Annotated in this window: 207 protein-coding genes, 12 tRNA genes and 2 pseudogenes (1 of these 221 cut by a window edge); 112 read left to right on the forward strand and 109 right to left on the reverse strand. The window is 58.5% G+C overall.

All coding sequences use genetic code 11. From position 1 onward, the window contains the following. A protein-coding gene (mltC, locus tag ACTG20_RS04805; RefSeq protein WP_005354839.1) for a membrane-bound lytic murein transglycosylase MltC crosses the window boundary here: on the forward strand, positions 1-554 show its 3' portion. 550 nt of this gene lie to the left of the window's left edge; only the last 554 of its 1,104 coding nucleotides appear in the window; its start codon lies off the left edge, out of view; its stop codon occupies positions 552-554. Positions 555-639: 85 nt separating this feature from the next. On the opposite strand, the gene ACTG20_RS04810 is transcribed toward mltC, so the two are convergent. After that, positions 640-1,026, reverse strand: coding sequence for a YgiW/YdeI family stress tolerance OB fold protein (locus ACTG20_RS04810; protein WP_005335826.1), 387 nt, complete (start codon positions 1,024-1,026; stop codon positions 640-642). A 254-nt stretch (positions 1,027-1,280) separates the two neighbouring features. Here ACTG20_RS04810 and ACTG20_RS04815 point away from each other — a divergent pair, with 254 nt between their 5' ends. Together ACTG20_RS04815 and ompA are read left to right on the forward strand one after the other, a co-directional pair. Further along, positions 1,281-2,318 (forward strand): SGNH/GDSL hydrolase family protein, encoded by a 1,038-nt coding sequence (locus ACTG20_RS04815; protein ID WP_005363031.1) that lies wholly within the window; start codon positions 1,281-1,283, stop codon positions 2,316-2,318. Between the two features lie 265 nt (positions 2,319-2,583). Beyond that, positions 2,584-3,621, forward strand: a complete 1,038-nt coding sequence (gene ompA, locus ACTG20_RS04820; RefSeq protein WP_005363030.1) for a porin OmpA — start codon at positions 2,584-2,586, stop codon at positions 3,619-3,621. A gap of 131 nt (positions 3,622-3,752) precedes the next feature. Here ompA and ACTG20_RS04825 read toward each other — a convergent pair whose 3' ends face one another. Then, positions 3,753-4,775, reverse strand: a complete 1,023-nt coding sequence (locus tag ACTG20_RS04825) for a GGDEF domain-containing protein (RefSeq protein ID WP_019445736.1) — start codon at positions 4,773-4,775, stop codon at positions 3,753-3,755. 134 nt (positions 4,776-4,909) lie between these two features. Here ACTG20_RS04825 and rnr point away from each other — a divergent pair, with 134 nt between their 5' ends. Genes rnr through ACTG20_RS04845 form a run of 4 tightly spaced genes read left to right on the forward strand, consistent with a single transcriptional unit; the run spans position 4,910 to position 9,136 of the window. Next, positions 4,910-7,303, forward strand: a complete 2,394-nt coding sequence (rnr, locus tag ACTG20_RS04830; protein WP_194495006.1) for a ribonuclease R — start codon at positions 4,910-4,912, stop codon at positions 7,301-7,303. After that, complete coding sequence (gene rlmB, locus ACTG20_RS04835; RefSeq protein WP_005354834.1) at positions 7,300-8,049, forward strand: 23S rRNA (guanosine(2251)-2'-O)-methyltransferase RlmB; 750 nt, start codon at positions 7,300-7,302, stop codon at positions 8,047-8,049. The genes rnr and rlmB overlap by 4 nt, the downstream gene beginning before the upstream one ends. A 2-nt stretch (positions 8,050-8,051) precedes the next feature. Beyond that, positions 8,052-8,624 (forward strand): Crp/Fnr family transcriptional regulator, encoded by a 573-nt coding sequence (locus tag ACTG20_RS04840; RefSeq protein ID WP_194495004.1) that lies wholly within the window; start codon positions 8,052-8,054, stop codon positions 8,622-8,624. Positions 8,625-8,680: 56 nt separating this feature from the next. Continuing rightward, positions 8,681-9,136, forward strand: coding sequence for a GNAT family N-acetyltransferase (locus ACTG20_RS04845; protein WP_194495003.1), 456 nt, complete (start codon positions 8,681-8,683; stop codon positions 9,134-9,136). A 72-nt stretch (positions 9,137-9,208) separates the two neighbouring features. On the opposite strand, the gene srmB is transcribed toward ACTG20_RS04845, so the two are convergent. Then, entirely contained in the window at positions 9,209-10,432 is a 1,224-nt protein-coding gene (gene srmB / locus ACTG20_RS04850) for an ATP-dependent RNA helicase SrmB (RefSeq protein WP_005343175.1), read from the reverse strand. A 119-nt stretch (positions 10,433-10,551) separates the two neighbouring features. Between srmB and ACTG20_RS04855 the strand changes: the two genes are divergently transcribed. The 3 genes from ACTG20_RS04855 (at position 10,552) to brnQ (ACTG20_RS04865) (ending at position 14,484) form a co-directional block, all read left to right on the forward strand. Continuing rightward, positions 10,552-11,262, forward strand: coding sequence for a tRNA1(Val) (adenine(37)-N6)-methyltransferase (locus ACTG20_RS04855; protein ID WP_139408756.1), 711 nt, complete (start codon positions 10,552-10,554; stop codon positions 11,260-11,262). Between the two features lie 191 nt (positions 11,263-11,453). After that, positions 11,454-12,758 carry a branched-chain amino acid transport system II carrier protein gene (gene brnQ / locus ACTG20_RS04860; protein WP_005335813.1) on the forward strand — a complete coding sequence of 435 codons (1,305 nt, stop codon included), beginning with the start codon at positions 11,454-11,456 and terminating at the stop codon, positions 12,756-12,758. Between the two features lie 448 nt (positions 12,759-13,206). After that, entirely contained in the window at positions 13,207-14,484 is a 1,278-nt protein-coding gene (gene brnQ, locus ACTG20_RS04865) for a branched-chain amino acid transport system II carrier protein (RefSeq protein ID WP_234915289.1), read from the forward strand. A gap of 73 nt (positions 14,485-14,557) precedes the next feature. On the opposite strand, the gene ACTG20_RS04870 is transcribed toward brnQ (ACTG20_RS04865), so the two are convergent. From ACTG20_RS04870 to ACTG20_RS04895, 6 genes are all read right to left on the reverse strand, one after another. Beyond that, positions 14,558-14,788 carry a hypothetical protein gene (locus ACTG20_RS04870; protein WP_194494999.1) on the reverse strand — a complete coding sequence of 77 codons (231 nt, stop codon included), beginning with the start codon at positions 14,786-14,788 and terminating at the stop codon, positions 14,558-14,560. Positions 14,789-14,792: 4 nt separating this feature from the next. After that, positions 14,793-15,254 (reverse strand): chemotaxis protein CheX, encoded by a 462-nt coding sequence (locus tag ACTG20_RS04875; RefSeq protein WP_005335807.1) that lies wholly within the window; start codon positions 15,252-15,254, stop codon positions 14,793-14,795. Continuing rightward, the gene (zur, locus tag ACTG20_RS04880; protein WP_005335805.1) at positions 15,244-15,702 is read right to left on the reverse strand and encodes a zinc uptake transcriptional repressor Zur; all 459 of its coding nucleotides are present in this window, start codon (positions 15,700-15,702) and stop codon (positions 15,244-15,246) included. The genes ACTG20_RS04875 and zur overlap by 11 nt, the downstream gene beginning before the upstream one ends. 587 nt (positions 15,703-16,289) lie before the next feature. After that, positions 16,290-16,553, reverse strand: a complete 264-nt coding sequence (locus ACTG20_RS04885) for a pyocin activator PrtN family protein (RefSeq protein WP_045523228.1) — start codon at positions 16,551-16,553, stop codon at positions 16,290-16,292. 50 nt (positions 16,554-16,603) lie between these two features. Beyond that, a complete protein-coding gene (locus ACTG20_RS04890; RefSeq protein WP_194494997.1) occupies positions 16,604-18,286 on the reverse strand; it encodes a DUF927 domain-containing protein in 1,683 nt (560 codons plus the stop codon). 12 nt (positions 18,287-18,298) lie between these two features. After that, positions 18,299-18,487: a helix-turn-helix transcriptional regulator gene (locus ACTG20_RS04895; protein WP_194494995.1), complete on the reverse strand. Its 189-nt coding sequence runs from the start codon at positions 18,485-18,487 to the stop codon at positions 18,299-18,301. A gap of 299 nt (positions 18,488-18,786) precedes the next feature. Here ACTG20_RS04895 and ACTG20_RS04900 point away from each other — a divergent pair. Continuing rightward, positions 18,787-19,302 (forward strand): annotated as a pseudogene (locus ACTG20_RS04900) (IS30 family transposase); the annotation flags it as partial. 314 nt (positions 19,303-19,616) lie between these two features. On the opposite strand, the gene ACTG20_RS04905 reads toward ACTG20_RS04900, so the two are convergent. The 9 genes from ACTG20_RS04905 to ACTG20_RS04945 form a co-directional block, all read right to left on the reverse strand. Beyond that, entirely contained in the window at positions 19,617-20,291 is a 675-nt protein-coding gene (locus tag ACTG20_RS04905) for a hypothetical protein (protein WP_194494993.1), read from the reverse strand. A gap of 82 nt (positions 20,292-20,373) precedes the next feature. Further along, the gene (locus ACTG20_RS04910; protein ID WP_194494992.1) at positions 20,374-21,291 is read right to left on the reverse strand and encodes an IS5 family transposase; all 918 of its coding nucleotides are present in this window, start codon (positions 21,289-21,291) and stop codon (positions 20,374-20,376) included. 44 nt (positions 21,292-21,335) lie between these two features. Further along, a complete protein-coding gene (locus ACTG20_RS04915) occupies positions 21,336-21,545 on the reverse strand; it encodes a hypothetical protein (RefSeq protein ID WP_439987493.1) in 210 nt (69 codons plus the stop codon). A gap of 660 nt (positions 21,546-22,205) precedes the next feature. Beyond that, positions 22,206-22,781 (reverse strand): conjugative transfer protein MobI(A/C), encoded by a 576-nt coding sequence (gene mobI / locus ACTG20_RS04920; RefSeq protein WP_194494990.1) that lies wholly within the window; start codon positions 22,779-22,781, stop codon positions 22,206-22,208. A 426-nt stretch (positions 22,782-23,207) separates the two neighbouring features. Further along, positions 23,208-23,792: a 4Fe-4S single cluster domain-containing protein gene (locus ACTG20_RS04925; RefSeq protein ID WP_194494988.1), complete on the reverse strand. Its 585-nt coding sequence runs from the start codon at positions 23,790-23,792 to the stop codon at positions 23,208-23,210. Positions 23,793-23,796: 4 nt separating this feature from the next. Beyond that, positions 23,797-25,659, reverse strand: coding sequence for an AAA family ATPase (locus tag ACTG20_RS04930; protein WP_194494987.1), 1,863 nt, complete (start codon positions 25,657-25,659; stop codon positions 23,797-23,799). Continuing rightward, positions 25,656-26,801 carry a hypothetical protein gene (locus ACTG20_RS04935; protein ID WP_194494985.1) on the reverse strand — a complete coding sequence of 382 codons (1,146 nt, stop codon included), beginning with the start codon at positions 26,799-26,801 and terminating at the stop codon, positions 25,656-25,658. The genes ACTG20_RS04930 and ACTG20_RS04935 overlap by 4 nt, the downstream gene beginning before the upstream one ends. A 4-nt stretch (positions 26,802-26,805) precedes the next feature. Next, positions 26,806-29,208, reverse strand: coding sequence for a PIN domain-containing protein (locus tag ACTG20_RS04940; protein ID WP_194494983.1), 2,403 nt, complete (start codon positions 29,206-29,208; stop codon positions 26,806-26,808). Continuing rightward, on the reverse strand, positions 29,205-33,164 hold the full coding sequence (locus ACTG20_RS04945) for a DEAD/DEAH box helicase (RefSeq protein WP_194494981.1): 3,960 nt from the start codon (positions 33,162-33,164) through the stop codon (positions 29,205-29,207). The genes ACTG20_RS04940 and ACTG20_RS04945 overlap by 4 nt, the downstream gene beginning before the upstream one ends. Positions 33,165-33,680: 516 nt before the next feature. Between ACTG20_RS04945 and ACTG20_RS04950 the strand changes: the two genes are divergently transcribed. Continuing rightward, on the forward strand, positions 33,681-35,216 hold the full coding sequence (locus tag ACTG20_RS04950; RefSeq protein ID WP_194494979.1) for a glycosyltransferase family 9 protein: 1,536 nt from the start codon (positions 33,681-33,683) through the stop codon (positions 35,214-35,216). Here ACTG20_RS04950 and ACTG20_RS04955 read toward each other — a convergent pair. Genes ACTG20_RS04955 through ACTG20_RS04970 form a run of 4 tightly spaced genes read right to left on the reverse strand, consistent with a single transcriptional unit; the run spans position 35,171 to position 38,980 of the window. After that, on the reverse strand, positions 35,171-35,971 hold the full coding sequence (locus ACTG20_RS04955; RefSeq protein WP_194494978.1) for a glycosyltransferase: 801 nt from the start codon (positions 35,969-35,971) through the stop codon (positions 35,171-35,173). The genes ACTG20_RS04950 and ACTG20_RS04955 overlap by 46 nt on opposite strands. Next, positions 35,968-37,092 (reverse strand): hypothetical protein, encoded by a 1,125-nt coding sequence (locus ACTG20_RS04960; RefSeq protein ID WP_196783448.1) that lies wholly within the window; start codon positions 37,090-37,092, stop codon positions 35,968-35,970. The genes ACTG20_RS04955 and ACTG20_RS04960 overlap by 4 nt, the downstream gene beginning before the upstream one ends. Then, a complete protein-coding gene (locus ACTG20_RS04965; RefSeq protein WP_194494976.1) occupies positions 37,089-37,955 on the reverse strand; it encodes a histidinol-phosphatase in 867 nt (288 codons plus the stop codon). The genes ACTG20_RS04960 and ACTG20_RS04965 overlap by 4 nt, the downstream gene beginning before the upstream one ends. Further along, entirely contained in the window at positions 37,952-38,980 is a 1,029-nt protein-coding gene (locus ACTG20_RS04970) for a radical SAM protein (RefSeq protein WP_194494975.1), read from the reverse strand. The genes ACTG20_RS04965 and ACTG20_RS04970 overlap by 4 nt, the downstream gene beginning before the upstream one ends. Before the next feature lie 244 nt (positions 38,981-39,224). On the opposite strand from ACTG20_RS04970, the pseudogene ACTG20_RS04975 reads away from it, so the two are divergent. Continuing rightward, positions 39,225-40,367, forward strand: a pseudogene (locus ACTG20_RS04975) (IS4 family transposase). A gap of 167 nt (positions 40,368-40,534) precedes the next feature. Here the strand turns inward: ACTG20_RS04975 and ACTG20_RS04980 are convergent. Then, positions 40,535-41,476, reverse strand: a complete 942-nt coding sequence (locus ACTG20_RS04980; RefSeq protein WP_196783447.1) for a tyrosine-type recombinase/integrase — start codon at positions 41,474-41,476, stop codon at positions 40,535-40,537. A 232-nt stretch (positions 41,477-41,708) separates the two neighbouring features. Here ACTG20_RS04980 and dusA point away from each other — a divergent pair, with 232 nt between their 5' ends. After that, complete coding sequence (gene dusA, locus ACTG20_RS04985) at positions 41,709-42,761, forward strand: tRNA dihydrouridine(20/20a) synthase DusA (protein WP_194494971.1); 1,053 nt, start codon at positions 41,709-41,711, stop codon at positions 42,759-42,761. 63 nt (positions 42,762-42,824) lie between these two features. Here the strand turns inward: dusA and ACTG20_RS04990 are convergent, their stop codons facing one another. The 3 genes from ACTG20_RS04990 to ACTG20_RS05000 form a co-directional block, all read right to left on the reverse strand. Beyond that, positions 42,825-44,384 carry a methyl-accepting chemotaxis protein gene (locus tag ACTG20_RS04990; protein ID WP_167573904.1) on the reverse strand — a complete coding sequence of 520 codons (1,560 nt, stop codon included), beginning with the start codon at positions 44,382-44,384 and terminating at the stop codon, positions 42,825-42,827. Positions 44,385-44,521: 137 nt separating this feature from the next. Next, on the reverse strand, positions 44,522-44,821 hold the full coding sequence (locus ACTG20_RS04995; RefSeq protein WP_013723462.1) for a hypothetical protein: 300 nt from the start codon (positions 44,819-44,821) through the stop codon (positions 44,522-44,524). A gap of 118 nt (positions 44,822-44,939) precedes the next feature. Beyond that, positions 44,940-46,544, reverse strand: a complete 1,605-nt coding sequence (locus ACTG20_RS05000) for a peptide ABC transporter substrate-binding protein (RefSeq protein WP_194494970.1) — start codon at positions 46,542-46,544, stop codon at positions 44,940-44,942. A 184-nt stretch (positions 46,545-46,728) separates the two neighbouring features. On the opposite strand from ACTG20_RS05000, the gene ACTG20_RS05005 reads away from it, so the two are divergent. Next, the gene (locus tag ACTG20_RS05005; protein ID WP_159144367.1) at positions 46,729-47,436 is read left to right on the forward strand and encodes a ParB-like protein; all 708 of its coding nucleotides are present in this window, start codon (positions 46,729-46,731) and stop codon (positions 47,434-47,436) included. Positions 47,437-47,537: 101 nt separating this feature from the next. Here ACTG20_RS05005 and ACTG20_RS05010 read toward each other — a convergent pair whose 3' ends face one another. Continuing rightward, entirely contained in the window at positions 47,538-48,197 is a 660-nt protein-coding gene (locus ACTG20_RS05010) for a CatB-related O-acetyltransferase (protein WP_120415402.1), read from the reverse strand. Between the two features lie 285 nt (positions 48,198-48,482). Between ACTG20_RS05010 and ACTG20_RS05015 the strand changes: the two genes are divergently transcribed. Further along, complete coding sequence (locus tag ACTG20_RS05015; RefSeq protein ID WP_005335785.1) at positions 48,483-48,911, forward strand: DUF2753 family protein; 429 nt, start codon at positions 48,483-48,485, stop codon at positions 48,909-48,911. A gap of 17 nt (positions 48,912-48,928) precedes the next feature. Here ACTG20_RS05015 and ACTG20_RS05020 read toward each other — a convergent pair whose 3' ends face one another. Beyond that, positions 48,929-49,678, reverse strand: coding sequence for an enoyl-CoA hydratase-related protein (locus ACTG20_RS05020; protein WP_439987495.1), 750 nt, complete (start codon positions 49,676-49,678; stop codon positions 48,929-48,931). Positions 49,679-49,768: 90 nt separating this feature from the next. Here ACTG20_RS05020 and ACTG20_RS05025 point away from each other — a divergent pair, with 90 nt between their 5' ends. The 3 genes from ACTG20_RS05025 to ACTG20_RS05035 all read left to right on the forward strand — a co-directional run bounded on the left by ACTG20_RS05025 (position 49,769) and on the right by ACTG20_RS05035 (position 51,755). Beyond that, positions 49,769-50,218: a copper chaperone PCu(A)C gene (locus ACTG20_RS05025; RefSeq protein WP_005335782.1), complete on the forward strand. Its 450-nt coding sequence runs from the start codon at positions 49,769-49,771 to the stop codon at positions 50,216-50,218. A gap of 95 nt (positions 50,219-50,313) precedes the next feature. Beyond that, a complete protein-coding gene (locus tag ACTG20_RS05030) occupies positions 50,314-50,946 on the forward strand; it encodes a TIGR04219 family outer membrane beta-barrel protein (protein ID WP_005354809.1) in 633 nt (210 codons plus the stop codon). Positions 50,947-51,074: 128 nt separating this feature from the next. Next, the gene (locus ACTG20_RS05035) at positions 51,075-51,755 is read left to right on the forward strand and encodes an SDR family oxidoreductase (protein WP_042052437.1); all 681 of its coding nucleotides are present in this window, start codon (positions 51,075-51,077) and stop codon (positions 51,753-51,755) included. A 92-nt stretch (positions 51,756-51,847) separates the two neighbouring features. On the opposite strand, the gene ACTG20_RS05040 is transcribed toward ACTG20_RS05035, so the two are convergent. Continuing rightward, positions 51,848-53,572 (reverse strand): proline--tRNA ligase, encoded by a 1,725-nt coding sequence (locus tag ACTG20_RS05040; protein WP_439987496.1) that lies wholly within the window; start codon positions 53,570-53,572, stop codon positions 51,848-51,850. A 274-nt stretch (positions 53,573-53,846) separates the two neighbouring features. Between ACTG20_RS05040 and rlmD (ACTG20_RS05045) the strand changes: the two genes are divergently transcribed. Beyond that, entirely contained in the window at positions 53,847-55,199 is a 1,353-nt protein-coding gene (gene rlmD, locus ACTG20_RS05045; protein ID WP_194494962.1) for a 23S rRNA (uracil(1939)-C(5))-methyltransferase RlmD, read from the forward strand. A gap of 195 nt (positions 55,200-55,394) precedes the next feature. On the opposite strand, the gene araA is transcribed toward rlmD (ACTG20_RS05045), so the two are convergent. Genes araA through ACTG20_RS05060 form a run of 3 tightly spaced genes read right to left on the reverse strand, consistent with a single transcriptional unit; the run spans position 55,395 to position 59,296 of the window. Beyond that, positions 55,395-56,894, reverse strand: a complete 1,500-nt coding sequence (gene araA, locus ACTG20_RS05050; protein WP_194494960.1) for an L-arabinose isomerase — start codon at positions 56,892-56,894, stop codon at positions 55,395-55,397. A 15-nt stretch (positions 56,895-56,909) separates the two neighbouring features. Then, positions 56,910-57,608 (reverse strand): L-ribulose-5-phosphate 4-epimerase, encoded by a 699-nt coding sequence (locus ACTG20_RS05055; RefSeq protein ID WP_194494959.1) that lies wholly within the window; start codon positions 57,606-57,608, stop codon positions 56,910-56,912. After that, positions 57,605-59,296 (reverse strand): ribulokinase, encoded by a 1,692-nt coding sequence (locus ACTG20_RS05060; protein WP_194494957.1) that lies wholly within the window; start codon positions 59,294-59,296, stop codon positions 57,605-57,607. Before ACTG20_RS05060 ends, ACTG20_RS05055 begins: the two co-directional genes overlap by 4 nt. Before the next feature lie 361 nt (positions 59,297-59,657). Between ACTG20_RS05060 and ACTG20_RS05065 the strand changes: the two genes are divergently transcribed. The 4 genes from ACTG20_RS05065 (at position 59,658) to araC (ending at position 64,307) form a co-directional block, all read left to right on the forward strand. Then, positions 59,658-60,641, forward strand: coding sequence for an arabinose ABC transporter substrate-binding protein (locus ACTG20_RS05065; RefSeq protein WP_042081554.1), 984 nt, complete (start codon positions 59,658-59,660; stop codon positions 60,639-60,641). A gap of 72 nt (positions 60,642-60,713) precedes the next feature. Further along, the gene (gene araG / locus ACTG20_RS05070; protein ID WP_194494955.1) at positions 60,714-62,213 is read left to right on the forward strand and encodes an L-arabinose ABC transporter ATP-binding protein AraG; all 1,500 of its coding nucleotides are present in this window, start codon (positions 60,714-60,716) and stop codon (positions 62,211-62,213) included. 48 nt (positions 62,214-62,261) lie between these two features. Then, positions 62,262-63,263, forward strand: coding sequence for an L-arabinose ABC transporter permease AraH (araH, locus tag ACTG20_RS05075; RefSeq protein ID WP_043165211.1), 1,002 nt, complete (start codon positions 62,262-62,264; stop codon positions 63,261-63,263). A 132-nt stretch (positions 63,264-63,395) separates the two neighbouring features. After that, complete coding sequence (gene araC / locus ACTG20_RS05080; protein WP_194494954.1) at positions 63,396-64,307, forward strand: arabinose operon transcriptional regulator AraC; 912 nt, start codon at positions 63,396-63,398, stop codon at positions 64,305-64,307. A gap of 126 nt (positions 64,308-64,433) precedes the next feature. Here the strand turns inward: araC and ACTG20_RS05085 are convergent, their stop codons facing one another. Genes ACTG20_RS05085 through ACTG20_RS05095 form a run of 3 tightly spaced genes read right to left on the reverse strand, consistent with a single transcriptional unit; the run spans position 64,434 to position 67,913 of the window. Further along, entirely contained in the window at positions 64,434-65,003 is a 570-nt protein-coding gene (locus tag ACTG20_RS05085) for a PqiC family protein (protein WP_194494952.1), read from the reverse strand. Beyond that, positions 65,000-66,649 carry an intermembrane transport protein PqiB gene (gene pqiB, locus ACTG20_RS05090; RefSeq protein WP_194494950.1) on the reverse strand — a complete coding sequence of 550 codons (1,650 nt, stop codon included), beginning with the start codon at positions 66,647-66,649 and terminating at the stop codon, positions 65,000-65,002. The genes ACTG20_RS05085 and pqiB overlap by 4 nt, the downstream gene beginning before the upstream one ends. After that, the gene (locus ACTG20_RS05095) at positions 66,642-67,913 is read right to left on the reverse strand and encodes a paraquat-inducible protein A (RefSeq protein ID WP_194494948.1); all 1,272 of its coding nucleotides are present in this window, start codon (positions 67,911-67,913) and stop codon (positions 66,642-66,644) included. Before ACTG20_RS05095 ends, pqiB begins: the two co-directional genes overlap by 8 nt. 176 nt (positions 67,914-68,089) lie before the next feature. Here ACTG20_RS05095 and hfq point away from each other — a divergent pair, with 176 nt between their 5' ends. Continuing rightward, the gene (gene hfq, locus ACTG20_RS05100; RefSeq protein WP_005335772.1) at positions 68,090-68,449 is read left to right on the forward strand and encodes an RNA chaperone Hfq; all 360 of its coding nucleotides are present in this window, start codon (positions 68,090-68,092) and stop codon (positions 68,447-68,449) included. 132 nt (positions 68,450-68,581) lie between these two features. Here the strand turns inward: hfq and ACTG20_RS05105 are convergent, their stop codons facing one another. From ACTG20_RS05105 to ACTG20_RS05130, 6 genes are all read right to left on the reverse strand, one after another. Further along, complete coding sequence (locus ACTG20_RS05105) at positions 68,582-69,172, reverse strand: HAD family hydrolase (RefSeq protein WP_005354791.1); 591 nt, start codon at positions 69,170-69,172, stop codon at positions 68,582-68,584. A 66-nt stretch (positions 69,173-69,238) separates the two neighbouring features. Then, a complete protein-coding gene (locus ACTG20_RS05110; RefSeq protein WP_194495109.1) occupies positions 69,239-70,342 on the reverse strand; it encodes an EAL and HDOD domain-containing protein in 1,104 nt (367 codons plus the stop codon). A gap of 4 nt (positions 70,343-70,346) precedes the next feature. Then, the gene (locus ACTG20_RS05115) at positions 70,347-71,987 is read right to left on the reverse strand and encodes a sensor domain-containing diguanylate cyclase (protein WP_194494947.1); all 1,641 of its coding nucleotides are present in this window, start codon (positions 71,985-71,987) and stop codon (positions 70,347-70,349) included. Positions 71,988-72,241: 254 nt separating this feature from the next. Further along, positions 72,242-74,278: an exoribonuclease II gene (locus ACTG20_RS05120; RefSeq protein WP_194494945.1), complete on the reverse strand. Its 2,037-nt coding sequence runs from the start codon at positions 74,276-74,278 to the stop codon at positions 72,242-72,244. Between the two features lie 99 nt (positions 74,279-74,377). Beyond that, positions 74,378-75,277, reverse strand: a complete 900-nt coding sequence (locus ACTG20_RS05125) for a LysR family transcriptional regulator ArgP (RefSeq protein WP_194494943.1) — start codon at positions 75,275-75,277, stop codon at positions 74,378-74,380. Between the two features lie 201 nt (positions 75,278-75,478). Next, complete coding sequence (locus tag ACTG20_RS05130) at positions 75,479-76,129, reverse strand: acyl-homoserine-lactone synthase (RefSeq protein ID WP_194494942.1); 651 nt, start codon at positions 76,127-76,129, stop codon at positions 75,479-75,481. Positions 76,130-76,191: 62 nt separating this feature from the next. Here ACTG20_RS05130 and ACTG20_RS05135 point away from each other — a divergent pair, with 62 nt between their 5' ends. Together ACTG20_RS05135 and lysE are read left to right on the forward strand one after the other, a co-directional pair. Next, a complete protein-coding gene (locus ACTG20_RS05135; protein WP_005335753.1) occupies positions 76,192-76,974 on the forward strand; it encodes a LuxR family transcriptional regulator in 783 nt (260 codons plus the stop codon). 207 nt (positions 76,975-77,181) lie between these two features. Further along, positions 77,182-77,790, forward strand: a complete 609-nt coding sequence (lysE, locus tag ACTG20_RS05140; protein WP_194495108.1) for an L-lysine exporter — start codon at positions 77,182-77,184, stop codon at positions 77,788-77,790. A gap of 81 nt (positions 77,791-77,871) precedes the next feature. On the opposite strand, the gene ACTG20_RS05145 is transcribed toward lysE, so the two are convergent. After that, entirely contained in the window at positions 77,872-79,881 is a 2,010-nt protein-coding gene (locus ACTG20_RS05145) for a methyl-accepting chemotaxis protein (RefSeq protein WP_157161951.1), read from the reverse strand. 260 nt (positions 79,882-80,141) lie between these two features. On the opposite strand from ACTG20_RS05145, the gene ruvA reads away from it, so the two are divergent. From ruvA to ACTG20_RS05270, 25 genes are all read left to right on the forward strand, one after another. Then, positions 80,142-80,756, forward strand: coding sequence for a Holliday junction branch migration protein RuvA (gene ruvA / locus ACTG20_RS05150; RefSeq protein WP_005335746.1), 615 nt, complete (start codon positions 80,142-80,144; stop codon positions 80,754-80,756). 8 nt (positions 80,757-80,764) lie between these two features. After that, on the forward strand, positions 80,765-81,775 hold the full coding sequence (gene ruvB / locus ACTG20_RS05155; RefSeq protein ID WP_005335744.1) for a Holliday junction branch migration DNA helicase RuvB: 1,011 nt from the start codon (positions 80,765-80,767) through the stop codon (positions 81,773-81,775). 935 nt (positions 81,776-82,710) lie between these two features. Continuing rightward, entirely contained in the window at positions 82,711-84,267 is a 1,557-nt protein-coding gene (locus ACTG20_RS05160) for a cytochrome ubiquinol oxidase subunit I (protein WP_005335743.1), read from the forward strand. A gap of 11 nt (positions 84,268-84,278) precedes the next feature. Continuing rightward, entirely contained in the window at positions 84,279-85,415 is a 1,137-nt protein-coding gene (gene cydB, locus ACTG20_RS05165; protein ID WP_005335741.1) for a cytochrome d ubiquinol oxidase subunit II, read from the forward strand. A gap of 14 nt (positions 85,416-85,429) precedes the next feature. Next, positions 85,430-85,546, forward strand: coding sequence for a cytochrome bd-I oxidase subunit CydX (cydX, locus tag ACTG20_RS05170; protein WP_005304933.1), 117 nt, complete (start codon positions 85,430-85,432; stop codon positions 85,544-85,546). Next, positions 85,533-85,844: a cyd operon YbgE family protein gene (locus ACTG20_RS05175; protein WP_041202810.1), complete on the forward strand. Its 312-nt coding sequence runs from the start codon at positions 85,533-85,535 to the stop codon at positions 85,842-85,844. The genes cydX and ACTG20_RS05175 overlap by 14 nt, the downstream gene beginning before the upstream one ends. Before the next feature lie 105 nt (positions 85,845-85,949). Next, positions 85,950-86,357: a tol-pal system-associated acyl-CoA thioesterase gene (gene ybgC / locus ACTG20_RS05180; RefSeq protein WP_005335737.1), complete on the forward strand. Its 408-nt coding sequence runs from the start codon at positions 85,950-85,952 to the stop codon at positions 86,355-86,357. Further along, a complete protein-coding gene (tolQ, locus tag ACTG20_RS05185) occupies positions 86,347-87,036 on the forward strand; it encodes a protein TolQ (RefSeq protein WP_139410123.1) in 690 nt (229 codons plus the stop codon). The genes ybgC and tolQ overlap by 11 nt, the downstream gene beginning before the upstream one ends. Further along, positions 87,036-87,482, forward strand: coding sequence for a protein TolR (gene tolR / locus ACTG20_RS05190; protein ID WP_005335733.1), 447 nt, complete (start codon positions 87,036-87,038; stop codon positions 87,480-87,482). Before tolQ ends, tolR begins: the two co-directional genes overlap by 1 nt. 5 nt (positions 87,483-87,487) lie before the next feature. Beyond that, entirely contained in the window at positions 87,488-88,621 is a 1,134-nt protein-coding gene (tolA, locus tag ACTG20_RS05195; RefSeq protein WP_013723471.1) for a cell envelope integrity protein TolA, read from the forward strand. A 95-nt stretch (positions 88,622-88,716) separates the two neighbouring features. After that, on the forward strand, positions 88,717-90,042 hold the full coding sequence (gene tolB / locus ACTG20_RS05200) for a Tol-Pal system beta propeller repeat protein TolB (RefSeq protein ID WP_005335728.1): 1,326 nt from the start codon (positions 88,717-88,719) through the stop codon (positions 90,040-90,042). 49 nt (positions 90,043-90,091) lie between these two features. Further along, positions 90,092-90,616 carry a peptidoglycan-associated lipoprotein Pal gene (gene pal / locus ACTG20_RS05205; RefSeq protein WP_005304908.1) on the forward strand — a complete coding sequence of 175 codons (525 nt, stop codon included), beginning with the start codon at positions 90,092-90,094 and terminating at the stop codon, positions 90,614-90,616. Between the two features lie 158 nt (positions 90,617-90,774). Beyond that, a complete protein-coding gene (gene ybgF / locus ACTG20_RS05210; RefSeq protein ID WP_005343216.1) occupies positions 90,775-91,575 on the forward strand; it encodes a tol-pal system protein YbgF in 801 nt (266 codons plus the stop codon). Positions 91,576-91,749: 174 nt separating this feature from the next. Continuing rightward, positions 91,750-91,825 (forward strand) — tRNA-Lys (locus ACTG20_RS05215). A gap of 31 nt (positions 91,826-91,856) precedes the next feature. Beyond that, positions 91,857-91,932: transfer RNA gene (locus tag ACTG20_RS05220), tRNA-Val, on the forward strand. Positions 91,933-91,955: 23 nt separating this feature from the next. Further along, a tRNA-Lys gene (locus ACTG20_RS05225) sits at positions 91,956-92,031 on the forward strand. A 16-nt stretch (positions 92,032-92,047) separates the two neighbouring features. Continuing rightward, a tRNA-Val gene (locus ACTG20_RS05230) sits at positions 92,048-92,123 on the forward strand. A gap of 36 nt (positions 92,124-92,159) precedes the next feature. Next, positions 92,160-92,235, forward strand: a tRNA-Lys gene (locus tag ACTG20_RS05235). 16 nt (positions 92,236-92,251) lie between these two features. Beyond that, positions 92,252-92,327: transfer RNA gene (locus ACTG20_RS05240), tRNA-Val, on the forward strand. Positions 92,328-92,363: 36 nt separating this feature from the next. Next, a tRNA-Lys gene (locus ACTG20_RS05245) sits at positions 92,364-92,439 on the forward strand. Positions 92,440-92,455: 16 nt separating this feature from the next. Then, positions 92,456-92,531: transfer RNA gene (locus ACTG20_RS05250), tRNA-Val, on the forward strand. A gap of 36 nt (positions 92,532-92,567) precedes the next feature. Continuing rightward, positions 92,568-92,643: transfer RNA gene (locus ACTG20_RS05255), tRNA-Lys, on the forward strand. Positions 92,644-92,660: 17 nt separating this feature from the next. After that, positions 92,661-92,736 (forward strand) — tRNA-Val (locus ACTG20_RS05260). A gap of 36 nt (positions 92,737-92,772) precedes the next feature. Next, positions 92,773-92,848 (forward strand) — tRNA-Lys (locus tag ACTG20_RS05265). A gap of 16 nt (positions 92,849-92,864) precedes the next feature. Further along, positions 92,865-92,940 (forward strand) — tRNA-Val (locus ACTG20_RS05270). A gap of 306 nt (positions 92,941-93,246) precedes the next feature. On the opposite strand, the gene ACTG20_RS05275 is transcribed toward ACTG20_RS05270, so the two are convergent. After that, entirely contained in the window at positions 93,247-94,560 is a 1,314-nt protein-coding gene (locus ACTG20_RS05275; protein WP_194494599.1) for a sodium-dependent transporter, read from the reverse strand. A gap of 432 nt (positions 94,561-94,992) precedes the next feature. On the opposite strand from ACTG20_RS05275, the gene ACTG20_RS05280 reads away from it, so the two are divergent. Further along, complete coding sequence (locus ACTG20_RS05280) at positions 94,993-95,712, forward strand: substrate-binding periplasmic protein (protein WP_058059681.1); 720 nt, start codon at positions 94,993-94,995, stop codon at positions 95,710-95,712. Between the two features lie 3 nt (positions 95,713-95,715). On the opposite strand, the gene ACTG20_RS05285 is transcribed toward ACTG20_RS05280, so the two are convergent. Continuing rightward, entirely contained in the window at positions 95,716-97,029 is a 1,314-nt protein-coding gene (locus ACTG20_RS05285) for a sodium-dependent transporter (protein WP_005335722.1), read from the reverse strand. A 211-nt stretch (positions 97,030-97,240) separates the two neighbouring features. Continuing rightward, the gene (locus ACTG20_RS05290) at positions 97,241-98,080 is read right to left on the reverse strand and encodes an isopenicillin N synthase family dioxygenase (RefSeq protein WP_194494600.1); all 840 of its coding nucleotides are present in this window, start codon (positions 98,078-98,080) and stop codon (positions 97,241-97,243) included. Between the two features lie 207 nt (positions 98,081-98,287). Here ACTG20_RS05290 and ACTG20_RS05295 point away from each other — a divergent pair, with 207 nt between their 5' ends. Continuing rightward, on the forward strand, positions 98,288-98,851 hold the full coding sequence (locus ACTG20_RS05295; protein ID WP_194494601.1) for a DUF2799 domain-containing protein: 564 nt from the start codon (positions 98,288-98,290) through the stop codon (positions 98,849-98,851). Between the two features lie 51 nt (positions 98,852-98,902). Here ACTG20_RS05295 and ACTG20_RS05300 read toward each other — a convergent pair whose 3' ends face one another. Both ACTG20_RS05300 and ACTG20_RS05305 read right to left on the reverse strand, forming a co-directional pair. Beyond that, positions 98,903-99,721, reverse strand: a complete 819-nt coding sequence (locus ACTG20_RS05300) for a Cof-type HAD-IIB family hydrolase (RefSeq protein ID WP_194494602.1) — start codon at positions 99,719-99,721, stop codon at positions 98,903-98,905. Positions 99,722-99,831: 110 nt separating this feature from the next. Beyond that, on the reverse strand, positions 99,832-101,061 hold the full coding sequence (locus ACTG20_RS05305) for an MFS transporter (protein WP_194494603.1): 1,230 nt from the start codon (positions 101,059-101,061) through the stop codon (positions 99,832-99,834). Between the two features lie 106 nt (positions 101,062-101,167). On the opposite strand from ACTG20_RS05305, the gene ACTG20_RS05310 reads away from it, so the two are divergent. Together ACTG20_RS05310 and ACTG20_RS05315 are read left to right on the forward strand one after the other, a co-directional pair. Further along, on the forward strand, positions 101,168-101,791 hold the full coding sequence (locus tag ACTG20_RS05310; RefSeq protein ID WP_194494604.1) for a helix-turn-helix transcriptional regulator: 624 nt from the start codon (positions 101,168-101,170) through the stop codon (positions 101,789-101,791). Between the two features lie 311 nt (positions 101,792-102,102). Continuing rightward, positions 102,103-102,579 carry an Lrp/AsnC family transcriptional regulator gene (locus ACTG20_RS05315; RefSeq protein ID WP_005304871.1) on the forward strand — a complete coding sequence of 159 codons (477 nt, stop codon included), beginning with the start codon at positions 102,103-102,105 and terminating at the stop codon, positions 102,577-102,579. Between the two features lie 131 nt (positions 102,580-102,710). On the opposite strand, the gene ACTG20_RS05320 is transcribed toward ACTG20_RS05315, so the two are convergent. Both ACTG20_RS05320 and ACTG20_RS05325 read right to left on the reverse strand, forming a co-directional pair. Then, positions 102,711-103,028 (reverse strand): hypothetical protein, encoded by a 318-nt coding sequence (locus ACTG20_RS05320; protein ID WP_005343224.1) that lies wholly within the window; start codon positions 103,026-103,028, stop codon positions 102,711-102,713. 145 nt (positions 103,029-103,173) lie between these two features. Beyond that, positions 103,174-103,401 carry a hypothetical protein gene (locus tag ACTG20_RS05325; RefSeq protein WP_194494605.1) on the reverse strand — a complete coding sequence of 76 codons (228 nt, stop codon included), beginning with the start codon at positions 103,399-103,401 and terminating at the stop codon, positions 103,174-103,176. Positions 103,402-103,607: 206 nt separating this feature from the next. On the opposite strand from ACTG20_RS05325, the gene ACTG20_RS05330 reads away from it, so the two are divergent. Beyond that, positions 103,608-104,054 (forward strand): nucleotide triphosphate diphosphatase NUDT15, encoded by a 447-nt coding sequence (locus ACTG20_RS05330; RefSeq protein ID WP_194494606.1) that lies wholly within the window; start codon positions 103,608-103,610, stop codon positions 104,052-104,054. 82 nt (positions 104,055-104,136) lie between these two features. Further along, positions 104,137-105,288, forward strand: coding sequence for a chromate efflux transporter (gene chrA, locus ACTG20_RS05335; RefSeq protein ID WP_439987499.1), 1,152 nt, complete (start codon positions 104,137-104,139; stop codon positions 105,286-105,288). Positions 105,289-105,360: 72 nt separating this feature from the next. On the opposite strand, the gene msrB is transcribed toward chrA, so the two are convergent. The 4 genes from msrB to malQ all read right to left on the reverse strand — a co-directional run bounded on the left by msrB (position 105,361) and on the right by malQ (position 112,421). Further along, positions 105,361-105,747 (reverse strand): peptide-methionine (R)-S-oxide reductase MsrB, encoded by a 387-nt coding sequence (gene msrB / locus ACTG20_RS05340; protein ID WP_047439612.1) that lies wholly within the window; start codon positions 105,745-105,747, stop codon positions 105,361-105,363. Between the two features lie 68 nt (positions 105,748-105,815). After that, positions 105,816-107,972 (reverse strand): glycogen debranching protein GlgX, encoded by a 2,157-nt coding sequence (gene glgX / locus ACTG20_RS05345; RefSeq protein ID WP_194494608.1) that lies wholly within the window; start codon positions 107,970-107,972, stop codon positions 105,816-105,818. Next, complete coding sequence (gene glgB / locus ACTG20_RS05350; protein WP_100652812.1) at positions 107,972-110,149, reverse strand: 1,4-alpha-glucan branching protein GlgB; 2,178 nt, start codon at positions 110,147-110,149, stop codon at positions 107,972-107,974. Before glgB ends, glgX begins: the two co-directional genes overlap by 1 nt. A gap of 82 nt (positions 110,150-110,231) precedes the next feature. Continuing rightward, a complete protein-coding gene (gene malQ / locus ACTG20_RS05355) occupies positions 110,232-112,421 on the reverse strand; it encodes a 4-alpha-glucanotransferase (protein ID WP_194494609.1) in 2,190 nt (729 codons plus the stop codon). A 347-nt stretch (positions 112,422-112,768) separates the two neighbouring features. On the opposite strand from malQ, the gene gap reads away from it, so the two are divergent. Together gap and ACTG20_RS05365 are read left to right on the forward strand one after the other, a co-directional pair. After that, positions 112,769-113,764 (forward strand): type I glyceraldehyde-3-phosphate dehydrogenase, encoded by a 996-nt coding sequence (gene gap, locus ACTG20_RS05360; RefSeq protein ID WP_005335708.1) that lies wholly within the window; start codon positions 112,769-112,771, stop codon positions 113,762-113,764. A gap of 86 nt (positions 113,765-113,850) precedes the next feature. Further along, positions 113,851-114,717, forward strand: a complete 867-nt coding sequence (locus ACTG20_RS05365; protein WP_194494610.1) for a D-hexose-6-phosphate mutarotase — start codon at positions 113,851-113,853, stop codon at positions 114,715-114,717. A 70-nt stretch (positions 114,718-114,787) separates the two neighbouring features. Here ACTG20_RS05365 and nadA read toward each other — a convergent pair whose 3' ends face one another. After that, positions 114,788-115,861, reverse strand: a complete 1,074-nt coding sequence (gene nadA, locus ACTG20_RS05370) for a quinolinate synthase NadA (RefSeq protein ID WP_194494611.1) — start codon at positions 115,859-115,861, stop codon at positions 114,788-114,790. Between the two features lie 140 nt (positions 115,862-116,001). Here nadA and ACTG20_RS05375 point away from each other — a divergent pair, with 140 nt between their 5' ends. Further along, complete coding sequence (locus tag ACTG20_RS05375) at positions 116,002-118,107, forward strand: methyl-accepting chemotaxis protein (RefSeq protein ID WP_194494612.1); 2,106 nt, start codon at positions 116,002-116,004, stop codon at positions 118,105-118,107. A 69-nt stretch (positions 118,108-118,176) separates the two neighbouring features. Here the strand turns inward: ACTG20_RS05375 and ACTG20_RS05380 are convergent, their stop codons facing one another. Further along, entirely contained in the window at positions 118,177-118,632 is a 456-nt protein-coding gene (locus ACTG20_RS05380) for an NfeD family protein (RefSeq protein WP_194494613.1), read from the reverse strand. After that, on the reverse strand, positions 118,629-119,552 hold the full coding sequence (locus tag ACTG20_RS05385; protein ID WP_005335703.1) for an SPFH domain-containing protein: 924 nt from the start codon (positions 119,550-119,552) through the stop codon (positions 118,629-118,631). The genes ACTG20_RS05380 and ACTG20_RS05385 overlap by 4 nt, the downstream gene beginning before the upstream one ends. A gap of 197 nt (positions 119,553-119,749) precedes the next feature. Between ACTG20_RS05385 and cysG the strand changes: the two genes are divergently transcribed. From cysG to cysC, 5 genes are all read left to right on the forward strand, one after another. After that, the gene (cysG, locus tag ACTG20_RS05390; RefSeq protein ID WP_194494614.1) at positions 119,750-121,198 is read left to right on the forward strand and encodes a siroheme synthase CysG; all 1,449 of its coding nucleotides are present in this window, start codon (positions 119,750-119,752) and stop codon (positions 121,196-121,198) included. 72 nt (positions 121,199-121,270) lie between these two features. Then, positions 121,271-122,203: a sulfate adenylyltransferase subunit CysD gene (gene cysD, locus ACTG20_RS05395; protein ID WP_330847766.1), complete on the forward strand. Its 933-nt coding sequence runs from the start codon at positions 121,271-121,273 to the stop codon at positions 122,201-122,203. Positions 122,204-122,215: 12 nt separating this feature from the next. Continuing rightward, positions 122,216-123,643, forward strand: a complete 1,428-nt coding sequence (gene cysN, locus ACTG20_RS05400) for a sulfate adenylyltransferase subunit CysN (RefSeq protein ID WP_194494616.1) — start codon at positions 122,216-122,218, stop codon at positions 123,641-123,643. A 4-nt stretch (positions 123,644-123,647) separates the two neighbouring features. Next, positions 123,648-125,372: an SLC13 family permease gene (locus tag ACTG20_RS05405; RefSeq protein WP_194494617.1), complete on the forward strand. Its 1,725-nt coding sequence runs from the start codon at positions 123,648-123,650 to the stop codon at positions 125,370-125,372. A gap of 138 nt (positions 125,373-125,510) precedes the next feature. Next, on the forward strand, positions 125,511-126,101 hold the full coding sequence (gene cysC, locus ACTG20_RS05410; RefSeq protein ID WP_194494618.1) for an adenylyl-sulfate kinase: 591 nt from the start codon (positions 125,511-125,513) through the stop codon (positions 126,099-126,101). A gap of 493 nt (positions 126,102-126,594) precedes the next feature. Here cysC and ACTG20_RS05415 read toward each other — a convergent pair whose 3' ends face one another. The 10 genes from ACTG20_RS05415 to ACTG20_RS05460 form a co-directional block, all read right to left on the reverse strand. Beyond that, complete coding sequence (locus tag ACTG20_RS05415) at positions 126,595-127,512, reverse strand: hypothetical protein (RefSeq protein ID WP_194494619.1); 918 nt, start codon at positions 127,510-127,512, stop codon at positions 126,595-126,597. 812 nt (positions 127,513-128,324) lie between these two features. After that, a complete protein-coding gene (locus tag ACTG20_RS05420) occupies positions 128,325-129,962 on the reverse strand; it encodes a methyl-accepting chemotaxis protein (RefSeq protein WP_194494620.1) in 1,638 nt (545 codons plus the stop codon). Between the two features lie 276 nt (positions 129,963-130,238). Then, entirely contained in the window at positions 130,239-131,099 is an 861-nt protein-coding gene (locus ACTG20_RS05425; RefSeq protein WP_005335692.1) for a TIGR03899 family protein, read from the reverse strand. Between the two features lie 104 nt (positions 131,100-131,203). After that, the gene (locus tag ACTG20_RS05430) at positions 131,204-131,677 is read right to left on the reverse strand and encodes a DUF3299 domain-containing protein (RefSeq protein WP_026034852.1); all 474 of its coding nucleotides are present in this window, start codon (positions 131,675-131,677) and stop codon (positions 131,204-131,206) included. A gap of 31 nt (positions 131,678-131,708) precedes the next feature. Continuing rightward, the gene (locus ACTG20_RS05435) at positions 131,709-132,956 is read right to left on the reverse strand and encodes an ABC transporter permease (RefSeq protein WP_005354695.1); all 1,248 of its coding nucleotides are present in this window, start codon (positions 132,954-132,956) and stop codon (positions 131,709-131,711) included. Further along, on the reverse strand, positions 132,950-133,639 hold the full coding sequence (locus tag ACTG20_RS05440; protein ID WP_005354693.1) for an ABC transporter ATP-binding protein: 690 nt from the start codon (positions 133,637-133,639) through the stop codon (positions 132,950-132,952). The genes ACTG20_RS05435 and ACTG20_RS05440 overlap by 7 nt, the downstream gene beginning before the upstream one ends. A gap of 4 nt (positions 133,640-133,643) precedes the next feature. Further along, on the reverse strand, positions 133,644-134,234 hold the full coding sequence (locus tag ACTG20_RS05445; protein ID WP_439987501.1) for a DUF2796 domain-containing protein: 591 nt from the start codon (positions 134,232-134,234) through the stop codon (positions 133,644-133,646). A gap of 32 nt (positions 134,235-134,266) precedes the next feature. Next, positions 134,267-134,566 (reverse strand): DUF2607 family protein, encoded by a 300-nt coding sequence (locus tag ACTG20_RS05450; protein WP_110303537.1) that lies wholly within the window; start codon positions 134,564-134,566, stop codon positions 134,267-134,269. Positions 134,567-134,610: 44 nt separating this feature from the next. Then, complete coding sequence (locus ACTG20_RS05455) at positions 134,611-135,153, reverse strand: YtfJ family protein (RefSeq protein ID WP_005343253.1); 543 nt, start codon at positions 135,151-135,153, stop codon at positions 134,611-134,613. Between the two features lie 220 nt (positions 135,154-135,373). Beyond that, a complete protein-coding gene (locus ACTG20_RS05460; protein ID WP_005335678.1) occupies positions 135,374-136,264 on the reverse strand; it encodes a hypothetical protein in 891 nt (296 codons plus the stop codon). Positions 136,265-136,403: 139 nt separating this feature from the next. Here ACTG20_RS05460 and ACTG20_RS05465 point away from each other — a divergent pair, with 139 nt between their 5' ends. Next, on the forward strand, positions 136,404-136,751 hold the full coding sequence (locus ACTG20_RS05465) for a hypothetical protein (protein WP_106844390.1): 348 nt from the start codon (positions 136,404-136,406) through the stop codon (positions 136,749-136,751). 28 nt (positions 136,752-136,779) lie between these two features. Here ACTG20_RS05465 and ppa read toward each other — a convergent pair whose 3' ends face one another. The 3 genes from ppa to ACTG20_RS05480 form a co-directional block, all read right to left on the reverse strand. Beyond that, positions 136,780-137,310, reverse strand: coding sequence for an inorganic diphosphatase (gene ppa, locus ACTG20_RS05470; protein WP_005335667.1), 531 nt, complete (start codon positions 137,308-137,310; stop codon positions 136,780-136,782). Positions 137,311-137,526: 216 nt separating this feature from the next. After that, a complete protein-coding gene (locus tag ACTG20_RS05475; protein WP_194494622.1) occupies positions 137,527-139,107 on the reverse strand; it encodes a DUF3369 domain-containing protein in 1,581 nt (526 codons plus the stop codon). Between the two features lie 109 nt (positions 139,108-139,216). After that, positions 139,217-140,098, reverse strand: coding sequence for a LysR family transcriptional regulator (locus ACTG20_RS05480; RefSeq protein WP_005354677.1), 882 nt, complete (start codon positions 140,096-140,098; stop codon positions 139,217-139,219). 158 nt (positions 140,099-140,256) lie between these two features. On the opposite strand from ACTG20_RS05480, the gene ACTG20_RS05485 reads away from it, so the two are divergent. Both ACTG20_RS05485 and ACTG20_RS05490 read left to right on the forward strand, forming a co-directional pair. Beyond that, positions 140,257-140,643 (forward strand): DMT family transporter, encoded by a 387-nt coding sequence (locus ACTG20_RS05485; protein WP_005335660.1) that lies wholly within the window; start codon positions 140,257-140,259, stop codon positions 140,641-140,643. Continuing rightward, a complete protein-coding gene (locus tag ACTG20_RS05490; RefSeq protein WP_005335659.1) occupies positions 140,640-140,960 on the forward strand; it encodes an SMR family transporter in 321 nt (106 codons plus the stop codon). The genes ACTG20_RS05485 and ACTG20_RS05490 overlap by 4 nt, the downstream gene beginning before the upstream one ends. Positions 140,961-141,038: 78 nt before the next feature. Here the strand turns inward: ACTG20_RS05490 and gloA2 are convergent, their stop codons facing one another. The 3 genes from gloA2 to hrpB all read right to left on the reverse strand — a co-directional run bounded on the left by gloA2 (position 141,039) and on the right by hrpB (position 146,350). Further along, positions 141,039-141,440: an SMU1112c/YaeR family gloxylase I-like metalloprotein gene (gene gloA2 / locus ACTG20_RS05495; protein WP_005362902.1), complete on the reverse strand. Its 402-nt coding sequence runs from the start codon at positions 141,438-141,440 to the stop codon at positions 141,039-141,041. Between the two features lie 58 nt (positions 141,441-141,498). Continuing rightward, positions 141,499-143,817: a penicillin-binding protein 1B gene (mrcB, locus tag ACTG20_RS05500; protein WP_005335656.1), complete on the reverse strand. Its 2,319-nt coding sequence runs from the start codon at positions 143,815-143,817 to the stop codon at positions 141,499-141,501. Between the two features lie 73 nt (positions 143,818-143,890). Continuing rightward, positions 143,891-146,350 carry an ATP-dependent helicase HrpB gene (hrpB, locus tag ACTG20_RS05505; RefSeq protein ID WP_194494623.1) on the reverse strand — a complete coding sequence of 820 codons (2,460 nt, stop codon included), beginning with the start codon at positions 146,348-146,350 and terminating at the stop codon, positions 143,891-143,893. Positions 146,351-146,528: 178 nt separating this feature from the next. On the opposite strand from hrpB, the gene thpR reads away from it, so the two are divergent. From thpR to ACTG20_RS05555, 10 genes are all read left to right on the forward strand, one after another. Further along, complete coding sequence (gene thpR, locus ACTG20_RS05510; RefSeq protein ID WP_194494624.1) at positions 146,529-147,071, forward strand: RNA 2',3'-cyclic phosphodiesterase; 543 nt, start codon at positions 146,529-146,531, stop codon at positions 147,069-147,071. Continuing rightward, positions 147,068-147,811, forward strand: a complete 744-nt coding sequence (gene sfsA, locus ACTG20_RS05515; protein WP_019444756.1) for a DNA/RNA nuclease SfsA — start codon at positions 147,068-147,070, stop codon at positions 147,809-147,811. Before thpR ends, sfsA begins: the two co-directional genes overlap by 4 nt. A 119-nt stretch (positions 147,812-147,930) precedes the next feature. Continuing rightward, complete coding sequence (dksA, locus tag ACTG20_RS05520) at positions 147,931-148,380, forward strand: RNA polymerase-binding protein DksA (protein WP_005335644.1); 450 nt, start codon at positions 147,931-147,933, stop codon at positions 148,378-148,380. A gap of 111 nt (positions 148,381-148,491) precedes the next feature. Continuing rightward, positions 148,492-149,400 (forward strand): tRNA glutamyl-Q(34) synthetase GluQRS, encoded by a 909-nt coding sequence (gene gluQRS, locus ACTG20_RS05525; protein WP_194494625.1) that lies wholly within the window; start codon positions 148,492-148,494, stop codon positions 149,398-149,400. A gap of 255 nt (positions 149,401-149,655) precedes the next feature. After that, the gene (gene pcnB / locus ACTG20_RS05530; protein WP_194494626.1) at positions 149,656-151,122 is read left to right on the forward strand and encodes a polynucleotide adenylyltransferase PcnB; all 1,467 of its coding nucleotides are present in this window, start codon (positions 149,656-149,658) and stop codon (positions 151,120-151,122) included. Between the two features lie 11 nt (positions 151,123-151,133). Beyond that, positions 151,134-151,643, forward strand: coding sequence for a 2-amino-4-hydroxy-6-hydroxymethyldihydropteridine diphosphokinase (gene folK, locus ACTG20_RS05535; protein ID WP_194494678.1), 510 nt, complete (start codon positions 151,134-151,136; stop codon positions 151,641-151,643). After that, entirely contained in the window at positions 151,640-152,434 is a 795-nt protein-coding gene (gene panB, locus ACTG20_RS05540) for a 3-methyl-2-oxobutanoate hydroxymethyltransferase (protein ID WP_194494627.1), read from the forward strand. Before folK ends, panB begins: the two co-directional genes overlap by 4 nt. A 201-nt stretch (positions 152,435-152,635) precedes the next feature. Beyond that, on the forward strand, positions 152,636-153,493 hold the full coding sequence (gene panC / locus ACTG20_RS05545) for a pantoate--beta-alanine ligase (RefSeq protein WP_005335639.1): 858 nt from the start codon (positions 152,636-152,638) through the stop codon (positions 153,491-153,493). Between the two features lie 24 nt (positions 153,494-153,517). Beyond that, complete coding sequence (locus tag ACTG20_RS05550) at positions 153,518-153,868, forward strand: putative quinol monooxygenase (protein ID WP_005335638.1); 351 nt, start codon at positions 153,518-153,520, stop codon at positions 153,866-153,868. Between the two features lie 153 nt (positions 153,869-154,021). Next, positions 154,022-155,389 (forward strand): cation:dicarboxylate symporter family transporter, encoded by a 1,368-nt coding sequence (locus ACTG20_RS05555; RefSeq protein ID WP_194494628.1) that lies wholly within the window; start codon positions 154,022-154,024, stop codon positions 155,387-155,389. 64 nt (positions 155,390-155,453) lie between these two features. Here the strand turns inward: ACTG20_RS05555 and ACTG20_RS05560 are convergent, their stop codons facing one another. From ACTG20_RS05560 to ACTG20_RS05570, 3 genes are all read right to left on the reverse strand, one after another. Further along, positions 155,454-155,981: a rhodanese-like domain-containing protein gene (locus ACTG20_RS05560; RefSeq protein WP_194494629.1), complete on the reverse strand. Its 528-nt coding sequence runs from the start codon at positions 155,979-155,981 to the stop codon at positions 155,454-155,456. A 4-nt stretch (positions 155,982-155,985) separates the two neighbouring features. Further along, complete coding sequence (locus ACTG20_RS05565) at positions 155,986-156,405, reverse strand: MauE/DoxX family redox-associated membrane protein (protein ID WP_194494630.1); 420 nt, start codon at positions 156,403-156,405, stop codon at positions 155,986-155,988. A 119-nt stretch (positions 156,406-156,524) separates the two neighbouring features. After that, entirely contained in the window at positions 156,525-156,878 is a 354-nt protein-coding gene (locus tag ACTG20_RS05570) for a hypothetical protein (protein WP_236285191.1), read from the reverse strand. 299 nt (positions 156,879-157,177) lie between these two features. On the opposite strand from ACTG20_RS05570, the gene ACTG20_RS05575 reads away from it, so the two are divergent. Further along, positions 157,178-159,280: a hypothetical protein gene (locus tag ACTG20_RS05575; RefSeq protein WP_194494631.1), complete on the forward strand. Its 2,103-nt coding sequence runs from the start codon at positions 157,178-157,180 to the stop codon at positions 159,278-159,280. Between the two features lie 59 nt (positions 159,281-159,339). Here the strand turns inward: ACTG20_RS05575 and ACTG20_RS05580 are convergent, their stop codons facing one another. The 3 genes from ACTG20_RS05580 to hpt all read right to left on the reverse strand — a co-directional run bounded on the left by ACTG20_RS05580 (position 159,340) and on the right by hpt (position 161,669). Continuing rightward, a complete protein-coding gene (locus tag ACTG20_RS05580) occupies positions 159,340-160,113 on the reverse strand; it encodes an ABC transporter permease (RefSeq protein WP_156853559.1) in 774 nt (257 codons plus the stop codon). Then, positions 160,110-161,027, reverse strand: a complete 918-nt coding sequence (locus ACTG20_RS05585; protein WP_194494632.1) for an ABC transporter ATP-binding protein — start codon at positions 161,025-161,027, stop codon at positions 160,110-160,112. Before ACTG20_RS05585 ends, ACTG20_RS05580 begins: the two co-directional genes overlap by 4 nt. A 111-nt stretch (positions 161,028-161,138) precedes the next feature. After that, positions 161,139-161,669, reverse strand: a complete 531-nt coding sequence (gene hpt, locus ACTG20_RS05590; RefSeq protein ID WP_005362861.1) for a hypoxanthine phosphoribosyltransferase — start codon at positions 161,667-161,669, stop codon at positions 161,139-161,141. Positions 161,670-161,870: 201 nt separating this feature from the next. On the opposite strand from hpt, the gene ACTG20_RS05595 reads away from it, so the two are divergent. Beyond that, positions 161,871-162,485: a TetR/AcrR family transcriptional regulator gene (locus ACTG20_RS05595; protein ID WP_042079938.1), complete on the forward strand. Its 615-nt coding sequence runs from the start codon at positions 161,871-161,873 to the stop codon at positions 162,483-162,485. 72 nt (positions 162,486-162,557) lie between these two features. On the opposite strand, the gene ACTG20_RS05600 is transcribed toward ACTG20_RS05595, so the two are convergent. Both ACTG20_RS05600 and mpl read right to left on the reverse strand, forming a co-directional pair. Then, entirely contained in the window at positions 162,558-163,169 is a 612-nt protein-coding gene (locus tag ACTG20_RS05600; protein ID WP_194494633.1) for a flavin prenyltransferase UbiX, read from the reverse strand. Next, the gene (gene mpl / locus ACTG20_RS05605; protein ID WP_194494634.1) at positions 163,166-164,536 is read right to left on the reverse strand and encodes a UDP-N-acetylmuramate:L-alanyl-gamma-D-glutamyl-meso-diaminopimelate ligase; all 1,371 of its coding nucleotides are present in this window, start codon (positions 164,534-164,536) and stop codon (positions 163,166-163,168) included. Before mpl ends, ACTG20_RS05600 begins: the two co-directional genes overlap by 4 nt. Positions 164,537-164,794: 258 nt before the next feature. Here mpl and ACTG20_RS05610 point away from each other — a divergent pair, with 258 nt between their 5' ends. Further along, on the forward strand, positions 164,795-165,496 hold the full coding sequence (locus ACTG20_RS05610; RefSeq protein ID WP_194494635.1) for a phosphatase PAP2 family protein: 702 nt from the start codon (positions 164,795-164,797) through the stop codon (positions 165,494-165,496). Between the two features lie 68 nt (positions 165,497-165,564). Here the strand turns inward: ACTG20_RS05610 and galE are convergent, their stop codons facing one another. The 7 genes from galE to barA all read right to left on the reverse strand — a co-directional run bounded on the left by galE (position 165,565) and on the right by barA (position 174,544). Beyond that, complete coding sequence (galE, locus tag ACTG20_RS05615) at positions 165,565-166,578, reverse strand: UDP-glucose 4-epimerase GalE (protein WP_157161991.1); 1,014 nt, start codon at positions 166,576-166,578, stop codon at positions 165,565-165,567. Positions 166,579-166,672: 94 nt separating this feature from the next. Next, positions 166,673-167,662, reverse strand: a complete 990-nt coding sequence (locus ACTG20_RS05620) for a hybrid-cluster NAD(P)-dependent oxidoreductase (RefSeq protein ID WP_194494636.1) — start codon at positions 167,660-167,662, stop codon at positions 166,673-166,675. 111 nt (positions 167,663-167,773) lie between these two features. Next, on the reverse strand, positions 167,774-169,423 hold the full coding sequence (gene hcp, locus ACTG20_RS05625; RefSeq protein ID WP_439987872.1) for a hydroxylamine reductase: 1,650 nt from the start codon (positions 169,421-169,423) through the stop codon (positions 167,774-167,776). A gap of 289 nt (positions 169,424-169,712) precedes the next feature. Further along, a complete protein-coding gene (locus tag ACTG20_RS05630; protein WP_005343312.1) occupies positions 169,713-170,180 on the reverse strand; it encodes a Dps family protein in 468 nt (155 codons plus the stop codon). Between the two features lie 155 nt (positions 170,181-170,335). Further along, positions 170,336-171,223 (reverse strand): N-acetylmuramoyl-L-alanine amidase, encoded by an 888-nt coding sequence (locus tag ACTG20_RS05635; RefSeq protein ID WP_194494637.1) that lies wholly within the window; start codon positions 171,221-171,223, stop codon positions 170,336-170,338. Positions 171,224-171,257: 34 nt separating this feature from the next. After that, the gene (locus ACTG20_RS05640) at positions 171,258-171,737 is read right to left on the reverse strand and encodes a DUF1456 family protein (protein WP_005335594.1); all 480 of its coding nucleotides are present in this window, start codon (positions 171,735-171,737) and stop codon (positions 171,258-171,260) included. 89 nt (positions 171,738-171,826) lie between these two features. Further along, on the reverse strand, positions 171,827-174,544 hold the full coding sequence (gene barA, locus ACTG20_RS05645; RefSeq protein WP_194494638.1) for a two-component sensor histidine kinase BarA: 2,718 nt from the start codon (positions 174,542-174,544) through the stop codon (positions 171,827-171,829). A 153-nt stretch (positions 174,545-174,697) separates the two neighbouring features. Between barA and rlmD (ACTG20_RS05650) the strand changes: the two genes are divergently transcribed. From rlmD (ACTG20_RS05650) to eno, 5 genes are all read left to right on the forward strand, one after another. After that, positions 174,698-176,020, forward strand: a complete 1,323-nt coding sequence (gene rlmD / locus ACTG20_RS05650; RefSeq protein WP_069528883.1) for a 23S rRNA (uracil(1939)-C(5))-methyltransferase RlmD — start codon at positions 174,698-174,700, stop codon at positions 176,018-176,020. A 231-nt stretch (positions 176,021-176,251) separates the two neighbouring features. Further along, positions 176,252-178,465 carry a GTP diphosphokinase gene (relA, locus tag ACTG20_RS05655; protein ID WP_088868519.1) on the forward strand — a complete coding sequence of 738 codons (2,214 nt, stop codon included), beginning with the start codon at positions 176,252-176,254 and terminating at the stop codon, positions 178,463-178,465. A gap of 73 nt (positions 178,466-178,538) precedes the next feature. After that, positions 178,539-179,336: a nucleoside triphosphate pyrophosphohydrolase gene (gene mazG, locus ACTG20_RS05660; RefSeq protein WP_088868520.1), complete on the forward strand. Its 798-nt coding sequence runs from the start codon at positions 178,539-178,541 to the stop codon at positions 179,334-179,336. Between the two features lie 141 nt (positions 179,337-179,477). Next, the gene (gene pyrG / locus ACTG20_RS05665; protein WP_005335584.1) at positions 179,478-181,115 is read left to right on the forward strand and encodes a glutamine hydrolyzing CTP synthase; all 1,638 of its coding nucleotides are present in this window, start codon (positions 179,478-179,480) and stop codon (positions 181,113-181,115) included. An 89-nt stretch (positions 181,116-181,204) separates the two neighbouring features. After that, positions 181,205-182,506 (forward strand): phosphopyruvate hydratase, encoded by a 1,302-nt coding sequence (eno, locus tag ACTG20_RS05670; protein WP_005335583.1) that lies wholly within the window; start codon positions 181,205-181,207, stop codon positions 182,504-182,506. 224 nt (positions 182,507-182,730) lie between these two features. Here eno and ACTG20_RS05675 read toward each other — a convergent pair. From ACTG20_RS05675 to ACTG20_RS05705, 7 genes are all read right to left on the reverse strand, one after another. Next, a protein-coding gene (locus tag ACTG20_RS05675; protein ID WP_194494941.1) for an IS3 family transposase occupies positions 182,731-183,893 on the reverse strand; the annotation gives its coding sequence in 2 pieces (ribosomal slippage) (positions 182,731-183,638 and positions 183,638-183,893; 1,164 coding nt in all). An 8-nt stretch (positions 183,894-183,901) separates the two neighbouring features. Further along, positions 183,902-184,357 carry a GNAT family N-acetyltransferase gene (locus ACTG20_RS05680; RefSeq protein ID WP_439987503.1) on the reverse strand — a complete coding sequence of 152 codons (456 nt, stop codon included), beginning with the start codon at positions 184,355-184,357 and terminating at the stop codon, positions 183,902-183,904. 122 nt (positions 184,358-184,479) lie between these two features. After that, complete coding sequence (locus ACTG20_RS05685; protein WP_194494640.1) at positions 184,480-184,770, reverse strand: putative quinol monooxygenase; 291 nt, start codon at positions 184,768-184,770, stop codon at positions 184,480-184,482. Between the two features lie 43 nt (positions 184,771-184,813). Next, positions 184,814-185,176: a MerR family transcriptional regulator gene (locus ACTG20_RS05690; protein WP_194494641.1), complete on the reverse strand. Its 363-nt coding sequence runs from the start codon at positions 185,174-185,176 to the stop codon at positions 184,814-184,816. 87 nt (positions 185,177-185,263) lie between these two features. Beyond that, positions 185,264-185,722 (reverse strand): hypothetical protein, encoded by a 459-nt coding sequence (locus tag ACTG20_RS05695; RefSeq protein ID WP_194494642.1) that lies wholly within the window; start codon positions 185,720-185,722, stop codon positions 185,264-185,266. 156 nt (positions 185,723-185,878) lie between these two features. Beyond that, on the reverse strand, positions 185,879-186,670 hold the full coding sequence (locus ACTG20_RS05700) for a Cthe_2314 family HEPN domain-containing protein (protein WP_194494643.1): 792 nt from the start codon (positions 186,668-186,670) through the stop codon (positions 185,879-185,881). Between the two features lie 236 nt (positions 186,671-186,906). Further along, the gene (locus ACTG20_RS05705) at positions 186,907-187,335 is read right to left on the reverse strand and encodes a VOC family protein (RefSeq protein WP_194494644.1); all 429 of its coding nucleotides are present in this window, start codon (positions 187,333-187,335) and stop codon (positions 186,907-186,909) included. A 454-nt stretch (positions 187,336-187,789) separates the two neighbouring features. Here ACTG20_RS05705 and ACTG20_RS05710 point away from each other — a divergent pair, with 454 nt between their 5' ends. Then, the gene (locus ACTG20_RS05710; protein WP_439987504.1) at positions 187,790-188,965 is read left to right on the forward strand and encodes an aspartyl protease family protein; all 1,176 of its coding nucleotides are present in this window, start codon (positions 187,790-187,792) and stop codon (positions 188,963-188,965) included. Positions 188,966-189,005: 40 nt separating this feature from the next. Here the strand turns inward: ACTG20_RS05710 and ACTG20_RS05715 are convergent, their stop codons facing one another. Together ACTG20_RS05715 and ACTG20_RS05720 are read right to left on the reverse strand one after the other, a co-directional pair. Continuing rightward, the gene (locus ACTG20_RS05715) at positions 189,006-189,602 is read right to left on the reverse strand and encodes an MliC family protein (RefSeq protein ID WP_194494646.1); all 597 of its coding nucleotides are present in this window, start codon (positions 189,600-189,602) and stop codon (positions 189,006-189,008) included. A 186-nt stretch (positions 189,603-189,788) separates the two neighbouring features. Continuing rightward, positions 189,789-190,154: a DUF2061 domain-containing protein gene (locus ACTG20_RS05720; protein ID WP_194494647.1), complete on the reverse strand. Its 366-nt coding sequence runs from the start codon at positions 190,152-190,154 to the stop codon at positions 189,789-189,791. A gap of 191 nt (positions 190,155-190,345) precedes the next feature. Here ACTG20_RS05720 and ACTG20_RS05725 point away from each other — a divergent pair, with 191 nt between their 5' ends. Further along, positions 190,346-190,552: a hypothetical protein gene (locus tag ACTG20_RS05725; RefSeq protein WP_042656489.1), complete on the forward strand. Its 207-nt coding sequence runs from the start codon at positions 190,346-190,348 to the stop codon at positions 190,550-190,552. 195 nt (positions 190,553-190,747) lie between these two features. Here the strand turns inward: ACTG20_RS05725 and ACTG20_RS05730 are convergent, their stop codons facing one another. The 5 genes from ACTG20_RS05730 to ACTG20_RS05750 form a co-directional block, all read right to left on the reverse strand. After that, entirely contained in the window at positions 190,748-191,776 is a 1,029-nt protein-coding gene (locus ACTG20_RS05730; RefSeq protein WP_439987505.1) for a DUF2806 domain-containing protein, read from the reverse strand. 115 nt (positions 191,777-191,891) lie between these two features. Continuing rightward, the gene (locus ACTG20_RS05735) at positions 191,892-193,025 is read right to left on the reverse strand and encodes a hypothetical protein (protein WP_439987506.1); all 1,134 of its coding nucleotides are present in this window, start codon (positions 193,023-193,025) and stop codon (positions 191,892-191,894) included. Positions 193,026-193,780: 755 nt separating this feature from the next. Beyond that, positions 193,781-194,635 carry a 23S rRNA (adenine(2030)-N(6))-methyltransferase RlmJ gene (locus ACTG20_RS05740; protein WP_439987508.1) on the reverse strand — a complete coding sequence of 285 codons (855 nt, stop codon included), beginning with the start codon at positions 194,633-194,635 and terminating at the stop codon, positions 193,781-193,783. After that, the gene (locus tag ACTG20_RS05745) at positions 194,629-195,090 is read right to left on the reverse strand and encodes a DUF2390 domain-containing protein (protein WP_005343337.1); all 462 of its coding nucleotides are present in this window, start codon (positions 195,088-195,090) and stop codon (positions 194,629-194,631) included. Before ACTG20_RS05745 ends, ACTG20_RS05740 begins: the two co-directional genes overlap by 7 nt. Continuing rightward, complete coding sequence (locus tag ACTG20_RS05750) at positions 195,083-196,993, reverse strand: ABC transporter ATP-binding protein (RefSeq protein ID WP_194494651.1); 1,911 nt, start codon at positions 196,991-196,993, stop codon at positions 195,083-195,085. The genes ACTG20_RS05745 and ACTG20_RS05750 overlap by 8 nt, the downstream gene beginning before the upstream one ends. A gap of 154 nt (positions 196,994-197,147) precedes the next feature. Here ACTG20_RS05750 and ACTG20_RS05755 point away from each other — a divergent pair, with 154 nt between their 5' ends. Continuing rightward, a complete protein-coding gene (locus ACTG20_RS05755) occupies positions 197,148-197,561 on the forward strand; it encodes a CBS domain-containing protein (RefSeq protein ID WP_040068349.1) in 414 nt (137 codons plus the stop codon). A gap of 115 nt (positions 197,562-197,676) precedes the next feature. Here ACTG20_RS05755 and ACTG20_RS05760 read toward each other — a convergent pair whose 3' ends face one another. The 3 genes from ACTG20_RS05760 to ACTG20_RS05770 form a co-directional block, all read right to left on the reverse strand. Continuing rightward, a complete protein-coding gene (locus ACTG20_RS05760) occupies positions 197,677-199,338 on the reverse strand; it encodes a hypothetical protein (protein WP_194494652.1) in 1,662 nt (553 codons plus the stop codon). Between the two features lie 168 nt (positions 199,339-199,506). Then, entirely contained in the window at positions 199,507-199,974 is a 468-nt protein-coding gene (locus ACTG20_RS05765) for a hypothetical protein (protein WP_194494653.1), read from the reverse strand. Positions 199,975-200,028: 54 nt separating this feature from the next. Continuing rightward, complete coding sequence (locus ACTG20_RS05770) at positions 200,029-201,405, reverse strand: aminotransferase-like domain-containing protein (RefSeq protein WP_194494654.1); 1,377 nt, start codon at positions 201,403-201,405, stop codon at positions 200,029-200,031. Positions 201,406-201,521: 116 nt separating this feature from the next. On the opposite strand from ACTG20_RS05770, the gene ACTG20_RS05775 reads away from it, so the two are divergent. The 8 genes from ACTG20_RS05775 to ACTG20_RS05810 all read left to right on the forward strand — a co-directional run bounded on the left by ACTG20_RS05775 (position 201,522) and on the right by ACTG20_RS05810 (position 209,654). Beyond that, a complete protein-coding gene (locus tag ACTG20_RS05775) occupies positions 201,522-202,118 on the forward strand; it encodes a LysE family translocator (RefSeq protein WP_005335536.1) in 597 nt (198 codons plus the stop codon). A 125-nt stretch (positions 202,119-202,243) separates the two neighbouring features. Next, complete coding sequence (locus ACTG20_RS05780; protein WP_005335534.1) at positions 202,244-202,834, forward strand: LysE family translocator; 591 nt, start codon at positions 202,244-202,246, stop codon at positions 202,832-202,834. A gap of 126 nt (positions 202,835-202,960) precedes the next feature. Continuing rightward, on the forward strand, positions 202,961-203,659 hold the full coding sequence (locus ACTG20_RS05785) for an aspartate/glutamate racemase family protein (protein ID WP_159144311.1): 699 nt from the start codon (positions 202,961-202,963) through the stop codon (positions 203,657-203,659). A 130-nt stretch (positions 203,660-203,789) separates the two neighbouring features. Next, a complete protein-coding gene (locus ACTG20_RS05790; RefSeq protein WP_005362790.1) occupies positions 203,790-204,896 on the forward strand; it encodes a 1-acyl-sn-glycerol-3-phosphate acyltransferase in 1,107 nt (368 codons plus the stop codon). A 314-nt stretch (positions 204,897-205,210) separates the two neighbouring features. Continuing rightward, complete coding sequence (locus ACTG20_RS05795; protein WP_439987509.1) at positions 205,211-205,681, forward strand: YhcH/YjgK/YiaL family protein; 471 nt, start codon at positions 205,211-205,213, stop codon at positions 205,679-205,681. Between the two features lie 274 nt (positions 205,682-205,955). Then, positions 205,956-207,155 (forward strand): acetate kinase, encoded by a 1,200-nt coding sequence (locus tag ACTG20_RS05800; protein WP_005335525.1) that lies wholly within the window; start codon positions 205,956-205,958, stop codon positions 207,153-207,155. Between the two features lie 143 nt (positions 207,156-207,298). Continuing rightward, the gene (locus ACTG20_RS05805; protein ID WP_005335524.1) at positions 207,299-208,540 is read left to right on the forward strand and encodes a mechanosensitive ion channel family protein; all 1,242 of its coding nucleotides are present in this window, start codon (positions 207,299-207,301) and stop codon (positions 208,538-208,540) included. Positions 208,541-208,727: 187 nt separating this feature from the next. Then, the gene (locus ACTG20_RS05810) at positions 208,728-209,654 is read left to right on the forward strand and encodes a L,D-transpeptidase family protein (protein WP_005354531.1); all 927 of its coding nucleotides are present in this window, start codon (positions 208,728-208,730) and stop codon (positions 209,652-209,654) included. A 69-nt stretch (positions 209,655-209,723) separates the two neighbouring features. On the opposite strand, the gene ACTG20_RS05815 is transcribed toward ACTG20_RS05810, so the two are convergent. After that, positions 209,724-210,617 carry a VirK/YbjX family protein gene (locus tag ACTG20_RS05815; RefSeq protein WP_194494659.1) on the reverse strand — a complete coding sequence of 298 codons (894 nt, stop codon included), beginning with the start codon at positions 210,615-210,617 and terminating at the stop codon, positions 209,724-209,726. Positions 210,618-210,943: 326 nt separating this feature from the next. Between ACTG20_RS05815 and putP the strand changes: the two genes are divergently transcribed. The 10 genes from putP to rpoS all read left to right on the forward strand — a co-directional run bounded on the left by putP (position 210,944) and on the right by rpoS (position 219,407). Next, the gene (gene putP / locus ACTG20_RS05820; protein WP_124928600.1) at positions 210,944-212,461 is read left to right on the forward strand and encodes a sodium/proline symporter PutP; all 1,518 of its coding nucleotides are present in this window, start codon (positions 210,944-210,946) and stop codon (positions 212,459-212,461) included. Between the two features lie 209 nt (positions 212,462-212,670). Next, positions 212,671-212,988, forward strand: a complete 318-nt coding sequence (gene ftsB, locus ACTG20_RS05825; protein WP_005335520.1) for a cell division protein FtsB — start codon at positions 212,671-212,673, stop codon at positions 212,986-212,988. Continuing rightward, complete coding sequence (ispD, locus tag ACTG20_RS05830) at positions 212,981-213,673, forward strand: 2-C-methyl-D-erythritol 4-phosphate cytidylyltransferase (RefSeq protein WP_194494660.1); 693 nt, start codon at positions 212,981-212,983, stop codon at positions 213,671-213,673. The genes ftsB and ispD overlap by 8 nt, the downstream gene beginning before the upstream one ends. A 145-nt stretch (positions 213,674-213,818) precedes the next feature. Continuing rightward, positions 213,819-214,295 carry a 2-C-methyl-D-erythritol 2,4-cyclodiphosphate synthase gene (gene ispF, locus ACTG20_RS05835; protein ID WP_005335518.1) on the forward strand — a complete coding sequence of 159 codons (477 nt, stop codon included), beginning with the start codon at positions 213,819-213,821 and terminating at the stop codon, positions 214,293-214,295. Beyond that, complete coding sequence (gene truD, locus ACTG20_RS05840) at positions 214,295-215,353, forward strand: tRNA pseudouridine(13) synthase TruD (RefSeq protein ID WP_194494661.1); 1,059 nt, start codon at positions 214,295-214,297, stop codon at positions 215,351-215,353. Before ispF ends, truD begins: the two co-directional genes overlap by 1 nt. Continuing rightward, positions 215,334-216,095: a 5'/3'-nucleotidase SurE gene (surE, locus tag ACTG20_RS05845; RefSeq protein WP_005335515.1), complete on the forward strand. Its 762-nt coding sequence runs from the start codon at positions 215,334-215,336 to the stop codon at positions 216,093-216,095. Before truD ends, surE begins: the two co-directional genes overlap by 20 nt. A 7-nt stretch (positions 216,096-216,102) precedes the next feature. Continuing rightward, complete coding sequence (locus ACTG20_RS05850; protein WP_005335507.1) at positions 216,103-216,720, forward strand: protein-L-isoaspartate(D-aspartate) O-methyltransferase; 618 nt, start codon at positions 216,103-216,105, stop codon at positions 216,718-216,720. Continuing rightward, positions 216,717-217,298 (forward strand): YqaA family protein, encoded by a 582-nt coding sequence (locus ACTG20_RS05855; RefSeq protein ID WP_005354505.1) that lies wholly within the window; start codon positions 216,717-216,719, stop codon positions 217,296-217,298. Before ACTG20_RS05850 ends, ACTG20_RS05855 begins: the two co-directional genes overlap by 4 nt. Positions 217,299-217,307: 9 nt before the next feature. Beyond that, on the forward strand, positions 217,308-218,378 hold the full coding sequence (locus tag ACTG20_RS05860) for a LysM peptidoglycan-binding domain-containing protein (protein ID WP_110303494.1): 1,071 nt from the start codon (positions 217,308-217,310) through the stop codon (positions 218,376-218,378). A gap of 45 nt (positions 218,379-218,423) precedes the next feature. After that, positions 218,424-219,407: an RNA polymerase sigma factor RpoS gene (gene rpoS, locus ACTG20_RS05865; RefSeq protein WP_194494662.1), complete on the forward strand. Its 984-nt coding sequence runs from the start codon at positions 218,424-218,426 to the stop codon at positions 219,405-219,407. Positions 219,408-219,506: 99 nt separating this feature from the next. Here the strand turns inward: rpoS and ACTG20_RS05870 are convergent, their stop codons facing one another. Then, positions 219,507-220,544 (reverse strand): alkene reductase, encoded by a 1,038-nt coding sequence (locus ACTG20_RS05870; RefSeq protein ID WP_194494663.1) that lies wholly within the window; start codon positions 220,542-220,544, stop codon positions 219,507-219,509. Positions 220,545-220,743: 199 nt separating this feature from the next. Between ACTG20_RS05870 and ACTG20_RS05875 the strand changes: the two genes are divergently transcribed. Then, positions 220,744-221,310, forward strand: a complete 567-nt coding sequence (locus tag ACTG20_RS05875; RefSeq protein ID WP_005335495.1) for a TetR/AcrR family transcriptional regulator — start codon at positions 220,744-220,746, stop codon at positions 221,308-221,310. A 106-nt stretch (positions 221,311-221,416) separates the two neighbouring features. Here the strand turns inward: ACTG20_RS05875 and ACTG20_RS05880 are convergent, their stop codons facing one another. After that, a complete protein-coding gene (locus tag ACTG20_RS05880) occupies positions 221,417-222,370 on the reverse strand; it encodes a LysR family transcriptional regulator (protein WP_194494664.1) in 954 nt (317 codons plus the stop codon). A 156-nt stretch (positions 222,371-222,526) separates the two neighbouring features. Between ACTG20_RS05880 and aguA the strand changes: the two genes are divergently transcribed. Together aguA and ACTG20_RS05890 are read left to right on the forward strand one after the other, a co-directional pair. After that, the gene (gene aguA / locus ACTG20_RS05885) at positions 222,527-223,624 is read left to right on the forward strand and encodes an agmatine deiminase (protein WP_047438421.1); all 1,098 of its coding nucleotides are present in this window, start codon (positions 222,527-222,529) and stop codon (positions 223,622-223,624) included. 125 nt (positions 223,625-223,749) lie between these two features. After that, a complete protein-coding gene (locus ACTG20_RS05890) occupies positions 223,750-225,453 on the forward strand; it encodes an amidase (protein ID WP_194494665.1) in 1,704 nt (567 codons plus the stop codon). A gap of 96 nt (positions 225,454-225,549) precedes the next feature. Here the strand turns inward: ACTG20_RS05890 and ACTG20_RS05895 are convergent, their stop codons facing one another. Both ACTG20_RS05895 and ACTG20_RS05900 read right to left on the reverse strand, forming a co-directional pair. Further along, entirely contained in the window at positions 225,550-226,011 is a 462-nt protein-coding gene (locus ACTG20_RS05895; RefSeq protein WP_194494666.1) for a CesT family type III secretion system chaperone, read from the reverse strand. Positions 226,012-226,122: 111 nt separating this feature from the next. Then, entirely contained in the window at positions 226,123-227,025 is a 903-nt protein-coding gene (locus ACTG20_RS05900; RefSeq protein WP_194494667.1) for a hypothetical protein, read from the reverse strand. Positions 227,026-227,446: 421 nt separating this feature from the next. Between ACTG20_RS05900 and ACTG20_RS05905 the strand changes: the two genes are divergently transcribed. Then, positions 227,447-228,481, forward strand: a complete 1,035-nt coding sequence (locus ACTG20_RS05905; RefSeq protein WP_194494668.1) for a hypothetical protein — start codon at positions 227,447-227,449, stop codon at positions 228,479-228,481. The last annotated feature ends 526 nt before the right edge of the window (positions 228,482-229,007 follow it).

Raw genomic sequence — 229,007 nt, forward strand, 5'->3', positions numbered from 1 at the left:
ACCATGAAGATCGACGGGGCTACAAGTATGCGGGGATCATCCGGGAAGCGTCGCGCAAATACGGCGTGCCGGAGAGCCTGATCTATGCGGTGATCAAGACCGAGAGCAGCTTCAACCCCTATGCGGTGAGCCATGCCAACGCTTATGGCCTGATGCAGGTGATCCCGGCTACCGCCGGTCGTGACGTCTATGTTCGGGTCAAGGGCAAGAACGGCCAGCCGACCCGGGAGGAGCTGTTCAACCCGGCCTACAACATCGATGTTGGTACCGCCTATCTGCACCTGTTGCAGACCGTCTATCTGGCGGATATTCAGGATCCGCGCTCCCGTCGCTATGCGGTGATCTCCGCCTATAACGGTGGTGCGGGCGGGGTACTCAATACCTTCTCCAGCGATCGCAAGGCGGCGCCGGGCCGGATCAACCGGCTCTCCCCCGAGGCGGTCTATCAGGTGTTGACCGAGCAGCATCCCAAAGAGGAGGCGCGCCGTTACCTCTACAAGGTCAATCAGGCCGAGAAGGGGTTCAAGAGAGCCTTTGCCAGTCGGGCCGGTTAAGCGGTGACGCTGGGTTAACCATGCAAAAGGGCGCTTGATATCAAGCGCCCTTTTAACGTCTGGCCAGTTCGTCGTTGAAGTGGCCTTATTTGGCAATAAAGCCGCCCTTGGTCTGCGGGGCCGCGCCCACTTTCTCCAGGGTTTTCACTTCCACTTCGGTTTTGTTCCAGCTGTGGTCCACTTCACCACGGATGCGGATCTGATCATCCGGGCCCACTTCGGTGCCACGCCACACATCCTGATCCACTTCGACCTCCACCTCACCGCTGGCATCGCGGAACAGATAGTTCTCGCCGCCCAGGTGCTTGACCAGTTTCCCTTCCAGGGTGGCCCAGCTGTCATCGGCCAGATCTTTCAGTTGAGCAACGGAAACCTTGTTCTGCTCCTGCGGGCCGGTATAGGCCGCCATGGCAAAAGAGGAGACAGACATCAGGGTCAACAGTCCGATTACGCTTGCGCTTGCCTTGTTCATTTCATACTCCTGTCGTTGGTATGGGGGCATTGTGCCGGGGGGGGCGTGAAACAAGCGTGAAAGAAATAGGCTGGTGTGATTGTCTGTTTTGTGAGCGCAAGCGATTTCATCGGTGTCGGAACATGTGTGATTTCATCTGGAACTGTAATCTGTCGCCTTCACCAGAAGTCAGTGGCTACAGACTCTTCCCATGCCTGTCGCCACTCGAGGAGAAGTCCGCAGGTCTCACCTGCTTAATCGAAGAGCATAACAATATGAAAAAATGGCTTGTTTGTTTATTGGGGTTAATGGCATTGACCGCGCAAGCGGCAGAGGGACGCCAACCTTTTTCCCGGGTCGTGATGTTTGGTGACAGCCTCTCCGACACCGGCAAGATGTACAAGAAGATGCGGGGGTATCTCCCCTCCAGCCCACCTTACTTCAACGGGCGCTTCAGCAACGGCCCGGTGTGGCTGGAGCAGTTGGGTGATGAGCGTTTTCCCGGTCTGGTCGTGGCCAACGAGGCGGAAGGCGGTGCAACCGCGGTGGCCTATAACCATCTGGGGGCCCTGAACGGCTGGCTCGGTTTCTGGTCCTGGGACCCCAAATATCAGGTGATCAACAACCTCGATTACGAGATTGATCAGTTCCTGAAAAAGGACAAGTTCCGTCCCGATGATCTGGTGGTGATCTGGGTCGGTGCCAACGACTATCTGGCTTATGGCTGGAACACCGAGCGGGATGCGGATCGGGTGATCGATACCATCCGGCTGGCATCCAACCGGTTGGTGCTCAACGGCGCGCAGCAGATCCTGCTGTTCAACATCCCGGATCTGGGGCAGACCCCGTCAGCCCGCAGCATGAAGGTGGTGGAGAAGGTGCGCCATGTGGCCAGTTACCACAACCAGAAGTTGCAGAACCTCACTCGCGAGCTGGCTCCCCTTGGCATCGTGAAGCTGTTCGAAGTGGACAAGCAGTTTGATGAGATGATGCGCGATCCCCAGCTGTTCGGGCTGAGTGACACAGAACACGCCTGCTACGGTGGTGGCTATACATGGAAGCCGTTCTCCGGCAGCGCCGCCGAGGTGGCTGCGACCCCGGCTTTGAGTGTCTCCGAAAGAGTGGCTATTGCCGGTAACCCGATCCTGGCGCAGGCGGTGGTGAGCGGGCAAGCAAAAGGGCGAGCAGCGACTCTCAACTGCGATGAGCATATGTTCTGGGATCAGGTGCATCCGACCAGGACGGTGCACAAGGTACTGAGCCAGCGTGTTGCTGACTTTATCGATCAGCACTACGAGTTTGTTCGTCACTGATATCGCTTCGGGCCAGCATGTTGCTGGCCTTTTTCTCCTATCCGCCCTCGTTTATGCGTCTTTTTGCGTCACATTCAGTTCAAATAACAAACGTTTGTTGCTGTTTTTGTAACGTGGTTGCGTTAGAGTGTTTTTTGTTAATTGATATCAGTGACTTGAAAATAGGCTAACGTTGATATGCTGCGATCGCTTTTGGGTGGTTGCACCTATAAGACGAGGTGATATCAATCAACCTCCTCCTACATAAAGTTGCAGAGGCTCAAACATGAAAAAATCATTGATTACCTTGCTGGTTACCGGCTTGTTGGCGGCCAATGCCCAGGCTGCCGGTCAAGACAACACCTGGTATGGCGGTGCCAAACTGGGTTGGTCCAACTTCTACGGCATTGATGAAAGCAATGCCCTGACCCTTGGCAATGAGACCAACGATGCCTTGGGTGCAGGCGTGTTTGGCGGTTATCAGATCAACCAGAATCTGGGACTGGAGCTGGGTTACGACTATCTGGGCAATTACAAATACGATGCCACTACGGCGGCAGGCGCTTTCAGCGATGAAGTAAAAGCGCAGCTGGCTCAACTGACCCTGAAACTGGGCTTCCCGGTTACCGATAATCTGGATCTGTATGGTCGTGTCGGTGGCGGTTATGGCTGGGCTGATACCAAGAGCGATGTCTACAAAGATGACAGCCGCTTTGTCATGGTCGGTGCACTGGGTGCCGAGTATGCGTTCAATCTCGACTGGGCCGCTCGCCTGGAGTATCAGTACACCACCCCGTATGGCAGCCGCGATGATACCGGTCTGAGAATGGATAACGGCCTGCTCTCGCTGGCAGCGGTTTATCGCTTTGGTCAGGTTGCCCCTGTTGCGCCCGCCCCGGCCCCGGAACCTGCTCCTGCACCTGTGATGGTTGAGAAGCAGTTTACCCTGAGCTCCGATGTGCTGTTTGACTTCAACAAGGCGACCCTCAAGCCAGAGGCCAGTCAGGCATTGGATAGCCTCTATAGCCAGATTGAAGAAGCACGACCCAAGGATGGCGTAGCAACCGTAATTGGCCACACCGACCGTATCGGTTCCGATGCCTACAACCAGAAGCTCTCCGAACAGCGTGCCCAGACCGTTGCCAACTATCTGGTTGGTAAAGGGATCCCGGCCGCCAAGATCAATGTGGAAGGACGTGGTAAATCCTCACCGGTTACCGGCGACAGCTGCGTCAGCAAGTCCAAGCGTGAGCTGATCGTCTGCCTGGCTCCGGATCGCCGTGTTGATGTGAAAGTCGAAGGTGTCAGCGAGGTGCAGGAGTAATCCTTCACACTGAGCAGAGTTCCACTGGGGCTGGAATGAACAGCCCCTGTCGGAGCAAGAGAGACCAAAAAGCCAGTCAGTTGATCTGACTGGCTTTTTACATTGGCATTGCGGTCGGACAGGGGACTAAATCAGGAAGGGAGTGGCATCACCCGGTTGCGCCCCAGCTCCTTGGCCTTGTAGAGCAGCTTATCGGTACGTTCGACCAGACAGTCTGCGCTCTCCTGACCGTTGAACTCACCCACGCCAAACGAGGCTGTGATGTGGTCGATGCGGCGGCCCGATTTGCGATCCAGAATCGACATCCGCTCGATGGCGCGGCGCATGCTCTCCGCCATCTGTCTGGCCAGCGCCAGCGAGCGATGGGGGACCAGCATGGCGAACTCCTCCCCACCCAGCCGATAGGCGGTGACCCCCTCCTTGCAGGCATCGCGCAGCCGTTTGCTGAAGGCGCGCAGTACCTGATCGCCGAGCAGGTGCCCATATTCGTCGTTGAAGTTCTTGAAGCGATCGATATCGGCGAGGATCAGCGAGAAGGGGTGCTGGCTGCGGATCAACCCCTCCAGCTCCAGATCGAAGGCGCGGCGGTTGAGCAGGTTGGTGAGGGCATCCTCGTTGGCCAGTTTGCGTGTCTCGTTGAGCGCGGCCCGCAGCTCTTTGATCTCTTTCTCCGCATTGCTGAGCTGGTTGCGAAAGTGCATGGTGGACATGCGCACATCCCGCGATTCGCGCACCAGCTCTCGCAGGATCCCCATGGTGTCTTCCAGGCTGAAGCCCTCGTCATCAATGCGGCTGAGCTTGTCAAAACTCTTGTCGAGCATCTCCTGAAACATGCCGGTATCGGAGATGGCGTCCTGCATGGAGTGGCCGAGCTCGTTGGCCATGGCGGCGAGGCTCAGTTTCATCGCCTCCATCTGCTTTTCGTCCTGAGCGGCCAGATACTGGTGATAGAGTCGCTCGCAGGTGGTGAGCGAGCAGGTTCCCTGCATTTTGACTGCCTGATCAATCGCCTGGTTGAGCTCGGGCATGCTGGCCGAGACATAGTTGTACCACAGGTGGTAATTGTCCGGCGTCGTGGGGATCTGGTACTTGATCATCAAAGGGACCGCCTGTTTGAGATAGGCGGCGGATTGGGCAAATGTGTCCTTACTCATGAGTTCTGTGTCTCATCATGCCAGCGAACTGAAGATAGTATGACAGAGAGATTGGCCAAAAGGCAGCCGATGGATGCCATTCGCCCCCCCCTCCGATATAATGGCACCGTTACCACCTACCCTAAGGCCTGCTTATGTCTCAAAAAGATCCTTTCCTCGAACGCGAGGCCGAAAAATACGATAACCCCATCGCCAGTCGCGAGTTGATCCTGGAACTCATCAAGGGCCATGAAAAGCCCATGTCCCGTGAAGAGTTAGCCAAGGTCCTCAAGCTGAAAGATGAAGAGCCGTTGGAAGCCTTGCGTCGTCGTCTGCGCGCCATGGAGCGTGATGGACAACTGGTATTCACTCGCAACCAATGTTATGCCCTGCCGGATCGCCTGAATCTGGTCAAAGGTTATGTAATCGGCCACAAGGATGGCTTCGGTTTTCTGCGTCCGGAAGGTGGTGGTCCGGATCTGTATCTGAACAACCGAGAGATGCAACGCCTGATGCATGGCGATTACGTGCTGGTGCAGCCGACCGAGATTGACCGCAAGGGTCGTCAGGAAGCGCGTCTGGTGCGCCTGCTCAAGTCCCGTGAGGCAGACATTGTCGGCCGTTACTTCGTCGAGAATGGCGTAGGTTTCGTGGTGCCGGATGACAGCCGTATCGGCCAGGACATCATCATCCCGGAAGGGGAGAACAAAGGGGCTCGCCAGAGCCAGGTCGTGGTTGTGCGCATTAACCAGCGCGCCACCTCCCGCATCAATGCCGTCGGCACCGTACTGGAAGTGCTGGGCGAGAACATGGCGCCGGGCATGGAGATCGAAATTGCCCTGCGTACCCACGGTATCCCGCACACCTGGCCGGAAGAGGTGACCAAAGAGGTTGCCGGTCTTGGCGAGCAGGTGCCGGAGAAAGCCAAAGAGGGCCGCATCGACCTGCGCGCCCTGCCGCTGGTGACCATCGACGGGGAAGATGCCCGTGACTTCGATGACGCCGTCTTCTGTGAAGCCAAACGCGGTGGCGGCTGGCGCCTGTGGGTCGCGATTGCGGACGTCTCCGCCTACGTGAAGCCCGGCACGGCGCTGGATGCCGAAGCGTATCAGCGCGGCAACTCCGTCTACTTCCCCGAGTTCGTGGTGCCCATGCTGCCGGAGGTGCTCTCCAACGGCTTGTGTTCCCTGAACCCGCAAGTTGACCGTCTCTGCATGGTGTGCGAGATGACCATCTCCGCTGCTGGTCGCATGTCCGGCTACAAGTTCTACGAAGCGGTAATGAACTCTCACGCCCGTCTGACCTACACCAAGGTTGCCGCGATCCTCGATGGCGATCCCAAGCTGCGTCAGCAGTATGATCCGCTGGTGGGCCATATTGAGGAGCTCAACAACCTCTACAAGGCGCTCAAGCATGCCCGTCACCAGCGCGGTGCGGTGGAGTTCGAGAGCGAGGAGACCCGCTTCATCTTCAACGCCCAGCGCAAGATCGACCGCATCGTGCCGCTGGTGCGCAACGATGCCCACAAGATCATCGAAGAGTGCATGATCCAGGCGAACGTCGCCGCGGCCCGTTATATCGAGAAGAACGAAGCCGCCGCCCTGTTCCGGGTCCACGACCGTCCGGGCGAAGAGCGTCTGACCGGTTTCCGTGACTTCCTGGCCGAACTGGGTCTGGAGCTCAAGGGCGGTCTCGAGCCCGAGCCGAAAGACTTTGCCGAGCTGGCTGCCAAGTTTGAAGGGCGCCCGGATGCGGAGCTGCTCTCCACCATGCTGCTGCGCTCCATGCGTCAGGCCATCTATCAGGCTGACAACATCGGTCACTTCGGTCTGGCGTTGAAGTCCTACGCCCACTTCACCTCGCCAATCCGTCGCTACCCAGACCTGATCCTGCACCGGGCGATCAAGTATCAGACTGCCAAGGAGCAGCAGGGCAACCTGCGCCACAAGTGGACCCCGAGCGGTGGTTATCACTACCAGCTGGAAGAAGTGGACCCGATGGGCGAGCACTGCTCCATGACCGAGCGCCGTGCCGACGATGCCACTCGCGACGTGGCCGACTGGCTCAAGTGCGAGTACATGCTGGATCACGTGGGTGACGAGTTTGACGGCGTTATCGCCAGCGTCACCGGCTTTGGTTTCTTCGTGCGTCTGGCGGAGATCCACATCGATGGTCTGGTGCACGTCAGCACCCTCACCAACGACTACTACCAGTTTGATCCCCTGCACATGCAGCTGATTGGCGAGAACTTCCGCCGTCGCTACCGTCTGGGCGACAAGGTGCGGGTCAAGGTGATGGGCGTGAACCTGGATGATCGCAAGATCGACTTCGTGATGGTCGAAGAGCCGCTCAAGGCCACCGGCAAGAACGCCAAAGAGATGGCGCGCAAGCAGGCCGAGATCAAGAAAGAGAAGGCCAAGAGCGCCCAGCGCCACGAAAAACGTAAAGAGGGCAAGGGTCACGGCAAATCCGACAAGGGTGGCCGTGCCAAACCGAGCAACAGACGACCGAGCAAAAAGGCTCGCGATAAGGCCAAGAGCACTAAATGAGTACTGAACTGATCTACGGCATTCACGCTGTCACCGCGCTGCTGGAGCGCACCCCGGAGCGTTTCATCGAGGTATGGGCGCTGAAAGGGCGGGATGACGACCGGCTGCAACCCCTGCTGACCGAGCTGGAGTCCCTCGGCCTCAAGGTGCAGAGCGTGAACCGCAAGACCCTTGATGACAAAGCGGAAGGCAACAATCACCAGGGCATCATGGCCCGGGTGAAAGAGGCGCCGAAGCTCGCCGAGCACGATCTGGCCAGCCTGCTGGATGAGTTGGCGGCACAACAGAGCCAGCCCTTCCTGCTGGTGCTGGATGGCGTGACCGACCCGCACAATCTCGGCGCCTGCCTGCGCAGCGCCGATGCTGCCGGGGCTCATGCGGTCATCGTGCCGCGGGACAAGGCCACGGGTCTCACCCCAATCGTGCGCAAGGTCGCCTGTGGCGCCGCTGAAGTGGTGCCGCTTATTCAGGTCACCAACCTGGCCCGCACCCTGCGCGAGCTGCAGGAGCGTGGCGTCTGGATTGTCGGCACCGCTGGCGAGGCCGATCACGACCTCTATCAGGCCAAACTGACCGGCCCGATGGCGCTGGTGATGGGTGCCGAAGGTAAAGGTATGCGTCGCCTGACCCGCGAACATTGCGACGAGCTGGTGAGCATCCCGATGGCAGGGGCGGTATCCAGCCTCAACGTCTCGGTTGCGACCGGCGTCTGCCTGTTTGAAGCCGTGCGTCAGCGTCGCGGTTAATCATGCTGACTGACAGACCCCCCTTCGATTGGGCGCAGGTCGCAGATAAAGAGGAGGCCGCGCGCCTCCTCTCTTTTGCCCGCCCGCTGACCCTCAGTCCGAAAAGCTGCCTCTGGCACGCCGGTGACAGCCCGGAGCTGCTGGTCAGGGTGGAGCAGGGGCTGCTGCGGGCCAAGCTGGTGCTGGCGGATGGCCGCGAGTACATCAAGGAGTTCTATTGGGAGGGGGACGAGTTTCTCGACTTCCACCACCTGCTTAGTGGCGAGCCAGCCCGCTACAGCGTGGAGGCGCTGGAGTCTTGCCGTCTGCAGCTGTTCAGTCTGGCTGACCTGCGCCAGCTGCCCGGCTGGCCGCGCTGGTACCAGCACCTGTTAGAGGTGCAGTTGCGCATCAAGGAGGAGAAGGAGCAGTTGCTGCTGACCGGCAGCCCGCAGGCGCGTTATCAGCACTTTCTCGACAGCTTTCCCGCGCTTGATGCCAGAGTGCCAGACCACCAGATTGCCGCCTATCTCGGTATCACTCCCATTAGTCTGAGCCGCATTCGCAAACGGCTGAAAGAACTTAACAAAGGTTAATGCAGGGCGCAGGCGCCACGATTATGCTGGCAGGCCGAACTGATAAGGAGTTGCCGATGAACTGGATCCTGAAACCCTGGTCTGAACTGACCACTGACGAGTTGTATGAGTTGCTTGCGCTGCGGGCCGAGGTGTTCGTGGTGGAGCAGACCTGCCCCTTTCAGGATCTGGACGGGCTGGATCGCCGCGAGGGGGTCTGGCACCTGCTCGGCTATCAGGGCGATCTGCTGGCCGCCTATGCGCGGATCATGGCGCCCGGCATCGGCGATGAGAGCGGTGCCGCCATCGGTCGGGTGGTGACCTCACCCAAGGCGCGTGGCGGTGGTCTCGGTCACCAGCTGATCGGCGAGGCGGTCAAGGCGTGCGAGGCGCGCTGGCCGACCCACAGCATTTGGCTGGGGGCGCAGGCCCATCTGCAAGGCTTCTACAGCCAACACGGTTTTGTGGCGGAAGGGGAAGGCTATCTCGAAGATGATATCCCCCATATGGGGATGCGCAGAGTGGTGGCATAACCACTCGTCAGAGTGATTCAGAATGCAGAAGGGCCATCCCGCGGGATGGCCCTTCTCTTTATCGCCAGGCGATCACTTCTTCTTTTTCTTCTTGGCGGACTTCTTCTTGTCGACCGGCTTTTTCTTCTTCACCGGTACCCGCGCTTCCTTATGTTTCGGGCGCAGCTCGTCGATCACCCGGCGCTTGAGGCGCTCTTCGGTGTAGCGCTCGATCTTGGCGACCATAGCCATGTCGTGGGCTTCCACCAGGCTGATGGCACAGCCACGGTTGCCGGCGCGGCCGGTACGACCGATCCGGTGGACGTAAACATCGGCGCCGTAGGGCATGTCGTAGTTGATGACATGGCTGACGTTCGGCAGGTCGATGCCGCGGGCGGCGACGTCGGTAGCGATGAGGAAGGGCACTTCCCCTTCGTGGAACTTGCGGATCGACTCGATACGCTTGCTCTGCTCCATCTCGCCACGGATCCAGGCGCAGGAGATACCTGCAGCCTGCAGCTGGCCGGAGAGCTCCGCCAGACGCTCGCGAGTCTTGACGAAGATGATCGCCTTCTGGGTTTCCGGATCTTTCAGGATATGGGTCAGCAGCGCCAGCTTGTGGGCGGCGTCATCGGCCAGATGGATCCACTGGGTGATGGGGCGACGTTCGCTGCGGGGCGGCTCGGCGTGCAGCTCCACCGGATCCTTGAGGATCTCGTTGGCGAACTTCTCAAGGCCGGCCCCTTCCAGGGTGGCGGAGAAGAGCATGGTGTGCTTGCGGTAGCGCGCTTCGGCCACGATGCGGTTCACATCCTTGATAAAGCCCATGTCCAGCATGCGGTCCGCTTCATCCAGCACCAGCACTTCGATGTCGTGGCTCTCGAACTCCTCTTTCTCGATGTACTCGAGCAGACGGCCCGGGGTGGCGACCACGATGTCGGTGGTCTTGGTCAGAGCAGGCAGCTGCTCTTCATGGCTGACGCCGCCGATGATGGTTTCGATGCTGAGGTTGGTGTGGGCCGCCAGCGCCTTGGCGTGGGCGGTCACCTGCAGCGCCAGCTCGCGGGTCGGGGTCAGGATCAGCATGCGGCAGGGGCCCGGCTTGCGGCGCGGGAAGTCCAGCAGGTGCTGGAGTGCCGGCAGCAGGAAGGAGGCAGTCTTGCCGGTACCGGTTGGAGCGGATGCCAGAATATCGCGGCCGTCCAGGGCTGGCTCCAGCACCATCTGCTGGATGGTGGTGGGGCGGGTGAATCCCATCTCGGCCAAGGCCCGGTTGAGGGCTGGGTGCAGGTCGAAATCATCAAAGGACTGGCTCATGGCAATACTCGGTCATTAAGGAAACGGCAGATTATAGGCGATTATCTCGTCGGCTCCTATTGGTGAGTGTGTCTTAGCCGCTATAATCGCCCACCATTTTTGCAGATGACGGGGGCCAGATGGGACGTAGTCGCGGATTTACCTTCAAACAGTTCCATATCAATCACGATCGCTGCGCCATGAAGGTGGGCACCGATGGCATTTTGCTCGGTGCCTGGGCGCCGGTCGAACAGGCGCGTCGAGTGCTCGATATCGGCACCGGTAGCGGCCTGATTGCCCTGATGCTGGCCCAGCGCAGCAGATCTGACTGCCGTCTTGATGCGGTCGAGCTGGATATTAATGCGGCCAGTCAGGCGCGGGAGAATGCGGCTGCTTCTCCCTGGGCCGATCGGGTGACCGTCATAGAGAGTGCCATTCAGGATTATCAGGCCGCCCCTTACGATCTTGTCGTCTCCAACCCTCCCTATTTCGTGGCAGGCCAGTCATTTAGCGATCCGGCGCGGGCGTTGGCCCGCCATACCGGCGCCCTCGACAGCCACGCATTACTGGCGGCCTGCGATCGTTTGCTGAGCCCGAACGGGCAGGTAGCGCTGGTGCTGCCGACGGCGATGGCCGATGAAATTTTATGCATTTCGGCGAATTATGATCTGCATGGCATTTGTTATACAGCTGTTATCACCAGAGAGGGTAAAGAGGCAAATCGTGTTTTATTGCTACTTGGCAGAGGATTAAACAGGTGTGAGAGGGGTGAAATTGTGATCCATTCTGCTGACGGGGCCTATTCCGACAGATATATCCAACTGACCAACCCCTTCTATTTGAAGATGTAAATTTCGTCTTGAACTATTTTTTCACGCCATTATGCTGGTTCCAGATCGAGCGCCCGCTCCAGACCAGCTAAAACCACTGGTTGCGATGAAAAAACATGCGGGGCTCTTTTTTTATCCCCCCTGAACACACCCGGTCAGCGACCGATAAAAACTATAACAAGCAATAATTTACAAGACAGACGAGGTTGAACTTGACGAAATCACTCACATTGTCCGATGTACTCGGATTAGGGTTTATGACCTTCGCCTTCTACCTGGGCGCCGGTAACATCATTTTCCCGCCGTTGGCCGGTTACATGGCTGGTGAGCACCTCTCCCTGGCGATGTTTGGCTTCCTGGTCACTGCCGTGGGCCTGCCTCTGGTGACCATTCTGGCCGTGGCGAAAGCCGGTAACGGCTGGGCTGGCATGACCAAGCTGCTGCCTGCCGGTGTTGCGACTGCGCTGGCCGTTGCCATCTATATCATCATAGGCCCGGCCTTTGCCGCGCCCCGTACCGGTCTGGTTGCCTACGAGATGGGCCTCAAGCCGTTCATCGGTGACATGGGGCAAGCGGGTCTGGCGGCCTATACCGTGATCTTCTTTGGTGTGGCCATTCTGGTCTCCATGAACCAGGGCAAGCTGATGGACGCCATCGGCAAATACCTGACTCCGGTACTGATGCTGCTGCTGCTGACTCTGGCTATCGGGGTATTCGTAGCACCGCAAGGCTCCATGCCGGATGCGTCCGGTGACTATCAGAACAGCCCGTTTGTGAAAGGGATCCTGGAAGGCTACAACACTATGGACACCCTGGCGTCCCTGATGTTTGGCGCTCTGATCGTCGATCTGCTGCGCCAGAAAGGCATCAACGATTACAAGAGCCAGTTCAAGTATCTGGCCATTGCCGGCCTTATCTCTGCCGTTGGTCTGAGCGTGGTGTACGTCTCCCTGTTCCAGCTGGGTAACACTGCCGCCGGTGTAGCGACCGATGTCAGCAACGGTGGCGCCATCGTCAACGCTTACGTACTGAGCCTGTTTGGTCAGCCGGGTCAGTTCATTCTGGCGGCCATCATCACTCTGGCTTGCTTCACCACTGCCGTGGGCCTGATCTCTGCCTGTTCCGATTTCTTCCACAATCTGACCGGCATGGCTTACAAGAAGCTGGTGGTGTTGCTGGGCGTTATCTGTGCCGTGGTGGCCAACGTGGGTCTGAGCCAGTTGATCAGCCTCTCCATTCCGGTGCTGGTTGCCATCTATCCCGTTGCCGTGGCGCTGGTACTGGTCACCTTCCTGAAGGGTTATTTCGGCCGTCCCCGTCTGGTGTTCCGTGGCGTGTTGATGGTTGCCTTCCTGTTCGGGTGCCTGGATGGTCTGGGTGCTGCCGGTATGAAGATGGATGCGTTTGCCTTCCTGCCGCTGTTCGACAAGGGCCTCGCTTGGCTGATGCCGACCCTGCTGGCCTGCGTAGTTGGCGTGATGGTGCGTCCGACCGAGATGGCTGCCGAAGCGGCCTGATCACACCCGATGTGATATTGCCAAGAGCCTGCCCCGTGCAGGCTCTTTTGTTTTCTATGAGCCTCGCTTCTCACCTCGCTTTGCGGCCGTAATTGTCACCGTATGCAGATAGCATCTGAGCAGCCGTATCTTGCCGCTATAACCCGTTCCCCTCTTCTTGCCTCCCATACCTACGTGTGACACCTCTTTATGGAGCGCCGAGTTGTTCGGTGATTAATTCCGCAGCAGTAAATTGTTTCAAGATATTAATTGGTGATTGAGATCGAACTCCTCTTCTTTATGCTAAAGGTGGTACGCCTCATCCGGTCCGCGGGCCGTGTGGGGGCGAGAGGTATTGTTACCGGTTATCTGCCAGGCAGTGGGTGCAATCAATAACAAGCTGATAAGGCAGATGAGGTTGAGTTTGACGAAATCATTGAAGTTGTCCGACGTATTCGGATTGGGGTTTATGACGTTTGCCTTCTATCTGGGGGCTGGCAATATCATTTTTCCGCCGCTGGCCGGTTTTATGGCCGGTGAGCATCTGCAGGCCGCCATGTGCGGCTTTTTGCTAACGGCAGTGGGCTTGCCGCTGATCACCCTGATTGCGGTGGCCAAGGGGAGTTCGGGGGGCGGCGCGAGTGGCTGGACCGGAATGACCCGCTATCTGCCCGCCGGGGCGGCGACGGCACTGGCCATCGCCATCTATATCATCATGGGGCCTGCTTTTGCCATTCCCCGCACCGGTCTGGTCGCCTACGAGATGGGGCTCAAGCCCTGGCTCGGCGATGCCGGTCATGCGGGGCTGCTGATCTACACCCTGAGTTTCTTTGCGCTGGTGATCCTGGTGGCGCTCGATCGGGGCAAGCTGCTCGATGCTGTCGGCAAGTATCTGACCCCAGCCCTGATGGCGATGCTGCTTATTCTGGCGGTCGGGGTCTTTATGACGCCGCAGGGCACCATGCCTGATGCCAGCGGTGAGTACATAGATGCAGCCCTGACCAAAGGAATGCTGGAGGGGTACAACACCATGGACACCCTTGCCTCCCTGATGTTTGGCGCCCTGATCATCGGGTTGCTGCGCCAGAAGGGGATCGCGGATTATCGCAGCCAGTTCAAATATCTGACCATTGCAGGCTTGATCTCGGCGGTCGGGCTGTCGGCGGTGTATGTCTCGCTCTTTCAGCTGGGCAACAGCGCCGGTGGGGTCGCAAGCGATATCAGTAATGGCGGCGCCATCGTCAATGCCTACGTCCTGAGCCTGTTTGGCCAACCGGGTCAGTTTATTCTGGCTGCCATCATCACCCTGGCCTGTTTTACCAGTGCGGTCGGCCTGCTTTGTGCCGGTGCCGACTACTTCCATGGCCTGACAGGTTGGGCCTATCGCAACTGGGTGATCCTACTGGGGGCGCTCTGTGCACTGGTGGCCAATGTGGGGTTGAGCGAATTGATCGGCCTCTCCATCCCGGTGCTGGTGGCCATCTATCCGGTTGCCATCGCGCTGGTGCTGGTGACCTTCCTCAAGGGATGGTTTGCCCAGCCACGGCTGGTGTTTCGCGGTGTGCTGACGGTCGCCTTTCTGTTTGGTTGCCTCGATGGGCTGGGGGCTGCCGGGATGGCGATGGACGGCTTTGCCTTCCTGCCGCTGTTCGACAAGGGACTTGCCTGGCTGCTGCCGACTCTGTTGGCCTGCATCGTCGGCATCTTGATGCGACCAAGCGGTAAGCTGGCGGCCGAAGCGGCTTGATTCAGAAACAACGAGATAGCAAAGAGGCCAGCATCTGCTGGCCTCTTCTGTTTCTGCTGTAGCAGTTACAGGATCAGATTTGCGGGCCTTTTGGCTTGGGTTTTCCCTCCAGACCATACCAGTGGGTTTCTACCCGTCCGGCATGCCACTCGAAGGTGCCCCAAGGCTGCTTGGATTCCCAGCGCGGGAAGTTGATGAGCACCCGGTTATCTTCGTACTTGTAGAGGGAGGTGCTGATCTGAATGTCCGACAGGATCAACAGCAGGGCCCAGCAGATGAAAATCCATTTCAATGCTTTCCACATAGGGTTACTCGAAGCAGATTTCGATAGTGGCGCGACCGAAATCCGATTCGAACGGCATCATGATCTTGGTGCCATCGGCACGGTGGGTAATGGTGTGGTTGGGGCCGGAGACGATGATGGGGGTCGCCATGTCAAACTCGTAGCCCTTCTCGCCCAGCATCCGCTTTGCACCGCCGGTCACCATGTTGGTGATTTCACCGACCATGTCGGTCACCTCTTCGTTGATGTTGGCGGGCGCTTCCCCCAGCATGCGGCGCATGATCTCCAGCGCCAGCCCCTTCTCGAAGCTGATGGAGAGGGAGCCACGGGTCTGCGGGCCGACCATGCCGATCAGGCCGGAGACGTCGCCGCGCGCCAGCTCATCCATCTTGCGTTTCGGTTTGCCCGGTTTGAGTTCCAGCTGTGCCATGGTCGAGAGCACATTGAGCAGGGATAGCAGGAACGGATTTACAAAATCAGCCTTCATGATGACTTCCTACAGTGGGCGTACAACGGGCACATTGGCCATGTGCCTCTATCGTCTTATTGGTAATAGTAAAACCATGCAAGTGGGCCTGCTCGGAAAACGCGCTATCGATCGCCGTATCGTGAAGCTCGACCACATCCCCGCACTCGTCGCAGATCAACAACTGCATCGGGTGAGCGTGATCGAAGTGGCAGCAGAAGATAAACGCGTTGAGAGATTCCACCTTGTGAGCAAAGCCCTGTTCGAGCAAAAAATCGAGTGCACGATAGACGGTTGGCGGCTTGGCATTGGCTTCGGTTTGTTGCAGCTGGGCCAACAAATCATAGGCGCTGATGGCGTTGCCGTGTGCCGCCAGCAGGCGAAATACCTGACGTCGGGTCGGGGTGAAGCGGATCCCTCGCTGTATACAGAGTCGCTCGGCTCGTTGTAAAAGTTGGTCTTGATTCATGATCGCGCAGATACCCTTTCTATTAGCCGGATACTATCACAGGGCCTCGCATGGCGCGGCGACAAAATTCATTTTCTGGGGCTGCTTCACGTTGTGATAAAATCCTCCCCTTTCTTTAGCCAACCCGGATGATTTTTATGCAGGCGCAGCGTTTTTCCATCGCCCCCATGCTGGATTGGTGAGATTTTTTCTCTAGCCCTTATCAGGCGCGGCCTTCAATTTTCATGGGGCAGATATGGGGCAGGTGGCTGCTAAAACGGCTTTAATCAGGGGTTTTCTCACGCCTTTCAGCTCTTCTTGTCTACTCTGCGAATATGTCCCAACAACTTTGTTCGTTAGATACAAAACTCAACATCATCAATAGCTTATGTTGATGTCGGTGACCTTTTGATTATACTCACTCCAGACTTTAAGAGCGAATGATGAGGAGGGAGCATGAGTAACAGCATCGCCATACTGTTCTGCCTGTGTACGTTCCTTGTTCTGTTTGCTGTGCTGGCAGGGTACCTATACCACCTGAGCCAGACCACTGACAAAGACCAAAAATGAAAAAAGCCCGCGATTCGCGGGCTTGCCCTTCCAGAAGATTATCTTCGAGCCTCCATCTTCGTGATCGCAGTTAGCCTGCGCACTTCTTTCTCTCTCTGCTGATCTATATAGCTGGCCAGGTCAGTCAGGTGCACCAGATAATCGCTCTTTTGGCTGGTTCTGAACGTCGGGATGGGTAACATCCCGGCATTTGCCCGTTGTCTGGCGGTTTGATATGACAGACCAAAATAGTCACTACAAATGTCTTTAAGCGGCACGACAGGTTTCTCGTATTGCGCCAAGAGCATAAAAACGGTTTGCATGCTGTCACCTCACAACAGAGTCGGTGGAACTGGGAAAACCGGGAAATCCATTAATCCACCTCTAGCTCGGTCAGGCCTCTCTTGATACGTTCTGGCCAGATGGCAAAATAGCGGGCCGATTTTTTCTCCTGTACGACTTTGAGAGTCAATCTATCTAACTCATTGAATTGCAACCAATCTCTTTTTACTAATCGCAGCATCTGTGAGCGGTATTGAGGGCGTAAATTCAGCGCTTGTTTCAGCACGTCAGTTTTGACTAACCATTGCGACTCCCCTTGATACGTTCGACTGTAACCAACACTAGAGCTCAGTCGGCCCTCCAGGGGTCTTATATACGGCCCCCAGCCCTGTATGGCTGCTTTCAACATACAGAACAGCCGGTAATCCTCAGTGTCCAGACCATGACCGCGGTTTTTTAGCCATAGATTAAAACAGTGCTCAACAGCATTCGCAGAGTGGTGGTCGAGCCACGGCAGGAGATTGAACTGGTTAGCCATGACCAATGCGGCCTCAACTAGGGCAAACCGACGAATTACCCGCATCACCTGGGGGCTAATATGGTAGCCCAAGAGAGTCTCGGCATTCTCCTTCATGAGTGCACAGCGATACGAGTAGTGCTGCAAAACCTTGCGCGCGAGTTCAGCTTCATCGTAGCCAGCTAGTCGATTTATCCATGCCGGAAACAGGGATCCATAGTAACGCTTGCAGCGTCGCTGCAATTCATCTGCCAGCAAATCTGGCCCATTGTGACCATGGAGCGCATCAAACACGCCGTGTTGACCAACAGCGGGTATTTCAACCACCCGGCTCAGCTGTCCAGCCAGCGGTACTTTACCCAGTTGCGCCATATGCTCCTCCAGTGTCACCTCTCCGTTGGATAAGGCAATGGTTCGCCAAGGTTCGCCTATGGCCAGCTGGCCAGTTTCGTTGGCTCTCAGCTTGGGTCGACCGTTGCATATGGAGTAGACGGCAGTATCCACATCCTCGGCCCTTGCTTGAGATAATTCATCCAGAAAGAGAGGGACATCGTGGTGAAGTGCTGCGGCCGCAGCCAGACCATTCGCAGTACTCAACCATGTTCTCATGATCGATTCATCACCTAGCACTGACGTTGCGACCTTCAAGGCCGTAGATTTGCCTGACCCTGAATCACCATATATGTGGAAAATCGTGTTTTCGACACCTGAGTTGCTGAGCAGAGGTGCACTCAGAGCGGCTCCACAGCAAAAAATCAGCAGCGGATTACCAATGCAGACCTCGCCAATCTCTTCCTGCCACTGCTCCAGCGTGCCAGATGACCGCAGTTCCATATCCATCCCCTTGCGGAGCAGATACAACTTTGTGCGATCTCTGTGGGCGCTCCAGCCAGGAGTGACAAAACCTTCTTGATGCCACCCGGTTCGTTCAACACAGATCGCAGGTTCTGCACGTTGGATCTCATCGAGTAGATAACGCTGGATACGTGGCCAAGCGTGAGGATTTAGCTCCAATGGATAGCCTGAGTCGAGCAGCATTTCCCGAACCTGCCTGCTGTTATCACCCTGGAGATTCCGAATGAGGACAATATCTTGCAACTGAACACCGTCCAGGTTCTTCCACTCCAGTAAAATGCCGTAGCTGCGCCTCTGATCTGAAGAGCGGGTTCGAGCCAGCACGTTGATATAACCCCCGAGCTTGACCCAGCGTTCGGATTCCCTGCATTCCAGTGCATCCGGCAGTAATCGAAATTCCATAAGCACCTCCTGTCAAATGTTCTTCAGATACAGCTGAATATCAGATAGCCTGAATCTGATTGAACGTCCGGTGGGGCCTAGCCTGATGGGGGCTGGTATGTTTCCAGATTTCACTAGACGTCGTATTGTTGATGGCGAAAGAGCCGTCAGCTCGACCACTTCGGCGATTGTTATCAATTTTTCTTTCGGTGTTTCAGCCATACATCCTCCTGATTTTTCATGTGTTGGCAGGAGCATTCTGCATGTTGTTTTCAGAAAACATCGTCGCTGGAAGTGCCTTTTTTGGGCAAAGTTAAAAAATAATTTTCATTATAAAAACAGAGGCTTACGATACAATTTTGCTTGATGTAGGCTATTCCACCATTTCTTGGCTATTACCGTATTATTTTTTGATACGCTAATCTGACGGAAATTTCACATGTGAAATTTTTTACGTCATCTTGGCCCGTAACCCAGAGACCTTTACTTTTGACTGCCCTTAAAAATGGGGGGATTACCGTATCCCTGATGCCGTATCGATAGAGCTACGCCCAGCGATTGTTGATACACGTGAGCGCCTGGGAGACTGGGAAGCAGACTTGGTGCTGGGCAAGCAGGGTACCGGTGCCATCGTGACACTGGCGGAGCGAAAGACCCGGCTTTATCTGACGAAAAAGGTGTTCTCGAAAGAGGCTCGGGAGGTCAGCGAAGCCATCATCTCTCTGCTCAGTGACTACAAGGATGTGTGCCACACGATAACCTTCGATAACGGACTGGAGTTCAGTGAGCACAAGGAAGTCGCGAAGGCGTTGGACGCTGAAATGTACTTTGCCCACCCCTACTCTTCACATGAAAGGGGGTTAAATGAGAACGCAAACGGGCTTCTGCGACAGTATATCCCGAAGGGAGCTGACCTTAGAGAGGTGTCAGAAGAGGAGTTACTGAGCTACCAAGGGGCCCTGAACAGCAGGCCACGAAAGTGCTTGGGATACAGGCAGCCATCTGTGGTGTTTGCAGAGCTAAGAAAGGCGGCTTAGCGTTGCACTTCGGAGTTGAATCCGCCAATTAAATCTTTCACAGTGACCTCCATTAATATTTCATATCCATATTATCGCGATTTCATAAAATGCAACCTTAAGAAGGTTATGATTTAATCATTAATGAGTGACGGCATAGGGTAATGTTCATTAGTTGAGTCGGCAACATTCTCCCTCAGAGCTAAAAAGTTTCACATATGAAATTATCTGCGCCGTCATAGCTGCAGCCTAAAGAGAGAGCATATTTATTTAGTGCTACAGCATTTGAAAATGAACAAAAACCGCATGGAGGCGGCCAGTGGTGCGATGTTTTATCAGAATGGGTAGACAAAGAGCTCTGGTTTCCCTTGTTCAAGCAGGTAGGGAAATACGATTTTTTCGCTATTATTTATTTTGACTTGTTGAGGTGCTAGGTACAGGAAGGCCCACACTGGTAGCTTCTCACTGATCTTGCTGTATACGGCTTGTTCTGGTGCATGGCTAGCCTCTCCATTCGTAACATTAATAAAATTAAAATCCGTGTCATGGCCGGAAGTGAATGCATAAGCATCCCCTTGAGCTTCAGTAATAAAGGCTGGTGCCTTGTCTTGATTCGGCTCTGCGATTCGTACCTTAATAGAGCACATATCCGAGACCTTGCTTTTACCGTTGCTCCAAGTCGGGCAATCCCACTCGTTCCTGTAAAAATGATATGTCAGATTGCCATCTTTATCGTACAACAGGTCGAATTTTACACCCAGTTCGGTCAGAGATGACTCGATAGAAAGCTTCATATGTGAAATCAATTTGGTCTGAGCATCGGCTGACGATGCAGCCTCATTTACAGGCATCCAGGCTATCAAGCTATTCCGGGCGCCATGCTGCTTGGGGCCAAACGCCCAATTAGCCATGTTGACTACGCCACCTTGCCAGTTTGATAGGCCTCCCACACTGGGAGCGATATAGCCGGACATAACATAAGCTGCACCAAAGGTTTTGGTATCTGTCATGCGTTCCAACTGGTCACGTGGCACAGGGCGTTGTTGCCCAAATCAGCCAGCAAGTCATGACTTCCCCAGCCCCAAGGGACCGCTACACTCGGGGCTGTCTGACGGGCAGACCAAGGCTGTTCAGTTTGTTTATCGCGCTCACATACGCCATCACTTCTCCTACTTGGCCGTTATAATTCCGCAGACTGATTTTCCCCGCCAGCAACTGCTTGAACCGATACATTGCCGTCTCGGCCAGCGAGCGACGGTGATACCCCGATATCTTCTTCCAGTTCGCCAGCCCTTCCTTGCGCATTACCAGCACAGCCTCATTTCTTGGATGTCCCTTTTTCCATAACCCCGCGTTCTTGCGAGGCGGGATACAGGCTGTCGCCCCTTTGCACGAGATAAGCTGATGGCTGGCTTTGCTGTCATACGCGCCATCCGCATAAACACATCCCAGCTTGCGCCGCAGAGGGTTGAGTAAGGTGGGCAACACCTCGGCGTCATGGACATTTTCCAACGACACTTCCGCCGCCACGATATCGTGGGTCACCGGGTCTACCGCCAGATGCAACTTGCGCCAAACTCGCCGCTTCTCGGCGCCGTGCTTTCTGACCTTCCACTCGCCTTCGCCAAACACCTTCAGCCCGGTTGAATCGATAACCAGGTCGGTGATGCGCCCCTTTGGGGGCTGTCGATAAGCAACCGTCACCGAGCGTGCTCGCTTGCTGACACAGCTATAGTCCGGTGCGCATAACGGCACATTCATCAACTCGAACAGGGAATCGAGTAGTCCCTGAGTGGCCCGCAAAGTGAGGTTAAACATCCCCTTGAGCATCAGGAAGGTTGCGATGGTCTGGTCAGTGTAAAGCTGGCCGCGGCCCCGACGCCCATGATGGTCATGGTGAAACCAGTTGCTCATGGCCTCGGCATCAACCCAGAAAGTGAGTGAACCACGATTAATCAAAGACTTGTTGTATTGAGGCCAGTTGGTGATGGGATGAAGCGACGTGCCCATGATGCAGACTTGAAGGGGATGGTGATGATCAGATCACCGAGCCCTCAGAAAGTTCCATTCAAGCTGCATCGATTTGGGCAACAACGCCGTGGCACAGCAGTATCCTTAATGCCAGTAATCAAACCACCAGCCTCGGCGATGTTGTAGGCGCGACTGTGGTCTGCCTTGTACTGGTAGCGATTTGGTGTCATGGCACAACCAGAGGCCAACCCCAGCCCGGTTGCAACGATTATGGTGGTTAGTTTTTTCATCATTTACGTGTCTCGTGTGGAGCTGCATCTAGGGTGCCATGAATCCTATAAAAAGCAACGCCATGAATATATCTAATTGAAATTATTGAATATATGTACATAGTGAACATTTTTAATGTTGCTGGATAGAACGCCTAAGCTGGGTTGCAACATTAATGACCAGCCTAGGGTGTTGTAGCTGCCCACAGTGAGCTACATAGGAGCTTTGATTTGAATGTTCTACTGGTTTTTTCGATCCGCATCTTTCACCTGTGAAATTTTAAGCTTCTCTCTGTAGAGATATGCAGCAGCTACCGCAACGCCTAGAAGGAAAAGGAATAGAGTGACCAAAATTACGATGCTGTTCATAAAACGCCCTCCCAATGGTATGGAAAACTATGCATCACTCGGTCAGGTTGATCAATAAGTTATTGATTTTTATGTGACTTTGTCTTTTCAGAACAAAGTTCAATTGCAGGGTTTTACAAAAACGCGCTCGTCCTCCTAACTCAGTGTTAGGGGCCGCCAGTTGACTAGCTTTATATTATTTTTCATATAGATAGCCCCAGGGTGCATTCCGAGACCATCGTAGCCGATAGCTCATTAATCCCTCCCTGAGGCTGTACGGGAACTACCTTCAGGAACAGCGGCCGTTTTTGTAATTCGTTTGCGCTGAGAGCCGAGTCATGACAGAACGCCCATCTCATCGAGGTGCTGGATCAGTGTGCCTAGTAGACGTTGGCTGCTGCGAGAAAGCCGACGCAACTGCATCAACTGATCATTGAGTTGGCGTATCAGGGCAAAGCCTTCCTCTGTGGCCAAAATGACTGGTTTTTCCCAGTCATGTGCAGGTGTAAATGTCGCTTTGTAATACGAAAACTGACCATTGCGCGGCAGGTAATGGCTAAGAACCTTGTGTTTCCCCGATCCTTTTGGCTGTTCAATGAATTGGTTGTAGTACCAGTGGCATTCCAGCTTGAATTGACGAACTCGTGCCCTGCAACCGAAATGGCCCGGATAACCAGGTGTCTGCTTGGTTCTGTGTGCGCGATTGTGTTGCCAAAAATGGTCGCAGAGTCGATTTGCTAAAAACTCGTAGCGCCTCTGCTCAATCTCCGCCATGTCGTGGATGGCGATGAGGTACTCCCCGCACTGCTGTAGTGCCATACGGGTGGCGTTATCCCGATCAGCTTGAGTCGCCTGTCTGCGGCTGATTGTTCGCCATGCCTCTACCATGCGAGAAATGTTCTGTTGTGTCATGCTTCCTCCTCTTTCTTGGTGATGACACACAGATGCTAAACAAGAGGCTGCAAAAACCTACGCTCTGGATCTGCCCTTTTTGGACACCTTGAGCGATATTTCAGGTCCCAAGGTAATTATTGGCAACCCAAAAGACCTCTCCAATTCCCTTCCAATAGCTTATCTGATGTGGGACCCATCAATAATGAGCAATCGAGGTCTGCTACTTGGTGTAGAGACCTTGAATCGCTCATTCCATAAACCATGTGGGACCTGTCTGTAATCTGGTGGTTCCACATTAGCGGACAGCTCAGGCTAACCATCCAACAGTGTGACATGGAGGTGAGGCCTGTTCGATACGCATGAAAAATCCGAAACCAATTGGTTCCGGATTTTTACACATCAGACACAGCGGCCAATGACGACTTCACTAATCAGCATCAGCCTCTAAATGCTGATTTTTTCTGGCCATCCATTCACAAAAACTGTTCCATCTGAGTTGATACGAACTTCAATTAAGCGTTCAACTGCATCTCTTTTCTCGATCTGTGCATCATAACGCTCCGTCAAATAATGGAATTGCTGATTTGTGGAGCCAACCCAACGGCGACTGATCTCCGGCAAACTCGCCTCATACGGACCATCTACCAACACATCCGTGTAGCGAAGCAGTTGATCAACCCCAGGTAACTGCATAGCATCAAGCTCAGTTTTCGTATATCCACTAAATACCATCACTGACAGCCCCAGCGACTGTGCTCCTTGCGCAACAACAGCCAATCCTTGTGCTTGCAACATGGGCTCGCCACCGAGAAAAGTCACCCCTTCCAGATCATGCACATGATGCGCATTTGCCAGCCAATCGAGAACCGATGAAGTCGAAACAAGTTCACGCTCAACCAGTTGCAGATACCCTGGGTTGCAGCAGCCACGGCAACGCTTGTTGCAGCCTTGCACCCACAATGCAGCTCTTCGCCCCGGCCCTTCGGCTTCGGTGCAAGGTAGACGAGATGCCACGTTCAGCCAATGCATGAATTCACTCCAGCACGAATAACAGTTTGCCACCTGCAATATGAACTTCAATTACCTTGCCTCGGATCTGATCAGAGGCCGCCATTCGTGCAAATAGAAAATCGGCCAATGGGTCAATCAGTTTATTGGTCAGTGCGTTGGGGACGCCGCGTCCTCCCGTCCCGCGATCCACATCTCTAACCAGCAAGTTCAGTATCTCGGCCTCCTTAACCAGCCTCAAATCCGAAACACCCCATTTATCCTTCAGCCCTTTGCGCAATGGCTCTAACTTGGCGCGGGCGATATCAATCAAGAAGCCATCATCACGCATGAAGTTGAATGGAATGATATTGGCTTCGCCAATACGCCCTAGCAATTCAGGGCGCTTTAATCCGTGGATGAAATGCTGTCGCACCTTTTGGATGAACTCATTTCGCACATCCTGGCTTTCATGGCTCACTTCGGCTGCGCCAATATTCGATGTGAATACGATGACGGTATCCGAAAACAACACCGTTTCGCCTTTGCCATCCGTCAAACGCCCGTCTTCTAGAATTTGCAAAAACTTATCGAGAATGCGCGGGTGCGCTTTCTCAATCTCATCAAACAGCAGCAGGGAAAATGGTTTTTGCTTGACCGCATTGGTCAACTGCCCGCCAGCTTCGTAGCCCACATAGCCTGGCGGGGCGCCTACCAACCGCTGGTCAGCATGCTCGTGATTAAACTCGGACATGTCAAAGCGAAGGCAGGCTTCTTCGTCGCCGAAGAGAAATTCGGCAATGGACTTCGCCAGTTCAGTTTTGCCGACCCCTGTAGGTCCAACAAAAAACAGAACGCCCTTGGGAGTTCTTTGCCTGTACGAGTGTTGAAGTCCCGAAAGCCCTGTGAAAGCCCGTACAAGAATGCGACGGACTGACTCAATGGCTTCACCTTGACCTTTGACCCGCCGCCCCAGGGTTTCGACAATCGTCTGAAGTTTTTGGTGATCCAGTTGCTCCCAGGGACTGTGCCTGCGGCCATGGCGATATAGGTTGAGCAGAGACAAGGCACTTGAGACTTCAGTCTCCTGCCGTGAAAGTCGTGCGAGATTATAAATATCGCGGATACTCAGGCCTTCCAAACCATCCACGAAGTCAGCCAACTCTCGTCCGCCTTGCTGTAATGTGGGCTGCAGTCGAAACACTTCTTTTAAACCCAATACGGCAGACTCGCGAATCTGCCTTGCCGGCAAAGGAATTGCGATCTCCCTGAACAAGGGGTTATTCAGGTAGATTGATGGCGGCAGCACATTCAAGCCCCCGCACAGCAACACCAGTAGTGATTGAGGTTGGCTAATGTTTTCAGCATTGAGAACCACAGCTGCATCACGAGTCGCCTGTCCCAGACGCAGCAGCCATCCGCGCTCGTTCTCACTCAACGAATTGACGCTGCCAAATAAATATTGAGTCCAGTCCAGCACGAAAGCGACAGGTTTTTCGACGCGCGGTTGCCGGAGCCATTGCGCAGCGACAGCAAGTAAGTCATCAGCGCTGGCTGTGATGCCGTTGGATGCTGGGCTCGCCACCGGTGTAGGCGGCAAATCACCCATGTCATAGGAATTCCCCTGAGATGTACCTTCTCTTGCGGCGGGCGGTGTAACTGAGCTTTGCAATTCCCCCCAAGTCCTCGCATCAACACCACTGACCCCATTGACGCGGTTCCAGAAAACTACATGCTGATACCCACGCTGACGCAGCAGGCTCATCAACGAGGTAGGCAACTGTGTCCATTGCCCTAGCGCTTCGGGATCGGATGTCAAATCACCCGTATTACCGTGCAATATCAATCCGCGCCGTATGCCGCATTCGCGGCGAAAGTCTTCCTGCCACGGCAATAAAGCTGAATTCATTTGCTTCTCTCCTGTGTCGCATCTGGGTAAGGGCGAGCATCCTGATCCTGATCATCGGGATTGACCCAAATCACGCGCTTGTCGCTCAGACTAATCCCGTAAGCATCTTGCAGCGTTGCCATGACGGGGACGACATCTTTCTCGCACGTTTTGCCTTTGTATTGATGAAATTCGTAGCTGAGATGTCCGCTCAGGTTAACGCGAAAATCTGCTTGCGCACCAGCAGGGCGACGGGCGCGAATCAGCACTTGGTCTCCCTTTTCCGATACAAGATGCTCTGGCCTATCTACAACAAAACCAGCTTGTTGTAGTGAATAATACACCGCCCGCACCACTTCACGGCGCTGGCTTTCATCTACGGCAGCTTCATCTTGTTCTTGCACCAGTTGGTTCAAAGCTTCAGCCTGCTGTGCTGGAGCCAGTCCTATTGCATGGGCCAATGCCTCGCGCAGCTTGGCGGCGCGTTCACCACCGTCCTTATTGGCTTCCTGTTCCAATTGCTCTCTTTGCAGCGTCAGTACGTCGGCCACTGCCTCGCGCTGTACACGATTTTTCAACTCTTGCAATTGGTGCTCAGCGTCCGCTTCATATCGCTGCCGAACTTCGCGCAAGGTAGTTGAAATTTGCGCCGATGTCATGTTGTTGGCAGCATTGCCAAGTAGTCGCTCCCGTAGTTGCTGCAGCTCGGTAAACGCGGCGTTGAGTGCGACAGGTGTGCTCCAGCCACTCAAACCCTCACGCCATGTAGCTTCAAGTTCTGCCCTCAGCTGTAGCTGTCGTTCGACCTCGGCTTGCTGTGCTTTGCGGAATGCCTCAGCAGTGGCTAGCTCTGCCTCCTGGCGGAATCGGTGCTGCTCACGCGCAAAGCGTGGTAATCCGTGGATCCGAGCTCCCAGAGAGCGGCTCATATCTCTGGCAGCAAACGGGTCAGACTCCAGCAGAGCATCCATGCGCCGAAGCTCAGCGCTGAGCTCATGAAACTCCGCAGGAATTACATTGTCCAGCCCTTGGCTCGCGACATCATTCAATACGCTGCGATAACGCTCAAGGAAAGGACGCGTTGTCTCTCGCACACGCTGTCTATCAAGCTCTTGTTTGCGTTGCCGTTGAATTTGATAGCGATATTCGTCTGCTCGACTCATAGTTTCATTTCCTTTTATTTTTTCTTTTATCCTGCTTCCGTGAATGTATGCTTGGCGCAGCAGTGGGTACAAGACGCGAAGGCGCATATGTCTTTGAATCTTGTGTTTTCAGGCCAAGGGACTGCGCCTTGTTGCGTAGGTTGATGTCATTACTTACAAACAAAACTTCATTCAGCCAGAAGTACAACGCAGTTGAAAGAATGGCGTGGTCGGGTTGCTTGGCATCCCACTCCGCGGGTAGCAAGGCCGTGTATTCTGTTTCATAGTGGATGCGGGACGATGTCGCATCCAACTGGCGAATGGCTGCGCGCGCCTTGACCGTGCGAGTATCATCTTCACTAGTCTTCAAACCATCTAATTCGCTCAGAACCCGATGCGGCACCACTGGAATATCGTCGGAGCGAAGAGCCTGCAAAAGCTCAGGATTTTCCATCAGAGCGCTGGTATCGAACACTACAATGCGGCGATCGAGCTCAAGTGGAGCTAGGTTGTCCTGCGCCAGAAGATTCCAGCTTTCCACTGCTTTATTCAACGCATCCCAGAGGGGCGATGACGTATTTAAAGCGTGGAAATGCTCAGCTGCTTTGCGCCAAGCGTGCACGGCATCTAATGCACCTGGGGTCAAGGTACGCACATCCATTTGGTTATTCCCCGCTGCTGTCAACGCTTGCTCGCCAATACTTCGGTAAATAGCCTGGACGGCTTTCTCAATAACTTGCATTGGTTGCTGTATGGCGTGTGGGCCATACAGCCTCAACTCTTTGCGCTCCAATGCGGATTGCAGCCACACTTGTCGTAATTCGAAGGAGAGCAATTCTTCAGGAATTTCAGTGGTGGAAGACAAGGCAGAGCGCAACTTTGCCAACGATTCCAAGGCGCGAATGGGGGCCGCATGGCGCAGCAGCGCAGCTTGCAGAGGCACCGCCTTGTCTGCAGATAAGACCTGATCTATCTGGATTAATAGAGAAACAACATCTTCAGGATCAAGCTGATTGGGCGTATATCTCAACGACTCATCAATAGCTTTCGACAGAGAATCTTCCCAAGCAGATTTCCAGACTTTCTTATCGGGCCGCCACAATTCAATTGCTTGTGTCGTGGGTTCGACCAATGCCATCAGATCGCCCAGTGGCTGGTCAGCACGCATGGCAAGCCACGGCCACACCGTATCGCCGAGTGCATCGACCTCTCGCCATGCTACGGACATGAAGGCAATGCGTGGGTCATCGGAACGCTCGCAAGTGCTCTCCAAATCTCTGCGCAGCTTGGCCCAAAGCGCGGTTGCAGCCTGGTCGTTCAAAGTAACTGCCAGGCCGCACGAGCGCGGCTGTCCGGCCCAATAGAGATGGAGGTTACCGGCCACTTCTACTTGAGCACCCGCTCCGTGGACCTGCGGTAGAGACAAGTTACGAAATCCCGTCATCATTCCTGTCGGGGCGGGCATAAGCACTGTGAACGCGGTCGGTTGATTGCCATTGGCAACCAGTTTGGGTGCGTTCACTGCAGAAGATAAAACGATAGTGGGTGTTGTTGCATCCGCTGCCGCAACCCCTTGCGCAACGATGCACAACCTCGCTCTTGCTGCCCCTCCTTTTGTTGTGGCAATAGGGCGGGCAGTGCGGGCATCTCGTAAAACAGAAGAGTCAATGATGGGTAGCAAAGAATCTGGCTCGCTTGTTAGTGCACCAGCAAGCAGAATTTTCCATACCAGGTCGGGTTGGGCTTGCTCCAGCCAGCGCTGCAACGCGACATCCCGCGGTGCGCTCGCGGACAGTGCACCATCCTCAGTACATGAGATCTCGAGTCGGCGATCTGCCCAACCCGTTAGAGAAACCTGGGGAGCGATGCGGTCTATAACCGTCGCGGGGTTTTTCCAGTCATACGTTTCCTGTGCAATGGCGCGCTCCACCAGCGGCAGCGGATTGTGTGGCTTTAAAACCTGATCAGCGATATTGGCGCGACTGAAATCACTTTGACTGAGACGCGCTCCATCATTTTGTGTGGGTTTAATCTCGTCGCTGATGGGGTCATAGCGGTGCCAGACCTTAACCGTACGCGAGCGCACCGGTAGGCTGTTGCTGCGCAAAAACTGCAAGCCATTGGTAGTCAATTCAAGCTCAGTTAGAGGTGCCTCAAGCGCATCCATAGCGTAACGTGTGGGCAGAGCACCCAAAGCAGAAAGCTCAGATACGCAGCCTTCTAGCAGTTCACGCACATCTCCTGCGCCCAGTTGATCACGGAAAATCGTCAGTAAAGACAAATTCTGCTTGTCAGGCAAATGGAGTCCGGGATCACACAGTCGCAACACCATCCGCTCGAACACAGTGGGTTTGCGTTCGGTGTGAAAAGTCACATCGGATTCCATTCGATACAAGGGCAAGGGCACGGATATTTCGGCTAGCTTCATACACGACCTCCGCGATTACCGTAGTTGCCGCCCTTGGTCGAAGTCGTCCGATTGGGTGGAGCATTAAACTTGCCACGCTGCTGTTGTGGCTGCTGAGGCAGCATGTCGGGTGACATCAACTGCCTTGCCGGAACCAGCCGTGCATCGCGTTCCAGTTGATCAAGAATGTCCTTGTAAACTGTTCGCTTCACGCTGCCTGCTCTATCCATTCGCGGCAAATCCACCTCATAGGATGCATACATGCTTTTCGCGCCGAAGACGATCAGCAGGTCCTGTGCCCGCGAAAATGCCACATTTATAAATTCAAACCGAGCAACATTGGCCTTGCTGGAACGACGTCGGGGCTGATTGCCTGAACGCAAGGGGTCGTATCCATCATGGCGCACCATGCTGACCAACACGATCGACTTTTCCTTGCCCTGATAGCGAATCACGGTATTGACTTCCACATCCAGGCAATCAAATCGCCCGTTTGACGCTTTGGGTCTACGGCGGCGGATGGCTGCGCGAATTTCTCGGCATTGGTTGGCATAAAAAGACACCACGCCGACTTTGCATTTGTTTGTCCGCGAGTAGCCCAGTGCAGCAGATTGCTGCTCAATTTGCTCTAGCGTTTCTGCAATCAACTCCGCCTCCAGGCGATTGGTGCGCCGAGGCTGGTTACCGTCCATATCTTCACGGTGAATCTGATTTTTCAGGTTGTAGGTTGTGTCCACCCACAGTGCATGGTCGCCCGGAGTGAGCAAGGGCGAGGCACCATCCACACTCTTCAGTGTCAGTCCATGAACACGACGAAGCTTAGGGTTTGGATCATCGTCAGGTCGAAGGAGGCCGCATTCCAACTGGCCTTCGTAAAAGTGGTTTACCATCGCCATGATTTGCGGGTGCATGCGGAACTGCACACTGAGCAGTGCTCGGATTGCAGGGTCCGCCATCTCGAAATGCGACTTGAACAACGAGGCTGTGACCATTTTCTCGAAGCGGCGTAGGTTGTCGCTGGTCAGCAAAGTCAGTGCTTCGGCAGGGTGACCTGTGCTGTTTTCCTCAGCGTTGGCCGCGTCGTTTTCTTCAACTTCATCCATGAAACTACGGGCTTCGTCGCCTTCCTGAAATAACGGTGGCAGTTGGCGGTGGTCGCCCACCAGCACGGCGCGGCGCGCGCGCATCAAAGGCATCAACAATTCCAGCGGGGTAGCCTTGCTCACTTCATCAATGATGGCGACATCAAAACTCGTCTGCCCAGCATCGTCCAGCGTGCGCTCATTTTCGTTGCAAGTAATGGCCACCACATTGCAGCTCGCCAGAAAATCTGGGCCCAGATGTTGCCAGTCTTCTGCTGCGGCGTTGTTGCGACTCAAATCGCGCATCCAATCTTCCAGTAACGGCCCCCATGTCATGCGCTCATGTTGCTGGTTGGCTTGGCGTTGCTCCAAGGCCTTGATGACTTGGTCAACGCTTCCGATGCGCTGTGACAAAGTTGCGGCAGGTTCTGTCGGCAAGCGGTTGCCTTGCGTGATGGCATCATCCTGCAACAGGGACTTAACCTTCTGCTCATGCTGCCCACGCTGTTCTTCCCAGTTGTCCAGCTTGCTTTGGGCGCTGCGCTCTTGGTTCCTCGCGGTTTGCACAAGGCCATTGTTCGGCGCTTCAGGCACGGGCTGCGCCAGTTGTGTCCGCAAGGATTGGTTTAGGTTTTCCGTGGCCTGTTCGATGAGCGGCCGCATACTCTCCAGCGCACGCAGGCTCGCATCTATGTCATTAGCCAGTTGGATAGCGCTTTTGATCGGGGCACACCATTCAGAAGCTTGGCGAAATAGGCCGTCATAACGGCTGAGCTCCAAGCCAACGCCAGCCTGCTCCAACTCTTTAAGCTCATTGCGCTTAGCTCTCCAAGCTCCTACGTAAGCGTCGTCCTTCTCCATCTGCTCCATTAAGGCGTTAACCTCATTTCGGAGCGATTCAATGCGTAGCCGGGTGTTTGCATCCTGAATGGGGCCGTCCGCTGCTTCACGCAGGCGGCGAATATCCGCAGCAATGGCTTCTCGCACATTCGTGAAACGCCGCCACTGGGCCAGCATATGCGCTAGCATCCCACCCCGACTGCCTGCGTGAGCCAGCCAATCATCCATAGAAAATTTCACAAGCAAGCCTGCCGCCTCGCAAGAGGCAAGGCCTTGCGCCAACTTTCTGACTGGCATCTCTACGTCCCGCAGGTCGCCGTGCAGAGCATCTGCTTCACCGCGCAGGAAGAGCTGAACACTTTGCAGGCGCAGACGCTTGGCCTTGTCTTCATCCAGCATCGCGCAAGCAGCGTCATACACCTGCTGTGCCTGCGTTGTCTGACTCCGAGCTGATTCCAAATCCATTTCAAGTTGCCCGCGTTTGGCGTTCAACTCTTTCTCGTCGTGCAACACAAAATCTGCGCGGTCATGCCACTCCCGCAAGAGGCGCAAGTCTTCGTCAATACGCTTCCACACTGCGAGGCGATCTTCTGTTTGTGCTGCCAAAGCCTTATAATAACGCTGCAAGGATGCCTGCCCCGCGAAGGCAGCGCCATCTTCGGTCACTTTGCGTTCGTTCCGTGCCAAACGCACTACGCGCAAGGAGCCGTCATGGCTCAGCCTGTCCAGTGCGTTGTCTACGGCGGTATGCGCCTGCGATGCCAGCAACACCCGCTGCCCGCGCCGAGCCAGTTGGACAATGGCCTCCGCAATCACTGTGGTCTTGCCCGTGCCCGGCGGTCCTTGAACCAAACACAAATCCGGCGCAGAAAGAATTTTGACTACGGCTTCTTTCTGGGTTGGGTTGAGCTTGTCGTTAGCCCACTGCGCCACTGGCTCCAAACGCTGTGGCACGGAAACCTGAGCAGCTTCGAACAGATAATCAGTCAGGTATGGCGCATAACCACCTTGTTCCTGCAACTGCCGCAGCGCCTGTTGATGCCGTTTGATCAGGCTCATATCTCCTGCGGTTGAAATAGACAGAAAGCCGGATTCCGGAATTTGATTCAGAATGCGCTCGCGCACAACTTCTGGTTCCTCGGCATTAGCAAGATCGTTCGCGTCATCTTCAGTCAGCGAGACAATCAGCTCGGCAAGCACGGGCGCAGGCCAAGGGCATTCCGACAAGTTTTCGTCCTTGGGTAATTTGCTATCTTTCGGCAACGGTGCGGGCTCCGAGAGTTTGCCAGCCTGCCCCAGTCGAGGAAGGCGACGCTCCTCCCTTTCAGGCAATCCGAACACCCAGGGATCTTTGGATTGCCCCACCTGAAACGCCACAAGATCATCCCGCCCCAAGGCCTTACGCTCTTTTTGTAAAGCCTGTGCGCTCTGTCCGATCAAGGAAAAAACCAACTGCTCGTCACGCCATTCACGGCTGACATAGCGCAAACCGCGCGCCTTGTGGCGAATGAGGCTTTCTTTCCACTGAAGAAATTCACTCCACTCGGTCAACTGCTTTTCGGTTTGCTGCGTGATTGGCGGCAGGTCGAGCATCAGTTGCGGTGTGAGTAAATTATTGACGCGCTGAATACGCTGCTGGCCTGGCGCGGATTGCACGTTGTCATGCACAACAAACGCTGTAAATTCACGTTCGAACGATCGTGCAGGAAGATCCGCAGCCTCGATGAAACTCTTAACTTGGAAGATTGGTGAATGATGTTCGGTAAGCCAGCTTCCTAGTGCAATGAAAGTGCATCCCTCCCGAAACGGCCAATCCCGCCCAGCGGCGTTAACTCGAATCGCCATCTGTGAGTATCGTGGATTCTGCTTGTCCCTCTGTCGATTGGAAACATAGCCACTGATCGGCATGTTGTTTGGGAAAAGCAACCCAAACAGTACTTCTGCCCCGTCGCGGCCGTTGCACCAGTTTTTGAATGCCTGAAAACGGCGCTGAAGATCGGTAATTGCCCGACTCATTACTTTATTATTCAGATCAAGCGAAACATACAAATTCATTGCAAAAAATCCTTTAGTTATTGCATGTTAATTTTAAGGGCAACAGCTCACATAACAGAACGGCAACGTTGTGAATTTTCGATAAGCCTAATCAGAGAAAAATATATAAGAACAATTAGAGCGGTTTTTGCATTGCATTACTCTGCCTCACCGCACAAAACAACACTCAGGGCGAGAGCATAAGTATATTTTTTTAGCTTTCATCGCGAGATAGGTTGCTCGGCCAATTCTTGGCAAATTTGACATCGCATGCCCAGCATGCCGCTGTACAAAGTTTGCGCAACAAATAACCTTGCAACTCGGAAGGACAGTGGTTAAATTTGGTGAAATTAACATTTCAATAGCTCACGCCCTCGTCCTGCCGAGACAAGTAACCCGATATGTGTTGGGTGGCACACCCAAGCAGTACTCGGCGAAGGTCTATCACTTCTACTAATAAGGGAGGGATTAACACAACAATGAGCGTAATATATAATTAAAAATAAGTATTATTATAAACTATAAAAGAATGGAATTATGGGATTTACCACGTTAAAGGGATGCTGTAAAGCCTTAAGCCGTACACTGTTTCGCCTGATAGCCGACCGAGCACTACCGCAGGAGGAAACGTCCACGAGACCACACATCGTCGTACCGCGTTGGGATGCCAAACTGGGCGATGCCATCGTCTCTTCCTTCTTTCTACGTGAAGCTGCCAAGATGAATATGCGGGTTACGGTAATTACCGTCGCAGAGTTGGTACCGCTTCATCAGCAAGTTTTTGGCGTTGATCGGGTGGTGGTCACTTCCGCTGATCCTAGCGTTGGAGAACTTATCCGCCTAGTGCGACAACTTGGACCGGTCGATACCGTAGTCCATCTGGTAGGTCGATTACAGCCCGCAGAAATTCTGTTTATTCGCCTGCTACGCCCTACCCGCCTCTATTCACTTGATGACGGCTTGCACTGCGTAAATCGTAAATTGGGGAAAGTAACAGCAGGCCTGAACGTTGTGGAACGCTACTGCAACGTGTTGCAAGACCTTGGAGCACAGACGGTAAATAGCGACTATGTTGTCCCCATTCCAGCTGGACTCCCCGCACCTGACGCGGCGGCGCAAATCCTGTTTAACCCCTGGGCCAGCCGCGAGGATAAATCACTTTCCATGAATTGCGCCACGGCGACACTGCTCGCGATAGCAGCCGCATTCCCCGCTCACCGGATAGGCATTCTTTATGGACCGGCTAGCCGAGAACAGGCGGGGCGGCTAGAGGCCGCCGTTGCCTGCGCCAACGTCATGCGCGTGGCCAATATCACCACCCCGGCCGACGTAAGCGGCTATCTTTGCCGTGCACAGGTAGTAATTAGTGTCGATACGGCCATTGTGCATCTGGCCGTGGGCCTGAAAAAGCGACTGATTGCTATCTATCCCGATACTCCCGGCGTAGCGAATCCTTGGCTCCCCCCTACTTCTGCGCTAACGACAGTGATTTACAGCCTACAAGTTGCTTCAACTGCAGTTAGGGGTAAGAAAAATATGAACAATTTCTCGCTACCGCTGCTGCTGGACGCCTTGCGGGAACGAGTGGTGCCCACCTCACACCGTGCAGATCGCTTGTCTCTGCAGGCTCAAGTCGTACCCGGCCTTGGTGTTGCAACCGGAACGCTGGCCCGCCAACTGCCGCTGATTGCTCAGGATTTCCCCGAGGTCGCTGGCTGCTTTCCAGGCACACTGAACCTTAAGCTTGAGCTACCACTGGAGGTAACCCGCCCAGACCATCGCACCCCACCGCTGGCCTGGACTCCGAGCGGTAGAACCCGGGAAGTGTTTGATCTGCTGCGGATAGAGCTGGAATTTGCTCATCTACCCGCCCCGGTTAAGGCTTGGCTTTATGTTGCCCATCGCTCACCTCACCGCGCCACACCAGCCCTGCACGAAGTGATCGCACCACTGCTGGCGATCGGTGACGTTCACCAGTGTCGCATCCATTTGCCCAGTGGCGCGGTGGGTGTAGTGGCAGACGTGCATCAGGCGAGCTCGTTCATCAGCCGTTCACTTTCAGCCAGCCAGTAGCTCACATCAGGCTCAATATGTAGAAACAGGCGCGCCAGTAGCGACCCATTTGCCAGAAACTCGTCTACCGACTCTATACGGTTTGTCGTGCGTCTGAAGTAGGTGTTGTACAGCTTCAGCAGCACAACTGGCCGCAGCAGAAAACTATCGACAGCCAGATCGGTGCGATGCATCACCTCGCAGCTAGTAAAGTTGTACAGCGGGCGGTAGCCCGGATCGATGCACTCCCCGCTGATGTTTATCACCTGCTCTGGTGCTTGCGGCACCAGATCCTTTATACAGCCTGGATTACCCCAAGCGTGCCTCTCTCTCGCAAGGCCAATCGCCAGCGCCCGCGCCAGCAATGGGTTACCCGGCTGAGAACCGAATATACACTCGCTGTGCCAGTGCAGCTTTGTAGTCAGTCCATCAGGAAACAAGCTGTCGGTGGGGTCGCCAAGCATCAGCGTATCTGCATCCAGCCAGACGCCTCCATGCTGCTGCACCCAAGCCATGCGAATAAAGTCACTTTTGGCGACAATCTCTTCAATACCTGTGGCAAGGGTAAAGGACAGCGGTTCGAAGGCCCAGCACTTGTCTACTATCGCTGGGTCAATCGAGTTCTCCAGCATTCGCGGCGTCAATAGCAGGAAGCGGTCGCCAAGCGCCCTTCGCATTGACACCAGCGCCAGCGCGACGTAAGGGGCCATCGTTTGGCCTGGAGCATTTTCCCAATAGCTGACGTAGCGAGGCATATGGGTGAAGGCGGAGTTCATTGCACACCTCCGCTGCCGATGGCCAGCAGGCCCTTCTGCGCCAGATAGCCCCTCAGCAATTGTAGCGAAGGACGGCACGCCGGTTGACGTAAAAACTCGTTCCCCAGCGCCGAACGATAGAGCTTAAGCCACACCAGGTCGGGGACGCAGGGCAGGAAATCTGCCAACGCTTGGCGATTCTCCTCCCCAAACAGCAGACGCAGCATACGCAAAATGGGCTGGTAACCGCTGGCCGAAAGCACATAGGCTACGTTGTCATCCAGTGCTCCGGTAATCGCCATCCCGTTCAGGCGGTCTTCAACCGCAGCGTCGCCCAGCGCTACCAGGGGATCGATGGCCACCGGGTAGATCGCGCGAAACGACTTCGCTCCACTTAGCAGCGAATGGTAAAGCACCTTATCCGCCGTAGCGCCGGTCACTAGCACGTCATCCCCAAAAATGACGTGAACTCCACTCCAGCGATAAAAATTTTCCGCCGGGATCACGTGATCCTGCACCAAATTAACCCGGTCCCGTTCCTGCTGGCTGAGACTGGCGTAGTTTTCGCATGGAGGGGCAATGCGCGGCAGCTTCACGTTGACGATGGTGGGTAACTCCATATGCGCCAGTTTCACGTTGATCTCCTCGACCACGATTTCATACAGCACGTTGGCGGTAGAGGGTACATTGCGCCAGCCAGTAGTCATCATCGCCACGTTATCGTCCTTCTCTTTCGCTTCAATAAATAAGCGCAGCCAAGGGGAGTCGGCTCTGTCCAGCTCAGCACTCAGATACTCGACAATCCGTTGGGCAAGCCAAGCAATATCCTCCACTCCGCCGAACTTGGCACGGCTGTAAATAGCGGCGAGTTGTGCGGCGTCCTCACCACTGGACATCTCGACAAAGCGGCCAGTTTCCTGCTGCGTCAGATGGTACAGCGCATGGCCGCCGAGAGTGGCGACGTAATCAGACATGGTGATTAGGCCGTCGGCCAGCAGCTCCGCGGCAAAAGGCCGCAGACCAGATTTTACATCGGCAGGGTCTATCGCCTTTTGCGCCAAGCGAAATTTTTCCAAGCGCACCGTCGGCGCCAAAACCGTCCCGGTCCGGATAAGCGAGTCAGCGAAAATTAAGGCATTCAAGGGATATTCCTATTTTTTTGTTTTGGTATTGATGTGATGGCCGCAAGTAAATCATCCAGCGCAATATCGGTTCGTTGCCGATGGCGGAAGTAGCTTAAGTGTTGCAGCCCCAACGGATACAGCGTTTGCATTAGTTCGGGTATTCCTGCCCCAGCATCGCGCGGGTCATGTGAATCGGAACCAATGGTAAACGGTACGTTGAGAGCAATAAGTTGTGCCAGCAGGGTACGCGATGGATAGGACCACCGGCCGTCGACCTCCAGCCCAGACATCGGGTCCAATATGGTTTTTCGCAGGCCCGAGGCGTTAAGCTCCCATGCAATGCAGCTATGTGCCAGCGTTCCGAGCAGTGGCTCGAAATAGCGCAGGAATTGCGCCTCTGGGATACCGCGAAGAAGACTGTCCGCATGGCCCACCGCGTCGAACAACCCGCTTTCCAGCAGGCCCTGCAGGCTGTCGAAATAACGCCGCAGAAACGTTTCCCCGGCCAGCCTCGGCAGCTCCCAGACCTTGACCATTGGCTCATGATCAAGGGTGACGTAATGAATTGAACCGATGGCAAAATCAAGCGGATAGCGCGCCAGCAGCGCGCGGGTGTAGTTCTCGGTTCCCGGCATATAATCCAGCTCCAGCCCGCTAAACAGGGTAATTTCCCCGCGATATGCCTGCCGTGCGTTATCGATATCGGTAAAGTACTGTTCGAGCTCAGCCTCCAGCAACCGGTTGCCACTATCAACCATAAAGGGTGCATGATCGGTAATGGTCAGAACGGTCACCCCTGCCGCGATGGAGGCGCAAACCAGCTCATCGACGCTGCCGACCGCATGCTTGGAATAGAAGGTATGGCTATGGCTATCGATCATGCAGTCTCCCACTGTTCAAGCAGCCCGGGATGCTTAGCTAGCTCTTTGACCAGCCAATAAGGATTATTCGCTCTGGCAACGCTACTGGGCAGATGTTCGAATCCCTCCAGACGTGCCAACAGTGCAGTAAGTGGTTGGGTATAGAGCGTTCTGGCCAACGGGTCCTGTCGCAGCCAGGCGGCGATCTGTGACCAGCTCAACTTATCGAAATTAATATTACCCAACCGCCGAGTTTCAATACCGTAGAGGTAGACACTGCCATCAGGTTTCACAGTAACATCCATACCGTTTTCCTGCGGGTGTTGGTTTAGACTGCCGAAGGTAAAGCGCTTGTTGACCTTGGATTCAATGGCGGCAACGTACCCGGCAAGATCAAGATAACCCGGTGGCGTTCCCGGCGTGGGGTGGACAAGATTTTTATAATCGATGGGGAAGTGCTCTTCGCCGACCACCAACGTATCCTCCAGTACGCTGCACGCCTCAATACTGGCCTCAATGCCCCATGCAGCCAACTCATCCAGCAGGTAACGGCGGGTAAATTCACGATCAATATCAATTGAACGAAACGAAAAGCTGAGCCCCTCCGGGCGACTGCGACGCAGATAATCCAGACTCAAGCCGTGCGCGCGCCACTTAATTTTATCAATATGGTGGCTATCCGAACTGAGTCGGATATTGCAGCTATCACCATTTTGCAGCACGATCCGGTTAGTTTCTTCGTAAAAATCGATCATTTTTTCGTGGCGCAAAAAACCGCTTGTAATAAATTCAAAGTGCCTGCCACCGTTCGAAAGTGCGAGGATTTCGTGAAACGTTTTAATATTATTTAGCGGTTCCCCTTCTCCGCTGACCGAAATACGCTTTACCGCCTGGTCATTTATTAATCGCGCGAGATTTTCCCGCGCCTGCATGGAGAGAACCATGCTTTTTCCGCTTTGATGCTTGTCGGCGTACATGCAAAACGTGCAACCAATACCGCAGATCTGTGTAATATCTATATAAAGCAGATGACCCTGTAATTTCATTGTTATTTACTCATTAAAGGCGCCGCAAGGTGAAGGAAGGGCGAATACGTCACAATACATATAAAGAATACCTCTATAGCGGGTTTAGCTGAAAGAACTAAAATTTTCAGTTTCATTGTAGGGACTGTCGACTGCAGTGAATCGCCCCTACCCTCAACCATCCCCTCATATGGGCGAGTCGTGGCGCGGCTTTCAGGGGTATGATCGCCGGTATTGACCGCCAAATACCGAGCGATAGCCCTCCATGTTCAATCACGAAATGATCCTTAACCACATTGATGACATATTCGGCCACGACATGCATGCCAAGCGAGCCTTGTCACTGGCCAATGCCACTCTCGGAGTTATCGAGTCAGGATCGTTGGCCATCCATGCCATCGGCAATGGCCTTTCGCTTGCCAATGGCCTGGAGCGAAAGCATGCCGTCAAACAGGTCGACCGTTTACTGACCAACACCAAGCTCAGCGTCTGGAGCCTGTTTGATGACTGGGTTCCTTATGTGGTGGCCGAGCGCACCGAGATCGTCGTCTCCATGGACTGGACCGAGTTTGATACGGATGACCACAGCACCCTGGTTATCAGCCTGCAAACCAGCCATGGCCGCAGCACTCCGCTTCTGTGGAAGACCCACCAGAAATCGCGACTCAAAGGCCAGCGCAATGCTCATGAGAAAGAGCTGCTGACCAAGCTTAAACAGACCTTGCCAGAAGGGATTTTTGTCACTGTGGTCGCCGACCGAGGCTTTGGCTACATGGAGTTGTTTGAGCGTCTGGAACAAGAGCTGGATTTTGCTTATGTCATTCGTTTTAAAGGAAATATCCTGGTTGGCTACCCAAGTATGGAGCAGGTGCCAGCCAGTGACTGGCTGACCCCCACCGGGCGGACTCGCACACACAAAGAGGTCTAGCTCACCAATCAGCGGCAACGGGTAGAGCGGGTGTATTGCTGTCAAAAGAGCGACATGAAAGAGCCCTGGTTTTTAGCCAGCAATCGGGTCGATTTGAGCGCTGCCAAGGCATTGCAACTCTATGGTCAACGCTGGGGTATCGAGACCAGTTTTCGTGACATCAAGGACTACAAATTTGGCATGGGAATGGGAGAGGTGCGCATCAGTAACACGGCTCGCCGCGACCGTCTGTTTCTGTTCAGTGCGCTGGCGATAGTGCTGTTAACCCTGTTGGGCAAGGCGGGTGACAGTGCAGGTCTGGAGAGAACCATCAAGGTCAACACGAGCAAAACGCGGACCTATTCGTTCTTTCGACAGGGTGTCATTTACTACCAATTACTCCCCAAGATGAAAGAGGCCTACGCTCGCTTACTGATGGAAAGATTCACCTATTACCTGAAGCAGCATCGGTTATATATCCGCACATTTGGAATTATTTGAGTCTCAAAAAATGAGGGGATCAGTAAGGCCCCTACCCATTCTTTTCCAACCAGGCGAAACTGCGCTCTACTGCCTAAGGCTGCGGTTTCACTTTGAAACTGTGCAGCTCACTGCATTTGGCTATTTACACACTAATCCCACTTTTCCCAGTTTAAAGAGCATCAACCTTAGGCCTTGTTTTGTTGCAACTGATCAAACTTGGCATGTACCCGGTTAGGGTAAAGATCGGTGTAGATCTGCCAGAGGATGTTGATGTTTCTGTGGCCGGTGACCTGGGCAACCTCATCGATGACAAAGCCTGCCTCAAACAGGCGGCAGGCCCCTTCGCGGCGCAGATCGTGCCAGCGCAGATCATCGATACCAAGCTCTGTTCTGACCCGCTGGAAACCGGCGGTGACGCTCTTGCCGTTATAGGGGAAGATGCGCTCATCGGTTCTGGGCTGACGCTTGAGGATCTCCCAGGCTTCACCCAGCAGGGGCACCAGCATATGGTTCCCTATCTTTTTTCTCGGGTCTTTGCGGTCTTCAACCAACACAGCCCGGTTTTTCTCATCCACGCCAGACCACTTGATCTTGCATACCTCGCTTATCCGCATGCAGCTCAGGATGGCGAAGTTGAGAAGAGCGGTGTAGGGGATCTTGGCCATGCCGCGGCTCTGTCGTTTTTCCAGTCCCAGAATAATCCGATCGAGTTCATCGCTCACCGGACGTCGGGTGCGCTTCTGGGCTTTCCCCACCAGTTTCAGGTTGTTGAGGGTCTTGCGTGCTTCTAGGATGAGCTTGTTGTCGACCGGGATATTGAAGACGGGGTTGGCGGCTGCAAAAACAGAACCAAGGTAGCTGATGTCGTGAGCAATGGTAGCTGGAGACGCCCCCGCATCTCTTCTGGCTTGGCAGTGATCGACCAGGTCTTTGATGGTGAGCTCGTCGGCATTGAGCTTGGCGATATCGCAATCGGCAACCAGGTCGAGGCAATAAGCCTTGGTTCTGCCTATGGTGGGGCTGATGGCTGGATGGGCACGGTAGAGAGAAATGAGTTCGCGGATGGTGGGGGCGGGTTGTACCTGTCCTGGCAAACCATCCCTCTCGATCATCGCAACCATCTGCATTCCCCAGCTCTTGGCGTCGGACTGTCTGCCAAAGGTTCGGGATTCTCGGTATACTACCTCTTCGCCTTTATGTTCCCTGACGGTACAGCGATAGCGTAACTCGCCTTTGCTGGTCTTACGTTTTTCTATTGTGTAGCCGGCCATAGATACCTCGTGGAATACACCTGCCCCATGAAATGGTGGGGCAGATATGGGGCAGGTTCAATCAACAAATGTCTGGAAACACCCGCAAATGACTCAGAAACAAATCAGTGAAAACCCCGTTAAATCAGGCTCTGAGGCCATATCTGGCAAGCCTGCCCACCGCCAGACATTCTCGATCGCCCCCATGCTGGACTGGACTGATCGGCATTGCCGTTACTTTCATCGACTGATGAGCCGCCAGACCTTGCTCTATACCGAAATGGTGACCACCGGCGCCATCATCCACGGTAAGGGGGATTATCTGGGTTACAGCGAGCAGGAGCACCCCATCTCCCTGCAGCTGGGTGGCAGCAATCCTGCCGATCTGGCGCGCTGTGCCAAGCTGGCCGAGGAACGCGGCTATGACGAGGTGAACATCAACGTCGGTTGCCCCTCCGATCGGGTGCAGAACGGCCGTTTTGGCGCCTGCCTGATGGGGGAACCGGCCCTAGTGGCAGACTGCGTCAAGGCGATGCGCGATGTGGTCGATATTCCGGTGACGGTGAAGACCCGTATCGGTATCGACGATCAGGACTCCTACGAATTTCTGCAGGCCTTTATCGAACAGGTGCGCGATGCCGGTTGCGATACCTTTATCGTCCATGCCCGCAAGGCGTGGCTGAGTGGCTTGAGCCCCAAGGAGAACCGCGAGATCCCGCCCCTCGATTACCCTCGGGTCTATCGGGTCAAGCAGGATTACCCGGATCTCACCATCGCCCTCAACGGCGGTGTCACCTCCATGGAGCAGACTCTGGAACACCTGCAACACGTCGATGGCGTCATGATGGGGCGCGAAGCCTATCAGAACCCCTACATTCTGGCGCAGGTGGATAATCTGGTGTTCGGCCAGAATAACGCCGTGCCGAGCCGCCACGAGGTGGTGCGGATGATGCTGCCCTATATCGAGCAGGAGCTGGCCAAGGGCAACTACCTCTCCCACATGACCCGCCATATGCTGGGGCTGTTCCAGAACATGCAGGGGGCCCGCGCCTGGCGCCGTCACCTGAGCGAGAATGCCTGCAAACCGGGAGCGGATATTCAGGTGGTGCTGGATGCCATGGCCAAGGTGCCGGAGCTTGCCGCCAGCGAGCAGGGCGAATAACTCTCCTGTCAGGCAAAGCGAAAAAAGCGCGTCAGTTGACGCGCTTTTTTGATCGCTGTCGCTTCAATATCTGAACTGGTTGATCAGCCGCGAGAGATCTTGCAGCCGCTCAACCAGCAGGGTGATGCCATCTAGCGCCTGCCTGCTGTTGTCGGCGGTGTGGCTGGCCAGCTGGTGGATCTGGTGTACCCCTTCATCGAGGGTCGCGGTCACGTCGGCCTGCTGACTCACCGCCTGGGCGATCTCGTCGCTGGTGCGGGTTACCTGCCCCAGCATCCGGTTGATCTGGGTGAGCACGTCGGCGGTGGTGCCCGCGTGTTGCTGGCAGCGCACCGAGGTCTGCGCCCCTTGTGTCATCCCGTCCGACAGCTGTCGTGTAGTCTGTTGCAGCGCCTGGATCATCTCGTGGATCTCGCTGGTCGAGGCGCGGGTCTTCTGGGCCAGCGCCCTCACTTCATCCGCCACCACGGCAAAACCGCGCCCCTGTTCGCCAGCCCGGGCAGCCTCGATGGCTGCATTGAGGGCGAGCAAGTTGGTCTGGTCGGCGATTTGGCTGATCACCTCCAGAATGCCGCTGATCTTCTGGCTGTCGCTGGTGAGCTGGGCCAGCACGGCATGGTTGGCATCCAGCTCCTGATGGAGTTGGTTGACGGCGGAGCGGGTGGTCGCCAATGCTTGCAGCCCCTCGTCGGAGACCTGCTGTACCTCTATGACCAGATTGCTCGCCTCATGGGCACTGTGGGCCACATCCCGAATGGAGTGGCTCAGTTCGGTGATGGCGGTCGCCAGCTGCTCGCTGTGGGCGCGCTGCTGCTGCAGGTGGGTATCGATAGTCTGGATATTGCCCCGGTCATCTTCGGCTGCCTGCAGGATCTGCTGGTTGGTGTCGGCGCTGCGCCCGACCACGGCCTTGAGCTCGGCCTGTTTCATCCGCAGGGCCAGTTCGACGGCCGCCAGAGTGTCGCGCCGTCGGGTGTAGAGCACCTGACAGAGGCGGGTTCCCTTGTCTTGATCGGCAAGGGTGAGCAGATGAGCCAGCCGTTGCTGCAATCGCCAGCCGTGGGTTGCCTGTGCCAACAGCAACAGGGCGGTGGGCAGCAGCCATAACAGGTTGCCGGTAGCAAAGGTAGCAAGGGTGGTGAACAAGGCAGAAGCGGAGAGCCAGAGAGTCAGCTGACCCGGTTCAATGTGACACCGGCTCAGCCAGGGAAGTGCCTTGCCGCTTCGCAGCAGGCCATAGAGCTGCTCGGCCCAGGCCACATCGCTGGCGGCGGGTTTGGTACGCACCGACTGGAACTCGACGATCTCCTTCTGCGCATTGAGGATCGGGGTGACGTAAGCGTTTACCCAATAGAACTGACCGCTTTTGGCGCGGTTCTTGACCAGCCCCATCCAGCTTTTGCCCTGTCGCAACCGCTGCCACATGTCGGCGAAGGCCGCCTTGGGCATGTCGGGGTGACGTACCAGATTGTGGGGTACGCCTTCCATTTCGGCTGCACCATACCCGGCCACATCACAGAAGTGCTGGTTGGCGTAGGTAATATGACTGGCGGGATCCGTGGTCGAGATGAGTGCGATGTTGTCGGGGAAGTGTATCTCCCCCTCCTGATGGAGTCTGGTCATGTGTCGTTCCTGAAAAAGCCAAATAACTGATAACTATGTTTTTTATTGTCGTTCTCAGTTAATCATTCTAAGGCTCTTCAGTGACCCGAACTTGGCTTGGGTCAATTAATCAACACAATGAATTGATGAAGTAAGGGTCAGCTGGCCGGTGTGAAATCGTGAACTTCACCCTTTCTTGGGGCGAGGCGAGGATCATCATCTTTGTACTCATGTACAAGCTGCATGGTTTTGCAGAAGCTGGCCTGCTTGTCGTACTCCTGACGAGCCAACTCGATGGCCCGCTCGGCCCGGCGCCGCTCCATCTTGTCAGACTTGCGATCACTGAACTGTTGCTGCTGATGCAGCATCCAGCCGACAAACTCTTGCTGGCATTGGGATTCGCTGTTGGCCTGTGCAGGCAGGGTCCACAACAACGAGAGCAGTATCAAATAACGCATGTCTGACTGGGTATTGAAGATTAATTGAACAGAAGGGGCGGCATTTTAGGCTGGAAATCGTGGTGTGAACAGTATCAATAGCGAGGCCCAGCGGGGCCTCGCATCGTTGTGGCCGGTGTCAGTGTTTGACGAGGTAGAGTTGGCGGCTGTAGGCCACATCCTCCGGGTTGTTGATGGGGTAGCCCTTGAGCCATGGCTTGATGAGTCGGGCATTGGTGTACTGGTAGATGGGGGCGATGGGGGCTTGATCCAGCAGGATCGCTTCCGCCTCGCCAAACAGCTTGCTACGGCTGGCGACATCCTGAGTGCTGGCCGCCTCTGCCAGCAGCTGGTCATAACGGGCATTGGCAAAGCCTGCCATATTGCCGCTGTGACGGGAGCCCCAAAGGCCAAGGAACGCTGACGGGTCGTTGTAATCTGCGACCCAGGAGGAGCGGATCACCTCGAACTGACCGCTCTGGCGACTGTCGAGATAGGTTTTCCACTCCCGATTGGTCAGCTCGACCTCGGCGCCCAGCTTCTGCTTCCACATGCTGGCAATCGCCAGTGCCATCTTCTTGTGAATTTCCGCGGTGTTGTAGAGCAGGGTCAGCTTGAGCGGCTTGTCCGGGCCGTAACCGGCCTCCTTGAGCAGGGACTTGGCCTTGCTGTCCAGCGCCGGCTGGCTGCTGGTGGAGAGCAAGTTGGCGGCCGGGGTGAAGCTGGCGGTCACATCCGGAGTGAAGTGATAAGCCGGTTTCTCGCCGGTACCGAGCACCTTGTCGGCGATCAGGGCGCGGTCGATGGTGTAGGAGAGCGCTTTGCGCACCCGCACATCGTTCAGTGGTGCCTGACGGGTATTGAAGGCGTAGTAGTAGGTACCGAGCTGATCCGGGGTGTAGACCTCATTCGGGATCTGCTGCTTCAGCTTGGCGTACTGCTCCTTGGGGAAGGATTCGGTGATATGCAGATCGCCCGCCAGATAGCGGTTGGTGGCCGCGCTCTCCTGATTGATAGGCATGAAGATCACCTTTGTCAATACGGTATGGGCCCGATCCCAGTAATAAGGGTTGGGGGTCAGCTCCAGCTTCTCGTTGACCACCCGATTGTTCAGCACAAAGGCACCGTTGCCCACCAGTTTGCCGGGTTGGGTCCACAGGTTGCCGTACTGCTCGATGCTGGCTTGATGGAGCGGCGACAGGCTGGGGTGGCTCAGCAGGTTCAGGAAGTAGGGCACCGGCTGGGAGAGGGTCACCTGCAGGGTGTGGTCATCGAGGGCCTTGACCCCCAGCTCGCTGGCAGGCAATTTGCCAGCGACTATTTCGTCCACCTTGTCGAAACGGGCCAGTTGGGCAAACCAGGCGAAGGTGGCCGCCTCTTTCGGGTCGACCAGCTTGCGCCAGCCGTAGACGAAGTCACCGGCCTTGACCGGATCGCCGTTGGACCAGCGCGCATCCGGGCGCAGATGGAAGGTAAAGAACTGGTTGCCCTTGTTCTCCCAGCTGGCCGCCACCCCAGCAACCGGTTTGCCATCTGGCCCCTGGGTCAGCAGCCCCTCGAACAGATCCCGCAGTACCTGCAACTCCGGCAGGCCGACCAGCTTGAGCGGGCTCAGGCTCGCAGGTTCATCCTTGAGGTGGCGAACGACAATCTGCTCGGCGGCGAGTTGTGTTCCGGCGGGAATATCGGCAGCCTGGACAGCAGCACAGCCCAGCAGGGCCAGCAAGGGGCTCCATCCTTTCATGGGTCGGATCCTTCAAATAGTGTGAAGCGGGGAGAAAACTCGGCGAGAAAATATCGCCGACAGATGGGAAATCATGATATCCCGTTTGCTGGTCTGACCGCCAGCATTCGACTCTCACTCCCAATCGGGGTAGAAGAGCGTTCCCGGCGTCTGTGCAGTTCAATGTGGTGAGGAGTGTCAAACGATGAAAGCATGGTTATTGCTGGCCTGTGTGTTGAGCCAGGGTGCCTGGGCGTTGGCCCCGTGCCAGAGCGACACGGCGGTGGGCAACTGGTGCGAGATCGGCATCGATGCCTTGCACCCGACCCAGGGGGGCGTCGGCCAGATCCAGGTCGATGAAACCCAGGCCACATTGGCTGGCATGAGCGCAAAGCAGCTCGACAAGTTGATGAAAAAGAAAGAGATCCCCGTGGTGATTGCGCCGGATGGCAGCTACTGGCTGGTGGACCGCCACCATCTCACCAAGGCGTTGTGGCAGCAGGGCGTCAAGGATGCCCGGGTCAAGGTGATTGGCCGTCTGCAGGATAAAGCCAACTTCTGGAGTCAGATGCAGAACAACCACTGGGCCTGGCTCAAGGATGAGAAGGGGCAGCCGCTGACCCCGGAGCAGTTGCCGAGCAGCATCGACAAGCTGCCTGATTACCCCTATCGCACCCTCGCCGGACTGCTGCAGAATGCGGGCTACTTTCGCAAGGACAAACAGGTCTATTTCGTCGAGTTTGCCTGGGCCAGCTGGCTCGGCAAGCAGATGCAGTGGATGCCGGTGGACAGCGCCAATCTGGCGGCCCGCCTGCAACAGGCCAAACGGCTCGCCTGCGGCAGCGATGCCAAGGATCTACCCGGTTATCCCGGCAAGCAGTGCAGCCTCAACCAGTCCAAAAGCGCGCAGTGAGTGGATGTGCGATGAGGGCATCCAGAGCATGCCGGAGATAAAAGAGGGCGACCCCGGGGTCGCCCTTCTGCTGTCAGCTTGTTACTGCTGGCTGGCGGTGGTCACTCATGGCGCTCCGCCCAGTGGGCAGCCGCCTGCTCAAGCAGGGCGACTTCACCTTGCTGGATCAGCGGTAGCAGATCGTTGAGCTGTTGATCCGGCCAATCCCACCAGGCGAGGGCCTGTAGCCGGGCAATCTCCTCCTCGCCAAAGCGCATCCGCACCACCCTGGCTGGGGTGCCCGCCACCATGGCATAGGGCGGCACATCCTGATTGACCAGCGAACGGGCGGCGATGATGGCGCCATCGCCAATAGTGACACCGGGCATGATCATCGCCTCCATGCCGATCCAGACATCGTTGCCGATGCGGGTATCGCCTGCGGGGCGGTAGCTGCGCTTGAGCGCCGCCAGATCGGCGAACGGATAGGTGCTGATGAAGGACGTGTTGTGGGTGTGGTTGCCGCCCATGATGATCTTTACCCCGGCGGCAATCTGCACATAGTCGCCGATATGGAGCCGGTCGATATGCCAGAGCGGCTCCCAGCCGGTGTCCGGGCTGCGGCTGAAGGGATCGCCATGGAGGTAGCGCACCGCCACCTCTTCGAAGGGGCCATCCCAGGCACCCGAGTAGTAGCTGTGCTGCCCCTTGAGGCAGATATTGGGGTTGGTCACCGTCAGGTGCAGGTATTCGACCTGCGACCAGTGTTGGCAGGGGTTCATGTTGGTACTCCTTTGCTGAATGGATCGGATGGGTTGCGTTCGCTTGAGCGCAGCTAATAGATCCAGACCAGCATGCGGGGCACGCAGAGCAGGGAGCAGCCCAGCATCTGCGGGAGGCGAGGTCGCATTGTGGTGTGCTCCAAAGAAGGGTGGAAGGGCACGATCATAAGGTCGGGCGCCGGGTTTGCCAAGGTTGCGCAGAGATCCTGCACTAACCCTCTGGTTGATATTTATTCTCAATTAGCCATGATAACACTCCCACCATGACGGACTCGGGAGAGTGAGATGACACCGCAAAGTTGGCAACGATACATGCTGGAGGCGGAGCGTGCCTGGCAGGCCGGTTCGCTGGGGGCTGCGATCTGCTTTTATCAGCAGGCGCTGGGGGATGTTTACGAGATGACCCAGGTCGAGTTGACCGAATTGGCCACCATGCGAGTCGCCACCTGCCACCGGCTGGCCGACTTCTGGCGGGCGATGGATGAGCCGACTTACGAGCTGCGCTACCTGAAACTCGCCTCCGAGCTGGTCACGGCGCTGGTGCCACAATGCCCCAACCGGGAGTGCGAGGCACTGATCAGCGAGCTGGGTTGCTGCCGTGGGGCCCTGCTCGCCTTTCTCAAGCGCCACCCGAATCCGGAAATTGCCCGGCTGATCCAGTTGCAGGACAAGGTACAGGGCTGCGAGCTGATCGGCCGTTTTCGCCTCAACTGAACGGATGTGGGCGCGGCTCAGCTCCGCTGTTTGAGTTTTTGGGCGATCCGCTGCTGCGCCTCTTCCCCTTGCAGTGCCTGGGCGAAGGCGCGCGCCTCTAGATCGATGACAAAGTGCACCGCCTGTTTGAGCTCCTGTTTCAGCAGAGCCTTGCTCTTTTGCAGCGCTCTGGGCGGCTTGGCCGCCAGCTTCAGCCCCTGCTCGCGGGCAAAGGAGAGCACTCCATTGGCCGCCACCACCTTGTTGGCGAGCCCGAATCGCAGCGCCTCCTCGGCATCCATCGCCTCGGCCAGCAGCAACAGCTCCGCCGCCTTGAGGTGCCCCACCAGACGCGGCAGCAGCAGGCTGGAGGCAAACTCCGGCACCAGCCCCAGCTCGACGAAGGGGAGCTGCAAGCGGGCGTTATCCGCCAGATAGACCATATCGCAGTGCAGCAGAATGGTGGTGCCAATCCCCACTGCCGGGCCCGCAACGGCGGCGATCACGGGTTTGGGGAAGTCGGCAAGGGTGTGGAGGAACTGCAGGATGGGGTCGTCGGGCTCCAGCGAGCTCTTGCCCATAAAGTCGGCCAGATCATTGCCCGCGGTAAAGCAATCCTGCTGCCCCTGCAACAGCAGGACATGCACCTCCTCATCGGCTGCCGCCTCTCGCAGCGCTGCCACCAGTTGCTTATAGAGCTCGGTATTGAGAGCGTTGCGTTTGTCGGGGCGGTTGAGGGTCAGGGTGAGCAAGCCATCCTGCTGCTCGGCAATGAGAATGGGGGCCATGTCTAAATCCTTGTTATTGAAAGGTGCAAAAAAGGTTGCTGCTGGGGTAACCTTGGCGCCGTTTAACAACATCATAAAAGGATTTCAACCATGTTTAAACGTGCGTTTTATTCTCTGCTGGTTCTGGGTATGACGGCGCCTGCACTGGCCAAGGTCGAGGCTGTCGACGGCTATGTGCGCCTGTTGCCGCCGGGCTCCCCCAACACTGCCGCCTTTATGGTGCTCAAGAATGACGCCGACCAGCCGGTCAAGCTGGTGGCGGCGGCTTCTGCTGCGGCCGGGCGTGCCGAGCTGCACACTCATCTGCACGAAAATGGCGTGATGAAGATGCGTCAGGTCGAGAATATCGAGATCCCGGCCAAGGGCGAAGCGGTGCTGAAACCGGGCAGCCTGCACATCATGCTGTTCGAGGTGGGCACGCTCTCCGAGCAGACCCCTTTCCCGCTCACCCTCACCATGGATGATGGTCAGAAGCTGGATCTGTCACTGCCGGTGAAGCCGATTGAGCCGATGGCAGAGATGAAGCATATGAAGCACTGACATTTGTCGTCGTTTGTTCAGGATTGACGCTGGGTATTTTGGCTGCACCGAGTAAAATAGTGCTCTTTTCCATGTATGCAAGAGGAAGTGACGTAATGAAAAAGACGCTGATTGCCGGTTTTGTGCTGGCTCTGTGCAGCCAGAGTGCCATGGCCGCTGACGACTGGCGTTTTGCCGCCGGTGCCGACGTATGGGCCGCCAAGGGCAGTGGTCAGGCTTATGGCACCAGTGCTGATGGCAGCTATGACGACAGTTACAACTGGAACGGCTATCTGCAACTGGAACACGGCATCATCTTCCTGCCGAACGCCAAGTTTGAAGTCTCCGATTTCAGCACCTCCGGCGGCAACTTCAAGAACGATCTGACCGCCTACGATCTGAGCCTCTACTACCGTCTGTTCAACAACGATCTGTTCAAGATCGATCTGGGGATGACCGGTCGTCACTACGATGGCGAGCAGGTCTACTTCGGCCGCAAGGGTTATGACGAAGATACCCTGATGGCCTATGCCGGCAGTGAAGTGAAGATCCCGGGCACCGGCATCGCCTTCTTCGGTGATCTGCGCACTCACGATGCGGACAACTATGACTACCGTCTGGGTGGTTCCTACAAGTTCTCCTCCATGCCGATCAAGCTGCGCGCCGGCTGGCGTGAAGCCAAGGTCGACTTCGCCAATATCGACCAGTCTGTCGATGGCTGGTTCATGGGCGGCGAATTCACTTTCTAATCTGACGTTGTCTGACAACGGGGGTGAAATTCTTCGCCAACATCTATCAGAGCATTCTGTCGATGGATGGTTCATGGGCGATGAATTCACTTTCTAATCTGACCGTCAACTGATGACGAGGAGCGATAATGGGCCACATCATAGTGACAGGTGCCGGTTCCGGTCTCGGCCGGGCGCTGACTATCGGACTGGTTGAGCGGGGCCATCAGGTCTCCATGATGGGGCGCCGTTATCAGCGACTGCAGGAGCAGGAACAACTGCTCGGCAGCGCGGTGATCGGCATCGCGGCCGATCTGGCGCACCATGAAGAGGTCGATGTTGCCTTCGCCGCTGCGGTGGAGTGGGGCGGGCAGCCCGACATGGTGATCCACTGCGCCGGGGTGGGCGAGTTTGGCCCGGTCGGTGTCTACACCGCCGAGCAGATCCGCCGGGTGGTGGAGAGCAATCTCATCTCCACCATTCTGGTGGCCCAGCAGACGGTGCGGCTTATCGGGGAGAAAGGCGGAGTGCTGGCCAATGTGCTCTCCTCCGCCGCTCAGGTGGGCAAGGCTAACGAGAGCCTCTACTGCGCCTCCAAATGGGGGATGCGCGGCTTTCTCGAATCCTTGCGCGCCGAGCTGAAAGGCTCGCCACTGCGGCTGGTCAACCTCTATCCGAGCGGGATCCGCAGCGAATTCTGGGACAACTCGGATCACGTGGACCCGAGTGGCTTCATGACCCCGGAAGATGCGGCGGCCTATATGCTCGACGCGTTGGAAGCCAGAAGCAGCTGCCACGTGACCGATCTCTTTATCGGTCGCAATCCCTGAGGCAACCCTTCATCCGGTTGCCGTCGTCAGAACATACAGAAACAAAAAGCGCGCCAAATGGCGCGCTTTTTTATATCGGGAAGAGGGCGGAATTAACGGCCCAGCTTGGCCTTGATCATGGCGACGATGTCGCTGATGGCCACTTCCTGCTTCTCGCCGGTGCGGCGGCACTTGTACTCCACCACGCCGTTGTCCAGACCGCGATCGCCGATGACGATGGCGTGCGGGATGCCCAGCAGCTCCATGTCGGCGAACATCACGCCCGGGCGCTCTTTACGGTCGTCGAACAGCACGTCCACACCAGCGGCTTTCAGCTCGGCGTAGAACTGCTGTACCTGCTCGGCCACGCGCTCGGATTTGTGCATGTTCATCGGCACGATGGCCACTTCGAACGGAGCGATGGCGTCCGGCCAGATGATGCCGTACTGGTCGTTGTTCTGCTCGATGGCGGCGGCCACCAGACGGGAAACCCCGATACCGTAGCAACCCATCTCCATAGTAACGGACTTGCCAGCTTCGTTCAGCACGCTCGCCTTCATCGCTTCGGAGTATTTGGTACCCAGCTGGAAGATGTGGCCCACTTCGATACCGCGCTTGAGCAGCAGCTTGCCCTGGCCGCACGGGCTCGGGTCGCTTTCTACCACGTTGCGCAGGTCGGCAACTTCGTAAGAAGCGATGTCGCGATCCCAGTTGGCACCGGTCAGGTGGAAGCCGGTCTCGTTGGCGCCGCAGACGAAGTCCGCCAGATGGGCGGCGCTGCGATCGACGATGATGCGACCGGCAAAGCCGACCGGGCCGATGGAACCTGCATCGCAACCGGCGGCAGCTTTAATCTGCTCGTCGTTGGCGAAGGTCAGCGGGTTGGCCACGCCAGCCAGTTTCTCTGCCTTGATTTCGTTCAGTTCGTGGTCGCCACGCAGTACCAGCGCGATGACGGCCTGCTTGCCGTGCTCATCTTCCTCTGCCAGTACCAGCAGGGTCTTGGCGATGGCGGTCGGAGCCACGTTCAGGAAGGCGGCCACTTCGTCGATGGTGTGGACGTTCGGGGTGGCAACCTTGGTCAGGGCTGCGGTGGCTGCAGCGCGCTCACCAGCCGGTGCCAGCGCTTCGGCCATCTCGATGTTGGCGGCGTAATCGGAGCTATCGGAGAAGGCGATCAGATCTTCACCGCTCTCGGCCAGCACCTGGAATTCGTGGGAACCGGTACCACCGATGGAGCCGGTATCGGCCTGCACCGGACGGAAGTTCAGGCCCATGCGGGTGAACGCCTTGCAGTAGGCGGCGTGCATCTTCTCGTAGGTATCGACCAGAGACTCTTTGTCGATGTGGAAGGAGTAGGCATCCTTCATCAGGAATTCGCGGCCACGCATCACGCCGAAACGGGGGCGCACTTCGTCGCGGAACTTGGTCTGGATCTGGTAGAGGTTGAGCGGCAGCTGCTTGTAGCTGTTCACTTCGTAACGCACCAGCGCAGTGATCACCTCTTCGTGGGTCGGGCCCAGCACGAAGGGACGGTTGTGGCGGTCGGTCAGACGGCACAGCTCGGGACCGTAGTCATCCCAGCGGCCGGACTCCTGCCACAGCTCGGCGGGTTGCACTACTGGCATGGAGACTTCGACGGCACCAGCATTGTTCATCTCTTCGCGAACAATGTTCTCGATTTTCTTCAGTACCCGCAGACCGGTTGGCAACCAGGCATACATGCCGGAGGCCAGTTTACGGATCATCCCGGCGCGCAGCATCAGCTGGTGGCTGACAACTTCAGCGTCGGAGGGGGTTTCCTTGAGAGTGGAAAGCAGATATTGGCTGGTACGCATCGCGGTAGACCTTAGCTAGAACGGGCGCGGGGCCCAGGATAATTTCAAGGGCGGAATTTTAACAGGCTGGGCGTTATGGCCCAAGGGCTAAATTTGCCGCAGCCCGAAAGGTGACAACGCCCGGCAGATAGCCTGGGGTAATGACCATTGCAACAAGCAGGCTTTTTATGCCTGCAATTTGGCCGGATCTCCGCTAAACTCTGCCACCTTTTCTCGATGGGCATGGCTCTGCCGCGTTCATCACCCCCCATTTTTAGTACTTTTGGAGCCGCTCATGCCGTTAGTGGGACATCAACACCAGATCGAGATCCTGGAACTGACCGACAAAGGAGATGGCAAAGGACGCCTGTTCGATCGCCCCCTGTTTGTCGAAGGTCTGCTGCCCGGTGAGCAGGCGCTGGTGGAGCTGACCGAGGTCAAGCCGAACTATCTGCACGGCAAGGTTGCCGAGCTGCTCCAGCCCTCTGCCGATCGGGTTGCCGATTTCTGCCCCAACACCGAGTGCGGTGGCTGTCAGGTGCGTCCGCTGGCCTATCCGGCCCAGCTCAAGCTCAAGCAGGCCTTGGTGCAGAGTGCACTGGAACAGGTCGGGCTGGGGGAGACCAAGGTCAACCCGATCCTCGGTATGGAGAGCCCGTTCGCCTATCGCAACAAGGCGCAATATGCGGTGCGTGGCTGCGACGCCGGTGCCGAGATCGGTTTTTATCGCAAGCACTCCCACGATCTCATCACCGCCGATGACTGTGCGGTGCAGGATCCGCTGCACGTCGAGCTAAACGCCCGGGTGCGCAACTGGATGCGCGAGCACGACATCGCCGCCTATGACGAAGTAAACCACAGTGGCTGCGTGCGTAACCTGATGACCCGCAAGGGCTTCAAGAGCGGCGAACTGATGGTGGTGCTGGTGACCCTGGGCGAGGAGCTGCCGTTCGAAGCCGAGCTGCTGGCAGCCCTGAGCGATCTGCCGGTCACAACCTTGGTGCAGAACATCAACGATGAGCGCACCAACCGCATTCTGGGCGCGACCAACCGGGTGCTGCTCGGCGAAGGGGTGATCCGCGACAAGATCCACGAACTCGAGTTCGAGATCTCGCCCCTCTCCTTCTTCCAGAACAACCCGACCCAGACCGATGTGCTCTACTCCAGCGCCCTCGAGTATGCCGAGCTGACCGGTAACGAGACGGTGTTCGATATCTATTGCGGTATCGGCACCATCTCCCTGTTTCTGGCTGGCAAGGCCGCCAAGGTCGTCGGGATCGAGTCGGTGGAGAGCGCCATCAGCGATGCCCGCCGCAACGCCGCCCTCAACGGCATCGAGCACACCGAATTCCACGTTGGCAAGGCCGAGCAGCTGATGCCCGAGCTGCACGCCCAGGGCGTGACCGCTGACGTGGTGGTAATGGATCCGCCCCGCAAAGGCTGTGACAAGGCGGTGCTGCAGACCCTGGTCGCCATGGCGCCTCGTCGTCTGGTCTATGTCTCCTGCAACCCGCAGACCCTGGCCCGCGATCTTGCCTGGCTGGTCAAGCAGGGCTTCGTGCTGGACGAGGTGCAACCGGTCGATATGTTCCCGCACTCCATGCATGTGGAAGCGGTTGCCCGCCTGAGCTTGCCAGCGAAAGCGTAATCGGACATTGGCGCGGAGCGATTGACATGTTCCTCCTCCACGCCATGCACGTCGAAGCGGTTGCTCGCCTGAGCCAGCCCGCCAAGGCGTGAGTCATCGCCTGACACTCGCCCATAAAAAACGACGCCAGCTGGCGTCGTTTTTTTATATGGGCAGAGATCCACTGTGACAAATCGTGAGTCATCCAGTGGTTAATTAGTTGCACACTTTGTAGTACACCTCATTCCACAGCAGCGTCTGCTTGAGCTCGGGGATGCGAGTGTGCTCGTCAATCACCACGAACTCGATACCCATGATGTCGGCGAAGGTGCGCAGCTGCGCTATGTCCACCGATTGGGTGAATACAGAGTGGTGGGCGGCCCCGGCCAGGATCCAGGCCTCGGCACTGGTCTGCAGGTCCGGCATGGGCTGCCACAGGGCGCTCGCCACCGGCAGTTTGGGCATGGCTTCTGGCAAGTCCACCACTTCCAGCTGATTGACCACCAGCCGGAAGCGGTTGCCCAGATCGATCAGGCTGGCGTTGACCGCCTTGCCGGCGGGGGCGGCAAACAGCAGGCGTGCCGGGTCGGCCTTCTTGCCTATGCCCAGATGCTGGGCATCCAGCACGGGTTTACCGGCGGCGATGGAGGGGCACACCTCCAGCATGTGGGCCCCCAGCACCAGGTTGTTGCCTGCCTCCAGGTGGTAGGTGTAGTCCTCCATGAAGGAGGTGCCGCCCACAAGACCGGCCCCCATCACCTTGAGGGTGCGCAGCAGGGCCGCGGTCTTCCAGTCCCCTTCCGCGCCGAAACCGAAGCCTTGCTGCATCAGGCGCTGGCAGGCGAGCCCCGGCAGCTGGTGCAGGCCGTGAAGGTCTTCAAAGGTGGTGGTGAAGGCACCAAAGCCACCCTCGGTGAGGAACTTTTTCATCCCCAGCTCCTGGCGCGCCGCCTCATAGAGGGAGGCGCGAAGCGGCCCGCCCGCCCGCACTGCCTCGGTCAGGGTGTAGCTCTCTTCGTATTCGGCCAGCAGCGCCTCGATATCGCTTGCAGGCACGGCGTCGATCACCTTCACCAGATCGCCGACCGGGTGGTAGTTCACCTGATAGCCGAACTGGATCTGGGCCTCAATCTTGTCGCCCTCGGTGACCGCCACGTTGCGCATGTTGTCGCCAAAGCGGGCGATCTTCAGGTGGCGGCTGTCGTGAATGGCGGCGGCGACCCGCATCCAGTTGCCCAGCTTGCGGTGGGCCTCTTCATCCTGCCAGTGACCGACCACCACGGTGCGCGGCAGCCGCAGCCGTGCTCCCATGAAACCGAACTCACGGCCGCCGTGGGCTGTCTGGTTCAGGTTCATGAAGTCCATGTCGATCTCGCTCCACGGCAGATCCCGGTTGAACTGGGTGTGGAACTGCAGCAGGGGTTTTTGCAACTGACTGAGGGCCGGGATCCACATCTTGGCGGGGGAGAAGGTGTGCATCCACACCATGAGCCCGGCGCAGCGCTCATCGTGGTTGGCATCGCGGGCCACCGCGCTTATCTCGTCGAGGGTGGTGCCGGTGGGTTTGAGCACGATCTTGACCGGCAGGCCGGCGTGCTCGTTGAGCTGGCTGGTGATGGTGTGGGCGTGATCGGCCACCTGCTTCAGGGTGGCGGCGCCATACAGGTGCTGGCTGCCGACTAGGAACCACACTTCCAGCTGTTTCATCAATTCCATCTTGGTGTCCTCTTTTTACGCTTTTGTCTGGCCGTAATAGGCGTGTTTGCCATGTTTGCGCTGGTAGTGCTTCTCCAGCAGGTAATCGGGCAAGGGGCGGGCTGCGGGGTTGATCTGGCCGGTGAGCAAGGCCATGCGTGCCACCTCTTCCAGTACTACGGCGTTGTGCACCGCGTCCTCGGCGCTCTTGCCCCAGCTGAAGGGGCCGTGGTTGGCCACCAGCACCCCCGGCATGGTGAGGATGGGGGTCTGCTTGAGGGTCTCGACGATGAGATGACCGGTCAGCCCCTCGTAATCCTCCTCCACTTCGCCCGGAGTGAGCAGGCGGGAGCAGGGGATTTCGCCGTGAAAGTAGTCGGCCTGGGTGGTGCCGAAAATGGGGATGGGGCGCCCCGCCTGGGCCCAGGCGGTGGCGTGGGTGGAGTGGGTGTGCACCACGCCGCCAAGCTCGGGATAGGCGCGATAGAGCACCAGGTGGGTGGCGGTGTCGGAGGAGGGGCGCAAGGTGCCTTCCACCTGCTTGCCGGCCAGATCCAGCACCACCATGTCTTCTAGCAGCATCCGCTCGTAACTGACGCCGCTTGGCTTTATCACCACCAAATTGCGCTCTCTGTCGATGCCGCTCACGTTGCCCCAGGTGAAGGTCACCAGCTCGTGGCGCGGCAGATCCAGGTTGGCGATGAGCACCTGCTCCTTGAGCATCTTGAGGTTCATGCCGGTACCCCCCAGTTGTAGAGCGGCTCGGCGGCGGCGCCCCAGGCGAGGTAGCGCTGGTAGAGGCGCTCATATTCGGCAACCCGCTCAGGGTCAGGCTGGTGGGTGCGTTCCACGGCGCTCGCCATGTGGTGCTGGGCCTTGGCCACATCGGCGTGGATCCCGGCCGCCACGGCGGCAAAGATGGCCGCCCCCAGGGCGCAGCATTGATCCGAGGCCACCACCTGGATGGGCCTGTTCATCACGTCGGCGCAGGTCTGCATCACGGTGGCCGACTTGCGGGCGATGCCGCCGAGGGCGATCACCTGCTCCACCGGCACCTGCTGACTGGTCATGCACTCCATGATGCTGCGGGCCCCGAAGGCGGTGGAGGCCACCAGGGCACCGAACAGATCGGGCGCATCGGTGCCGAGGTTGAGCCCGGTGACGGTGCCCTGCAGGCGCTGGTTGGCGTATGGGGTGCGGCGACCGTTGAACCAGTCGAGCACCACCGGCAGGTGGGCCAGATCGCGCTGCTGCTCCCAGGCGGCGGCGAGGCTTGGCAGCAGATCTCGCCTGTGGGCCTCGATGGCGGTGCGCAGCTCCGGATACTGGGCGGCGAGGCTCTCCAGCGGCCAGCTGAGCTGGCGCTGATACCAGGCATAGATGTCGCCGAATGCCGATTGTCCCGCCTCCAGCCCCACCATGCCCGGCACCACGCTGCCGTCCACCTGGCCACAAATCCCGGCAATGGTCCGATCGCCGATGGTGGCCTCGTCGGCGATCAGGATGTCGCAGGTGGAGGTACCGATCACCTTGACCAGCGCATTTTTGCCGGCCCCGGCCCCCACCGCCCCCATGTGGCAGTCAAAGGCGCCGCCGGCGATCACCACCTCGCAGGAGAGATGCAGCCGCTCCGCCCACTCGGGGGTCAGGGTGCCGACCGGCAGATCGGCGGTCCAGCTGTCGGTAAAGAGCGGGGTGTCGAGATCCTCGGTCAACAGCGGATCCAGCGCGTTGAGAAACTCGGCGGGGGGCAGGCCGCCCCAGCTCGGGTGCCAGAGGGACTTGTGGCCGGCGGAGCAGCGTCCGCGCCGGATGTCGGCCGGGGCCTGGGTGCCGCTCAGGATGGCGGGGACCCAGTCGCACAGTTCGACCCAGTTGCAGGCGGCGGCGCGCACCGCTGCGTCACTGCGGGAGACGTGCAGGATCTTGGCCCAGAACCACTCGGAGGAGTAGACCCCGCCGATGTAGCGGCTGTAGTCGGGGAACTGGCCGCCGTGGCACAGGGCGGTGATGGCCTCGGCCTCCTCGATGGCGGTGTGATCCTTCCACAGCACGAACATGGCGTTGGGGTTGTCGGCAAACTCCGGGCGCAGGGCCAGCACACGCCCTTCCTTGTCGATGGGGGCTGGCGTGGAGCCGGTGCTATCCACCCCGATGCCTCGCACGGCGGTGCGCTGACTCGGCGTGAGCTGGCTCACCACCGCCACCACCGCCTGCTCCATGGACTCTAGATAGTCGAGGGGGTGGTGGCGGAACTGGTTGTTGACCGGTTGGCAGTAGTGGCCTGCCTGCCAGCGCGGGTAATAGACGACATGGGTCGCCAGCTCGGCGCCGTCGTGGCAGCGCACGGCGAGTGCCCTGACCGAATCGCTGCCGAAATCGAGTCCGATGGTGATCTGCTCGGACCTGGGGTGCTCAGACATAAGTGCTCCTGACCATCAATGAGGGGTGACTGGGGAGGAACCATAGGAGATGGACCGGACGGGCGGTTAGCCATTGGCTGCTGGAAATATGGATTTAAACGCTATGCCGGCAAGAGGGTGACGGCCATCGAAGATCGGATATGTGATTATTTTGCTGAAAACATAGACAAAACGGCTGCAATTTCATGGCGTGATCCTGCTCTCCATTTTTCCATGTGAAAACGATTACAACTTGGTTCGCTCAACCAGCAACAACAATAACGTCCTGTTTAAGCATGTTTTTATATGGCTGCGATTTGATTGACTCAATGAGCAGCACTGCGTGGATACATGGATTGATAGAACACCTGGAGACACTCGCATGAACAAAATCGTTAAAGGCATGATCGCGATGGGGTTCGCCCTTGGTATGGCAAATTCTGCTTTCTCGGCCGAAGCGCTGAAGCTGGGCTACCTGGTCAAGCAGCCCGAGGAGCCCTGGTTCCAGACCGAGTGGAACTTCGCCGACAAGGCGGGCAAGGATCTGGGCTTCGAGGTGATCAAGATAGCCGTCCCCGACGGGGAGAAGACCCTCAATGCCATCGACAGTCTGGCGGCGAATGGCGCCAAGGGCTTCGTCATCTGTACCCCGGATCCCAAACTCGGTGCCGCCATCATGGCCAAAGCCAACAGCATGGATCTGAAGGTCATCACGGTGGACGACCAGTTCGTCAACGCCAAGGGCCAGCCCATGGAGCAGGTGCCGCTGGTGATGATGGCCGCCACCAAGATTGGCGAGCGTCAGGGCCAGGAGCTCTACAAGGAGATGCAAAAGCGCCAGTGGGACGTAAAGGCGACCGGGGTGCTCGCCATCACCGCCGACGAGCTCGACACTGCCCGTCGCCGGGTCGAAGGTTCCCTGAGCGCGCTCAAGGCCGCCGGTTTCCCCGAAGGCCAGATCTACCGCTCACCCACCAAGGCCAACGACATTCCGGGGGCGCTGGATGCCGCCAACTCCATGCTGGTGCAGCACCCCGAGGTGAAGAACTGGCTCATCGTCGGCATGAATGACAACACAGTTCTGGGCGGCGTGCGCGCCACCGAAGGGCAGGGCTTCAAGGCCGAGAATGTCATCGGCATAGGCATCAACGGGGTGGATGCGGTGAACGAGCTCTCCAAGTCCAGCGCCACCGGCTTCTTGGGCTCCCTGTTGCCCAGCCCGGACGTGCACGGTTACAAGAGCATCCAGATGCTCCATGACTGGGTAGTCAACGGCGCCGAACCGGCCAAGTTCACCGAGGTGACCGACGTGGTGCTCATCACCCGCGACAACTTCAAGGTCGAGCTGCAGAAGAAAGGTCTGTGATTGACGCCATTTAAACCCTGACACCGAGACCGGCATGGCGAAGCACGCCATGCCGGTCGGCTGGAGTGAAACATGAATCAGTCAGTTCCTTATCTAGAGTTTTGTGGCATCAGCAAGGAGTTTCCCGGCGTCAAGGCGCTGAAGAACGTCTCCTTCTCCTGCCAGCATGGCACGGTGCACGCGCTGATGGGGGAAAACGGCGCAGGCAAGTCCACCCTGCTCAAGATCCTGAGCGGTTTCCAGTCGCCCACCACCGGGGTGGTGAAGCTGGCCGGCCAGGAGCGGGTCTTTCAGAGCACGGTCGATGCACTGGAGAGCGGGATCGCCATCATCTATCAGGAGTTGCACCTGGTGCCCGAGATGACGGTGGCCGAGAACATCTACCTCGGTCAACTGCCGACCCGGCGCGGGGTCATCGATCGGGAGAAGCTCTATCAGGATGCGGCTAAGCAGCTGGCGCGCCTCGGCATGGATGTCTCCCCCGAGACGCCGCTCAAGTACCTGTCGCTGGGGCAGTGGCAGATGGTGGAGATCGCCAAGGCCTTGACCCGGGATGCCAGCGTCATCGCCTTCGACGAGCCGACCAGCAGCCTGTCGTCCCGCGAGATCGAGCAGCTGTTTCGGGTCATCCGACAACTGCGTGACGAGGGCAAGGTCATTCTCTACGTCTCCCACCGGATGGACGAGATCTTCGCCCTGTGCGATGCCATCACGGTATTCAAGGATGGCCAGTTCGTGCGCACCTTCGCCTCCATGGCCGAGGTGGACCGGGATCTGCTGGTCAAGACCATGGTGGGGCGTGAGCTGACCGACATCTATGGCTACAGCCCAAGGCCGCTCGGCGAGGCGGGCCTCAAGGTAGATAACCTGATGGGACCAGGGCTCAAGGCACCGGTATCGTTCGAGGTCAAACGTGGGGAGATCCTCGGCATCTTCGGGCTGGTGGGAGCCGGGCGCAGCGAGCTGATGAAGCTCATCTTCGGCGCCAACAAGATGCACTGCGGCGAGATAGCGGTGTTCGGCAAGCCGGTGGTCATCGGCAGCCCCATCGACGCCATTCGCAGCGGCATCATGCTCTGTACCGAAGATCGCAAGGCGCTCGGCATCATCCCCATTCACTCAGTGCAGGAGAACATCAACATCAGTGCCCGCCGTCACCACGCGTGGGGGGGCTTCTGGATCAACCAGCAGTGGGAGGACGAGAACGCGAGGCTGCGGATCCGCGACATGCGGGTCAAGACCCCGTCTCCCCAGCAGGCCATCATGAACCTCTCTGGTGGCAACCAGCAGAAGGCCATTCTGGGGCGCTGGCTCTCCGAGGACATGAAGGTCATCTTGCTCGACGAGCCGACCCGCGGCATCGACGTCGGGGCAAAGAACGAGATTTACAACGTGATTTACGATCTGGCCAAGGTGGGCATCGCCGTGGTGGTGGTATCGAGCGAGCTGCCGGAAGTGCTAGGCATCGCGGACCGGATCATGGTCATGCGGGAGGGGGAGATCGCCGGCGAGCTTTCCCACGATGAGGCCAACGAGGTCAAGGCGCTCAATCTGGCCATGCCGGTCCGTTGATCTGCTGACCGCAACGAGATAGCACCCGGAATTTTCAGGAGAAATACCATGACAACTACTACCTCAGTCGGCCAGGCCGCCAGCGCCGCGACTGCCAGCGGCTCCCGCCTGCAACTGGCCCGCGTCTGGGATCAATACGGCATGCTGGTGATCTTCGCCATCCTGTTCCTGCTGGCCTGCGTGCTGGTACCCAACTTCGCCAGCCTGATCAACATGCGCGGGCTCGGGCTCGCCGTCTCTATGTCGGGCATGGTGGCCTGCGGCATGCTGTTCTGCCTCGCCTCCGGCGAGTTCGACATGTCGGTGGGCTCAGTGGTTGCCTGCTCCGGCGTCGCCTGCGCGGTGGGCATCAACGCCACCGAGAGCATCACGGTGGGCATCCTGGCCGGCATGTCGGTGGGGGTGCTGTTTGGCCTCATCAACGGCATCGTGGTGGCCAAATTCAAGATCAACGCCCTCATCACCACCCTCGCCACCATGCAGATGGCGCGCGGGGTGGGCTACATCATCTCCGACGGCAAGGCGGTCGGCATCGTCGAGGAGCGTTTCTTCGAGCTCGGCAACTCCGCCCTGCTCGGCATCCCGACCCCGGTCTGGTTGACCGCCGTCTGCTTCGTGCTGTTTGGCCTGCTGCTCAACAAGACCACCTTCGGCCGCAACACCCTGGCCATGGGGGGTAATGAGGAGGCGGCGCGTCTGGCCGGGGTCAACGTGGTGCGCACCAAGATCATCATCTTCACCATGACCGGGCTGATTGCCTCCATCGCCGGCATCATACTCGCCTCGCGCATGACCTCGGGTCAGCCGATGACCTCCATTGGCTTCGAGCTGGTGGTGATCTCCGCCTGCGTGCTGGGAGGGGTTTCCATGAAGGGGGGGATCGGCAAGATCTCCTACATCATCGCCGGGGTGCTGATCCTGGGGCTGATGGAGAACGCCATGAACCTGCTCAACATCTCCCCGTTTGCTCAGTACGTGGTGCGTGGCCTTATCCTGCTCGCCGCCGTGCTGTTCGACCGCTACAAACAGGTCCGCAAGGCGCGCGTCTGAGCGGTTGCGCCCTCAGGCATCAGGTCGGCCTTCGCTGGTCTGGTGCCTCCTTCACGCAAGCTGTGAGCCAGTTCAATAAATTCACATCAGGCCGCTTGCGAAAATAGGTTGTTCCAACGCCGGATCTCTACAATGGCCCAAGCCGATTTTTTTACCCAAGCGCTGTTTTCCGCCATGTCTTCGATGCAAAAAGAGAAGCCGAAACAACTCAATCCCCTGTTGCCGGGTTACGCCTTCGACGTCTTCCTGGTCTCGGGCATGACCCCCATAGAGCAAGGGAGCGCCCTCGACTTCATCATCGACCGGCCCCAGGGTATGAAAGGTTTCATCGTCAACCTGACCATCAGGGGCAAGGGGCAGATCTTTCAGGGGGATCATGCCTTCACCGTGGAGCCCGGCGACCTGCTGCTGTTCCCGCCCGCGGCCGTGCACTATTACGGCCGGGCGCCGGATGCCCGAGAGTGGTATCACCGCTGGGTCTATTTCCGGCCGCGGGCCTACTGGGCCGACTGGCTCAAGTGGCCTCAGGTGACGGAGCGGGTGGGGCGATTGCAACTGGCTGACAGCCAGCTGCTCGCCGAATTTGACGCCCTCTTCCTCGACATCGAAGAGACCCACCAGCAGCTCAGACCCATGTCGGAGCAGCTCGCTATGAACCTGCTGGAGCGGCTGCTCATCCGCTGTTACGAGGCCTCCTCCCTCAGTGCCTACCCCACCATAGATCACAGAGTTCACCAGGCGTGCCAGATCTTGAGCGAGTCCCTCTGCGCCGAGATCTCGGTGGAGGCGCTGGCCGAGCAGGTCTTCTTGTCCCCCTCGCGGTTGGCCCACCTGTTCCGCGAGCAGGTGGGGGTGAGCATAGTGCGCTGGCGGGAAGATCAGCGGATCATGCGGGCCAAACTTCTGCTTCAAACTACCCCCTTGTCGGTGGCGACCATAGGACAGCAGGTAGGCTATGACGATCAGCTCTATTTCTCGCGAGTGTTCAAAAAACGGGTGGGGGCCAGTCCTTCAGAATATCGGAAATGTGCTACTCCGTTATGACATCAGGTTTCAGCTAGATTGCGAAGATTCAAAACTAGACTCAACACTTTCTTTCGCGGGGGGCTGCAATGTGAAACGACGCCAGCTGGCGTCGTTTTTTTATCTCTGCAATCGGCGGATGGGCGATTAGCTGGCGCTCTGGCGCACCTCGGCGGCGATCTGGTCGAGCAGCTGTTGCCAGCCCTGACCCAGTTCGTTCACCAGTGCGTTGTAGCCATCGGCCGGCAGTACTCGCTCCTGACGGAAGGGAGCATCGCGCAGCACGGTGCCATCTTCCGCCAGCAGGCGCCAGCGACCGCTCAGCACGGCGCTGCCGTCATGACGGCCCTGAAAGCGCTCCACCAGAATGGTCAGCACCGGCCCCTTGCGGGCGCCATCCTGCCGCACCACCCAGCCCGGCAGGCGGGTGGAGAGGCCATTGAGGGTGAGCTGGTTGAGCTGATCGTCCAGCGCACCGGCCCAGCGATGGTACTCGGTGAAGTGGAGCTCTTGTCCTTCCAGCTGATAGACCAGACTGATCCGGTCGAGCTGGCTGGCCAGCGCCACCGGGCGCAGCACCAGCTGGTGCTGCGGTTGGGCCGGGGCCGTCACGGGTTGCTGGCTGTCTGCATCGAGCGAGTAGTAGTGCAGGCTTGGCTGGCTGCTGCAACCCGCCAGCAGGCCCAGCAGGGCCAGCGTCAGGATCTGTTTTTTCATTGTTTGCCTCGCTTGGGCTCAGGGTCCGATGGATGCGCGCGATCGAAGATCAGCGAGCTGGGCTGCTCGTTGAGGGAGTGCACCAGCGGCTGCAGTTCGCGCATCAACTGATTGAGGGTCTGCACCGACTGACGCAGATCCTGATTGGTCTGCGATTGGGCGTCATAGGCCTGCAAGGTCTCCTGCAACTGCTTGAGGCTCTCGTTGAGCGAGGCGGGCAGCTGCTGGGTGGAATCCTTGGCAGTGAGCTTGTTCAGGTTGGCGCTGACTGCACTGATGTTCTTCAGGGTGCCATCCAGGGTGGTCAGTGACCCGTTGACCTTGGTCAGGGTGGTCGCCATGTCCATGTCGACAAACTTGTCGAGGATGAGGTTCACCTTGCGCTCGATCTGATCCAGCCCGCCCTGCACGGTGGGGAAGACCTGATAACCGGCCAGCTTGGCCTGTTCGAAACGTGGCGCGTCCGGATAGAAGTTGAGGTCGATGATCTTGCCGCCGGTCAGCAGGCTCGAGGTCTTGAGGCTGGCACGCAACCCCTCCTTGAACTGCTTGCCGAACAGGGCACGCCACTGATCCTTCTCCGCCTTGGCATAGCGGTGGGAGAGGCGCTGTACCTCGATGCGAGCCAGCACCGGGATCTGGCGGCTCTTGAAGATCTGCACGCCCTTGTCCTCGATGAGGTAGGGGGCGGAGATGACGGTACCGACCCGAATGCCGCGATACTGCACCGCCGCGCCCGGGTGCAGGCCACCCACGTTGTCATCGAACAGGAAGACGTAGTCGATGAACTGATCCAGACTACCGGCCAGCACGCTCGCCTCATCCTGGAACAGGGTGAACCCTTCCATCTGTTTGACCGGTTCGCCAGGCGCCCAGCCGGGTGGCAGACCCATGGTAATGCCGCCATCGATCAGGCTCTCCAGCGAATCCATCTTCACCTTCATCCCCTCGCTGCTCATGGAGACCTCGAAGCCCGGGGTCATCCAGAAGCGGGAGTTGCTGCTCACCAGAATGTCATAGGGGGCGTGGATGAAGATTTGATACTGCATCTCGCTCTTCTCGGGCAGGAACTTCGCCTCTTCCACCTGACCTATGGTGAAGCCCTGATAGTTGATGGGGGAGCCTTCCCCGAGCGCGCGAGTGTCGCGACTGCTGAGGGTGAGACGCAGCCCCTTGGCATCGAGGGAGGCGAGCGGCGGTTTGTCGAGCATGGCGTATTCGTCCCGCGCCCGACCTTTCTTGCCGGGGGCTAGCTCGATATAGGCGCCGGAGAGCAGGGTGCTCAGACCCGATACCCCTTCACGGCCCACTCTGGGTTTGACCACCCAGAACTGGCTGTCACCGCGCAGCATGCCGGAGGCGGTATTGGTCAGCCGTCCTTTCAGCACGGCATGGCTGTAGTCATCGCTCAGCTCGACGGCCTCGATACGGCCGACGTCCACTTCGCGGGAGCGGATCACCGTCTTGCCAGCGACTATGCCCTCGGCAGTGGCGACTGTCAGGGTGAAGCTGGGGCCCTGGGAGTACCAGTGCTGGAACAGCATCCAGAGACCGATGAACAGCGCCAGCAGGGGCACCATCCAGATTGCGGCGGCAGAGCTCAGAAAGTCAGAGCCCGGTTTCCACCTTTTTTTACGCTCACTCACGTTCGCGTTCTCCTTGTTGTAAATCCCAGATCAGGCGGGAGTCGAAACTCATGGCGGCGACCATGGTGATCAGCACCACACCTGCAAATGCGACGGCCGCAGGGCCGGGGTAGATGGTCATCAGATTGTCGAGCCGGATCAGGCCCGCCAGAATGGCCACCACGAAGACGTCGATCATCGACCAGCGTCCGACAAATTCGGTCATGCGATAGAGTTTGAGCTTGCCAAGGGGGGAGGTGACATTGCCGCGCTGCACCATATAGCAAAGCCAGAATAGCGCCAGTATTTTCACCAGCGGCACCACCACGCTGGCGAAAAAGATCACCGCAGCTATGGGGTATGAGCCCATGGCCCAGAGCAGCACCACTCCGCCGAGGATGGTGGAGGGGCTGTCATCACCGAGAAACACCGTATCCATGATGGGATAGACGTTGGCCGGAATGTAGAGAATGGCGGAGGTAAACAGCAGCGCCCAGGTACGGTTCAGGCCGCCCGGCTTGCGGGCATGCAGCTTGCCGCCGCAGCGGGAGCAGCTGTGGCTATCCACCTCGCTCAGAGCGCCACAGATGTGGCAGCCCACCAGACCTGATTCCAGCGCGCCCGCTTCCGGGTCGATCTCCCGCGACTCGGTCGGGCCGAACAGCCGCTGCCACAGCCACATCTGATCCAGCGAGGAGATCATCTTGATGAGCAGCACGGTGTAACCGACGAAAGCCCAGAATGACAGCCCCATCTTGATGTCGGCCATCCCCATCAGCTTGACCAGCGAGATGAGCACCCCCACCAGAAAGACATCCACCATCAGCCAGGGTTTGATCCGGCAGAGCAGACGGCCGAGGGAGCGCAGGGCATTGCTGTGCAGATCTTTATCGATCCGCCACAGCACCAGCATGATGGAGCCCATATAAACCAGCGGCAGGCCGATCAGGGTCAGGCTCAGTACCGCGCCGAGAAACAGATAGCCCTCATCCACCAGGGTGGTGATGCTCTGCAAAAAGGTCATCTCCTGGCCCACCCCTTTGGCCGAGAAGGACATAAAGGTAAAGGCATTGGCGAGCACGAACATGATAAGTGCCGCGAACCCGTAGGAGATCGGCCGCAACTCCTGCTGTGGCAGGTGGCGACTCAGGGTGTGTCCGCAACGGGGGCAGCAGCTGGCCTGTCCCACCTCGAGCGGTGTGGCCGGTATCAGCAGGTCACACTCTTCGCAGGCAGTGGCATCATGGACATAGGTGGTGTGGTGTTGGTGTGAAACCGGATGCAAGATAAAACCCCAGATAAGGCCCGTGGTAGAGCCAGAGCTGGCGATTATCGCAGTTGTGCTGGTCAGCGACCAGCCCCCGGAGGCCGCTATTGCTGGCGGGAGTGAGAATGACTTTGACAAGCCAGTGCCCATTTAGCACAATCAAACGCCACTTTTTTTCCGCGGGACAATAATTTATGACAACTGAATCCCCCAGCTACTCCACGATTGAGCAAGCCTTCTCCCTCGGGAACGGGCAAGATTCTGCCCTCAACTGGTTGCGCAAGAACCGCAGTCAGGTCGCTATTTTTCTGGTGAGCGGCATCAAGCTGGAAGGCACCATCAGCGGGTTCGACCAGTACAGCGTGCTGCTGACCGATGCTCATGGTAACCAGCAGCTGGTCTACAAGGCCAAGATCTCCACCATTGCCATGCACACCGGCCGTCCGCAGGTGAATATCCAGCGTGCTCGCAAGCCACGTGTCTCCATGGCGCCGCGCCCCCACGGTGCGCCGGGTCGTTATGACGACAATCAGGGCGGCGGCAACAACGAGTAATCGTCTGCCCCGCACTCCTCGTTGACGCGCCCTGCGTCAGCGGCTGACGGAACCTGCTCTCATTTTCATTCATGTCCCGTATGAGAGCCGGTTCCGGTTATCGCCCCTTACAGGGCGATATTTTTTTCCGCACTACGCCGTTATGCCGACTGGTTGACCCTCTTTGACCATGCAGGTCTGCATACCCGCCGCTTCTCCGGCCTGTACCCCGATACCGGTATCTTCAAACACCAGACAGCCTGATGGCTCGACCCCCAGCTTGCTGGCGACCAGCAGGAAGGTGTCCGGATTGGGCTTGTGCAGCTCCACATCGTCTGCGGTGACCACCACGGAGAAGTAGCGATCCAGCCCGGTGTTGCGCAGCACCGCTTCGGCATTGATGCGGGGCGAGCCGGTGCCGATCCCCATCGGGATGACGCCATGATAGCGCTCGACCAGCGCCTGCATGGCCGGAAAGACGGTAGCCTTGTGCAGGTTGGCCACATAGTGGGCGGTCTTGCAGCGGGTGACTTCGAGCGGATCGAGGGGGATCTGCTGCTCCTGTGCCACCAGCAGGGCTATCTTGCGGCTCGGCATGCCACCCAGCTCATAGAACCAGTCGGCGTCGAAGTGAAAGCCAAACTCGCGGGCGGTATGTTCCCAGGCGGCGAGGTGCAGCGGCATGGAGTCGACCAGGGTGCCATCAAGGTCAAAGACCAGGCCTTGGAATCCGGAAAGGGTCATGGTGCGGGGTCTGTCTCTGAAAAAAGGGAGCCCATTCTAGCCAGTGGCTCCCCGCCTCGCCATCACCTAGCTGGTGAGAAACGCTTGCCCCCACATTTGTGACTGAAAATAGACGGGGGTGAGCTGGGCCGGATCGAGTTGATATTTGGGGGCAAGCTGTTCCAGCAGGGCCCAGTTGCCCTGTTCATAGGTGCTGACCAGCTGAAACAGATGAAAGAGTGGCCCTTCGTGCTGTTCGATGGCGCGCTGCACGCTCTTGGGCAGGTGGGCCATCAACGGCTCAGACAGCAGAGATCCATCGAGCACCAGTCCCACCAGAAACGCCCAGCTTGCCTCCGCTTTACCGAGGGCGGTGAGGGCAATCAACTCGCAGAAGCGGCCGCGGGCGATTGCCATGCGGGTGCAGGCCTCCGGCATGTGCTGGCTTACCCGGGCCAGACCGTTGATCAGCACGAACTTGCGGATCTCCTGCTCCCCCAGATAGGAGAGGGCGCGGGGCACCGAGGTGATGGGGGCGGCATGATCGAAGCCGGGGGCGTTGACGTAGGTGAGCAGCAGGCCGGGCAGCCAGGCATCCTGCTCCAGCAGGCGGGCTACCTGGGCGAAGGAGAACTCTTCGTGGCAGATGAGCTGGAGGATCTGCTGTACCAGCGCCATATCGGGCTGGTTGGCCCGCTGATTGACCAGCTCGGGACGGGCGAGAAAGCCGCCGGCAAAGAAGTCGACCCCCGCCTCCCGCAGCGGGAGAAAATCCGCCCAGGTTTCGATGTTCAGCGCCATCCGCTTGTGTTCGGTGGGCTGGCAGATCCCCTCTTCCCCCATCCAGTACACCAGCAGGCGGCTGGCGCCGAGCCAGCGCGGATCCCGGTTGGCGCCATGTACCGCCAGTCTGCGCCGACTGTCGCGCCACTGCTCCAGCACCGGGAACGAGTTGGGCTGGCGTTCGCTGGAGGCTTCAACCAGCGGGATCGCGTCCTGATCCAGCAGCAGGGGACGCTGTTCATAGAGCTGTTCGTGGGTGAAGGGCACCAGATATTGACGCCCCTGCGCCAGCAGGCGGCTATGTTGCGCCAGTGAAGGCCATTCGGCCGGTGAACTGAGCTGATAGTCGATGCCGTAGGCCACCAGAGCCAGGCGACGATTGAAGATGGGGTAGCGACGCAACAGCATGGGATCACCGATAGGCCAGAGTGCGCGCCCTCCCTTGTGACTTGGCATGGTAGAGCGCTTGGTCAGCCTGTTCGGTCAGGGTCTGCCATGCTCCGTCCTGGGAGGGAACCAGATAGCTAAAGCCTATGCTAACCGTAATGAAATCAGCAACCCGCGAGGCGGGATGGGGCATTTTCAAGCGGGCAAGACCATCGTGGATCCGTCCGGCCAGCTGTTCGGCCTCACCGGGTTGGGGGGCGCAGAGCAGAATGACGAACTCTTCCCCGCCGTAACGGGCGACCAGATTGGTGCAGCGCCGCTCTGCATCCCGCAGCACATGGGCCACCTGTTGCAGGCAGAGATCCCCCTTGGCATGGCCGAAGTGGTCGTTGTAGGCCTTGAACTCGTCGACGTCGATCATCAATACCGCCAGCAGGTTCTGGGTGCGCCGTGCCCACTCCCACTCCCGCTGCATGGTGATGTCCCACTGGCGCCGGTTGGCGATGCCGGTGAGGGGATCTTCCAGCGACAGCAGGGAGAGGCGGTGATTTGCCTCCTCCAGCGCACGGTTGGTCTCGGCCAGCTGCATGGTGCGCTCGGCGACCCGGGCCTCCAGCTGGCGGTTGAGGGTTTCTAGCTGCTCCTGGGTGCGCTGGCGGATCAGCAGTTGCGACAGGATGGCGGCGTACTGTTTGAAGATCTCGCTCTGATAGGCTTTGAGCGGACGGTGCCAGAGCAGGTTGTCGGCGGCGATCCAGCCGATGGGAGTGGTGCCATCCCATAGCGATACCATGGCGTTCCAGCCACGGCCCACCTGCTGCTTCTCGTAGTAGAGGGGGGTATCTTCCATCACCAGCACGTAATCCTTGCGCCTGAGCGCCTCTTGCACCGTGGGGTGATCCGGAATGGGGCTGATGAAGTTGTGTTCATCCATCAGCTCGCCCTCCTCGCTGGTGCCCCAGGTGCCGCGCATGGTCTTGCCATCGGGTTCGATCAGGAAGATGGCAACCCGATCGAACTGCAGCTCCTTGCGGGCCAGCAGCACGGCATCCCGCAGCAGGTCGTTCTCGCTGCGACTGCGGGAGAGGGTAACGCTGACCATGTGCAGCGCCTGCAACATGGTGAGGAAGGAGCCTTGCAGTGCCTGACTCTGAACCAGATCGGTCTGGGTATGGAGCCGCTGGTCCCGCTCCTGATTGACCTGGCTGGAGAGCAGGTGATTGCTGAGCTCGGCAGTCAGATAGTGGATAGGGAGCTGGATGCCCTGACGCTGGTGGGAGGAGAGGCGATCGATGCGGCGGCGGGTCTCCAGATAGATGACCCCTTCCAGCTTCATGTGACGCTTGAGAGGGAAACAGGCGCGTAACTGCGGCTGGGCGGGCTCCACATTTTCGCCGGGATCCGGCGGTGGTGGGAGCTGCTCGATCACCAGTTGTCCCTTCTCCATCGCCTTGTCGATCAGGTGGTGGGGCAGGGTCAGTTGACCGAGATGGGCGAGATCAAGCGTGGTCAGCCCCTGATCGAGCTGAAAGCTGTAGAGCTGCGGTTCGGGGGCTTTTAGCCAGAGGTAGAGGCGTTCGGCATCGGTCTTTTCACGGATGGTGGCGAGGCTCACTTCGCATAACTGAGCGAAGTTGGTGAAGTGTTCCGGGTCCCATTCCTGCATACCAATATCCCTTGGGTTGTACCCAAGCGAGTATAGACATATTTCTCCTTGATTAATATGTCAGAAAGGAGAGGCGGCGCACATAACCGTTGCTTTCAGCCCTGCTTGTGGAGACATTCACTGCATTATCTGCCAATCGTGGCTAGAACTGTGTGCCATAACGGTATATATGGCAGCTTGTAGGGCGGGATGCCGGGCAAAAAAGAGCCCGCACGATGGCGGGCTCTCGGGCAGATCAGATGATTCTGCGCGGCTTATTCTGCCTTGGGGGCAGCCTCAGCGGGCGTTTCACTGCTATCGGTTGGCGCACTCTCGGCCGCCGGGGCTTCCGGTGCCGGGCCCGGCACCAGATCCACAGCCGGTTTGGCGATAAGGGAGCGGGTCTCTTCTACCGCTTCGGTCAGCTTGACCTCGATGATCTGGCCGAGCTCGTAGACCACCTCGGTCTTGTCCAGATAGACGCGGCCGTTGTCCCAGTTGCACTCCAGCCGATCCTTGTTGTCGAGAATATGGCGGGCAGGCAGGAAGACCACTGCGCCGTTCTCCTGCAGACGCAGCTTGAGACCGGCACGCATCACGTCGATGATCTCGGCGTTGAATACCTGATCGGTGCCTGCGGCGGCTTTCAGGTAGCGAACATAGAGCCAGTCGCCGATGTCACGCTCCACCATGCGGTGCAGGCGGCGGCAGGCGGTCAGATGCTCGGTGAGCTCCTGACTCGGGCGCTCACCCGGGGTCTTGCCGGCGATGACCGCTTTGAGCAGACGATGGTTGACCATGTCGCCGTATTTACGGATTGGGGAGGTCCAGGTGGCGTAGGCATCCAGACCCAGACCGTAGTGGGCGCCCGGTTCGGAGGACATCAGCGCATAGCTCTGGAAGCGGCGGATCTTGCCGTCCAGCCAGCGGGTGTCGAGGTTGTCGATCCAGCGGCGCAGGGCGCAGAAGCCGGAGAGGCTGGCGATCTCGTCGCGCTCGAACGGGGCTTCGGCACTCTTCAGCAGGTCGATGGCGCCGTCGAGGGACTCTTCGTCAAAGCCGGTGTGAACGTTGAAGATGCCATAACCGACGCTCTTGCCCAGCATGCGACCGGCGCAGATGTTGGCGGCGATCATCGACTCTTCCACCATGCGGTTGGCGATGCGGCGCGGTTCGACGTGGATAGCCAGCACTTCGCCATTCTCGCTCAGCTCGAAGTCGTAGTCGGGACGATCCGGGAATACCAGCGCATGCTCGGTTCGCCACGCGATGCGCGCCTCGGTCATTGCCTTCATCAGCGGCAGTTGGGCCAGTACGCCTGCGTCGATGGACAGCTCTTTGCCATGCTCGGCCCAGTCGGAGACGTCGTCATAGTTGAGGCGGGCGTGGGAGCAGATGCGGGCGGCGAAGAACTCGGTCTCCTCCAGCAGCAGACCATCTTCGGCGATCAGCAGACGAGCGCACAGGGTGTTGCGCTCCTCACCCTCTTTCAGGGAGCAGAGCTCGTCGGAGAGGGTGCGCGGGATCATCGGCACGTTGCGGCCCGGCATGTAGACGGTAAAGGCGCGCTGGGCGGCCTCTTTGTCCAGCTCGCTCCCTTCGGCCACATAGGCGGTCGGGTCAGCGATGGCGACCAGCAGCTCCCAGCCGTTATCCAGCTTGGTGATGGCCAGCGCATCGTCCATATCCTTGGTTTTGGCACCGTCGATGGTGAAGAAGGGCACCTTGGTCAGGTCACGACGGGGCAGCTCTTCCTCTTCGATCACCTTCCACTCCGGCAAGTCAGCCGGCTCGACCTGGGCCAGATTGTGGCGCGCAAGCACCACCCACCAGGGCACATTGTGATCTTCCTGGGCGGCGATCTTCTGGATGATCTCGGCAGAGAAGTTGCCGTCGACCAGCGCATGGCGCTTGAGGGTCGCCACCACCCAGTCACCTTCCTTGAACTCTTTCTCATCCAGACCCTTCTTGACGCGGGCCTTGATGGCATCCTTGATCAGCGGATGGTCGGCAACCACGTTGAGGCGGTCGCGGAACATCTTGACCCGGGCCACGAAGCGGGTGACGGACTGCTCCAGCAGGGTATCCGGCTCGGCCACTTCCTTCTCTTTTTCGGTGCGGATCAGGGCGGTCACCCGGTCACCGTGCATCACCTTCTTCATGTAGGGAGGCGGCACGAAATAGCTGGTCTTCTCATCGACTTCCAGAAAGCCGAAGCCCCGGTCCGAGGCGCGGATCACACCCTCTTTCTTCGGGATGTTTTCGCGGATTTGTTGCTTGAGCTGGGCCAGCAGCGGATTGTCTTGGAACATAAGTGAGGAACCTGAAGTGAAAACCTGGGTGGAGACCTGATGAAGGATCGCCCAGCACTATACGTTTTTAGCCCTGCAAAGCCAAGGTGAATGGCCTGCTCAGCGTGGTTTCAACTGCGATCTGGCATGGTCGATAAGGCGTTGGGAGAGCTGCTTGTGAACCCCTTTTTCCAGTACCCAGCGGTGCCAGTAGAGGCGTTCCATCAGGACGTGGTCGGGACTGAGGTTGAGTAGTGACCCGTCAGCCAGCTGGCCTCTTATCTGCAATTCGGGAATGAGGCAGTAGGCCAGCCCCTGTTCGGCCATGGCGACGAAGGCCTCTGACGAGTGGACCGTATGGCAAGGATAACCGCCGGGCTCCAGCCCGAAGTGTTCCCTCATAAAGCTCACATGCATGTCATCGCGCTGATCGAACGCCACCGCCGGTGCCTTGGCCAGCGCATCGCGGGTCAGGCCGCGAGGGAAGTGGCGGGCTACGAAGGCGGGGCTGGCGGTAAGCAGATAGTTCATCTCACCGAGCTCGTCGACGCAGCAACCCGCCAGCGGCTGGGGATGCAGGCTGACCGCACCAAAGGCCTGACCCTCGCGGACCTTGTCGAGGGTGCGGCTCTCGTCATCGACCAGCAGGTTGAGTTCGATGGGGTGCTGTTTCAACAAGGGGGCAATGGCGGGCAGGAACCAGGTGGCCAGGCTGTCGGCGTTCACGGCGATGCTGATCCGGATTGGCCCCTGCGGTTCATCGGGAGCCAGCTCCCCTGCCAGTTCGAGCTCGAGCTGATGTACCTGCCGATAGTGGGCCAGCAGCTTCTGACCGAGCGCGGTGGCCTGCAGTGGCTGGCTTCGAATGAGTAGTGGCTCGGCAAACTGTTGCTCCAGCTGCTTGATCCGCTGGGAGATGGCCGACTGGGTGATATGGAGCGACTTGGCCGCTCTATCGAAGTTCTGCTCCTGCAGTACCGCATCCAGCGCCCGCAGCAGTTTGTAGTCCAGCTCTTTCATCTTCTCCCCCTTCCGTTGCCCAAGGACTGACTCTACGTCACTCGGCAGGGGACAACAATGGGCGGCGGAAGGGGCGTTGCGCTGTGATTTTTGACAGTAGTGGTCAGGCCATTGAGGGAGGATACTCTCTGGTGCCGCATGGGGTAGCCCTGCGCAGATCGTAGCGACATCTTTATCCCGGGTCTGTTTTCCCGGGATTTTTTATGAGTGAACTGCCAACACCGGTGACGGTTGCTGCAGTGGATAATGGCTGGTTTGATAATGGCCCAGCAGAGGTTGGGAGACTGCCTGCGCGAAGCGCTCATCCAGATGGAAGCGGATGCCTACGCCCCTTACCGCCCCCAGATCGACCGCCTGCCGATGACCGAGCCGCTCGATGGGCAGGCCAAGTCGGCGGAAGATGCGCTCCACCGGCAGGCTGACGACGGCGACCAGCTCCCGGATCCCGTGGGCATGGGCGAAGGCATAGACCTCGCGGAAGATGACGCAAGTGAGTTCGCTGACGCCATTGCTCATGCGCGGTGCGCGCTGGGCATCGATAGCCAGACGGGTGAGTTCCCAGACATCGGGGGTGCGTGGCGCGCTTTCACCGGCAAGGGCGGTGGGGAAGATGGTGGGTAGCATATAGGCATCGGCACAGTTGAGCAGACGAATACAGCCACACAGCCCTTGTTCGTCCTCGATCAGAACCCAATGGGTGTCTGGCGTGTCGAAGTTGTCACGCTCCAGTCCCCGATGAGACTCGACATCCCAGCCTAGCCGGTCGGAAAAGACGCGATTTCGAAAGCGATAGAGTTCATTCTCCACCTCGTTTCGTGGATGTTCTCTCAATTTTCCTTTAAAAACCAACATTATGGACCCTCTATCTTGCTATTCGCCGTTATAATCACATGTCTGGCCAAGGGGGCTTTCATATGAACAGAGACCAACTGCTTGAGTACCTCGAACATTTCACTTCGGTGACGGACGGCAATCGTCTGGCCGAACTGATCGGTCGCTTTACGCTCGGGATGGGCTATGACTACTATCGCTTCGCCCTGATCCTGCCGATGTCGATGCAAAGGCCCAAGGTGGTGCTGTTCAACCAGTGTCCCGATTCCTGGGTGCAGGCCTATACCGAAAACAACATGCTGGCGTGCGATCCGGTGATCCGGCTGGCACGCAAGCAGACGCTGCCCATTTACTGGAACCGCCTCGATGAGCGGGCCAGTTTTCTGCAGGAGGGAACCATGGACGTGATGGGGTTGGCAGCCGAGTTCGGGTTGCGTAACGGCATCTCCTTCCCTCTGCACGGTGCTGCCGGGGAGAACGGTATTCTCTCCTTCATCACCTCCGAGCGGGCCTCGAGCGACCTGCTGCTGGAGTCCTCGCCGATCCTCTCCTGGATGTCCAATTACATCTTCGAGGCGGCCATTCGGGTGGTGCGTTTCAGCATGATGGACAGTGCGGGTAAAGACCCCTTGACCGAGCGCGAGACCGAGTGCCTGTTCTGGGCAAGTGAAGGGAAGACCTCTAGCGAGATCGCCTGCATCCTCGGGATCACGGAGCGCACGGTCAATTACCATCTCAATCAGGTCACCCGCAAAACCGGCTCAATGAACCGCTATCAGGCCATTGCCAAAGGGGTTAGTACGGGGCTGTTGCTACCCAATCTGGAGCAAGTTGTGGTTACCAACTTCCCCAGATTGCTGCAGTAGGCTGAGCCCACAGGCGCAACAGATTCTCCTGCCGCACTCTGAGGGTCACAATTGTCAGATCCGGTAATTGACAAGGGCTGGAACAGCGGCTGGGTATGCCGGTTTTTATTAGCAAAATGAATCAATAAGTAAATCAATGAATTTCTAAGAAGGAACTACCATCGCTATAGTGCCGCTCATTCATCATTTCGAACGGTGCTCTCCATGATGCTCGCAACGACATTGCAAGGCTTCACCATCGGTCTGGCCATGATCATCCCCATCGGCGCCCAGAATGCCTTTGTGCTGAGCCGGGGCATCCATCGCAATCACCATCTGCTGACGGCCACGCTCTGCAGTTTCTGCGATCTCACCCTGATAGCTATCGGCGTATTTGGCGGGGCCAATGTGCTGGCCGCCAGCCCCCTCGGCATGGCGCTACTCACCTGGGGTGGCGTGCTGTTTCTCGGCTGGTTTGGTGGCCGTTCCCTGCTCACTGCCTGGCGCGGTAAAGGGGAGGGACTTGCCGATTCTGCTCAGCAGATGGGTGCCAAAAGCGTGCTGGCGATGACGCTGGGAGTTACGCTGCTCAATCCCCACGTCTATCTCGATACCCTGATGCTGCTCGGCTCCCTTGGCAGTCAGGTGAGCGAGTCCCTGCGTCCGGCCTTTGCTGCGGGGGCCATGCTGGCCTCGCTGGTGTGGTTCTACTCGCTGGCGCTGGGGGCTGCGGCACTGGCGCCCTGGTTGGCCCGCGGCCGGGTGCAGCAGGGGATCGATCTGCTGGTTGGCATCATCATGCTGAGCCTGGCTGTTCAACTGGCCATAGGACGTTGAGGAAGTTAAGGCGGCAGGAATGAGCGACCGGTAACAAAAAGATGCCACTCACATGAGTGGCATCTTTGCTATTGAAAGGGGTCAGACCCTGAACTGGGAGAGCAGGCGCTGTTGCAGCAGGCTGGCTTGATGGAGCGAGGAGGCGAGCTGCAGGCACTCCTGCGCCTCCTGTTCGCCGGTTCTGGCTTGCAGACTGATACCGGAGACCTTGTCAGAGGAGTGGCTCAGGGTGTGTGACAGCTGTCCTGTAGCCACGGCCACCTGTTGCACCATGTCGGCCAGCTGGTCGATGGCGCCTTCCACCTTGAACAGGATTTGTTTGGTGTTCTCGGAGTCCTGCATGCCGGACTCCACCGTCTTGAGGTTGCGCTGCATCATCAGATAGGCGGTCTCGGTCTGCTGCTGGATGCTGCTGATCACCTGGCTAATTTCGGCGCTTGATGTTGCCGTGCGATTGGCCAGGGTACGCACCTCGTCCGCAACCACTGCAAAGCCACGTCCCATCTCCCCCGCGCGGGCCGCTTCGATGGCCGCATTGAGGGCAAGCAGGTTGGTCTGTTCCGAGATGCCGCTGATGGTGGAGATGATCTGGCCAATCTGACCCGCCTGCTCCTTGAGGGAGTTGATGGCGATGGCACACTCGCTCACCTCTTGTACCACCCGTTGCATGCCCGCGCTGGCGGAGGCGACATACTGGCTACTCTCGGTGGTCAGCTGGCGCACCTCATTGGCATTGTGGGCCGCCATGCTGCAGTTGTCCGAGATACCGGTGGCGACCTGCACCATCTGTTCACTGTCGTGGTGCAGGGCCAGCGCATGTTCGGCGGTCTGGCGGCTGCTCTGGCTGATTGCCTCCACCCGGTTGACCGAGGTGTGAACGTGTTCGCTGATGTGTTGGTTGTTGTCCATGGTGGAGCTGATCATCTTCTGCAATTTCTCGATGAAACGATCCACGCTGTTGGCCAGCGAGCCTATCTCGTCATCCCGTTGCAGGTTGATGCGGGCGTTGAGGTCTCCCTCGCCGGCGGCGATATCCTGCATTCGTTTGTCCACTTGCAGCAGCGGGGTCACCAGCTTGCGGGTCAGCCAGAAGCCGCAGAGGGTGACCATGATCAGGCTCAGCAACAGGCCACCCAGCAGCAGGGTTCGGGTCTGGCTGATGATGCCGTTGAGCTGGGCCACCTGATCCTCTACGGTGGCATCGCCGCTCTCCTCGATGGCAACCAGCTGTTGTCGCAGCTCATCGGCACTGACCTCATAGACGGACTGCTGGGCCTGATAGCCGCCGAGCGCATCGACCCACAGTCCCATCAGTTGCTGATGCCGGGCCAACAGGGCGCGATACTCTGCCGACAGTGTCTTGCCGGCAAATTCGCCGGTTCCCTCGATATCGAACAGCCCGGTGCCGAGCATGCTGTCGACCGCTTCGTGGTAGAAATCGGTCGCCTCTTTCAGCTCGGCCTTGATCGCCTCTGTGACTCCTTGTCTGCGCATCTTTTCCAGCGCATAGAGCTGGCGCAAAAAGCCTATGTTGGATTCCATCCCCCCGTCGGCCGCTTCCCAGCGAGTGGAGAGGCCGCTGTTCCAGCTGATGGTCTGGTCGGGGGATTGGGTCAGCGCCTCGACCGCGCCGTCGCCGATCACCTCCAGCTGGGTCGAGAGGCGGGCCATCAGATCGGCGTTGTGATGCAGGGCCTGATCCACCTCGGTATAGGCGTGATAGAGCGCCAGCAGCTTCTCTTGTTGCTGTTGATAGTCCTGCTTGTGCTGTTCCATGGTGGCAAGGGCCGCACCATCAATGAGCAGCCCCTGGCTGACCCGGGCCAGCGCGTCATCGGTCGCCGCCTTGGCAGCATCGAGTTCGGCGCGATTGAGCGGGGTTCCGTTTTGCATCTTCTGAATCTGTAGCTGTTGGTTGCCCAGCTCTATGGAGCCCTCCATGGCACCATCGGCGGTCTGCCAGGCGGCGCCCAGTACGTAGGAGAGCAGATTGGCTAGCCGCTGGCTGCCATACCAGCCAACGACCCCCATGCCCAGCGTACAGCCGAGCAATATGGCAAGACCCAGATTGGAGGTGGTAACAATTTTCATGTGATGGCCTTCCTTGGTATCGACATTGGCACCAGTTTCGGTTCCGAACGGGTTTAGTGTAGTGGTTTATCCCCCGCTCGGGGACCGGTGCGGCGCTGAAACATCCCGTGCACTGGTTGCACCCGATCAAGCATGGTGGAAAATTGGATAAAAAGCCTCTCTGACTACGCGGGTGTTGCAGCCCTATGCTGGATACTTATCCAGTTATTCTTTATGCTATGAGCCAATTTACGAATAGTTGTATTGGTGAGGAGAGAGCCGTGATTGGTCGCTTGAGAGGCATTGTCATTGAAAAGCAGCCCCCCGAGGTCCTGCTGGAAGTGGGCGGGGTTGGCTATGAGGTGCAGATGCCGATGAGCTGCTTCTATGATTTGCCGGAGATCGGCAAGGAAGCGACCATCCATACTCACTTCGTGGTGCGGGAAGATGCCCAGTTGCTCTATGGTTTCAACCACAAACAGGAGCGGGCGCTGTTCCGCGAGCTGATCAAGACCAACGGAGTCGGCCCCAAGCTGGCGCTGGCGATTCTTTCCGGCATGACAGCTACCCAGTTTGTGCTGAGTGTCGAACGTGAAGAGATAAGCTCTTTGGTCAAACTGCCGGGAGTCGGCAAGAAGACCGCCGAGCGGCTGGTGGTGGAGATGAAGGATCGCCTCAAGGGGTGGGTCAGTCACGACCTCTTCTCCCCGGCCATGGTCACCCTGCCAGCCAGTGAGCCCGAATTGCGGGCACCGGATGTGACCGAGGAGGCGGCCAGTGCGCTGGTGGCCCTAGGTTACAAGCCGCAGCAGGCGAGTCAGATTGTCAGCAAGATCGCCAAAGAGGGGATGTCGGTGGAAGATATCATCCGTGAATCCCTGCGTAGCCTGGTATGAGGTAGTTGATGATTGAAGCAGACCGCCTCATCTCGGCCAGTGCCGCCCGTGAGGATGACATTATTGACCGGGCTATCCGCCCCAAGAAGCTGGCTGACTACACCGGTCAGGATACCGTCTGCGAGCAGATGGAGATCTTTATCGAAGCGGCCCGTCAGCGGGGTGAAGCGCTCGATCACCTGCTGATCTTCGGCCCGCCGGGTCTGGGCAAGACTACCCTCGCCAACATCGTCGCCAACGAGATGGGGGTCAATATCAAGACCACCTCCGGCCCGGTACTGGAGAAAGCAGGGGATCTGGCGGCGCTGCTCACCAACCTTGAACCGAACGATGTGCTGTTCATCGACGAGATCCATCGCCTCAGCCCGGTGGTGGAGGAGGTGCTCTATCCGGCGATGGAGGATTACCAGCTCGACATCATGATCGGGGAGGGACCCGCAGCTCGCTCCATCAAGCTGGATCTGCCTCCCTTCACCCTGATTGGCGCCACCACCCGGGCCGGTTCACTCACCAGCCCGCTGCGGGATCGCTTTGGTATCGTCCAGCGGCTGGAGTTCTACAACGTCAAGGACCTGACCGATATCGTCTCCCGCAGTGCCCGTTGTCTGGGGCTAGACATGACGGAAGATGGTGCCATTGAGGTCGCTCGTCGCTCTCGCGGCACGCCGCGGATTGCTAACCGTTTGTTAAGGCGGGTGCGCGACTTTGCCCAGGTGAAATCCGATGGCCGGATCGACGGCCCCATTGCTGCTCGCGCCATGGACATGCTGGATGTCGATAACGAAGGTTTTGACTTCATGGACCGCAAGTTATTGTTGGCTGTGATAGACAAGTTTATGGGGGGCCCAGTGGGTCTCGATAATCTGGCCGCCGCGATCGGGGAAGAGAAAGATACTATCGAAGATGTGCTGGAGCCTTATCTGATCCAGCAAGGGTATCTGCAACGTACACCCAGAGGACGGATTGCGACCACACGAGCCTACGCTCATTTCGGTCTTCAGCGACCAGATGAGAAGTAAAAACAGTCGTTTGAACATGAAACCGCCGTCAAAGGCGGTTTTTTATTATCCGGGCAAAAAAAAAGCCCACGGCGGATGCGGTGGGCAAAGACAATTCAGGATGGATGTTCACAGACAGTGAGTGCGTCTGGACACAGACCGGAAAATAAACAGGTGAGCCGTCGCGAGCTCTCAGAGTCGGTTCAGTTGATAGAGCTGAACAAAGGAAAGCTTGTAGTAACGGATGGTTTTAGCAACAAACTTTTTCATCTTCGATTCCAATAGACAGGTTCAAATTGATCGTCGAATACGTACCGTGAACCCGGATTAACCGGCCTGTATCCAAGGGTATGCCCTCACTGCGAGGCGCATTGTAGGAGTTCGAATCGACCCCGGCAAACAAGAAAAATTGCACTCTTCAAATTAGTTTATCTAATGTCTTTATTGATGAAATTGGTTCGCATGAGTATGCATTCTTTGCAATTTTAAATTGAGTTTTCGAATCATATTGACTGACTCGGATAACATGGAAAAAGGCGCGTCATTCACGCTTTTCAAATTAAACCGAGTGGCGGGATGTTAAATTCTTAAATTGATTTAAATCAATGTTTTACGCTTTATCGTGTTTTGTGATCTGGCTCGCGTCAATAATCGTGAAATAGATTAAAAATGCCTTTCAAAGCCATGTATGGCGGGTCCTTTTACATTGATTTCAATCAAATAAAGGTGATATAAAAACCCGGTCATCATGGGCGAGAATAAATTTAGGCTGATTGTTTTGGAATTGTTAAACATTAGCTTTATTTGTGTTCTCGTATTGCCTTGTTGTTAATGCCAGTGGTTACTGAACGCGTTTTGTTGTGACACGTCCCAATAAGGCTCATTCGCTAACCTCCAACGGAAGCTTTGTGCTTAAAACTTAAAATAGCCGTGCCAATAATCGGTGAGGAAACATCATGATTGCTGAGCATGTGGTAGACCTATCGCGGTTCCAGTTCGCTGCGACGGCCCTTTATCACTTTTTGTTTGTACCCCTGACGCTGGGAATGGCCTTTCTCCTGGCGATCATGGAATCCGTCTATGTGATGACCAACAACACCATCTACCGGGACATGACCAAATTCTGGGGTAAGTTGTTTGGTATCAACTTTGCCTTGGGGGTCACCACAGGTCTGGCCATGGAGTTCCAGTTCGGGACGAACTGGGCTTACTACTCCCATTATGTCGGCGATATCTTCGGGGCCCCGCTGGCTATCGAAGGACTGATGGCCTTCTTCTTGGAGTCCACCTTCGTCGGTATGTTCTTCTTTGGTTGGGATCGTCTGAGCAAGCATCAGCACCTGGCTGCCACCTGGTTGATGGCGCTGGGTACCAACCTCTCCGCCCTCTGGATCCTGGTCGCCAACGGCTGGATGCAGAACCCGGTCGGTGCCGAGTTCAACTTCGAATCCATGCGAATGGAGATGATGAGCTTCGCTGACGTGGTGCTCAACCCGGTTGCTCAGGTCAAGTTCGTCCACACTGTGGCGGCTGGTTATACCTGTGGCGCCATGTTTGTGCTGGGTATCTCCTCCTACTACCTGCTGAAGAATCGTGATGTGGCGTTCGCCCGTCGCTCCTTCGCCATTGCCGCCGCGTTCGGTATGGCTTCCATCGTGTCCGTGCTGATCCTTGGTGACGAATCCGGTTACGAGACCGGTGAAGTGCAGAAGGTGAAACTGGCCGCTATCGAAGCTGAGTGGGAAACTGAACCTGCTCCGGCCGCCTTTACCCTGTTCGGTATTCCGAATCAGGAAGAGATGCGTACCGACTACGCCATCAAGATCCCCTATGCACTGGGCATTATCGCGACCCGTTCTCTGGACGGTCAGGTCACCGGTCTGAAGGATCTGAAGAGCGAGCACGAACTGCGCGTTCGTAACGGTATGACCGCTTACGACTTGCTGACCAAGCTGCAATCCGGTGACAAGTCTGACGAGACCCGCGCTCGCTTCGACGAAGTGAAGCAGGATCTGGGCTACGGTCTGCTGCTCAAGCGCTACACCAGCAACGTGACCGATGCTACCGACGAGCAGATCAAGGCCGCCGTGGATGACTCCATCCCGCAGGTACTGCCGCTGTTCTTCGCCTTCCGCATCATGGTTGCCGTCGGCATGCTGATGCTGGTGCTGATTGGTATGGCCTTCTATGACAGTGCCCGTCACCAGATCGGCAAGCGCAAGTGGCTGCTCAAGGGTCTGCTGTGGGGTATCCCGCTGCCGTGGATCGCTATCGAAGCTGGCTGGTTTGTTGCTGAATATGGTCGCCAACCGTGGACCATTGCAGAGGTGTTGCCGACTTCCCTCTCTGCATCCAACCTGCCTGCAGCCGAGATCTGGTTCTCTCTGATCGGTATCTGCCTGTTCTATACCGTACTTCTGGTTATCGAGATGTACCTGATGTTCAAGTATGCCCGTCTTGGCCCCAGCAGCCTGAAGACTGGCAAGTATCACTTTGAACAGATCAAGGCATAAGGAGAGCGACCATGTTTGATTACGAAACTCTGCGTGTCATCTGGTGGGCTCTGGTCGGCGTACTGCTGATCGGTTTTGCCATCACTGACGGCTTCGACATGGGGGTAGGCGCACTGCTCCCGTTCGTTGGCAAGAAAGATGTCGAGCGCCGCGTGATGCTCAACACCATGGGACCGCACTGGGAAGGTAACCAGGTTTGGCTGGTCACTGCCGGTGGTGCCTTGTTCGCCGCCTGGCCGATGGTGTATGCCGCGACCTTCTCCGGCTTCTACATCGCGATGATCCTGACGCTGATGGCGCTGTTCCTGCGTCCGGTCGGTTTCAAGTACCGTTCCCTGCGTGCTGATGCCAAATGGCGCAGCAACTGGGACTGGGCCTTGTTCGCCGGTAGTGCCGTGCCGCCCATCGTCTTTGGCGTAGCCTTTGGCAACCTGCTGCAAGGCGTTCCGTTCGAGTTTAACCAGTTCATGATGTTGACCTACCACGGCAACTTCTTTGGCCTGCTTAACCCGTTCGGCATTCTGGCTGGTCTGGTGAGCCTGTTCATGCTGCTCACCCAGGGCGCAACCTGGTTGATGATGAAGACCGACGGTGAAGTGCTGGCGCGTTCCCGCACGGCTGCCATGATCTGCTCACTGCTGACCCTGGTGCTGTTTGCTGCCGCAGGTTGGTGGGTAAGCGGTATGGAAGGGTATGTCATCGTCAAGGCTGCTGCGACTGACGCGGTATCCAACCCGATGAACAAGGAAGTTGTCCTGCAGGCTGGTGCCTGGATGAACAACTACACCCTCTATCCGTGGATGGTGGCTGCCCCTGTACTGGGCCTGGCCATGAGCCTGCTGACTGCGCTGTTTGCCCGCATGAACATCGGCTGGCTGGCGTTTACCAGCTCCTCGCTGGCGATTGCCGGAGTCATCCTCACTGCCGGTTTCTCCATGTTCCCGTTCGTGATGCCCTCAAGCCTTGAGCCGTCACTGAGCCTGACCATGTGGGATGCTACCGCCTCTTTCAACACCTTGCAGGTGATGACTGTGGCTGCAGCGATCTTCGTACCGATTGTGCTGGGTTACACCATCTGGACTTACATCAAGATGTTTGGCCGGGTAACCAACAAGCACATCGAAGATAACCAACAATCTCTCTATTAAGAGGTGCGCTGACAATGTGGTATTTCACCTGGATCCTGGGACTGTTGCTGGCCTGTGCATTTGGCATCATCAATGCGCTGTGGCTGGAACACACCGAGAACATGGATCGTCAGATCGATGAAAACAAGTGATCGACTCGCCAGGCTGGCCGCTCCACTGGAGCGGCAGCCGTGGCAGGGGTTGATGTTACTCGCGGCGGCCTTGTTGGCCGTCGCTATTTTACAGGCCCCCAATCTGATCGCGGCCAATACCAGCGAGCATGGTCTCTGGCTTGCTCCCTGGCTGATGTGGGCTGTCTGTTGTGGCGTACTTAACGGACTTGGCTTTCATCTGAAAAGCCTGCCCGGACGTGTGCTGTTCAACCCCTGGCTCGCCTGGCCCAGTTTGTTGTATGGCCTCTGGCTGACACATTCATATTTCCTTTCATAAAAAACGGGGGGAGGCAGGATTTCCCTGTCTCCCCCTGCTTCTTTCCTATTCAGCCCTGCGCTATGATAGCCCCCCATCTGACTGTCGAATGGATCACAGATTGTTATGGGGGAAGTCTTTGAGTTTCCGGTGCGTGTCTACTACGAAGACACCGACGCCGGGGGCATCGTCTACAACGCCAATTATCTCAAGTTTATGGAACGTGCTCGCACCGAGTTTCTTCGTGCCAAAGGGGTCGAACAGGACGTCTGGCTGCAGGAGGGATATGCCTTCGTGGTGAGCCGAACTGAGATCGATTTCCGCTCGGCGGCCCGTTTTAATGAACTATTGAATGTATTAACGCAAGTGATTGAAGTGAAACGCGCATCCCTGCGCTTTTCGCAGCAGATCCTGGCGGCTGATGGACGACTGATCACCCAGGCCATGGTACAGATAGCCTGTGTCAGTCATCCGCAAATGAAACCTGTAGCTATACCTGAAAAAATCAAGGGAGTGCTGTTAAGTGCACGCTGAAATTTCGTTTATTGGCCTGTTTTGGCAAGCCAGCCTGTTGGTAAAACTGGTCATGATGACCCTGATGAGCATGTCGGTCGTCTCCTGGGCGCTGATTATCCAGCGTTCAAAGGCGATCAAGGCGGCCAATCTCGCATCGGAACAGTTTGAAGATCGCTTCTGGTCAGGGGTCGATCTCAATCGCCTCTATCAGGAGTCCTCTTCCCGCCGCGATGACATCGAAGGCATGGAAGATATCTTCTACTCCGGCTTCAAGGAGTATGCCCGCTTGCTCAAGGCCGGTGCCCGTGGTCAGGATGCGGTGATGGATGGTACCTACCGCGCCATGCGCGTCTCCCTCTCCCGCGCGGTGGACGATCTGGAATCCAACCTGCCGGTGCTGGCGACCATCGGCTCCATCAGCCCCTATATCGGTCTGTTCGGTACCGTATGGGGGATCATGAACGCCTTTATCGCCCTGGGTCAGGTGCAGCAGGCCACCCTGCAAATGGTGGCACCGGGTATCGCGGAAGCGCTGATCGCTACCGCCATGGGTCTGTTTGCCGCTATCCCGGCGGTTATCTTCTACAACCGCTTCTCCAACAAGGTCGAGCGGCTGGAGAACGCCTACGCCAACTTCATGGACGAGTTCACCACCATTCTGAACCGTCAAATTGCACAGCAGCAGGGTGATCAGTAATGCAAACCTATCAGCGGATCCGGCGCAAAAAGGTGGCCGAGATCAACGTGGTTCCCTATATCGACGTCATGCTGGTGCTGCTTATCATCTTTATGGCGGTCACGCCGGTGATCACGCAAGGGGTCAAGGTGGATCTGCCACAGGCTGAGTCCGAGCAGTTGCCGGAAGATGCCAAGCCGCCCTTCATCGTCAGCGTCAATACCGAAGGCGAGTATGTCATCAAGGCTGGCGAAGCCGATGACGAGCCGGTGCCAAGCGGCACGCCAGAGGCGATGCAGCAATACATCACCGAAAAAGCCATGGGCTATCTGGCGATCAACCAGAATGCCCCCGTGGTGGTCGCGGGTGACAAGGCCGTGCGCTACGAAGAGGTGATCCTATTGATGGTGGCCCTCAAGAATGCGGGTGTGCCTCAGGTTGGCCTGATGACAGATCCGGTGAACTAACGGAGATGGATGTGAAGCGTGGTATTTCCGGTTATCTCATCGCGTCGTTTCTGCTGCACCTGATCATCGGCATCATCCTGTTTGTCGGGCTCGATTTCAGCAAACCGAAACGACCCGAATCGAAGGGGCAGATCGTCAATGCCGTCATGCTCGATGAGAACTTCCTCAACGAACAGGCCAAGCAGATCCAGCAGCAGAAATCTCAGCCCAAGCCTCAAAAGGTAGAGAAAGAGAAGGATAAGGAAGACACGGATCTCGCCAAGCGCGAGCTGGCTCAGAAACAGGAGCAGCTTCGCATCGCCGAGACCAAGCGCAAGCAGGCCGAAGAGGCGACTCGCAAGGCCGAGGCCGAGAAGCAGAAGAAGGTTGCCGAGCAGAAGCAGGCGGAAGAGAAGGCCCAAAAAGCCGAGGAAGCCCGCAAGCTGGAAGAACAGAAGGCCAAGAAGGCTGAAGCCGAGCGTAAAGCGGCGGAAGCCGAGAGCAAGGCGTTGGCGCTGAAGAAGAAAAAGGAACAAGAGAAGAAAGAGGCTGAAGAGAAGGCCAAGGCGGCAGAAGCCAAGGCCAAGAAAGCGGAAGCTGACAAGAAGGCCAAAGCCGAAGCCGAGAAGAAAGCCAAGGCAGAAGCAGAGAAAAAAGCCAAAGCCGAGGCCGAGAAGAAGGCCAAGGAAGAGGCTGAGAAAAAGGCAAAAGCTGACGCAGAGAAGAAAGCCAAGGCAGAGGCCGAAAAGCAGGCCAAGATCGCGGCTGAGCGCAAGCGTAAAGCCGCCGAGCAGGCCAAGCTGCAAAAAGAGATGGAAGAGATGATGCAGCAGCAGCTGTCGGCTGAGGCCAATGCCCGCAGTCAGGCGGCATCGGCAGCAGCCCAGGGCGAAGTCGACAAATATGCGGCGCTCATCAAGGCCACTGTTGAGCGGTATATGATTTTGGATCCCACCATGCGGGGCAAAACATGTACTATCGGCGTACGTCTTGCGAGCAGTGGCTTTGTCATATCGGTAGATAACGGCCAGGGTGACCCGGCGGTCTGTCGTTCCGGTAAGGCGGCTGTTCTGAAAGCCAATCAACTGCCTGTGCCCAAGGATCCTGCGGCATTCGAGATGTTGAAGGAATTTAACCTGAAGTTAGAACCGAGTATCTAAGCGTGATAAAACGAGGTTGCTTGCCTCCGGTTGGCAACCTCTCGCCGAGAAAGGAATTTAACCTCTCATCTATATTGGAACCGAGTATTTAAGCCATGATCAGAAAAGTATTTTTTGCTTTGGTTGGCTGTTTGTTGCTGGGCCAGAGTGCCCAGGCGGCCCTGGACATCGTCATCACCGGCGGTATTGATAGCGCACGCCCCATCGCTGTCGCCCCCTTCAAGTGGGAAGGTAACGGGCAGTTGCCGCAGGACATCGCGGAAGTGGTCTCCAACGACCTGATGCGCAGCGGCAAGTTCAAGCCGCTGGCCCGTGGCCAGATGCCGCAAACCCCGAGCAGCAGCAGCGAGATCAACTTCGCTCCCTGGGCCTCCCAAGGGGTTGAAGCCGTGGTGGTGGGTTCCATTTCGGCAGTCGGTGACGGCACCTACAAGGTCAACTTCGAGCTGGTCGATGTGCTGAAAGGCCAGCTGGCCAAGGCGCAAGGTGGCGAGAGCAACGGTTACATCCTGGATAGCCGCATGGCGACCATCCCGGGTGCCCAGATGCGCCAGTTTGCCCACCGTATCTCCGACATCGTCTATGAGCGTCTGACTGGCGAGCGCGGTGCCTTCCTGACCCGTCTGGCTTACGTCTCCGTCCAGCAGGGTACCCAGTTCCCGTACCAGCTGCGTATTTCTGACTACGACGGTTACAACGAGAAGACCCTGCTGCGCTCCCGCGAGCCGTTGATGTCTCCGGCTTGGTCGCCGGATGGCAGCAAGCTGGCTTACGTGAGCTTCGAGAACCAGAAGTCCGAAATCTACGTGCAGGATATCTACACCCAGCAGCGCAGCCTGATCACCAGTTTCCGCGGTATCAACGGGGCGCCGGAGTGGTCTCCGGATGGTCGTCGTCTGGCTATCGTTCTCTCCAAAGACGGTTCACCGAACCTCTATGTGGTTGATGTCGCTAGCAAGCAGCTGACCCGTGTCACAACCAGCCGTGTGATCGACACCGAACCCTCCTGGATGCCGGACGGGCAAAATTTGTTGTTCACCTCTGAACGTGGTGGCAAACCCCAGATTTATAGCGTAAATTTGGCGACTGGTATGACTCGCCGGATGACTTGGGAAGGTGAATCCAACCAGGGTGCATCCATCACTCCTGATGGCAAAATCATGGTGATGGTGACCCGTGTTCAGGGACAGTATCGTATTGCCCGTCAGGACATGGAAAACAATGCCCTGTTGGTCCTTACCCAGAGCGCTCTGGATGAGTCGCCAAGTGTGGCTCCCAATGGCAGCATGATCATTTATGCCACCATCTATCAGGGTCGTAAGAGTCTCGCGTTGGTGTCGACTGATGGTCGCTTCAAGGCTGTGCTTCCGACCAGTAGCGGTGAAATTCGTGCACCAGCTTGGTCGCCCTTCTTGAATTGATAAAAATCCAATTGTTTTTTGTTTTGTTATAAAGGTTTAAGGAAATAGCATGCAACTCAATAAACTGCTCAAGGGTTTGGCCATCGCACTGCCACTGTTCACCCTGGCCGCTTGTAGTTCTTCTTCTGATTCTGACGCCGCTGGCGCTGAATCAGGTATGACCGACGGCATGGGCGGTGTACAAACCGGCGGCGCCAACGGCATGTTGTCCCCGGAAGAGCAGATGCGTCAGAAGTTCGAAGCACTGCAGCGTGACAACGTGATCTACTTCCCGTTCGACGGTTACGATATCCAGGGTCAGTACGCTGATCTGCTGGATGCCCACGCCAGCTACCTGCGCGAGCGCCCGAGCGTTAAAGTCCTGATCGAAGGTCACGCCGATGAGCGCGGTACTCCGGAGTACAACATCGCCCTGGGCGAGCGTCGTGCCAAGGCTGTTGCCAAGTATCTGCAAACCCTGGGTGTGCAGGCCGAGCAGCTCTCCATCGTCAGCTATGGCGAAGAGAAGCCGCTGGACATGTCCCACACCGAGGATGCCTTTGCCAAAAACCGCCGCGCGGTTCTGGTTTACTAAGGTTTAAACCGAACGAAGTTCGTTTATATGCAAGCGGCCATTTCGATGGCCGTTTTATTTGCACTAAACGCCAAGGTTTGATCCGAATGAAATCTGCATATGCGAGCGACGATGGCGCTGGCCGTTTTATCTGTACTAAACGCTAAGGTTTGATCCGAATGAAATCTGTGTACAAGCAAGCTGTCGTTGCGCTGGCCGTAATGGTTGCTCTGAATGCGCAAGCTGCGGCACCGGTCAGCGATCTGGGCGGTGACTCAAGTGGTGGGGTTGTCCTTAGCGGCAACAACGGCGCCATCGTGCCCACCGGTAGCCTGGAAGATCGGGTTGCCCTGCTGGAGCGCACCCTCAATGCCCGTCTGCGACTGCAAGCTGAATTGCAGCAACAGGTCGACTCCCTGCAAGGGGAGGTTTCCGAGCTGCGTGGTCAGCTGGAGCAGCAGACCTACCAGATGGAACAGTCGCAAGAGCGCCAGCGTCAGCTCTACCAAGAGCTCGACAAGGTTGCCAGCAGCCAGCAAGCTGCTCCAGCCACCCCGGCCCCTGCTGCTGCCACACCGGCTGCTGCCGCCAATTACTCAACCAATCAGGATGAGAACCAGGCCTACGACGCAGCGGTCAACATGGTGCTCAAAGAGAAGAACTACGACAAAGCCATTCCGGCTTTCCAGGGCTTCATCAAGCAGTACCCCAATTCGGGCTATGTTCCCAATGCACACTACTGGCTCGGCCAGTTGCTGTTCAACAAGGGGGACAGAGCCGGTGCCTCGGCCCAGTTTTCGACTGTGGCCAACAAATACAGCAAATCCCCCAAGCGAGCCGATGCGTTGCTGAAGCTGGGTATGCTGGCGCAGCTGGATGGCAAGAAGGCGGAAGCCAAATCCTTCTATGAGCAGGTGATCAAGGGCTATCCCAACACCTCGCCAGCCCAGTTGGCCAAACAGAGTCTGGCCAAGCTGTAACATTGCTGTATGTCACTGTTTTCGTAACGCTACTGTAAAAACAGCCTGCATTTGTACGCACAGTGAGCAAACGGATTTAAATTACGAATTTTCTGTTGCACCGGAAATTTAAATCCGTAATATAGGCCGCCGTCAGAGCCGAAGCAGTAATGCAGTCGGAACTGGTCGTGGTGAGGGTCGTTAGCTCAGTCGGTAGAGCAGTTGACTTTTAATCAATTGGTCGCTGGTTCGAATCCAGCACGACCCACCATTTTCTCCACTCGGTGGAGACAGAATTCCCAGGTCGTTTAGCTCAGCTGGGAGAGCACCTCCCTTACAAGGAGGGGGTCACTGGTTCGATCCCAGTAACGACCACCAGTTTGTAAAAAAATGATTTAGATGGGTCGTTAGCTCAGTCGGTAGAGCAGTTGACTTTTAATCAATTGGTCGCTGGTTCGAATCCAGCACGACCCACCATCATTTCAGAATCCCAGGTCGTTTAGCTCAGCTGGGAGAGCACCTCCCTTACAAGGAGGGGGTCACTGGTTCGATCCCAGTAACGACCACCATATTTGCAGTAAAAAGTTTAAAAAAATGATTTAGATGGGTCGTTAGCTCAGTCGGTAGAGCAGTTGACTTTTAATCAATTGGTCGCTGGTTCGAATCCAGCACGACCCACCATCATTTCAGAATCCCAGGTCGTTTAGCTCAGCTGGGAGAGCACCTCCCTTACAAGGAGGGGGTCACTGGTTCGAGCCCAGTAACGACCACCATATTTGCAGTAAAAAGTTTAAAAAAATGGTTTAGATGGGTCGTTAGCTCAGTCGGTAGAGCAGTTGACTTTTAATCAATTGGTCGCTGGTTCGAATCCAGCACGACCCACCACCATTTCAGAATCCCAGGTCGTTTAGCTCAGCTGGGAGAGCACCTCCCTTACAAGGAGGGGGTCACTGGTTCGATCCCAGTAACGACCACCATATTTGCAGTAAAAAGTTTAAAAAAATGATTTAGATGGGTCGTTAGCTCAGTCGGTAGAGCAGTTGACTTTTAATCAATTGGTCGCTGGTTCGAATCCAGCACGACCCACCATCATTTCAAGAATCCCAGGTCGTTTAGCTCAGCTGGGAGAGCACCTCCCTTACAAGGAGGGGGTCACTGGTTCGATCCCAGTAACGACCACCATATTTGCAGTAAAAAGTTTAAAAAAATGATTTAGATGGGTCGTTAGCTCAGTCGGTAGAGCAGTTGACTTTTAATCAATTGGTCGCTGGTTCGAATCCAGCACGACCCACCATCATTTCAGAATCCCAGGTCGTTTAGCTCAGCTGGGAGAGCACCTCCCTTACAAGGAGGGGGTCACTGGTTCGATCCCAGTAACGACCACCATATTCGCAAGCGAAGCTGAGATATCAGCTGCGGTTGCAGAGAAAGTCCCCATTCAGATGGGGATTTTTTTTGCCTGAAATTCAGTACTCCAGCTTCTTCTGTTGCCGTTGTGGCGAGCCAAGCACCACCTCTTATTGTGCCACTCTGCCACTCCGATCCTTCTTCGATCCTGCTCTTCCGAGATTGTTCGACGTCCACTGACTTCACTCCTGTCCATCGTGATGCTGCTCATATGAACGCCTGTTAAAGCAAACGCCAGCAATAAAAAGGGCAGGCCAAGGCCTGCCCGCACGGATGCGCAAGGTGTTACATGATCCCGCGGATCAGGATCCCGCTGATCAGCAGCGGCGCCACCACGCGCCAGCACCAGAGCAGCGCCAGACGCAGGGCGGGTGACAGGCCCGCAGGCAATATGGCATCACCCAAGCGCCAGCCCAGCAGCAGGGTCAGTACCAGACCAAACAGCGGCATCATCAGGTTGGAGGTCAGATAGTCGAGCAACTCGAAGATGGTCTTGCCAAACAGGGTCAGATCGCTCCATGGGCCGAACGACAGGCTCACCGGAATGCCGGAGGCCATGATAAGCAGGGTCAGTACCCGGCAGGCGCCACGGCGCGACCAGCCCCATTCCTCGGTGGTGAAGCGCACCAGATGCTCCAGCATGGAGATGGAGGAGGAGAGCGCGGCCACCAGCAGCAACAGGAAGAAGACCACCCCTAGCCCCTGACCGAACGGCAGATGACTGAACACGGCAGGCATGGTCATAAAGGTGAGCCCTGGGCCCGCGGTGGGATCGATGCCGGTGGAGGCCAGCGCCGGGAAGATCATCAAGCCCGCCAGCACCGAGATAAGGCTTGCCAGAGTGACCACCCAGACCCCGGAGCGCAGCACCCCTTCGCTATTGGGCAGGTAGGCGCCATAGGTAGTGTGTACCCCGAGCCCGATGGAGAGGGAGAAGAAGGCCAGCCCCAGCGCGTCCAGCACGCTCTGGCCGGTCAGCATGGAGAAGTCCGGCAGCAGCAGCTGGCGCACACCCGCCATGGAGCCCGGCATGGAGAGACCGACCCCTACCAACAGCAACATCATGATGAAGAGCGCGGGCATCATCCAGCGCAGTGCCCGCTCAACCCCTTTCTGAATACCCCCCTGCACGAACCACCAGGTCAGGCCCGCGAAGATCAGATGGGTCAGCACCGGCCACCAGGGGTTGCTGACATAGCCGTTGAACAGGGCGGTGAGGGCGCTTCCTTCGTTCAGGTTGAGCTTGCCAGCCATCGCCAGCGCGGCGTAACCCACGGTCCAGCCACCCACCACGCTGTAGAAGCTGTAGATAAAGAAGCCGCAGGCAATCCCCATATACCCCATCCAGCGCCAGTTCGGCCCTACCAGTTTGCGAAAAGCGCCGAGCACTCCGCGCTGGCTATGGCTGCCGAGCAGGGTTTCGCCGACCTGTACCGCTACCCCCAGGGTGAAGCTGAACAGCAGAAACACCAGCAGAAAAGCGCCACCGCCATTGGTGGCGGTCACATAGGGAAACTTCCAGATGGCACCAAGTCCAATCGCTGTGCCTGCTGCGGCCAGCACATGACCGAGACGGGAAGACCACTGAACCTGGCTCATACAACCTCCGGGTAACACGACATCGAAGCAATACTCCTCTGTAGCAATAAACGACAGACCATAAAAAAGGCCGCCTGAGGCGACCTTTGCAATGAACATTCAGAAAAACTGTGCGTGCAAGGTCACCTCTCTTGCGAGCTAAAAAATCGACCAAACAGCACGAGGATGGCAGACATGAGGTGACAACCTGACCAATGAATGAGGAAACAGCCTAAACCATGGAAAGAATAATTGACACATAAAATCAAAAATTTTTTATGTGTGCCGCTGTCACCACTCTGGCTATACGTACAACTCAGTGGGGGAAAACCTCGCTGGGCCGTATCTTTTCTACCTTGTGGCTATTTACTGGGCGATAATCGACGTAGCTTCTTCTGGAACTAGTGACCGCTACATGGCGCTGACGGGAACAACGATGAAACAGGATGTCGTATGAGATGGATGGTGTTGCCCTGGTTACTGATCAGCCTGAGTGTGTCGGCGCAGCCCGGATTAACCCTGCTGAGTCACGACTTACCCCCCTTTACCGAATACCGCGATGGCAAGCTCGACGGATTTGCCATTCGCCTGATCGATGAGGTGCAGGAGGAGCTTGGCACCCGTTATCCGGTGCGGATTTACCCGCTCAAGCGGGCGCTGGCGCTGGCACGGGTCGAGCCCGGCTATGGACTGTTCGTGGTACAGCGGCTCCCGGAGCGGGAGTCCCATTTCAAATGGGTTGGCCCGCTCTTTATCAATCGGGTCTTTATCTATCAGGCGCCGGATAGTCGCCACCCTCTGACCTCGCTGGCGCAGCTGCGAGATCTGCCCAGAGTGGGGGTCGTGCTGGGCAATGCCGATGACGTGCGGCTGACCCATGAGGGCTACACCAATCTGGTGCGCTACAAGACGGTCGGGGAGGCGATAGAGCGGCTGATGCTGGGCAAGATCGATGCTTTGCCGATGGCGGAGCTGGTGATGGAGGCCACCCTCGACAAGATGGGGTTATCCCGGCGCAGCATCGTCAGCAGTGGCGTGCTGCTCCATCAGGCCGGTCTCTATATCGTCTTCTCCAAGGGAACGGATGATGCCGAGATCACCCGCTGGCAGCATGCCCTGGAGGCCGTCAGAGCCGCACAGGGGCGGGCCGATGAGCCCACCCGCGAAGAGTAACCGTCACACCAGACCGCGAATCAAGATCCCGCCGATCAGTAAGGGGGCAATCCAGCGCCAGCAGTTCATCAGCAAGTGATGCCAGTGGCTGGCAATCCCCTGCGGCAGTGCCTTGCGCCCCAGTTTCCAGCCCAGCAGCAGCGTCAGCATCAGGCCGAACAGCGGCATCATCAGGTTGGAGGTGACAAAGTCCAGCAACTCGAAAATGGTTTTGCCAAACAGGGTGGCGTGTTGCAACGGGCCAAACGACAGGCTGACCGGAACACCGCTAACCATGACGAATCCAGTGATGGCGCTGCAGGCCGTGCGGCGTGACCAGCCCCAGGTCTCGCACAGGAAGCACTGCAAATGTTCCAGCAGGGAGATGGCCGAGGAGAGCGCCGCAAAGACCAGCAGGGCGAAGAAGATCACCTCAAGCACCTGACCGAAGGGCAGCAGCTGAAATACCGCCGGCATGGTCATAAAGGTGAGACCGGGGCCGGAGGCCGGGTCGATACCGGTCGAGGCCAGCACCGGGAAGATCATCAGCCCCGCCAGGACTGCCACCATGCTGGCCAGCAGCACCACCCAGAGGCTGGAGCGACCAACCCCTTCGCTGGTCGGCAGATAGGCACCGTAGGTGGTGTGAATGCCCAGACCGATGGAGAGGGAGAAGAAGGCCAGCCCCATGGCATCGAGCACGCCGGACATCCCCAGCTTGCTGAAGTCGGGCATCAGGAAGTGACGTACTCCCGCCATCGCATTGGGCAGGGTGAGGCCAAAGGCGACCAGCATCAGGATCATCAGGAACAGGGCCGGCATCATCCAGCGCAGGGTGCGCTCCACCCCTTTCTGAATGCCGCCTTGCACCACCATCCAGGTGAGGGCGGCAAACAGCAGATGGGTGAGAATGGGCCAGACGTCGCCGCTGACATAGTCATTGAAGCGGGCGGTGAGGGCTGCTGCATCACCATGGTTGAGCTGGCCTGAGATGGCCATGCCGGTATAACCCAGGGTCCAGCCGCCCACCACGCTGTAGAAGCAGTAGATGAGCAGGGTAGAGATCACCCCCATTACCCCAACCCAGCGCCACTGTTTGCCGAGCAGATCGGAGAAGGCACCGACTACCCCGCGGCGACTCATGCTGCCGAGCAGGGTCTCCCCCATCAGTACCGCCACCCCCAGGGTGAAGCTGAACAGCAGAAAGACCAGCAGGAAGGCGCCGCCGCCGTTGACGGCGGTGACATAGGGGAATTTCCAGATTGCGCCGATACCGACCGCGGACCCCGCTGCGGCGAGGATGTAGCCGAGTCGGGATGACCATTGGGACTGCTTCATAAGAACTCCAATCGAGCGCCCCTGGGCAGGGGCAGAATGGCGCTCATGTTACGGAGGTCACGGCGCAATCACTACGACGGTTATCAGGTGTAAATGCGATTTATTGGCATGATTGGCTAATTTAATTCTGTTTTTTGCCCAATCCTGCCACCAAATAAAAACCGGAGCGAGATTGCTCCGGTTTGGTCTCTGACAACGGCTCATCGGTGGACTAGATCACCCCGAGCTCCCGCAGCCGCTCCATCAGGTAGCTGTGGGCGGTATGGCGCTCGGAGAGCACCACATCCGGGCGCGGATGGAGGAACAGCGGCAGGGAGATGCGTGACTTGGCGGCGCTGCCACCGGTCGGGTTGATGACGCGGTGAGTGGTGGAGGGGTAGTAGCCGCGAGAGGCCTCCTGCAGCATGTCACCGATGTTGATGATGAGGGTGCCAAAGTCGCACGGCACGTCCATCCATTCGCCGTCGGAACCCTTCACCTGCAGCCCTGGCTCGTTGGCGGCGGGTAGAATGGTGAGCAGGTTGATATCCTCGTGGGCGGCGGCGCGGATGGCGCCCGGCTCCTCGGTACCATCGAACGGCGGATAGTGCAGCACCCGCAGCAGGGTCTTCTGGCTCTCTTCGATCATCGAGGAGACGGGGCAACTGTAGTGAGCGGCGATATCGGCCGGGGTGTACTGCTCGACCCAGCCCAGCAGCTCGGCGGCCAGACCGTTGGCTAGACGATAGTACTCCATCGCCTGCTCTTTCAGCTCTTCCGGCATCTGGCCCCAGGGGTAGATGTGGAAGTACTCCTTGATGTCTTTCTGGCTATGGCCCTTGGCCACCTCGGAGACCGACGGCGGGAAGTAGCCATCCTGAGTCTCGCGGTTGAACAGAAAATCCTGCTTCTGCTCGCTCATGAAGAAGCGATACCAGTTGTCGTAGATGGACTGCACCAGCTCTTTCGGAATGGGGTGGTTGGTCAGCACGCCAAAGCCGGTGGTTCGCAGGGATTCGGTGAAGCGTTGGGCCGCATCGGGTGAGCGGTAATCGACGGTCAGGACTTTCATTGTTTTTGTTGCGCGCCAGTTAAAAGATGGCGCAGTTTACCTTGCACCTGATAACAAGGAAAGCGGGTTGGCCGCCCCGTCTGGCACGGCGTTTAATAGTGACAAAAACATCAAATAAACCGCGCTAGGCCACGCGGGGGCGCATCCCTTGTTATGGCCTTTTATCCTCTCTAGAATGCCGCTCACTATCTTTTCAGGAGTCTGTCCATGTCCCTCAAAATCCTGTTGCTGACCCTGCCGCTATTGCTGGCGGGATGCAGTGCCCTGTCAGAAGATGAGTGCCGCACCATGAGCTGGTACAACCTGGGTTATCAGGATGGATCGGAAGGCAAAAACCGTCAGGCGACCCGCGATTACGTTTCGTCTTGCAGCGAATATGGCCTCAAAGTGGATGAAGCCGAGTGGAAACGGGGCTACGACAAGGGGCTGGAGCTTTACTGCATTCCCGAGCTGGCTTACAGCAAGGGCAAGGAGGGGCAGGCCTATCTGGGGGTATGCCCCAATGACACCAGCTTCCTCAAGCAGTATCAGCGTGGCTACGAAGAGTACAAACTGGCTGCTCGCCTGCGGGAGATCAGCGACGAGCTGGAGCGTACCGAGCGTGATATCGATACGCTGGAGCGCAGCATCCGCAACGAAACCAACACGGAACAGCGCGACTACTACCGCGCCAAGCGCGATCGGGCCATTCGCCACTACGAATCCCTGCGCCGGGAGTACAACCGTCTGCGCTATCCGGATCGGGTGATCCAGTTCTCCTTCGGCGGTTAATCCCTCTCTTCATGGCCAGTCCGCGTGCTGGCCATGTTGCACCTTGTCAGATCAGGGCAGTACCCAGCGCTGCAGTGCCAGTGCGATACCATCTTCGTTGTGGTCGGCCGTGACCCGATGGGCATGACTCTGGATCTGCGGCGCCGCATTGCCCATGGCCACCGCCAGCCCAACTTGCTCGAACATGCTGATGTCGTTGTTGTTATCCCCAAACGCCACTACCTGCTCCATCGCAATCCCTTCGCTGGCTGCCCACTGGGCAAGCCGGTTGCCCTTGCTGCAACCGGGCTGTACCAGCTCCACCGCATAGGGGGCCGCCCAGTCGCGGGTAAAGGGCATCTGCTCGACCACCTCGCCCATAAAGGTGTGCAGGCGTGCCGGATCCTGATTGAACAGCTCCAGCTTCCAGACCGGGTTGTCGAGCCAGCCTGCCAGCTCCTCGACCGGGTTGAGGGCGATCTTGAGGTGGTCCGGTTGATTGGCCGACCAGTGGCGGATGCGGGTGACATGCTCTTCGCAGCCGATGTAGCCGATCCCCTCGCTCAGGTGGAACAGGGCGCCCATCTGCTGTGCCTCGACCGCGGCCAGCAGTTCGGTAAGCGGGGCGGCCGCCAGCGGGTCGCCGCTGATGATCCGGTTCTGCACCGGATCATAGAGATAGGCGCCGTTGCTGCAGATGAGGGGGGTATCGAGGGCCAGCTCGTGGTGGAAGGGGCGTGCCGTCATGAAGTGGCGCCCGGTGACCAGCAGCACCTTGATGCCGTGGGCGCGCGCCTGCGCCAGTGCCGCCCGGGTGGCCGACGAGATCTTGTGATCCCGGGTCAGCAGGGTGCCATCCATATCGAGCGCGATGGCCTTGTACTCACTCATAGCTCCTCCAGCATCGAACAAATCCGCAAAGAGCCTTACCGTCCCAGACCCGGCGCCCCGATGCAAGTCTTGCCCGCGGCCGAAGCGCCGAACTGTGATCCCTTCGTGGCTCAGGTGCAGCTGGCCAGCTGTTGACGACGGTCGGCACGGCGACGCAGCAGATAGAAACCGGCGGCACTGGCAAGGGAGCAGAGGGTGGCGAGATAGAAGGGCCACTCGGTACCGGCCAGCAGCACCAGACTGCCGAGCAGCACCGCCAGGATCTCGCTGCCTACGGCGAGGGCGCGGTAGAGCCCCATCGCCTGCCCCTGTTGCTCCGGGTGACTGCGGTTGGAGATCGCCACCGAAGTGGCCAGCTCCCCCAGACTCATGCCGATGCCAGCGGGAACGAAGGTAAGCGCCAGTCCCCACCAGTGCACGGGCAGGATAAAGAGCAGCATGCCGCTCGCCATCACCAGATGGCCGACAATGCCGAGGGAGCTGCCGCGCCAGTGACGGGCGATGCGGGAGCCGAGCCAGGAGCCCGCCATCATGGGCAGGCTCACCAGTACCGCCGCCTGTGCCAGCTGGGCCGGATCCCAGGACAGCCGCTCCACCAGCCAGATATTGAAGTAGGTGAAATAGAGCTGCACGGCGCCATAGCTGATCAGGGTGAGAGCGAAGTAGGGCAGCAGGGCCGGTTGCAACAACAGCTGGCGGCTGGAGAGGGTCGCTGTCTGACGGGTGGCCGCCACCGGCGGACGATAGGGGATCAGCCAGTAGACCAGCAGCAGGTTGAGCAGGGTCATTCCTACCGCCAGCCAGGCGGCCAGACTGTAATCCCCCGAGATCACCGCGGCGTAGCCCCCGATCATCGGTCCCACGACCCAGCCCAGATTCATACCGATGTTGATCCAGGCGAAGCTGCGGGCCTTGTGCTCCTTGCCGGCGAGATCTGCCGCCATCGCCTGCACGATGGCGATGTTGCCGTTGCACAGCCCCTCCACCACCCGGCTGAGCAGTAACAGGGGGAGGGAGCGCCAGGCGATACCGAGTGCCATCAGGGCATAGCCTGCCAGTACCCCCGCCAGCGATAGCAACAGCAGTGGCTTGCGGCCATAGCGGTCGGAGAGGCGACCGAGCCAGGGGCTGCCCACCAGCTGGAACAGGGGATAGAGCCCCATGATGACCCCCAGCCACACCTTGCGGCTCCAGTCGGAGGCTTCCGGCGTCAGCATGCCGTGGGCCGGATCCAGCAGCAAAGGTGCCAATACCGGGGAGGGGAGACTGAAGCCTGCAACTGCCAGCGTGACCGTCATGACCAGCACCCAGAGGGGATTTTTGTGCCCGTGTTTCTCCATGCTGCACCCATTAAGTAAAGTTATTGGTTTATTTATGCTGATTCATAGACGGGATTAAGTAAAGTGAATTGTTGATTTAATAAAGGGGGCTCCCCATAATGAGGTCATGAACGCAAGCACCGACAAGATCCTGTTTCTGCTCAAGAGCCATGGCCCGCAGAGCGCCGCCGCGCTGGGGGAGCAGTTGCAGATGACCTCCATGGGCGCCCGCCAGCACCTGCTCACGCTGGAGCAGGAGGGGTGGGTCACATTCAGCGACGAGGCGCGCGGGCGCGGTCGTCCCGTGCGGCTGTGGCAGCTCACCGAGCAGGCCTGGCAGCGCTTCCCCGATAGCCATAGCGATCTGACCGTGCAGTTGATCGACAACGTGCGCGAGCTGTTTGGCGAGGAGGGGATGGAGCGGCTGATCCAGCAGCGGGAGCTGCAGATGCTTGCTCGCTATCAGGAGGCGCTGGGGTCCCATGGTCTCTCTGGCCGGCTGGCGGCGCTCAGGGAGCTGCGCACTCGCGAGGGCTACATGGCGGAGATCCGCCGCGAAGAGGATGGCAGCTGGCTGCTGTGGGAGAGCCACTGTCCCATCTGTGCGGCGGCGCGCACCTGCCGCGGTTTCTGTCGCAGCGAACTGGCGCTGTTTCGCCAGCTGCTGGCGCCGGCGACGGTGGAGCGGGAGCAATATCTGCTGGAGGGGGCGCATCGCTGCCTCTATCGCATCACGCCGCCCGCGCTCTGATTTCGTCAAACGCCCAAAAACAACAAAGCAGGCGCCGGGATGCCTGCTTTGTTGCCTTCGGGGAGGGGGTTCTCTCGTTCCAGCCCGTCGTTTCCCGATAAGGTAAGACGGCTGATGGGGCTCTTGACCCGGTAAGGTCCTTCACCTCAGAGACCCGGTCAGGTATCTGCTTTGCCACCGGAAGATGTAACCATAGTATCCCTCCCGTGCCGGTGAGTGGTTGCAAAGTAACCACTTATTTCGGTTGTTTTTGCAATAGTTCACCCTTAATCTAGGAAAAGTGGATTAGTCATTGCAACGAGGAAGGGTAAATGCTGAAACTTGATCGCATAGACAGACATATTCTCGAGCTGATGCAGGAGAATGGCCGCATCAGCAATCTGGAACTGGCCGAGCTGGTCGGGCTCTCCCCGTCCCCCTGCTCCCGCCGGGTCAAGGCGCTGGAGGATGCCGGCCTCATCGACACCCACGTTACTTTGCTCAACGCCCGCCAGCTTGGCCTCACCCTCACCGCCTACATTCACATCTCCATGGACAGACACACGCCCGAGCGGTTCGAAAACTTCGATCGCGCCATCAGCGAGTTGCCCGAAGTGCTGGAGTGTGATCTCATCACCGGCAACGATGCCGACTACCAGCTCAAGGTGGTGGTGCGCGACATGGAGCACTACCAGCACTTCCTGCTGGACAAGCTGACCCATATTCCGGGGGTGACCGGGGTGCGCTCCAGCTTCGTGCTGCGCCGCATCAAGCACAAGACGGCGCTGCCGCTCAACCATCTGGGGTGAGCCCGCGCAAACCGCTCATATAAACAGAAAGAGGAGGCCAGTGGCCTCCTCTTTTGCTATTCGCTCTTGGTTATTCGGTTGTGGTTATCGGTTCTGGATTAGCTGTCGCGGTGACGGGGCGACTGCCGCTGTCAGACGCTGACCTGGCTGATGTCTTCCACCTGCAGCAGCCAGCCGCTCTGCTCCTGCTGCGGTTCGCCGCTGACCCGCAGCCGCTCGCCGGTCGGCACCCATTGCCCCTCGGGCAGGGAGACCAGCAGACTCTCGCTGCCGTTGTCGAACAGCCAGCGATCTTCGCCAAGCGATTCAATCAGATAACCTTCCATCTCCACTCTGGACTCGGCTTGCCAGGATGGCGCAACGGAATCACGGCTCTCGATGAAATCCCCCTGAACACCAAAACTGGCTAGCCCCCACAGAATGGAGAGCCCGACGATGGATGTTTGCATCTTGTCTCTCCTCTTTTGGAACTGTAGGGCCAGTATGGGAACAGAAAACTGAGCGCACCATGAACAAGGTGGCAAAGTGCTGGCGAGATCGCGAAAAAATCCGGCCAATTGGCCGGCAGTGTCATTTTATGGTGCCTGGATCACACTATTTGGCGGCTTCTTCTGCCATCCGTTCAGCTCTTGGCTTATTCGTCCACATGGCTACCCCGCGATGATCCCCACAGATCCCCTCTGCCACCACGGCGCGAACCCGGGTGCCATCTTTGCAAATGGCCTGCCAGGCGTCGGCATCATCGATGGCGAGCGAGTTGGGGGGCTGCGTGGTTTGGCAAGCCGTGAGCAGCAGGGCGCACAGGGGGAGCAATTTTTCCATGGCGGACTCCTCGGGGTGATGGGGGACTGAGAGGATGGGGATGGCCTCTCCATCCGGGCTTCACTCCCCAGCATCAGTGATAACCGGTTCAGGGGCAAGGGGAGGAGCCACCGACAGGCGCAGGTGCCGTGCAGCCGGGGCTTGCCCTGTGCCCTCCTTGGGCCTAAGGTGGGGCCGTTTTACTGCCTTATTGAAGGAGTGTTTTCATGTCCACTCTCTATCCCCGCGTCGGGGTCGGCGTCATCCTGACCAACGCCCAAGGCCAGGTGCTGCTTGGCAAACGCAAAGGGAGCCATGCCCCCTACTGGTCGATCCCGGGTGGTCATCTGGAGTTGGGGGAGAGCTTCGAGTCGGCGGCGATCCACGAGGTGGCCGAGGAGACCGGACTTGGAATTCACGGGCCCGAGGTGGTAGCGGTGACCAACAACCTGGAGACCTGGCGCGAGAGCGGGCTGCACTATATCTCGGTGACGCTGCACGCTAAGGCCGATGGTGAGCCGCAACTGCTGGAGCCGGAGAAGTGCGAAGGCTGGGTCTGGTGCGATCCGCGCGCGTTGCCCGAGCCCCACTTCGATGCCAGCCGCCAGTCCATCGCCTGCTGGCTGGCGGGACGCTGCTATCTGCCGGGTGATGTGCCAATGGTGTCGGCCTAATCAGTCTGATTGTCATAAAACGATCATCGCGCTGTCATAATATCTCCTCTCCATCGGGAGAAGAGGGATGAGGGAGAAGAGCGTGGGACAGGTATTTATTCAGTTTTTATGGCTGGGATGCATCAGCTTTGGTGGTCCGGCCGCTCATATCGGCTATTTCCAGCGTACCTTCGTCCAGCGGCTCGGCTGGCTGACACAGGCCGAATTTGCCCGCCTGCTGGCGCTGTGCCAGCTGCTGCCGGGGCCCGCCTCAAGCCAGCTTGGTTTCGCCATCGGTCGTCATCGCGCCGGTCTGGGCGGGGCGCTCTCAGCTTTTCTTGGTTTCACGCTGCCCTCATTTCTTCTGCTACTGGTGGCCGCGATCGGTATCGGCCAGCTGGGCAGCAATCTGTGGCTCGATGCGACGCTGCATGGCCTCAAGCTACTGGCGCTCATCGTGGTGGCCGATGCAGTGCTCACCATGAGTCGTCAGTTCTGTGCCACGGGAATGACCCAAGGGATCATGGTGGTGACCGCTGCTGCACTCTGGTGGCAGCCCGGTCTGCTGACTCAACTGTTGATGCTGGCGGGAGCTGCGCTGATCTGCGCCCGCAGCCAGCGCGGGGCGGGTAGTCGCCCAGCCTCCGCCGAGCAGCCTGCTGCCGCCAGCAGTCAGCCTCATTGGCCGACCCTGCTGCTGTTTGGCATCTTTTTTATCGGCCTGCCGCTGCTCGGTAGTCCGCTTGGCCAGCTGGTTGCCGACTTCTATCGCGCCGGTAGTCTGGTGTTTGGCGGTGGCCATGTGGTGTTGCCGCTGCTGCAAGAGAGCGTGGGCCACACTCTCAACGAGCAGCAGTTTCTGACCGGTTACAGCCTGGCCCAGTTGGTGCCGGGCCCCATGTTTACCCTCGCCACCTATCTTGGTGCCCAGTTGCAGCCCGAGATGCCGATGAGCGGGGCCCTGTTGGCGACCCTGGCGCTCTTTGCGCCTGGCTTTCTGCTGCTCTGGGCGGTGGGCCCCTGCTGGCAACAGTGGCTGGCCCAGCCCCGTCTGGCGGGGGCCGTCACCGGCATCAATGCTGCCGTAGTGGGCTTGTTGCTGGCGGCCCTCTATCAGCCGGTGTGGCAGAGTGCGGTGCTGGCGCCGAGCGATCTGGCGCTGGCTGCCATCGGCTTTTATCTGCTGCGGGTGGTGAAGCTGCCGATACCGGCCATCGCGGCCCTGCTGGTGATGGCTGCTATCCTGCTGGCGTGAAGCCGGTGAAATCCCGATAAAAACGGCGCCTCCGTGATGGAGGCGCCGTTTTTATTGCAATGGGTCAGCCGTTCAGACCTCGGGATCGAAATCCAGACTCAGGCTGTTGACGCAGTAGCGCTGGCCGGTCTCGGTCGGTCCGTCGGGGAAGACGTGACCGAGGTGAGAGCCGCACTGGCGGCAGGTGATCTCCACCCGCTTCATGCCGTGGCTGTTATCTTCGGTGTACTCAACCGTCCCCTCGATGGCCTTGTCGAACGAGGGCCAGCCGCAGCCGGAATCAAACTTGGCGCCTGAGTGAAACAGCACGCTCTTGCAGCAGACACAGAGGTAGTCGCCGCTCTTGCGATTGTGGAGCAGGGCGCCGCTGTAGGGGCGCTCGGTGCCCTTCTCCCAACAGACGTGAAACTGCTCGGCGGTCAGTTTGCTGCGCCACTGTTCCGGATTGTTACTGCTCATACCGACTCCTTGCCATCCATACCGGAGCCCAGCATAGCGGCTCCGTAAAGCTGACTCCAGCATGCCTCTTATGCTTTGCCTGTATCTGTGATCGAGGTGGCAACCATCTCCCCACCGGATGCAGGGAGAATTTCCTGCTGCGGTGGCTGGGCATCCTCCGCCGTGCTGGCCAGCGCCACCCGCTCCAGCAGTTTGAGGGAGTGGGCCCGGCCGACTGCCACCTGCCGTTTGATGTCATCCGGCAGGAAGGGGAGGCCATCGTTGGTGGCGGTGTCGATGGTCTGGATCCACTCCAGCCCTTCCCCCGGCGGTGGCAGGCGGAACTGGATGTCGTAATCGCTGGCGTTGAACAGCACGTACCAGCGCTCGCCGACACAGTTGATCATGCCGATATCCATGGCGAACGCCTGCCCCATGGGGGCGTGCCAATCCTGATCGGTGAGCTGGTGGCCGTCCGGGTGATACCAGTTGACCTGATGGCAGCTGGACGGGGTGCCATTCCAGCTGTCGTCGCTCAGTTGCAGGTTGGAGAAGACACACGACTCCGCCCGCAGCGCCATCATCTGCTGGGTGAAGGCGAACAGCCGTTCATCCTCCGGTCGCCACTGCCAGTTGACCCAGCTGATCTGGTTGTCCTGACAGTAGGCGTTGTTGTTGCCAAGCTGGCTGCGGCCCATCTCGTCCCCGGCGAGGAAGTGGGGAGTGCCTTGGGAGAGCAGCAGGGTGGCAATCAGATTGCGTTTCTGCTGCTGGCGCAGGCTGTTGACCCGCGGATCCAGGGTTGGTCCCTCTACCCCGTGGTTATAGGAGAGGTTGTTGCCGTGGCCATCGCGATTGTCCTCACCATTGGCCTGATTGTGGCGCTGGTTGTAGGAGACCAGATCCTCCAGAGTGAAACCGTCGTGATAGCAGAGGTAGTTGACGCTGGTGTGGGGCGATCGCCAGTTCTTCGGGAAGATATCCCGCGACCCCACCAAGCGGGTGGCAAAGTCCCCCATCTTGCCCGCATCACCGCGCCAGAAGGCGCGCACCGTGTCGCGATAGCGGTCATTGATCTCCTGCCACTGGCTCGGGAATTGACCCAGCCGGTAGCCGAAGGGGCCGATATCCCAGGGTTCGGCGATGAGCTTGACCTGTGACAGCACAGGGTCGGCCATCACGGCTTTGAAGAAGGCGCCCATGGGCTCGAACTCCCCCGCTTCCCGCGCAAGCGTCACCGCCAGATCGAAACGGAAGCCATCCACCTGCATCTCGGTGACCCAGTAGCGCAAAGCATCGAGCACCAGTCGCAGGGTGTTGGGGTGATCCAGATTGACGCTGTTGCCACAGCCGGTCACGTTAGCGTGACGGGTGTAGTCCGGGCCGTGGGGGCCAGCTTCGAAGGCGTAGTAACCGGCGTTGTCAAAGCCCTTGAACGAGAGGGTAGGGCCGTCAAAGCCAGAGGCGGCAGTGTGGTTGTAGACCACATCCAGGATCACCTCGAGCCCGGCCCGGTGCAGCTCGCGCACCATGGTCTTGAACTCGGTCACCGCCTCGTCGGCCCTGGTGCTGTAGCGTGGCTCCGGGGCGAAGAAGGCGATGGGGTTGTAGCCCCAGTAGTTGGTCAGTCCCAGCTGCTCCAGTCGCGGTTCCGACATGAAGGCGGCCACCGGCATCAGCTGCACCGAGGTGATGCCGAGGCTCTTCATATGCTCGATAACCAGCGGGTGACAGATGCCAAGGTAGGTGCCCTGCAGCGCTTTGGGGATCCCCGGATGCTGCTTGGTAAAGCCCTTGACGTGGGTCTCGTAGATAATGGTGCGGGCCGGACTGATCCCGGGTTTGCCAACCCCTTGCCAGTCAAAACTGTCATCCACTACCACCGACTTGGCAATCATCCCTGCACTGTCACCCTGATAGAGGGCTTCATCCCAGTAGGTGGGACGACTGAGCGCCCTGGCATAGGGGTCAATCAGCAGTTTTTGCGGATCGAACAGCATCCCCTCCTGCGGGGTGCCATAGACCCGATAGCCGTAGCGCTGACCGGCCTTTACACCGCGCACGTAGCCAAAGCGATACTGGCCACGGCGGCCGGGCAACTCCAGCCGCATCAGCTCCTGCTCCTGCTCGTCGTACAGGCAGATCTCCACCTTGTCCGACTGGGGGGCCCAGACGCAGAAGTGGCAACCGTTCTCGTCAAGGCGGGCCCCCAGCGGGTGGCCCACCCCTTTTTCCATTACAAGCATCAAGACTCCTGTTTGATAAACAAGGTCGCCAGCGGCGGCAGATCCAGCACTATGCTGTGTGCCATCCCTTGCCAGGGGGTCGGCTCGGCAGCGAACACCAGACCTACATCATAGTTACTGCCCCAGTAATACTCGCTGTCGGTGTTGAGCACCACCCGATAGTGGCCCCCAGCTGGGACGCCGATCCGATATTCGAGACGGGGCACCGGGGTGAAGTTGCAAGCGACCACAATAGTCTGCTTGCCCTCTTTGTCCGCCCGCAGCCAGGCAAAGATGCTGTTGTCGGCATCGTTGTGATCCAGCCAGCGGAAGCCGGTCTGCTCATAATCGGCCTGATACAAGGCAGGCTCATGACGGTAGAGGTGGTTGAGATCGTGGATCAGCCGCTGCTGACCGGCATGCTTGGGATATTGCAGCAGATGCCATGGCAGCTGGGCATCGTGGTTCCACTCGTTGCTCTGAGCGATTTCGGTGCCCATGAAATTGAGCTTCTTGCCCGGGTGGGCGTACATGAAGCCCATATAGGCCCGCAGGTTGGCGGCTTGCTGCCACTCGTCCCCCGGCATCTTGTAGAGCATGGAGTGCTTGCCGTGCACCACCTCATCGTGGGAGAGCGACAGGATGAAGTTCTCGTCATAGTGGTAAACCATGGAGAAGGTCATGTCGTTGTGGTGGTAGCGACGGTGGATCGGCTCTTTCTGCATGTAGGTGAGGGTGTCGTGCATCCAGCCCATATTCCACTTGAAACCAAAGCCGAGGCCGCCGAGGAAGGTGGGGCGGGAGACGCCGGCAAAGGCGGTGGACTCTTCGGCTATGGTCATGGCGTGGGGATACTTGCCGTAGACCTCCTCGTTGGTCCACTTCAAGAGGCTGATCGCCTCGTAGTTGTGGTTGCCGCCATCGACGTTCGGTACCCACTCACCGGCGTTGCGGGAGTAGTCCAGATAGAGCATGGAGGCGACTGCATCCACCCGCAGGCCGTCGATGTGGAACTTGTCGAGCCAGAACAGGGCGCTCGCCACCAGGAACTGGCGCACTGTGTCGCGGCCGAAGTCATAGATGTAGGAGTTCCAGTCCGGGTGCCAGCCACGGCGCGGATCTTCATATTCGTAGAGCGGGGTGCCGTCGAAGCGGGCTAGGCCGTGGGCATCGGACGGGAAGTGGGCGGGCACCCAGTCCAGAATGATGCCGATCCCGGCCTGGTGGCACTGGTCGACGAAGTATTTGAAATCATCTGCGGTGCCGTAGCGGCTGGTGGGGGAGAACATGCCCACCGGCTGGTAGCCCCAGGAGCCGCTGAAGGGGTGCTCGGAGACCGGCAGCAGCTCGATGTGGGTGTACTCCATCTCCTTGACGTAGGCGACCAGCTCCACCGCCAGCTCGCGCCAGCTCAGGCTGTCGCCATTGGGGTGGCGTTTCCAGGAGCCGACATGCAGCTCATAGATGGAGAGCGGCTGCTCGCGTTTGTCGTTGTGCTGGCTGGCAATCCACTCGGCATCCTGCCACTGGTACTGGGCGTGGTCATAGACCACGGAGGCGAACGACGGATACTGCTCACTGTAGAAACCTACAGGGTCGCTCTTGTGGGGCAGCCGGTTGCCCATGGGGTCCTTGAGCTCGAACTTGTAGCGATCCCCGGCCTTGAGGCCCGGCACAAACAGCACCCAGTGACCGCACAGGCTACGCTGCATCGGGTGGCGGCGGCCATCCCAGAAGTTGAAATCGCCGATGAGGCTCACGGCGGTGGCGCTCGGCGCATAGACCGCAAAACGCACCCCCTCCACCTGCTGGCCAAGATGTTCCACGGTGCGCAGCTGGGCGCCAAGGGTGTGATAGAGGTTTTCCGGCTGGGCGGTCAGTTCGGCCAGGCCTGCCCAGGCGGCATCCTGAAACTGATAGGGGTCGATAACCTCGGTGGTGGCATCTTGGTAGCTGGCGATCAGCTGATAGGGGAAGGAGTTTTTGCGGCGGGTGAAAACAGTTTCAAAAAGACCCGATTCATCGGTGGGCGCCAGGGTGGCAACGACTTTGCCCGACTTGAGATCCTTGACGCGGACTTCGAGGGCATCAGGCAACCAGGCGGTCAGTTTGAGGCCGGGCCCATCCGGATTGGCCTGCAGGCCTAAGTGAGAGAAGGGATCGGAACAGCGGGCAGCAACCAAACGTTCAACGAGCATCGAGATTTCCTTTCATGACAGAGCATCCACTCCGGCCGAAGCCGGAGTGGATTTAGGTGAGAGCGCTGTGGGAGACAGCGTCTCAACGACTGGCCTCATCACGGGCTTGGCTCATCTTGCCAGCCAGTGCCTTGAGTGCCTCATTGGCAAAAATATCTTCCAGATCAGCGGAAAGCTTGCGGCGCCAGTTGGGGTATTCGTAACTGGTGCCCGGTACGTTGACCGGCTTGTCCATCTCTAGCCAATCTTCCAGCTGGGTACTGAACAGGGCGCAGCTGCCGCGGGACATGTGGATCTGCAGACCGTGGTTGAGTTCGGTGTTCATGCCGACCCAGTTCACGTCATGACTGATGTTGTCAGAGATGACCTTGTGGGCATGCAAGCTGTCGAGGATCCGCTGTTTGGCCTGGTGGCGATCAGCATACAGAGTCTTCAAAACATCTTCATCCGGATACAGACCCAGTTGACGGCCGAGCGCCAGATCATCGCAGTGCCAGAAGCCCTTGAGGGTCGGCATGTCGTGGGTGGTCAGGGCCGACATCGCCTGCTCGGTGTAGTGCGCCGGGGAGATAAAGCCGCCATCTTCCTTGGAGCGCTCGAAGAAGAACACCTTGTAGGAGTGAACGCCGTTCTCTTTCAGGGTCACGTCGATCCCCTCCGGCACGGTACCCAGATCCTCGCCGATCAGCAGGCACTGATTGCGGTGGGATTCGAGGGCCAGAATGCCCAGCAGATCGTTGACCGGATAGTAGATGTAGGCGCCCTTGGCGGCGGACGCTCCGGGCGGTACCCACCACAGGCGCAGCAAGGCCATCACGTGGTCGATGCGCAGTGCGCCGCATGAGCGCATGTTGGCACGGAACAAGTCCACCATCGGCTGATAGGCCGCTTCGAACAGCTTGTTCGGGTTCATCGGGGGCAGGCCCCAGTTCTGACCGAGCGGGCCGAGGATATCGGGCGGCGCACCGACCGAGGCTTTCGGGCAGTAGAGATCCTGGTTGGCCCAGATCTCGGTGGAGCCTTCGGAGACGCCCACCGCCAGATCCCGGTAGATCCCCATCACCATGCCGGCAGCCTTGGCACGTGCATCGGCTTGCGCCAGCTGTTCGTCAGCCAGGAACTGCAGATAGAGGTAGAAGTTGACATCTTGCGGGTGCTCGGCCATCCAGGCGGCAACGGCAGGATTGTGGTAATCGCGCAGCTCCTGCGGCCATACCGGCCAGCCCCAGGCATTTTCGCCTTTGGCATAGAAGTGGGCCTGCAGGGCATCAAATGCTGCCTGCTGTTGCAGGCTGTCGTCACCGGCGGCCACGAAGGCATCAAAGGCGGCCTGACGCTCGGCGCTCAGGGTGGCTTCATCGAACACCTGACGCAGCATGCCGAGTTTGGTCTGGATCACGCCGGTATAATCGACGTTCTCTTTGGCGCGCAGATCGGCCAGATGTTGCTGGAAGGCAGGGCTCGCCACTTCCGCTTTCAGGCGATCGCTCTGCTGGAATTCGGGCACCGCTTCCACATTGATATAGGCCACGTTGAGCCAGCGACGGGAAGAGGGGCTGTAGGGACTGGCGCTCTCCGGATTGGCCGGATAGAGGGCGTGGATAGGGTTGAGGCCGACGAAGTGGGCACCCCAGGCGGCGGCTTTCTCGACCAGCTGGCCCAGATCGCTGAAATCACCGATACCCCAGTTGTGGCGGCTGCGCAGGCAGTAGAGCTGCACGCTCGGGCCCCATACCTTGCGGCCATCGGCAATCGGCGCCTGTTTGTAGCAGGCCTTGGGGGCGACGATGAGGCGCATGGTAGCCAGCGGCTCGTCATTGCCCTCTTCCAACAGTACCAACTGGTGATAACCCAGCTCCGGGGCCATCTCCAGCGTGACACGATAGGCCTGACACTCCATCTCTTCAAATTCGGCCACGCCGACCAGCTCACCCTCGATGGGGGTGAATTGACCGGACAGCACTGCACCCTGCTCCTGCTGGAGCTGCCAGGTGAGGGCGTCGTTGACGAATTCGATGGGGAGGCGAACCTCAAGGGTAACGGCGTCGCCGGTGCGAACCACCATCACAGGATCCAGCGCCCGCAGCCAGTGCTGGCGATGCTCCTCCTCCAGCTGCTGCACCAGTGCGGCCTCGTCATCGACGCGATAGCCCATGGCGCCCAGCATGGCGGCCTTGCTCTCTTCTGATACCTGGGCCGGGTGGCCCCAGGCATCGACATACTCGCTGGCGATACCTTTTGCGGCAGCCAGCTGTTCAATCAGGGTGGTCATAGTTTGAGAATTCCCGCTGTGGATTCTATCTATACTATTTTGTTTGATTTTTATGGGGTGGTACTTGAACAGTGGCTCTTTGGCCATGCTAAACCGCGCACATTTTTACATATCTCTGTGAATGGTTGTGTGACCGAGTAGGCACTATTGTGGATATCTGCGCGATGCCACGATCTGGCACTTTTTTCGTCAAAACGTGGTAATCAGTTACATAAACAGAAAATTAATTTCACAGTTTTTCATGATATAGCGCAATTTCAGACAGAATGTTGGTTGACTCACCGGAGAGTTCTAGTAAATTTACAAGCGGAATTTTCTTTGACTACTGAACAGTTAGGTAACTAAATATGACTATCAAAGTAGGTATTAACGGTTTTGGCCGTATCGGTCGTTTCGTATTCCGTCTGGCTTGCGAGCGTGCAGACATCGAAGTTGTTGGTATCAACGACCTGATCGATGTTGACTACATGGCTTACATGCTGAAGTACGATTCAACTCACGGTCGTTTCAACGGTACCGTTGAAGTTAAAGACGGCAACCTGGTTGTAAACGGCAAAACCGTACGTGTTACCGCTGAGCGTGACCCGGCCAACCTGAAGTGGGGCGAAATCGGTGTTGACGTTGTTGCTGAAGCTACCGGTCTGTTCCTGACCGACGAGACTGCTCGTAAGCACATCGCTGCTGGTGCCAAGAAAGTTGTTCTGACTGGCCCGTCCAAAGACGCTACCCCGATGTTCGTAATGGGTGTTAACGACTCTACCTACGCTGGCCAGGACATCGTTTCCAACGCTTCCTGCACCACCAACTGCCTGGCTCCGATCGCCAAGGTTCTGAACGATACCTTCGGTATCGAGTCTGGCCTGATGACCACCGTTCACGCTACCACTGCTACCCAGAAGACCGTTGATGGTCCGTCTGCCAAAGACTGGCGCGGTGGCCGCGGTGCGGCTCAGAACATCATCCCGTCCTCTACCGGTGCAGCCAAAGCTGTTGGCGTAGTTATCCCGGAACTGAAAGGCCTGCTGACCGGTATGGCTTTCCGTGTTCCGACTCCGGACGTGTCTGTTGTTGACCTGACCGTTAACCTGAAGAAAGCTGCCACCTACGCAGAAATCTGCGAAGCGATGAAAGCTGCTTCCGAAGGCGCTATGAAAGGCGTTCTGGGCTACACCGAAGACGAAGTTGTATCTACCGACTTCCTGGGTGAGCGTCAGACCTCCGTATTCGACGCCAAGGCTGGTATCCAGCTGAACGACAAATTCGTTAAAGTTGTATCCTGGTACGACAACGAAATGGGCTACTCCAGCAAAGTTCTGGACCTGATCGCTCACATCTCCAAGTAATTTGGGATGCGCAATCGCGTAGCTTGAAAAAGGCGGCCATTGGCCGCCTTTTTGTTTTTCGGTTTCCCCTGATGACAGGAGTCCACATGCAATCCATTCGTCCCCTGACAGCCAATTGCAAGCTTGCCAACAATGCGGCCGGTCTGCCGGTTCTCACCATCAACAACGACTATGCCAAGGCCGAGATCAGCCTGTTTGGCGCCCATGTGCTGAGCTATCAGCGTCATGGCGAGCCGGCCTCCATCTGGCTGAGCGACAAGGCGGTGCTGGATGGCAGCAAGCCTGTTCGCGGTGGTATCCCGATCTGCTGGCCCTGGTTTGGCCCGGCGCCCGCCCGCGTCGGTAGCGGCAAGCCCTCCCACGGTTTTGCCCGTACCACCCTCTGGATGCTGGACGGGGTCTCCGATCACGCTGACGGCACGCTTGTTCATCTCTCCCTGCGCGACAGCGATGCGACCCGTGCCCTGTGGGAGCACACCTTCGAGCTGGAGCTGGACGTGCTGGTGGGCAAAGAGCTCTCGCTGGTGCTGACCACTCGCAACACCGGTAGCCAGCCGTTGGTCTATAGCGGTGCGCTGCACACCTATTTGCAGATCAGCGCACCAGAGGCGGTAAGCGTCACCGGCCTGGGCGAGCCCTATGCCGACAAGCTGACCGGACAGGATGCCAAGCAGCAGGGGGCATTGACCCTGAGCGGGCCGCTGGATCGGGTCTACTGGCAGCCAGAGGCGCTGGTGAGCGTGCAGGATGGTGAGCGCGAGACCCGGGTTGTCAGTGGCAACCATGACAGCGTGGTGGTCTGGACCCCTTGGCTGGAAGGGGCTACCGCCATGGCCGACATGAGCGACGATGGCTATCGCACCATGCTCTGCGTCGAAGCAGCCATCGCTGGCGAGGCGGGTGTGACCGTTGCGCCGGATGAAGAGCACAGCCTCTCCACTGTGATCATCTGAGCAGGATGAGTTTCAGATAAGTAAAGAGGGCTCCCGCGGGAGCCCTCTTTGCATCTCGTGATGGCGGCAATCAGGCGTTGCCCTGAGTCTTGAGCTTGAGTTCGGCGGCGAAATTGAGCATCCGGTCGAGGGGGATGAGGGCCTTTACCCGCAGCGCTTCATCGACATGGATCTCGTGGTGCTCGGCACCGTCGGTGAGGGCCTCCTTGATCGCCACCAGACCGTTCATCGCCATCCAGGGGCAGTGGGCGCAGCTGCGGCAGGTGGCGCCATCGCCACCGGTCGGTGCTTCCACCATCTCTTTCTCCGGACAGGCCTGCTGCATCTTGTAGAAGATGCCCCGATCGGTCGCCACGATCAGCTTCTGCTGGGGCAGCTCTTTGGCCGCCTTGATCAGCTGACTGGTGGAGCCGACCGCATCGGCCAGCTCGATCACCGAGGCGGGGGATTCCGGATGAACCAGCACGGCGGCGTCAGGATTCTGCTCTTTCAGCTCGCGCAGGGCGCGGGCCTTGAACTCGTCGTGGACGATGCAGTGGCCCTGCCAGCGCAGCATCTGCGCCCCGGTCTTCTTCTCGATATAGGCGCCCAGATGGCGATCCGGGCCCCAGATGATCTTGTGACCCAGACTGTCGAGGTGCTCGACGATCTCCAGCGCGATGCTGGAGGTCACCACCCAGTCGGCCCGTGCTTTGACGGCGGCCGAGGTATTGGCATAGACCACAACGGTATGGTCGGGATTGGCATCGCAGAAGGCGGAGAACTGTTCGATGGGACAGCCCAGATCGAGGGAGCATTCGGCCTCCAGCGTCGGCATCAGCACCCGCTTGTGGGGGCTCAGGATCTTGGAGGTTTCCCCCATAAAGCGCACCCCGGCGACGATCAGGGTTTGCGCCTCGTGATCGCGGCCAAAGCGGGCCATCTCCAGCGAGTCACCGACGAAACCGCCCGTGGCTTCGGCCAGCGCCTGGATCTCGGGATCCGTGTAGTAGTGGGCAACCAGTACCGCCTTGCGCTCCTTGAGCAGCGCCTTGATTTCTGTGGTCAAGGTCGTTCTCTGCTCGGCACTCAGGGGGAGAGGTTTGGCCGGAAAGGGGTAGTCCATCGCGACTACCGGCGGGACACTGCTCAGTGCATTGTTCATTGCGACTGTTCCATCAACGCTCGGGAAGGCAAAAATTATAACCATAAGCCTGTCACAAACCCATCAACAAATCGGGTGAAGCGCAAGTGGGCGAATATACTCAATTAATTCGTTGTTATTCTGCCATAAGGAGTTGTCGCATGAAGCAACGTTCCCTCAAGTTCAAGTTGTTGTGCCTTACCATGGGGCTGTTTCTGCTGACCGGGCTGGCCATGACCCTGTTGCAATCGGCTTCTTTCAGCTCCCTTCGCAAGATGGTGATGACCCAGACCAGCGATGCATTGGAAGAGGAGGTCTCCCGCAGCCTGCAGTATCAGGCAGAGCGCTATGCCATCCAGATTGCCTCGCTGATGCAGAACTCCTATCAGATCCCCCTGACCGTGACCGCCCAGATTGAAGCCGGGATGGCCAAACCGGAACTGCGATTGTCGCGGCCCCAAGTGGAGTCTCTGCTTGGCAGCAGCCTGCAGCAAGCGAGCGGGATCAGCTCCATCTATGCCCAGTTTGAACCGGACGGCTATGATGGTGAGGATGGCAACTGGTTGGGCGGGGCCAGCCACTCGGTGGCAAGAAAGGGGAGTCTGGAGGTCTATTTCACCAAGGATCAGGGAGGGGCAGTCGCTCAGCAAGCGGTGGACGCCGCCGCCAGTGAGGCCAAGTTTGATACCTCCCTCAACGAGTTCGGTATTCGCAACAGCGAGTGGTATCTCTGTGGTCGCGATACCCGCCAGCCCTGCCTGATGGAGCCCTACCTCTACGAAATCAGCCCGGGCAACAAGATGCTGATGACCAGTTTGACGGTGCCCGTGCTGCGTGACGGCAAGTTTGTCGGGCTGGCCGGGGTGGATATGAACCTGCCCATCTTCCAGCAACTGGCTGAAAACCTTGGCAAGAGCCTCTATGACAACAAGGCGGATGTGACCCTGGTCAGCAAGATGGGGCTGATTGTGGGCAGCAACCGCTATGCCGACAAGCTGGGCCGTCCACTCAAGGAGGTGGGCCTGACCCTGCCTGACGGTCAGCCGGTCAGCAGCGACAGTGACTTTATTCTTCATCAGCCCATCCGGGTTGAAGCAGCCAATACCCAGTGGTGGTTGATGATCAAGGTGCCCAAGGCGCTGGCGCTCGGCAAGGCGCACGCCATCAGCAATGAACTGGGCGCCCTGCTGGTGGATGCCCAGCGGCAGCAGATCATCGCCATGGGCGGGATTACCCTGCTGGTGCTGGGGCTGCTGGTCTGGTTTATCCAGACCATCACAGCACCGCTTTCTCTTATCAGCCGCCATGTGGGTCATCTCTCCAGCAACGAGGGTGACCTGACCCAGCAGATGGAGATCGACACCCATCAGGAGCTGATCGATCTGGGGTCCCAGCTCAATGCCTTCCTCGGCAAGCTGCGGGGCATGGTGCAAATGAGCAAGGGGATTGGTCAGCAGGTCTACCAGCAGGCGCGGGAGATGAAACATACCGCCGACACCATGCGCAGTAGTCTGGATGAGCAGAATCTGGAGCTGGAGAGCGTGGTGAGCGCCATGCATCAGATGAGCACCACGGCAGTCAGCGTGGCGGGTTATGCCGAGCAGGCGGCGCAGGAGTCGGAAGCGGCGACCCACCACATCAATACCGCCCAGCAGACCCTCAGCAATGCTCGCAACGAGATCCATACTCTGGTCGGCGATATGCATGAGGCGGATAAAGCGGTGGCGCTGGTGGCCCAGCGCAGCACCAATATCAGCAGGATCCTCGATGTGATCCGTGCCATTGCCGAGCAGACCAATCTGCTGGCCCTCAATGCCGCCATCGAAGCGGCACGTGCGGGTGATATGGGCCGTGGCTTTGCTGTGGTGGCGGATGAGGTAAGGGCGCTGGCCAACAAGACCCGTGAATCGACCGACGAGATCGGCCAGCTGATTGGTAGCCTGCAAACAGAGGTGAGCAGCAGTCAACGTCTGATGAATACCGGCATCGAGCGCTCCACCACCACGGTGCAGGGCACCGAGCAGGCGTTCGAGGCGCTCAATCGGGTGGTGGCCCAGATCCAGCAGATCCACGACCACATCAGTCAGGTGGCTACCGCCGCCGAGCAGCAGAGCGCCGTCAGTGACGATATCAACAAGAATTTGATGCGGATTGGTGATACCGCCAACGTGATTGGGCAGGAGGCCAGCTCCAGCCATCAACTGAGCGAGGCGCTGGAGCAAGCGGCCACGGCGCTCGCCAGTCAGCTCGATCGGCTGCGTACCTGAGTGGCTGCCAGAGAGACAAAAGCCCGCGAGCGATCGCGGGCTTTTTTATGACTCGACGGCAGAGTTGCGTCAGTTGCGGGGTTCAACCAGCAGGATGTGGGAGTCGGCCCCCACCACCCTGACCTTGCTGCCTGCAGGCAGCGACTCGTCGCAGCGCACCGTCCAGACCGTGTCGTCCAGATGCACCCGGCTGGTGCCCTGAGTCACATCATCCAGCAGGGTCAGCTCGCGGCCCATATAGCTCTGCATCCGATCGTTGATGGTGCTGGCGGCATCCTGACCCGAGTTGTCACGCTGGTGCTGCCAGCGCCACCAGGCCCAGGTGGTGAGCAGGGATTGCACCGCAAACAGCAGCAACTGCGCCTGCCAGCCAAAGGGCCAGATCAGCAGCAGTAGCCCCACTTCCAGCGCGGCGATGCCGGTCCAGAGCAAAAAGCCCACCGAGCCGAGCACCTCGATGGCCAGCAGAATGAAGCCGAGCCCCAGCCAGTGCCAGTGGGTCAGCCCCTCTAACAGGGCTGTCATGACTTGCTGCCCTTGCCATCTTTGTTGAACAGCTCGGCCATGCCAGCCACAGAGCCAATCAGGCTGCCCGCTTCCAGCGGCATCATGATGATCTTGCTGTTGGGGCCTTCACCGATGCGGGCCAGAGCTTCGGTATATTTCTGAGCCACGAAGTAGTTGATGGCCTGCAGGTCTCCTTCCGCAATCGCCTGGGAAACCATATGGGTCGCTTTGGCTTCCGCCTCGGCTGCCCGCTCCCGCGCTTCGGCGGCGAGGAATGCGGCCTGACGCTCACCTTCGGCTTTGAGGATCTGGGACTGCTTTTCGCCTTCCGCTTTCAGGATTTTGGACTGGCGCACCCCTTCGGCTTCCAGTACCTCGGCCCGTTTCTGGCGCTCGGCCTTCATCTGGGCGTTCATCGCCTCGACCAGTGCCAGCGGCGGGCGCACATCTTTAATCTCGATGCGGGTCACCTTGATGCCCCAGGGGGCGGTGGCGGCATCCATGGTGCGCAGCAGCTTCTCGTTGATGGTGTCGCGCTGGGAGAGCATCTCGTCCAGCTCCATGGCGCCGAGCACGGTCCGCATATTGGTCATGGTGAGATTGCGGATGGCGCTGGTGAGATCGTTGACCTCATAACCCGCTTTGCGGGCATCCACTACCTGCACAAAGCTGATGGCGTCGATGGTGACGTTGGCGTTGTCGCGGGAGATCACCTCTTGTGCCGGGATATCCAGCACCTGCTCCATCATGATGATCTTGTGGCCGACCCGATCCACGTAGGGGATCAACAGGTTGAGACCCGGGGTCAGGGTGCGGGTGTAGCGGCCGAAGCGCTCCACCGTCCAGTTGTAGCCCTGTGGCACTATCTTGATGCCCGCGCTCAGGGTGGCGAGCACCAGGAACACGAAAATCCCTAGCACAATCAATGATTCATTCATCATTTAGCTCCTTATGAAACACAGTCCCTAGCCTATGGTCTGGCGTCAGGTACCACAAGTGACTTTGTACGCCTTTGTCATGAATTGGCTTTGCTAATTACCAAAACGCATTAAAAAGCATTTTTTATTATTTTGAGGGATAAGCTGCCCTGCCTATAGTCGCCCCATATTAGTCGTGTTCCGAGGGATGGGCCGAAATGGATTATTTACCTATGTTTGCCAAGTTGGAAGGCCGCCCGGTACTGCTGGTGGGCGGGGGCGAGGTTGCCCTGCGCAAGGCGCGCCTGCTGCTGGCGGCCGGTGCCCGGCTGACCCTGGTCTCCCCGGAGCTTGAACCGGAATTTGCGGAATTCACCGGTCGTTTCACCCATCTTGCGGAGCGTTTCACCCCGGCCCATCTGGCTGGTCAGATTTTGGTGGTGGCGGCGACCGACAACCTCGAAGTCAACGCACTGGTTTATCAGAGTGCCAACCAGCTGGGTCTGTTCGTCAACGTGGTGGATGACCCCAAGCGCTCCAGCTTTATCTTTCCCTCGATCATCGATCGCTCGCCGCTGATGGTGGCGGTCTCCAGCGGTGGCAAGGCGCCGGTGCTGGTGCGCCTGTTGCGCGAGCGGCTGGAGAGCCTGCTGCCGCGCCATCTCGGCGGGCTGACCGATCTCTCCGGCCGGGTCCGTGACAAGGCCAAGCAGGTGCTCTCTTCCATATCCGACCGTCGCCGCTTCTGGGAGCGCGCCTTTGCCTCCAACACCCTCGCCAGCCTGATTGAGAAAGAGGATTGGCAAGGTGCCGAGCAGTGGCTGAGCGATGGCCTCGACCAGGCGAAAAGCGAAGTGGGCGAGGTGGTATTGGTCGGCGCGGGCCCCGGTGACCCGGGCCTCTTGACCCTCAAGGCGCTGCAACAGATTCAACAGGCTGAAGTGGTGCTCTACGACCAGCTGGTCTCGCCTGAGATCCTCGATCTGGTGCGCCGCGATGCCACTCTGGTGTCGGTTGGCAAGAAGGCGGGCGCCCACAGCGTGCCGCAGGAGGAGACCAATCGCCTGCTGGTGGAATACGCCAAGGCGGGCAATCGGGTGGTGCGGCTGAAAGGGGGCGATCCCTTTATGTTTGGCCGGGGTGGCGAGGAGCTGGAAGTGCTGGCCGACGAAGGCATCCCCTTCTCGGTGGTACCCGGCATCACGGCCGCTGCCGGTGCCACCGCCTATGCCGGTATTCCGCTCACTCACCGTGATTACGCCCAGAGCGCCGTCTTTATCACTGGTCATTGCCAAAAAGAGGGCAAGGAGCCCGACTGGCAGCAGCTCGCCGCCACCAGTCAGACTCTGGTCATCTACATGGGGCTGATGCGTTCCGAGCATATCCAGCAGCAGCTGGTGGATCACGGCCGAAGCCAAGCCACCCCCATCGCCATCATCGAGCGCGGCACCACATCCCGCCAGCGGGTGTTGACCGGCACCTTGGCTGATCTGGCTGAGCTGGCCAAACAGGCGGTGAGCCCGTCGCTTATCGTCATCGGCGAAGTGGTCGCCCTGCGCGATCGGCTCGCCTGGTTTGGGGAAAAGAGCGGAGAGCAGGGCGGCGAGCAGCAGCGCGCTAACCCGGATCTCGATGGCTGCGACCTCAAGCTGGTGCAACTGGCCTGACCGAGAAAGAGATATTTGATGCGGCTGCCAGCGCGGCCGCGAACTGAACCACCCAGCGCCTTGAGCAGGCGCATAAGCAATGACCCGAGGACCAACATGGACCGTGAAAGATTGACCCACTTGCAGCAGCTGGAAGCCGAGAGCATCCATATCATCCGCGAGGTGGCTGCCGAATTTGAAAACCCGGTGATGATGTACTCCATCGGCAAGGACTCCTCCGTCATGCTGCATCTGGCCCGCAAGGCCTTCTATCCGGGTAAGATCCCGTTCCCCTTGCTCCACGTCGACACCGACTGGAAGTTCAAGGAGATGATCAAGTTCCGCGACGAGACCGCCAAAAAGTACGGGCTGGATCTCATCGTCCACAAGAACCCGGAAGGGCTCGCCATGGGCATCAACCCCTTCGTCCACGGCAGCGGCAAGCACACCGACATCATGAAGACCGAGGGGCTCAAGCAGGCGCTCAACAAATACGGCTTCGACGCCGCCTTCGGTGGCGCGCGCCGCGACGAGGAGAAGTCCCGCGCCAAGGAGCGGGTCTACTCCTTCCGTGACAAGTCCCACCGCTGGGATCCGAAGAACCAGCGCCCGGAGCTGTGGCGGGTTTACAACAGCCAGGTCAACAAGGGGGAGAGCATCCGGGTGTTTCCGCTCTCCAACTGGACCGAGCTGGATATCTGGCAATACATCTATCTCGAGAACATCGACATAGTGCCGCTCTACTTCGCGGCCCATCGCCCGGTGGTGGAGCGCAACGGCATCAAGATCATGGTGGATGACGAGCGCATGCCGCTCACCGCCGAGGATGAGGTGAAGCAGGAGCTGGTGCGCTTCCGCACCCTCGGCTGCTACCCGTTGACCGGGGCCATCGAATCCGATGCCACCACCTTGCCGGAAATTATTGAAGAGATGCTGCTCACCACCTCGAGCGAGCGGCAAGGGCGGCTGATTGACCACGATCAGGCCGGCTCCATGGAGCAGAAGAAGCGTCAGGGATATTTCTAAGGAGTCGTCAGCATGAACAGCCATATTCAGACCGCCATCACCGAACAGGGCATCGAAGCCTATCTGCACGCCCAGCAGCACAAGAGCCTGCTGCGTTTTCTCACCTGCGGCAGCGTGGATGACGGCAAGAGCACCCTTATCGGTCGCCTGCTGCACGACTCCCAGCAGATTTATGAAGATCAGCTCAAAGCACTGGAGTCCGACAGCCAGAAGCTCGGCACTACCGGCGAGAAGCTGGACCTGGCACTGCTGGTTGACGGCCTGCAGGCGGAGCGCGAGCAGGGCATCACCATCGACGTGGCCTACCGCTATTTCTCCACCGCCAAGCGCAAATTCATCATCTCGGATACCCCGGGCCATGAGCAGTACACCCGCAACATGGCCACCGGCGCCTCCACCTGCGATCTGGCCATCATTCTGATCGATGCCCGCAAGGGTGTGCTGGATCAGACCCGTCGCCACAGCTTTATCGCGAGCCTGCTCGGCATCAAGCAGTTCGTGGTGGCGGTCAACAAGATGGATCTGGTGGAGTTCAGCCAAGAGGTGTTCGATCGCATCAGTGCCGACTACCGCGAGTTCGCCAAGAAGCTCAGCGTCGACACCATCCATATCGTGCCGGTCTCGGCGCTGGACGGTGACAACGTAGTCAACCAGAGCGACAAGCTGGCTTGGTATCAGGGCGAAACCCTGCTTGCTCTGCTGGAGTCTGCCGAGGTTGAGCGCGAGCTGGAGCGCCATCCGGTGCGCCTGCCGGTGCAGTATGTGAACCGCCCCAACCTCGATTTTCGCGGCTTCGCGGGCACGCTCGCCTCTGGCATTCTGCGGGTGGGCGACAAGCTGGCGGTGCTGCCGTCGGGCAAGGAGAGCACAGTGACCCGCATCGTCACCTTCGACGGGGATCTGGAGTACGCCCTGCCGGGTCAGGCCATCACAGTCACCTTCGCCGATGAAATCGACATCAGCCGCGGCGACCTGCTGGTGGATGCCGCCAAGCGGCCGCAAGTGACCCAGAACCTGCTGGCCCATATCGTCTGGATGGGGGAGGAGTCCCTGCAACCAGGTCGGGTCTACGACGTCAAACTGGCCACCAAGAAGAGTCGCGGTCAGGTGGAGGCCATCCGCCACCGCATCGAGATCAACAAGCTCGACGAGTTGGACGCGAGCGAGCTCAAGCTCAACGAGATCGGCCTGTGCGAGCTGAGCCTCACCGACCCGGTGGCGTTCGACCCGTATCAGGAGATCCGCGATACCGGCAGCTTTATCCTGATCGACCGGCTGACCAACGTCACCGTCGGCGCTGGCATGATAGTGGAAGGCTTGGCCGCCAAAGCGGTAAAAGGGCACTACAGCGAGTTCGAAATCGAGCTCAACGCGCTTGTGCGCAAGCACTTCCCGCACTGGCAAGCCCTTGCCATCGGTAACGACACAAGCAAGGAGTAAGCCCATGACCTGGCAACAATTCCTGGTGCTGGGTCTGCTGGCTGCTCTCGTGGCCCTGCTGATCCAGGGCAAACTCCGCCCGGCGCTGCTCTTCTCGGGCGCCGTGCTCATCACCTACCTGAGCGGGCTGGCGGATATCAACGCCGTGGTTGCGGGCTACACCAACAGCGCCCTGCTGACGCTGGTGCTGTTGCTGCTGGTGTCGCTGGCGGTGGAGAAGACCCGCATCATGAGCTGGTTCGCCAATCTGGTGGGCACGGGTTCATTCAACAAGGTGCTGGTGAAGGTGTGGTTCTCCACCGCCTTCCTGTCTGCCTTCGTCAACAACACCGCCGTGGTGGCCTCCATGCTGGGAGCGGTCAAACGCAACCCCAACCATGCGCCATCGCGGCTGCTGCTGCCCATGTGCTTTGCGGCCACCTTTGGCGGGGTGCTGACCCTGATCGGCACCTCCACCAACCTTATCGTCAACAGCTTCCTCATCAAGATGGGGGCACCGCCGCTCGGCATGTTCGACTTCTTTATGGTGGGGGCGGGTACCCTGCTGACCGGTCTGATGGCCGTGCTGCTGTTTGCCCGTCACCTGCCGGAGCAGGATACCGAGATGAGCCGCGAATCCGGCTACTTTCTCGAAGCCAAGGTGGGCGCCGGTTCGCCGCTGGCGGGGCGCAGCGTCAAGGAGAACGGCCTGCGCAGCCTGAAAAGCCTCTATCTGGCGGAGATCATTCGCGGTGAGCAGGTGATCTGCCCGGTGCAGCCGGAACACGAGCTGCACGAAGGGGACGTGCTGCTGTTTTGCGGCGATGTGGAGAGTGTCGGCGTATTGCAGGAGATGAAGGGGCTGGATCTCTACGGCCAGCACCGCCTCAACGGCCAGCATCTGGTGGAGGTGATCGTCAGCCACAGCTCGCGGCTGGTGGGTCAGACCATCAAGGATGCCGAGTTTCGCACCCACTTCGATGCGGTGGTACTGGCGGTGCGCCGCGGCGAAACCCAGCTTACCGGTGGCCTCGGCCAGATTGAGCTGCATGCCGGTGATACCCTGCTGCTGGCCCCCGGCCCCCAGTTTGCCCGCAACAAATCGCTGGGGCGGGAGTTTGTGGTGGTGAGCGGGCTGGAAGCCTCCACCCGCCTCGATGGCAAGCGCAGCGCCGCCGTGGTGCTGGGGTTTCTCGGGGTGCTGGCGCTCTCGGTATTCGATCTGGTGCCGCTGTTCAAGGGCTTGCTGCTGATGCTGGTGGCGCTGCTGCTCACCCGCATTCTGACCCTGGACGAGATCCGCCGCCGCTTTCCGCTGGATATCTGGCTGGTGGTGGGCGGGGCGCTCGCCATCGCCGATCAGCTGGAAAAGAGCGGACTGGCCAAGCTTATCGCCGACTGGCTGATGGGGGAGTTCAATGGTGCCAGCCCCATCATCGCCTTTATCGGTATCTATGTGTTTACGTTGGTGCTGACCGAGCTGATGAGCAACAACGCCGCCGCCGCGCTGGCCTTCCCCATGGGTTACCAGCTGGCGCTCAGCATGGATGTCTCGACCATGCCGTTTATTCTGGCGGTGCTGTTCGGGGCCAGCTCCAGCTTTATCCTGCCCTACGGCTACCAGACCAACCTGATGGTCTATGCCGCGGGCAACTACAAGATGCCGGACTACCTCAAGCTGGCCCTGCCGGTCTCGTTGGCCTATAGCCTCGGGGTGATTGTGATGGTGCCCCTGCTGTTTCCGTTTTAAGGCGTGAGCGCCAATCAAGGGGTGTTGGATGAGCAATGCCATGGCACCAGCACGTTGTCGGCTGATAGTCCGAGGCGGCTCCCCGTGGTGCCGGACAGTTTAAGTTTTGAGGCGTAAGCGCCAATCAAGGAGTGTGGGATGAGCAATATCGTGTGGCACAAGCATGCCGTGGACAAACAGAGCCGGGCCGAGCTTAAAGGGCAAAAGCCGCTGGTGATCTGGTTTACCGGGCTGTCGGGGGCGGGCAAATCCACCCTGGCGGGGGCGCTGGAGCAGGCGCTGGCGGCACAAGGCAAGCACACCTATCTGCTGGATGGGGACAATGTGCGCCACGGCCTCTGTGGCGATCTCGGTTTCGATGATGCCGCTCGTCAGGAGAATATCCGCCGGGTCGGCGAGGTGGCGAAACTGATGGTGGATGCGGGCCTGATCGTGCTTACTGCCTTTATCTCGCCGTTCCGTGCCGAGCGGGCGCTGGTGCGCAGTCTCTTGGGTGAAGGGGAGTTTGTCGAAGTCTTTGTCGATGCGCCGCTTGCCATCTGTGAAGAGCGCGACCCCAAGGGGCTCTATAAAAAGGCGCGGGCTGGGGAAATTCGCAACTTTACCGGTATCGACTCCGCCTATGAGGCGCCCGAGCAGCCGGAAATTCATCTGCTTAATGCCGGTAAACCGGTGGAAGTGCTGGTGGATGATCTGCTGACTGCGCTGAGGCAGGGGAACTACCTGTAATTGTTGAGTAGCGCCGTCTTACATGAGTTGTGGAGTCTGGCGCCGGTGTTATCCCGGCAACCGGGTAATCACTCTGGCTGCAAGCCGTAGCAGCAAATAGAGTGCAGACGGGGGTCGCAAGGGTAAAGCGACCCTCTTTGTTTGAGCGTGTCATGGAATCGGCAGCACATCTGGCAAGTGACCTGTGGCCGATAAGTGGACCGCAACAAGCTTCTGTGTGCTGGCGGCAGCCACTATAAGCAAAAGTCGGGTCATTAGCGGAAAATCCATAAACTCAGCTTATAGTGGCACCGGTGAACCAAGAGCCACCCCAAGGCAGCCGATATCAGCCCCGCAAGGGGATTTCCCGATCCCTGCTGATGCCGTGGCATGGTTATTCGCGATTGTCCGAATACGCTGCGCTATTCGAACCTACGGGCTATATTTAGGCGCTTGAGTATTACCTTTTTTTTATTTTAGGAGTAGTGGCCAACCATAGTAATGGTAAATTGCATTATGTGAACTCATTTAATATCTTATTTATATCAACAGAGCCCTCATTGAATTCGTTAACAAACAAATCGAATTCATCTAGGCTGTTTTTCAGGTTGCCGATGTTTTCAAGGACGCTTATGGATAAGGTTGGCCATTCAGGGTCTATTTTATTTAAGTAGCTCAATGTGATTACAGATGGGGTTATAGAGTATTCCATTAGTTTTATTAAAGTACTGGAATATTTATTTAATATTTCATTTATAAGAGTCTGATCTTTGCCAAAATTAAGTGTCATTGTTTTTTCTGTTTCATCAATAAAACACATGACAGATGATGAAGCGGGATGAGTTAGTTCGCATAATCTAGCGTAAAGTTCATATGCTCTATCAACGCCGAATTTCTCAATTTTATTAATGTAGTCAGCATTTGTTTTGTTTATGTGGCTAGATGGAACAGATTCTTTCTTACCAACTTTGCGGGCATGACTGTAGTGTATTAGTTGTTCTTCAATTTTCTCGAACGAGATGAAATATCCATCTAGCAACGATGGTTGAGACAATTGAATAAAAATAATTTTTAAGTTTTTTCTTATTGTTTCAGGAAGATAAAGCATTATGTCGAAGCTGTCAGCTGATGCCTCTAAAAAGCCTCTTAATGAGGCAGAGAATCCAAGATAATTACCATCTAACATATGTTGTTGTGTTGACTCAAGCCATTTTATAATTCTGGCTAATGATGTTATACTGGCCAAGTGAGATCTTTCTAAAATGCCATATGTATATATATTCAACACTAAGTAAAGGTCATCTTTTCTTATTTTATTGGGGTAATTTAAATTTGGTTCCATAGATAGGAATTGATATGTTATTCCTTCAGATGATTTTATTAATGGTTTTAAGATTGATTTATAGAAATTAATGTGCTCAAGGAAGTTCATATTATCACTCTCATAACGTAATGCTATGGCTGTATGGTTATCGGATTGGTCACTTACTTCCGCTAAACTCAAAGACGATAACTGGCTCGTAGGACTAGAAAATCAATGGGTTTACAGCTCCTATAGGAATGTTTTATAGACAATATTAAACCCCAAAAACATTTTTTGTTCAGAGTCATTATGTAAGTCATGAAAAATCTGGGACACCCACAGATTTCACTGGCTGTGACATTCTGCTTAGCTGGAAGGGTAACCAGTCTAATTGTGTGCCATTACCATCTCTCGTACACGCTATCTCGCATGTTGAGCTAAAAATAGTAGGTTGGTGCTGAGCGAAGTGAAGCCCAACGTTTATCGCGAAACGTATCTACAAATTTGTGTTACCAATCGACCCAATCCATGTTTATCCCGCCCAGGTTGGCGTGATCATTCTTGCCTATTGGGCTTCGCTACGTGCTGCCCCAACCTGTAAAAACCACGCTACCGCCCCTGAATTTCAGCCTCCAGTTTGCTGCTTTTTACTTGTGATTTGGCACTGTTTGGCTCATGGCTGACTCCTGCGAGAGGCCGCCAAGCGGCTATGTTACCGAACGGGGCTGGGGTGAAAAGCGCAAGCGGGCGGTTTTCTGAGCAAGATCAACAAATTAATCAATAACGGGCGGCGATGTGCTCGTACAAGAACAGCCGCCTATCAGTGCAGAGGGAAACCGGACAGTGAAGCGAGAGTGCCGCCATCTTGCTGGCGGGCATTAAAAAACCCTATGAGCCTGCGGGCCCATAGGGTTTTGCTGCGGTGATTGTTTGGGTAGCGGTTATCTGGCTTGGCGTACCGGCACGGCGCGGGTGGTGGCCACTTCGTAGCGGCTCTGGCTTGTCGGAGCGCCCTTCTGGAACTGGCGTACCAGCCGGTCGAGATCGCTCAACTGGTTTACCAGCTGGGTGATGCCGTGCACGGCGTGCTGGCTGCCAACGCTGGAGTCATCGGCCAGGGTCTTGATGCTGAGCACGTTGCGGTTGATCTCGGCGGTGACGTGGAACTGCTCCTGCACCGCCTGGGCAATCTGGCCGCTGCCGGAGGCCACCTGCTGCAGCATATCGTTGATCTGCTGGAGAATGGTGCCGGTTGCCGAGGCTTTTTGCTGGCAGCTTTCGGAGAGTTGGCAGCCCTTCTCCATCGCCTGTTCTGCATCCCCGGCGCTGGTTTGCAGTTCGGTGATCATCTTCTGGATCTCGCTGGTCGAGGATTGGGTCTTGATGGCGAGCGTGCGGATCTCGTCGGCGACCACCGAGAAACCCCGACCCGCTTCGCCAGCCCGGGCCGCTTCGATGGCGGCATTGAGGGCCAGCAGGTTGGTCTGGTTGGCGATGTTGTTGATCACATCGAGGATGCCATCGATATCGCGGCAGTGGCCGACCAGCGCACTGATCACGCTCTTGGAGGTGGTCAGCTCGCTGTTCATGCCTGCCACGGCAGCCACGGTTTCGGCCACGCTACTGTTGCCGCTCTTGAACAGGTCGGCGGTCTCGTCCAGCAGGCTGGAGGAGTCAGTCGAGCTTTGTGACACCTCGCGAATGGATTCCGACATCTCGGTCACGGCAGTCGCTACCTGATTGGTTTCGGCCTGCTGCTGTTGCAGGTTGTCGGTGATGGATTCGGCGTTGCGCAGATCCCCTTCGGCGGCCTGCAGGATCTTGCTGCAAGTCTGCTGGGTGCGGGCCAGCACGGCGTTGAACTCTGCCTGATTCATCACCATCGAGAGTTCGATGGCGGCTATGTTGTCCACCTTGTTGGTGTAGAGCAGCTGCATCAGCGGGTTGTCAAAGCGGCTGCGGGCCATCTTGTTGAGCTTGCCGAGGCGACGGGAGAGGGCATTCAGGGTGATGGCCGCTATCGCCAGTGGCAGGGCGACCAGCGCCAGTTGCCAGTTCATGTCGTGGCTGTAGCCCAGCGCAAACATGGCGAGCAGGCTCAGCAGCAGACAGAGGTTGATGGTCAGGGTATGGGAGAAGGTGGGCAACTTGAGCGCCAGCGGCAGCTTGTTGTTGCGAAGGTCGGCATAGACCTTCTCGGCCCGCTGTTTGATCTCCTCGCTCGGGGCGGTGCGCACCGACTGATACTCCACCACCCGGCCACTGGCATCCTTGATGGGGGTGACAAAGGCGCTGACCCAGTAGTGATCGCCACTTTTGCAGCGATTTTTCACCGGCCCCATCCAGCTCTTGCCTTCGCGGATATGGTTCCACAGATCTGCAAAGGCCTGTTTCGGCATGTCAGGATGACGTACCAGATTGTGGTGTTCCCCCAGCAGCTCGTCGAGCTGGAAGCCTGCTATCTCGCAGAACTCATCGTTGGCGTAGGTGATGCGGCTCTCCAGATCCGTGGTGGAGATGAGGCTCTGGTGGTCTGGATAGAGACGTTCTCTTTGGGTAACCGGTTGATTGATTCTCATGGCCTTACTCCCGAGCTGTGATGGTTAGATTTTGATCTACATCAAGGCATCTGCAAGGGGTGGGCCAGCTGGCAAAAGCTAATGATTGATATGTTATTAGTGCCGTTTTGGCAGGAAAAGATCGTTGCTGTTTGCAATATGCAACGGAGCTGACGGGGTGTGCCTCTGCAGCATCTGCAATTTGCAACCTATTCTGGTCAAGCCCATGAGCTTGGAGCCAGCAGCTTGGTGCGAAGGAGCCACGAACAGACGGGGCAGCAGCTGCCCCGTCAGAGATCAGGGGAGAGGGTCGGGAGCGGGTGAGGAGGGGGCGCTGACGAGCTGCATCACTTCAATCTGGATACCCTGCACCAGCACGGTTTTCAGATCTTGCAGGTACTCCTCCAGCGGCGACTCTTGCAGCAGCTGGGCGAGCTCGTTGCCCACCGGGGTGAGCCGGTAGTAGAGCAGGGTGATGTTGTTCTGCTTGCACTGCAGCCGCCAGCGCTGGTTGCCGAACTCCAGCTCGACCCCATCGGCGGGCAGCGGGCCTGACTCCAGCTCCGCGCGATGCAGCAGCCCCAGCTCAAACAGTTGCAGCAGGGCGTTGTAGGGCAGTCGGTATTTGCCAAGGCCAAGGCGGGTTGCCTTGGCGCGACTCAGCAGGCTGGCCCCCTTGTGCAGCCCCAGCAGCAGTCGCTGCTCGTCGCTGCCGGTGTAGTGGCAAGTCAGTGAGCAGATGCGCTGAAACAGCTGGGCCTCGCGCTGGGTCATCTCTTTGAGGGTGGCGAGCGCCCGGATGGAGAAGCGGCCCGGCGTGGCGACTTCCAGCGCGAAGATCCGCCCCCACAGCTGCTGCATCGGCACCATGCTGATATCTTCCGCCAGTTGCAGGAAGCGGGTCAGCCAGTCGCTGTCCATCTCACCGCCAGCTGCGGTCTCTTCGCAGTGGCGGGAGGCCATCACCATGATGGCTTCCAGATTGCGCTGGCGGGCGGCCTGATCCGCCAGATGGCGAAAGGTGGCGCGCTGTTCGAAGGTGCTGTCTGTGTTGCGGGTGAGCATGCCGTCGATGCCGCGACTGCGGGCCAGACGCAGGGTCTGCTCCTGGCTGCTCAGGATCGAACTCTCTTTTTTCGGGGGGGGGAGGTCTGCCATGCTGACTCCATTCGCACAGGTTCTGGAGCTGAATGTTACTCCAACCGGGATGCCAAGATAACAAAGCGGCCTCCGTGGAGGCCGCTTTTTTTGCAACGGGAGGATTACTCCTCGTAGACGCTCACCTCGACCGCTTCCATCGAATAGGAGGCGGTGGCCATCTCGTGGCTGGAGCTGACAGTGCGCATCTTGCCCTTCACCCAGATGGCATCCCACAGGTCATCCACCGGCGCACCCTTGGGGTAGCTCACATAGATCACCTGATTGGTGGGGGGCGGCGGCACATGGATGCAGGCGCCGAAGTAGGGCACCAGCAGGAAGGCGGTGATCTTCTTGGCATCCCCTTCCAGCGGCACCACGAAGCCCGGAATGCGCACATCCTGGTTGTCCAGCTTCTTGTTTACCCCGCCCACCGGTTGCGGCACCGACATGGGATCTTCGTGATTGACCTGGGGCGGTGGCAGCAGTTTTTCCCCTTCCGGGATGAGCACATCCCAGTCGATGGTCTTGTAATCGGCGGCCAGGGCGGGCAGCACCAGCAGGCTGGCGAGCAGCGCCACAATTTTCCACTTCATCATCTGTCCTTCTGTTTCTATTTTGGGCGTCTCGCTAGACGCGAATGCTCATGCCATCGCTCAGGCTGTAGCGGTAAGCGCGGGCGGCGGGGAGCAGGCCAATTACCATACCCGCCAGCCAGACTACCCCCAGCAACTGCCACTCGTAGGTGCTCGGCAGCCCCAGACTCAGTTGCAGGCCATAGTGGCTGAGCAGCCAGGGCGAGGCAAGCCCCTGCCCCAGATAGAGCACGGCGACCCCGAGAGCGATGCCGACCGTGGTCAGCGCCATGGCCTCCAGCGCCAGCAGCAGGAACAGGTGGGCAGGGCCCGCACCGAGGGATCGCAAAATAGCGAGCTCCCGGCGCCGCTCGTTAAGCCCAGCCAGCAATGTGGTCAGCATGCCGATCAGGCCCGCGACTACCACGAAACCGGCGATGACCGAGAGGGCAGTTTCCGCCACGCTCATCAGGCTCCACAGCTCCTGCAGGGCGGCCCCCGGCAGGATCGCCATCAGCGGCTCTTTGGGATAGGTGTTGACGCTGCGTTGCAGCTGGAACGCCAGAATGCGGTTGCTCAGCCCCACCATAAAGGCGGTAATGGTTTTCGGGGTGAGATCCTGCGCCAGCGCCTGCTCCGGCGTCACGTTCTTGCTGTGGCGGCCGGTGTCCCAACCGAGATGGATCGCCTCTATCCCCGCCAGCGGCACATGGATGGTGCGATCGATGGGCGTGCCGGTCGGCGCCAGAATGCCCACCACCTTGAATGGCAGGTTGTCGTGCTGGCTGAACGAGGTGTTGCCAGCGCCGTGGGCGATGACGATGGATTGGTCGAGGTGATAGCCGAGCTTCTCGGCCACCTGGGCACCGAGTACAGCTTCAAACGGCGTCTCGAACGGCCGCCCTTCCCGCAGTTGCAGCGACTGCTGCTGACCGTACTTCAGGTGGGTGAAGTAGTCGCCATTGGTGCCGAGCACCCTAAATCCCTTGTGGGAGTCACCAAGCGAAAGCGGGATGGTCCAGGCGACGCCCGGTTTCTGTTTGATGGCCTGATAGGAGTCCCACCCCACGTTGTTGGTGGGGTTGCCGATGCGAAACACCGAGTAGAGCAGCAGGTTCACCTGACCGGAGCGGGCGCCGACGATGAGATCGGTACCCGAGACGGTGTTGGAGAAGCTTTCACGGGCCTGGGTGCGCACCCGTTCCACCCCGAGCAACAGGGTGACGCTGATGGCAACGGCTAGCAGGGTGAGCCCGGCGGTGAGGCGACGGGCCCAGAGACTTTGCAGGGCGAGCTTTAGCACGTAGCCCTCCGGTTAAGTTGTTGCAGGTTTTCCACCCGTGGGAACAGGGGTTCGAGGTAAGGATCGTGACTGACGAAGATCAGGGTCGAGCCCTGCTTGTCGCACTCCTCGAACAACAGCTTGATAAAGGCCGCCCGGTTGTCGGTGTCGAGGGCCGAGGTGGGCTCGTCGGCGATCACCAGTGGCGGCGAGCCGATCAGCGCCCGTGCGGCGGCAACCCGCTGCTGCTGGCCAATGCTGAGGGCATGGACGGGGCGATGCAGCGCCTCATCCGGCAGTTGCAGCTCCGCCAGCAGACGGCGCGCCTCCTGCTCCGGACTCCCTTGCAGGCGGGCCCGTTTGGCGGGCGAAAAGGTGAGGGCAGCGGTCACGTTGTCCTGCACCGAGAGAAAAGGCAGCAGATTGAACTGCTGGAAGATATAACCCAGATTGGCCGCCCGGAAGTGGTCACGGGCACGGCCAGAGAGCCGGGCCAATGGTTGGCCCAGCACCTCCAGGGTGCCGTGGTTGGCGGTCTGGATCCCGGCCAGCAACCCGAGCAGGGTCGACTTGCCAGAGCCCGACGGGCCCTTGATAAAGACCCGCTCACCCTCGCGGATGGTGAGGGCGGGCAGATCGAGTACAGCGTCGCCACCTGGCCAGGCAAAGGCCAGATCGCGGATCTCAACCACGGCTTTTTTCATGGCGTTACCAGCTCAGCTTGTTGGCGGACGGGGTCAGCTCGCCAGCGGTCTGGCCAGTAGGCATGATGCCCTGCACGCTCAGCTTCTCAAGGCTCGGATAGACGCTGAACAGGGTCGCCTCAAGGCCGGTCAGTTTGGCCGGCGTGGCGCAGGTGTAGGTGTACATGGCGCCCATATCGGCGTGACCCGCTTCGTCATGATCATGGTGGTTTTCATGTTTGTCGCTGGCAGCCTTGTCATGGTCATGGTCATGGTCATGGTCGTGATCATGCTCTTCTTTGGCGGCTTGCAGCTCCTGCTGGGTCAGTTTGCAGCCAGCGGCCGGGTCGAAGCGAAACAGGGCGTCAGGCTGCTGGAGGCGGGCGACCGCCTTGGCATACTGCGCCTTCTCTTCATCGCTCTTGGCGGCGTGCTCGAAGCCCACCAGATCGGCTGCGGGTGCCTGCAGCTCGATCATCAATTGGTCGCCATCGACCACCAGATTGAGGTGGCCGTGGCCATGCTCGTGGGCGCCGTGGCTGTGGCTCTCGTGTTCGTCGTGATTGGCGTGTGCGCCAAAGGCCGCTGCGGCCAGAAACAGAGTAACTGCTTTCATCTTTAATCCTTTTTTCAAAACAAATAGTGAACTTAAACAAATGGATAGATAAAAACAGAGGCGGGCGGTGCACGGATGGCGTAGCTGTGAAGCGTGGCGGTATCCGCCGAGCGCTGCATGGTTGCAACGACGGGCAGAACAGAGGTCGAACCGGGGAAACAATAGGGGGTGGCGGTGATGACCTGTTTGCCATCCAGATGGAGGGCGCAAACCAGGCAGTGATGGTCGTCGTGGCCGGGCAGGGCGGATTCAAACTGGTGCCGGGCAAGGGCAGGCTGCAGCCATAACCAGCCCAGCAGCAAGATCCAGATTTTCAGCTTGATACGACCCATAGACCCTTATGGAAAGGGCGCCATCAGCGCCCTTTCTCTCTGACTTAGAGATGGGACTTGATGAGCCCCATCACGGTAGCAATGTTGTTGGCATCGAGCTGGCCATCTTTGGCAAACAGCACCTTGCCCTCTTTATCCAGCAGAATGATCGCCGAGCTTTCCGGCGTCAGATCCCAGGCGTTGCGCGCCATGCCCTTGGCATCCAGCACCATGGCGGACCAGGGGAACTCTTTCTTGCTGTCCTCGGCACTGCTCTTCACGAAGCCGGAGGTGCCCCAGATGGCGTCATTGCTGTTGATGACGGTAACGGTCTGGTACTTGTCTTGCGGCAGTTTGGCGGCCTTGATCGCCTCGATCATCGGGGCGTTCAGCTCCTTGGCACTGGAGCGACCGGCAATATGCTGGATCAGGAACACCTTGCCGGTGAGAGAGGTGCTCTGCCACGGCTGGTAGCCGATATCCTTGCCGTTCAGTACCAGCTCACCCTTGTCACTGACATTGACCAGCGGCACCGGGTTGCCATCCTTGAAGTTGTGAGCAAAGACCAGAGATGGCAGCAGCGCCAAAGTAAGTACGAGATGTTTCATCCTGATGACACTCCATTTGTTATGTTATAACGAGTTTCGGATTGAGGGAATGGGCGAGCTTCATCCTAAACTGATCGGATCTGTTTAAAAAGTGTTAAATAAGATCGCAATTCAGAAGCGTCGGCGCCCTGCCAGTCAGGTGGTTGGCTGGCAAGGGCGGCTAGGATGGCATGACATCGATAAAAATCAATGAATTGGCTGCTGGTCTGAGCTGTCTGCGTCAGTAGAGCGACTCGCTGATGAGGGGGATCTTGGCCATGGTCATCTGTTGGGCCAGCAGGGACGAGCCGGTCAGCAGCACATGGCGCTGATTGTTGATCACCACCACATCACCGGGTACGCCACTGTCTGCCGTAATGGCCAGCCAGGCAGGGGAGACGCTGCCGATGCTGATATCCGGATAGATGATGCTGAGCACATATTGCGGCGCCAGCTCTGCCAGCAGGCTGGCCATCAACAGCGCCTTCTCGTCGCTGTCGGCCTTGTTATCCTGCAACGCCTGCAGCGGCGGCGCGAAGTGATCCAGCTGCTCCGGCTGGGTGGGGATGGCGTTCAGCCACTCCTGCAGCAGGCTGACGCTGGTGGCGAGATCCTTGGCGGCAAATTGCTGCGCCAGTGGCTTGAGGTGCCCTTTGAAGTGGTAGAAGAGCTGGGAGTAATCGGGTCGCACGCAAGGCAGCTTGCGATTGGCCGGATGGACGCAGGGGATCACCCTCATCTGGTAGAAGGCATCCTCCTGATACTGTTGGTAGGCTTGCCAGAACAGCAGCGACTCCATGCTGTCGTCCCGCAGGGTGAAGGCCTGCTCCAGATTGCGAAACTTGGTAGCGGTCTCTGGACTGCTCTGGTTGATCAGGTTGATGCTGTTGTAGAGCCGCGGGCTGATATAGGCGTAGAGCGTCTCCAGCGGATTGGTGAGAGAGGCCTTCAGCAGGCTCATCTCGTGGCGACTGGCGGCCATCACCTGATCGTCGGTGGTCAGCTGGAAGTGCTTGCGCTGGCCATCGGTGGATTGCCACTGCCAGCTCATGTTGATTTCGCTGGCGTTGCTTGTAGCACCAAGAGTGGTGCAGAGAGTGAGGCTGAGCAACAGCGCGGGGGTCAGCTTCATGGTGGTGCTTCCTGCCGTGGACGATAATTAACAACTAGGTGAGCCGGAACCACTTTGGTGATGTTTCGTTTTGTGATCTGGATAACAGATTGATGTGACTTTTAATTTAATTGTGAAATTAAGTCACTCTGGAGGGGTTATGAAGCCTTGGATCATAGTGCTGTTTGGGCTGCTCAGCCTGCCAGCCATGGCGGGTCAGGTGATCGTCAACAAGGGGATGTCCGTTGCTGATACCTTTGCCCTGCGTGACCAGCTGGCGCGCGAACACGAATGGCAGGAGTGGTTGCGCTACCAGCAGGCCATCAAGTGGCTGGAGGTGTTGCCGGTCAACTGCGAGCTGATGAGCCAGCCGGGCGGTGGCTATCGCTGTGGCGGTGATTACTATCGTCCCTACCAGAAAGATGGTCGTGAAATATACATTCAGGGCAATCCTGCCGAAGATGCGGCCGGTCAGCTGCCGCACACACCGACAAAAAAGGCGCCATAAGGCGCCTTTTTTACAAGCGAAGTGACGCTTACTTGGCAGCGTAACGCTCGGCAGAGGTTTTGATCTCGGCTTCGGCAGCGGCCTTGTCGCCCCAACCTTCCACCTTGACCCATTTGCCCGCTTCCAGCTCTTTGTAGCGCTCGAAGAAGTGCTGGATCTGGGCTTTCAGCAGTTCCGGCAGATCGTTCACATCCTGGATGTGGTCGTACTGCTTGGTCAGCTTGGAGTGCGGTACGGCAACGATCTTGGCATCTTCGCCAGATTCGTCGGTCATCTTCAGCACGCCAACCGGACGGCAGCGAATGACGGAACCGGCCAGCAGCGGGTAGGGAGTCGGAACCAGTACGTCGACGGGGTCACCATCCAGAGAGAGAGTCGCGTTCACGTAGCCGTAGTTGCACGGATAGAACATCGGGGTAGACATGAAGCGATCGACGAAAATAGCACCGCTGTCCTTGTCGACTTCGTATTTGATCGGGTCGGCATTCTGCGGGATTTCGATGATGACATAGATATCGTCGGGCAGGCTCTTGCCGGCCGGTACCAGGTTCAGGCTCATGATATTTCCTTCGTTGTTAGTATCAGGTTTGCAGGCCGATATTATAGCGATGTGATGTTAAATGACCATATTTCAGCGGATATCGCTAACAAAGAAGGGGGATGTTTCCTGTTTGCGGCGCTTTGATGTGTGCGGGATGCAACAAAACGGCTGTTTTGATGCCCTGCCGCTGATCTTGGTCACCGGCAGGGCATGTGGAGTTGCGAGTAAAGAGGGTCAGAGCGAGTAGGGGAGTCTCGACTCATTGACCAGTCGCGACAGGGCTGTCACTACATGAGGGTCAAACTGGGTGCCGGAGCGGGACTGGATATACTCCATGGTCTGCGTCAGCGTCCAAGGCTCCTTGTAGGGGCGCTTGCTGAGCAGGGCATCGAACACATCGACCACCGCCACAATCCTCGCCGACAGCGGGATCTGCTGACCAGTAAGCTGTTGCGGGTAGCCCTTGCCATCGAAGTGCTCGTGGTGGCCTCGGGCGATCTCTGCCCCCAGCGAGAGGTAGCTGGTTCCCTCCACCATTTCGCCCGCCTTGTGCAGGATATTGGCGCCGATACCGGCGTGCTGCTCCATGATGGCTCGCTCTTCCGGGTCGAAACGGCCAGGCTTGTGCAGGATATGGTCCGGGGTGCCCACCTTGCCCACATCGTGCAGGATGGAGGCCATGCCGATCATCTCGACAAACTCCGGGGTCAGCTGCTCGGGATAGGCCGCCATCTGCCTCAACTCTGCCACGATGGCATCCGAGAGCTTCTGCACCCGCAAGACATGCTCGCCGGTATCGGAATCACGAAACTCCGCCAGCGCCGCGAGTGCCACCACGGTGGCCTCCTGGGCGCGCAGCAACTGGTTGTAGAGATAGAGATTGTCATAGGCCGCCGAGATGCGCTGACAGAAGACATCCAGCAGATCGCATTCGAGGGGATCGAGGGGCTGGGTCGGGGTAAAACTCAGCACGAACTCGCGACCATTCTGGGCGGCGATATAGAGGGAGTCCTGTGGGTGTTCAAAGCGGTTGCAGCGCGCCGCCAGTGCCTTCATGACCGAGTCATTGAGGGGGGGAAAGTCGGTGATCTTGCCATCATCCAGCAGAGTCTCGTAGTCGCCGGTGGCGGCGAGGATCTCCAGCCCCTGTTCGCCGGGACGGCGCTCGGCGCAGATAGCCCCTTCGGTGCCCACATCGAGAATGGCGCTGATCTGTTTCAGCACGCCGGAGGCAAACTCCTTGAGTGAATGAAGATGGTAGAGATCGCCCGCCCCTTCCAGAATTTTGCCGAGCCCTTGGCGACTCTTGTCGATGGCGCTGAGAGTTTCGTATGAACGCAGGGATGCGATGACAGTGGTGTAGAGCTTTTGTACCGTCAGTTCGGTCTTGGTCTTGTAGTCATTGATGTCGTAATCGAGGATCACCCGCTGCTCGGGGGCCTGACCGGGCTGGCCGGTACGCAGCACGATCCGCACCAGCGAGTTGTGCATTTCGTTGCGGATCCGGTGCACCAGCCGCAGACCTGCGTCTTCTGTCTCCATCACCACATCGAGCAGGATCAGCGCAATCTTGGGATTGGCCTCCAGCATGCGGCCAGCTTCGGCGCCGCTGTAGGCATTGAGCAGTTCCAGCGGACGGGATTTGTAGTGAATGTTGGAGAGGGCCAGGCGGGTGGCATGATGGATATCCGGTTCATCATCCACGATCAGCACTTGCCATGGGTTGAGTGCCTTGGGGACCACGACCTCCTCATCATCGAGTTCGATGATGTCGTCGTCCAGCAAGATATTGTCCTTGTCTTGGGCACTGCTCATATCGGTTACGCCTCCGGCGCTCAATGAGTATGTGAACAGTATGCACGATCACATCCGCTCGGATCATCAGGATAAGCAGATATCGTGAGCTGGCTCCGCCTCTTTATCGCTACTCGAAAGGTTCCAGATACCCCTGGATCGACTTCTTCAACCAGGCCAACACCTTGCCGTGATAGGCGTTTTCCGCCAGATAGACCCCGTAATCCCGCCACTGCAGGCTGAACTTGTGTTTCAGGGTCAGCAGGGAGCCTTGTCGCAGCTGACTCTGGATCAGCGGCGAGGGGAGCACTGCCCAACCCAGCCCGTCCAGCACCGCATTGCGCATCAACTCAAAGCTGGAGAGGCCGATATGCTGGCCTCCCACAGGTAGCAGGCTTTTTACTGAAAATTCATCTACATACGAGAGGGTGACCTGGGTGTGATCGGTCAGATCCTGCTGTTTGACCCGCTTCAGTCCGGCCAGCGGATGGCTGGGTGCCACCACCATCAGGGTGCGGATCGGGTTGAGCACGTCGATATTGAGGCCGCTGCGCTCCTGATCTTCGGTAATGAGGCCAAAAGCGGCATCGACGAATCCCTCTTCCACCAGCGCCGGCAGTTCGGGTGGGGAGGCGAGCACCAGCGAGATACTGGTACCGGGAAACTGATTGTGCAGGCTGGCCAGCATCTCGCGCCACACCGGCTCGGGAATGGCGTCATCGCGGGCAACCCGCAGCGCCACTTCGGCCCCCGAGGCGTAATGTTTGCACTTCTGCTGCAGGCTATTGGCTGCCTGCAGCAGGCGAGTGCAATCATCAAGCACCAGCTCGCCGATCTCGGTCAGCCGACTCTGATTGGCGCCTCGTTCAAAAAGTTCGACGCCAAGCTCAACTTCCAGTGCCGCGATGGCGGTGCTGACGGCGCTGCGGCTTTTGCCGAGGCGACGGGCGGTGTTGGCAATAGAGCCGCTATTGGCTGACTCTACAAAGAGTTCTATTTGATATAGCTTCATGTGTTACAGGCTGTGGCGGAGTTTTTCACCATCACCTTAGCGTGCCGAACCAAGGCAAGGCAAACCTGTGGCGTCGGAATAATCGACGCTGAGCGATTGTCGCGAGTTGCTTCTCCCCATTTACCATCTCTCCCGTCGAAGCAACAAAGGCATCTTATATGTTATTAAGTCGTATGTTTCTGGCCCGGCTGTTTTTGACCGGCGCCATCGTGACCGAGGTCGCCGGTACCTCCAGCATGGCCATGATCCCCGAGCAGGGAGCTGGCTGGATGAATTACATCCCGATGTGGCTGTTGATCGGTTTCTCGTACTGGTTGCTGGCGAAAGCCGCCAAAACAATCTCCATTGGTATTGCGTTTGCGCTCTGGGAGGGGCTCGGGATCACCTTGATCACCATAGTGTCGGTCATGTTCCTTGGTTACGATGTGACCGTTCAGGAGCTGATTGGCCTGGCTCTCGCGATAGTGGGGATTGTTATGGTGACCATGGGGGAGACCCATGATGAGCCTGCAGACAAGTCAGTAGAAGCGGAGGCCACAGCATGAGTCCGTTTGTGATTGTATTGGGTGCCGCGCTGATCGATATCGGCGCCAACATGGCCATCAACCGCTCCAAGGGTTTTCGTTACAAGGGGTGGGGCTTCCTGGGGATCATGCTGGTACTCGGCGCCTTTACCCTGCTCTCGGAAGCGGTAAGTGGCGGCCAGATTGACCTGGCTGTTGCCTACGCCACCTGGGGGGCTATCGGCATCGTCGGTACGGCGCTGGGCGGTTTGCTCTTCTTCGGTGAGCGGCTCAAGCCCATCGGTTGGGCTGGCATGATGGTGATGGCGCTGGCTGTCGTTATGCTGACTACCGCCTGATAACCTGAAGCAATAAGAAAAGCCGCCCGGTAGCAACCGGGCGGCTTTTGTTTGGCTGATTGCTTGGTCGATTCAGGCTCAGCGCGGCGCTTCGTAGAGCTCCAGCGGCAGGCCGTCGGGGTCGGCGAAGAAGGTAAAGCGCTTGCCGGTCAGTTCATCCACTCGCACCGGCTCTACCTCGACCCGATGGGCCAGCAGGTGGGCGATGACCCGGTCAAGATCGCTGACCCGAAAGGCAAGATGGCGCAGACCACACGCCTCGGGGCGGGAGGGGCGCTCGGGAGGCGAGGGGAAGCTGAACAGCTCCAGCTGGCTGCCGTCCGGCAGGGCCAGATCCAGTTTCCACGACTGGCGTGCCTCGCGCAGGGTCTCGGCGATGATGGGCAGCCCCAGCACTTCGTGATAGAAGTGGCGCGAGCGTGGGTAATCGCTGGCGATGATGGCCACATGGTGGATGGCGTCAAACAGCGGAAAGGTCATGGTGTTTCCTTGTCAGCAGCATAGTGAACGGGCAGCCTGTGCTGCCCGTGTCGTTGATCTAGTTGAAGAAACCGCCGAACCAGTCATCCAGCGCACTGCGCGGCGACGCACTGCTGGCGCAACCGGCCGGGGAGCCCATGGTGGAGGCTTTAGCCGGCACCTGCAGGCTGCCCGGGCAGTCGCTGGTGACGCGGGTTCCGCTGGCGCGGGAGAAGTTGGCCCAGGTGACCCCTTCCGGCATCTTCAATCCCAGACTGTTGACGCCGCGCTGGCTCATGTAGCCGCTAAAGAGCTGCAGAGCACCGCTGGCTCCGGTCAAGCCCGCCGGGGTGTTGTCGTCGCGACCGACCCAGATACTGACCAGCTCGTTGTTGTCCATCCCGGCAAACCAGGAGTCGCGCAGCTCGTTGGTGGTGCCGGTCTTGGCCGCCATGGTGGCGCCCGGGAACTTGGCACTGAGGGCGCGGGCCGTGCCCTGACTCACCGTCTTGGTCATGGCGAACAGGGTCAGCCAGCTTGCTTGCTGGTCGGTGACCCGCTTGGCGGTCTGATCATGCTGATAGAGCAGGCTGCCATCCCCGTTGACTACGGCGCGAATGGCAGACAGCGGCTGGGTCAGTCCCTGATTGGCGATGGGCAGATACATCTGGTTCACCTCCAGCGGGGAGAGGGCGACCGCCCCCAGCACCAGCGACGGATAGGGCTGGATCTCCTGCTGGACTCCCAGCTTGTGCAGGGTGTCGACCACCTTCTCCAGCCCCACCTGCAGACCCAGATTGACGGTCGGCACGTTGAGGGAGCTGGCCAACGCATCCATCAGCGGCACGCTCTGGCGGAACTTGCGATCGTAGTTCTGCGGCGTCCAGACCTGACCATCCTGACCGCGAATGCGGATCGGCTGATCTTTGAGCGGGGTCGCCAGGGTCAGGCCGTTGGAGAGACCGGTGAGGTAGACCGCCGGTTTCACCAGCGAGCCGATCTGGCGGCGGGCATCCAGCGCCCGGTTGAACCCGGCGTAGCGGGGATCGCGGCCACCCACCAGCGCCACCACTTCGCCCTTGTGCCAGTCGGAGACCACCATGGCCGCCTCCAGCTTCTTCTTGCCGCGCAGCTTCTCGATATCGGCGAGGCCCGATTCGACCGCCCGCTCGGCCGCGTGCTGGGCGATGGGGTCGAGGCTGGTGAAGATCTTGAGGCCGGACTGCTTGAGCAGATCGGCACCGAAGCGGCTCTGGATCTCACGCTTGAGCAGTCCCATAAAGGCCGGGGTACGGCCATAACTCATCTGGCCGCGAGCGATGATGCCGAGGGGCTGACGGCTGGCCAGTTCATACTCGGCTTGGGTCAGGCTGCCGTGATCCATCAGCAGTTTCAGTACCAGATCACGGCGGGTCTTGGCCCGCTCCGGGAAGCGCCATGGGTCGTAATAGGAGGGGCCTTTCACCAGACCGACCAGTAGGGCGACCTGATCGATATCCAGCTCGTTGACCGGAATGCCGAAGTAGAAGTAGGAGGCGAGGCCGAAACCGTAGACCCCTTGCGAGAAGTTCTGCCCCAGATAGACCTCGTTGAGGTAGGACTCCAGGATCTCGTCCTTGCTGTAGCGATAGTCGATCAGCACCGCCATATAGGCTTCTTGCAGTTTTCGCCACAGGCTGCGCTCACGGGTCAGGAAGAAGTTTTTGGCCAGCTGCTGGGTCAGGGTACTGCCCCCCTGCACGGTGCGACCCGCGATCAGGTTGGCGAACATGGCGCGCATGATGGCCACCGGCGAGACGCCGCCATGCTGGTAGAAGTCGCGATCTTCGGTGGTGAGCAGGGTCACCAGCAGGCTGTCGGGCACCTCGGCGATACGCACCAGCAGGCGATCTTCCCGATCTTCGGTATTGAGGCGATCGAGCAGCACCGGGTCCATCTGGGCGTAACCGAGCTGGCGCTGGTTCTCCAGCGACTGGATCCCCTCAAGGCGCGGGCCGTTGAAGGTGAGGCGCAGGCCGCGGGCTCCATCGGCGCCATCATAGAATTCGAACGGACGGCGAATCAGCTCGATGCGGTTGCCATTGATGGTGTATTCACCCGGCGTGTGAGGCTGGCGCACCTGCTTGTAGCTCAGCATGTTGAGCTCGCGCAGCATCTGGTCCCGCGACAGGCGCTGGCTGGGGTAGAGCTCCAGCGGACGGCTGTAGACCATCACCGGCAGTTGCCACTTCTCGCCATCGAAGCGCTCGCGCACCTTGGTATCGAGGTAGATGCCAAACACCACCATAAAGGCCGCCACCACCAGGGAGAGCTTGAAGCCAAGCCAGAACAGCTTGCGCCAGATGGTGCGTTTGGGCGCTGCCTTCTTGGGGGCTCGCTTGCGTCGTTGGGTTGCCATAAATCCTCTTTGCTTTCCTTTCTACTTGTTATGTCGCATTCGCGAATGTCCGAGCGGGATTAACCCATCGAACCTAGATGCCCATCTTCTTTTTGGTGACTTTGGTCGGCATCGCCTCCAGCGGATTATCCGGCCAGTAGTGGCGGGGATAGCGCCCCTTCATCTCTTTCTTCACCTGTTCGTAGGATCCTGCCCAGAAAGCGGCCAGATCGGCAGTGATCTGCAGCGGTCGCTGGGCGGGGGAGAGCAGCTCCACTACCAGCGGCACTCGGCCATCGGCCACGCAGGGGGTCGAACCTTGACCGAACATCTCCTGAATGCGCACCGGGATCACCGGTGCCTGCCCCGGCTGATAGCGGATCCGCACCCGGCTGCCGGTGGGCGCAGCAAAGTGGCTCGGCAGTGCCTCGTCCAGCCGTTTGGGTAGTGGCCAGGGCAGGGATTGGCGCAGGATGTCGCTCATATTGAGCCTCTTCAGCTGCTCCAGCCGGGTCATGCCGCTCACCGCTGGCAGCAACCACTGTTCCAGCGTGGCCAGCAGGCTGTCGTCATCCATCGCGGGCCACCCCTCATCAGGCAGCCAGTCGCGAGCGCAGCGCAGGCGGGCCAGCAGCCCTTCGCTACTCTCGTCCCACGGCAGCACATGCAGCCCCTTGCGGCGAATGCCTTGCAGCAGGCAGCGCCCTTTCTGCTCGTCAGAGAGTTCGGTCAGCGGTCGCTGGCTCAGCACCAGCTCGCCGATCACCTGCTGGCGTTCGGCGCGCACCCGCTCCTCCCGCTCGTCCCAGTCGAACCACTGGCGCTCGCTCACCAGCTCCGGCAGCAGACGCGCCAGCTCATCCAGCTCTATCGGTTCGGCGATAAAGATACGGCTGCCGCGATCGTTCTGCCCCATCTCGATGGCGATAAGGGCCCCTTGTCCCTGACAGGGATGACCTTCTACCAGATCGCAGCTCACCCCACCACTGAGTTGATAGCGACTGCCGCTACGCAGTTTGCCTATGCGATCCGGCCAGGCGAGGGCACAGAGCAGCCCCAGCCACTGGCCCTGTGCATTGGCAGGGCGGGCGCCAAGCCGTTCAAACCAGCGGGCAGCGCTCTGGCGCAGGGCGTTTTGACGGCGGTGGAACAGCACAGAGAGGCGCTCCGATCCTCGCAGATCTTCTTCCTGCAACGCCAGCAGATAAGCGGCATCGGCGACAATCCCTGTCAGACCTTCAGCTTCCAGCTCGCGGGCGCGCAGCAGCATGCGAGCGAGGCGAGGGTGAGTACCGAAGGCGGCCATGGCGCGGCCAGCGGGAGTGAGTTGTTGCTCACCCTCCGGCTTCATGGCGCCAAGGGCCACCAGCAACCGCTGGGCGCTGGCCACCGCGGCGGCGGGAGGCATATCGAGAAGCGGCAGATCTTCCACCTTTGCCCCCCACTGGGCGGCATCCAGCAACAGGCCGGTCAGCTCCTGAGTGAGGATATCTGGCGGGCTCTGCTCGGCGAGCCGCTCCTGCACCTCGCTGCTCCAGAGCCGGTAGCAGACGCCGGGGCCGAGACGACCGGCGCGGCCTGCCCTCTGGGTGGCGGAGGATTTGGCTATCTGGCGGGTCTCCAGTCGGGTGACGCCGCTTTTCAGATTAAAGGAGGCCCGTCGTTCCAGCCCGCTATCGATCACCACCGAAATCCCCTCAATAGTGAGGGAGGTCTCCGCCACATTGGTGGTGAGCACCAGCTTACGGCGGCCGGCAGGCGCCGGTTCGATGGCCGCCTGCTGCGCCGCCATATCGAGGCGGCCGTAGAGGGGGGCGAGGGTCACGTCGTCCGGCAGTTTGTCTGCCAGCCCCCCTTGTAACCATTGGGCCAGCCGCTCGATCTCCCCCTGTCCCGGCAGAAAGACCAGCAGGCTGCCGCGGTGGGCGGCCAGCGCTTCGAGCACCACGGCACCGACCTGCGGCTCCAGCCACTGCTGGCGATTGGCGGGGCGGTAGTGGTAATCGATCGGGAAACCACGCCCCTCGGAGCGAACCACAGGGGCATCCGGCAACAAGGTCTCGAGTGCCATGCCATCCAGGGTAGCGGACATCACCAGGAGCTTGAGATCATCGCGCAATCCCTGCTGGCTCTCGATGGCGAAGGCCAGCGCGGTATCGGCGTGCAGGCTGCGTTCGTGGAACTCATCGAAGATGACCAGCGAGACGCCAGTCAGCTCAGGGTCTTGCTGCAACATACGGGTCAGCACCCCTTCGGTGACGATCTCTAGCCGGGTCGCTGAGCTGGTGCGGCTCTCGCCACGCACTCGCAGGCCGATGCGCTCGCCCACCTTCTCCCCGAGCTGGCGCGCCAGAAAGCTGGCGATATTGCGCGCAGCCAGGCGCCTTGGTTCCAGCATGATGATGCGGCCGGGTAGCCGGTTCTGACGCACCAGCTCCAGCGGCAGCAGGGTCGATTTGCCCGCGCCGGGGGGCGCCTGCAGGATCACGCTGGTGTGGCTGTCGAGGGCGGCAAAGAGTTCGGGCAATACCGAAACGATGGGGAGCTGGGACAAAGCGATGAGCACCTTCTGTGGCAACCGGTAAAACGGCGCCTATTCTGCCACAGCCACCCGTGCCACCGTGAGTGGATGTGCGCAGATGACCACTCGGGCGGGAGGCTGGCGAGACATGGCCGGATAGCTGCCATAGAATGGGCCCATCCAATGAGCGTGAAAAAGGCATTATCACCACATGGCCAAACTCTTCTTTGCCCTGCCCGTCAAGGAGCTCGCTCCCGAGCTCATCGCCTGGCGCGATCAGCAGCCCTGGCCCGGTCAGCCGGTGCCGCAAGCCAACCTCCACCTGACCCTGGCATTTCTGGGTGAGGCTGACGAGTTGACCACCCGCCGCCTGATCGCCGCCGTGGAGCGTCAGCACTGTCCGCCGCTCACCATCAGGCTGGATGAGACCGGCTGGTTCAGCCGGGCCAAGGCTGCCTGGATTGGCCCGAAGGAGTGGCCCAACGAGCTGACCGTGCTGGCGAAGGCGCTGCGCCGCCACGGCGAGAAGCTGCGCCTTGGCAATGGCGAGCAGGGTTATCGCCCCCATGTCACCCTGTCGCGCAAGGCGGGTGAGGCTCCGGCCATCCTGCCTGCCCCAAATTTTCTGCTGCAGGCCGATGAGTTCTGCCTCTATCAATCCATCTCGACTCCGGACGGGGTACGCTACGAGCCGCTCGCCTGCTGGCCGCTGCGCGCCCGGGTAAAAGAAGACGCGCGGAGGGCTAACCCGTGATCTTTGATCCCCCCCTGCAATCGGGCCAGCTGGTGGCCCGCTACAAGCGCTTTCTGACCGATGTGCAACTCGATAACGGCGAGGTCATTACCATCCATTGCGCCAATACCGGTGCCATGACCGGTTGTGCCGATCCGGGTACTCGGGTCTGGTACTCCACCTCCGATAACCCCAAGCGCAAGCTGCCCAACAGCTGGGAGATCGCCGAGAGCCCGGCGGGCCACTTTATCTGCGTCAACACGGCGCGTGCCAACCAGATTGCCCGGGAGTTGATCGAGCAGGAGGCTATCGCTCCGCTAGCGGGTTACAGCCGGTTGCGCACCGAGGTGAAGTATGGCGAAGAGAACAGTCGCATCGATCTGTTGCTGGAAGATGACGAAAAGGGCAATTGTTACATCGAGGTAAAATCGGTCACCCTGCTCGACGAGCGGGAGGAGGCTGGCATGGGCTACTTCCCCGATGCGGTCACCGCCCGTGGTGCCAAGCATTTGCGCGAGTTGATGGCGATGAAAGCGGCAGGCCACAGGGCCGTGCTGCTCTTTATGGTGTTGCACTCCGGAATAAGCCGGATGCGCCCTGCAACCCATATAGATCCGCACTATAGTCTGCTAATTGAGCAGGCAATCGCGGCGGGGGTTGAAATTTTATGCTATCGGCCCCATGTTGGGGTGCAAGGCATGGTGGCTCAAGGGTTTATCCCGTTTGAATCTGGTCACCTGTTACCCGAGGGGAGTGCATAAATATTGGAGTGGGTAACATTATTGGTACGGCTTGTTTGCTTACCCGTTACCCTTCTGCTATAGATGTCGCCCTCAATTTATGGATGGCACGGGTAGCGTGCTGAATTAGGAGACAGGGCATGCCAACAGGCGAAAACAGGAAATCTCTGGGCCCCCTGGCCATTGCGGGTGTCGCGCCTTACCAGGAAAAGCCGGGTGAGGAGTACATGAATGACCAACAAAAGGCGCATTTTCGCAAGATCCTGGGTGCCTGGCGCAACCAACTGATGCAGGAAGTTGATCGTACCGTCGACCATATGAAAGACGAGGCTGCCAACTTCCCGGATCCCGTGGATCGTGCCGCGCAAGAAGAAGAGTTCGCTCTTGAACTGCGTACCCGCGACCGTGAACGCAAGCTGATCAAGAAGATCGAGAAGACCTTGCAGCTGCTTGAAGACGATGATTTCGGTTACTGCGAACACTGCGGTATCGAGATCGGTATCCGTCGTCTGGAAGCCCGTCCGACTGCCGACCTCTGTGTCGATTGCAAGACGCTGGCCGAGATCAAGGAAAAACAGATGGCCGGTTGATCCCGACCCTCTGGTATATGAAAAAGGGAGCTCGCGGGCTCCCTTTTTTATTGAGCTTTTGGCGGTCGCGCCCCAGAATGCAGCCTCAATGAATCGCTTACCCGAATAGTCATGCCAGTGAATTCCCCATCCTCACCCCTTGCGCGCCCCTATATCGGCCGCTTTGCCCCCTCACCCTCAGGCCCGCTTCATTTCGGTTCGCTGATCGCCGCCCTCGGCAGCTTTTTGCAGGCCAGAGCGCAGCAGGGACGCTGGCTGGTGCGCATCGAAGATATCGATCCGCCGCGGGAAATGGCAGGGGCAGCGCACCTGATCCTCAAGACTCTTGAAGCATACGGTCTTGAGTGGGATGGGGAGGTGATGTTCCAGAGCGCGCGCCACGGCCGTTATGACGAGATCATCGACCAGCTCTATCGGGCAGGCGATCTCTACTGGTGCCGCTGCACCCGGCGCGAAATCATGGCCGCGGGCGGTCTCTACAGCGGCCACTGTCGCACGCTGGGGCTTGCGGCCGAAGGTTGCGCCGCCCGGCTGCGCCAGCACCATCCGGTCTACCACTTCGACGATCGCTTACAGGGCCATATCGCGGTCCCTGCAGCGCTCGCCGAGGAGGATTTCATTATCCGTCGCCGCGACGGGCTCTACGCCTACAACCTGGCGGTAGTGGTGGATGATATGGACAGCGGCATCACCGAGATAGTGCGCGGCGCCGATCTGCTCGAACCCACGGTGCGCCAGATTGCCCTCTACCAGACCCTGGGGGCACCGGTGCCCGACTGGGTGCACCTGCCGCTGGCGGTGCTGGCAGATGGCAACAAGCTCTCCAAGCAGAACCATGCGCCTGCGCTGGCGCTTGATGAGGTGCGCCCGGCACTGTGGCAGGCGCTGCACTTCCTCGGCCAGTGCCCGCCGCCCGAGCTGATGGCGAGCCGGATCGACGAGATCATCCGGTGGGGTATCGCTAACTGGCAGCTCGAACGGGTGCCCGCCAGCGAGAAAATCCCGCTGGACCTTGAGTAAAAAGAGCCGGTTTTCGTGTAATAGGACGTGAGCTATGCGCAGATAGACGGCTATTTTTTGGCTCTGTTTGATTCAAATGAGCCGAAGTAGCCACATGGTTTTTCATTTGTGCAGGCGTGAGCTATGTGCAGATAGACCGCTATTTTTTGGCCCGGTTTGATTCAAATGAGCTGAAGTAGCCACATGGTTTTTCATTTGTGTAGGCGTGAGCTATGATAGGCCGCTATTTTTTGGCCTCCCGTCAATTTAGAAGTCATGAAGAGGTGTACCATTTTTTCCCAGATCGCAAACTTTTGCCGCAAGGTGCTCGGCAAGGAAGACGGCGAGCAGTCGGTGGAATCCCCCATTCCAGCCCGTGTCGCCGGTCAACGTCGTACCTTAAGCCGTGATCAGCACCCTATTTCGCGCAAAGAGATCAGCGAGAATGCACTCAAGGTGCTCTATCGCCTGAACAAGGGCGGCTACGAAGCCTACCTGGTCGGCGGCGGAGTCCGGGATCTGCTGCTCGGGAAGACGCCCAAGGATTTCGACATCGCCACCGATGCGACGCCGGAGCAGATCAAGGCGCTGTTCAGCAACTGCCGCCTGATTGGCCGCCGCTTCCGCCTGGCCCACATTGTGTTTGGTCGTGACGTGATCGAAGTGGCCACCTTCCGCGGTCACCACCATCAGGTCAATACCAGCAAACATGTGTCGGCCCAGTCCGATGAAGGCATGCTGCTGCGCGACAACGTCTACGGCACCATCGAAGAGGATGCCGAGCGCCGTGACTTTACCGTCAACGCCCTCTACTACAGCGCCAAGGATTTCACCCTGCACGATTTCGAGGGCGGGCTGGAAGATTTGGCCGAGCGCAAGCTGGAGCTGATCGGCGATCCTGAAACCCGCTACCGCGAAGATCCGGTGCGGATGCTGCGCGCCGTGCGTTTCGCCGCCAAGCTCGACATGACCATCAGCCCGCGCACTGCCGCCCCCATCAGGGAGCTGGCGCCGCTGCTGCAGGATATTCCGGCGGCCCGCCTGTTTGAGGAGACCCTCAAGCTGTTCCTGGCTGGCGATGCCCTGACTACCTACAAGTTGCTGCGCGAGTACGGCCTGTTCCAGCAGCTCTTCCCGCAAGTGGCTGCGCTGTTTACTCCGCACGGCAATTCGCCTTACGAGCAGTTTATCGAGCAGGCGCTGATCGATACCGACACTCGCGTTCGTGAAGATAAACGCGTCACTCCCGCCTTCCTCTACGCCACCCTGCTGTGGGGCTGCGTCGAGGCCCGTGGTCGGGTGCTGGAGAACGAGAGCGGCTTGCCCTGGTATGACGCCTTCATGCTGGCGATCAACGAGGTGCTCGACAATCAGGTGCGGATCATCGCCGTTCCCCGCCGTTTCACGACAGATGTCCGCGATATCTGGGCATTGCAACAGCGGCTGACCCGTCGTCAGGGCAAGCACCCCGAGCGCGCCATGGAGCACCCCAAGTTCCGCGCGGCGTTCGACTTCCTGTTGCTGCGCAACCGGGTCGAGCGCGGTCTCGGCGAGCTGGCCAGCTGGTGGGAGCGTTATGTTGCCTCCAACCCCGATGTGCGCCCGCAACTGCAGCGGGAAGCGACCCGTCGCCCGGCCAGCGGTGAGCGCGGTGAGAGCCGTAGCCACGATGGCGAGAAGCGCAGCAGCAACAGCCGCAATCGTCGCCGCCCGCGCCGTCGCAAGCCGAAAGCGGCCGAGTGATCACAGACGTGATGACCGAGGTCTTCATCGCCATTGGTTCCAACCTGTCTGATCCATTGGGTCAGGCTCGTCGCGCGGTCGCCGCGCTGGCGACCTTGCCGGAATCTGTGCTGGTGCAGGCCTCGTCGTTTTACAGCAGCCGCCCGATGGGGCCTGCTGATCAGCCGGACTACGTCAATGCCGTGGCCCGCCTCAACACCCGGCTGACGCCGCTGGCGCTGCTGGATCAACTACAAAAAATCGAGCTGGAACAGGGACGTGTGCGCAAAGAGGAGCGGTGGGGACCCAGAACCCTGGATCTCGATCTGCTGCTCTTTGGCGATCAGGTGATCCACCACGAGCGCCTGATCGTTCCCCATTACGGCATGAAGGAGCGGGAGTTCGTGCTGCTGCCCCTGGCCGAAATCGCGCCCGCTCTGGTGCTGCCCTGCGGCACCCCGCTCGCCCGACTGGTTGCCCGCTGCCCGCACAATGATCTGGCCATCATTGCCCCGCGTGCAGACGTACAGGAGCCTCTATGAGCAAGATCACCACCGCCAGCCTGCTGAAGATGAAGCAGGAAGGTCAAAAGTTCACCGCCATCACCGCCTATGATGCCACCTTTGCCAAGCTGTTCGACGACGAGGGGGCCCACGTGCTGCTCATCGGCGATTCGCTGGGCATGGTGCTGCAAGGGGGTCAGGATACCCTGGCGGTCAACATGGATGAGATGGTCTATCACACCCGCTGTGTGGCGCGCGGTGCCAGCAAGGCACTGGTGGTCGCCGATATGCCGTTCATGAGCTACGCCACCCCCGAGCAGACTTACCAGAACGCTGCCCGCCTGATGGCGACCGGTGCCCGCATGGTGAAGATGGAAGGGGGCGACTGGCTGTGTGACTCCATCCGCCACCTCACCCGCAACGGGGTGCCGGTGTGTGGTCACCTCGGCCTCACTCCGCAATCTGTTCATGTCTTTGGCGGCTTCAAGGTGCAGGGGCGTGACGAGTTTCAGGCGCAGGAGATCTACCGTCAGGCCCTCGAACTGCAAGCGGCCGGTATCCAGCTGCTGGTGCTCGAGTGTGTGCCCACTGCGCTGGCCGAGCGAATCACCAAGGCGCTTCGCATCCCGGTGATCGGCATTGGTGCCGGCCCTTCGACCGACGGTCAAATTCTGGTGATGCACGATGCCTTTGGCGTCACCTCCGGCTATGTGCCCAAGTTCACCAAGAACTTCCTGGCTGAGACCGGCGATGTGCGTGCCGCCATCCGCCTCTATGTGCAGCAGGTGAGCGAGGGGAGCTTCCCCGGCCCGGAGCACTGCTTCAACTGAACCTGGCAGTTGCATGATGGGGGCTGCGGCCCCCGTCTCTGCTTCTCAGCCTCGCACAGTTAATTCGTATAGCTAATCCGTATCTTATTGATTCATCTAAAGGTGAACTGCTGATAGCTATGTTCGTGCCCCATTCCGCCCGAGCGCTATCTGTGGATGCAACCCGTCTCTCTTTTTGATTTATCGGAAGGTGAACTGCTGATGTTGGTCGTAAATAATCCCGTCGTTCTGCGTGAGCAGATCAGCCAATGGCGCCGTGAAGGGCGTGCCATCGCATTCGTGCCCACCATGGGTAATCTGCATCAGGGCCACCTGACGCTGGTGAAAGAGGCGCACAGCCACGCCGAGAAGGTGGTGGTCAGCATCTTCGTCAACCCGATGCAGTTCGACAAGGCTGAGGATCTCGCCAACTATCCGCGCACTCTGGAGCAGGATTGCGCTGCGCTGGAGGCGGCCGGGGTCGACATGGTATTCACCCCGACCCCGGAGATCATGTATCCGCAGGGGCTGGCGAGCCAGACCTTCGTCGAGGTGCCGGGTCTCTCCAATCTGCTGGAGGGAGCGCTGCGCCCGGGTCACTTCCGCGGGGTCAGCACAGTCGTTACCAAGCTGTTCAATCTGGTACAGCCGGATGTGGCCTGCTTTGGCCAGAAGGATTACCAGCAGTTGGCGCTTATTCGAAAGATGGTGGCCGACATGGCGATGCCCATCGAGATCGTCGGCGTGCCCACCGTGCGGGCCGAAGACGGGCTGGCGCTCTCTTCGCGTAACGGCTACCTGACTGCCGCCGAGCGGGCCATTGCCCCCGAGCTGGCGCGCACCATGAACTGGATCGCCGAGCAGATCGAAGCGGGTGATCACCACCTGCCGTCCTTGGTGGCGCAGGCCAGCCAGCGTCTCGACAACGCCGGTTTTCGTACCGATGCCATCGACATCGTCGATGCCGCCACCCTCGAATCCGCCACTGACGAGAGCGCGCAGCTGGTGATCCTGATGGCCGCTTATCTTGGCAAGGCCCGCCTTATCGACAATCAAGTGGTCACGCTGCAGCAAGCCTGAGCCCGCCACAACCAGGAGGACTCCATGTCCAAGAAGGTTTACTGCATTGCCCAATTCCTGCCCAAACCCGGTCAGGAGCAAGCCCTGTTTCAGGTGCTGCAGGCGCTCGAGCCCAACACCCTGCGTGAGGATGGTTGCTTGCAATATCGGGTGACCCGCCACATCGCCAGCCCCTTTGCCGAGGGGGAGAGTTTCCCCATCGTGTTCAATGAGATTTGGCAAGATATGGCCTCTTTCGAGGCGCACTGCCAGCGCGCGGAGATCAAGGCTTTCTTCGAGCGTTACTGTCTTGCGGAAGATGGTTTGGCCGCCAAGTGGAATGTCTGCGTCTATAGCGACGAACCCGAACAGTACGACGCCCCCGTAAAGAAGTAATTCCCCCGATTGCCAGCGGACGCCCCCTCGGGCGTCCGCTGCTTTTTCACGCCTGCACTCTCCTGCATTCCGGCGTTTTGTTCTGCGGCCCAGTCCGCATCTCCCTTCGTTTCTATCCACTTTCGGCCTGATGGCCGCTACAGGTGTTTATTTATGTTTACCTTGTTTGCTTCGTTGCTCTTCTGTCTGCTCTGTTTTGCCCTGACCCGGATTCCCTCTACTGTGCCGCTCTCGCGCAAGGTGCTTGCGGGTCTGCTGCTTGGTGCCCTGTTCGGACTGGCGCTGCAACTGGGCTGGGGCGCCGATGATGCCGGCGTTCAGCAGACCCTGGAGTGGATCAATATCGTCGGCGGCGGCTATGTCAGCCTGCTCAAGGTGGTGATGATGCCGCTGGTGTTCACCTCCATCCTCTCCGCCATCAACAAGCTGGAGCAGGCCCAGTCCCTCGGCAAGATCAGCGCCGTGCTGATCGGCTCCATGCTGACCCTGGTGATGATCGCCGGTGTGGTGGGGATGACGGTGACCCATCTGAGTGGCCTCACTGCCGAGGGGCTGCTGAGCCACGGCAGCGACACGGCTGCGCTGCAACAGAGCATGAGCACCATCGACAGTGCCCAGAGCCTGCCGGCTCTGCTGCTCTCGCTGGTGCCCACCAACTTTGCCGCCGATATGGCGGGTAGCCGCGGTCTCTCGGTGATCGGGGTGGTGATCTTCACCGTGCTGGCCGGGGTTGCCCTGCTGCAGTTGAAGGCGGAGCATCCAGAGGCCGGTGCTCGCGCCGCTATGGCCATCGACACCCTGCAACTGTGGGTGATGAAGATGGTGCGGGTGGTGATTGCGCTCACCCCCTATGGCGTGATGGCGCTGATCGCCCGGGTGGTGGCCCACTATCCCCTGAGTGAGATCCTCAGCCTGCTCGGCTTTATTCTGGTCTGCTACGTCGCCATTCTGGCGATGTTTGCGGTACACATGGTGATCCTGCTGCTGATCGGTCAGAACCCGCTGCACTACCTGCGGGAAGTGTGGGGCGTGCTCACCTTCGCCTTTATCTCCCGCAGCAGCGCCGCCTCCATCCCGCTCAGCATCGAGACCCAGCAGCGTCTTGGCGTGCCCTCCAGCATCGCCAACTTTGCCGCCTCGTTCGGTGCCAACCTCGGCCAGAACGGCTGCGCCGGTATCTATCCGGCCATGATGGTGGCGATGATTGCCCCCATGCTCGGCATCAACCCGTTTGATCCCCTGTTCCTGCTGACGCTGCTGCCGGTGATTGCGCTGGGCTCTATCGGGGTGGCCGGCGTCGGCGGTGGCGGCACCTTCGCCGCGCTGATCGTGCTCTCCACCCTCAACTTCCCCATCGCGCTGGTGGGGGTGATGATCGCCATCGAGCCGCTGGTGGACATGGGCCGTACTGCTCTCAACGTCAATGGCTCCATCATGGCGGCCATGATCACCAAGCGGTTGCTTGGCAAACAGGTGCAGAGCGACGTTGCGGAAGGCGAAGCGTCCCGAGTCGCCAGCTGACAGCCAGCATCGAAATGAGAGAAGCCCGCACTTGCGGGCTTCTTTTTTGGGGCGAGAGGTCGGGTTACTCGGCTGTGACGGGGTAGCCGGCGCCTTTCCAGGCGAAGATGCCGCCCGGCACCCGATAGACCTGTTGATAGCCCTGATTGACCGCCCAGGCGGCGGCGTTGTGGCTGCGGCCGCACTTGACGAAGCCGCAGTAGATCACCACCGGGCGGGACTTGTCTTCACCCAGCAGCGCCTGGAACTGCTCCGCCGTGCCGCTCCCCTCGACGATCTCGCTCCAGTTGTCACCAGCCTTGGCCTCCTTCACAAAGACGAAGTTCTTTGCGCCCGGGATGTGCTCTTTCTTGTAGGAGTCCTCATAGGGCATGGTGTCGATGATCACCAGCTCCTCGCCCTTGTCCATCCGGGTTTTCAGCTCGGCCACGGTCAGCAGCTGATAGCCCCCCTGCTGCGCCTCCTGTGCCAGTTGCACCGCCGATTGTTCCAGCTTCACCTCCTGCTCGAACTGGTTATCGCCACAGCCCGCGAGGGCAAAGCTGGCGGCGATCAGCGAGGCCAGCAGAGTGCGGGATCGCAATGTCATCATGTCACTACTCCTTTAGAACGGGAAAAACGGGGCGGGAAGTTCGCAGCAGGGCGCCCGCAAGCGTCAGTAGCAGCAGATCCCGCACAATGGCCTCCGGCAACGAGCTGAGATCAGCCCTGCCAAGACAGCCGCAAGAGATGTCGAGCCCGATGGCAACGCCATAGCCCAACACCGGAATAAACAGGGCGAGCAGCCCGATCACCAGCCACAATCCCCAGCGCCGGTTGGTGATGACTGCAAGCCCGGCGCAGAGCTCAAGGGCAATCAGCCCCCAGGCGGCGAACGGGATTAGCGGCGGCCAGATCAGGCCAAAGGCGCCGATCTGCTCGATGAACAGGGCGGGGGAGGCCAGCTTGAACCCGGCGGAGGCGAGGAAGAATCCCCCCAGCGCCAGATTGGCCAGCATGCGCAACAACGCAGGCATGTTCTACCTCTTTATAGAGAGGGATGAATTCTAACAATTCCCGATTGAGCCGCAATGACTAAACCCATGCCAAACAAGATAAATCTCGATTTTGCGAGACAGTGACCAGAATGGGGGCGCTAGACCCTGATGGTGGCGGTTGTGGAGGCGGGATGCTGTGGCTGTGTCGATTGCTCCCGGTCGTGCTGGTGGGTCAGCAGTTCGGCAGCCAGCTCGATGGCCCGCTCGAGCAGTAGCAGCAGGCTGTCGACCGTCAGATGATCGAGCCACTCGCGGGCCCAGATCAGGGTCTCTCCCTGTTCGGTCTGATCCAGCAGAAACACTGGCTCGTCGCCAAGGTGGTTGAGCAGGGGCGTGTTGGGCATGGCGTGGCCCGGTAGCAGCAGATAGATCACCAGATGGCCCTCATCCTCTGCCAGCGTCAACACCAGCTCGTCGTTGATGGTCAGGGTGGTGGCTGTCTGTCCAGCCACCGGGAGCGGAAGTCCAAGTTGTGTGTACAGGGCGGTGATGAGAGCGTGATACATGGCCAAACCTCGGGCAGGGGGAGAGTGACACCCTATGCGGCTGATCGGTGGCTGCTTATCACTTATCGTCATTTTTTTAGCGTTTTTGGTCGGTGGGGCGGGTGATTGTGCCGAAATTGTGAGCTGATATACATCTTTTACGGGTCAGTCCGAATCCTAAAAAAGCGGGACCGTCGCTGACAGGGTGACAAGGGGGGGTGGCGTACGCTGAGGATCTTCTCTCTCATCAACGCAGGTTTCTTGCCATGAAAATTGCCTCCCCTGATATCGATGTAAGCCGTCATCAGCAGACAACCCCTGATGCCACTCCACCTGCTACTGCTCGCCTTGGCAACGCCAGACTACGGCTGCTGGATGCCGGTAACCGGGAGTTCGAGAGGGGGATCCGCCGCGGTGTTGGCCATCGGCAGAGCCCGGAACTCAAGGCGGTCAAGCAGGCCGTGCGGCACTATCAGGCCCAGCCAACGCCTTCACTGGCCGGGCTGGCGAAGATCGAACAGGCGCTGCAGTTCTGGATCGACTCGGGCAAGAACCGCTCTCGTCAGCAGGATCCCGTGTTGCAAAAACTGGTCGATGACATCGCTGTTCGCCGTCAGGCGTTGGCGCAGGGTGGCAAGCCTCCCTCATTTCAGCTGGCGTGGGTCTGCAACGAACAGGGGAGGGTCAATCAGCCTATCGAGAGTAACCAGCAGATCCGCCAGTGGTGCAGCGAGTTGGCTAGCCTGCAACAGGAGGGGGCCAACGACCTTTTCAAGCGGGAGCTGCAAGGGGGGCTAGACCTGATGTTCGGGGTGAGTGAGGGAATGATGGCGCGACGGCTGGAGCGGGCGCCGACCCGTGAAGAGGTCGCAGCAAGCCACGAGTGGCAGCTGTTTTGCGGGACCTTGCGTCAGGCTCTGCCCGCACTGGGTGAGCTCAAGCCGCAAGCCACTGCCGAGGAGAATGGTCGCGATATCCTGCTGACCCACAGTCAGTTGCTGGAGCTGGGCCACCTCAAGGAGGTTCTGGATCTCAGCATTCAGCAGCAGGTGAGCAAGCAGGGGGAGATTGGCCTGCTCAGGACCGAGCTGCTGACCGCGCTGGTGGATGGACTGGATGAGCCGTGGCTTGAGCGCGAGGCGCAGGAGAAGGAGCTCTGGCAGGGAGAGGGCGCATCAGGCAAGCACTATCAGAGAGGTGTGCGGGCCGAGCTCAAGAGCCCTCTCTCTGCTGCCAGCAAGGAGCTGAAACCGGGTGAGCCCGTGAGCCAGAAGGCCTTTGGCGGGCTCGGGCTGGTCAGTGCCAGTGCGCTGCTGGAGGCTTTCGCCAAGATCGAGATTGGCAAGTGGGAGGGGCGTCGCGATACGCCGGTAGGAGAGTTTGCCGGCAAGGTGGCTCTGACCCAGGAGAACAAGGCGAGTGCCAAGGCCGAGCTGGTGATTGGCAAGGCGGAGGGCTCATTGGTGTTCAATCCGGTGAACAAGATCGTCAATGATACCGACGGATCGCGCTACACCCCGGGGCCCCATGACCTTAGTCTGCTGCGCATCGGGGCCAGTGCCGAGCTGGTGAGCAGGCTGGGGCTGTCGGTTGAGGGGAGCTGGACTATAGGCAATCTGCTTAACGCCAAGCTGGCAGGCTCTGCCGAGGTGGTCGCCAATGCCAAGCTGGAGGCCGGTGCTGCGGCTATCATGACCCCAAATGGGCCAGTGGTCAGCGTAACGGCCAACGCCTCGGCCTTTGCTGGTATGAAAGCTGAGGGGAGTGCCCAGCTCAATTTGCTCAAGAGCCAGTATGCGGATGCCTATAGCCTTTCGGCCAAGGTACGCGCCTCCGCCAATCTGGGTGTCGGTGCATCGGCCGGTGCCACCGCGGCTTTCGGGCCGGAGGGAGCCAAGTTCCATACCACCCTTGGCGTGACACTGGGGGTGGGGTCCGATGTCGGTTGGGAGGGCGGAGTCAACGCCATGGCCATCAAGGCTTATGCACTGGAGCTGGCTGCTCGTGCGGTAAGCAACTTTGATCAGCGCAAAGGGGAGCAGCTAGATGGACTGGCGATGGCGGCAGGGAATGAAAACCGTCTCTTCGAACTGGCCCAGCGGGTCGATAACCGGATTGTCACTCTCGCCACCCAGTTGGAGGAACTGCAGCTGGCGGCCAGCGAGAACCAGATCCGGATGCAGGAGAGCCTGATCGATCCCGATCTCGCTGCTGGTCGCACCGCCATGGCGCAGGCTATCGACGATGCCTTCGGTCAGGAGCGGGTCGATGAGCAGGGGGGCGTCACGGTTCCTGAGCGGGCCGCCGAGCGCAACGAAAAGCTTGAGCTCACCGCCCGGCTGCTAAAGGATCACGCTATCCGGGTCTAAGTCATCCCGAGGTGGGCCGGACAATGAAAACGGGCACCGCGAGGTGCCCGTTTTGGCTATCAGTGGCGCAGACCGGTGCCGCGCGAGATAAGCCACCAGGCCAGACCGTAGAGAGCCACGATAAAGCCGGTGATGATGAGGTAGGCGGTGCCGAGCGGCACGTCGGAGATACCGAGGAAGCCGTAACGGAACGCGTTCACCATGTAGATGATGGGGTTCACCTGGGAGACCCCCTGCCAGAAGGGGGGCAGCAGGCTGATGGAGTAGAACACCCCGCCCAGATAGGTGAGCGGCGTCAGCACGAAGGTGGGGATGATGCTGATGTCGTCGAAAGTCTTGGCAAACACCGCGTTGATGAGGCCACCCAGCGAGAAGAGGATGGCGGTCAGCAGCACGGTCACGCAGACGCTGAACAGGTGGTGGATCTGCAGCGGTACGAAGAAGAGCGACACCAGGGTGACAATGAGGCCGACGCAGAGGCCGCGGGCCACGCCACCGCCGACGTAGCCGGCGATGATGACGTAGTTGGGCACCGGCGCTACCAGCAGCTCCTCGACGTTGCGCTGGAACTTGGCGCTGAAGAAGGAGGAGGCGACGTTGGAGTAGGAGTTGGTGATCACCGACATCATGATGAGGCCGGGCACGATGAACTCCATGTAGGTGAAGCCGCCCATGTCACCGATGCGCGAACCGATCAGGTTGCCGAAGATGACGAAGTAGAGGCTCATGGTGATGGCGGGCGGCACCAGGGTCTGGATCCAGATCCGGGTAAAGCGGCTCACCTCTTTGGCCAGAATGCTCTTGAAGGCGATGTAGTAAGTGGTCAGGTTCATGCTTTTCTCCCCTCTTCGACCAGGGTGACAAACAGCTCTTCCAGCCGGTTGGCCTTGTTGCGCATGCTCAGTACCTGCACCTGCTGGTGTGACAGCTGCTCGAACAGGCTGTTGAGGGACTGGCTCTTGTCGAGATCCACTTCCAGGGTGCGCTCATCTTGCATGCGGCCGTTGAATTCGGGCACGTTTGGTACGGCAGAACCTGGCGCCAGATCGAGCAGGAAGGTCTCGCGGCCCAGCTTGCCCAGCAGGTTTTTCATGCTGGTGTTCTCGATCAGGCGGCCCTTGTCGATGATGCCGATGTTGCGGCAGAGCATCTCCGCCTCTTCCAGATAGTGGGTGGTGAGAATGATGGTGACGCCCTGCTCGTTGAGATCCTTGAGGAAACTCCACATGGATCGACGGATCTCGATATCGACCCCGGCGGTCGGCTCATCGAGGATCAGCAGCTTGGGTTCGTGCATCAGGGCGCGGGCGATCATCAGGCGGCGCTTCATGCCGCCGGAGAGGGTGCGGGCCGGCATGTCGCGCTTCTCCCACAGATCGAGCTGGCGCAGGTACTTCTCGGCGCGGATCTTCGCTTCCGCCTTGGGCACGCCGTAGAAGCCGGCCTGATGGGTGACAATCTGGATCACCTTCTCGAACTGGCTGAAGTTGAACTCCTGCGGCACCAGTCCGAGCTGGGCCTTGGCCTCTTCCAGATGGGTATCGATGTCATAACCGAATACCTTCACCTTGCCGCCACTCTTGTTCACCAGCGAACTGATGACGCCGATGGTGGTGGACTTGCCCGCCCCGTTGGGGCCGAGCAGGGCGAAGAAATCCCCCTGCCTGACGGTAAGATCGATGCCTTTCAGGGCTTCGACGCCCCCCTGATAGGTCTTTTTCAGGCCGCTGATTTCCAGTGCGTTCATTGCAACCTCTGTGATGGTTGAATCCGGCTCGATACAGAAAAGGCGGCCAAGGCCGCCTGCACAGAGTAAAGGGCGCAAGGCCGCTTCACCCGTGATAGTCCTGAACCTGGCTTACTCCTGAGGTACCACTTTGCCGATAAACGGCAGGTTGCGGTACTTCTGGGCGTAGTCGATGCCGCAGCCGACCACGAATTCGTCCGGGATGGCGAAGCCAATCCAGTCGACCGGCACCTGCACTTCGCGGCGGGAGGGTTTGTCCAGCAGGGTGCAGATGGCCAGGGATTTCGGCTCGCGCAGGGAGAGGATCTCGCGCACCTTGTTGAGGGTGTAACCGGTGTCGATGATGTCTTCCACGATCACCACATCCTTGCCCTTGATGTCATCGTCCAGGTCTTTGAGGATGCGGACGTCACGGGTGCTGTGCATGCCGGAGCCGTAGCTGGAGGCGGTCATGAAGTCCAGGGTGATGGGCAGCTTGCACTGGCGGCAGAGGTCGGCCAGGAAGATGCAGGAACCGCGCAGCAGCGCAATCATCACGACTTCGTCAGAACCCTGATAGCGGGCGGTGATCTCTTCACCCAATTTGGCGATCCGGGCGGCTACTTCAGCCTCGGAGATCATCACCTCGACGGTGTGTTTCATCACTTACTCCCATAAGGCCAAAGGGGATTTGGCCGTTCATGAATATCAAAACCGATGATTCTACCACTCATGTTGAAGGGTGCTAGAGATACGTGGTGCTTTTATCGGCTTATTTTAATTGATAGAGTTAGCAGGCACTCAGGCATGATTAGTTAAAATACTATAAACACCATAATCAATAACTATTAGATGATAAAAACTATGGAACCACGCGCAGAAATAAGACGTCGTACCCGGCTGTCGCCGGAAGCTCGTCGCTCCCAATTGATGGAATGTGCCATCGAGGTGTTCTCCCGTCGCGGCATTGGCCGTGCAGGTCACGCCGAGATAGCCGAACAGGCCAAGGTCTCTGTGGCTACCGTCTTCAACTATTTCAACACCCGTGAGGAGTTGGTAGATGAGGTGCTGGCCGAGATCGAACGCTTTGTGAACCAAATGCTGTCGCAGGCATACGGTGACCAGGGCTCCATTTTCGACAAGATCCAGCGTCATGTACGCCTCTCTGTCGATGCCGCCTACGATCAACCGGATTATGCCGGTATCTGGCTGGAGTGGAGCTCATCGGTTCGGGAAGAGGTATGGCCCCGCTATACCCGGCTGCTCGATCACTGCCTTGAGCTGATCGCCAGCGAGCTGCAAACCGCCATGGATGCAGGGGAGATCACCAGCGTGCTGTCAGCACAGGATCTGGCCCGCTCTCTGACCGGTTTTGGCTATGTGATGATGCAGATGATCAATCAACCTCAGCGCCCGGCGCGCCAAGAGGTGACTGATTTCCTGTTCAAGTACGTGACGGCGCCAATTCAGGCTCGCTAACACGACTTAACGAAAAAACGGCGTCACTCATTGAGTGGCGCCGTTTTTTTATGGCCGAATATGGCGGTCACTTCACTGGTGGCCATAGCCCCAGCGGTGGGTCAGCTCATGCTCGACACCGAGATGATCGAGGACGCGGGCGACCATAAAGTCCACCAGATCCTCGATGCTTTTCGGCTCATGATAGAAACCGGGCGCGGCAGGCATGATGGTCACTCCGAGCCGTGCCAGTTTCAGCATGTTCTCCAGATGGATCGCCGAGAAGGGGGTTTCGCGGGGCACCAGGATCAGCTGGCCGCGCTCCTTGATCACCACATCCGCTGCCCGCTCCAGCAGGTTGTCCGAGGTGCCGTTGGCAATGGCCGAGACGGTGCCCATGGAGCAGGGGCAGACCACCATCTGTTTGGGGGCGGCCGAACCGGAGGCCACCGGCGAGAACCACTCCTCCTTGCCGCAGGCGACAATCTGCCCCTCCTTGGCGCCATATTGGCGACAAAGATAGGAAGAGAGCTCTTTCGGCGAGCCCGGCCAATCCTGCTGCTGCTCGGTTTTGAGCACCACACGAGCCGCCGATGAGGCGAGCAGGTAGACCCGATAGTCCGCCTGCACCAGACACTGGAGCAGGCGCAGGGCGTAGGGGGCGCCGGAGGCGCCGGTCAGCGCCAGGGTGATCGCTTTGTTCATAGTTCGCCGTGGTAATCCTTGAGGCGGGCGATCAGCTTGTCATGAATGCCACCGAAGCCGCCGTTGCTCATGATCAGAATATGGTCGCCATCGCGGCTCTCGGCCACCAGCCGGTTGATCAGGGTCTCCAGATCGTTGAATACCTTGGCCGGACGGGTCATATGGGCCGTCACCTCGCCGAGATCCCAGCCGATGTTGGGCGGCTGGAAGAAGAACACCTCGTCGGCGCCATCGAAGCAGCCAGCCAGCTCCTCCTTGTGAACCCCCAGCTTCATGGTGTTGGAGCGAGGCTCCAGCACCGCCAGGATACGTGAGCTGCCTACCTTGGCGCGCAGGCCGCCGAGGGTGGTCTCGATGGCGGTGGGGTGGTGGGCGAAGTCGTCATAGACGCTGATGCCCGCCACTTCGCCCTTGAGCTCCATCCGCCGTTTGGGGGATTTGAACTGGCAGAGGGCGGCGATGCCATGCTCCACCATGACACCGGCGTGGCGGGCGGCAGCGATGGCCATCAGGCCATTGTTGACGTTGTGCTCGCCGATGCACTCCCAGTGCACCTCGCCCTGTTTTTCACCATCCAGCCACACCTCGAAGGCGGAGCCGTCATCGGCCAGCTTGACCGCCTGCCACTTGGCGTCGTCTTGACCTACCAGCTCCACTTCGCTCCAGCAGCCCATCTTGCGCACGGCGGTGAGGTTGTCATCTGCTTGCGGGAACAGCACCCGGCCGTTGCTCGGCACGGTGCGCATCAGGTGGTGGAACTGGCGCTGGATCGCGGCGAGATCCGGGAAGATATCCGCGTGGTCGAACTCCAGATTGTTCATCACCAGGGTGCGCGGGTGGTAGTGGACGAACTTGGAGCGTTTGTCGAAGAAGGCGCAGTCATACTCGTCCGCTTCGATGACGAAGAAGGGGGCAGAGCCGAGACGGGCGGAGACCGGGAAGTTGCCCGGCACGCCGCCAATAAGGAAACCGGGTTCCAGTTTGGCGTACTCCAGCACCCAGGCCAACATGCTGGCGGTGGTGGTCTTGCCATGGGTGCCAGCAACGGCCAGTACCCAGCGATCCTGCAGCACGTGCTCCAGCAGCCACTGGGGGCCGGAGATATAGGGCAGATTACGGTCCAGCACATATTCCACACAGGGGTTGCCGCGGCTCATGGCGTTGCCGATCACCACCAGATCCGGCGCCGGATCGAGTTGGGAGGGGTCATAGCCTTCGGTCAGTTCAATGCCCTGTTGCTCGAGCTGGGTGCTCATGGGGGGATAGACGTTGGCATCGGAGCCGGTAACGCGATAGCCAAGCTGTTTTGCCAACACCGCCAGACCACCCATAAAGGTGCCGCAGATCCCGAGAATGTGAATATGCATACCGCTTCCTTTCGCAGTAAAGGGAAGTGCGCATTCTAGGGGGTGTTGCGGTGGTGGCACAAGCCGCACTCATGGTGAGAGGCCCACAGATGCAGCACTGGAGGCAGAAATCTTGGCGCTGTTGGGATATGCGAGATTGGAATGGGTTGGAAGGCTTTATTTGAGGCTTGATATTGTGTCGCACTTTCTTACAATTCTTCGGTTTTGTGACGCACTCTACAGTTTTACGATATCGCCCTTTTCCAAAGGAGAGTCCCCATGGGCAAGTTCCTGCTTTGCTATCTGGTCGGTGGTCTGGTGACCATCAGTTGGGCTGCGCTGCCCGCTCATGGTCCCTGGGATCAGTGGGACCTCGCGATTTTTCATACCGTCAACGGCTGGCTCGGCCAGTCGGCTCTGTGGGCCGATCTGGTGGCCATCACCAATAACCGGCTGTTCGATCTGGCGGTGTTGGCCTGTATGGGGCTGATCCTGGTCCGCTGCTTCTTCGCACGGGATCTGGCGGGTCGTCGCCAACTGGTGGCAATGGGCATAGTGATGTTGCTGAGCGCACTGGTGATCAACCAGCTTGGTCACCGATTGCCGGTGGAGCGACCCAGCCCGACCCTGATGGTGGCCGATGCGCTTCGGGTGACCCAGATCAGCGCTATTCCGACCAAGGACTCTTCCGGTGATAGTTTCCCCGGGGATCACGCCCTGTTCCTGATGATCTTCGCCGGCTACGCCTTGCGCTATCTGCCGCGCTGGGCGGGAGTCACCGCATTGCTGATGGTGCCGATCTTTTCCGCACCGCGCATTCTGGCTGGGGCTCACTGGTTTACCGATGTCTACGTCGGCGCACTGGGGCTGGCGACCCTCTGTCTGCCCTGGCTGCTGTTGACCCCGCTGGCGGATCGGCTGATAGAGCGCATTTCCCCCCGATTGGCCCGTGTGCCGCTGCTGCGCAGTCAGACCCACTGATTGAACGTCGCAAAATAAAACGCCCCGACATGAAAATGTCGGGGCGTTTGTTATCCACCCGCGAGAGATCAGCCTTGATAGCCGTTCGGGTTGTTGCTTTGCCAGCGCCAGGTATCGACCATCATCTGCTCCAGACCGCGCTCAGCCTGCCAACCCAGCTCGGCACGGGCCAGCGTTGGCTCTGCCCAGCACTCGGCGATGTCGCCCGGGCGACGGGGTTTGATCTGGTAGGGAATGGGTCGGCCACTGGCCGCTTCAAACGCCTTGACCATCTCCAGTACCGAGTAGCCTTGACCTGTGCCCAGGTTGTAGGTGAAGACGCCGGTGTCGCTCTTGATGCGTGCCAGTGCTTTCAGGTGACCGATGGCGAGATCCACCACATGGATGTAGTCGCGTACGCCGGTGCCATCCGGGGTCGGGTAGTCGTTGCCAAATACCCCCAGCTCCTTGAGCTTGCCGACACCCACCTGGCTGATATAGGGCAGCAGGTTGTTGGGGATGCCGTTGGGATCTTCACCAATCAGGCCGCTCTCGTGGGCGCCGACCGGGTTGAAGTAACGCAGCAGTACGATAGCCCAGCGGGGATCGGATTTGGCGAGATCGCGCAGGATCTCCTCCACCATCAGCTTGGAGCGGCCATAGGGATTGGTGGCGCTGGTGGGGAAATCTTCCCGCAGCGGCACCGAGGCGGGATCGCCATAGACGGTGGCCGAGGAGCTGAATACCAGCCGGAAAACGCCAGCTTTGGCCATCTCTTCGCACAGCACCAGAGTGCCGCTGATGTTGTTCTGGTAGTAGGTGAGCGGGATCTGGCTCGACTCTCCGACCGCCTTGAGGCCGGCGAAGTGAATGACCGATTCGATCTGGTGGTTGGCGAACAGCTGCTGCAGGCAGGCTCTGTCCAGCACATCCCCTTCGACGAAGGTGACCGGTTTGCCGGTGATCTGCTCGACCCGCTTGAGTGACTCCGGTGAGGAGTTGGAGAGGTTGTCGAGTACCATGACCTGCTGCCCCGCGCCCAGCAGCTCAACCAGGGTGTGGGAGCCGATATAGCCGGCGCCGCCTGTGACCAGTATTGTCATTTTTTATCCCGTGTTCTGGTGAAACTGGGGCAGAGTCTACCTGTCCTGCCCGCTCGGGAAAAGGTTGAGATACCAATGAAGCCCTTTGTGTATCTCAATAATCGAGACTGATATCCCCTTTCGCGGTGCAGGAGCAGGCCAGAGCAACGCCGCTCTCCAGATCCTGCGCACTCAAGGTCATCACGCTCTGTCGCTCGATGTCACCTGTGGTGGTGCAACGACAGCTGCCACATACTCCGGCGCGACAAGCCGCCATCATGGTTTCGCCCGCAGCTTCCAGTGCCGCCAGCAGGGTCTGACCCGGCAGGATCTTCACCTTTTTGCCGCTCTTTTTCAGGGTCAGCCAGAAGTGGTCGCTGGTGGTCTTGATGGGCTCTGCGGGAGGAAGACCGAAGGACTCCTGATGTAGCTGCTCCGGCGGCAATCCCAGCTCTGCCAGCATGGTGCTGACCGCCGCCATATAGGGGGCCGGGCCGCAGAGATAGACATGGCGTTCGCGCAGATCCGGGGCCAGTTCGGCCAACATGGCGGGGGTGAGTCGGCCAATCCAGGGGTGATCTGCAGGGGCCTCTTCCAGTATCAGGGCATGGCGCACGCTTGAATGAGCCGCAGCCAGCGTAGCCAAGTCATCTGCGAAGATCACATCTGCTGGCGAGCGGGCGCTATGGATAAAGCGGATATCGGCATCCGGCCGTTTGGCGAGCTCGTCCCGCAGCATGGCCCACATGGGGGTAATGCCGGAACCGGCACTGAGCAGCAGTGGCCGCTCGCAAGGCAGGGCGGTCAGGTTGAAATCGCCAAAGGGACCATCCACCCGGATCTTGTCTCCCACCTGCAGGGTCTGGTGCAGATGGCTAGAGACCCGTCCCACATCTTTGATTGTCACCTGCCAGCATGCATCCTGCGGGCTGGAGGAGAGGGTATAGGCGCGGCACTCCGGTTGGCCGTCAATCTCGGTATGCAGGGTGATGCACTGGCCAGCCAGTACGGGAGGGAGGCAGCCGGAAAGCGGCGCCAGCTGCCAGCTCACGACGTCGTGGGTGTTCTGTTGGCGGCCAATGCAGGTGAGCGTGAGAGAGGTCATCACAAGGCTCCTTAGGTTTGAAACGGTTTGAAAAACGTCTGATGAAAAAGCCGGATCCAGAAAAAAGGCGAGCCGGGCGGCTCGCCAAACGCTTACAACATGAGGTGCCGATCAGGCCGTCAGGATCTTGGTCAAGTCAGCCTCGGCCGTGGTGGTCCCTTTCAGGCCAAACTGCTCCTCCAGCACCTTGAGCAGGGCCGGGGTGAGGAAGGCGGGGGCGGTCGGGCCGGTACGAATGTCCTTCACCCCGAGGGAGAGCAGGGTGAGCAGAATAACGATGGCTTTTTGCTCGAACCAGGAGAGCACCAGCGTCAGCGGCAGATCGTTGACACCGCACTCGAACGCTTCGGAGAGCGCCAGCGCCAACTGGATGGCGGAGTAGGCATCGTTGCACTGACCCACGTCCAGCAGACGCGGAATGCCGCCGATGTCGCCAAAGTCGAGCTTGTTGAACTTGTATTTGCCGCATCCCAGGGTGAGCAGCAGGCTGTCGCGCGGCGCCGCCTTGGCAAACTCGGTGAAGTAGGCGCGCTCGGCCTTGTCGCCGTCACAGCCACCTACCAGGAAGAAGTGGCTGATCTCCCCGGCTTTGACCTTCTCAATCACTGCGGGCGCAGCCTGCATCAGGGCGTTGCGGGCAAAGCCGATGGTGATGAAGTGCTCGAGCTCGGTGTACTTGAAGCCTTCCAGCGCTTGGGCCTTGGCGATCACGGCGGAGAAATCATCCCCCTCCAGATGGGTTACGCCCGGCCAGCCGACGATGGAGCGGGTGAAGATGCGGTCACTGTAGTTGCCCACGTTCGGGTCGATGATGCAGTTGGAGGTCATCACCACCGCGCCCGGGAAGTTGGCAAACTCCTTCTGCTGGTTCTGCCACGCGGAGCCGTAGTTGCCCACCAGATGGGGGTACTGTTTAAAGAAGGGGTAGGCCAGCGCGGGCAGCATCTCACCATGGGTGTAGACGTTGATGCCGGTTCCCTTGGTCTGCTCCAGAATGAGCTTGAGATCCATCATGTCGTGGCCGGAGACCAGAATGCACTTGCCGGAGATGGGGGTTACGCGTACCTGGGTGGGTTCCGGATGGCCGAAGGCGCTGGTTTCACCGAGATCCAGCATCTCCATGATTTTGAAGTTGAGCTGACCGATCTCCATGGCGCAGCTGAACAGCCGACCCATTTCGTTCGGATCTGTGCTGAGCCAGCTCATGATGCGGTGGAATTCGGCGGCCACCTCGTCACTCTGCTGAGCCAGCACCCGGGCGTGCTCCATGTAGGCGGCGGCGCCCTTGAGGCCGTAGAGACAGAGCAGACGCAGCCCCATGATGTCTTCGTTCACCTCGTTCTTGCCCCGATTGGGAGCGGCTGGTGCGGCATGGGCAAGTTGTTCCAGCAGCTCGGCACCGGGCTCGAAGTAAGCGGAGTGTGGCAAATCGTTCACCTGCACCGCCATGGCGGTCAGACGATCGGCCAACTGCTGGCGATAAGCAATGGCCTGATTGACGTACGCCACGATACGGGCGGAATCGAAGTTGACGTTGGTGAGGGTAGCGAAGAAGGCCTTGGGCACGAAGGCATCGATTTCGCGATCTATGATGCCCTGCTCGCGGGCGGCCAGCGCCCAGGCGCTGAGCCCCTGCAGGGTGTAGATCAGCACATCCTGCAGATCCGAGGTTTCCGCCGTCTTGCCGCACATACCTTGTGCGTAGGCACAGCCGTTGCCTGCCGGGGTACGAATTGTCTGTTCACATTGCACACAAAACATCATGCCTCTCCTAATTGGACATTTCAGTTGTCTGTTTTGTGGCGATTCTATTCCTCTCGCGAAAAACTTAATAGGCATTCAATTTGCCAATTAAGATTCCCTTGATGCAGATCAAAAACAAAAAAAGCCGCCCAAACAGGGCGGCAAGCGGGTGGATAAAAGGAGAGACAACTCAGGTTTGCAACAGAACATAACAATCAGACGGATTGGGCCGTGGTCTGGTCAGGTGCTTCCGGCCCGGTACTTACTCAAGCCCACATACATACGCTGTAGCTGGCTTGGTTCACTATCAGGCCAGATAAGCGCGCAGCATCCAGACCAGTTTTTCCTGCTGCTGCACATAGTCGGAGAGGATAGAGGCAGTGCCCTCATCACCGGCTTCGGCGGCCTGACCCAGAATACGGCGCTGGGCGACCAGCAGTTCGCGGAAGCTATCCAGCAGGGATTCGACACAGGCGCGGCCATCGTGCAGCCCTTTTTGCTCCGGGATGGCAGAGACTTTCAGGTATTCACTGAAGCTGTGCATCGGCACGCCATCCAGGGTCAGGATCCGCTCGGCCAGTGCATCGACTTTCAGCAGCAGGTCGTTGTATATCTCTTCAAATTTCAGGTGCAGTTCGAAGAACTGGTTGCCACGGATATTCCAGTGGAAGCCGCGTACGTTCATGTAGAGGATCTGGTAGCTGGCCAGCAATTTATTCAACTCGGCTGCCAGGGCTTGTGATTGAGCAGTATCAAGACCAATCGGGCTTTTCATCATTCACCTCCAGATTTGGAAATCGGTTTTAAATTTTCTTTCGGAACGCAGTCAGAGTAACGCCTTGCAAAATGCAGGGACAATTGCTTGTGCCTAACTGTTTGATAGCTAACGGCTATCAAACAGTACGCAGCAACGGGGGCAATGGATGAGGATTAGGGGAAGTATTTTTCGAGTAGCGCCATCAGGATGGCCTGGCACTCGCGGTCCGGTTTGCTATCGACCTTGCTGGCGCGAAAGTGGAGCTGAAAGGCGCCCAAGACGGCGCGGCTCTGCTCATCCCACTGGCCGGTTTGGGGCAGGCCGTAGCCATAGCGGGCCAGCTGTTGTTGCCACATGGCCGCATCCCAATCGGGCAAGGGACTGGCCAGTAACTCGGCCACCCGACCTTCATCGGGCCAGGCGCCGACCCCGTACGTCAGATAGAGCTGGCGCCAGGGGAAGTGGGGGCCGGGATCCTGCTTGCGCTCGGGGGCGACATCGCTGTGGCCCAGCACCTGGGTCGGCGGGATCCGGTAACGGGCGACCAGCTCCCGGCTGAGTGCGCCGACGGCAGCAATCTGCTGCGGGGTATAGGGTTGCCAGCGGCGGGCATGGGGTGCCAGCGGCTCATCTTCTGCTGGATAGCCGAGGTTGGCGATCTCGATGCCAAGGGAGCTGGCATTGAGCCCGGCATATTGGTGCCAACGGCTGCGTCCGGCATGCCAGGCGCGCGCGTTGTCCGGCACCAGCTGATAGACGGTGAGCGGGGTCTCGTGGCTGTCGCGAGGGATCAGGTAGTGGGCGCTCACCTTGTGCTCTTGCTCGGTCAGCAGGCGCAGGGAGTTGGCATCATCTTCGTCGGTGTAGTGGAGGATCAGAAAGGCGATCCGCTCATTCTGGTTGGCGCTCTGATAGCGGGTAGAGAGCTGGTATTCGGACGGAGTACAACCACCCAGCAGCAGAACCAGTGGCAGAAAGAAGAGGGGAAGAAGACAGCGCCAGCGCCATCCCCCTGCCACAGTCAGTCTGCTGAGCGTGGGAGGAGTGAGTCGCTGGCACATGTCGAAGGCCCGGTCTGGTCAGTCGCGCGGCTGGTTAGCCGCGGTATTTGGCCGTGAGGCCGATCAGGAAGTTGCGCAGGATCTGATCCCCGCAATCCTGATAGTGCTTGTGATCCTTGGAGCGGAACAGGGCACTGAGCTCGGACTTGGAGAGGTTGAAGTCGGCGAGCTTGAGGGTGCCGAGCATATCCTCTTCCTTGAAGTTGAGACCGATGCGCAGCTTGCGCAGGATCATGTTGTTGTTGATCCGGTTCGGGATCACCTGGGCCGGTGCATCTTCCCGCACGCCGCGGCGGGCGATGATGAAACCGTCGAGGAACTGGCTCAGAGCCGAGTCGGGACAGGCGACATAGCCTGCCTCTTGCTCTTCACCTTCCGCCGCCTCTTTCATCAACCAGCTGTGCAGCTGGGCGTGAGTGACCGTCAGGTTGCCCTTGGCAAACATCTCGACCATCTGGTCGTTGCTGATGGTGAGGGCGTAGCGCAGACGGCGCAGAATATCGTTGTTGGTCATGCTGACTCCTGTGTAAACGGCGCAACTTTACCATCTGGCGGCCCTCGCGTCAGAAAAAGCGGGGGCCGCTACAGTTCAGGTCAAGCTCATCAAGCTTTGCCGAGATAGCGGGGCGCCTCCTGGCGCACCAGTTCCAGCGCATCTTGCAGCTCCAGCAGCTCGGGTTCCAGCTCGCTCACCGGCACGCCGTCACGCAGCTGTTGCTCCAGCTGGGAGAGCAGCCGTTGCAGCCCAGGCACCCCGGAATAGGCACAGCCGCCGTTGAGGCGATGGAGCTGTGCCAGCACTTCACTATCTTCAATTTCGCCAGCCAGCGCGCTATCCAGCACAGGTTCCACTTCGTCGAAACTGGCCAGCAGCATGGTCAGCATCTCTCTGGCGAGATGCTCTTTCCCCGCCGCTTGCCGCACCGCCAGTGCCCAGTCGATCTGTTGGGCACCATTATTCTGGTGGCGGCGATGGGCAAAGTCGGTGATGAGCTGGGCCAGCATGCTTTCGTCGATGGGTTTGGCCAGATAGTCGTCCATCCCCTGGCGGATCAGCCGCTCCCGTTCGCCGGGGATGGCGTGGGCGGTCACCGCCACGATCGGGGTGGTGGTGTTGAGGGACTGGTTGCGGATCGCCTGGGTGGCGCTGATGCCATCCATGATCGGCATCTGGATATCCATGAAGATGATGTCGAACGGCTGGCTCTGGGCCTGCTTGACCGCTTCCTTGCCGTTTTTGCACACCACCACCTGACTCACCATCTCCTTGAGCATGGCGGCGATAAGTTTGAGGTTGGCGGCGTTGTCATCCACCGCCAGCACCTTGATTGGCTGCAACTGGCGCGGAGCAGGCTGAGCAGGTAGCTTCTGGCGGCTCGATTCCGGCGAGAGCAGGGCGTGCAGCAGCTTGCGGTGGTTGACCGGTTTGGAGAGACAGTGCTGGGCGCCATGGGCCAGCATCGCTTCATAGAGCGCTGGCTCGTGGCTGCTGAGCAGCACTATGGTGTTCTGCTGCTGGCCGTTCAGTCTGTCGAGACGGCCGAGCACCTGCTGCGGCGTATGCAGGGTGCTGCTGCCGATGATCACCATCTCCTGCTCGCTCATCTCTGGCCAGGGTTCATCGCTGGTCAGTGGGTGCACGTCGAGGTGCCATTCCGCCAGCAGGGCGAGCAGAGAGGCTTGCGCGAAGGGATCCGGTTCCAGCAGCCAGAGCCGTTTGCCACGGATCCGATCCAGCGGCAGTTGATCGGTCTGGGGCAGGGGTGAGACCTCCACATCCAGACTGAACGAGAAGATGGAGCCCTTGCCGAGCTCCGATTCAAAGCGGATCTGGCCGCCCATCTGCTGCACCAGCTTCTGGGTGATGACGAGGCCCAGGCCCGTGCCGCCATAACGGCGGGAGATGGAGGAGTCGGCCTGATTGAAGGCCTGGAACAGCTGGTGTTGCTGCTCCTGGGAGATGCCGATGCCGGTATCGCGGATCTGGACGTTGAGCCTCACCTTGTGATTGCCACTGCCGGTCTGCTCGATATGGACATCCACGTTGCCCTGTTCGGTGAATTTGATGGCGTTGCCGGTGAGGTTGGTCAGCACCTGTTGCAGACGCATGGGGTCGCCGGTGAGGTAATCCGGCACATTGGCATCCACCCTCAGGGAGAGCTCGAGCTGCTTGTCGTGGGCGCTGGGGCCGAGCAGGTGCATGGTCTCGTTGAGGGTGTCGCGCAGGCTGAACGGGATATGCTCCAGCTGCAGCTTGCCTGCTTCCAGCTTCGAGAAGTCGAGGATGTCGTTGATGATGCCAAGCAGGTTGCGCGCCGATTTCTCGATGGTCTGCATGTAGTCGGTCTGGCTCGGGGTCAGGCTGGTTTTCAGCAGCTGGCGGGTAAAACCGATGACCCCGTTGAGCGGAGTGCGCAGCTCGTGGGACATGTTGGCCAGAAACTCCGATTTGACCCGCGCCGCCTCCTGCGCCCGCTTCTTGGCCATGTCGAGCTCGACGTTCTGGATCTCTATCTGCTCGAGGGTTTCGCGCAGGTCAGAGGTGGCCTGATCGATATTCTGCTGCATCTCTTCGTGATATTCGGAGAGCGCCTTGGCCATGGCGTTGATACCATTTTTCAGCATATCCAGCTCGCCGGTGAGCTGGCCGCTGACCCGGGTATCGAGCCGTCCCTCCCTGATCTTGTGCACCGCCTGCACCATGTTGGTGATGGGCTGGGTCACGCTCTTGACCAGACGGAAGCCAAACAGGGTACTGAAGGCGACCCCGATGAGCACCATGATCACCGCAAAGAAGGTGTCGCGGTACTGCAGCAGCATGGCCCTGTCGGTCGCCATCTGCATCGAGATGTAGCCGATCATCGGCGGCTCTACATCGCTGGGTAGTGGGAAGCCATCCAGACTGGTTTCAGCCTGGATTGGGGTGCGCAAAATGATGTCATCCCCCTGAAACGTCACGCTGGTCAGATCCGGAATGGGCTCGCCATCGGGCAGCCTGAGCCGGGTGAAATCCCGGTGGTAGTTCGAGGTGACGAACAGCTGGTTGTCCTGGGTGAAAACCGCGATGGACTTGATGAAGGGGGAGTTCTTGCGGTGGGTCAGGCCAATCAGCCGCTTGAGGGATTCGCGACTGTGCTGTGTCATCCCGTATTCACTGGCGATCGCCAGCGGTTCGATGATGTTGATCCCCTGATCAATGAGGTTGTTTTCCAACTGCTGGTAGCGGTGGAAAGTGAAGTAACCGGCCATCAGGCCACCGATGATCAGGGTCGGCAGGATGGTAAAGGCGAGAACGCGTGCTCTCAGGCCATATTTGGTCATACGAACAGGCCACCAGTGAACAGGGTTGGCGATAGGGTTGATGGCAATACACGGGCTCTGTGGCCGTATTTGGTCATACTATTATTCTTGTGGGACAATACCCGGCAGCAGATTCCACAATCATGACATAGCCACCTATAGGCACCAAGTTTTATGGCCCAGTTTTTCAAGCCCCAAAAGAAGTCCACCCAGCTCCAACGCATTGAATTTACGATAGACACCCTCGATCACCACTGCGTCGGTATCGGTCGCCATCAGGGCAAGGCGATCTTCGTTGAAGGGGCACTGCCCGGCGAGACCGTCAAGGCACGCATCACCGAAGAGAAAAAGCAGTATGGTCACGCCGCCTTGCAGCAGGTGGTGACCCCGGCGGCCAACCGTATCGCCCCCTTTTGCAGCCACTATCGCGAGTGCGGCGGGTGCAGTGCCCAGCACATGTCGGTTGCCGATCAGCAAGCCGCCAAGGCGGCCGGACTGGTCAGTCTGTTCGAGCGGTTGGGCAACATCAAGGCGCCTGCGCTGGAGCCGGTACTGACCGGTGAAGATCGTGCCTACCGCCGGGTCTGTCGTCTGGCCATCAAATTTGACAAGAACGGTCGCTGCACCCGGGTCGGTTTCCGCCGTCGCAACAGCAACGATCTGGTGGAAATCGAAGGGTGCCCGGTGCTGGCCGAGCCGCTCTCTGCGCTGATTGCCCCGCTGCGTGAGTGCCTCAATCGCCTCAAGAGCCAGCGCGAGCTGGGCCATGCGGAGCTTATCCAGGCCGAGCAGGGGATCATGATGCTGCTGCGCCACACCGGCCGCCCCAATGAGGCGGATCGTGCCCTGCTGGTGGAGTTTGCAAAAGCGCAGGGGATCGACCTCTATCTGCAGGCGGCCGATGATCGCATCGAAGCGCTGCAGCAACAATTTTCCCCATCCTACTCGCTGGATGGCCTGTCTCTTGCATTTGCTCCGGGTGACTTCATTCAGGTCAACGGCCCCATCAACCAGAGCATGGTTGAGCAGGCGCTGACATGGCTCGGGGCGAGCAAGGATGACAAGGTGCTCGATCTCTTCTGCGGTATCGGCAACTTCACCCTGCCGCTGGCCCGTCAGGCTCGCGAAGTGGTGGGTGTGGAAGGTGAACTGGCCATGGTGCAGCGGGCCGAAGAGAACGCCCGTCGCAACGGCATCACCAATGCCCGTTTCTACAAAGCCGACCTGAGCGATGACATAGTCGGCATGTCCTGGGCGCGTGAAGGGTTTGATCTGGTGCTGCTGGATCCGGCTCGCCCCGGCGCGCTGGAAGTGATGGGACACGTCGTGAAACTTTCACCCAAGCGGGTGGTCTACGTCTCCTGTAACCCGGTCACCCTGGCGCGGGACAGTCAGGTGCTGGTGAAAGGGGGTTACCGTCTGGTGCGCCTCGGCATGCTGGACATGTTCCCTCACACCGGTCATCTGGAGTCCATGGCGCTGTTTGAACGGGAGTAAATGACTCATCAGTTCGGCGATGCGGATATGTAATCTGGCATGTCTGCGTCTGTTTGAGCTGATGTGATTGGGGTAATCTAGACCCTCGTCGTTCGGCAGGGCCTGTTGGCGCGCTCTATTGTCTTTCTGGACAATATGCCTTGAAAAGTGCGCTGGATATCCCCATTTGAGGCAATCTCATGAGGGGAGAAAGTGACAGCTTTCGGCCCGATAATTTAAAGGATTGATACCATGGTTGCGGTTCGCGATATTCATTTGAAAGACAACTTCACCCTGGAGGAGTGGGTCAGCTCGCTCTCCTTGAGTGACAGTGAAAAGGATCAGCTGCGAACCGTCTACCAGTATTGTCTGACGCTCGGTGACGAGGCGCTGACCAGCAAGCTGCTGGTACGCGGCATCGAAATGGTGGGCATCCTGCAGATGCTCAGCATGGATATCGGCACCCTCAAAGCGGCCATCATCTACCCCTTCGTCGAAGCCGGTCTCATCAGCCAGGAGCGGATGGACGAGGACTTTGGCTCCAAGATCGCCAAGCTGGTGGAAGGGGTGCTGGAGATGGAGGCCATCCGCTCCCTGCAGACCCTCCATCGCAGCGAAACCTCGCCGGAGCAGGTCGACAACGTGCGTCGCATGTTGCTCGCCATGGTCGAGGATGTGCGCGCCGTGGTGATCAAGCTGGCGGAGCGGATCGCCTGCCTGCGGGAAGCGAAGACGGCAGATGAAGAGACCCGGGTGCTGATGGCCCAGGAGATCACCAACATCTATGCGCCGCTCGCCAACCGTCTGGGCATCGGCCAGCTCAAGTGGGAGCTGGAAGATCTCGCCTTCCGTTACTTGCACCCGGATACCTACAAGCAGATCGCCAAGCAGCTCGACGAGAAGCGGCTCGACCGCGAGCGCTACATCCGCGAGTTTGTGCAATCCCTGCGTAATGGGTTGAAAGAGGCGGGAGTTGACGCCGAGGTGTACGGTCGGCCGAAACATATCTACAGCATCTGGCGCAAGATGCAGAAGAAGCACCTCGAGTTCAACGAGTTGTTCGACGTGCGCGCGGTGCGGGTGGTAACCAAGCGGCTGCAGGATTGCTATGCGGCGCTCGGTATCGTCCATACCCAGTTCCACCACATTCCTCGCGAGTTTGACGACTATGTCGCCAACCCCAAACCCAACGGCTACCAGTCAATTCACACCGTAGTGGTGGGGCCCGAAGGCAAAACCGTCGAGATCCAGATCCGTACCGACCAGATGCATCAGGATGCCGAGCTAGGCGTCGCTGCTCACTGGCGTTACAAGGAAGGCGCGCAGGCTGGCGGCAAGGCCAACACCTTCGAAGACAAGATCGAGTGGCTGCGCAAGCTGCTCGCCTGGCAGGAGGATCTCTCCGAGAGCGGCTCCCTGCTCGAAGACCTGCGCAGTCAGGTGTTCGAGGACCGGGTCTACGTCTTCACCCCGAAAGGGGATGTCATCGACCTGCCGGCAGGCGCCACCCCGCTCGATTTTGCCTATCACGTCCACAGCATGATCGGCCACCGCTGCATCGGCGCCAAGATTGACGGCCGCATCGTGCCGTTTACCTACTCGCTGCAGACCGGCGATCAGGTGGAGGTGATCACCCAGAAAGAGCCGAACCCGAGCCGCGACTGGATGAACCCCAACGCTGGCTTCCTGCGCTCCAGCCGGGCGCGGGCCAAGGTGGCGACCTGGTTCAGAAAACTGGATCGGGACAAGAATATCGTGGCCGGTCGCGAGCTGTTCGAGAAGGAGCTGGATCGCCACAATCTCAGCATGTCCAAGATCGACAAGGGCAACATGCTGCGGCGATTCAATCTGGAGAGCACCGACGATCTGCTGGCCGGTATCGGCAGCGGCGATATCCGCATCAACCAGGTGCTCAACTATCTCGACACCTGTTACAACAAGCCGACGGCGGAAGAGGAAGATCGCCGCCTGCTGGAGAAGCTGGAGCAGAAGGCCAATGCGCCGATGCGCCACAAGCCCAAAGACCACATAGTGGTGGAAGGGGTCGGCAACCTGATGACCCATATTGCCCGCTGCTGCCAGCCCATTCCGGGGGACTCCATTCAGGGCTTCATCACCATGGGGCGCGGGGTGTCCATCCACCGGGAAGATTGCGAGCAGCTCAAGGAGCTGTCACGGCGCAACCCAGAGCGGCTGATCGATGCGGTGTGGGGGGAGAACTACTCCGGCGGCTATGGCCTCACCATCCGGATCATCTCCAACGATCGCTCCGGCCTGCTGCGCGATATCACTACCGTGCTGGCCAACGAGAAGATCAATGTGATGGGGGTGCGCTCGCGCTCAAACGTGCGCGAGCAGACCGCCGAGATCGACATGGAGCTGGAGATTTACAACATCAACGCCTTCAACCGGGCGTTGGCCAAGCTCAGTCAGCTTAACGACGTGATCAGCGCCAAGCGGCTTTGATATCGAACCGACCGGCCCCAGTGGCCGGTCTGTATTTATGACCCTTTTTGAACGAATCGAAAGCGAATATCCCATGTCCCAACGTTACGATCTGCCCCAACTGCTCGACATCATGGCTCGTCTGCGCGATCCGCAAAACGGCTGTCCCTGGGATCTGAAACAGGACTTCCAGACTATAGTGCCGCACACCCTGGAGGAGGCCTACGAAGTGGCCGATGCCATCGAGACCGAAGATTGGCAGGGGCTGAAAGGGGAGTTGGGTGACCTGCTGTTTCAGGTGGTGTTTTACGCCCAGCTGGGTAAAGAGCGGGGCTTGTTCGACTTTGCCGATATCGTGGATACGGTGAGCGAGAAGCTCATTCGCCGTCACCCCCATGTTTTCTCGGATGCCGACCTTGGCGACGAGATAGCGGTAAAAGCGAACTGGGAGGCGGAAAAAGCCAAGGAGCGGGCGGCCCTCGACAAAGAGAGCGTGCTGGACGATATCCCGCTCTCGCTGCCGGCCCTGACCCGCGCCGCCAAAATTCAGAAACGCTGCGCCACCGTCGGTTTTGACTGGAAGACGCTGGGGCCTGTGGTGGACAAGATCCACGAAGAGATCGACGAGGTGATGGAAGAGGCATTGATGGCCGATGTGGACGAGGCGCGGGTGAGCGACGAGCTCGGCGATCTGCTGTTTGCTACCGTCAATCTGGTGCGCCATCTGGGCAAGGATCCGGAGCAGGTGCTGCGGGGCGCCAACGCCAAGTTCGAACGTCGTTTTCGTCAGGTTGAGCAGATAATCGCCGCAGAAGGCTTGAAAATGACCGATTGCACCCTCGAAAAGCTCGATGCCGCCTGGGATAAGGCGAAGGAAACCGAGCAAAGTTGATTTGGCGCAAGATGGGGGGGCGGTGAGCCTGATAGATTTTTGCTCATTGTTTGGGAGAGGGGTTTTTGGTATACTGTTTCCCCGTCCTGCTTCATCCCCGAAGCACCCCTTAAAATTCCCTAAACTTCTTTCAGGTTCAGCATGACGACCAAATATATTTTTGTTACTGGTGGCGTTGTTTCATCCCTCGGCAAAGGCATTGCCGCAGCTTCTCTGGCAGCCATTCTGGAAGCCCGTGGTCTGGATGTGACCATCATGAAACTGGACCCGTACATCAACGTGGATCCGGGCACCATGAGCCCGACCCAGCATGGTGAAGTGTTCGTAACCGAGGACGGGGCCGAAACCGATCTGGATTTGGGCCACTACGAGCGTTTCATCCGCACCAAGATGACCCGTCGCAACAACTTTACCACCGGCCGTATCTACGCCGACGTACTGCGTAAAGAGCGTCGTGGTGACTATCTGGGCGCCACCATTCAGGTTATCCCGCACATCACCAACGCCATCAAAGAGCGGGTGATTGCCGGTGCCGAAGGCCATCAGGTTGCCATCGTCGAAGTGGGCGGTACCGTAGGTGACATCGAGTCCCTGCCGTTCCTCGAAGCCATTCGTCAGCTGGCTGCCGAAGTGGGCCGCAACAACGCCATGTTCATGCACCTGACGCTGGTTCCTTACCTGGCTGCTGCCGGTGAAGTGAAGACCAAGCCGACCCAGCACTCCGTCAAAGAGCTGCTCTCCATCGGTATCCAGCCGGATGTGCTGATCTGCCGCTCCGACCGTGCCATTCCGGCCAACGAGCGCGCCAAAATTGCCCTGTTCTGCAACGTGCCCGAGCGCGCCGTCATCTCCATGAAAGACGTCGACTCCATCTACAAGATCCCGGCACTGCTGAAATCCCAGAATCTGGACTCCTACTTCACCGAGCGTTTCGGTCTGGAGTGCAAAGAGGCTGATTTGTCCGAGTGGGAACAGGTTATCTACGAAGAGGCCAACCCGACTGGTGAAGTGACCATCGGTATGGTCGGCAAGTACGTCTCCCTGCCGGACGCCTACAAGTCCGTCAACGAGGCGCTCAAGCACGGTGGTCTCAAGACCCGTCACTCCGTCAACATCAAGTACATCGACTCTCAGGATATCGAGACCCGTGGCGCCGAGCTGCTGGAAGGTCTGGACGCGATCCTGGTGCCGGGTGGCTTTGGTGAGCGCGGTGTGGAAGGCAAAATTCTGGCTGCCCAGTATGCCCGCGAGAACAAGATCCCCTACCTGGGTATCTGCCTCGGCATGCAGGTTGCCATGATCGAATTCGCTCGCAACGTAGCGGGTATGGAAGGGGCTCACTCCTCCGAGTTCAAGAAAGATTGCGCGTACCCGGTCGTCGGCCTCATCACCGAGTGGGTGGATGAAGAGGGCAACGTCGAGACCCGTACCGAGAAGTCTGATCTGGGCGGTACCATGCGTCTGGGTTCCCAGCTCTGCCACCTGGTCGAAGATTCCAAGGTGCGTCAGATGTACGGCAGTCCGACCATTTACGAGCGTCACCGTCACCGTTACGAAGTAAACAACAAGCTGCTGCCGCAGATTGAAGCGGCAGGTCTGAAAGTGACCGGTCTCTCCGCCGACAAGAAGTTGGTGGAAATCATCGAGATCCCGGATCACCCCTGGTTCGTGGCTGCGCAGTTCCACCCGGAGTTCACCTCTACTCCTCGTGATGGCCACGCTCTGTTCGCCGGTTTTGTGAAGGCGGCAGGCGAGTATCAGAAGCGTAATTTGAAGTAATTGAAAATAAATGCGGTTGGGGCACTGTGCCACAGCCGCTTTTTTTGGCATATTTTTGTTGTTTTTTTACGAAACCTGAGGAAATACACATGTCCAAGATCGTTAAAGTGATCGGTCGTGAAATCATCGACTCCCGTGGTAACCCGACCGTTGAGGCCGAAGTTCACCTGGAAGGTGGTTTTGTTGGTATGGCAGCCGCTCCGTCTGGCGCGTCCACCGGTTCCCGCGAAGCGCTGGAACTGCGTGACGGCGACAAGAGCCGTTTCCTGGGTAAAGGCGTGCTGAAAGCCATCGAAGCCGTAAACGGCCCGATCGCTCAAGCTCTGCTGGGTAAAGATGCCAAGGACCAGGCCACCGTTGACCAGATCATGATCGACCTCGACGGTACCGAGAACAAATCCAAGTTCGGCGCCAACGCCATCCTGGCTGTTTCCCTGGCTAACGCCAAAGCTGCCGCTGCTGCCAAAGGCATGCCGCTGTACGCCCACATCGCCGAGCTGAACGGCACCCCGGGTGTTTACTCCATGCCGCTGCCGATGATGAACATCATCAACGGTGGTGAGCACGCCGACAACAACGTCGACATCCAGGAGTTCATGATCCAGCCGGTTGGCGCCAAGACCCTGAAAGAAGCCGTTCGCATGGGCGCAGAAGTGTTCCACAACCTGGCCAAAGTGCTGAAGTCCAAGGGCTACAACACTGCAGTTGGTGACGAAGGTGGTTTCGCTCCGAACCTGAAATCCAACGCCGAAGCGCTGGAAGTTATCGCTGAAGCCGTTGCCGCTGCCGGTTACAAACTGGGCACCGACATCACCCTGGCTATGGACTGCGCTGCTTCCGAGTTCTACGACGCAGAGAAGAAAGAGTACAACCTGAAAGGCGAAGGTCGTGTCTTCACCTCCAACGGTTTCTCCGACTTCCTGGCTGACCTGACCACCAAGTTCCCGATCGTCTCCATCGAAGATGGCCTGGACGAATCTGACTGGGAAGGTTTCGCCTACCAGACTGCTGAACTGGGCAAGAAAATCCAGATCGTTGGTGACGACCTGTTCGTAACCAACACCAAGATCCTGAAGCGCGGTATCGACAACGGCATCGCCAACTCCATCCTGATCAAGTTCAACCAGATCGGTTCCCTGACCGAAACTCTGGCTGCCATCAAGATGGCCAAAGACGCTGGCTACACTGCCGTCATCTCCCACCGCTCCGGTGAGACCGAAGACGCGACCATCGCCGACCTGGCTGTTGGTACCGCTGCTGGCCAGATCAAGACCGGTTCCATGAGCCGTTCTGACCGTGTTGCCAAGTACAACCAGCTGATCCGTATCGAAGAAGCTCTGGGTGCCAAAGCTCCTTTCCGCGGTCTGAAAGAAGTTAAAAACCAGGCTTAATTTGCTGGTTTGCCAGCCTCGGCTGGAATGAAAAAACCGGAACCCTTGGGTTCCGGTTTTTTTATGCCTGATCCTTGCCACAACGCCCTGAGAGGCGAGGACGTTGTGGCTCTGGTCTTCGGGTCAGACAAAGGGGAGCATGCGCTGATAGCGCCCTGCATGCGCCTGGAAGCCCAGTTTTTCAAACAGGGCGATAGAGCGGACGTTATCTGCATCTGTAGTGGTCAACTAAATCCGGACACTTGGTTAGGCCGTTCTTCGGCTTTTGCTGGCGGTATCCCGTCATTGTGTTGATGTGGACGCCGCCAGTTGTAGTAATTCATCAGGTAATAACTGATATCTCGTTTTGCCTCTCGCAAGCTCATATATCCCATAGCCGGGAGCCACTCTGACTTCAGGCTTCTGAACAACCGTTCCATCGGGGCGTTATCCCAGCAGTTGCCACGCCGACTCATACTCTGGGTCATGCGATAGCGCCACAGTCGTTGCCGAAATGCCCGACTGCCATATTGGCTGCCCTGGTCGGAGTGAAATAGCACACCGGATGGGCAACCCCGCTGCTGATAGGCCATCTCCAGTGCTTTGATGGCCAGCTCTGCATCAGGCTTATCAGACATCGCCCAGCCTACGACCCGCCGGGTATGCAGGTCGAGCACTGCGGCTAGGTAATGCCAACGACCACCGGCCCAGACGTAGGTGATATCGCCACACCACACCTGATTGGGCTGCTGGACATCAAATTCGCGGGCCAGCAGATTGGGAATGTCCGGTCGTTCAGACCGAGCGACCTGATAGCGATGAGCGCCCGGTTGCTTGGATACCAGCCCGGCTTCCTTCATCAGGTTACGTACTTTGAATCGACCAATCTGATACCCCAACTCCCGCATCATCGACATCAAGGCGCGGCTGCCCGCTGAGTTCTGGCTTTCTTTGAACAAACGGCGCAACTCACAGCGCTGTTGCATGCGCTCACGGTTAATCGTCCGCCTGCGAGCCAGATAATCGTAAAAACAGGAGGTGGGAACATCGAAGGCGCAGCAGACCAGAGTGATGGGGGCTTGCTCCCTTAATCGGTCTATCAGCGCGTACGTGTGAACTCGTCCGTCATCAAGAGAGCAGTAGCCTTTTTTAGAATGTCCTTTTCACGTTCGAGTCGATTGATACGGGCTTCTAGCTCCTGGATTTTCTGCTGTTCCGGGGTCAGAGCTTTACTAATCGGGGTTGTGCCGCAGCGTTCGGATTGGAGCTGCTGAACCCAGCGGCGCAGTACGGTTTCACCGACATCCAGTGAACGGCTGGCTTCGGGGACTGAATATCCCTGGTCGAGCACCAGGGATGCGGCTTCGAGTTTGAATTCGGCAGTAAATGAGCGACGTAATCTTGTCATTGAACACCTCAGGTCATGGTGGCGACTGTACCACCTAAAATGATGTCCGGGATGATTAGACCACTACAATCGATATCTGCGGTGAGGCAGGTGACTCCCAGTGTGGTGGCGTGGGCGAACAGCAATCCCAGCGCCTCCGACATAAACCCTCTTCGCCAATAGGCCGCATTGAGCAGGCATCCCACCTCGCAGCTGTGACCCGCCTCGCTGAAACTGTGCAGGCCGCAGGTGCCGATCACCTTGTTGCCCTTCCGCTCGACAATCGCCCACTCCAGCGACTCACCCGTTTGCTCCAGCCGCACCACGCTCGCCATCATCTGCGCCACCATGGCGGGAGAGGTAAAGCAGGGATCAGAGGCAAACTCCATGGTCAGCGGATTGCCATAAATCTCGAACAGATCGGCAGCATCCTGCGGGCCAATGGTGCGCAGCACAATCCGAGTGCCGGTTAAGTCGGGCTTCATAAATATCCTTGAGCGCATTCGCCAAACAGTGATTGGCTGTGATTGCAAATGGAGTCAGACACCGACTGGTGGCCGTCGGTGTCTGGTGATAATTAGACCTGAGCAAACAGGATATGAACGAGTTAGAGCACATCCGTCACAAAGTACTGCACCACCTCTGTCAAGTCATGCTTCAGATACTCTTGCGTGTGAGCTTGTTCAAAGTGATATTTGAAATCATCTTCGCTGTTAAACCTTTCCCACAGCAAGAAACGGCTCTTATCATCTACACATTGATGAAGTGTGAAAATAGAGCAACCAGGCTCTTTTAGTGTCTCTTCGCAAAGCTCTTTCAAGTGTTGGCGAGCTTTATCGATGTTTTCAGGAAATTTGACCTTTAGCTCGGCAGTAATGTAATAACCGGGATTAAACATAAATGACTCCTTTCTGTAGAATCTGTACGCTAATCCCTCGAGTTCACTCTAGGTCAAGCATTTTTTGGTCGTAGGCATCTATTTTGTAACGCACAATATTCAGTTCACCATTGAGTCTTGCTATCTCTTGTTCAAGGTTGGTTTTATGAGCGACAAGCAAAGACTTCCTTTCTGACAAGGTTGTAGAGCCGGCTTGGCGTAGCTTGGCAAATGACTTTATTTCCGCTAGCGGCATTCCGGTAGACTTTAAACGTTTAATCCAGGTTAACCATTCAATATCTGTTTTATCGAAAATACGTTGGCCAGATTCATTTCTACGGATATTCAGTAATAGTCCTTCTTTCTCATAATATCGCAGTGTATGAATGGAAATATTTGTCATCTCTGCGACTTCAGAAATCTTCATGATATCTCCATGAAATTTTATATGAGGTTAAACGTCGGAATGATCAGAAGTCTTGGAATTAACTTCAAAATATACAAGTGGAGTTGGTTACGCATTATTTTTAAGTGCGTTGTTACTTTGTAGTCTGGCATCTATTTTTTTCGAAAAATCGGAGAAGCCATCCAAGTCAAAAGGAGCATAGATTTTCTTGAGACTATTGGTGCGAATAACCAAGCAATTTACTATTAGTAACATTTCCATGCTCACACCGATCATCTCTGTATAGGGTATGGATACTTTCCGGAAAAAGCGGTTTCGACCTACCACATCCTCACTTCTTAATTCGACAGAAAACAATCTGGAGGCTTGAGCCATTGCGAACAATACAACGAAGGATGCTAGCAGGATTTTTAAATATTGGTAAAAGAGCCAGACACCCAGCTCCATATTAAGTTGAGTTTTGTATGTGCTGAGCACAACAAACCCGGCAAAGATCAATGTGATAAATATAAAGAACCGCTTGCTCATGGAGAGTAATGGTTGTTTCCAATTTAATGAATATTTCATTGTCTATTCCAGTTGGATTAAAATAACATCTACTTAATCAGTGAATGGCAGCGGATCTCTACCTTGTCAGGGAAATTTACCATAGAGATATTGAATTTTCCGGATTTTTTTTGGCCGGTATATTCGCGATTCGCACCTACGTGCTTGAAATGTTTGTTAGCTATCTTTTTCACAGTGTAGAGGGAAATGCTGCGAAACACCCATTGCAGAACCATGCGATAATCTAAGATGTGTATCGCGATAATGGGTATAGCAATTATCAACTAAGTTAATTGTAGCTTTTAGTGCAACCTGTACCTCTTGCACAACTAGCTCGCAAATTTTATCTCGGGAGTTTTCGTAGATGCCCACTAGATCGTACCCAGTATTATCGATAACTGTGCCCTCCATCCATGACATATTTTTGAACATCTGATCATCACCAGTATAAAGCTCACTGAAACCTTTATGAGCTCGTTCATTACGATCTGTTCTCAATTCCTCACCAGTTTTGTCTAGAATTTTTAAGGATTCTAGAATGTCAGGGTGCTCGGTTTTAAGCACTTTATTTAGCTGCTTAATATTCAACTGAAAATCAGAGAGGCCTAGTTCCAAAACTTCATTCACAAAATGAAAAGCGATATCTCGCAGGCTAGAGAAACGAAATAAAGTTAGGTCAACTATAGACTTTAGCCAGTCATATCTATTTATATCTTGAACGCTCGACTTCACTGGAACAGTTTCAACTCCAAGCATTTGAGGTATTACTCGTAAATCGATGAACTGCTGTTCAAGCATATTAAATCTAACATAAGTTAAGTGTGCATAAGCCATATGTGGATCAGCTTCAGAGAATTCTTGCCAGTTTTGATAAGGTAAGTCATTGAGAAAATAGCAATTTATCGAATCATATAGAACACCTTTGAAGCTAGATTTTTCTAAATCCCACCAGTGATACTCATTATTCATAAAAACTCACAATTTCTGATTGATGGCTAATAATGATTAGATTAAGCCCGATAAAGACTGTTTTTAATAATGTTTGAAATGATCTTTTTATCTTCCATCGTATTAAGCTGAACGTGTTCATTTGATATTTTTTTACACGACCCTTACGGCTGTATAGAAAATAAATATTGGGCGGTACTATTATTATCAGATCGTTACGCCATGAAAGCCTCATTAATTAGTGCTCCGCTTTCTTGCTAAAACCGAATCTCCACCGACTCCACACTACGCTTTGCCTCACCGTGATAAACCGCTTCGATATTATTTCCGTCCGGATCGAGGACAAAGGCGGCGTAGTAGCCGGGGTGATAATTGCGCTCGCCGGGGGCGCCGTTATCTTTACCGCCGTTAGCCAATGCGGCCTGATAAAAACGATCCACCATGGTGCGATCTTTTGCCTGAAAGGCGAGGTGGTGGCGACCGGTCAACACCCCCAGCGCGGCGGGGCTATCGATAGAGGTGACAAACAGTTCGTCCGCCCAGAAGTAGCCATCACCTGTGCCGCCCAGCGGAATATCGAGGCTGGCCAGGGTTGCGGTGTAAAAGCGTTGGCTGGCAGCCAAATCTTTGACCACCAGCTGGATATGGTCGATCAAGCGACCTCGATACAGGGTTTGTGTTTCCATACACCACCTTGATTTGCATGTTGTGGGTGAGTCACCGGCTTGGCAGGCAGGGGAATTGGCATGGCTACCGCCCCTGAATTTCAGCTTCCAGTCTGCTGCGTTTCACCAACGGGATGGGGTTGGCATGGCTCATGGGAGACTCTGACGAGGCAAGTGTTGCCAAATGGCAATATTAACCATGGCGCTGTGGAGAGAAAACTCAATATTTAGAATTTCTGTGCAAGATCAATAAATTAATCAAGTGTCACCCACGATTGATGACGCGCCGAGATAGCGTGAACAACCCTTCTTGAGCTATCACCATAGAATATTCATGGTCATATCTGGCTTGAACCAGCATAAAACTCTTTGTTATTGTCCGCTCCCCCGCTGAAATAGCTTATTTACCTATAAATCAACAAGATGGCATTATGTGGTGGCGTTGCGGGGGCATCTGCTATCGGGAAGGAGAGTTATGAAGTCGCAGTTCAAAATGACGCTGGCCATGTTGGCCCTGTTCGTCGTCCAAGGCTGCACAGCCCCGGATTCATCCGCCAAGCGCAATGCACCCGGCCCGGTGCTGACAGTGCATTACGAAAGTGCCCCCCTGATCCCCGTCACCATCGCCGGTGAGCAGTTCCAGTTTTTGCTGGATACCGGGGCCAGTATCACCTTTATCGATCGTCGTCTGGCCAGCCGCTTCAAGGCGCTGACCTTAAGCGAATTGCCCAGGGCCTATCAGGCTGATTTTGCCACTGTGAACAGCGTTTCGAGCCAATTGGGCAGCGAGCAGCTTGGCTTTGTTGAGTCGCAGCCCTTCTCGCTGGGATCGGTCACCATTGATGACAGCGATCTGTGGGCAACCGTTGATTTCGATCTTTTCTCCCAGTCTCTTGGCAGCCGTATCGATGGCATCCTCGGGATCGACACCATCCGCCGTTTCAACTGGGTGTTTGATCGCGACAGGCATCAGCTCACGGCTTCGCTGACGGCACCGTCGGCAGCCACCTTCGAGCGTTGCATCGGCTATGAAGACAGCTACAACCGCTCCCCGGCAGTGTATCTGACCCACGGTGAGAGCAGCGTGCGCATGTATCTGGATACCGGGGCCGATCAGAGCTATGCCGACCATGCCTTTATCGACTTTATGGCGAGCCAGAAGGCGATCTCTGGCGAAGATGCCACGCCACGCAAAGGGGTGGACGCCAGCGGTATGGTGGAGGGGCGTGAACATATCCTCACCGGTCTGCACTTTGATGAGCGCCAGCTCGGTGAGCTGCGCGTGTCGGAAAACAGCAATGAGCAGTATGGTCTGGGGCTGGATTTTGTTAACCGCTTCAATCGCTTTGCGATAATGCCCGGGCGGATGATGCTCTGCTACGACGCCGATATCCTGGCGCGCAAAGTGCCGCCAGCCCTGCGCAATATCGGGGTGCGCTTTGATGGCGAGCATCTGCAGGTCTACTACAGCGATGAACGGGATCTTGCCCCCTATGGTCTGGCCAACGGCGACATTCTGGAGCAGATCAACGGGGTGGCTTATCGTCCCCTCGAGATCGACAAGGTGCGTGAACTGCTCAGCACCAGCAAGCCGGGGTCGCTCAAGTTGCGGATTGTGCGGGAAGGAAAACCGCGGGATATCGCTATCTAGTCAAGGTGGGGGGCGGCAAGACGAGCCGCCCCTATGAGCCTCAGCCCTTGGTCGGATTTTCCATGCAGGTGAGGGTTGGCTGGCCGTAGCGCTCCAGCGTGGCGTCTTCCCCTTTGGTGAAGAAGGTGAGGTTTTGCCCTTCATAACGGGCGCCGCTGGCGCTGGGGGCTTCATAGGCGAGCACTTGTTGCTGCTTGTCGCCCTCGCTCAGGTTGATCACCGCGGCGGGCAGCTTGGCATCGTTATAGAAGTAGGTGGAGAGAGTGACGTTCTTGCCGCACTTGTAGTTGACCGGTGCCGGCACCATCAGCTGGCCGCCGCTGATCTGCAGTTCGGTGATCCGCAGCAGGTAGTTATCCTCCACACACTGGCGCAGATCCTGCCCCTTCCAGCAGTCGTTGCGACCCTTGATCCAGCCGCGCTGCATGGCGCGCTCGGTCTTGAGCTGTTCGGGAGAGAGCGCGGCAATCGCCTTGGGGTAGAGGGCCGCCAGTTCGTTATCAAGGGCGGCCAGTCCGGCATCCTTGCAGATCAGGGTTTCGACCGACCCGGAGGCTTTGGTGCAGTCAAAGGAGGGGGTTGCGGCGCTGGCCAGCAGAGGGGCAAACAGCAGGGTGGCAAGCAAGGTCTTTTTCATCGATAGATTCCAGCAATGAAGAGGGCATATCTGCCTACTACAGCACACTCTACAGGGCAATGCAGCAGGGGAGCCGAGCGCACTTGCACTGCTGAATGGCTGCCAAGCGGGAAAACCCGACACTCCTGGCCGGAATGTCGGGTTTTTTGTGGCCGCGATAAAGGGGGAGGCGGGTTGCCCGGTTGATCAGGCCAGCGCCAGTTGCTGACTGCGGGCGCGCCACAGCCGCTCGTGGAAGAAGAACACCAGGGTGTTGATGGCCGGTTCGATCATCGCCATCACGCCGCCGGTGAGCAGCTCGCCACTCAGCAGGAAGGCAACCCCGAAGGCCACCGAGAAGTGGACCACCGCGAAGCTGCTGGTCTTGGCCTGCAGGCTGTGCTTTGGCTTGAGCTTGTGCCAGCCAAGGTCATGAAAGTAGAAGGCGACCGTGTTGACGGCAGGCTCGATCAGGGCGATCAGGCTGGCGGTCAGCAGCTCACCGGTCAGCAGGTAGGCCACGGTAAAGGCGACACCGAAGTGCAGGATGGCAAAGCTGATGGTCTTTTTCATGATGGCGGCTCCCTCTGTTGATGATGAGAGTATCTGCCGAAATGAGATTAAATGAAAACTATTCTCATCTATTGCCGAAATAGAGAGAACCTATCGACGGGCGAGTGGCCGGTGCGGTTCAGCGGTTGCCAATCGCAGCCAAGGCGATAAAGTACAGGTTCTTCACACTTGCCCATGAAAAAGGATCTTTCATGAATATCAATGCCACCCTGCTTGGCCAGTTCATTGCGTTGCTGATGGTCATCGTCGGCGTCATCGCCTGGCGACTGGCGCGCCGCAAGAGCGAGCATCCGGCGCTGGTCACCCTTATCTGCTCCCTGCTCTGTCTGTTTCCGCCCTTTGGCCTGCTGGCCCTGTTGCTGGTTGCGCTGAAACAGGATCTGCCCGCCCGCTCATAGGGCGCGCTGCGGTTGACGCACAGGTTCAGGCTGCCGCACACACCGGCCGCACCAATAGAAAAAGCCCCGTGATGGGGCTTTTTCTTTTGAACTCGGTGAGCAGAAGACCTTGGACACCCATCTTTTGGGTTCGGGCTCTGCTACGCCTTGCTCAAAAAGGTGGGTGTCCCAGATTTGCCATTACTGACCGCAATGTTAGGCATCAATGCGCTCCTCATTGAAGTAGCGGCCCTCGTATTCTGAGACCTGAAGCCAATCGCAGAGTTGAACAGTAAATCCTTGGCTGGCGATTTGCTTTCCAACTAGGCGCAAATAGTCTAGGTCAGGCTCGAAGGAACCTAGGCCAAGAATCTGTGACCCCACCTCGGTGAGTAGGTAGACCTCTAGCTTTAGAACCTTGGTCGGGTCGTCATGCTCCACGATCAATGCTTTGCCGTTGGATAACAACGCTTTGATGAATTTTCCTTCGACAACCGTTTTGTACGAGGTGTTTAGGCCCACAGCCTCAACACCAGACACAACGCCCATCTCTTGCAGTCGAAGCAATAGCCCGAAAGTCAAACCTCGTTCGTCGAGGTACTGTTTCTGCCCTCTCGCTATTCTTCCGTCGATTGCATACCGGGCGATCTTGCTGATGACATCGGCCTCTGGCTTAGATAGTGTTTTCAGGAACTCAAGTGTTCGGATGGAATATCTGCCTGGAGATTTGATCTCACCGGCCAAAACACTTCCCCATAGCCGCTGCAAATCTTCAGCCGAAACTTTCCCGGCATAGTCCCGCCAAGCGAACAGCCAATCCTCATCAATTTCCCGATCTGGTGGAGTTTGTGGATCGTTCGCCAGTTGCTCTTCGGCGTAGATAACAGCTTTGGCCGAGTTAAGTTCAATGCGAGCAGCATTGACGGCGCTGCAAGTGACTGCGGCGTTGAGTGCGTTTGGAAGCCCGAGTGTCGGCTCAATGCGGCTTTCGATTGTTATGTCCGTGCTTGACTGGTCGACGGAGGTAAGCATGAGAGTGCCGTCGCTCCGCAACTGCTTGCGACCCGCTCGTACATCGGCAGCATCTTTCTCCGCCTGTGCGAGCATAAGAAGTTCTTGATGCCGCACCTCATTCCGAGCACGACCTTCTCTGATGGTTTGCCAAGGTGTGAGTAGGGACCCAATGCCCTTCTCTGCAAGGGTTTCCCAAAGCTTGATGACGAGTTTTTCACCGGGAAATTCCAAGGTGTTCTCCATGATGTCTAACGCCGCATTAAGGTGTGAGCGGCGCTTGGCTATACTTGAGCGAAGCGAAACTGCCAAGCGTTGCGAATCACTCTTAAATGCTTTGTTATGTGCCTTAGCCCTCAACTATTACTCTGCGGTCAGAAATGAAGCGTTGTTTTAATACTTTTCGTTCGATTGGGTCTGAAGTAAAGACAACTAGCTGCTTTCCTTCTGGTAATTGGGGTAATACATAGTCAATAACTCTGAACGCTTTGCTTGTCAGTTGATAATTACCTGCATCAACGAAATAACGATTACATTCTTCCAAGAATACAACACCCTTAGGTGGAGGAGGGGTACTATTGTCAACAGAAATTAAACAATGATCTCTCAGTATTTGATCATAATTATTGAATATTAAAGAAAGTTTGTTTTTCCCACCTTCATACTCATAATTTACAGTGACATAAGAGGCATATTCATCCAAAAAACTCTTAAAATACGCAGCACCACCACCAAAATCTACACGATTAAGAAACTCACTTTTTGTATTAAACTGTTCACCATCATCTTCTAAAATAAATTTCTTTCCATCTATTTTCACTGCACACTCGCTAGCACTCCCATGGTAAAATGCGTTTACAGCGAGCTCTAAGAGCAGCTTTTTAGATTGCTTGTAAAAGCTATTTTCTATCCAACTTAGGCTCTCTTGAGATGACAGAATAGACGAAATCTTAACTTCCAAGTCTTCTTTGTTTATTTTTAGAGAGTGTTTGACATTCGGAAGACGCCTTGTTTCTTTCTTTGACTCCAAACTATCTTGTAAAACACTTAATTTAATAAGCACTTCGTTGATTTTATGATTGCTATCCATTGATACCTTAATGGCATTTATTTCTCTAGCAACACGTCCATTTTTTGAAATTTCAACTTTCACATGCTCAATAAATGCCCGCACCATATCATCAGTAGCATGATAATTTCCACATATACTAGTTTTAATAAAGTCTGATGGCTGCAAATCATAAACCTTGAAACTCAACAAATCGTATATTTTTTGCCAATTTTCTACATGCCAAATAAACAGGTTTTCGAAGCCACCTTCAACATTTCTTTCGATACTTTTGCAGTATTTTTCTGCAGCTTTATCAAAGCATTTATACAAATCATCTGCTATTGGGTCATCAGACTTGGAAACAAATACACTGCGTGCAAACTCAAAAATTGAAGTCGCTACAATCTTAGATACAACACTCTCGATAAACATTTTGACCACTCTCTATATTATCTATTTTGACCACTACACTCTGGCACATAACAGTGATTAGATGGAAGGCGGCATTAATCCGTTAGCAGAGAATTCCATATAACTCCGTAACATTCTTACTGCCGCCAAGTAAAAATAATCATTAAATCATAACGTCATCAGCTTTCTTCGTATGCTGGGCGTATTCGCTTGCCCCCCTTTTCTTGCGCCACCGTTACTACTGTGTGGAAAATCAGTGCTCAGCGCACTCTTGGCAAGCGCCGCCAAAGCATGCCTGCATGAGCAGGTAAGAAATAAAAATGGGGTCGTCACCATGTTGAGTGGGTCGTAGGCAACTCTCGCTTATCCATTCCATCCGGCATGGCTACCGCCCCTGAATTTCAGCCCCCAGTCTGCTGCGTTTAACCAACGGGATGGGGTTGGCATGGCTCATGGGGTGACTCCTACGAGGCTTTGTTGCCAATCGGGTATATTAGCGGCGGGTAGGCGGAGGGAAAGGGCCAGATGGCCGATTTCTGATCTGGATCGACTAATTAGTCAATAACGACTGTTCTGGTGTGCAGGCGGGATGCGTGGCCGCCATTGGTGAGGAAACAGTTAGTCGGGAAAAGGGTTGGTGGGTAAAGCGGTTGCGGGTAAAAAACAAGAAGCCCCTGAACGGGGCTTCTCTTTGCTGGCCATGCCGCCACTGTGAACTGCTGGGCTGGCCGACTCGCTGGCGCCTTGACCGGGCGCCAGAGCAGGCTGGTGCAGGTTTACTCTTCGACCTTGTTGAGCCACTCCACCTTGTACTGGGAACCGGCACCCTGCGCCAGCTTGGCACAGAGCGGTTTGAGGAAGGCTTCAATCTGCTCGTCCAGCATCCAGGGCGGGCTGATGATCAGCATGCCTGAGCCGTTCATGCCCCAGTCGGCAGTCTGACCGGCCACTTCCAGCTCGGCCACCAGCACGTTGCCAAAGTTCTCCCGCTTGATGGCGCGCAGCATGTCGCGGGATTTGTCTGCCTCCTGCCCGAGGATCGGATACCAGAGGGCGTAGATGCCGGTGGCCCAGCGCTTTTGCGCCTTTTTCAGGGTATCGACCACGGCGAAGTAATCTTCTTTGAGCTCATAGGGCGGGTCGATCAGCACCAGCCCGCGGCGCGGGGTGGGCGGCAGCAGGGCGATCAGCCCCTCGAAGCCATCACGGTGGTGTACGGCCACGCGGGGGTCGTAACCCATGTTGGCGCGCAGGTCTTCGACCTCGTTGTTGTGCAGCTCCATCAGCGCCAGCTTGTCCTGCTCGCGGGTGAGGCGACGGGAGAGCTCCGGCGAGCCGGGGTAGTAGTGCAGCTGGCCATCGCTGTTCATCTCCTCGATGACGCCGAGATAGGGGGCCATGGCAGACCACTGGGCCCGCTCATCCCACAGGCGGCCGATGCCGTCGGCATACTCGGCCTTCTTCTGGGACCAGTCGCCGCGCAGGTCGTAGAGACCGCCACCGGCATGGGTGTCCAGCACGATGAAGGGTTTCTCCTTCTTCTTGAGGGACTCGATGATCAGGGCCTGAACGGCGTGTTTCAGCACGTCGGCATGGTTGCCGGCGTGAAAGGCGTGGCGGTAGCTCAGCATATTAGATCTCTGAGGGGGCCCTGCTGGGCACCCAGTAACGATAGATAGTTCAACAAATTGCGGCTGTTGCCGCGAAACAGGGAGAGGCTGCGCAAGGTCTGCAACAGGACGCCCTGTTGTAGCCGCTCCAGCTCCAGTTCGTGGGCCAGCATCGACTGATACTGCTGCTCGTCGAGCCGCGTCTTGGCGCTCTGGCGCAGGGCGCGCCACGGGGTCAGCACCGCCTCGGTCTGCACCAGCGCCGGTTGCAGGTCGGTGAGATCGACCACGATGCCGAGTTGATCGAGCCGGTGCAGCAGCAGCGCCAGATTGACGTTGCCCCCCTGCTCCTGCACGGTGAGCCAATCCTGGCTGCGCTCACCATAGACCTTGCCGCTCCAGTGCCAGAAGCCGATCGGCGTCGGCAATTCGTGGACCGCGACCCGCTCGCTGGCCATCAGCTGTTCGTCACGCAAAGAAGGCTTGCTCCATGGTTTCCAGCTCTTCGGAGAGGCTCATCCACTCCAGCTCCACCTCTTCCAGCTGCTCCTTGAGGGGGCCCTGGGATTTGAGCAGCTCGGAGAGCTTGGTTTTAGCGCTCTCTTCGTAGATGGCGGGGTCTGCCAGCTGGCTCTCGATGTCGCCGAGCTTGCCTTGCAGCTTCTCCATGCTCGCTTCGAGTTTTTCGAGCTTCTGGCGCAGGGGGCGGGTCGCTTGCCGGAACTCCGCCTCGCGCCGTTTCTGATCCTTGCGCGCTACCGCCGAGTTGGCGGAGACCGAGCCATTGGCTGGTTTGGCGTTGGCTTCTTTCTCCTGCTCGCCGAGCCACTTGTGGTAGTCGTCCAGATCGCCGTCGAACGGCTCGACCCGGCCACCGTGCACCAGATAGAAATCATCTGTGGTGGTGCGCAGCAGGTGACGGTCGTGGGAGACCACTACCATGGCCCCTTCGAAGCCTTGCAGCGCCATGGTGAGGGCGTGGCGCATCTCCAGATCCAGGTGGTTGGTCGGTTCATCCAGCAGCAGGAGGTTGGGTTTTTGCCAGGTGATCAGCGCCAGCACCAGCCGCGCTTTTTCGCCGCCGGAGAAGGGGGCGACCTTGTCGAGCGCCTTGTCACCGTGGAAGCCGAAGCTGCCCAGATAGTTGCGCAGCTCCTGCTCGGTCTTGTCCGGCGCGAGGCGGGCCAGATGATCGAGCGGGGAATCATCGAGACGCAGGGTCTCCAGCTGATGCTGGGCGAAGTAGCCGATGCTCACCCCGGCGCTCACTTCGAGCTTGCCCGACAGCGGTGGGTTGGAGCCCGACAGCATCTTGATAAAGGTCGATTTACCGGCGCCGTTGCGACCGAGCAGACCGATGCGTGAACCCGGTACCAGATTGAGTTTGATCTTCTCCAGGATCACCTTGTCGCCGTAACCGGCAGAGAGGTTCTCCATGGCAATGAGCGGGGTCGGCAGGGCCGACGGCTCGCGAAACTCGAAGCTGAACTCGGAGTCGGCGTGGGCGGGCAGGATCTTCTCCATCCGCTCCATCGCTTTCAGGCGGCTCTGGGCCTGGCGGGCCTTGGAGGCCTTGTAGCGGAAGCGATCCACATACGCCTGCATGTGGGACATCTCTCGCTGCTGCTTCTCGTACATGGACTGCTGCTGGGCCAGATGTTCGGCGCGCTGCAGTTCGAAGTCGGAGTAGCCGCCGGTGTATTCGTTGAGCTTGCCGTTCTCGATATGGATGATGCGGCTGATGACCGAATCGAGGAAATCGCGGTCGTGAGAGATGAGCACCAACGTGCCCTGATAGCCCTTGAGCCACTTCTCCAGCCAGATCACCGCATCGAGATCCAGGTGGTTGGTCGGTTCATCGAGCAGCAGCAGATCGGAGCGGCAGAGCAGCGCCTGAGCGAGGTTGAGGCGCATGCGCCAGCCACCGGAGAAGCTGCGCACCGGCGAGCTCAGCTGCTCGTCGCTGAAACCGAGGCCGTGCAGCAGCTCGGCGGCGCGGGCGCGAATGCTGTAGGCGCCGATGGTATCGAGGCGACCGTGCAGCTCGGCCACCAGCAGACCATTGTCATCCTGTTCGGCCTGCACCAGCTGGGCTTCCAGCGAGCGGAACTCCTTGTCGCCGTCGATCACGTACTCGAGCGCGGAGCAGTCGAGCGCCGGGGTCTCCTGCGCGACGCCTGCAATCTGCCAGCCAGCGGGCAGGCTGAAGGTGCCGCTGTCGATGGCCAGCTCGCCCCGTACCAGTGCAAAAAAGGTGGACTTGCCACAGCCGTTTTTGCCCACCAGACCCACTTTGTGGCCGGGGTGAATGGTGGCGGAGGCGTTGTCCAGCAGCTTGCGGCCGCCGCGGATCAGTTCGATTTGACTGGCAACTATCATGGGTGGGATCTGCTTGCTCAAAATGGAGGAGAAAAACTGGCGCGGATCTTACGTGAAATGACGCTGATTTGCACTGTAGCGAAGGGCTGGCCACTGGCTGGCGCTGCAAAAACATGCCATAACAGAGAAACCAGTTTGGTTACGGGAGGTTAGCATGCATATCAGGGATATTATGACGACCCGGGTCGCCACCGTTTCAATGGATGATCGACTCCGAGTCATCAGGGATATCTTCGAGCAGGCACACTTTCGCCACCTGCTGGTGCTGGAAGAGGAGGAGCTGGTGGGGGTCATCTCGGATCGGGATCTGTTCCGCGCCATCAGTCCCTATCTCGACTCCGAAGCCGAGATGAGCCGCGATACCGAAACCCTCAACAAGCGGGCCCACCAGATCATGAGTCGTCAGCTCGTCACCATCGCACCCCATCTCACCGTGCGCGACGGCGTCAAGCTGATGCTGGAGAAGGGGGTCTCCTGCCTGCCGGTGCTGGAGAATGGCGCTCTGGTCGGCATCATCAGCTGGAAAGATTTTCTCAAGGCGGCGCTGGAGAGTGACGCGCTGGTTTGAGCCCAACGCTCATCGTCATCAGCTGACATAGAACAAATAGAGAGAGGGGAGCCAAGGCTCCCCTCTCTCTATGTTGGCTTTGCCGAAAATGCCGGTTTGCACGCCGCCAGCATCATCATGGCTCGGGCTGCCCTGCGACAAGACAGGAGGGGCCGCAGCCGGAGAGGTGCGGCTGAAGATGAGTGCGGATCTCCTGCAGGGTGCGCTGGTATTGCTGGGCATGCTGATCGAGAAACGCGGGGCTGTGCTTGAGGCGCCGCTCCAGGGTATCGACCAACAGCGCCACCCTGGGGGCCGCCATACCCGCTGGCCAGCAGTGTTGCAGCAGCTCCAGCAGTTGCCAGGCATCGCCCGGTAGGGCGGGGAACTCCTCCAGCAGCTGTAAGCCCGCTTGCAGGGCTGTCTGATATTGGCTGGCCTGCATCGCCTTGTGGCGCAGCTGGCGCAGTTCGCTCAGCCGTTGTTCTTTCGCCGTCAGGCGCTGGCCCAGCTCGGCCACCAGATGGTGGAACAGCTGGCGGGTGAGCGGGTGGGGCGCCACCCTGACGCGGTATTGGGTCAGCTGGGTCAGGTAGCGCTGGGCGTGGTGGGGCAAACCGCAGAACTGGCTGACTGCAAAGCCGAGCAGCAGGGTGAGGTGGTTATCGCTCCCCTCATCCGGCTGGTGGTGGGCAATCAGGATCAGCGCCTCGTCGAAGCGGTAATCCAGCCCCAGCATCAACGCCTGCAGCAGCTCATATTCGTGGGGTTGCAGGTGGACGGTGCGCTTGAGGTGCTCCCACTCCTGTTGCAGGGAGCGGATCCGGTTGCTGGAGGGGGCGTGCCACAGCACCGTCAGACTGGCATTGAGCATGAAGCTGTCGATGGCGAGGCGGACGCGCTGCTCGCTGAAGTGGCGCAGGGTCAGGCTGTTGGCCTGCTCCAGCACCTTCTCCTCATCTTGCAGCACCAGCCCGAGCAACATCGCCAGCTGATGCCAGCGTGGCTGATGGGGGCGGATCTGCAGCAGCTCTCCCATGGTCTCCCAGGCCGCCAGCCAGTGATGCTGATGCAGCTGGCTGGCGAGTTGCAGCTCCAGCCGGGTGGCCATCGAGACGCTGGCCTGATGGCGCTGCAAGTCGGTCTGGGCGCTCTGCAATTTTCCGAGCCCCAGCATGGCGTAGAAGAGTCCTGCCCTTGGCCAGCTCGCCTGATACTCGTTGGCACAGAGGGCATAGTGCTGGGCGGCGGTGATCCGCTCGGCTGATTGCAGCAGCAGGTAGCCCTTGAGCCGATCCAGCCAGGGGGTCAGCGAGCGATTCTCCCGTTGAAACAGCAGGTCTTCACAGAGGGCGGTAGCCAGTTGCCACTCCCGCAGCAGAATGGGGGCGGCCAGCGTACGGGTCAGGTTGCTTAACTTCACCAGCTGGCCGAGCACCGCGGTGAGCTGCTGGGTCATGAAGGGGAGGGGCAGATAGAGGGAGAAGTAGAGATCCGAGGGGAGAAACTCCTGCTCGCTCTGGTCGGCATCGAGCAGCAGCAAGACGCAACCGGGTTGCAGCAGGCCGAGATAGTGCGCTTCATGCAGCAGCCGGGCTCCGTCAAGATCCTGCTGCTTGTCCTGCTGACAGATGATGGCGTCGAAGGCGTGCTGTTGCAGCAAGGCTAGCAGGCCGCTGCGCTCGTGGTTTGGATGGCTGTGGTAGTGGATCCGGTCGGCGGGCACCCCCTGTTCGGTCAGTTCCCGGGTGATGGCGCTACGGAGCAGGGGATCCTCTTCGAGCAGCAGTATCGTCATGCACGTACTTCCTGTGAGCAAACCATTAGGTTGATTATGGTAGACCCAAGAGGAACATAGGCACAGCACTCGCTGAGTGAAAAGCTGACAGTAGCCAGCAGGGTGCTGGAGGGCGCACTATGGGCTGTTATTTCAATCGGTTATGCCATCTCTCAGGGCGGCAACCTGTTATTGCCGAGGGCGGGTCTGCGTCCCGAAGGGGCAGTCGCTCTGGCGGATCAGCCGCGACCCCTTGCCCTGTTCCCCCAGCCAGCTCAATTCCAGCTTGCCGAGGCGGCCCAGATGGCGCAGCTCGAACTCGTAGCGCTGGCAGATGTTGTCTTGGGGCAGGCTCGCCATACCTGCAGGCAGACGGTATTGATAGCGCAGGAGTGGCCCATCTTCCAGCTTGCTGGTCACCGGCACCAGCCCCTCCGGGGTGGGCTGCGGCGCCCCGAGTGCGCGGCGCAAACTGAGCGGGGCATCGATCGCCTTTTGATAGTGCAGGCCGTTCATCGCCGCCAGCTCCTCTTCCAGTCGTTGCAACTCCCCTTCCAGCCCATTGAGCGCGGCCCCCAGCTGCTGGTGGGTCGTTGACGAGGCGCAGCCACCCAACAACAGGGTGGCAAGCAGCAGGGCGGCTCTGATGGGGGGCACGGCATCTCCTTGGCAATGACGATGAAGCGTGAAGGTCAGGTCGGCTGGCCCTGACTATAGCAGGGGATTGCTGGGGGGCGTCCCCTGCAGCAGTTGCGCCAGACGGGCCAGCCCCTCGCCGACCCGGGCGTCGGTGGCGGGTTGGCTCAGGCTCAGGCGCACCCCCTGCGGAGCGGCAAACTGACCGGCGGCGAAGTGTTCCCCGCTCGCCACGCCAACGTCAAGGGCATCGGCGGCAGCGGCAAACTGCTGGCTGCGCCAGGGCTCCGGCAGCGGCAGCCAGGCGTGCATGCTGCCCGGCTGCCAGCGGGCGGCAGGCAGCAGGTGGCGCAGCAGTTCGCCACGGCGCTTGAGGATCTCCCGCTGTTGCTCGACCAGCGGCATGATCTGGCGCTGACTGACCATTTTGCAGGCGAGCTCGATCAGCAGCGGACTCACCATCCAGCTCGACAGCCGCATGGTCTGGGCGAAGGCGCTGCGTAGTGCGGGGGGCGTGAGTACGAAGCCCACCCGCAGGCCGCCGCAGGCGATCTTGGCCAGACTGCCCAGATAGATGACCCGCTCCGGCGCCAGATTGACCAGAGGGATCACAGATTGCTGGGGCAGCAGGCCGTTGACGTCATCCTCGATGATCAGCAGATCGTGGCGACGGGCGATGGCGACGATGGCCTCCCGCCGCGCCAGACTCATGATGGCGGTGGTGGGGTTTTGCAGGGTCGGGGTGAGGTAGAGCAGCTTGGCCCGGCGGGTGCGGCAGGCGGCGTCCAGCGCCTCGGGCAGCAGCCCCTCCTCATCCATCGCGAGCCCCACCACCTGATTCTTCAGCTGGCGAGCGTTGCCCAGCATACCGGGGTAGCTCAGCCCCTCGCACAGGATGGTCTCCCCCACGCAATTGGTAGCCAGCAGCGCCAGCATGATGCCGTGCTGGGCGCCGTGGCTGAACAGCAGGCGATCCTCACTGCAGGCCACCTCTTGCTCCGCCAGCCAGTCGACGAACTGCTGGCGCTGATCCGGCCGTCCCGCCTCCTTGTCGTAGCCGAGCAGGGCGTTGAGATCCCCGTCCGCCACTTCCCCCAACATGGGGCGAATGATGGCCGCCCGATCCAGCTGCACCGGCAGGTTCTGCCACAGCTCGATGCGGTGCCCCTCCTCCTGGCGGATCACCCACTCATTGGCGGGATCCGTGTTCGCTCCCTTGACCCAGGTGCCGTGTCCCACCCGGGCGGCCAGCAGGCCGCGTCGCTCCGCCTCGCTGTAGGCGCGGGTGACGGTGCCGACGGTGACACCCAGACGATCCGCCAGGGATCGGTGGGTAGGCAATCGGGTCTGCGGTGGCAGCTCGCCATTAGCGATCCCCTGTTCGATCGCTTTGACCAGCTTGAGGTAGAGGGGGCCATCGAAGGCCGTAAGGTCGGGCGTCCAGATTGTCATGGTGACAATAAATCCATTGATCAAAATTTTTTGTCAATATAGCGTGAATTTCAACCTGATAACAACCAGATAGCACACATTGTATCGATACAATGTGGCAAGCAAGGAGTCACAATATGACGATGGAGTGGTATGTCACCCTGTTCGGTTTTGCCGTACTCACCTGCGGTACGCCGGGGCCCAACAACCTGATGCTGACGGCCTCCGGCGCCAACTTCGGGGTGCGTCGCACCCTGCCACATCTGCTTGGGGTGGGGCTGGGGCAGCCGGTGTTGCAACTGGTGCTGGCGCTGGGGCTCTATCCGCTGTTCGAGCGCTGGCCTTTATTACGCCTCGGTTTGCAGATCTTCGGCAGCCTCTATCTGCTGTGGCTGGCGTGGCGTATCGCGGTGGCTGGTGCGCCGGGGGATCCGGCCCGGCGCGCCCGTCCGCTAACCATGCTGGAGGGGCTGGGCTTTCAGTTCCTCAATCCCAAGGCGTGGATGATGGGGATCTCCGCCATCAGTCTGTTCAGCCTGCCCGGCGCCAGTTACTGGTCGAGTCAGCTGGCGGTGATGGTCATGTTTGTGCTGGTGGCCCTGCCGGTCTGCTTTGTCTGGGTACTGTTCGGCCATCAGCTGAGCAACTGGATCAGCTCGGATCGGGGCTGGCGGCGACTCAACGGCTCCCTCGGTCTGCTGACGGCGCTCTGCGTGGTGATGCTCTGGTATTGAGTCGTGTTGCGCTGATAGGGGAGGTGGCCGAGAAAGAGGCATTTCTGACTTGTCGCCACGGGGTTGGCTCTGCATATTAGAAGGCTTTCCCCATAACGGGGGCGTTGCATCGACAAGAGGTTGAGATGGATCTGAACTGGTTACTGCCCCTGGCGGGGTTTGCCCTGGTTACCTGCGGCACGCCGGGGCCCAACAATATGTTGCTCACCAGCGCCGGGGCGGCGCAGGGTTTTCGCCGCACGATTCCCCTGCTGGTGGGGGTGGTCGGGGGGATCAATCTGATGATCCTCGCCACCGCGCTGGGGCTTGGCGTGGTGTTCGAGAAGGTGCCGCTGCTGCACGATGGCCTCAAGCTTATCGGTTCGGCCTATCTGCTCTGGCTGGCGTGGAAGGTGGCGACCGCCAGTGGTCCGGCCGAGGGCAACCGGCCGCTTATTCCCGCCCATCAGGGGGCCATGCTGCAACTGCTCAACCCCAAGGCGTGGATGATGGCGCTCTCCGCCATCAGCGGTTTCACTCTGGCGGGGGAGGCTTACTGGCCCTCCGCGCTCTGGGTGCTGGTGATCTTCTTTATTACCGGCCTCTACACCGGGGCGTTCTGGGTGTTGTTTGGTGCCCAGGTGCGGCAAATCATTCGCACCGCCCGGGGCTGGCGGCGTTTCAATCTCGGCATGGGGCTGGCGACGGCCGCCTGTGTCGGGATGATCTGGATTTAGCCCGGGGTTGGCCCGGGCCTTTACCGGCTGTCTTGTTGGCCCTGCGGGGCCTTTTTTATCTCGCCCGCGTGACCTTGCCTGCAAGGTGGCGTGGTTCTGCCTTCCCTTGGGATAAAAGGAGTTCCTATGAAATGTATCGGTCTGCTGGGTGGCATGAGCTGGGAGTCCACCGTCAGTTACTATCAGGCGCTCAACCGCGGGGTGCGCGCACAGCTCGGTGGTTTGCACTCGGCGCGGGTGCTGCTCAACAGTGTCGACTTTGCCGGTATCGAGCGGCTGCAGCATGCCGGTGACTGGCCCGCTACCGCCCGTCTGCTGGCGGCGGAGGCGCGCAAGTTGCAGGATGGCGGCGCCGATTTCTTGCTGATCGGCACCAACACCATGCACAAGGTGGCCCCCGAGATTGAGGCGGCCATCGATATCCCGCTGCTCCATATCGCCGATGCTACCGCGGCCAAATTACGGGCGGACGGGATAACCCGGGTCGGCCTGCTCGGCACCCGCTTCACCATGGAGCAGGATTTTTACAAGGGGCGCTTGCAGGAGCGCTTCGGGTTGGCGGTGCTGGTACCCGATGAGGCCGGGCGGGAGCGGGTACACAGGATCATCTATGACGAGCTCTGTCTGGGGGAGATCCGTGCATCGTCGCGGGCCGAGTATCTGGCCATTATTGAGGGGCTGGCGGCCGCGGGTGCCGAGGCGGTGATCCTCGGTTGTACCGAGATTGCCCTGCTGGTGGGGGATGCCCGGGCGGCGGTGCCGCTCTACGACACTACCGCCATCCATGCCGAAGCGGCGGTCGCGCTGGCACTGGCATCCGATTAATAAACTGGTCAGATCTCACTATTCATGCTTGTCTCATACCCCTTGCCATAAAAGCGTGTAAAATTGCGCCCTGAATTTTCCCCGGCCAACGCGGGTTGGCTGCGGTTTCCTAGCATGCAAGGCTGACATTGTGACTGAAGTAGATAGATTCGCGGATATTCGCCCCTACCGCGATGAAGAAGTGCCGGCAGCCATCGAACGGCTGATCCAGGATGATGAATTTATCGGCGCCATCGCCAAGTATCGTTTCGGTTCCCTGATGAGCTGGCTGGGTTGGGCCATCCGCCCGATGATCCGCCTGTTCCTGCGCCGCAAATGGTCAAAAGTGACCACAGTGCATCAGGTCCAGATGGGGGTCACCCGGTACATGTCCCGCATGATCGCCACCTCCACCAAGGGGGTGACCTTCTCCGGGATCGAGCATCTGAAGAAAGAGCAGGGCTATCTGTTTGTCTCCAACCACAGAGACATCGCCATGGATCCGGCGTTCGTCAACTGGGGGCTGCACACCCACGGTTTCGATACCGTGCGCATCGCCATCGGTGACAACCTGCTGCGCAAACCCTGCGCCACCGAGCTGATGAAGCTCAACAAGAGCTTTATCGTCAAACGCTCCGCCAAGGGGCCGCGAGAGATGATGAAGGCGCTCGGCGAGCTGTCTGCCTATATTGGCAACTCGGTCCACGAAGGTCACTCCATCTGGATCGCCCAGAAGGAAGGGCGCGCCAAGAATGGCGATGACAAGACAGATCCCGCCATCCTCAAGATGTTCTACGTCGACGGCAAGAAGCAGAAGATCGACTTCGTCGACTACATGCGCAGCCTCAATATCGTGCCAGTCAGCATCAGCTACGAGTTGGACCCGACCGACAAGGCGAAGGCGCGCGAGCTCTACGAGAAGTCGGTCAACGGCAGCTACGAGAAGGGCGAGTTCGAGGATATCGAGAGTATCGTCGCCGGTATCGTCGGCATGAAGGGGCGGGTACACGTCTCCTTCGGTGCGCCGATCACCGAGGGCTTCAGCGATCCGGACGAACTGGCCGCGCTGATCGACAAGGCGATCTGGAGCAGCTACCACCTCTTCCCCAGCAACTATCTGGCGGCCGATGTCTCCGGCAAGGCCAATACCATCGAGCAGGCGGCATTTCTGACCCGTCAGTCAGAGGTGCCGGAAGAGCACAAGGCGATCTGGCGGGCCATGTACGCCAAACCGGTGGAAAACGCCAAAAAGGCTTGAATGAAACCGGTTGTTAAACGGTTTTGCGAAAAAAACGGGTGCTGATGCGCCCGTTTTTGCGTCTGGTCAAAGTCGAGGGGGAAAGGGTGGTGAATAATATGGTTTCAGCTGGTACGATCACTATGAAAATGGGATTATGTCTCTTGGCAAGGTGCTGACGAGTGTGTAACAGTGCCTATATAGCTGAACATGAGCAAAAGCTCTAAACCGGTTTGCACGGATTGCAGACGGCATTATTGAAGGACCTGTCACAGGTCCTTTTTCATTGGCTGGCAAAGATGCCGCCCAGATATACCTAACAGGAAACAGACGCCATGATCACCGGTAGCCTGAACACCTTGCAGCGGACGCCGCTGCCCGCCCCGCTGGCCCGCATCATGGCCGAGGTGGTGAAGAGCGTGGCGCACTGGGGTGACGCTCCGCTCGGCAAGACCGAGATCGATGGTCTCAACCTGTTCTGTCTGGTGAGTGAAGATCTGACCGAGCCTGCCGCGGATCGCCGTGGCGAATTCCATCAGCAGTATCTCGATATCCAGTTGCTGCTGCGCGGTGAAGAGTGGATAGGTGTGGGCCCCCACGACTACGTGAGCGACGGCGCCGACCATCTCCATCCCGACCTCTGGTTTGTCGATGACGAGCAGACCAGCTATCTGGCGCTGCAACCGGGCGATTTCGCCATCTTCTGGCCGGGCGAGCTGCACCGCCCGCTCTGTACCATCAACCAGCCCGCCAAGGTGAAGAAGCTGGTGGTCAAGGTACACAAGGATCTGCTGGCTATCGCCTGAGCACTCCCATTGAGGCGAGCCCTGCGCAGCTGATGCGTTGAGACTCGCAAGCATTGAAACCAGTGATACGCACCACAAGTTGCGATCACTCTTTCAAGAGCAAGAATTGAAACCAGTGATACGCACCACAGGTTGCGATGACTCTTTCAAGAGCAAGAATTGAAAAATTGGACGCACCCTCCTGCGACCATAAGCCCCCGGCAGGGGAATCCCATCCTCTTTTGGATGACACGACACTGTCGGCATAAAGCCGAAGCACAGGAAGATGTAGAAAATGAGCAAGTTGGTATTGATCCTTAACTGCGGTAGCTCTTCCCTGAAATTTGCCGTAATGGACGCCGAAACAGGTGAGGACATGCTGTCCGGCCTGGCCGAATGCTTCAATCTGGATGATGCACGTATCAAATGGAAACTCCACGGGGTCAAGGGCGAAGCCATGCTGGGAGCGGGTGCCGCTCACCAGGAGGCCCTCGACCATATCGTGGGTCACATCCTGCCGCAGGATCCGACTCTTGCCGAGCAACTGGTGGCCATCGGTCACCGAATCGTACACGGTGGCGAGCAGTTCTCCCGCTCCGTGCGCATTGATGACGGCGTGATCGCCGGTATCGAAGCCGCCATTCCGTTCGCCCCGCTGCACAACCCGGCCCACCTCATCGGTATTCGCGCCGCGCTGAAAGTGTTCCCGCAGCTGTCCGAGAAGAACGTGGCCGTCTTCGACACCGCTTTCCACCAGACCCTGCCGCAAGAGGCCTACCTCTATGCGCTGCCGCACAAGCTCTACCGCGAACACGGCATCCGTCGTTACGGTGCCCACGGTACTTCTCACCGCTACATCGCGGAAGAAGCCGCGAAAGAGCTGGGCAAGCCGTTGAATGAACTGAACATCATCAACTGCCACCTGGGTAACGGTGCCTCTGTCTGCGCCATCAAGAACGGCGAATCCGTTGACACCTCCATGGGTCTGACTCCGCTGGAAGGTCTGGCGATGGGTACCCGCTCCGGTGATATCGATCCGGCCGTGGTCTTCTTCATGCACGACCAGCTGGGTTACAGCGTTGAGCAGATCAACCACACCCTGACCCGTGAGTCCGGTCTGCTTGGGATGACAGAAGCGAGCAGCGATTGCCGCTACGTCACCACCAACTACGCCACCGACGCCGGTGCCAAGCGTGCGCTGGATGTCTTCACCTACCGTGTGGCCAAGTATGTCGGCGCCTATGCCGCTGCGATGGACGGTCGTCTGGACGCCGTGGTCTTCACCGGCGGTATCGGTGAGAACGCTGCCATGGTGCGCGAGATGGTGCTGGCGCGTCTGGCCCTGTTCGGCTTCAAGGTGGACAAAGAGGCCAACAACGCCGCGGTACTGGGTGGCGAAGGTCGCATCACCACCGCCGACAGCCGTTGCGCTATGGTGATCCCGACCAACGAAGAGCTGGTCATCGCCCGCGATGCCCTGAGCCTGGTCTGCTAAGTCAGCCTCGCTTTGAAACAACGCCCGGCCTGTGCCGGGCGTTGTCATTTCTGGCGTACGCCGATTTGACATGGGGGAGGGGAGCGGTACCCTGACCACCACTGTTTTTGCAGCCAGCGGGCTGCCCGGTTCGGGAGAGAGCAATGAAAGAGGCGTTTTTTAACTGGTTGTCGGGCCTTGGGGTGGAAGTGACCAGCCTGATGGCGCTGGTGATCGCGCTGGGCTTTATCGTCATCACCTCGTTGCTGCTGCATATGGCGCTGCACCGGGTGCTGCTGGTCCGGCTGGTGGGGATCCTCGGCAAGGCCAAGCAGGTATGGTTGCCGCCCCAGCTGCAACAGCGCCTCTTCAACCGGCTCGCCTTCGTGCTGCAGGGGGCCGTGCTGCTCGGTCAGGCGGAGATCTGGCTGCCCCGTCAATCGGATAGCCTCAAACTTATCGAGATGGTGGCCCAGCTCTGGATCTTGCTGTTCCTGCTGCTGGCCTTCTTCGCCCTGCTCGACTGCCTGTTGTCGGTGAGCCGTTACACCCGCCTTGGTCGGGATTTGCCCCTGCGTGGCATCTTCCAGGGGGCCAAGCTGGTAGGCAGCATTCTGGTGGGCATCCTGATGATAGCCCTGCTGCTCGGCAAGTCGCCGCTGTTCCTGTTCAGCGGTCTGGGTGCCATGACCGCAGTGCTGATGCTGGTGTTCAAGGACCCCATCCTCGGGCTGGTGGCGGGGATCCAGCTCTCCGCCAACCGGATGCTGAGCGTCGGTGACTGGCTGCAGATGGACAAGTACGGCGCCGATGGCGAGGTGACCGACATCGGCCTCACCACGGTCAAGGTGTCGAACTGGGACAAGACCATCACCACCATTCCCACCTATGCCCTGATCTCCGACTCTTTCAAGAACTGGCAGGGGATGACCGAGTCGGGCGGCCGCCGCATCAAGCGCAGCGTCAATATCGACATGACCAGCGTGCGCTTTCTGACGGCCGAGGAGCAGTTGCAGCTCAAGCAGGCCCAACTGCTGGCTCCCTATCTCAGTCGCAAGGAGCAGGAGCTGAGCGCCTACAATCAGCAGCTGAGCGATGCATTGAGCTGCCCCATCAACGGTCGTCACCTCACCAACCTCGGCACCCTGCGCGCCTATCTGGATGCCTACCTGCGCGCCCACCCCGGCATTCGCAAGGACATGACCCTGATGGTGCGCCAGCTGGCACCTACGTCAGACGGTTTGCCGCTGGAAATTTACTGCTTTACCGCGACCACCGCATGGGCCGATTACGAAGGGATCCAAGCCGATATTTTCGACCATATCTTCGCCATCATTGAGCAATTTCATCTGCGGTTGCATCAATCTCCCACAGGTTACGATATGCGTGCCTGGCAACGGGGATAAACAGGGAAATGGGGCAGGTCGAGGACGTGGAAAAAACCGCATATTAATCATCGACCCGTCGCCACTTGTCAGTTGAAATTTGCCGTGCAGAGGAGAAAAATGGCGGCCTTCTCTTCGCGCCCCTGATCCCCTCTTGATCAGCTGCCAGCCCAGAGACGTCACTTCAAGTCATCATCATGGGAAAGTTATGAAGCTCCTTCGCAATAGTGTGGCAACACTCTGCTACAGCCTGCTGCTGACCGCTGCGCCGGTTTTCGCTGTTGAATATGCTCTGCCTGCGGCCAACAGCCGTCTGGTAGGGGAAAATCTGGAATATGTGGTTCCGGCCGAAGAGAACGGCCAGCCGCTGGAGGCCATTGCGGCCAAATTCCAGCTGGGGCTCACCAACATGACCGAAGCCAACCCGGATGCGGATCCCCTGCTGGTACAGACCGGCGAGAAGCTGGTGATCCCCCAGCAACTGATCCTGCCGGATGCACCCCGTGAAGGGATCGTGCTGAACGTGGCCGAGATGCGCCTCTACTACTACCCCAAGGGTAAAAAAGTGGTGGAAGTGCTGCCCATCGGCATCGGCCAGCTCGGCACCGACACTCCGGAAAACTGGGTAACCAGCGTGCAGCGCAAGAAAGCGGGCCCGACCTGGACCCCGACCGCCAAGATGCATGCCGAATATGCCGCCCGTGGCGAGAGCCTGCCTGCGGTATGGCCGGCCGGTCCGGACAACCCCATGGGTCTGTTTGCCCTCTACATCGGCAAGATGTACGCCATCCACGGTACCAACGCCAACTTCGGCATCGGCCTGCGGGTGAGCCACGGTTGCGTGCGTCTGCGCAACGACGACATCGCCTACCTGTTCAAGCAGGTACCGGTCGGTACTCGCGTCCAGTTCGTCAACCAGCCGATCAAGGCCTCTCTCGAGCCCAACGGTGTCCGCTATCTGGAAGTGCATCAGCCGCTGTCGCGCAGCGAAGAGGAGTTCAACTCCAAGCTGCCGGCACCGCTGCCGATGACCCCGGCGGTGACCCGCTTCATTGCCCACGCCGACAGCGACTCCCAACTGGTGAAGCAGGCGCTGGAGCAGCGCAACGGCATGCCGATGGCAATCAATCGTTAAGGGTAAATCCCCGTCATGACAAAGGGCGAACAGCATGCTGTTCGCCCTTTTTATTTCTGCTGCGTTGACTCAGCTTCGCAGCAGATTTGTCTGCAGCTCGCTGCCGAGCTGGTCGAGCAGCTGGTAGCGTGCCTTGTAGCTGGCCCGCTTGCGGGAGGGGATCTCCTCCAGCGTCTTGCGGGGCACCTCCAGCGGCAGGCTCATCCAGAGTTCATCCTGCACGCTGCCCAGATGCTCCTGCCACAAGCCGTCGAGGTCGAACTTGACCCGATCGGCGGTGCGCTTGCTGCTCTGATAGACGTGGCTTTGGGTGCGGATCCCGAGCAGGCTCTTGCACGCCAGCCCCCGGGCCAGCTCGGCGGCCATATAGACCAGCAGGGACATGGGGCGCAGCCCGCCGCACGCCTTGGTGACCAGCTTGATCTCCTCGCTCTGCCCCTTGCCGCCCTGCAGCGAGCAGATCTCGAGGGTCGGGTTCGGCGCGGGGCGCAGATTGAGGGCCATGTAATAGAGCGCCGCGTCACCCAGCTTGAGGGTCAGGCTCATCTCCCCCTCTTTGCCCATGTGGGTTTGGTAATCCAGTTGCAGGGTCAGCGGTGCCGTTAGCTTGTCGCTCTGCCACTGGGCCAGCAGCAGGCCGCGCCCGCTGTAGATTGCCAGTTGTTGCGCCTTGGGCAGCTGGCGAGCCAGCTGTTGGTAGTGGCCGCTGATAAGCCCCGCTCGCAAGCGCTTGCGGAGCCCCTTGTGGCGATAGGGGTGGATCGGCTTTTCCAGAATATCGGGGAAGCGGCTGATCGCCTGCGCCAGCAGTGGTTGCTCCTGCTGCTGGCGATAGAGGGCGCGGGCGCCGGGATTGAGCCAGAGACGCCCCACATACTTTGCCCGTCTGATGAGATGACCCGACTCCTCCACCGGGTGAAGGCGGCGGGCGAGGGTTCGCAGGTGTGACAGATGAGATGACATGGTGCCGACCTCTGACTGGTGTGATGAGACAGGGCGGGGAGTGTAGGAGCGGGGCGCTGGCTTGTAAAAAAATGGATAGTAACAAAATGTGAAAACATAACGCTCAGTAGCGGCTGGCGCGGCGAGATGACCGTCACGGCCACGGCAGGAAATCTGGCGCCATCCTCTTGATGCGGCAGATGATTTGATGCGCAAAGGTTTTTATTGTGTTTTGTGTTTGTTAAAAGTGGTTGAGCTGGCGCGAACGGCTGATTAAGCTAGGCCGGTTTTTTAGGGATGAGCCCGTCACCAGAGTGGGCAGAGAATGACACAAAACGGAGTTTTGCATGACAGCTAGCACACCCATGTTAATCACCTTCCTGGTGTATATCCTCGGGATGGTGTTGATCGGCTTCGTCGCCTATCGCGCCACCCGCAACTTTGATGACTACATTCTGGGCGGCCGCCGAATGGGGAGCTGGGTGACCGCTCTCTCTGCCGGCGCTTCCGACATGAGCGGCTGGTTGCTGATGGGCCTGCCCGGCGCCGTCTTCGTCAGCGGCATCTCCGAGAGCTGGATCGCTATCGGTCTGGTCATCGGTGCCTACCTCAACTGGCGCTGGGTAGCGGGTCGCCTGCGGGTACATACCGAGAAGAATCGCAATGCCCTGACCCTGCCGGACTATTTCACCTATCGCTTTGAAGATCACAGCAAGGTGCTGCGCATCCTCTCGGCGCTGGTGATCCTGCTGTTCTTCACCATCTACTGCGCCTCCGGCGTGGTGGCCGGTGCCCGTCTGTTCGAGAGCACCTTCGGCATGGATTACAACACCGCCCTCTGGGTCGGTGCCGCCGCCACCATTACCTACACCTTTTTCGGCGGCTTCCTCGCGGTGAGCTGGACCGACACGGTGCAGGCGACCCTGATGATCTTTGCCCTGATCCTGACCCCGGTCTTCGTCATCATCGCCGTCGGCGGGGTGGACAGCGCCATGATCGAGGTGGCCGCCAAGAGCGCCACCAACCTCGACATGTTCAAGAATCTGGATGTGATCGCCATCATCTCGTTGATGGCCTGGGGCCTTGGTTACTTCGGTCAGCCCCACATTCTGGCCCGTTTCATGGCGGCGGATTCCCACCACTCCATGGCCAATGCCCGCCGTATCAGCATGACCTGGATGGTGTTCTGCCTCGCAGGCGCGGTGGCCATCGGCTTCTTCGGTCTGGCCTACTTCGCCCGCTTCCCGGAAGTGGCGGCAGGGGTAACCGGCAACCCGGAGCGGGTCTTTATCGAACTCTCCAAGATCCTGTTCAACCCCTGGATCGCTGGTGTGCTGCTCTCCGCCATTCTGGCGGCGGTGATGAGCACTTTAAGCTGCCAGCTGCTGGTCTGCTCCAGCGCCATCACAGAGGATCTCTACAAGCCCTTCCTGCGCAAGAACGCCTCCCAGCGTGAGCTGGTGTGGGTGGGTCGCCTGATGGTGCTGCTGATCGCCGTGATTGCCATCGCCGTCGCCATGAATCCGGAAAACCGGGTGCTGGGGCTGGTGAGCTACGCCTGGGCCGGTTTCGGTGCCGCCTTTGGCCCCGTGGTGCTGCTCTCCGTGCTGTGGCCGCGGATGACCCGCAACGGCGCGCTGGCCGGCATGCTGGTCGGTGCCATCACCGTCATCGTCTGGAAGCAGTTCGGCTGGCTGGGGCTGTATGAGATCATCCCGGGCTTCCTGTTTGCACTGCTGGCCATCGTGGTGGGCAGTCTGCTGGGCGAAGCGCCCTCAAAAGCGATGCTGGAGCGTTTCCGCGATGCCGAGGAGGAGTACAACACTCCGGCCGAGAGTGCGGGAGAGCCGGTCGTGGTGAACTGATCCCCCTTACCGCTTTCTGATTGAGAGCCCCGCCCCCGGACAAAGGAGCGCCCTGGTTGGCCATCCTTGCACCGGTTTGGCGGGGCTTTGTGCTATCTGATTCACTCTTGGGCACTTTTTTATGTTCGGCCGGTGGCTCCCGGGTGCTCGCTTTCTTTTGTCTTGGCACCGAATATGGGACACTAGGCCGCCTGAAGGAGACCTAGTGCATGCGGCTATTCACCCTGATCCTGATCCTCCTGCTGGGGGGACTGCAATATGACCTCTGGCTGGGGAAGAACGGGCTATCCGATTATCAGAACCTGTCGGAGGCCATCTCGCAGCAACAGCGGGACAACCAAACTCTCAAGGATCGTAACGACCTCATTTACCGCGAGATAGATGATCTCACCTCTGGCCTCGAGGCCATCGAGGAGTTGTCGCGCAACGATCTGGGTTACATCAAGCAGGGGGAGACCTTCTACCGGATCATCCCCAAAGAGAAAGACAAAGAGACAGCGCCGGACGATGAGCCCTACGATGACTGATGCCTGCCGGGTATCCGGCCTGACGGCGATCGTCCCTGCCGCCGGTATCGGCAGTCGAATGGGGGCCGATTGCCCCAAGCAGTACCTGCAACTGGCGGGTAAAACCATTCTCGAACATACCCTGGAGCGGCTGCTCTCCCACCCGGCTATCGCCCAGGTGATCGTGGCGCTGGCGCCCCATGACCACTGGTTCGAGGCCCTGCCCGTGGCGGCCGACCCGCGCATTGTGCGGGTAGAGGGAGGCGCCGAGCGCGCCTTCTCCGTCCTCAATGGCCTCCATGTGGCGCAAGGGGAGTGGGTGCTGGTGCACGATGCGGCCCGCCCCTGCCTGACTCACGGCGATCTCGATGCGCTGATTGCCACGGCCATGAACTGTGGCGGTGCCATTCTCGGCAGTCGGGTGCGCGATACCATGAAACGCTCCGATGGGGAGGGCAATATCATAGCTACCGTCGAGCGCGAGCAGCTCTGGCATGCCCTGACGCCGCAGATGTTCCCGACCCGTGCCCTGCAACGGGCGCTGGAAGAGGGACTGCTGCTGGGCGCCACCATCACCGACGAGGCCTCCGCCATGGAGCGGGCCGGATTCACGGTGCGGATGGTGGAGGGGCGCGCCGACAATATCAAAGTGACCCGGCCGGAAGACTTGTCGCTGGCGGGGCTGTTTTTAAGCCAGCAGGCATAAGTCCTCAGTCAGAACAGACCGTTCAGAGCAGAGCGTCTCGAACAAACAGGCCCGAACAAGGAGTTAGCATGATCCGGATTGGACATGGTGTGGACGTACACAAAATTGATGGGGTTGGTTTCAGCATGTTGGGAGGTTGCCGCTGATGATGCGCATTGGTCATGGTTTTGATGTTCATAAATTTGGTGGTGTTGGCCCCTGCATGCTGGGTGGCGTGCCGGTTCCCTACGAGCAGGGGCTGGTTGCCCACTCCGACGGCGATGTGGTGCTGCACGCGGTAAGCGATGCCCTGCTGGGGGCTATCGGTGCCGGTGACATCGGTCGCCACTTCCCCGATACCGCTGCCGAGTTCAAGGGGATCGACAGTCGCATTCTGCTGCGGGATGTCTTTGCCCGGGTACAGAAGGCGGGGTATGCCATCGGCAACCTGGATGTGACCATCATCGCCCAAGCCCCCAAAATGGCCCCCCATATCGACGCCATGTGCGCCGTGCTGGCCGCCGATCTGCAATGTGATTTGAACCGGGTGAACGTCAAGGCGACCACCACCGAACAGCTTGGGTTTACGGGGCGCAAGGAAGGGATCGCCACCGAAGCCGTCGTCCTACTGGTGAAACAATAATGCTGGAACAACTTGCCTATCTGCACGGGGCGCCCACTGCCCGCGGTATCCTCAAGGCCGAGGCCGCCGATTTCGTGGTCAATGAAGATCTCGGGTTTGAGCCTTGCGGTGAAGGGGAGCATATCTTCGTCCGGGTGCGCAAAACCGGCGAGAACACCGCCTGGGTGGCGGGTCTGCTGGCCGATGCGGCCGGGGTCAACCGCAATGCGGTGACTTGGGCGGGCCTGAAAGATCGCCACGCGGTGACCGAGCAGTGGTTCGGCATTCACCTGCCGGGCAAGGCCGAACCGGACTTGTCGGTTATCGAGAGCGACAGCATCCAGATCCTGCAAGCCAGGCGTCACAACCGCAAATTGCGGGTTGGCTACCTCAAGGGCAACCACTTCACCCTGCGTCTCACCGGTCTGGAACAAACCGACGGGCTGGAAGCGCGCCTGCAGGCCATCGCCACTCAGGGCGTGCCCAATTACTATGGTGAGCAGCGTTTTGGCCGCGATGGCAACAACCTGGAAGCGGCCAAGGCGATGTTTGCCGGCAAGCGGATCAAGGATCGCAACAAGCGTTCCCTCTACCTCTCTGCCGCCCGCAGCATGCTGTTCAACGCCATTGTCAGCGCCCGTATCGAGCAGGGGCTGGCTCATCAGCTGCTGGCCGGTGATTGCGTGATGCTCAAGGGCAGCCACTCCATCTTCAGCGAAGAGAGCGTGCCCCCCGAGCTGGAAGCGCGTCTTGCCTCCGGCGACGTGCAGCTCACCGCCCCCCAGTGGGGCCGTGGCCGCCTGGCCAGTCAGGGCGCCGCTGCCGAGTTCGAACAGGGCGTGCTGGCTCCTTACAGCGATTGGTGTGACGGGCTGGAGAAAGCCGGGTTGGATCAGGACAGGCGCCCCCTGCTGCTCAAGCCGGAGCAGATGAGCTGGCAGCTGGACGGCGAGGCGCTGACCCTCTCCTTCTTCCTGCCGGCGGGCGCGTTTGCCACCAGCGTGGTGCGCGAGTTAATGCAGGCCGAAGAGGCCGATCACGGTTTCAGGAATCAGACCGATGCGAATTCTGGTCAGTAATGATGATGGTGTGCATGCCGAGGGCATTCGTGCCCTCAGCGAGGCGCTGCGCGCCTGCGGCGAGGTCATTGTGGTGGCGCCGGATCGCAACCGCAGCGGCGCGAGTCACTCCCTGACGCTGGAAGTACCGCTGCGGGTTACCCGCATTGCAGAAAACGGCTTTAATGGGTGCGAGAGCTATGCGGTGAAGGGGACGCCGACCGACTGCGTGCATCTGGCGGTCAACGAGCTGGTGCGTCCTGAACCCGACATGGTGGTGGCCGGCATCAACCACGGTGCCAACCTGGGGGATGATGTCATCTACTCGGGCACGGTCGCCGCGGCCACCGAGGGGCGCCATCTTGGCTACCCCTCCATCGCCATCTCGCTGGTAGGCAAGACCCACTTCGCCACGGCGGCCCACTATGCGGCCCTGCTGGTGAAGGGGCTGATGAAACACCCCCTGCCTGCCGATCAGATCCTCAACGTCAACGTGCCGGACTTGCCCCTCGAGCAGATCAAGGGGATCAAGACCACCCGCCTTGGCAACCGCCACCGGGCGGAGTCGGTGATCTGCACCGAGGATCCCCGTGGCCAGCCCATCTACTGGATCGGCCCCCCCGGTAGCCAGCAGGATGCCGGTGAAGGCACCGATTTTGCTGCCATCGAGCAGGGCTATGTCTCGATTACCCCTCTGACCATCGACATGACTGCCTACGACAGTCTCGCCGGTCTGGGGGCCTGGTTAGATCTGCAGGGATGAGGGTGGTGTGATAGTACAGCGCCTGTTAAATCAGCTCATTGCGCAGGATATTCGCGATTTTCGCGTGCTGGCGACCATCGCGAAAGTGCCGCGCCAGCTGTTCGTGGACGAGGCCATGGCGCACAAGGCGTGGGACAACACCGCCCTGCCCATCGGCCACGGCCAGACCATTTCGCAGCCCTATATGGTGGCGCGAATGACCGAGTTGCTGATGCAAAACAATCCGGCCCATGTGCTGGAGATTGGCACTGGCTCGGGCTACCAGACGGCGATCCTCGCCCATCTGGTGGAGCATGTTTATACCGTGGAGCGGATCAAGTCGCTGCAGTTCCAGGCCAGACGCCGACTGCGCCAGCTCGATCTGCACAATGTCTCGGCCAAGCACGGCAACGGCTGGCTGGGGTGGCCCAACAAGGGGCCTTATGACGCCATTCTGGTGACGGCCGCGGCGAGCGAGATCCCGACGGCGCTCACCGATCAGCTGGCCGAAGGGGGCCGACTGGTGTTGCCCGTGGGTGACAGCCAGCAGACCCTGCAGTTGATCGAACGATCCGGATCCCAGCTGACCAGCCGTATTCTGGAGCCGGTACGTTTTGTTCCCCTGATTGACGGAGATGTTGAGTGAAGTTGTTTTCCCGTTTGTACGTTCTGGTGATGCAGTGGGCTCGCCACAAGCATGCCCCCTGGTATCTCTCCATCACCGCTTTCATCGAGTCGGTATTCTGGCCGATCCCGGTGGACGTGATGCTGGCACCGATGGCGCTCGCCAAGCCCCACAAGGCGTGGCACTACGCTACGCTGGCTACCGTCTTCTCTGTGCTGGGCGCCCTGTTTGGCTATGCCCTTGGCTATGCCCTGTGGGATCCGGTCGTGCTGCCACTGGTGGAGTCTGTGGGCTATCAGGACAAGATCGAGATTGCTCGCAACTGGTTTGAGCAGTGGGGGATCTGGGTCATTTTCATTGCCAGCTTCACCCCTATCCCCTACAAGGTGTTTACCGTGACGGCAGGGTTGTTGCAAATGGCTCTGCTGCCCTTCATCATCACCTCCCTCATCGGTCGTGGCATGCGCTTTTTCCTGGTTGCGGGCCTGATGCGTTGGGGTGGCGAGAAGATGGAACGCAAACTGATGCACTACGTAGATGTGCTCGGTTGGCTCTGTATTGGTCTGGCCGTGGTGGCCTATTTCTGGTTTAGTCGTTAAGGATCCATTATGCGTTCGCGTATTTGGCAAGGAAGCAGTGTCGTGGTGTTGTCATGGCTGCTGCTTGCCTGCTCCTCCAGTAAAAATGCAGCTCCGGTAGATGGTGTTGATGAGGGGCAGTTTGTCTCGACCATTCCGGCTCGCCAAAGCGGTGCCCAGGTCAGCGCCCCCATTCAGGGCGGCAGCTATGTGGTGAAGCGGGGCGATACCCTCTACTCCATCGCCTTCAACTCCGGCAACGACGTGCCGTCGCTGGCCAGCCTCAACAATATCAGCCCGCCCTACAACATCTATCCGGGGCAGCGACTGCGGCTCGATGGTTCCAGCGCCAGTGTTGGCAGCAGCCGCAGTGCCGGTACCTATGAGGTGCGCCGCGGCGATACCCTGAGCAGCATCGGCCGCCAGTTCGGCATGACGCCGCAGGCGCTGGCCCAGAGCAACAACCTGAGTGCCCCCTATGCGCTGCAACCGGGTCAGGTGCTCAATGTCCAGACCGCAGGCGGCGGTTCGACCCAGATGGTGGCTGCGACTCGTCCGGCAACCGTAACGCCGGTGGCCGTGAGCCGTCCGAGCAGCGGTCCGCGTCCGTTGGCCGAGCCGAGTGGATCTGGTCAGACCACGCCGTTCATCTCTCAGAAATCCGTTGCTCCGGCAGCACCGAAGGAATACGCTCAGTCCAAAGAACAAAAAATGAACAACTCCCAGTCGAGACTTGCTTGGCACTGGCCCGCAAAAGGCCGGATTGTCGAGGGGTTCTCTGTTGCAGAACAGGGTAACAAGGGGATCGACATAGCCGGCCAGAAGGGGCAACCCGTCTACGCCGCCAGCAGCGGTAAAGTGGTATACGCTGGCAGTGCTTTAAGGGGGTACGGCAAGCTGATTATCCTCAAGCATGATGATGACTATCTCTCCGCTTACGCACACAACGACGAGTTGCGGGTGAAGGAAGGGGACAGCGTCAAGGGGGGCTCGGTCATTGCCAACATGGGTAGCACGGACGCGCCGGATGTGCGATTGCATTTCGAGATCCGGTACAGAGGCAAGTCGATCAATCCGATGAGCTATTTGCCAAAGCGTTAACCCCAGAGAGACCGTCTTACTCTGGTAACGTCAGGGAGACACACCATGAGCCAAGAACAACTGGTAATGCAGGATGCAGAGTTAGAGTTTGACGCTGAACCCGAATCTCACGAAGTAGAAGAGTTGCAGGAGGTAGCCGCCGAGGCGGAAGATATTATCTCCGATGAGTTGCTGGCACCTGAGCTGAACAAGGTGATGGATGCCACGCAACTCTATCTGGGGGAGATAGGTTTCTCCCCGCTGCTCACTGCCGAAGAGGAAGTCTACTACGCCCGTCGTGCTTTGCGGGGTGACAAAGCCGCCCGCAAGCGCATGATCGAGTCCAACCTGCGACTGGTGGTGAAAATCGCCCGCCGTTACAACAACCGTGGCCTGGTGCTGCTGGATCTTATCGAAGAGGGCAACCTCGGTCTTATCCGTGCGGTCGAGAAGTTCGACCCCGAGCGCGGCTTCCGTTTCTCTACCTATGCTACCTGGTGGATCCGCCAGACCATAGAGCGGGCCATCATGAACCAGACCCGCACCATCCGTCTGCCCATTCATGTGGTCAAAGAGTTAAACGTTTACCTGCGCACCGCGCGCGAACTCTCTCACCGTCTCGATCATGAACCGACCGCCGAGGATATCGCCTTTGCGCTGGATCGTTCGGTGGATGACGTGAACCGCATGCTCAAGCTCAACGAGAAGATCACCTCGGTGGACACCCCCATCGGTGGCGATCGCGACAAGGCATTGCTGGATGTGCTTTCAGATGAACGCGGCATGGGGCCTGAGCTGGAGTCTCAGGAAGATGATATGCGCAGCAGCATCGTGCACTGGCTGGAGGAGCTCAACCCCAAGCAGCGGGAAGTGCTGGCCCGTCGTTTCGGTCTGCTGGGTTACGAGCCGGCCACCCTCGAGGATGTGGGGGTCGAGATTGGCCTGACCCGCGAGCGGGTACGCCAGATCCAGGTGGAGGGGCTGCGCCGTCTGCGGGAGATCCTGCTGAGCCAGGGGCTCTCCATCGAGGCACTATTTCGTACCAATTAAGCATCCGCACCAACGCAATACGGCATTAGCCAGATAGCACGAGGGGAGCAACAGCTCCCCTCGTTTTTTATTGCCTGTTGTCTGGCGATGGCTTCGTGGTTATACCAGCTCAGCCAGCATGGTATCGGCGTAGGGCACCAGTGCTTCGCCATTTTTCACTTTGGCGAGATAGTCCGGGTTGGCGATAAGCGGACGACCGATAGCCACCAGATCGAAGCGGTTGGCCTCGATGGCCGCAGCGGCGCGCTCGGCGTCGTAGTTGCCCACCCCGACCAGATTGCCCTTGTAGTGGGCGCGCAGATAGTCGGAGGCGCGGCCACCCAGATAATCGAAGGTGAGGTTGTCATCAAAGATGCCGAGGTGGATATAGGCCAGCGGGCGATCGTTGAGCTTGCCCAGCAGATAGTCGAACACGGCGCGATCTTCCGGGCTGCCCGCCAGATGGACATAGGCACCCGGGGAGAGGCGAATACCTACCCGATCACCACCGATGCGGGCGCTGATGGCATCGACCACTTCCAGCGCGAAGCGGCTCATCTTTTCCGGGCTGCCGCCGTAGTTGTCGGTGCGCAGGTTAGTGGAGTGGTGCAGGAACTGGTCGATCAGGTAGCCGTTGGCGCCGTGGATCTCCACCCCGTCAAAGCCCGCCTCGATGGCGTTGGCTGCGGCTTGGGCGTAATCCTGTACCAGCAGGGCTATTTCGGCCTCGGTCAGGGCGCGCGGCACCTGATAGGTGAGCTCGCGCATGCGGGGCACAGTGCCCTCGTGCGCCACGGCAGAGGGGGCCAGCACTTCAGCCTGATGGAAGAAGGGGTGGGAGAGGCGACCGACGTGCCACAGCTGGGCGAAGATCTTGCCACCCTTGGCGTGCACGGCGCTGGTCACTTTCTTCCAGCCATCGATCTGAGCCTGGGTGAAGAGGCCCGGGGTATTGGGGTAGCCCTGCGCGTCGGGGCGGATGATGACGGCCTCGGAAACAATCAGGCCGATATCGGCGCGGCGGCCGTAATAGGCTGCCATCTGCTCGGTCGGCACCAGACCTGGGCCTGCCATGCAGCGGGTGAGCGGGGCCATCATGAAACGGTTGGCCAGGGTCAGAGTGTCATTGAGTCGATACGGCTGAAACAGGGTATTCATGATAGGTTGTCCTGAACGGGTTATTCTTGAACGTGCATTCAAGACGTTTTTTGCGTCGGGCGCAAGCTTTTTTTGAATGCGCGTTCAAGAAGATTGGCCCGAGCGGGCGGCTGGGGTAAACTTGCCGCCCTTTCCAGCCACTCTTTATCGGCGGGCTCTGTTGCCCCTTGCCGGTGAACCATTTCCCACGGGAGGAACCATGCGCATAGCCGAGTTTGATCGGGACGAGGTACTGCGAAATGCCATGGAAGCGTTTCGCGCCAAGGGATATGCCAAGACCACCATGCAGGAGCTGGTGGCTGCCACCGGCCTGCACCCGGGCAGCATTTACGGCGCCTTTGGCAACAAGCGCGGCCTGCTGCTGGCGGCGGTGGATCACTATGTCGAGGGTAAACGCACCCTGCGCCGCTCCCTGCTCGACAACCCGAGCCCGCTGGCGGGCCTTGCGGCCTATCTCGACCGGATTGTAGGGGAGGCGCTCTGCGGCTCCTGTCTGGTGACTCGCACTATGATGGAGCTGAGCGAGCAGGATGAGGAGCTGACCCAGCGGGTCAAGGGGATCTATGGCGAGCTGGAGCAGGATCTGGCCGAGTTGCTGACGCAGGCGCAGGCCAAGGGCGAGCTGGCCCCGGATAGCAATATCCACACCCTCACCGCCCTGCTGCTGATCAACCTGCAAGGGCTGGTCACCTTCGCCCAGTGCCGCCCCGATCGCCCCCTGCTCGACGACGTAGTCGCCCAGCTGATGCGGGCCCTGCGGGCGTAACGCGATACTGCAGAAACAACAGTGGCTCTCTCGGGAGCCACTGTTGTTTCTGGTCTCAGCCCTTGCCAGGCTTTTCCATCAATCTTTGATGCCAGACGCCGCGGCCTTACCTCGGCCCCACCAGCTCCTTCATCAAATCTTTCAGCCACACCAGCGCCGGTTGCTGCGCGTGCACGGGATGCCAGACGCAGTTTAGGTGGTAATCCGGCACGTCTGCGGGTAGCGGCAGGCTTTTCAGCGGCCAGTGGGTGGCGAGCAGCTCGGCCACCATGCTGGGCAGCACCAGCAGGTGATCGCTCTGGCTGACGATGGCAGCGGCGGACATATAGCTCTGGCTGTTGACCGAGATGGTGCGGCTAAAGCCCTGACTCTTCAGATAGCGGTCGAGGCTCGCCTCCGAGGTGCCAAGGGGCGAGTGGAACACATGGGGCATGGCGATAAGCTGCTGCAGGGTGATGCGCTCCTGCCACTGGGAGGGGTCATCCTCGGTACCGGCGGGGGCCGATTTGGCAATCGGCAGATCGGCGCGCACCAGCCCGGCCAGCGGCTCGGTGAGCCAGGTCTCCTTGCCCAGATACCCCGGCACCTGCATGTACTCGTCAAAGCCCAGCACCAGATCGATCTCGCCGCTTGCCAGCTCTGCTTCGGGCAGGGTGTCGCGCAGGATGCGGATCTCGATGGTGACCCCCGGCGCCAGCCCTCTGAGCCGCTGAATAAGCGGCGGGATCAGCACGCACTCCACGTAATCTGTGGTGCAGAGCACGAAGCGCCGCTTCGACTGGCTTGGCTCGAACTCTTCCTCCTCGGTGAGCTGCTGCTCCAGCAGCCGCAGCGCCTGCTGCACCCCGAGATGCAACCGCTGGGCGCGCGGGGTTGGCAGCATCCCCTGCGGGGTGCGTACCAAAAGCGGGTCGCCGAGAAAGGTGCGCAGTCGGTTAAGGGAGTGGCTCATGGCGGGCTGGCTGATAAAGAGCGCCTCGGCGGCGCGGGTGACGCTCCCTTGCGTCATCAGGGCGTCAAAAGCGAGCAGCAGATTGAGGTCGAGCTGGTGCAGTTTCATGGGGGGATTATTCGCCGTGTTTATGGGACAATCCATCCTATTCATTTGATGGATGGGGGCGCAACGTCTTACTCTGCGACCCACTCTTATTTTTCCAAGGTTCCCGCGCCGCATCGGGCGTAAACGGGGGCCTCAATCCATGCAAGGAGCCTTGCGATGAGCATCAAGACCATTAACTCCACGCCGGCCGCCGACGGCTTCACCATGCCCGCCGAGTGGGCGCACCAGCAGGCCGTCTGGATGATCTGGCCGTTTCGCCCGGACAACTGGCGCGTAGCCGGTCGCTTCGCGCAAGAGACCTTCGCCAAGGTGGCCGATGCCATCGGTGGCGCCACCCCGGTCTTTATGGGGGTACCGGCCCAGTTTATGGAGCAGGCCCGCGCCATCATGCCCGCTCACGTCACCCTGGTCGAGATGAACAGCGATGACTGCTGGGCTCGCGATACCGGCCCGACCATCGTCACCAACGCTGCCGGCGAGTGCCGTGGGGTGGATTGGGGCTTCAACGCCTGGGGCGGTCACAAGGGCGGTCTCTACTACCCGTGGAATCAGGATGAAGAGGTCGCTGCCCAGATGCTGGCCCAGCACGGCATGGCTCGCTACGACGCGCCGCTGATTCTGGAAGGGGGCTCTATCCACGTCGATGGTGAAGGCACCTGCCTGACCACCGCCGAGTGCCTGCTCAACGAAAACCGCAACCCGCACCTGACCAAAGAGCAGATCGAAGCTCACCTGCGCGACTATCTCGGCGTCACCAGCTTTATCTGGCTGGACGAAGGCGTCTACATGGATGAAACCGACGGCCACATCGACAACATGTGCTGCTTCGTGCGTCCGGGTGAAGTGGCCCTGCACTGGACTGACGACCAGAACGATCCCCAGTACGCCCGCTCCGTGGCTGCCCTCAAGGTGCTGGAAGCGGCGGTCGATGCCAAGGGTCGCAAGCTGAAAGTGTGGAAGCTGCCCCAGCCGGGCCCGCTGTTCTGCACTGAAGAGGAGTCTGCCGGTGTCGAGAGCGGCAGCGGTGTGCCGCGCGAGGCCGAGGGCCGTCTGGCCGGTTCTTACGTGAACTTCCTCATCACCAACGATCGTATCGTCTATCCGCTGCTGGATGCCGCCACCGATGGCGAAGCCCAGCGCATTCTGGAAGAGATCTTCCCGGAGCACACCGTGATCGGCGTGCCGGCTCGCGAGATCCTGCTGGGCGGTGGCAATATCCACTGCATTACTCAGCAGATCCCTTCCGGCAAATAAGAACCGGTTCCGGTGAGTATTCCAAACCCCACTCAGTGGGGTTTTATCCCTTGATAGTGTGATGGTCGCAGGCGCTGATGCGGCGATCATCATGACAAACTGTCACCCTTTTACAGGAGATCCCCATGATCGAAGTGACCGAGGTTTCCATTGCCGAGCTGCGTGCCGCGCTCGAATCAGGCCGCACCACAGCGGTCGAACTGGTCAAGGCCTATCTGGCCCGTATCGAGGCCTACAACGGCCCCGAGACTGACACCAAACTCAACGCCGTGGTGGTGCACAATCCCGATGCGCTGAAAGAGGCCGAGGCCTCCGATGCCCGTCGTGCCCGTGGCGAGACCCTGGGGCCGCTCGACGGCATCCCCTACACCGCCAAAGACAGCTATCTGGTCAAGGGGCTGACTGCCGCCTCCGGCAGCCCGGCCTTCAAGGATCTGGTGGCCCAGCGCGATGCCTTTACCGTGGAGCGCCTGCGCGCCGCCGGTGCCATCTGCCTTGGCAAAACCAATATGCCGCCGATGGCCAATGGCGGCATGCAGCGCGGCGTCTATGGCCGTGCCGAGAGCCCCTACAACGCCGACTACCTGACCGCACCGTTTGCCTCCGGCTCCTCCAACGGCGCCGGTACCGCCACCGCCGCCAGCTTCTCCGCCTTTGGTCTGGCGGAAGAGACCTGGTCGAGCGGCCGAGGCCCTGCCTCCAACAACGGCCTGTGCGCCTACACCCCGTCCCGTGGCGTCATCTCGGTGCGCGGCAACTGGCCGCTGACTCCGACCATGGATGTGGTGGTGCCCTATGCCCGCACCATGAACGACCTCTTGGAAGTGCTGGACGTGGTAGTGGCTGACGATGCCGACACCCGTGGCGATCTGTGGCGCATGCAGCCTTGGGTGCAGTTGCCCAAGGCCTCCGAAGTGCGTCCGGCCTCCTATCTGGAGCTGGCTGCCAAGGCCGATGTCCTCAAGGGCAAGCGCCTCGGCGTGCCGCGCATGTTTATCAACAAGGATGAACTGGCCGGCACCAGCGAAAACCCCGGTATCGGCGGCCCGACCGGTCAGCGCATCCATACCCGCGAGACCGTGATCACCCTGTGGGAAGATGCACGCAAGGCGCTGGAAGCCGCTGGCGCGGAAGTCATCGAAGTGGACTTCCCGCTGGTCTCCAACTGCGAAGGGGACAGACCCGGCGCGCCGACCGTGTTCAATCGCGGCATCGTGAGCCCGGAGTTTCTCAACGACGAGCTGTGGGAGCTCTCCGGCTGGGCGTTCGACGACTTCCTGCGCGCCAACGGTGATCCCAAGCTCAACAAGCTGGCCGATGTCGATGGGCCGAAGATCTTCCCCCACGATCCGGGTACCCTGCCGAACCGCGAGGGCGATCTGGCTGCGGGCATGGACGAGTACGTCAATATGGCCAAGCGCGGCCTCAAGCGTTTTGACGAGATTGCATCGGTGCCGGACGGCCTGCGTGGTCTGGAAAAGACCCGCAAGCTGGACTTGGAAGACTGGATGGACGGGCTCAAGCTCGACGCCGTGCTGTTCCCGACCGTCGCTGACGTCGCCCCGGCTGATGCGGACGTGAATCCGGCCTCCGCCGATATCGCCTGGAGCAACGGCATCTGGGTTGCCAACGGCAACCTCGCCATTCGCCATCTCGGCGTGCCGACCGTCACCGTCCCCATGGGCGTGATGGCCGATATCGGTATGCCGGTGGGCCTGACCTTCGCCGGTCGCGCCTATGACGACAACAACCTGCTGCGCTTCGCCTCGGCCTTCGAGTCCACCGGCAGCAAGCGTATGGTGCCGCCACGCACGCCGCCGTTGGCTTGAGCGTCGCCGCTGGCCTGATAGTTGTTAGATCAGGCACAAAGAGAGAGGGAGGCATCATGCCTCCCTCCTTTTTCGTCCATTTTCTGGCTTTGGCCATCACACCCGGATGTTCTGGCCCGCGCCCATTTCGCTTTTTGTCACAGGCGGGGTCTGCTCATCCTGGGACAAACTGGCCTCCCACTCGTGGGCCTTCTCCAGCAGATCGGCGAGGCTCTCCCTGATCTGCTGCGGACGATAGCTCCCCAGTGCTATCCGGGAGAAAAATGATACCCGCTCGGTGCCGGGATAGATGCCGACCCCGTAACCATGGTGCAAGGGGGCGAGGGCATGCTCGCCAAAGCACAGGAACAATTCGCGAGACAGGCGCTCGGGAAGATCGCTCGCCGTGGTCACCGAGAGCACCAGTGCCATCTCGTCGGGCTGAGCCACGATATTGACCACAAAGGTGGCGCTCGCTTCCTCTGCAGCTCGCTGGATCTCGAACGTGCAGACGCCGTTTTCATCGAAGGCCAGCGGTTCGACCGACAGCTCGGTCACGATTTTCTGATAGATATCCAACACAACACTCCAGTCCGGTTGCCCGGTCGTCTTCGAAGGGGCAGGGCACGATCACAAAGAGACGGCCCGCCACCGAGCGGGCTGGGCCGTCATCCATATTCATGGCAAGGGTTACACCTTGATATTGAGTGCTCGGCCCTCTTCCAGCTCGAACACCCGGACATCGCTCACCGGATTGTCGTTAAAGCGCACGCTTTTCTTCATCTTGGCGGCGACGTTCTCCCCGTCCGATGAGCCAGTGTGCTCTTCGACCAACGGTGAGGTCTTGTTGGCGCGGGTGTTTGCCTTGGTCAGGGCGTCCAGCTCGGCGTTGGCTCTTTGCTCAAACAGCTGGACGAAGCTGCGATTGAACTCGGCATTGACCTTGGCGTTGAACGCCTCCGATTCATGGCCTAGCGTATTCAACGCCGAACAGAGTGCCTCACCCGAGAGTGACTCGTGCAGGGCGATCGTCCGCTCGATCACCCGACTGCTCAGCATGCTGAAGATGGCATCTTTACCGTTGATAAAGCTGGAGAAGTGCTGCTGAACAAAGCTCAGGGAGTCCTTATTCAGCGTCTCCAGACCGAGGCGCTTCTTGTTGGCATCTGTGATGTCGGCCATGGTCGCTGTCTTGGGGTCGCTACCCGGCTTCAGATATTGGGCCTCGTTCTTGAACTCGCTGACGGGCTGGTTAAAGGCTTGCTGCACAATCTTCTTGGCTTGGCCAAGTTCGGTCAGCTGCCGCTGCACCTCGGACTGAATTTGAGTGGCCCGGGTGGTGAGTGCACTCTCTCCCTTGGTGGTGGCGCGGCTAAAGAAATCGATCACCGCATTTTTGATGCGGCCCAGCGTGCTTAAATGGGCCAGGTCCCGTTGTACCGAGACATCCCCACTCTTGCCGATATGAATGGTGTACTCCTTGCCTTCACCCAGATGAAGGGCAAGCTTCTGATTGCTGCCGGAATTGACGCTGGCGAGCTGCAGGCTGTCGATAGCCTTCAACATCACCGGGGTAGCTCCATGAATAGCCATGACCTTGGTTCCTTATCTCACTAACAAGCGATACATCTGTCCTGCATCATACCCGTCAGTGAAAACGCCGTTTATTAGCCATGGTTGCACTATTTTAGTTTGGGGTTGGTCTGCGCCGGAGGCTCCTGTGATGGATACAAGCTGCTGCGCTTCGCCTCGGCCTTCGAGTCCACCGGCAGCAAGCGTATGGTGCCGCCACGGACGCCGCCGTTGGGGTGAGTGCTGTTGTGAGTTAAATTTCTTGGGATCTACCGGCAATAAGAAAAGCAAACCCATCCGTTATGCGGGTGGGTTTATTTATTGAGTGAAATCATAACCACGCAGATTACGAACCTTATTGGGATAAGATCTAAGCTAGTAAATGGTTGGAACACAGCTTACTATAAGTCTTGGAATTATTTCTCATTGCAATGGTTTAAATATGACAAGAGCATCTGACAATATCGACTTTGTGAAGGAAGTTGATGAAATTGCGGAAAAAGCAATTGACGCATTCGGTCTATCATATGATAAAACTGCACCTGAAAATTTACACAATCCTTTGCTTAGATGGTGTGATTTCATTTTGCGTTATATACCAAATGCAACAAGGCATGTATATAAATCAGATAAATTCCCAGCCTTTATTCCGAAAGAGGCAGAGAAAGGCCTAAAGCGAATAGAGGAACTGTTTATTGCAGGTGGTGATGTAAATCCGTATCAAAGTAAATCATTGACACTTTTCAATGATACTAGCAGTAAAAAAAAGAATAAAAGAACAGACATGTTATGGGCTGATTGGGGAATTCATCACCTACACCTACCATGTAATGCAGTCGCTCCTACTGAACAGTATTCAGAACGCTCAGAGTGGATTTTATTTCTAAGGGTATATAATGACGTAGTTCTTTTTATTGATGTGAAAAATCACAATAAAGGCATTGAGCCTGAGTTATTTTCACAACAGGAATTAATAAAAACATTTATTCGTAACTGGCCTGAAGAAGCTGGTCTCTATGAAATGAAAGGTGTGATTGGATTAGCTAGGGATGAGCCTTTGACAGATTCTGGCATTGGCACGATGAGACGCAATGGTATCAACACACCAATAGAAGTAAATGGAAAGGTTTATGCCCCATTGGGTATGGGGGTAACTACGGCTGCAACCTCTGCAAGGGTATCGTCATACCATAATAGAATATATCGCTATGCTAGGGACTTAGAGAAGATAGTAATAGATGAAAAGAATGAGTTTATGAAGGGAATAAAAGAGCTTTCTATAAACAGACCAGATTTTAAAATAATGATGTTTGATGATGGTGGATTGGGTATTTATGAGGAAAAGCTAAAAAAAGCTTGGAGATTCCCTCGCAAGCACTCTCAAACCCCTAACAATCTTTATTGCCTTTTTAATGACCTTTTAATGCCAGAATGGGCGGGGCCGGTGGTGGCCTCATATTGGAGGAATAACCCATGAAATCATCTTGTGTGAGGTTGTTATATTTTTTTATAAATTGTCAGCTATTCGAATAGCTAAAGGCCGTAGGTTCGAATAGCGAAGCGTATTCGGACGATCGCGAAAGTAAGGGGGTGAGGTGACGCTGATGTTCAGGGTTTTCTGCTTCTCTGGCTATCAGGCTATTCGCGGTAAACGGACGATTACACTGCGCTAATCGACCCTACATGATGGGACTTATTGTTACCTCCCCCCTCATCCCCAGCCCTTCTCCCCTTGTTTGTGATCAAGAGTGGGAGAAGGGGGCAAATATGCTCCGCTGATTGTGTGTTGGCTCTGTGGTGCGGATGAATATATGTGGCTTGGAATTGGCACGGGCCATTCCCTCTCCCTCGGGAGAGGGCTAGGGTGAGGGGCTGCTATCTGTGTTGTCGTTTCGTTTTGAGTCTTTACCTCTCTCCACTTCCTGCACCAGCAATCGCAATTTTTGCCGTGGCTCGCTGCCGATTCCCCCCTGATTTTTCTGAATTGTCCCTGACTTCACCTT

Origin of the sequence: Aeromonas sp. 84A (assembly GCF_051919345.1) — a bacterium.
Lineage (GTDB): Bacteria > Pseudomonadota > Gammaproteobacteria > Enterobacterales > Aeromonadaceae > Aeromonas > Aeromonas veronii.

Coding starts and splice junctions, on each gene's coding strand:
- ACTG20_RS04810 (WP_005335826.1), bottom strand. CDS start 1,026: ATGAACAAGGCAAGCGCAAGCGTAATCGGACTGTTGACCCTGATGTCT.
- ACTG20_RS04815 (WP_005363031.1), top strand. CDS start 1,281: ATGAAAAAATGGCTTGTTTGTTTATTGGGGTTAATGGCATTGACCGCG.
- ompA (WP_005363030.1), top strand. CDS start 2,584: ATGAAAAAATCATTGATTACCTTGCTGGTTACCGGCTTGTTGGCGGCC.
- ACTG20_RS04825 (WP_019445736.1), bottom strand. CDS start 4,775: ATGAGTAAGGACACATTTGCCCAATCCGCCGCCTATCTCAAACAGGCG.
- rnr (WP_194495006.1), top strand. CDS start 4,910: ATGTCTCAAAAAGATCCTTTCCTCGAACGCGAGGCCGAAAAATACGAT.
- rlmB (WP_005354834.1), top strand. CDS start 7,300: ATGAGTACTGAACTGATCTACGGCATTCACGCTGTCACCGCGCTGCTG.
- ACTG20_RS04840 (WP_194495004.1), top strand. CDS start 8,052: ATGCTGACTGACAGACCCCCCTTCGATTGGGCGCAGGTCGCAGATAAA.
- ACTG20_RS04845 (WP_194495003.1), top strand. CDS start 8,681: ATGAACTGGATCCTGAAACCCTGGTCTGAACTGACCACTGACGAGTTG.
- srmB (WP_005343175.1), bottom strand. CDS start 10,432: ATGAGCCAGTCCTTTGATGATTTCGACCTGCACCCAGCCCTCAACCGG.
- ACTG20_RS04855 (WP_139408756.1), top strand. CDS start 10,552: ATGGGACGTAGTCGCGGATTTACCTTCAAACAGTTCCATATCAATCAC.
- brnQ (WP_234915289.1), top strand. CDS start 13,207: ATGACGTTTGCCTTCTATCTGGGGGCTGGCAATATCATTTTTCCGCCG.
- ACTG20_RS04870 (WP_194494999.1), bottom strand. CDS start 14,788: ATGTGGAAAGCATTGAAATGGATTTTCATCTGCTGGGCCCTGCTGTTG.
- ACTG20_RS04875 (WP_005335807.1), bottom strand. CDS start 15,254: ATGAAGGCTGATTTTGTAAATCCGTTCCTGCTATCCCTGCTCAATGTG.
- zur (WP_005335805.1), bottom strand. CDS start 15,702: ATGAATCAAGACCAACTTTTACAACGAGCCGAGCGACTCTGTATACAG.
- ACTG20_RS04885 (WP_045523228.1), bottom strand. CDS start 16,553: ATGCAAACCGTTTTTATGCTCTTGGCGCAATACGAGAAACCTGTCGTG.
- ACTG20_RS04890 (WP_194494997.1), bottom strand. CDS start 18,286: ATGGAATTTCGATTACTGCCGGATGCACTGGAATGCAGGGAATCCGAA.
- ACTG20_RS04895 (WP_194494995.1), bottom strand. CDS start 18,487: ATGGCTGAAACACCGAAAGAAAAATTGATAACAATCGCCGAAGTGGTC.
- ACTG20_RS04905 (WP_194494993.1), bottom strand. CDS start 20,291: ATGACAGATACCAAAACCTTTGGTGCAGCTTATGTTATGTCCGGCTAT.
- ACTG20_RS04910 (WP_194494992.1), bottom strand. CDS start 21,291: ATGGGCACGTCGCTTCATCCCATCACCAACTGGCCTCAATACAACAAG.
- ACTG20_RS04915 (WP_439987493.1), bottom strand. CDS start 21,545: ATGATGAAAAAACTAACCACCATAATCGTTGCAACCGGGCTGGGGTTG.
- mobI (WP_194494990.1), bottom strand. CDS start 22,781: ATGACACAACAGAACATTTCTCGCATGGTAGAGGCATGGCGAACAATC.
- ACTG20_RS04925 (WP_194494988.1), bottom strand. CDS start 23,792: ATGCATTGGCTGAACGTGGCATCTCGTCTACCTTGCACCGAAGCCGAA.
- ACTG20_RS04930 (WP_194494987.1), bottom strand. CDS start 25,659: ATGAATTCAGCTTTATTGCCGTGGCAGGAAGACTTTCGCCGCGAATGC.
- ACTG20_RS04935 (WP_194494985.1), bottom strand. CDS start 26,801: ATGAGTCGAGCAGACGAATATCGCTATCAAATTCAACGGCAACGCAAA.
- ACTG20_RS04940 (WP_194494983.1), bottom strand. CDS start 29,208: ATGAAGCTAGCCGAAATATCCGTGCCCTTGCCCTTGTATCGAATGGAA.
- ACTG20_RS04945 (WP_194494981.1), bottom strand. CDS start 33,164: ATGAATTTGTATGTTTCGCTTGATCTGAATAATAAAGTAATGAGTCGG.
- ACTG20_RS04950 (WP_194494979.1), top strand. CDS start 33,681: ATGGGATTTACCACGTTAAAGGGATGCTGTAAAGCCTTAAGCCGTACA.
- ACTG20_RS04955 (WP_194494978.1), bottom strand. CDS start 35,971: ATGAACTCCGCCTTCACCCATATGCCTCGCTACGTCAGCTATTGGGAA.
- ACTG20_RS04965 (WP_194494976.1), bottom strand. CDS start 37,955: ATGATCGATAGCCATAGCCATACCTTCTATTCCAAGCATGCGGTCGGC.
- ACTG20_RS04970 (WP_194494975.1), bottom strand. CDS start 38,980: ATGAAATTACAGGGTCATCTGCTTTATATAGATATTACACAGATCTGC.
- ACTG20_RS04980 (WP_196783447.1), bottom strand. CDS start 41,476: ATGCAGATGGTTGCGATGATCGAGAGGGATGGTTTGCCAGGACAGGTA.
- dusA (WP_194494971.1), top strand. CDS start 41,709: ATGACTCAGAAACAAATCAGTGAAAACCCCGTTAAATCAGGCTCTGAG.
- ACTG20_RS04990 (WP_167573904.1), bottom strand. CDS start 44,384: ATGACCAGACTCCATCAGGAGGGGGAGATACACTTCCCCGACAACATC.
- ACTG20_RS04995 (WP_013723462.1), bottom strand. CDS start 44,821: ATGCGTTATTTGATACTGCTCTCGTTGTTGTGGACCCTGCCTGCACAG.
- ACTG20_RS05000 (WP_194494970.1), bottom strand. CDS start 46,544: ATGAAAGGATGGAGCCCCTTGCTGGCCCTGCTGGGCTGTGCTGCTGTC.
- ACTG20_RS05005 (WP_159144367.1), top strand. CDS start 46,729: ATGAAAGCATGGTTATTGCTGGCCTGTGTGTTGAGCCAGGGTGCCTGG.
- ACTG20_RS05010 (WP_120415402.1), bottom strand. CDS start 48,197: ATGAACCCCTGCCAACACTGGTCGCAGGTCGAATACCTGCACCTGACG.
- ACTG20_RS05015 (WP_005335785.1), top strand. CDS start 48,483: ATGACACCGCAAAGTTGGCAACGATACATGCTGGAGGCGGAGCGTGCC.
- ACTG20_RS05020 (WP_439987495.1), bottom strand. CDS start 49,678: ATGGCCCCCATTCTCATTGCCGAGCAGCAGGATGGCTTGCTCACCCTG.
- ACTG20_RS05025 (WP_005335782.1), top strand. CDS start 49,769: ATGTTTAAACGTGCGTTTTATTCTCTGCTGGTTCTGGGTATGACGGCG.
- ACTG20_RS05030 (WP_005354809.1), top strand. CDS start 50,314: ATGAAAAAGACGCTGATTGCCGGTTTTGTGCTGGCTCTGTGCAGCCAG.
- ACTG20_RS05035 (WP_042052437.1), top strand. CDS start 51,075: ATGGGCCACATCATAGTGACAGGTGCCGGTTCCGGTCTCGGCCGGGCG.
- ACTG20_RS05040 (WP_439987496.1), bottom strand. CDS start 53,572: ATGCGTACCAGCCAATATCTGCTTTCCACTCTCAAGGAAACCCCCTCC.
- rlmD (WP_194494962.1), top strand. CDS start 53,847: ATGCCGTTAGTGGGACATCAACACCAGATCGAGATCCTGGAACTGACC.
- araA (WP_194494960.1), bottom strand. CDS start 56,894: ATGGAATTGATGAAACAGCTGGAAGTGTGGTTCCTAGTCGGCAGCCAG.
- ACTG20_RS05055 (WP_194494959.1), bottom strand. CDS start 57,608: ATGAACCTCAAGATGCTCAAGGAGCAGGTGCTCATCGCCAACCTGGAT.
- ACTG20_RS05060 (WP_194494957.1), bottom strand. CDS start 59,296: ATGTCTGAGCACCCCAGGTCCGAGCAGATCACCATCGGACTCGATTTC.
- ACTG20_RS05065 (WP_042081554.1), top strand. CDS start 59,658: ATGAACAAAATCGTTAAAGGCATGATCGCGATGGGGTTCGCCCTTGGT.
- araG (WP_194494955.1), top strand. CDS start 60,714: ATGAATCAGTCAGTTCCTTATCTAGAGTTTTGTGGCATCAGCAAGGAG.
- araH (WP_043165211.1), top strand. CDS start 62,262: ATGACAACTACTACCTCAGTCGGCCAGGCCGCCAGCGCCGCGACTGCC.
- araC (WP_194494954.1), top strand. CDS start 63,396: ATGGCCCAAGCCGATTTTTTTACCCAAGCGCTGTTTTCCGCCATGTCT.
- ACTG20_RS05085 (WP_194494952.1), bottom strand. CDS start 65,003: ATGAAAAAACAGATCCTGACGCTGGCCCTGCTGGGCCTGCTGGCGGGT.
- hfq (WP_005335772.1), top strand. CDS start 68,090: ATGACAACTGAATCCCCCAGCTACTCCACGATTGAGCAAGCCTTCTCC.
- ACTG20_RS05105 (WP_005354791.1), bottom strand. CDS start 69,172: ATGACCCTTTCCGGATTCCAAGGCCTGGTCTTTGACCTTGATGGCACC.
- ACTG20_RS05110 (WP_194495109.1), bottom strand. CDS start 70,342: ATGCTGTTGCGTCGCTACCCCATCTTCAATCGTCGCCTGGCTCTGGTG.
- ACTG20_RS05115 (WP_194494947.1), bottom strand. CDS start 71,987: ATGCAGGAATGGGACCCGGAACACTTCACCAACTTCGCTCAGTTATGC.
- ACTG20_RS05120 (WP_194494945.1), bottom strand. CDS start 74,278: ATGTTCCAAGACAATCCGCTGCTGGCCCAGCTCAAGCAACAAATCCGC.
- ACTG20_RS05125 (WP_194494943.1), bottom strand. CDS start 75,277: ATGAAAGAGCTGGACTACAAACTGCTGCGGGCGCTGGATGCGGTACTG.
- ACTG20_RS05130 (WP_194494942.1), bottom strand. CDS start 76,129: ATGTTGGTTTTTAAAGGAAAATTGAGAGAACATCCACGAAACGAGGTG.
- ACTG20_RS05135 (WP_005335753.1), top strand. CDS start 76,192: ATGAACAGAGACCAACTGCTTGAGTACCTCGAACATTTCACTTCGGTG.
- lysE (WP_194495108.1), top strand. CDS start 77,182: ATGCTCGCAACGACATTGCAAGGCTTCACCATCGGTCTGGCCATGATC.
- ACTG20_RS05145 (WP_157161951.1), bottom strand. CDS start 79,881: ATGAAAATTGTTACCACCTCCAATCTGGGTCTTGCCATATTGCTCGGC.
- ruvB (WP_005335744.1), top strand. CDS start 80,765: ATGATTGAAGCAGACCGCCTCATCTCGGCCAGTGCCGCCCGTGAGGAT.
- ACTG20_RS05160 (WP_005335743.1), top strand. CDS start 82,711: ATGATTGCTGAGCATGTGGTAGACCTATCGCGGTTCCAGTTCGCTGCG.
- cydB (WP_005335741.1), top strand. CDS start 84,279: ATGTTTGATTACGAAACTCTGCGTGTCATCTGGTGGGCTCTGGTCGGC.
- cydX (WP_005304933.1), top strand. CDS start 85,430: ATGTGGTATTTCACCTGGATCCTGGGACTGTTGCTGGCCTGTGCATTT.
- ACTG20_RS05175 (WP_041202810.1), top strand. CDS start 85,533: ATGAAAACAAGTGATCGACTCGCCAGGCTGGCCGCTCCACTGGAGCGG.
- ybgC (WP_005335737.1), top strand. CDS start 85,950: ATGGGGGAAGTCTTTGAGTTTCCGGTGCGTGTCTACTACGAAGACACC.
- tolR (WP_005335733.1), top strand. CDS start 87,036: ATGCAAACCTATCAGCGGATCCGGCGCAAAAAGGTGGCCGAGATCAAC.
- tolA (WP_013723471.1), top strand. CDS start 87,488: ATGGATGTGAAGCGTGGTATTTCCGGTTATCTCATCGCGTCGTTTCTG.
- tolB (WP_005335728.1), top strand. CDS start 88,717: ATGATCAGAAAAGTATTTTTTGCTTTGGTTGGCTGTTTGTTGCTGGGC.
- pal (WP_005304908.1), top strand. CDS start 90,092: ATGCAACTCAATAAACTGCTCAAGGGTTTGGCCATCGCACTGCCACTG.
- ybgF (WP_005343216.1), top strand. CDS start 90,775: ATGAAATCTGTGTACAAGCAAGCTGTCGTTGCGCTGGCCGTAATGGTT.
- ACTG20_RS05275 (WP_194494599.1), bottom strand. CDS start 94,560: ATGAGCCAGGTTCAGTGGTCTTCCCGTCTCGGTCATGTGCTGGCCGCA.
- ACTG20_RS05280 (WP_058059681.1), top strand. CDS start 94,993: ATGAGATGGATGGTGTTGCCCTGGTTACTGATCAGCCTGAGTGTGTCG.
- ACTG20_RS05285 (WP_005335722.1), bottom strand. CDS start 97,029: ATGAAGCAGTCCCAATGGTCATCCCGACTCGGCTACATCCTCGCCGCA.
- ACTG20_RS05290 (WP_194494600.1), bottom strand. CDS start 98,080: ATGAAAGTCCTGACCGTCGATTACCGCTCACCCGATGCGGCCCAACGC.
- ACTG20_RS05295 (WP_194494601.1), top strand. CDS start 98,288: ATGTCCCTCAAAATCCTGTTGCTGACCCTGCCGCTATTGCTGGCGGGA.
- ACTG20_RS05300 (WP_194494602.1), bottom strand. CDS start 99,721: ATGAGTGAGTACAAGGCCATCGCGCTCGATATGGATGGCACCCTGCTG.
- ACTG20_RS05305 (WP_194494603.1), bottom strand. CDS start 101,061: ATGGAGAAACACGGGCACAAAAATCCCCTCTGGGTGCTGGTCATGACG.
- ACTG20_RS05310 (WP_194494604.1), top strand. CDS start 101,168: ATGAACGCAAGCACCGACAAGATCCTGTTTCTGCTCAAGAGCCATGGC.
- ACTG20_RS05315 (WP_005304871.1), top strand. CDS start 102,103: ATGCTGAAACTTGATCGCATAGACAGACATATTCTCGAGCTGATGCAG.
- ACTG20_RS05320 (WP_005343224.1), bottom strand. CDS start 103,028: ATGCAAACATCCATCGTCGGGCTCTCCATTCTGTGGGGGCTAGCCAGT.
- ACTG20_RS05325 (WP_194494605.1), bottom strand. CDS start 103,401: ATGGAAAAATTGCTCCCCCTGTGCGCCCTGCTGCTCACGGCTTGCCAA.
- ACTG20_RS05330 (WP_194494606.1), top strand. CDS start 103,608: ATGTCCACTCTCTATCCCCGCGTCGGGGTCGGCGTCATCCTGACCAAC.
- msrB (WP_047439612.1), bottom strand. CDS start 105,747: ATGAGCAGTAACAATCCGGAACAGTGGCGCAGCAAACTGACCGCCGAG.
- glgX (WP_194494608.1), bottom strand. CDS start 107,972: ATGCTTGTAATGGAAAAAGGGGTGGGCCACCCGCTGGGGGCCCGCCTT.
- glgB (WP_100652812.1), bottom strand. CDS start 110,149: ATGCTCGTTGAACGTTTGGTTGCTGCCCGCTGTTCCGATCCCTTCTCT.
- malQ (WP_194494609.1), bottom strand. CDS start 112,421: ATGACCACCCTGATTGAACAGCTGGCTGCCGCAAAAGGTATCGCCAGC.
- gap (WP_005335708.1), top strand. CDS start 112,769: ATGACTATCAAAGTAGGTATTAACGGTTTTGGCCGTATCGGTCGTTTC.
- ACTG20_RS05365 (WP_194494610.1), top strand. CDS start 113,851: ATGCAATCCATTCGTCCCCTGACAGCCAATTGCAAGCTTGCCAACAAT.
- nadA (WP_194494611.1), bottom strand. CDS start 115,861: ATGAACAATGCACTGAGCAGTGTCCCGCCGGTAGTCGCGATGGACTAC.
- ACTG20_RS05375 (WP_194494612.1), top strand. CDS start 116,002: ATGAAGCAACGTTCCCTCAAGTTCAAGTTGTTGTGCCTTACCATGGGG.
- ACTG20_RS05380 (WP_194494613.1), bottom strand. CDS start 118,632: ATGACAGCCCTGTTAGAGGGGCTGACCCACTGGCACTGGCTGGGGCTC.
- ACTG20_RS05385 (WP_005335703.1), bottom strand. CDS start 119,552: ATGAATGAATCATTGATTGTGCTAGGGATTTTCGTGTTCCTGGTGCTC.
- cysG (WP_194494614.1), top strand. CDS start 119,750: ATGGATTATTTACCTATGTTTGCCAAGTTGGAAGGCCGCCCGGTACTG.
- cysN (WP_194494616.1), top strand. CDS start 122,216: ATGAACAGCCATATTCAGACCGCCATCACCGAACAGGGCATCGAAGCC.
- ACTG20_RS05405 (WP_194494617.1), top strand. CDS start 123,648: ATGACCTGGCAACAATTCCTGGTGCTGGGTCTGCTGGCTGCTCTCGTG.
- cysC (WP_194494618.1), top strand. CDS start 125,511: ATGAGCAATATCGTGTGGCACAAGCATGCCGTGGACAAACAGAGCCGG.
- ACTG20_RS05415 (WP_194494619.1), bottom strand. CDS start 127,512: ATGAACTTCCTTGAGCACATTAATTTCTATAAATCAATCTTAAAACCA.
- ACTG20_RS05420 (WP_194494620.1), bottom strand. CDS start 129,962: ATGAGAATCAATCAACCGGTTACCCAAAGAGAACGTCTCTATCCAGAC.
- ACTG20_RS05425 (WP_005335692.1), bottom strand. CDS start 131,099: ATGGCAGACCTCCCCCCCCCGAAAAAAGAGAGTTCGATCCTGAGCAGC.
- ACTG20_RS05430 (WP_026034852.1), bottom strand. CDS start 131,677: ATGATGAAGTGGAAAATTGTGGCGCTGCTCGCCAGCCTGCTGGTGCTG.
- ACTG20_RS05440 (WP_005354693.1), bottom strand. CDS start 133,639: ATGAAAAAAGCCGTGGTTGAGATCCGCGATCTGGCCTTTGCCTGGCCA.
- ACTG20_RS05445 (WP_439987501.1), bottom strand. CDS start 134,234: ATGAAAGCAGTTACTCTGTTTCTGGCCGCAGCGGCCTTTGGCGCACAC.
- ACTG20_RS05450 (WP_110303537.1), bottom strand. CDS start 134,566: ATGGGTCGTATCAAGCTGAAAATCTGGATCTTGCTGCTGGGCTGGTTA.
- ACTG20_RS05455 (WP_005343253.1), bottom strand. CDS start 135,153: ATGAAACATCTCGTACTTACTTTGGCGCTGCTGCCATCTCTGGTCTTT.
- ACTG20_RS05460 (WP_005335678.1), bottom strand. CDS start 136,264: ATGAAGCTGACCCCCGCGCTGTTGCTCAGCCTCACTCTCTGCACCACT.
- ACTG20_RS05465 (WP_106844390.1), top strand. CDS start 136,404: ATGAAGCCTTGGATCATAGTGCTGTTTGGGCTGCTCAGCCTGCCAGCC.
- ppa (WP_005335667.1), bottom strand. CDS start 137,310: ATGAGCCTGAACCTGGTACCGGCCGGCAAGAGCCTGCCCGACGATATC.
- ACTG20_RS05475 (WP_194494622.1), bottom strand. CDS start 139,107: ATGAGCAGTGCCCAAGACAAGGACAATATCTTGCTGGACGACGACATC.
- ACTG20_RS05480 (WP_005354677.1), bottom strand. CDS start 140,098: ATGAAGCTATATCAAATAGAACTCTTTGTAGAGTCAGCCAATAGCGGC.
- ACTG20_RS05485 (WP_005335660.1), top strand. CDS start 140,257: ATGTTATTAAGTCGTATGTTTCTGGCCCGGCTGTTTTTGACCGGCGCC.
- ACTG20_RS05490 (WP_005335659.1), top strand. CDS start 140,640: ATGAGTCCGTTTGTGATTGTATTGGGTGCCGCGCTGATCGATATCGGC.
- gloA2 (WP_005362902.1), bottom strand. CDS start 141,440: ATGACCTTTCCGCTGTTTGACGCCATCCACCATGTGGCCATCATCGCC.
- mrcB (WP_005335656.1), bottom strand. CDS start 143,817: ATGGCAACCCAACGACGCAAGCGAGCCCCCAAGAAGGCAGCGCCCAAA.
- thpR (WP_194494624.1), top strand. CDS start 146,529: ATGGCCAAACTCTTCTTTGCCCTGCCCGTCAAGGAGCTCGCTCCCGAG.
- dksA (WP_005335644.1), top strand. CDS start 147,931: ATGCCAACAGGCGAAAACAGGAAATCTCTGGGCCCCCTGGCCATTGCG.
- gluQRS (WP_194494625.1), top strand. CDS start 148,492: ATGCCAGTGAATTCCCCATCCTCACCCCTTGCGCGCCCCTATATCGGC.
- pcnB (WP_194494626.1), top strand. CDS start 149,656: ATGAAGAGGTGTACCATTTTTTCCCAGATCGCAAACTTTTGCCGCAAG.
- folK (WP_194494678.1), top strand. CDS start 151,134: ATGACCGAGGTCTTCATCGCCATTGGTTCCAACCTGTCTGATCCATTG.
- panB (WP_194494627.1), top strand. CDS start 151,640: ATGAGCAAGATCACCACCGCCAGCCTGCTGAAGATGAAGCAGGAAGGT.
- panC (WP_005335639.1), top strand. CDS start 152,636: ATGTTGGTCGTAAATAATCCCGTCGTTCTGCGTGAGCAGATCAGCCAA.
- ACTG20_RS05550 (WP_005335638.1), top strand. CDS start 153,518: ATGTCCAAGAAGGTTTACTGCATTGCCCAATTCCTGCCCAAACCCGGT.
- ACTG20_RS05555 (WP_194494628.1), top strand. CDS start 154,022: ATGTTTACCTTGTTTGCTTCGTTGCTCTTCTGTCTGCTCTGTTTTGCC.
- ACTG20_RS05560 (WP_194494629.1), bottom strand. CDS start 155,981: ATGATGACATTGCGATCCCGCACTCTGCTGGCCTCGCTGATCGCCGCC.
- ACTG20_RS05565 (WP_194494630.1), bottom strand. CDS start 156,405: ATGCCTGCGTTGTTGCGCATGCTGGCCAATCTGGCGCTGGGGGGATTC.
- ACTG20_RS05575 (WP_194494631.1), top strand. CDS start 157,178: ATGAAAATTGCCTCCCCTGATATCGATGTAAGCCGTCATCAGCAGACA.
- ACTG20_RS05580 (WP_156853559.1), bottom strand. CDS start 160,113: ATGAACCTGACCACTTACTACATCGCCTTCAAGAGCATTCTGGCCAAA.
- ACTG20_RS05585 (WP_194494632.1), bottom strand. CDS start 161,027: ATGAACGCACTGGAAATCAGCGGCCTGAAAAAGACCTATCAGGGGGGC.
- hpt (WP_005362861.1), bottom strand. CDS start 161,669: ATGAAACACACCGTCGAGGTGATGATCTCCGAGGCTGAAGTAGCCGCC.
- ACTG20_RS05595 (WP_042079938.1), top strand. CDS start 161,871: ATGGAACCACGCGCAGAAATAAGACGTCGTACCCGGCTGTCGCCGGAA.
- ACTG20_RS05600 (WP_194494633.1), bottom strand. CDS start 163,169: ATGAACAAAGCGATCACCCTGGCGCTGACCGGCGCCTCCGGCGCCCCC.
- mpl (WP_194494634.1), bottom strand. CDS start 164,536: ATGCATATTCACATTCTCGGGATCTGCGGCACCTTTATGGGTGGTCTG.
- ACTG20_RS05610 (WP_194494635.1), top strand. CDS start 164,795: ATGGGCAAGTTCCTGCTTTGCTATCTGGTCGGTGGTCTGGTGACCATC.
- galE (WP_157161991.1), bottom strand. CDS start 166,578: ATGACAATACTGGTCACAGGCGGCGCCGGCTATATCGGCTCCCACACC.
- ACTG20_RS05620 (WP_194494636.1), bottom strand. CDS start 167,662: ATGACCTCTCTCACGCTCACCTGCATTGGCCGCCAACAGAACACCCAC.
- hcp (WP_439987872.1), bottom strand. CDS start 169,423: ATGTTTTGTGTGCAATGTGAACAGACAATTCGTACCCCGGCAGGCAAC.
- ACTG20_RS05630 (WP_005343312.1), bottom strand. CDS start 170,180: ATGAAAAGCCCGATTGGTCTTGATACTGCTCAATCACAAGCCCTGGCA.
- ACTG20_RS05635 (WP_194494637.1), bottom strand. CDS start 171,223: ATGTGCCAGCGACTCACTCCTCCCACGCTCAGCAGACTGACTGTGGCA.
- ACTG20_RS05640 (WP_005335594.1), bottom strand. CDS start 171,737: ATGACCAACAACGATATTCTGCGCCGTCTGCGCTACGCCCTCACCATC.
- barA (WP_194494638.1), bottom strand. CDS start 174,544: ATGACCAAATATGGCCTGAGAGCACGCGTTCTCGCCTTTACCATCCTG.
- rlmD (WP_069528883.1), top strand. CDS start 174,698: ATGGCCCAGTTTTTCAAGCCCCAAAAGAAGTCCACCCAGCTCCAACGC.
- relA (WP_088868519.1), top strand. CDS start 176,252: ATGGTTGCGGTTCGCGATATTCATTTGAAAGACAACTTCACCCTGGAG.
- mazG (WP_088868520.1), top strand. CDS start 178,539: ATGTCCCAACGTTACGATCTGCCCCAACTGCTCGACATCATGGCTCGT.
- pyrG (WP_005335584.1), top strand. CDS start 179,478: ATGACGACCAAATATATTTTTGTTACTGGTGGCGTTGTTTCATCCCTC.
- eno (WP_005335583.1), top strand. CDS start 181,205: ATGTCCAAGATCGTTAAAGTGATCGGTCGTGAAATCATCGACTCCCGT.
- ACTG20_RS05680 (WP_439987503.1), bottom strand. CDS start 184,357: ATGAAGCCCGACTTAACCGGCACTCGGATTGTGCTGCGCACCATTGGC.
- ACTG20_RS05685 (WP_194494640.1), bottom strand. CDS start 184,770: ATGTTTAATCCCGGTTATTACATTACTGCCGAGCTAAAGGTCAAATTT.
- ACTG20_RS05690 (WP_194494641.1), bottom strand. CDS start 185,176: ATGAAGATTTCTGAAGTCGCAGAGATGACAAATATTTCCATTCATACA.
- ACTG20_RS05695 (WP_194494642.1), bottom strand. CDS start 185,722: ATGAAATATTCATTAAATTGGAAACAACCATTACTCTCCATGAGCAAG.
- ACTG20_RS05700 (WP_194494643.1), bottom strand. CDS start 186,670: ATGAATAATGAGTATCACTGGTGGGATTTAGAAAAATCTAGCTTCAAA.
- ACTG20_RS05705 (WP_194494644.1), bottom strand. CDS start 187,335: ATGGAAACACAAACCCTGTATCGAGGTCGCTTGATCGACCATATCCAG.
- ACTG20_RS05710 (WP_439987504.1), top strand. CDS start 187,790: ATGAAGTCGCAGTTCAAAATGACGCTGGCCATGTTGGCCCTGTTCGTC.
- ACTG20_RS05715 (WP_194494646.1), bottom strand. CDS start 189,602: ATGAAAAAGACCTTGCTTGCCACCCTGCTGTTTGCCCCTCTGCTGGCC.
- ACTG20_RS05720 (WP_194494647.1), bottom strand. CDS start 190,154: ATGAAAAAGACCATCAGCTTTGCCATCCTGCACTTCGGTGTCGCCTTT.
- ACTG20_RS05725 (WP_042656489.1), top strand. CDS start 190,346: ATGAATATCAATGCCACCCTGCTTGGCCAGTTCATTGCGTTGCTGATG.
- ACTG20_RS05735 (WP_439987506.1), bottom strand. CDS start 193,025: ATGTTTATCGAGAGTGTTGTATCTAAGATTGTAGCGACTTCAATTTTT.
- ACTG20_RS05740 (WP_439987508.1), bottom strand. CDS start 194,635: ATGCTGAGCTACCGCCACGCCTTTCACGCCGGCAACCATGCCGACGTG.
- ACTG20_RS05750 (WP_194494651.1), bottom strand. CDS start 196,993: ATGATAGTTGCCAGTCAAATCGAACTGATCCGCGGCGGCCGCAAGCTG.
- ACTG20_RS05755 (WP_040068349.1), top strand. CDS start 197,148: ATGCATATCAGGGATATTATGACGACCCGGGTCGCCACCGTTTCAATG.
- ACTG20_RS05760 (WP_194494652.1), bottom strand. CDS start 199,338: ATGACGATACTGCTGCTCGAAGAGGATCCCCTGCTCCGTAGCGCCATC.
- ACTG20_RS05770 (WP_194494654.1), bottom strand. CDS start 201,405: ATGACAATCTGGACGCCCGACCTTACGGCCTTCGATGGCCCCCTCTAC.
- ACTG20_RS05775 (WP_005335536.1), top strand. CDS start 201,522: ATGACGATGGAGTGGTATGTCACCCTGTTCGGTTTTGCCGTACTCACC.
- ACTG20_RS05780 (WP_005335534.1), top strand. CDS start 202,244: ATGGATCTGAACTGGTTACTGCCCCTGGCGGGGTTTGCCCTGGTTACC.
- ACTG20_RS05785 (WP_159144311.1), top strand. CDS start 202,961: ATGAAATGTATCGGTCTGCTGGGTGGCATGAGCTGGGAGTCCACCGTC.
- ACTG20_RS05795 (WP_439987509.1), top strand. CDS start 205,211: ATGATCACCGGTAGCCTGAACACCTTGCAGCGGACGCCGCTGCCCGCC.
- ACTG20_RS05800 (WP_005335525.1), top strand. CDS start 205,956: ATGAGCAAGTTGGTATTGATCCTTAACTGCGGTAGCTCTTCCCTGAAA.
- ACTG20_RS05805 (WP_005335524.1), top strand. CDS start 207,299: ATGAAAGAGGCGTTTTTTAACTGGTTGTCGGGCCTTGGGGTGGAAGTG.
- ACTG20_RS05810 (WP_005354531.1), top strand. CDS start 208,728: ATGAAGCTCCTTCGCAATAGTGTGGCAACACTCTGCTACAGCCTGCTG.
- ACTG20_RS05815 (WP_194494659.1), bottom strand. CDS start 210,617: ATGTCATCTCATCTGTCACACCTGCGAACCCTCGCCCGCCGCCTTCAC.
- putP (WP_124928600.1), top strand. CDS start 210,944: ATGACAGCTAGCACACCCATGTTAATCACCTTCCTGGTGTATATCCTC.
- ftsB (WP_005335520.1), top strand. CDS start 212,671: ATGCGGCTATTCACCCTGATCCTGATCCTCCTGCTGGGGGGACTGCAA.
- ispD (WP_194494660.1), top strand. CDS start 212,981: ATGACTGATGCCTGCCGGGTATCCGGCCTGACGGCGATCGTCCCTGCC.
- ispF (WP_005335518.1), top strand. CDS start 213,819: ATGATGCGCATTGGTCATGGTTTTGATGTTCATAAATTTGGTGGTGTT.
- truD (WP_194494661.1), top strand. CDS start 214,295: ATGCTGGAACAACTTGCCTATCTGCACGGGGCGCCCACTGCCCGCGGT.
- surE (WP_005335515.1), top strand. CDS start 215,334: ATGCGAATTCTGGTCAGTAATGATGATGGTGTGCATGCCGAGGGCATT.
- ACTG20_RS05860 (WP_110303494.1), top strand. CDS start 217,308: ATGCGTTCGCGTATTTGGCAAGGAAGCAGTGTCGTGGTGTTGTCATGG.
- rpoS (WP_194494662.1), top strand. CDS start 218,424: ATGAGCCAAGAACAACTGGTAATGCAGGATGCAGAGTTAGAGTTTGAC.
- ACTG20_RS05870 (WP_194494663.1), bottom strand. CDS start 220,544: ATGAATACCCTGTTTCAGCCGTATCGACTCAATGACACTCTGACCCTG.
- ACTG20_RS05875 (WP_005335495.1), top strand. CDS start 220,744: ATGCGCATAGCCGAGTTTGATCGGGACGAGGTACTGCGAAATGCCATG.
- ACTG20_RS05880 (WP_194494664.1), bottom strand. CDS start 222,370: ATGAAACTGCACCAGCTCGACCTCAATCTGCTGCTCGCTTTTGACGCC.
- aguA (WP_047438421.1), top strand. CDS start 222,527: ATGAGCATCAAGACCATTAACTCCACGCCGGCCGCCGACGGCTTCACC.
- ACTG20_RS05890 (WP_194494665.1), top strand. CDS start 223,750: ATGATCGAAGTGACCGAGGTTTCCATTGCCGAGCTGCGTGCCGCGCTC.
- ACTG20_RS05900 (WP_194494667.1), bottom strand. CDS start 227,025: ATGGCTATTCATGGAGCTACCCCGGTGATGTTGAAGGCTATCGACAGC.
- ACTG20_RS05905 (WP_194494668.1), top strand. CDS start 227,447: ATGACAAGAGCATCTGACAATATCGACTTTGTGAAGGAAGTTGATGAA.